Origin of the sequence: Enterobacter cloacae complex sp. 309I3 (genome assembly GCF_050031595.1) — a bacterium.
Classification (GTDB): Bacteria; Pseudomonadota; Gammaproteobacteria; order Enterobacterales; family Enterobacteriaceae; genus Enterobacter; species Enterobacter cloacae.
Genome location: NZ_JBLGWI010000001.1, coordinates 114,044 through 344,729 on the forward strand (window position 1 = coordinate 114,044; position 230,686 = coordinate 344,729).

General features: G+C 54.7%; 203 protein-coding genes, 6 tRNA genes, 3 rRNA genes, 1 pseudogene and 1 riboswitch (2 of these 214 cut by a window edge). Of the genes and pseudogenes, 123 read left to right on the forward strand and 90 right to left on the reverse strand.

Annotated features, from left to right (window positions below):
- The 4 genes in view from trmH to gmk are tightly spaced (at most 54 nt apart) and all read right to left on the reverse strand, a layout consistent with a single transcriptional unit that may run on beyond the window.
- Positions 1-547: the 5' portion of a tRNA (guanosine(18)-2'-O)-methyltransferase TrmH gene (trmH, locus tag ACQG22_RS00550; protein WP_369706815.1), read on the reverse strand. Its footprint begins 143 nt before the window's first position; only the first 547 of its 690 coding nucleotides appear in the window; the start codon lies at positions 545-547; its stop codon lies beyond the left edge, outside the window.
- Positions 548-551: 4 nt separating this feature from the next.
- On the reverse strand, positions 552-2,666 hold the full coding sequence (gene spoT / locus ACQG22_RS00555) for a bifunctional GTP diphosphokinase/guanosine-3',5'-bis pyrophosphate 3'-pyrophosphohydrolase (protein ID WP_013094882.1): 2,115 nt from the start codon (positions 2,664-2,666) through the stop codon (positions 552-554).
- 19 nt (positions 2,667-2,685) lie between these two features.
- Positions 2,686-2,961, reverse strand: a complete 276-nt coding sequence (gene rpoZ / locus ACQG22_RS00560) for a DNA-directed RNA polymerase subunit omega (RefSeq protein WP_000135058.1) — start codon at positions 2,959-2,961, stop codon at positions 2,686-2,688.
- A 54-nt stretch (positions 2,962-3,015) separates the two neighbouring features.
- Complete coding sequence (gene gmk / locus ACQG22_RS00565; RefSeq protein WP_013094883.1) at positions 3,016-3,639, reverse strand: guanylate kinase; 624 nt, start codon at positions 3,637-3,639, stop codon at positions 3,016-3,018.
- Between the two features lie 251 nt (positions 3,640-3,890).
- On the opposite strand from gmk, the gene ligB reads away from it, so the two are divergent.
- Positions 3,891-5,561, forward strand: a complete 1,671-nt coding sequence (gene ligB / locus ACQG22_RS00570) for an NAD-dependent DNA ligase LigB (RefSeq protein ID WP_013094885.1) — start codon at positions 3,891-3,893, stop codon at positions 5,559-5,561.
- A 2-nt stretch (positions 5,562-5,563) separates the two neighbouring features.
- Here the strand turns inward: ligB and ACQG22_RS00575 are convergent, their stop codons facing one another.
- Together ACQG22_RS00575 and ACQG22_RS00580 are read right to left on the reverse strand one after the other, a co-directional pair.
- Positions 5,564-6,181 (reverse strand): trimeric intracellular cation channel family protein, encoded by a 618-nt coding sequence (locus ACQG22_RS00575; RefSeq protein ID WP_013094886.1) that lies wholly within the window; start codon positions 6,179-6,181, stop codon positions 5,564-5,566.
- 205 nt (positions 6,182-6,386) lie between these two features.
- Positions 6,387-7,250: a YicC/YloC family endoribonuclease gene (locus ACQG22_RS00580; RefSeq protein ID WP_369706816.1), complete on the reverse strand. Its 864-nt coding sequence runs from the start codon at positions 7,248-7,250 to the stop codon at positions 6,387-6,389.
- Positions 7,251-7,375: 125 nt separating this feature from the next.
- Here ACQG22_RS00580 and rph point away from each other — a divergent pair, with 125 nt between their 5' ends.
- Both rph and pyrE read left to right on the forward strand, forming a co-directional pair.
- The gene (gene rph, locus ACQG22_RS00585; RefSeq protein WP_013094888.1) at positions 7,376-8,092 is read left to right on the forward strand and encodes a ribonuclease PH; all 717 of its coding nucleotides are present in this window, start codon (positions 7,376-7,378) and stop codon (positions 8,090-8,092) included.
- Between the two features lie 67 nt (positions 8,093-8,159).
- On the forward strand, positions 8,160-8,801 hold the full coding sequence (gene pyrE / locus ACQG22_RS00590) for an orotate phosphoribosyltransferase (protein WP_013094889.1): 642 nt from the start codon (positions 8,160-8,162) through the stop codon (positions 8,799-8,801).
- 83 nt (positions 8,802-8,884) lie between these two features.
- On the opposite strand, the gene slmA is transcribed toward pyrE, so the two are convergent.
- The 3 genes from slmA to coaBC form a co-directional block, all read right to left on the reverse strand.
- Positions 8,885-9,481: a nucleoid occlusion factor SlmA gene (gene slmA, locus ACQG22_RS00595; protein ID WP_013094890.1), complete on the reverse strand. Its 597-nt coding sequence runs from the start codon at positions 9,479-9,481 to the stop codon at positions 8,885-8,887.
- Positions 9,482-9,601: 120 nt separating this feature from the next.
- Positions 9,602-10,060 (reverse strand): dUTP diphosphatase, encoded by a 459-nt coding sequence (gene dut / locus ACQG22_RS00600; protein ID WP_015570042.1) that lies wholly within the window; start codon positions 10,058-10,060, stop codon positions 9,602-9,604.
- Positions 10,038-11,249: a bifunctional phosphopantothenoylcysteine decarboxylase/phosphopantothenate--cysteine ligase CoaBC gene (gene coaBC, locus ACQG22_RS00605; RefSeq protein ID WP_029881894.1), complete on the reverse strand. Its 1,212-nt coding sequence runs from the start codon at positions 11,247-11,249 to the stop codon at positions 10,038-10,040. The genes dut and coaBC overlap by 23 nt, the downstream gene beginning before the upstream one ends.
- Positions 11,250-11,421: 172 nt before the next feature.
- Here coaBC and radC point away from each other — a divergent pair, with 172 nt between their 5' ends.
- The 4 genes from radC (at position 11,422) to mutM (ending at position 13,618) form a co-directional block, all read left to right on the forward strand.
- Positions 11,422-12,090 (forward strand): RadC family protein, encoded by a 669-nt coding sequence (radC, locus tag ACQG22_RS00610; protein ID WP_013094892.1) that lies wholly within the window; start codon positions 11,422-11,424, stop codon positions 12,088-12,090.
- A gap of 217 nt (positions 12,091-12,307) precedes the next feature.
- On the forward strand, positions 12,308-12,544 hold the full coding sequence (rpmB, locus tag ACQG22_RS00615; RefSeq protein WP_002436699.1) for a 50S ribosomal protein L28: 237 nt from the start codon (positions 12,308-12,310) through the stop codon (positions 12,542-12,544).
- Between the two features lie 22 nt (positions 12,545-12,566).
- Positions 12,567-12,734, forward strand: a complete 168-nt coding sequence (rpmG, locus tag ACQG22_RS00620) for a 50S ribosomal protein L33 (protein ID WP_013094893.1) — start codon at positions 12,567-12,569, stop codon at positions 12,732-12,734.
- Positions 12,735-12,808: 74 nt separating this feature from the next.
- On the forward strand, positions 12,809-13,618 hold the full coding sequence (gene mutM / locus ACQG22_RS00625; protein WP_013094894.1) for a bifunctional DNA-formamidopyrimidine glycosylase/DNA-(apurinic or apyrimidinic site) lyase: 810 nt from the start codon (positions 12,809-12,811) through the stop codon (positions 13,616-13,618).
- A 2-nt stretch (positions 13,619-13,620) separates the two neighbouring features.
- Here the strand turns inward: mutM and coaD are convergent, their stop codons facing one another.
- From coaD to rfaQ, 7 genes are all read right to left on the reverse strand, one after another.
- Positions 13,621-14,100 carry a pantetheine-phosphate adenylyltransferase gene (coaD, locus tag ACQG22_RS00630; protein ID WP_013094895.1) on the reverse strand — a complete coding sequence of 160 codons (480 nt, stop codon included), beginning with the start codon at positions 14,098-14,100 and terminating at the stop codon, positions 13,621-13,623.
- 3 nt (positions 14,101-14,103) lie between these two features.
- Positions 14,104-14,874: a glycosyltransferase family 2 protein gene (locus ACQG22_RS00635; protein ID WP_014830152.1), complete on the reverse strand. Its 771-nt coding sequence runs from the start codon at positions 14,872-14,874 to the stop codon at positions 14,104-14,106.
- Entirely contained in the window at positions 14,874-16,148 is a 1,275-nt protein-coding gene (gene waaA, locus ACQG22_RS00640; RefSeq protein ID WP_013094897.1) for a lipid IV(A) 3-deoxy-D-manno-octulosonic acid transferase, read from the reverse strand. The genes ACQG22_RS00635 and waaA overlap by 1 nt, the downstream gene beginning before the upstream one ends.
- A gap of 66 nt (positions 16,149-16,214) precedes the next feature.
- The gene (locus ACQG22_RS00645; protein WP_095907197.1) at positions 16,215-17,204 is read right to left on the reverse strand and encodes a glycosyltransferase; all 990 of its coding nucleotides are present in this window, start codon (positions 17,202-17,204) and stop codon (positions 16,215-16,217) included.
- A gap of 11 nt (positions 17,205-17,215) precedes the next feature.
- The gene (locus ACQG22_RS00650; protein ID WP_029881896.1) at positions 17,216-18,316 is read right to left on the reverse strand and encodes a glycosyltransferase; all 1,101 of its coding nucleotides are present in this window, start codon (positions 18,314-18,316) and stop codon (positions 17,216-17,218) included.
- 2 nt (positions 18,317-18,318) lie between these two features.
- Entirely contained in the window at positions 18,319-19,446 is a 1,128-nt protein-coding gene (locus tag ACQG22_RS00655) for a glycosyltransferase family 4 protein (RefSeq protein ID WP_013094900.1), read from the reverse strand.
- A complete protein-coding gene (gene rfaQ / locus ACQG22_RS00660) occupies positions 19,443-20,513 on the reverse strand; it encodes a putative lipopolysaccharide heptosyltransferase III (protein ID WP_072207952.1) in 1,071 nt (356 codons plus the stop codon). Before rfaQ ends, ACQG22_RS00655 begins: the two co-directional genes overlap by 4 nt.
- A 150-nt stretch (positions 20,514-20,663) precedes the next feature.
- Between rfaQ and ACQG22_RS00665 the strand changes: the two genes are divergently transcribed.
- Complete coding sequence (locus ACQG22_RS00665; protein WP_058661817.1) at positions 20,664-21,620, forward strand: polysaccharide deacetylase family protein; 957 nt, start codon at positions 20,664-20,666, stop codon at positions 21,618-21,620.
- 105 nt (positions 21,621-21,725) lie between these two features.
- Here ACQG22_RS00665 and ACQG22_RS00670 read toward each other — a convergent pair whose 3' ends face one another.
- The 5 genes from ACQG22_RS00670 to rfaD are packed head-to-tail and all read right to left on the reverse strand — an operon-like array spanning position 21,726 to position 26,722.
- Positions 21,726-22,634, reverse strand: a complete 909-nt coding sequence (locus tag ACQG22_RS00670; RefSeq protein ID WP_102752292.1) for a glycosyltransferase family 2 protein — start codon at positions 22,632-22,634, stop codon at positions 21,726-21,728.
- Positions 22,635-22,640: 6 nt separating this feature from the next.
- The gene (locus ACQG22_RS00675; protein ID WP_013094905.1) at positions 22,641-23,750 is read right to left on the reverse strand and encodes a glycosyltransferase family 9 protein; all 1,110 of its coding nucleotides are present in this window, start codon (positions 23,748-23,750) and stop codon (positions 22,641-22,643) included.
- 3 nt (positions 23,751-23,753) lie between these two features.
- The gene (rfaC, locus tag ACQG22_RS00680; RefSeq protein WP_369706817.1) at positions 23,754-24,737 is read right to left on the reverse strand and encodes a lipopolysaccharide heptosyltransferase RfaC; all 984 of its coding nucleotides are present in this window, start codon (positions 24,735-24,737) and stop codon (positions 23,754-23,756) included.
- A gap of 3 nt (positions 24,738-24,740) precedes the next feature.
- Positions 24,741-25,787: an ADP-heptose--LPS heptosyltransferase RfaF gene (gene rfaF / locus ACQG22_RS00685; protein ID WP_369706818.1), complete on the reverse strand. Its 1,047-nt coding sequence runs from the start codon at positions 25,785-25,787 to the stop codon at positions 24,741-24,743.
- Positions 25,788-25,789: 2 nt separating this feature from the next.
- Complete coding sequence (gene rfaD / locus ACQG22_RS00690) at positions 25,790-26,722, reverse strand: ADP-glyceromanno-heptose 6-epimerase (protein WP_013094908.1); 933 nt, start codon at positions 26,720-26,722, stop codon at positions 25,790-25,792.
- Between the two features lie 215 nt (positions 26,723-26,937).
- Between rfaD and kbl the strand changes: the two genes are divergently transcribed.
- The 3 genes from kbl to ACQG22_RS00705 all read left to right on the forward strand — a co-directional run bounded on the left by kbl (position 26,938) and on the right by ACQG22_RS00705 (position 30,914).
- Positions 26,938-28,134: a glycine C-acetyltransferase gene (gene kbl, locus ACQG22_RS00695; protein WP_013094909.1), complete on the forward strand. Its 1,197-nt coding sequence runs from the start codon at positions 26,938-26,940 to the stop codon at positions 28,132-28,134.
- A 9-nt stretch (positions 28,135-28,143) separates the two neighbouring features.
- Positions 28,144-29,169: an L-threonine 3-dehydrogenase gene (gene tdh, locus ACQG22_RS00700; RefSeq protein WP_029881902.1), complete on the forward strand. Its 1,026-nt coding sequence runs from the start codon at positions 28,144-28,146 to the stop codon at positions 29,167-29,169.
- Between the two features lie 164 nt (positions 29,170-29,333).
- A complete protein-coding gene (locus ACQG22_RS00705; RefSeq protein ID WP_058650590.1) occupies positions 29,334-30,914 on the forward strand; it encodes a phosphoethanolamine transferase in 1,581 nt (526 codons plus the stop codon).
- Positions 30,915-30,985: 71 nt separating this feature from the next.
- Here ACQG22_RS00705 and ACQG22_RS00710 read toward each other — a convergent pair whose 3' ends face one another.
- Positions 30,986-31,900 (reverse strand): hypothetical protein, encoded by a 915-nt coding sequence (locus ACQG22_RS00710; protein ID WP_102752290.1) that lies wholly within the window; start codon positions 31,898-31,900, stop codon positions 30,986-30,988.
- Positions 31,901-31,915: 15 nt separating this feature from the next.
- Positions 31,916-33,121, reverse strand: a complete 1,206-nt coding sequence (locus ACQG22_RS00715; RefSeq protein WP_102752297.1) for a glycosyltransferase — start codon at positions 33,119-33,121, stop codon at positions 31,916-31,918.
- A 206-nt stretch (positions 33,122-33,327) separates the two neighbouring features.
- Between ACQG22_RS00715 and ACQG22_RS00720 the strand changes: the two genes are divergently transcribed.
- On the forward strand, positions 33,328-34,128 hold the full coding sequence (locus ACQG22_RS00720; RefSeq protein ID WP_102752289.1) for a glycosyltransferase family 2 protein: 801 nt from the start codon (positions 33,328-33,330) through the stop codon (positions 34,126-34,128).
- On the opposite strand, the gene ACQG22_RS00725 is transcribed toward ACQG22_RS00720, so the two are convergent.
- From ACQG22_RS00725 to gpmM, 3 genes are read right to left on the reverse strand one after another with little or no spacing between them, the layout of a single operon-like run.
- The gene (locus ACQG22_RS00725) at positions 34,129-35,061 is read right to left on the reverse strand and encodes a divergent polysaccharide deacetylase family protein (RefSeq protein WP_102752288.1); all 933 of its coding nucleotides are present in this window, start codon (positions 35,059-35,061) and stop codon (positions 34,129-34,131) included. It abuts the gene before it with no gap.
- Positions 35,062-35,064: 3 nt separating this feature from the next.
- On the reverse strand, positions 35,065-36,324 hold the full coding sequence (gene envC, locus ACQG22_RS00730; RefSeq protein WP_246949414.1) for a murein hydrolase activator EnvC: 1,260 nt from the start codon (positions 36,322-36,324) through the stop codon (positions 35,065-35,067).
- Between the two features lie 33 nt (positions 36,325-36,357).
- The gene (gene gpmM, locus ACQG22_RS00735; protein ID WP_029881907.1) at positions 36,358-37,902 is read right to left on the reverse strand and encodes a 2,3-bisphosphoglycerate-independent phosphoglycerate mutase; all 1,545 of its coding nucleotides are present in this window, start codon (positions 37,900-37,902) and stop codon (positions 36,358-36,360) included.
- A 248-nt stretch (positions 37,903-38,150) separates the two neighbouring features.
- On the opposite strand from gpmM, the gene ACQG22_RS00740 reads away from it, so the two are divergent.
- The 5 genes from ACQG22_RS00740 (at position 38,151) to cysE (ending at position 41,262) form a co-directional block, all read left to right on the forward strand.
- A complete protein-coding gene (locus ACQG22_RS00740) occupies positions 38,151-38,582 on the forward strand; it encodes a rhodanese-like domain-containing protein (protein WP_013094920.1) in 432 nt (143 codons plus the stop codon).
- Positions 38,583-38,593: 11 nt separating this feature from the next.
- Positions 38,594-38,845 (forward strand): glutaredoxin 3, encoded by a 252-nt coding sequence (gene grxC / locus ACQG22_RS00745; RefSeq protein WP_010426371.1) that lies wholly within the window; start codon positions 38,594-38,596, stop codon positions 38,843-38,845.
- A 33-nt stretch (positions 38,846-38,878) separates the two neighbouring features.
- On the forward strand, positions 38,879-39,346 hold the full coding sequence (gene secB, locus ACQG22_RS00750; protein ID WP_003860835.1) for a protein-export chaperone SecB: 468 nt from the start codon (positions 38,879-38,881) through the stop codon (positions 39,344-39,346).
- The gene (gene gpsA, locus ACQG22_RS00755; RefSeq protein ID WP_020686508.1) at positions 39,346-40,365 is read left to right on the forward strand and encodes an NAD(P)H-dependent glycerol-3-phosphate dehydrogenase; all 1,020 of its coding nucleotides are present in this window, start codon (positions 39,346-39,348) and stop codon (positions 40,363-40,365) included. Before secB ends, gpsA begins: the two co-directional genes overlap by 1 nt.
- A gap of 75 nt (positions 40,366-40,440) precedes the next feature.
- Positions 40,441-41,262, forward strand: a complete 822-nt coding sequence (gene cysE, locus ACQG22_RS00760; RefSeq protein WP_013094922.1) for a serine O-acetyltransferase — start codon at positions 40,441-40,443, stop codon at positions 41,260-41,262.
- Here the strand turns inward: cysE and trmL are convergent.
- From trmL to lldP, 5 genes are all read right to left on the reverse strand, one after another.
- A complete protein-coding gene (gene trmL / locus ACQG22_RS00765) occupies positions 41,259-41,732 on the reverse strand; it encodes a tRNA (uridine(34)/cytosine(34)/5-carboxymethylaminomethyluridine(34)-2'-O)-methyltransferase TrmL (RefSeq protein ID WP_369706819.1) in 474 nt (157 codons plus the stop codon). The genes cysE and trmL overlap by 4 nt on opposite strands.
- Before the next feature lie 45 nt (positions 41,733-41,777).
- Positions 41,778-43,118 (reverse strand): MFS transporter, encoded by a 1,341-nt coding sequence (locus ACQG22_RS00770; protein WP_013094924.1) that lies wholly within the window; start codon positions 43,116-43,118, stop codon positions 41,778-41,780.
- A gap of 181 nt (positions 43,119-43,299) precedes the next feature.
- Positions 43,300-44,487 (reverse strand): FMN-dependent L-lactate dehydrogenase LldD, encoded by a 1,188-nt coding sequence (lldD, locus tag ACQG22_RS00775; protein WP_029881910.1) that lies wholly within the window; start codon positions 44,485-44,487, stop codon positions 43,300-43,302.
- On the reverse strand, positions 44,484-45,257 hold the full coding sequence (gene lldR / locus ACQG22_RS00780) for a transcriptional regulator LldR (protein WP_161657774.1): 774 nt from the start codon (positions 45,255-45,257) through the stop codon (positions 44,484-44,486). Before lldR ends, lldD begins: the two co-directional genes overlap by 4 nt.
- Positions 45,254-46,909, reverse strand: a complete 1,656-nt coding sequence (gene lldP / locus ACQG22_RS00785; protein ID WP_062730036.1) for an L-lactate permease — start codon at positions 46,907-46,909, stop codon at positions 45,254-45,256. The genes lldR and lldP overlap by 4 nt, the downstream gene beginning before the upstream one ends.
- A gap of 1,083 nt (positions 46,910-47,992) precedes the next feature.
- Between lldP and ACQG22_RS00790 the strand changes: the two genes are divergently transcribed.
- From ACQG22_RS00790 to ACQG22_RS00805, 4 genes are read left to right on the forward strand one after another with little or no spacing between them, the layout of a single operon-like run.
- Positions 47,993-48,574, forward strand: a complete 582-nt coding sequence (locus ACQG22_RS00790) for a fimbrial protein (protein WP_062857575.1) — start codon at positions 47,993-47,995, stop codon at positions 48,572-48,574.
- 31 nt (positions 48,575-48,605) lie between these two features.
- A complete protein-coding gene (locus ACQG22_RS00795) occupies positions 48,606-49,277 on the forward strand; it encodes a fimbrial biogenesis chaperone (RefSeq protein ID WP_062935111.1) in 672 nt (223 codons plus the stop codon).
- 3 nt (positions 49,278-49,280) lie between these two features.
- Positions 49,281-51,761, forward strand: coding sequence for a fimbria/pilus outer membrane usher protein (locus ACQG22_RS00800; RefSeq protein ID WP_369706820.1), 2,481 nt, complete (start codon positions 49,281-49,283; stop codon positions 51,759-51,761).
- A 9-nt stretch (positions 51,762-51,770) separates the two neighbouring features.
- Positions 51,771-52,865, forward strand: coding sequence for a fimbrial protein (locus tag ACQG22_RS00805; RefSeq protein WP_108453718.1), 1,095 nt, complete (start codon positions 51,771-51,773; stop codon positions 52,863-52,865).
- Between the two features lie 33 nt (positions 52,866-52,898).
- Here ACQG22_RS00805 and ACQG22_RS00810 read toward each other — a convergent pair whose 3' ends face one another.
- The 4 genes from ACQG22_RS00810 to ACQG22_RS00825 all read right to left on the reverse strand — a co-directional run bounded on the left by ACQG22_RS00810 (position 52,899) and on the right by ACQG22_RS00825 (position 57,065).
- The gene (locus ACQG22_RS00810; protein ID WP_023621173.1) at positions 52,899-53,261 is read right to left on the reverse strand and encodes a YibL family ribosome-associated protein; all 363 of its coding nucleotides are present in this window, start codon (positions 53,259-53,261) and stop codon (positions 52,899-52,901) included.
- 58 nt (positions 53,262-53,319) lie between these two features.
- On the reverse strand, positions 53,320-53,910 hold the full coding sequence (mtlR, locus tag ACQG22_RS00815) for a mannitol operon repressor MtlR (protein ID WP_013094931.1): 591 nt from the start codon (positions 53,908-53,910) through the stop codon (positions 53,320-53,322).
- Entirely contained in the window at positions 53,907-55,055 is a 1,149-nt protein-coding gene (gene mtlD, locus ACQG22_RS00820; RefSeq protein WP_013094932.1) for a mannitol-1-phosphate 5-dehydrogenase, read from the reverse strand. The genes mtlR and mtlD overlap by 4 nt, the downstream gene beginning before the upstream one ends.
- A 102-nt stretch (positions 55,056-55,157) precedes the next feature.
- Entirely contained in the window at positions 55,158-57,065 is a 1,908-nt protein-coding gene (locus ACQG22_RS00825; protein ID WP_020686515.1) for a PTS mannitol transporter subunit IICBA, read from the reverse strand.
- Positions 57,066-57,724: 659 nt separating this feature from the next.
- On the opposite strand from ACQG22_RS00825, the gene ACQG22_RS00830 reads away from it, so the two are divergent.
- From ACQG22_RS00830 to exaC, 6 genes are all read left to right on the forward strand, one after another.
- Complete coding sequence (locus ACQG22_RS00830; RefSeq protein ID WP_013094935.1) at positions 57,725-58,081, forward strand: DUF3302 domain-containing protein; 357 nt, start codon at positions 57,725-57,727, stop codon at positions 58,079-58,081.
- 2 nt (positions 58,082-58,083) lie between these two features.
- The gene (locus ACQG22_RS00835) at positions 58,084-59,220 is read left to right on the forward strand and encodes an HlyD family secretion protein (RefSeq protein WP_369706821.1); all 1,137 of its coding nucleotides are present in this window, start codon (positions 58,084-58,086) and stop codon (positions 59,218-59,220) included.
- An 89-nt stretch (positions 59,221-59,309) separates the two neighbouring features.
- Positions 59,310-59,918 carry a glutathione S-transferase gene (locus ACQG22_RS00840; RefSeq protein WP_013094937.1) on the forward strand — a complete coding sequence of 203 codons (609 nt, stop codon included), beginning with the start codon at positions 59,310-59,312 and terminating at the stop codon, positions 59,916-59,918.
- Positions 59,919-60,021: 103 nt separating this feature from the next.
- The gene (selA, locus tag ACQG22_RS00845) at positions 60,022-61,407 is read left to right on the forward strand and encodes an L-seryl-tRNA(Sec) selenium transferase (protein WP_369706822.1); all 1,386 of its coding nucleotides are present in this window, start codon (positions 60,022-60,024) and stop codon (positions 61,405-61,407) included.
- The gene (gene selB, locus ACQG22_RS00850; protein ID WP_369706823.1) at positions 61,404-63,251 is read left to right on the forward strand and encodes a selenocysteine-specific translation elongation factor; all 1,848 of its coding nucleotides are present in this window, start codon (positions 61,404-61,406) and stop codon (positions 63,249-63,251) included. The genes selA and selB overlap by 4 nt, the downstream gene beginning before the upstream one ends.
- Positions 63,252-63,337: 86 nt before the next feature.
- Complete coding sequence (gene exaC / locus ACQG22_RS00855; protein ID WP_102752351.1) at positions 63,338-64,876, forward strand: acetaldehyde dehydrogenase ExaC; 1,539 nt, start codon at positions 63,338-63,340, stop codon at positions 64,874-64,876.
- Here exaC and ACQG22_RS00860 read toward each other — a convergent pair.
- Complete coding sequence (locus ACQG22_RS00860) at positions 64,873-65,838, reverse strand: LysR family transcriptional regulator (RefSeq protein ID WP_061771396.1); 966 nt, start codon at positions 65,836-65,838, stop codon at positions 64,873-64,875. The two genes, exaC and ACQG22_RS00860, sit on opposite strands and share 4 nt — an antisense overlap.
- Before the next feature lie 117 nt (positions 65,839-65,955).
- Here ACQG22_RS00860 and ACQG22_RS00865 point away from each other — a divergent pair, with 117 nt between their 5' ends.
- Positions 65,956-66,696: a MipA/OmpV family protein gene (locus ACQG22_RS00865; protein WP_013094942.1), complete on the forward strand. Its 741-nt coding sequence runs from the start codon at positions 65,956-65,958 to the stop codon at positions 66,694-66,696.
- A gap of 77 nt (positions 66,697-66,773) precedes the next feature.
- On the opposite strand, the gene ACQG22_RS00870 is transcribed toward ACQG22_RS00865, so the two are convergent.
- Together ACQG22_RS00870 and ACQG22_RS00875 are read right to left on the reverse strand one after the other, a co-directional pair.
- Positions 66,774-68,729 carry a glycoside hydrolase family 127 protein gene (locus ACQG22_RS00870; protein ID WP_369706786.1) on the reverse strand — a complete coding sequence of 652 codons (1,956 nt, stop codon included), beginning with the start codon at positions 68,727-68,729 and terminating at the stop codon, positions 66,774-66,776.
- A 10-nt stretch (positions 68,730-68,739) separates the two neighbouring features.
- The gene (locus tag ACQG22_RS00875; RefSeq protein ID WP_020686524.1) at positions 68,740-70,140 is read right to left on the reverse strand and encodes an MFS transporter; all 1,401 of its coding nucleotides are present in this window, start codon (positions 70,138-70,140) and stop codon (positions 68,740-68,742) included.
- 224 nt (positions 70,141-70,364) lie between these two features.
- Between ACQG22_RS00875 and ACQG22_RS00880 the strand changes: the two genes are divergently transcribed.
- Positions 70,365-71,183, forward strand: a complete 819-nt coding sequence (locus ACQG22_RS00880; RefSeq protein WP_369706787.1) for a helix-turn-helix transcriptional regulator — start codon at positions 70,365-70,367, stop codon at positions 71,181-71,183.
- Here ACQG22_RS00880 and araD read toward each other — a convergent pair whose 3' ends face one another.
- From araD to yiaK, 8 genes are all read right to left on the reverse strand, one after another.
- On the reverse strand, positions 71,184-71,879 hold the full coding sequence (araD, locus tag ACQG22_RS00885; protein WP_095907214.1) for an L-ribulose-5-phosphate 4-epimerase: 696 nt from the start codon (positions 71,877-71,879) through the stop codon (positions 71,184-71,186).
- Complete coding sequence (locus tag ACQG22_RS00890) at positions 71,873-72,733, reverse strand: L-ribulose-5-phosphate 3-epimerase (RefSeq protein WP_020686527.1); 861 nt, start codon at positions 72,731-72,733, stop codon at positions 71,873-71,875. Before ACQG22_RS00890 ends, araD begins: the two co-directional genes overlap by 7 nt.
- Positions 72,734-72,735: 2 nt before the next feature.
- The gene (gene ulaD, locus ACQG22_RS00895; protein ID WP_095907215.1) at positions 72,736-73,389 is read right to left on the reverse strand and encodes a 3-keto-L-gulonate-6-phosphate decarboxylase UlaD; all 654 of its coding nucleotides are present in this window, start codon (positions 73,387-73,389) and stop codon (positions 72,736-72,738) included.
- Positions 73,386-74,891, reverse strand: coding sequence for an FGGY-family carbohydrate kinase (locus ACQG22_RS00900; RefSeq protein WP_284954012.1), 1,506 nt, complete (start codon positions 74,889-74,891; stop codon positions 73,386-73,388). The genes ulaD and ACQG22_RS00900 overlap by 4 nt, the downstream gene beginning before the upstream one ends.
- Before the next feature lie 96 nt (positions 74,892-74,987).
- Complete coding sequence (locus ACQG22_RS00905; protein WP_029881926.1) at positions 74,988-76,307, reverse strand: MFS transporter; 1,320 nt, start codon at positions 76,305-76,307, stop codon at positions 74,988-74,990.
- Positions 76,308-76,352: 45 nt separating this feature from the next.
- Positions 76,353-77,279, reverse strand: a complete 927-nt coding sequence (locus tag ACQG22_RS00910) for a DUF4862 family protein (RefSeq protein ID WP_038418394.1) — start codon at positions 77,277-77,279, stop codon at positions 76,353-76,355.
- 151 nt (positions 77,280-77,430) lie between these two features.
- Entirely contained in the window at positions 77,431-77,898 is a 468-nt protein-coding gene (locus tag ACQG22_RS00915) for a YhcH/YjgK/YiaL family protein (RefSeq protein ID WP_029881928.1), read from the reverse strand.
- A 10-nt stretch (positions 77,899-77,908) separates the two neighbouring features.
- Positions 77,909-78,907, reverse strand: coding sequence for a 3-dehydro-L-gulonate 2-dehydrogenase (gene yiaK / locus ACQG22_RS00920; protein WP_369706788.1), 999 nt, complete (start codon positions 78,905-78,907; stop codon positions 77,909-77,911).
- A 225-nt stretch (positions 78,908-79,132) separates the two neighbouring features.
- Here yiaK and yiaJ point away from each other — a divergent pair, with 225 nt between their 5' ends.
- Positions 79,133-79,951: an IclR family transcriptional regulator YiaJ gene (gene yiaJ, locus ACQG22_RS00925; protein WP_097536152.1), complete on the forward strand. Its 819-nt coding sequence runs from the start codon at positions 79,133-79,135 to the stop codon at positions 79,949-79,951.
- A gap of 3 nt (positions 79,952-79,954) precedes the next feature.
- Positions 79,955-80,410, forward strand: a complete 456-nt coding sequence (locus ACQG22_RS00930) for a 4Fe-4S dicluster domain-containing protein (RefSeq protein WP_284954014.1) — start codon at positions 79,955-79,957, stop codon at positions 80,408-80,410.
- 4 nt (positions 80,411-80,414) lie between these two features.
- On the opposite strand, the gene avtA is transcribed toward ACQG22_RS00930, so the two are convergent.
- Together avtA and ACQG22_RS00940 are read right to left on the reverse strand one after the other, a co-directional pair.
- The gene (gene avtA / locus ACQG22_RS00935) at positions 80,415-81,671 is read right to left on the reverse strand and encodes a valine--pyruvate transaminase (protein WP_108453725.1); all 1,257 of its coding nucleotides are present in this window, start codon (positions 81,669-81,671) and stop codon (positions 80,415-80,417) included.
- Between the two features lie 194 nt (positions 81,672-81,865).
- Complete coding sequence (locus tag ACQG22_RS00940) at positions 81,866-83,896, reverse strand: alpha-amylase (RefSeq protein ID WP_058661798.1); 2,031 nt, start codon at positions 83,894-83,896, stop codon at positions 81,866-81,868.
- Between the two features lie 314 nt (positions 83,897-84,210).
- Between ACQG22_RS00940 and ACQG22_RS00945 the strand changes: the two genes are divergently transcribed.
- Positions 84,211-85,035 carry a protein bax gene (locus ACQG22_RS00945; protein WP_014830204.1) on the forward strand — a complete coding sequence of 275 codons (825 nt, stop codon included), beginning with the start codon at positions 84,211-84,213 and terminating at the stop codon, positions 85,033-85,035.
- A gap of 37 nt (positions 85,036-85,072) precedes the next feature.
- Here the strand turns inward: ACQG22_RS00945 and xylR are convergent, their stop codons facing one another.
- The 4 genes from xylR to xylF form a co-directional block, all read right to left on the reverse strand.
- Complete coding sequence (gene xylR / locus ACQG22_RS00950) at positions 85,073-86,251, reverse strand: D-xylose utilization transcriptional activator XylR (RefSeq protein WP_014830205.1); 1,179 nt, start codon at positions 86,249-86,251, stop codon at positions 85,073-85,075.
- A gap of 33 nt (positions 86,252-86,284) precedes the next feature.
- Positions 86,285-87,466 carry a xylose ABC transporter permease XylH gene (xylH, locus tag ACQG22_RS00955; protein WP_369706789.1) on the reverse strand — a complete coding sequence of 394 codons (1,182 nt, stop codon included), beginning with the start codon at positions 87,464-87,466 and terminating at the stop codon, positions 86,285-86,287.
- Entirely contained in the window at positions 87,444-88,985 is a 1,542-nt protein-coding gene (locus ACQG22_RS00960; protein WP_013094962.1) for a xylose ABC transporter ATP-binding protein, read from the reverse strand. Before ACQG22_RS00960 ends, xylH begins: the two co-directional genes overlap by 23 nt.
- A gap of 72 nt (positions 88,986-89,057) precedes the next feature.
- On the reverse strand, positions 89,058-90,050 hold the full coding sequence (gene xylF / locus ACQG22_RS00965; RefSeq protein ID WP_013094963.1) for a D-xylose ABC transporter substrate-binding protein: 993 nt from the start codon (positions 90,048-90,050) through the stop codon (positions 89,058-89,060).
- A gap of 370 nt (positions 90,051-90,420) precedes the next feature.
- Here xylF and xylA point away from each other — a divergent pair, with 370 nt between their 5' ends.
- The 4 genes from xylA (at position 90,421) to ACQG22_RS00985 (ending at position 94,820) form a co-directional block, all read left to right on the forward strand.
- A complete protein-coding gene (xylA, locus tag ACQG22_RS00970; RefSeq protein WP_014830210.1) occupies positions 90,421-91,743 on the forward strand; it encodes a xylose isomerase in 1,323 nt (440 codons plus the stop codon).
- Positions 91,744-91,802: 59 nt separating this feature from the next.
- Positions 91,803-93,257, forward strand: coding sequence for a xylulokinase (gene xylB / locus ACQG22_RS00975; protein ID WP_369706790.1), 1,455 nt, complete (start codon positions 91,803-91,805; stop codon positions 93,255-93,257).
- Between the two features lie 103 nt (positions 93,258-93,360).
- Entirely contained in the window at positions 93,361-93,900 is a 540-nt protein-coding gene (locus tag ACQG22_RS00980) for an isochorismatase family protein (RefSeq protein ID WP_038418406.1), read from the forward strand.
- Positions 93,900-94,820 (forward strand): GlxA family transcriptional regulator, encoded by a 921-nt coding sequence (locus ACQG22_RS00985; RefSeq protein ID WP_038982530.1) that lies wholly within the window; start codon positions 93,900-93,902, stop codon positions 94,818-94,820. The genes ACQG22_RS00980 and ACQG22_RS00985 overlap by 1 nt, the downstream gene beginning before the upstream one ends.
- Here the strand turns inward: ACQG22_RS00985 and ACQG22_RS00990 are convergent.
- Positions 94,813-95,808 carry an acyltransferase gene (locus ACQG22_RS00990; protein WP_029882714.1) on the reverse strand — a complete coding sequence of 332 codons (996 nt, stop codon included), beginning with the start codon at positions 95,806-95,808 and terminating at the stop codon, positions 94,813-94,815. The two genes, ACQG22_RS00985 and ACQG22_RS00990, sit on opposite strands and share 8 nt — an antisense overlap.
- Before the next feature lie 183 nt (positions 95,809-95,991).
- Between ACQG22_RS00990 and ACQG22_RS00995 the strand changes: the two genes are divergently transcribed.
- The 4 genes from ACQG22_RS00995 (at position 95,992) to ACQG22_RS01010 (ending at position 101,300) form a co-directional block, all read left to right on the forward strand.
- Positions 95,992-96,297 carry a YsaB family lipoprotein gene (locus ACQG22_RS00995; protein ID WP_023620070.1) on the forward strand — a complete coding sequence of 102 codons (306 nt, stop codon included), beginning with the start codon at positions 95,992-95,994 and terminating at the stop codon, positions 96,295-96,297.
- Positions 96,298-96,457: 160 nt separating this feature from the next.
- A complete protein-coding gene (gene glyQ / locus ACQG22_RS01000) occupies positions 96,458-97,369 on the forward strand; it encodes a glycine--tRNA ligase subunit alpha (RefSeq protein ID WP_003860141.1) in 912 nt (303 codons plus the stop codon).
- 9 nt (positions 97,370-97,378) lie between these two features.
- Positions 97,379-99,448, forward strand: a complete 2,070-nt coding sequence (glyS, locus tag ACQG22_RS01005) for a glycine--tRNA ligase subunit beta (RefSeq protein WP_013094970.1) — start codon at positions 97,379-97,381, stop codon at positions 99,446-99,448.
- Positions 99,449-99,680: 232 nt separating this feature from the next.
- On the forward strand, positions 99,681-101,300 hold the full coding sequence (locus ACQG22_RS01010; RefSeq protein ID WP_102752343.1) for an ABC-F family ATP-binding cassette domain-containing protein: 1,620 nt from the start codon (positions 99,681-99,683) through the stop codon (positions 101,298-101,300).
- Positions 101,301-101,346: 46 nt separating this feature from the next.
- On the opposite strand, the gene ACQG22_RS01015 is transcribed toward ACQG22_RS01010, so the two are convergent.
- Entirely contained in the window at positions 101,347-101,634 is a 288-nt protein-coding gene (locus ACQG22_RS01015) for an HTH-type transcriptional regulator (protein ID WP_013094972.1), read from the reverse strand.
- Between the two features lie 331 nt (positions 101,635-101,965).
- On the opposite strand from ACQG22_RS01015, the gene ACQG22_RS01020 reads away from it, so the two are divergent.
- Positions 101,966-102,676: a DUF3053 domain-containing protein gene (locus ACQG22_RS01020; RefSeq protein WP_013094974.1), complete on the forward strand. Its 711-nt coding sequence runs from the start codon at positions 101,966-101,968 to the stop codon at positions 102,674-102,676.
- A gap of 246 nt (positions 102,677-102,922) precedes the next feature.
- Positions 102,923-103,135: a transcription antiterminator/RNA stability regulator CspE gene (gene cspE, locus ACQG22_RS01025; RefSeq protein WP_003860775.1), complete on the forward strand. Its 213-nt coding sequence runs from the start codon at positions 102,923-102,925 to the stop codon at positions 103,133-103,135.
- A 58-nt stretch (positions 103,136-103,193) separates the two neighbouring features.
- On the opposite strand, the gene ghrB is transcribed toward cspE, so the two are convergent.
- The 6 genes from ghrB to ACQG22_RS01055 form a co-directional block, all read right to left on the reverse strand.
- Entirely contained in the window at positions 103,194-104,168 is a 975-nt protein-coding gene (ghrB, locus tag ACQG22_RS01030) for a glyoxylate/hydroxypyruvate reductase GhrB (RefSeq protein WP_320702342.1), read from the reverse strand.
- Between the two features lie 26 nt (positions 104,169-104,194).
- On the reverse strand, positions 104,195-105,475 hold the full coding sequence (locus ACQG22_RS01035; protein ID WP_013094976.1) for an MFS transporter: 1,281 nt from the start codon (positions 105,473-105,475) through the stop codon (positions 104,195-104,197).
- Positions 105,476-105,590: 115 nt separating this feature from the next.
- Complete coding sequence (locus ACQG22_RS01040) at positions 105,591-106,529, reverse strand: sugar kinase (protein ID WP_102752341.1); 939 nt, start codon at positions 106,527-106,529, stop codon at positions 105,591-105,593.
- A gap of 3 nt (positions 106,530-106,532) precedes the next feature.
- Entirely contained in the window at positions 106,533-107,282 is a 750-nt protein-coding gene (locus ACQG22_RS01045) for a sugar phosphate isomerase/epimerase family protein (protein ID WP_057072699.1), read from the reverse strand.
- Between the two features lie 104 nt (positions 107,283-107,386).
- Complete coding sequence (locus ACQG22_RS01050) at positions 107,387-108,403, reverse strand: LacI family DNA-binding transcriptional regulator (RefSeq protein WP_013094979.1); 1,017 nt, start codon at positions 108,401-108,403, stop codon at positions 107,387-107,389.
- 163 nt (positions 108,404-108,566) lie between these two features.
- The gene (locus tag ACQG22_RS01055; RefSeq protein ID WP_023620074.1) at positions 108,567-109,229 is read right to left on the reverse strand and encodes an OmpA family lipoprotein; all 663 of its coding nucleotides are present in this window, start codon (positions 109,227-109,229) and stop codon (positions 108,567-108,569) included.
- 164 nt (positions 109,230-109,393) lie between these two features.
- Here ACQG22_RS01055 and ACQG22_RS01060 point away from each other — a divergent pair, with 164 nt between their 5' ends.
- On the forward strand, positions 109,394-111,715 hold the full coding sequence (locus ACQG22_RS01060; protein ID WP_102752340.1) for a molybdopterin guanine dinucleotide-containing S/N-oxide reductase: 2,322 nt from the start codon (positions 109,394-109,396) through the stop codon (positions 111,713-111,715).
- Here the strand turns inward: ACQG22_RS01060 and ACQG22_RS01065 are convergent.
- Together ACQG22_RS01065 and tag are read right to left on the reverse strand one after the other, a co-directional pair.
- Positions 111,678-112,124: an N-acetyltransferase gene (locus ACQG22_RS01065; RefSeq protein WP_102752339.1), complete on the reverse strand. Its 447-nt coding sequence runs from the start codon at positions 112,122-112,124 to the stop codon at positions 111,678-111,680. The two genes, ACQG22_RS01060 and ACQG22_RS01065, sit on opposite strands and share 38 nt — an antisense overlap.
- Positions 112,102-112,683 (reverse strand): DNA-3-methyladenine glycosylase I, encoded by a 582-nt coding sequence (gene tag / locus ACQG22_RS01070; protein WP_058650613.1) that lies wholly within the window; start codon positions 112,681-112,683, stop codon positions 112,102-112,104. The genes ACQG22_RS01065 and tag overlap by 23 nt, the downstream gene beginning before the upstream one ends.
- A 159-nt stretch (positions 112,684-112,842) precedes the next feature.
- Here tag and ACQG22_RS01075 point away from each other — a divergent pair, with 159 nt between their 5' ends.
- From ACQG22_RS01075 to dppF, 9 genes are all read left to right on the forward strand, one after another.
- Positions 112,843-113,541 carry an autotransporter domain-containing protein gene (locus ACQG22_RS01075; protein WP_023620076.1) on the forward strand — a complete coding sequence of 233 codons (699 nt, stop codon included), beginning with the start codon at positions 112,843-112,845 and terminating at the stop codon, positions 113,539-113,541.
- A 238-nt stretch (positions 113,542-113,779) separates the two neighbouring features.
- On the forward strand, positions 113,780-114,982 hold the full coding sequence (locus ACQG22_RS01080; protein WP_029882721.1) for an L-lactate MFS transporter: 1,203 nt from the start codon (positions 113,780-113,782) through the stop codon (positions 114,980-114,982).
- A gap of 239 nt (positions 114,983-115,221) precedes the next feature.
- Positions 115,222-116,916 (forward strand): kdo(2)-lipid A phosphoethanolamine 7''-transferase, encoded by a 1,695-nt coding sequence (eptB, locus tag ACQG22_RS01085; protein ID WP_058683596.1) that lies wholly within the window; start codon positions 115,222-115,224, stop codon positions 116,914-116,916.
- Between the two features lie 91 nt (positions 116,917-117,007).
- Positions 117,008-117,084 (forward strand) — tRNA-Pro (locus tag ACQG22_RS01090).
- Positions 117,085-117,704: 620 nt separating this feature from the next.
- Complete coding sequence (gene dppA / locus ACQG22_RS01095) at positions 117,705-119,312, forward strand: dipeptide ABC transporter periplasmic-binding protein DppA (protein WP_023620080.1); 1,608 nt, start codon at positions 117,705-117,707, stop codon at positions 119,310-119,312.
- 160 nt (positions 119,313-119,472) lie between these two features.
- Positions 119,473-120,492, forward strand: a complete 1,020-nt coding sequence (gene dppB / locus ACQG22_RS01100) for a dipeptide ABC transporter permease DppB (RefSeq protein WP_014830232.1) — start codon at positions 119,473-119,475, stop codon at positions 120,490-120,492.
- Between the two features lie 9 nt (positions 120,493-120,501).
- Positions 120,502-121,404, forward strand: a complete 903-nt coding sequence (gene dppC, locus ACQG22_RS01105) for a dipeptide ABC transporter permease DppC (protein ID WP_020684504.1) — start codon at positions 120,502-120,504, stop codon at positions 121,402-121,404.
- A 10-nt stretch (positions 121,405-121,414) separates the two neighbouring features.
- Positions 121,415-122,398, forward strand: a complete 984-nt coding sequence (gene dppD / locus ACQG22_RS01110; RefSeq protein WP_013094994.1) for a dipeptide ABC transporter ATP-binding protein — start codon at positions 121,415-121,417, stop codon at positions 122,396-122,398.
- On the forward strand, positions 122,395-123,408 hold the full coding sequence (gene dppF / locus ACQG22_RS01115) for a dipeptide ABC transporter ATP-binding subunit DppF (protein ID WP_014830234.1): 1,014 nt from the start codon (positions 122,395-122,397) through the stop codon (positions 123,406-123,408). Before dppD ends, dppF begins: the two co-directional genes overlap by 4 nt.
- Positions 123,409-123,451: 43 nt before the next feature.
- On the opposite strand, the gene coaA is transcribed toward dppF, so the two are convergent.
- Complete coding sequence (gene coaA, locus ACQG22_RS01120; RefSeq protein WP_013094996.1) at positions 123,452-124,402, reverse strand: type I pantothenate kinase; 951 nt, start codon at positions 124,400-124,402, stop codon at positions 123,452-123,454.
- Between the two features lie 317 nt (positions 124,403-124,719).
- Between coaA and ACQG22_RS01125 the strand changes: the two genes are divergently transcribed.
- The 13 genes from ACQG22_RS01125 to rpoC all read left to right on the forward strand — a co-directional run bounded on the left by ACQG22_RS01125 (position 124,720) and on the right by rpoC (position 138,790).
- Positions 124,720-124,795, forward strand: a tRNA-Thr gene (locus ACQG22_RS01125).
- A gap of 8 nt (positions 124,796-124,803) precedes the next feature.
- Positions 124,804-124,888: transfer RNA gene (locus ACQG22_RS01130), tRNA-Tyr, on the forward strand.
- A 117-nt stretch (positions 124,889-125,005) separates the two neighbouring features.
- Positions 125,006-125,080, forward strand: a tRNA-Gly gene (locus tag ACQG22_RS01135).
- A gap of 6 nt (positions 125,081-125,086) precedes the next feature.
- Positions 125,087-125,162, forward strand: a tRNA-Thr gene (locus ACQG22_RS01140).
- Positions 125,163-125,280: 118 nt separating this feature from the next.
- Positions 125,281-126,465, forward strand: a complete 1,185-nt coding sequence (tuf, locus tag ACQG22_RS01145; protein WP_013094997.1) for an elongation factor Tu — start codon at positions 125,281-125,283, stop codon at positions 126,463-126,465.
- A gap of 229 nt (positions 126,466-126,694) precedes the next feature.
- Positions 126,695-127,078 (forward strand): preprotein translocase subunit SecE, encoded by a 384-nt coding sequence (gene secE / locus ACQG22_RS01150; RefSeq protein WP_013094999.1) that lies wholly within the window; start codon positions 126,695-126,697, stop codon positions 127,076-127,078.
- Between the two features lies 1 nt (position 127,079).
- The gene (gene nusG, locus ACQG22_RS01155) at positions 127,080-127,625 is read left to right on the forward strand and encodes a transcription termination/antitermination protein NusG (protein WP_003862341.1); all 546 of its coding nucleotides are present in this window, start codon (positions 127,080-127,082) and stop codon (positions 127,623-127,625) included.
- Positions 127,626-127,780: 155 nt separating this feature from the next.
- Positions 127,781-128,209, forward strand: a complete 429-nt coding sequence (gene rplK / locus ACQG22_RS01160) for a 50S ribosomal protein L11 (protein WP_008503452.1) — start codon at positions 127,781-127,783, stop codon at positions 128,207-128,209.
- A 3-nt stretch (positions 128,210-128,212) separates the two neighbouring features.
- Entirely contained in the window at positions 128,213-128,917 is a 705-nt protein-coding gene (gene rplA / locus ACQG22_RS01165) for a 50S ribosomal protein L1 (protein WP_013095000.1), read from the forward strand.
- Between the two features lie 292 nt (positions 128,918-129,209).
- Complete coding sequence (gene rplJ / locus ACQG22_RS01170) at positions 129,210-129,707, forward strand: 50S ribosomal protein L10 (RefSeq protein WP_013095001.1); 498 nt, start codon at positions 129,210-129,212, stop codon at positions 129,705-129,707.
- A gap of 66 nt (positions 129,708-129,773) precedes the next feature.
- Positions 129,774-130,142 carry a 50S ribosomal protein L7/L12 gene (gene rplL / locus ACQG22_RS01175; protein ID WP_013095002.1) on the forward strand — a complete coding sequence of 123 codons (369 nt, stop codon included), beginning with the start codon at positions 129,774-129,776 and terminating at the stop codon, positions 130,140-130,142.
- Positions 130,143-130,461: 319 nt separating this feature from the next.
- Positions 130,462-134,490, forward strand: coding sequence for a DNA-directed RNA polymerase subunit beta (gene rpoB, locus ACQG22_RS01180; RefSeq protein ID WP_008503453.1), 4,029 nt, complete (start codon positions 130,462-130,464; stop codon positions 134,488-134,490).
- Positions 134,491-134,566: 76 nt separating this feature from the next.
- A complete protein-coding gene (rpoC, locus tag ACQG22_RS01185; RefSeq protein WP_013095003.1) occupies positions 134,567-138,790 on the forward strand; it encodes a DNA-directed RNA polymerase subunit beta' in 4,224 nt (1,407 codons plus the stop codon).
- Positions 138,791-138,847: 57 nt separating this feature from the next.
- On the opposite strand, the gene ACQG22_RS01190 is transcribed toward rpoC, so the two are convergent.
- The 10 genes from ACQG22_RS01190 to ACQG22_RS01235 all read right to left on the reverse strand — a co-directional run bounded on the left by ACQG22_RS01190 (position 138,848) and on the right by ACQG22_RS01235 (position 147,593).
- Positions 138,848-139,165 (reverse strand): PTS lactose/cellobiose transporter subunit IIA, encoded by a 318-nt coding sequence (locus ACQG22_RS01190; RefSeq protein ID WP_013095004.1) that lies wholly within the window; start codon positions 139,163-139,165, stop codon positions 138,848-138,850.
- Entirely contained in the window at positions 139,165-139,473 is a 309-nt protein-coding gene (locus ACQG22_RS01195) for a PTS sugar transporter subunit IIB (RefSeq protein ID WP_023334100.1), read from the reverse strand. Before ACQG22_RS01195 ends, ACQG22_RS01190 begins: the two co-directional genes overlap by 1 nt.
- A gap of 146 nt (positions 139,474-139,619) precedes the next feature.
- A complete protein-coding gene (locus ACQG22_RS01200; RefSeq protein WP_029883059.1) occupies positions 139,620-141,161 on the reverse strand; it encodes a sensor domain-containing diguanylate cyclase in 1,542 nt (513 codons plus the stop codon).
- Between the two features lie 326 nt (positions 141,162-141,487).
- Positions 141,488-142,621 (reverse strand): 2-iminoacetate synthase ThiH, encoded by a 1,134-nt coding sequence (thiH, locus tag ACQG22_RS01205; protein ID WP_040023567.1) that lies wholly within the window; start codon positions 142,619-142,621, stop codon positions 141,488-141,490.
- Positions 142,618-143,388: a thiazole synthase gene (gene thiG, locus ACQG22_RS01210; protein WP_013095008.1), complete on the reverse strand. Its 771-nt coding sequence runs from the start codon at positions 143,386-143,388 to the stop codon at positions 142,618-142,620. The genes thiH and thiG overlap by 4 nt, the downstream gene beginning before the upstream one ends.
- A gap of 1 nt (position 143,389) precedes the next feature.
- Entirely contained in the window at positions 143,390-143,590 is a 201-nt protein-coding gene (gene thiS, locus ACQG22_RS01215) for a sulfur carrier protein ThiS (RefSeq protein WP_013095009.1), read from the reverse strand.
- Positions 143,574-144,329 carry a HesA/MoeB/ThiF family protein gene (locus ACQG22_RS01220; protein WP_038985018.1) on the reverse strand — a complete coding sequence of 252 codons (756 nt, stop codon included), beginning with the start codon at positions 144,327-144,329 and terminating at the stop codon, positions 143,574-143,576. Before ACQG22_RS01220 ends, thiS begins: the two co-directional genes overlap by 17 nt.
- Positions 144,322-144,957 carry a thiamine phosphate synthase gene (thiE, locus tag ACQG22_RS01225; protein ID WP_020684621.1) on the reverse strand — a complete coding sequence of 212 codons (636 nt, stop codon included), beginning with the start codon at positions 144,955-144,957 and terminating at the stop codon, positions 144,322-144,324. Before thiE ends, ACQG22_RS01220 begins: the two co-directional genes overlap by 8 nt.
- Positions 144,957-146,852: a phosphomethylpyrimidine synthase ThiC gene (gene thiC / locus ACQG22_RS01230; RefSeq protein WP_020684620.1), complete on the reverse strand. Its 1,896-nt coding sequence runs from the start codon at positions 146,850-146,852 to the stop codon at positions 144,957-144,959. The genes thiE and thiC overlap by 1 nt, the downstream gene beginning before the upstream one ends.
- Positions 146,853-146,931: 79 nt before the next feature.
- A riboswitch (TPP riboswitch) is annotated at positions 146,932-147,041 on the reverse strand.
- Between the two features lie 54 nt (positions 147,042-147,095).
- Positions 147,096-147,593 carry an Rsd/AlgQ family anti-sigma factor gene (locus ACQG22_RS01235; RefSeq protein ID WP_013095013.1) on the reverse strand — a complete coding sequence of 166 codons (498 nt, stop codon included), beginning with the start codon at positions 147,591-147,593 and terminating at the stop codon, positions 147,096-147,098.
- Positions 147,594-147,688: 95 nt separating this feature from the next.
- Between ACQG22_RS01235 and nudC the strand changes: the two genes are divergently transcribed.
- From nudC to ACQG22_RS01265, 6 genes are all read left to right on the forward strand, one after another.
- Positions 147,689-148,462, forward strand: coding sequence for an NAD(+) diphosphatase (gene nudC, locus ACQG22_RS01240; RefSeq protein ID WP_013095014.1), 774 nt, complete (start codon positions 147,689-147,691; stop codon positions 148,460-148,462).
- A gap of 40 nt (positions 148,463-148,502) precedes the next feature.
- A complete protein-coding gene (hemE, locus tag ACQG22_RS01245; protein ID WP_013095015.1) occupies positions 148,503-149,567 on the forward strand; it encodes a uroporphyrinogen decarboxylase in 1,065 nt (354 codons plus the stop codon).
- Between the two features lie 9 nt (positions 149,568-149,576).
- Positions 149,577-150,245 carry a deoxyribonuclease V gene (nfi, locus tag ACQG22_RS01250; protein WP_013095016.1) on the forward strand — a complete coding sequence of 223 codons (669 nt, stop codon included), beginning with the start codon at positions 149,577-149,579 and terminating at the stop codon, positions 150,243-150,245.
- A 44-nt stretch (positions 150,246-150,289) separates the two neighbouring features.
- Positions 150,290-150,880, forward strand: a complete 591-nt coding sequence (locus ACQG22_RS01255; RefSeq protein ID WP_013095017.1) for a YjaG family protein — start codon at positions 150,290-150,292, stop codon at positions 150,878-150,880.
- Between the two features lie 186 nt (positions 150,881-151,066).
- Positions 151,067-151,339, forward strand: coding sequence for a nucleoid-associated protein HU-alpha (gene hupA, locus ACQG22_RS01260; RefSeq protein WP_002445246.1), 273 nt, complete (start codon positions 151,067-151,069; stop codon positions 151,337-151,339).
- Between the two features lie 11 nt (positions 151,340-151,350).
- Positions 151,351-152,043 (forward strand): DUF1481 domain-containing protein, encoded by a 693-nt coding sequence (locus tag ACQG22_RS01265; RefSeq protein WP_023621286.1) that lies wholly within the window; start codon positions 151,351-151,353, stop codon positions 152,041-152,043.
- Positions 152,044-152,089: 46 nt separating this feature from the next.
- Here the strand turns inward: ACQG22_RS01265 and purD are convergent, their stop codons facing one another.
- Both purD and purH read right to left on the reverse strand, forming a co-directional pair.
- The gene (gene purD, locus ACQG22_RS01270) at positions 152,090-153,382 is read right to left on the reverse strand and encodes a phosphoribosylamine--glycine ligase (RefSeq protein ID WP_013095019.1); all 1,293 of its coding nucleotides are present in this window, start codon (positions 153,380-153,382) and stop codon (positions 152,090-152,092) included.
- Between the two features lie 15 nt (positions 153,383-153,397).
- Positions 153,398-154,987, reverse strand: coding sequence for a bifunctional phosphoribosylaminoimidazolecarboxamide formyltransferase/IMP cyclohydrolase (gene purH, locus ACQG22_RS01275; RefSeq protein ID WP_062857151.1), 1,590 nt, complete (start codon positions 154,985-154,987; stop codon positions 153,398-153,400).
- Between the two features lie 563 nt (positions 154,988-155,550).
- Here purH and ACQG22_RS01280 point away from each other — a divergent pair.
- The 8 genes from ACQG22_RS01280 to aceK all read left to right on the forward strand — a co-directional run bounded on the left by ACQG22_RS01280 (position 155,551) and on the right by aceK (position 166,756).
- Positions 155,551-157,090 (forward strand): 16S ribosomal RNA (locus tag ACQG22_RS01280).
- An 84-nt stretch (positions 157,091-157,174) separates the two neighbouring features.
- Positions 157,175-157,250 (forward strand) — tRNA-Glu (locus ACQG22_RS01285).
- A 183-nt stretch (positions 157,251-157,433) separates the two neighbouring features.
- Positions 157,434-160,337 (forward strand): 23S ribosomal RNA (locus tag ACQG22_RS01290).
- Positions 160,338-160,524: 187 nt separating this feature from the next.
- Positions 160,525-160,640: ribosomal RNA gene (gene rrf, locus ACQG22_RS01295) — 5S ribosomal RNA — on the forward strand.
- The 16S, 23S and 5S rRNA genes sit together here with 1 tRNA gene alongside, the layout of an rRNA operon.
- Before the next feature lie 175 nt (positions 160,641-160,815).
- Entirely contained in the window at positions 160,816-161,745 is a 930-nt protein-coding gene (metA, locus tag ACQG22_RS01300; RefSeq protein ID WP_013095021.1) for a homoserine O-acetyltransferase MetA, read from the forward strand.
- A 270-nt stretch (positions 161,746-162,015) separates the two neighbouring features.
- Positions 162,016-163,617, forward strand: coding sequence for a malate synthase A (gene aceB, locus ACQG22_RS01305; RefSeq protein WP_040023614.1), 1,602 nt, complete (start codon positions 162,016-162,018; stop codon positions 163,615-163,617).
- 32 nt (positions 163,618-163,649) lie between these two features.
- Positions 163,650-164,954, forward strand: a complete 1,305-nt coding sequence (aceA, locus tag ACQG22_RS01310; protein WP_020686610.1) for an isocitrate lyase — start codon at positions 163,650-163,652, stop codon at positions 164,952-164,954.
- Positions 164,955-165,004: 50 nt separating this feature from the next.
- Complete coding sequence (gene aceK, locus ACQG22_RS01315; RefSeq protein ID WP_040023616.1) at positions 165,005-166,756, forward strand: bifunctional isocitrate dehydrogenase kinase/phosphatase; 1,752 nt, start codon at positions 165,005-165,007, stop codon at positions 166,754-166,756.
- A 22-nt stretch (positions 166,757-166,778) separates the two neighbouring features.
- Here aceK and iclR read toward each other — a convergent pair whose 3' ends face one another.
- Complete coding sequence (gene iclR / locus ACQG22_RS01320; protein WP_013095025.1) at positions 166,779-167,606, reverse strand: glyoxylate bypass operon transcriptional repressor IclR; 828 nt, start codon at positions 167,604-167,606, stop codon at positions 166,779-166,781.
- Between the two features lie 193 nt (positions 167,607-167,799).
- Here iclR and metH point away from each other — a divergent pair, with 193 nt between their 5' ends.
- The 5 genes from metH (at position 167,800) to rluF (ending at position 174,861) form a co-directional block, all read left to right on the forward strand.
- Complete coding sequence (gene metH, locus ACQG22_RS01325; RefSeq protein WP_369706751.1) at positions 167,800-171,483, forward strand: methionine synthase; 3,684 nt, start codon at positions 167,800-167,802, stop codon at positions 171,481-171,483.
- Between the two features lie 116 nt (positions 171,484-171,599).
- Positions 171,600-173,231, forward strand: coding sequence for a Na/Pi cotransporter family protein (locus ACQG22_RS01330; protein ID WP_013095027.1), 1,632 nt, complete (start codon positions 171,600-171,602; stop codon positions 173,229-173,231).
- 95 nt (positions 173,232-173,326) lie between these two features.
- Positions 173,327-173,620, forward strand: a complete 294-nt coding sequence (locus ACQG22_RS01335; RefSeq protein WP_020686614.1) for a type II toxin-antitoxin system CcdA family antitoxin — start codon at positions 173,327-173,329, stop codon at positions 173,618-173,620.
- On the forward strand, positions 173,620-173,937 hold the full coding sequence (locus ACQG22_RS01340) for a CcdB family protein (RefSeq protein WP_023621410.1): 318 nt from the start codon (positions 173,620-173,622) through the stop codon (positions 173,935-173,937). The genes ACQG22_RS01335 and ACQG22_RS01340 overlap by 1 nt, the downstream gene beginning before the upstream one ends.
- Positions 173,938-173,991: 54 nt before the next feature.
- Positions 173,992-174,861 (forward strand): 23S rRNA pseudouridine(2604) synthase RluF, encoded by an 870-nt coding sequence (gene rluF / locus ACQG22_RS01345; RefSeq protein WP_369706750.1) that lies wholly within the window; start codon positions 173,992-173,994, stop codon positions 174,859-174,861.
- A gap of 66 nt (positions 174,862-174,927) precedes the next feature.
- Here rluF and panS read toward each other — a convergent pair whose 3' ends face one another.
- The gene (panS, locus tag ACQG22_RS01350; protein ID WP_369706749.1) at positions 174,928-175,872 is read right to left on the reverse strand and encodes a ketopantoate/pantoate/pantothenate transporter PanS; all 945 of its coding nucleotides are present in this window, start codon (positions 175,870-175,872) and stop codon (positions 174,928-174,930) included.
- 92 nt (positions 175,873-175,964) lie between these two features.
- Positions 175,965-177,314 carry a lysine-sensitive aspartokinase 3 gene (gene lysC / locus ACQG22_RS01355; RefSeq protein WP_013095032.1) on the reverse strand — a complete coding sequence of 450 codons (1,350 nt, stop codon included), beginning with the start codon at positions 177,312-177,314 and terminating at the stop codon, positions 175,965-175,967.
- Positions 177,315-177,689: 375 nt separating this feature from the next.
- Here lysC and pgi point away from each other — a divergent pair, with 375 nt between their 5' ends.
- The 5 genes from pgi to ACQG22_RS01380 all read left to right on the forward strand — a co-directional run bounded on the left by pgi (position 177,690) and on the right by ACQG22_RS01380 (position 183,481).
- The gene (gene pgi / locus ACQG22_RS01360) at positions 177,690-179,339 is read left to right on the forward strand and encodes a glucose-6-phosphate isomerase (RefSeq protein ID WP_020686615.1); all 1,650 of its coding nucleotides are present in this window, start codon (positions 177,690-177,692) and stop codon (positions 179,337-179,339) included.
- A gap of 367 nt (positions 179,340-179,706) precedes the next feature.
- On the forward strand, positions 179,707-179,949 hold the full coding sequence (yjbE, locus tag ACQG22_RS01365; RefSeq protein WP_013095034.1) for an exopolysaccharide production protein YjbE: 243 nt from the start codon (positions 179,707-179,709) through the stop codon (positions 179,947-179,949).
- A gap of 63 nt (positions 179,950-180,012) precedes the next feature.
- The gene (locus ACQG22_RS01370; protein WP_013095035.1) at positions 180,013-180,651 is read left to right on the forward strand and encodes a YjbF family lipoprotein; all 639 of its coding nucleotides are present in this window, start codon (positions 180,013-180,015) and stop codon (positions 180,649-180,651) included.
- Positions 180,648-181,385: a capsule biosynthesis GfcC D2 domain-containing protein gene (locus ACQG22_RS01375; RefSeq protein ID WP_148790502.1), complete on the forward strand. Its 738-nt coding sequence runs from the start codon at positions 180,648-180,650 to the stop codon at positions 181,383-181,385. Before ACQG22_RS01370 ends, ACQG22_RS01375 begins: the two co-directional genes overlap by 4 nt.
- Positions 181,385-183,481: a YjbH domain-containing protein gene (locus ACQG22_RS01380; protein WP_029882648.1), complete on the forward strand. Its 2,097-nt coding sequence runs from the start codon at positions 181,385-181,387 to the stop codon at positions 183,479-183,481. Before ACQG22_RS01375 ends, ACQG22_RS01380 begins: the two co-directional genes overlap by 1 nt.
- Before the next feature lie 77 nt (positions 183,482-183,558).
- Here ACQG22_RS01380 and ACQG22_RS01385 read toward each other — a convergent pair whose 3' ends face one another.
- Positions 183,559-184,011 (reverse strand): acyltransferase, encoded by a 453-nt coding sequence (locus ACQG22_RS01385; RefSeq protein WP_029882649.1) that lies wholly within the window; start codon positions 184,009-184,011, stop codon positions 183,559-183,561.
- A 96-nt stretch (positions 184,012-184,107) separates the two neighbouring features.
- Here ACQG22_RS01385 and psiE point away from each other — a divergent pair, with 96 nt between their 5' ends.
- From psiE to ACQG22_RS01410, 5 genes are all read left to right on the forward strand, one after another.
- Positions 184,108-184,518 carry a phosphate-starvation-inducible protein PsiE gene (psiE, locus tag ACQG22_RS01390; RefSeq protein ID WP_000202963.1) on the forward strand — a complete coding sequence of 137 codons (411 nt, stop codon included), beginning with the start codon at positions 184,108-184,110 and terminating at the stop codon, positions 184,516-184,518.
- 146 nt (positions 184,519-184,664) lie between these two features.
- Positions 184,665-186,359 carry a PTS transporter subunit EIIC gene (locus ACQG22_RS01395; RefSeq protein ID WP_369706748.1) on the forward strand — a complete coding sequence of 565 codons (1,695 nt, stop codon included), beginning with the start codon at positions 184,665-184,667 and terminating at the stop codon, positions 186,357-186,359.
- Positions 186,356-187,399, forward strand: coding sequence for an oxidoreductase (locus ACQG22_RS01400; RefSeq protein WP_058650688.1), 1,044 nt, complete (start codon positions 186,356-186,358; stop codon positions 187,397-187,399). Before ACQG22_RS01395 ends, ACQG22_RS01400 begins: the two co-directional genes overlap by 4 nt.
- Positions 187,400-187,401: 2 nt before the next feature.
- Complete coding sequence (locus ACQG22_RS01405) at positions 187,402-188,262, forward strand: hypothetical protein (RefSeq protein WP_058678459.1); 861 nt, start codon at positions 187,402-187,404, stop codon at positions 188,260-188,262.
- A gap of 40 nt (positions 188,263-188,302) precedes the next feature.
- Positions 188,303-189,007 (forward strand): GntR family transcriptional regulator, encoded by a 705-nt coding sequence (locus tag ACQG22_RS01410; RefSeq protein WP_045294816.1) that lies wholly within the window; start codon positions 188,303-188,305, stop codon positions 189,005-189,007.
- 103 nt (positions 189,008-189,110) lie between these two features.
- Here the strand turns inward: ACQG22_RS01410 and malG are convergent, their stop codons facing one another.
- From malG to malE, 3 genes are all read right to left on the reverse strand, one after another.
- Positions 189,111-190,001, reverse strand: coding sequence for a maltose ABC transporter permease MalG (gene malG / locus ACQG22_RS01415; RefSeq protein WP_013095043.1), 891 nt, complete (start codon positions 189,999-190,001; stop codon positions 189,111-189,113).
- A 14-nt stretch (positions 190,002-190,015) separates the two neighbouring features.
- On the reverse strand, positions 190,016-191,560 hold the full coding sequence (malF, locus tag ACQG22_RS01420) for a maltose ABC transporter permease MalF (protein ID WP_369706747.1): 1,545 nt from the start codon (positions 191,558-191,560) through the stop codon (positions 190,016-190,018).
- A gap of 125 nt (positions 191,561-191,685) precedes the next feature.
- Positions 191,686-192,876: a maltose/maltodextrin ABC transporter substrate-binding protein MalE gene (gene malE / locus ACQG22_RS01425; RefSeq protein WP_014830274.1), complete on the reverse strand. Its 1,191-nt coding sequence runs from the start codon at positions 192,874-192,876 to the stop codon at positions 191,686-191,688.
- A 371-nt stretch (positions 192,877-193,247) separates the two neighbouring features.
- Here malE and malK point away from each other — a divergent pair, with 371 nt between their 5' ends.
- From malK to ubiA, 5 genes are all read left to right on the forward strand, one after another.
- A complete protein-coding gene (gene malK, locus ACQG22_RS01430) occupies positions 193,248-194,357 on the forward strand; it encodes a maltose/maltodextrin ABC transporter ATP-binding protein MalK (protein ID WP_008500080.1) in 1,110 nt (369 codons plus the stop codon).
- 71 nt (positions 194,358-194,428) lie between these two features.
- The gene (locus ACQG22_RS01435; RefSeq protein ID WP_038980815.1) at positions 194,429-195,772 is read left to right on the forward strand and encodes a maltoporin; all 1,344 of its coding nucleotides are present in this window, start codon (positions 194,429-194,431) and stop codon (positions 195,770-195,772) included.
- Between the two features lie 112 nt (positions 195,773-195,884).
- Entirely contained in the window at positions 195,885-196,829 is a 945-nt protein-coding gene (malM, locus tag ACQG22_RS01440) for a maltose operon protein MalM (RefSeq protein ID WP_038980816.1), read from the forward strand.
- Positions 196,830-197,009: 180 nt separating this feature from the next.
- Positions 197,010-197,507: a chorismate lyase gene (ubiC, locus tag ACQG22_RS01445; RefSeq protein WP_013095049.1), complete on the forward strand. Its 498-nt coding sequence runs from the start codon at positions 197,010-197,012 to the stop codon at positions 197,505-197,507.
- Positions 197,508-197,520: 13 nt separating this feature from the next.
- Positions 197,521-198,390, forward strand: a complete 870-nt coding sequence (ubiA, locus tag ACQG22_RS01450) for a 4-hydroxybenzoate octaprenyltransferase (protein ID WP_013095050.1) — start codon at positions 197,521-197,523, stop codon at positions 198,388-198,390.
- A 98-nt stretch (positions 198,391-198,488) separates the two neighbouring features.
- Here ubiA and plsB read toward each other — a convergent pair whose 3' ends face one another.
- Positions 198,489-200,909, reverse strand: a complete 2,421-nt coding sequence (plsB, locus tag ACQG22_RS01455; protein WP_013095051.1) for a glycerol-3-phosphate 1-O-acyltransferase PlsB — start codon at positions 200,907-200,909, stop codon at positions 198,489-198,491.
- A gap of 154 nt (positions 200,910-201,063) precedes the next feature.
- On the opposite strand from plsB, the gene ACQG22_RS01460 reads away from it, so the two are divergent.
- From ACQG22_RS01460 to ACQG22_RS01480, 5 genes and pseudogenes are all read left to right on the forward strand, one after another.
- Positions 201,064-201,432: a diacylglycerol kinase gene (locus ACQG22_RS01460; RefSeq protein WP_023620295.1), complete on the forward strand. Its 369-nt coding sequence runs from the start codon at positions 201,064-201,066 to the stop codon at positions 201,430-201,432.
- A 108-nt stretch (positions 201,433-201,540) separates the two neighbouring features.
- The gene (gene lexA / locus ACQG22_RS01465) at positions 201,541-202,149 is read left to right on the forward strand and encodes a transcriptional repressor LexA (protein ID WP_013095053.1); all 609 of its coding nucleotides are present in this window, start codon (positions 201,541-201,543) and stop codon (positions 202,147-202,149) included.
- A 64-nt stretch (positions 202,150-202,213) separates the two neighbouring features.
- A complete protein-coding gene (gene dinF, locus ACQG22_RS01470) occupies positions 202,214-203,551 on the forward strand; it encodes an MATE family efflux transporter DinF (protein WP_038418457.1) in 1,338 nt (445 codons plus the stop codon).
- Positions 203,548-203,622, forward strand: a pseudogene (locus tag ACQG22_RS01475) (hypothetical protein); the annotation flags it as partial. The gene dinF and the pseudogene ACQG22_RS01475, both read left to right, overlap by 4 nt.
- Positions 203,623-203,671: 49 nt before the next feature.
- Complete coding sequence (locus ACQG22_RS01480; protein WP_020686626.1) at positions 203,672-203,881, forward strand: CsbD family protein; 210 nt, start codon at positions 203,672-203,674, stop codon at positions 203,879-203,881.
- A gap of 69 nt (positions 203,882-203,950) precedes the next feature.
- Here ACQG22_RS01480 and zur read toward each other — a convergent pair whose 3' ends face one another.
- Complete coding sequence (gene zur / locus ACQG22_RS01485) at positions 203,951-204,463, reverse strand: zinc uptake transcriptional repressor Zur (RefSeq protein ID WP_013095057.1); 513 nt, start codon at positions 204,461-204,463, stop codon at positions 203,951-203,953.
- Positions 204,464-204,578: 115 nt separating this feature from the next.
- Between zur and ACQG22_RS01490 the strand changes: the two genes are divergently transcribed.
- From ACQG22_RS01490 to pspG, 4 genes are all read left to right on the forward strand, one after another.
- Positions 204,579-205,067, forward strand: coding sequence for a cupin domain-containing protein (locus ACQG22_RS01490; protein ID WP_350365699.1), 489 nt, complete (start codon positions 204,579-204,581; stop codon positions 205,065-205,067).
- 220 nt (positions 205,068-205,287) lie between these two features.
- On the forward strand, positions 205,288-206,547 hold the full coding sequence (gene traF / locus ACQG22_RS01495; RefSeq protein WP_155687126.1) for a conjugal transfer protein TraF: 1,260 nt from the start codon (positions 205,288-205,290) through the stop codon (positions 206,545-206,547).
- Positions 206,548-206,629: 82 nt separating this feature from the next.
- A complete protein-coding gene (dusA, locus tag ACQG22_RS01500; RefSeq protein WP_058678455.1) occupies positions 206,630-207,625 on the forward strand; it encodes a tRNA dihydrouridine(20/20a) synthase DusA in 996 nt (331 codons plus the stop codon).
- A gap of 136 nt (positions 207,626-207,761) precedes the next feature.
- Complete coding sequence (pspG, locus tag ACQG22_RS01505; protein WP_013095061.1) at positions 207,762-208,004, forward strand: envelope stress response protein PspG; 243 nt, start codon at positions 207,762-207,764, stop codon at positions 208,002-208,004.
- Between the two features lie 184 nt (positions 208,005-208,188).
- On the opposite strand, the gene ACQG22_RS01510 is transcribed toward pspG, so the two are convergent.
- Positions 208,189-209,172 (reverse strand): quinone oxidoreductase, encoded by a 984-nt coding sequence (locus ACQG22_RS01510; RefSeq protein ID WP_013095062.1) that lies wholly within the window; start codon positions 209,170-209,172, stop codon positions 208,189-208,191.
- Between the two features lie 60 nt (positions 209,173-209,232).
- On the opposite strand from ACQG22_RS01510, the gene dnaB reads away from it, so the two are divergent.
- From dnaB to ACQG22_RS01540, 6 genes are all read left to right on the forward strand, one after another.
- Positions 209,233-210,645 (forward strand): replicative DNA helicase, encoded by a 1,413-nt coding sequence (gene dnaB, locus ACQG22_RS01515; RefSeq protein ID WP_013095063.1) that lies wholly within the window; start codon positions 209,233-209,235, stop codon positions 210,643-210,645.
- A 16-nt stretch (positions 210,646-210,661) separates the two neighbouring features.
- Complete coding sequence (alr, locus tag ACQG22_RS01520; protein ID WP_038418463.1) at positions 210,662-211,741, forward strand: alanine racemase; 1,080 nt, start codon at positions 210,662-210,664, stop codon at positions 211,739-211,741.
- Positions 211,742-211,866: 125 nt separating this feature from the next.
- Entirely contained in the window at positions 211,867-213,060 is a 1,194-nt protein-coding gene (gene tyrB / locus ACQG22_RS01525; protein ID WP_038418465.1) for an aromatic amino acid transaminase, read from the forward strand.
- A gap of 217 nt (positions 213,061-213,277) precedes the next feature.
- Positions 213,278-213,991, forward strand: a complete 714-nt coding sequence (gene aphA / locus ACQG22_RS01530) for an acid phosphatase AphA (RefSeq protein ID WP_013095066.1) — start codon at positions 213,278-213,280, stop codon at positions 213,989-213,991.
- A 112-nt stretch (positions 213,992-214,103) separates the two neighbouring features.
- Positions 214,104-214,520, forward strand: a complete 417-nt coding sequence (locus tag ACQG22_RS01535; RefSeq protein ID WP_013095067.1) for a secondary thiamine-phosphate synthase enzyme YjbQ — start codon at positions 214,104-214,106, stop codon at positions 214,518-214,520.
- Positions 214,521-214,522: 2 nt separating this feature from the next.
- Complete coding sequence (locus ACQG22_RS01540) at positions 214,523-214,876, forward strand: MmcQ/YjbR family DNA-binding protein (RefSeq protein WP_013095068.1); 354 nt, start codon at positions 214,523-214,525, stop codon at positions 214,874-214,876.
- 3 nt (positions 214,877-214,879) lie between these two features.
- Here the strand turns inward: ACQG22_RS01540 and uvrA are convergent, their stop codons facing one another.
- Positions 214,880-217,702, reverse strand: coding sequence for an excinuclease ABC subunit UvrA (gene uvrA / locus ACQG22_RS01545; protein ID WP_013095069.1), 2,823 nt, complete (start codon positions 217,700-217,702; stop codon positions 214,880-214,882).
- 251 nt (positions 217,703-217,953) lie between these two features.
- Here uvrA and ssb1 point away from each other — a divergent pair, with 251 nt between their 5' ends.
- Together ssb1 and ACQG22_RS01555 are read left to right on the forward strand one after the other, a co-directional pair.
- Positions 217,954-218,478, forward strand: a complete 525-nt coding sequence (gene ssb1, locus ACQG22_RS01550) for a single-stranded DNA-binding protein SSB1 (RefSeq protein ID WP_003860284.1) — start codon at positions 217,954-217,956, stop codon at positions 218,476-218,478.
- Positions 218,479-218,578: 100 nt separating this feature from the next.
- The gene (locus ACQG22_RS01555) at positions 218,579-219,214 is read left to right on the forward strand and encodes a hypothetical protein (protein ID WP_038418467.1); all 636 of its coding nucleotides are present in this window, start codon (positions 218,579-218,581) and stop codon (positions 219,212-219,214) included.
- Positions 219,215-219,275: 61 nt separating this feature from the next.
- Here the strand turns inward: ACQG22_RS01555 and ACQG22_RS01560 are convergent, their stop codons facing one another.
- Positions 219,276-219,557: a YjcB family protein gene (locus ACQG22_RS01560; protein ID WP_008503385.1), complete on the reverse strand. Its 282-nt coding sequence runs from the start codon at positions 219,555-219,557 to the stop codon at positions 219,276-219,278.
- 659 nt (positions 219,558-220,216) lie between these two features.
- Between ACQG22_RS01560 and ACQG22_RS01565 the strand changes: the two genes are divergently transcribed.
- Positions 220,217-221,782, forward strand: a complete 1,566-nt coding sequence (locus ACQG22_RS01565; protein ID WP_038418469.1) for an EAL domain-containing protein — start codon at positions 220,217-220,219, stop codon at positions 221,780-221,782.
- A 6-nt stretch (positions 221,783-221,788) separates the two neighbouring features.
- Here the strand turns inward: ACQG22_RS01565 and soxS are convergent, their stop codons facing one another.
- Positions 221,789-222,115: a superoxide response transcriptional regulator SoxS gene (gene soxS, locus ACQG22_RS01570; RefSeq protein WP_013095071.1), complete on the reverse strand. Its 327-nt coding sequence runs from the start codon at positions 222,113-222,115 to the stop codon at positions 221,789-221,791.
- A gap of 97 nt (positions 222,116-222,212) precedes the next feature.
- On the opposite strand from soxS, the gene soxR reads away from it, so the two are divergent.
- The 4 genes from soxR to ACQG22_RS01590 all read left to right on the forward strand — a co-directional run bounded on the left by soxR (position 222,213) and on the right by ACQG22_RS01590 (position 227,100).
- A complete protein-coding gene (soxR, locus tag ACQG22_RS01575) occupies positions 222,213-222,671 on the forward strand; it encodes a redox-sensitive transcriptional activator SoxR (RefSeq protein WP_013095072.1) in 459 nt (152 codons plus the stop codon).
- Between the two features lie 312 nt (positions 222,672-222,983).
- Complete coding sequence (locus tag ACQG22_RS01580; RefSeq protein WP_013095073.1) at positions 222,984-223,655, forward strand: glutathione S-transferase family protein; 672 nt, start codon at positions 222,984-222,986, stop codon at positions 223,653-223,655.
- 298 nt (positions 223,656-223,953) lie between these two features.
- Positions 223,954-225,303, forward strand: coding sequence for a guanine/hypoxanthine transporter GhxP (gene ghxP, locus ACQG22_RS01585; protein ID WP_013095074.1), 1,350 nt, complete (start codon positions 223,954-223,956; stop codon positions 225,301-225,303).
- Positions 225,304-225,453: 150 nt separating this feature from the next.
- A complete protein-coding gene (locus tag ACQG22_RS01590; protein WP_013095075.1) occupies positions 225,454-227,100 on the forward strand; it encodes a Na+/H+ antiporter in 1,647 nt (548 codons plus the stop codon).
- Between the two features lie 72 nt (positions 227,101-227,172).
- Here ACQG22_RS01590 and ACQG22_RS01595 read toward each other — a convergent pair whose 3' ends face one another.
- A complete protein-coding gene (locus ACQG22_RS01595) occupies positions 227,173-228,066 on the reverse strand; it encodes a LysR family transcriptional regulator (protein ID WP_058680843.1) in 894 nt (297 codons plus the stop codon).
- Between the two features lie 102 nt (positions 228,067-228,168).
- Between ACQG22_RS01595 and ACQG22_RS01600 the strand changes: the two genes are divergently transcribed.
- Both ACQG22_RS01600 and ACQG22_RS01605 read left to right on the forward strand, forming a co-directional pair.
- Entirely contained in the window at positions 228,169-228,579 is a 411-nt protein-coding gene (locus ACQG22_RS01600; protein WP_369706746.1) for a CidA/LrgA family protein, read from the forward strand.
- Positions 228,572-229,261, forward strand: a complete 690-nt coding sequence (locus ACQG22_RS01605; protein ID WP_013095078.1) for an LrgB family protein — start codon at positions 228,572-228,574, stop codon at positions 229,259-229,261. Before ACQG22_RS01600 ends, ACQG22_RS01605 begins: the two co-directional genes overlap by 8 nt.
- A 31-nt stretch (positions 229,262-229,292) precedes the next feature.
- Here the strand turns inward: ACQG22_RS01605 and actP are convergent, their stop codons facing one another.
- On the reverse strand, positions 229,293-230,686 hold the 3' portion of the coding sequence (gene actP, locus ACQG22_RS01610; RefSeq protein ID WP_369706745.1) for a cation/acetate symporter ActP. 256 nt of this gene lie beyond the right edge of the window; only the last 1,394 of its 1,650 coding nucleotides appear in the window; its start codon lies beyond the right edge, outside the window; it ends in the stop codon at positions 229,293-229,295.

Sequence of the window (230,686 nt, forward strand, 5' to 3'; positions counted from 1 at the left end):
GTTCGTCTTCCGGCAGCATGCTGTTGCTGCGCTCGTACATCCCGGCGTTCTGACGCTGGCGCTGGGCTTCATACAGAATGAGCGCGGAGGCCACAGAGACATTCAGGGACTGCACCATGCCGATCATGGGGATGATGATGTCCTGATCCGCCAGATCCAGCGCTTCCTGAGTGATCCCGGTTTTCTCCTGACCCATCAAAATACAGGTCGGGCGGGTGTAGTCGATCTCGCGGAAATCGACCGCTTTGGCAGACAGGTTGGTGGCAAGAATCTGCATACCGCGACCTTTCAGGTGCGATACGGCTTCTCCGATGGTCTGATGGGTTTTGACGGACACCCAGCTGTTACTGCCTGCGGCTGTCGACGCCATGGTGCGCATGCGGGCACCGGGCCAGACGGCGTGCACTTCATGCACGCCGACGGAGTCTGCGGTACGGACAATGGCAGAGACGTTATGAGGTTTATGGACCTGCTCCATGCAGACCGTCAGATCAGGCTGACGCCTGGCGAGCATTTCGCAGATACGTGCATAACGTTGTGCATTCATAAAACTAGTTTCGGTTTCGGGTGACTTTAATGACGTCCGGCATGACGCGGATCTTGCGCATAATATTTGCCAGATGCACGCGGTCGCGGGCGGTCAGACGAATAAAGGCGCTGTACACGCGGCCATCTTTTTCTTCCGTGTTCAGGCTCTGAATGTTGGAAGAGGCCGTGTTGATCGCTGCCGTCAGGTTCGCCAGGGCACCCTGGTGGTTGAACATATCCACCTTAATTTCGGTGATAAATTCCTGCGCCGTCTCTTTATCCCACTCGACCGCCATAAACTTCTCCGCCTCTTTTTGATAGCCGCGGATGTTACGACAGGATTCATGGTGGATAACCAGCCCTTTGCCCGGGCTGACGTGCGCAATAATCGGATCGCCAGGAATTGGACGGCAACACTTCGCAAAGGTGATAAGCACCCCGTCCGCGCCTTTGATCGGCAGATGCGCGTGGCCGGATGCGCCAGGTGCGGAAGGTATTGCTTCGCCCTGCTGCAGGTTTTTGGCTACCACGACGCTCATGGCGTTACCCAGCCCAATTTCCGCCAGCAGATCGTCCAGAGAGGTGAGCTTCATCCGGTCGAGTTCACGCTGGATATGTTCTGGTGGGATCTCTGCCAGCTTACGGCTGCCACCCAACGCATGGTTGAGCAGACGACGCCCAAGGCTGACGGAGTCATCACGCTTGAGGTTTTTCAGCAGCTGACGGATTTTGGCGCGCGCTTTGGAGCTCACAACAAAGTTCAGCCAGGCCGCGTTTGGACGTGCGCCCGGTGCGGTGATGATTTCGACTGTCTGGCCGCTGGCGAGCGGTTGAGACAGCGGATAAGGCTGTCTGTCTACGCGTGCGCCTACGCAGGCGTGGCCGATATCGGTATGCACGGCATACGCGAAGTCGACCGGGGTCGCGCCCGCAGGCAGTTCGACAATACGCCCTTCAGGCGTGAAAACGTAAATCTCATCCGGGAAGAGATCGGATTTTACGCTCTCGATAAATTCAAACGAGCTCCCCGCACTCTGCTGCAGCTCCAGCAGGCTCTGCATCCAGCGCTGGGCGCGGATTTGTGCCGTGGTGCTGCTTTCACCACCGTGCTCTTTATAGGCCCAGTGTGCGGCGACACCCATCTCCGCCATCTGGTCCATGTCTTCGGTGCGGATCTGCACTTCAACAGGGACGCCGTGCGGGCCGATCATCGAGGTATGCAAAGATTGATAGCCGTTCGCTTTTGGAATGGCGATGTAATCTTTCATGCGCCCAGGACGCGGCTTGTAGAGGCTGTGCATCTGCCCCAGAACGCGATAGCAGGTGTCGGCATCGTGGACGATCACGCGGAACGCGTAAATATCCATGATCGAGTGAAAACGCTGCTCTTTGAGCACCATTTTGCAGTAAATAGAGTACAGGTGTTTTTCGCGACCGCTCACGCGGCAGGGAATGCCCGCTTCCTGTAAACGTCCTTCAATTTCCGAGAGGATCTTTTGAATCATCTCTTTACGGTTACCGCGGGCGGCTTTCACCACCTCTTTAATGACGCGATAGCGGTTCGGGTACAACGCTTCAAAACCCAGCTCTTCCAGCTCGGTTTTAATGTGATGGATACCTAAACGGTGCGCCAGCGGACTGTAGATTTCGAGGGTTTCACGGGCAATGCGGCGACGTTTGTCCGGGCGGAGTGAGCCCAGCGTGCGCATGTTGTGGGTACGGTCAGCGAGTTTGATGAGAATGACGCGGATATCCTGCACCATCGCCATAATCATCTTGCGAAAGTTTTCGGCTTGCGCCTCTTTCTTGTCGCGGAAGTTCAGCTTATCAAGCTTGGACACCCCTTCCACCAGTTCGGCAACGCTTTTGCCAAACAGCTGTTCCATATCCTGGTAAGTGGCAGGGGTATCTTCGATCACGTCGTGCAGCAGAGCGGCCATCAGCGTTTCATAGTCGAGTTTCATCTCGGCCAGAATACAGGCCACCGCTACCGGGTGCGTGATATAGGGTTCACCGCTTGAACGTGTCTGGCCCTCGTGAGCGTCACGTGCAACGAGATAAGCCTGCTGAAGACGCTTAATCTGGTCTTCAGGCAGGTAGGTTTGAATCAGTTGATTCAGGCTTTCAAACAGATACAAGGGCGACCCGCAGGTTTAATTAACGACGACCTTCAGCAATGGCGGTTACGGCCTGCAGTTCTGCGGCTTCCTGCTCTTGCTGCTCCTGGCGCTCACGTACGTCGAGGATCTGGTTGTTGATCAGACCTTCTTCGATTTCGCGAAGTGCAATTACGGTGGTTTTATCGTTTTCTTCCGGTACCAGCGGATCTTTTCCGCCTACCTGCATCTGACGAGCGCGACGCGCGGCGACCAGCACCAGGTCAAAACGGTTACCAATTTTCTCTACAGCGTCCTGAACAGTTACGCGTGCCATACTTAAAATGCTCCACAGGTGAAGAAATGACTGGGCATAATACTGAAAGTGGGTTCAGTCTGCCAACAGTTTGGTGATTAATGCGTCATGTCGCTGCTTCTGGCGGCTCATACGCAGACGTTCTGCGCGAAGGATGGTTTTGAGATCGCTCAGTGCGGCATCAAAATCATCATTCACAATAAGGTAATCATATTCGGCGTAATGGCTCATTTCTGCAACTGCCTGTTCCATACGCTTTGCAATGACCTCTTCGCTGTCCTGACCGCGGCCACGCAGGCGGCGATCCAGCTCATCTTTCGACGGCGGTAAAATAAAGATACTGCGCGAATCAGGCATTTTCTTGCGAATTTGCTGTGCGCCCTGCCAGTCGATATCCAGGAACACATTCACGCCGGTTGCCAGAACCTGCTCAATGGTTTCACGCGAAGTACCGTAGTAGTTCCCGAAAACTTCTGCGTGTTCAAGAAACGCATCTCGGCCAATCATCGCTTTAAATTCGTCGTGATCGACAAAGAAATAGTGTTCACCGTGCACTTCACCCGGACGCGGTTTACGCGTGGTGTGTGAAACAGAAACCTGAGTGTCATACAACGGTTGGGTTTTTAACAGTGCCTGAATAAGGCTGGATTTACCCGCGCCACTAGGGGCAGAAACAATATAAAGCGTGCCTTGAGCCATGAGAGTCTTTTGTATGTGTTAACGAAGAAGTCCTACATACGGGCTTATTATACACGTCGCCGCTGTGTGACGTAGCCTTTGTCACACTTTTTCCCCTGGATTATTGCGTTTTGCGTGTCGTTTTCAGGTTTTACCTGTGTTTTGCAGCAACATAAATTCACTCTGGATAGCGCCTCGCAAAGCGCCATGTTGCCATTAGCGTGTTTTTCGTCGCCGGGTTATACCTCCAGCAACGTAAAGGAGGGGTAGCGATGTGGCGATGGATAAGCGGCTTCATGCTGTTGTGGTGTGGTTCTGCGGCGGCGGTGTGCCCGGTGTGGTCTCAGGCGAGGGCGGAGAAAGAGATTGCGACGTTAAGTGCGCAAATCAAACGCTGGGATGACGCCTACTGGCAGCAGGGTATCAGCGAAGTGAACGATGAAGTGTATGACCAGCTCAACGGGCGGTTAAAACAGTGGCAGCACTGTTTTGGGCATGCATCACCTGACGCAGCACTTCCCGCCCTGACGGGACGTATCAAACACCCTGTCGCCCATACAGGGGTTCATAAGGTGAGCAGTAAAGAAGAGCTTGGCCAGTGGATGCATGCCCGGCGCAATCTCTGGATGCAACCCAAAGTTGACGGTGTAGCGGTAACGCTGGTGTATCGGGGGGGAACATTGGCTCAGGCCATTAGCCGTGGCGATGGGCTAAAAGGTGAAGACTGGACATCGCAGGTGCGTTTAATACCGTCGGTGCCACAACACCTTTACGGCGCGCTGGCAAACAGCGTGTTACAGGGGGAGCTTTTTTGGCAGCGTGAAAACCACATTCAGCAGCAGATGGGCGGAATGAATGCACGCGCAAAAGTCGCAGGTGCGATGATGCGCCAGCAGGATAACGCGTTTTTGAGAGAGGTTGGGGTATTCATCTGGGCCTGGCCAGACGGGCCAAAAGAGATGAAAACCGCACTGGCGGAACTGTCTGACGCGGGGTTTACCCTGACGGCGCGCTATACCTTGCCCGTAGAGCATATTGAGGCCGTCGAAAAGCAGCGCTCAGCGTGGCACACCGCAGCATTACCCTTTGCCACGGACGGCATTGTGGTTCGCTCGGCGGATGAACTGCCGGGTGAAAACTGGCTGCCAGGAGAGGGCAGTTGGGTTGTTGCTTGGAAATATCCCCCTGTCGCGCAGGTTGCTGAAGTACGGGATATACACTTCACTGTGGGCCGAACGGGGAAAATTGCCGTTGTGGCGGGGCTGGAGCCAGTACGGCTGGATGATAAACAGGTGCAGCGGGTTAGCCTCGGGTCCGTTGGCCGCTGGCAAAGGCTGGATATCGCGCCGGGCGATCAGATCCAGGTAAGCCTGGCCGGACAGGGGATCCCCCGATTCGACAAAGTCGTCTGGCGAGGGACCGACCGGCAAAAACCAGAACCTCCAGTCCCGCAGTACCATTCTCTCAGCTGTTTTTACGCTTCACCGGAATGTATGGAGCAGTTCTTTGCCCGGCTGACGTGGCTCAGTTCTAAGCAAGGGCTGGATATTGCCGGTTTAGGCGAGTCAGGCTGGCGGGCGCTCTGGCAGGCACATCGCTTTGAACATATTTTCTCATGGCTGTTGTTAACCCAGGCACAGCTGCAAACCACGCCGGGGTTTTCGGCTGCACGCGGACTGGCGCTCTGGCATCAGTTTAATCTGGTGCGCGAGCGTCCTTTTATTCGTTGGATCATGGCGATGGGGGTTCCGCTGGCTCAGGCGACCCTGAAAGCCGCCGGAGAGCTATCATGGCAGACCATGCACCAGCGTAGCGCTATGGACTGGCAGACCTTGCCGGGGACCGGAGAGGAGAAAGCGCGGCAAATCGTTAACTGGCTCCACGCGCCGGAGGTGGATGTGCTGGCAAAGTGGCTGGCTGAACAGCACATCAAGGGATTCTGAACTTAGTGAGCGCTGTGTTTGTAGTGAAACACCGGCAGGCCGAGCTTCAGTCGCAATGCCAGCATGCGGGCCGTAAAGCCGAACAGCAGCGTGGAGATGACCACCACATCATGGTTCGAAACATAATGCTGCAGGGCAATATAGAGCACCGCTGCCGCGAAGGAGATGCCGGCATACAGCTCTTTTTGAAAGACCAGAGGAATACGTTTGCAGAACATATCGCGCAGCACGCCTCCAAACACCCCGGTCACCACGGCGGCAATGGTGGCGATAACTGGCCCTTCGCCCATATCGAGTGCGATTTGTGCGCCAATGATAGAAAAGACAATCAGCCCGAGCGCATCAAGCACCAAAAACAGGCGACGCAGATGGGTCATAACGGGCGCGACAATGGTGGTTACTACGGCGGCGGTCGCCACAATAATCACGTATTCGGGGTTTTTCACCCAGCCCAGTGGGTAATGGCCCAGCAGAATATCGCGCACGGAACCGCCGCCCAGTGCGGTCGCTGTGGCAATAATGATTACGCCGAAGGTATCCATTCGGCGACGACCGGCTGCAAGCGCGCCAGTCATGGCTTCTGCAGTAATGCCAATGAGATAAAGAGTGTGAAGCAGCATATAACCTCCGGTGTGAAGCCGGGAAGGTTAACGTTTTGTGCGCACGATCACGATTGAGATTTTCTAAAGTGAGCGGGTTTGCCCTATAAAATTTTATCAACCCATAGCGGAGAAGGTTGATTGGTGGCGGCAAAGCGAGAAAAGACGGGTTAAAATGGATTAGAAATAATAATGGGTGACGTCGGTCGACGCCACCCGAATGGTATTACTCGATATTCTGGATCTGCTCGCGCATCTGCTCAATCAGTACCTTGAGCTCAATGGCGGAATTCGTCACGTCGGCATTGATTGATTTAGACGCCAGGGTATTCGACTCGCGGTTGAATTCCTGCATCATAAAGTCGAGACGACGACCAACGGCTTCTTTCTTCTTCAGAATGTTGTAGGTCTCTTTAACGTGTGCTTCCAGACGGTCCAGCTCTTCGGCCACGTCAACGCGCTGCGCCATCAGCACCAGCTCTTGTTCCAGACGGTTATTTTCCAGCTGAACTTCCGCTTCTTCCAGTTTGGCAACCAGACGCTCGCGCTGCCACTGCAGCACTTCCGGCATATGGGTACGTACTTTTGCCACTTCGGCGCTGACGCCTTCAAGGCGCTGTTCAATCATCGCTTTCAGCGCCTGGCCTTCGGTTTCGCGAGCAACGATAAAGTCATCGAGCGTGCTGTCGAGGGCGGCAAGGATTTCAGCGGCAATTGCATCCAGATCCTGCTCTCCGGCAGCCATGACGCCAGGCCAGCGCAGAATATCAACCGGATTAATTTCGCCTTCGTCGCTTTGCATTTTGACCCAGTTCGCCGCATTGACGAGCTGTTTTGCCAGTTTTTCGTTGAGGATCAGTTCGCCCTGCGCGCTGGCATCCGGCTCAAAACGCAGGTTACATTCCACTTTGCCGCGCGTCAGACGCGTACGGATACGCTCACGCACCACAGGCTCAAGGCTGCGGAACTGCTCCGGCATACGGAAATAGGTTTCCAGATAGCGCTGGTTTACCGAACGCATTTCCCAGATAGCGCTACCCCAGCTACCCTTGATTTCACGCCGGGCGTAGGCGGTCATACTGCGGATCATAGATATTCCCGTTTTTAAAGGAGAGATGGGGGGATTATAGCTTTCAGGGGCTTCTCAGGATAGGAATAAGCGTCCTTTATCCGTATAATGCGCAGCCACATTCGTTTCAAGCCGGAGAATTCATCATGCGTCCAGCAGGTCGTAGCGCCAATCAGGTGCGTCCCGTCACCCTGACCCGTAACTATACAAAACACGCTGAAGGCTCCGTTCTGGTTGAGTTTGGTGACACCAAAGTGCTGTGCACGGCTTCCATTGAAGAAGGCGTTCCGCGTTTCCTGAAAGGTCAGGGCCAGGGCTGGATCACGGCTGAATACGGCATGCTGCCGCGTGCAACGCATACCCGTAATGCCCGTGAAGCGGCAAAAGGTAAGCAGGGCGGCCGTACCATGGAAATTCAGCGCCTCATCGCGCGTGCGCTGCGCGCCGCTGTTGATCTGAAAACGCTGGGCGAATTCACCATTACCCTGGACTGCGACGTCATTCAGGCTGACGGTGGCACGCGTACCGCATCGATTACCGGTGCCTGTGTGGCGCTGGCGGATGCCCTGAATAAACTGGTTGCGGCTGGTAAGTTGAAAACAAACCCAATGAAAGGGATGGTTGCCGCGGTGTCCGTCGGTATCGTTAACGGTGAAGCGCTTTGCGATCTGGAATACGTAGAAGACTCCGCCGCCGAAACTGACATGAACGTGGTGATGACCGAAGACGGACGTATCATTGAGGTGCAGGGCACCGCAGAAGGCGAACCGTTTACCCACGAAGAACTTCTCACCTTGCTGGCTCTGGCCCGAGGGGGAATTGAATCTATTGTAACGACGCAGAAAGCGGCGTTAGAAAATTGATTTTAAAGGCGACCAATGAGTCGCCTTTTTTTTGCCTGTAAGACAGAAAAGACAAAGGAGCGAATCCATGAAACCGTATCAGCGCCAGTTTATTGAGTTTGCGCTTAACAAGCAGGTCCTCAAGTTTGGCGAGTTTACGCTGAAATCCGGGCGCAAGAGTCCCTATTTCTTCAATGCCGGGCTGTTCAATACCGGGCGCGATCTGGCGCTGTTAGGCCGTTTCTATGCCGAAGCGCTGGTGGATTCAGGGATTGATTTCGACCTGCTGTTTGGCCCGGCCTATAAGGGCATTCCGATTGCGACCACCACCGCGGTTGCGCTGGCAGAACACCATGACCGCGACGTGCCGTACTGCTTTAACCGTAAAGAGGCCAAAACCCACGGTGAAGGCGGCAACCTGGTCGGCAGCCCACTGCAGGGGCGCGTGATGCTGGTGGACGACGTCATCACTGCGGGTACCGCCATTCGCGAATCCATGGAGATTATCCAGGCCAACGGCGCGACGCTGGCTGGCGTGTTGATTTCTCTGGACCGCCAGGAACGGGGTCGTGGTGAAATCTCGGCCATTCAGGAAGTTGAACGTGATTACAGCTGCAAAGTGACGTCAATCATCAACCTGAAAGACCTGATTGCGTATCTGGAAGAGAAGCCAGAGATGGCGGATCATCTGGCTGCGGTGCGGGCATATCGCGAAGAGTTCGGCGTGTAACGGAATCGCCCGGTGGCGCGTCGCTTGCCGGGCCTGCGCAATCCGTAGGCCGGATAAGGCGAAGCCGCCATCCGGCAACGACGTTACTGCAACTGCGCCGCCACTAACGGCCAACGGGCGTCGAAATCGTCCGTTGGGCTGTATTTGAACTCACTGCGTACAAAACGGGAGAGCATGCCTTCGCAAAACGCCAGGATCTGGCTTGCCAGCAGCGTTTCATCCGTGCTGTAACCTTCGCCTTCACGCATTTTCTTTTCACGCAGTACCTGGCGCAGCTGCGCTTCAATACGCTCGAACAGCTGGTTAATGCGGCCCTGCAGTCTGTCCTGCTCAAACATCAGCGCATGGCCAGTCAGAATACGGGTCAGGCCCGGGTTACGTTCTCCAAATCCCAGAATCAATTGCACAATCAGACGCAGACGCGCAGTGGTGTCTTTTTCGTCTTTCAGAATCAAGTTGATACGCGTGATCAGACTGTCTTCGATAAACTCGATCAGGCTGTCGAACATCCGGGTTTTGCTCGGGAAATGACGGTACAGCGCCGCTTCAGACACGCCTACAGAGGCGGCCAGTTTTGCGGTGGTGATGCGTTGACTGCCATCGCTGGATTCAAGCATCAGAGCCAGAGATTGAAGTATTTCTTCGCGACGGTTCCTTTTCGCGGTTTGTTTTTCTGCCATGTTGCAAAATACCCCTGAAAATAAGCACTTGTCAGGCTGGCATCCACACAGCGACCGCAAACTGGCGTTTGCGGTTTGTTATGACATTATGGCGCTGTGAGATGCGTGTCTGTCGGGCGGTTATTTGCGCCCGGAATGGCCGAAGCCGCCTTCGCCACGGTCGGTGGCATCAAAGTCTGCCACCAGGTTAAATTCTGCCTGCACCACAGGTACAAAGACCATCTGCGCAATACGCTCGCCCGGTTCAATGGTGAAGCTGTCCTGACCTCGGTTCCAGACGGAGACCATCAGCTGGCCCTGGTAGTCAGAGTCGATCAGGCCGACCAGGTTACCCAGCACGACACCATGCTTATGACCCAGGCCTGAACGTGGCAGGATCACCGCCGCCAGTGAAGGGTCAGCAATGTGAATCGCCAAGCCCGTTGGGATCAGGGTGGTCGCACCCGGAGCCAGTTCTACGGCGTCATCGAGACAGGCGCGCAGGTCAAGACCGGCAGAGCCGGAGGTGGCATAGGTTGGTAGCGGGAATTGCTCGCCAACACGCGGGTCCAGAATCTTAACGTCGATTTTTTTCATCATAACGGGTAACGATCTCGTCCAGTAATTGTTGGCCCAGGAGTTCCTTGCGCTCAAGCGGTAAGATTTTATCTCCATCCTGCCAGAAAAGGTGCAGTGCGTTGCTGTCGCTGTTAAATCCTTGCGTGGCCAGCGATACGTCATTCGCGCAAATCAAATCGAGGTTTTTGCGGGTACGTTTTTGCCGGGCATATTCTTCCACATTATTTGTTTCTGCGGCAAACCCAACAACGTAAGGACGATGGGTTTTCAGCGCGGCGACGCCAGCAACGATATCCGGGTTTTTCACCATTTTTAGTGTTAATTCATCGCCTTGCTTTTTGATTTTGGCATCGGAAATGGTCTCTGCGCGGTAGTCCGCGACGGCAGCACAACCGATAAAAATCTGCTGGTTTTGCGCATGGGCCTGTACCGCGGCCTCCATTTCCAGCGCGGTGGTGACATCAATACGCTGCACAAAAGGCGGCGTAGGTAAGGAGACCGGGCCACTGACCAGCGTGACGTTCGCGCCGCGTTTCGCCGCTGCGGCCGCAATCGCAAAGCCCATTTTACCGGAGCTGTGGTTGGTAATGTAACGTACCGGATCCAGCGGCTCGCGCGTTGGGCCGGCTGTAATCATGATGTTGAGATGTTGCAGGTCGTTGACAGGCGAAAAATGGGCCGCGGCCATATCGACAATAGTCAATGGATCAAGCATACGCCCTGGGCCGACATCGCCACAGGCCTGGCTCCCGCTGTCCGGCCCCCAGATCAGCAGGCCGCGCGAGGCCAGCGTCTGTAGATTATGCTGGGTCGCGGCATTGCGATACATCTGCTGATTCATGGCCGGCACGACGGCAACAGGAGCGGGCGTGGCCAGACAAATGGTCGAAACCAGATCGTTCGCCATCCCGGCGGCAACGCGGGCAATTAAATCGGCCGTGGCGGGGGCAAGGATAACCAGGTCTGCCCATTTCCCAAGCTCAATATGGCCCATCGCGGCTTCTGCGGCAGGGTCAAGCAGGCTGTCAGATACCGGGTATCCTGAAACGGCCTGCAGGCTCAGAGGAGTGATAAAGGCTTTTCCGCCTTCGGTTATCGCGACCCGTACGTCGGCCCCGCGCTCGCGCAGACGGCGCACCAGTTCCGGGGTTTTATAGGCTGCAATGCCGCCGCTAACGCCAAGAACGATTTTTTTACCGGCCAGGCTCATCATGATTCTTTCCTGTTGGGTTTCACCAGAGAGCGGGCATTTTATCACAATCCCAAAAACGGGGTGATCTTGTCCTTCGGTCACTTTGCGAGGCGTTACGCAAGAACGAGACGCGAGAGTCAGGTACCTGAGTAGCCTATGGCAAGATGAGCAAAAAACAGGGAGAAAAAGCATGGAAGACGAGGATGAACTGCTCTTACCGCGCGAAAAATTGCTGCGCTATGGCGTCACCTTGCTAAAGGATGAAGAACTGCTGGCGCTTTTTTTGCGCACCGGTACGCCCGGTAAAACGGTCTTTACGCTGGCAAAAGATCTGATAGGCCATTTTGGCTCACTCTACGGTTTGATGACGGCGGAACTGGCGGAGTTTGCGCATGTGGAGGGTATCGGTGTGGCGAAATATGCCCAGCTCAAGGGGATTGCCGAACTGGCCCGCCGTTTTCAGTGTGTTCGTATGCAGGAAGAGGACCCGATACTGACTCCTGCGATGACGCGCGAGTTTCTGCAAAGTCAGTTAACCGATATTGAACGCGAGATCTTTATGGTGATCTTTCTCGACAACCGGAACCGGGTGCTCAAGCATAGCCACCTTTTCTCGGGCACGCTAAGCCATGTAGAGGTTCATCCGCGTGAAATTGTGCGCGAAGCAATAAAATTGAATGCAGCCGGCGTGATACTCGCGCATAATCACCCTTCTGGCTGTGCAGAACCAAGCAGAGCTGACAAAGAGATCACCGACCGCATTGTCAAATGCTGTCAATTCATGGACATTCGTGTGCTGGACCATCTGATAATTGGCCGCGGAGAGTACCTTTCTTTTGCAGAACATGGCTGGATTTAGGCTATTTCTCGCGATCCATCGGGATCTTTGTCTGTTCGGGACTTGAGCACACCGCCGAGTCAGCGTATACTACGCCACCTTTGAGAATCTCGGGTTTGGCATTTGGGCCTGGCAATCGAGAGTTCAATAGAACTATGCGATGACCGGGCTGTAAAGCCTGACGAGGCGCCGATACCCCATACGAAGCTCGAGCTAATTTGATTTTTGGAGAATAGACATGTCCCGAGTCTGCCAAGTTACTGGCAAGCGTCCGGTGACCGGTAACAACCGTTCCCACGCACTGAACGCGACTAAACGCCGTTTCCTGCCGAACCTGCACTCTCACCGTTTCTGGGTTGAGAGCGAGAAGCGTTTTGTCACCCTGCGCGTATCTGCTAAAGGTATGCGTGTAATTGATAAGAAAGGCATCGATACAGTTCTGTCCGAACTGCGTGCCCGTGGCGAAAAGTACTAAGTACTTAAAGAGGAAATAAATCATGGCTAAAGGTATTCGCGAGAAAATCAAGCTGGTTTCTTCTGCTGGTACAGGTCACTTCTACACCACCACGAAGAACAAACGTACTAAGCCGGAAAAACTGGAACTGAAAAAATTCGATCCAGTTGTACGCCAGCACGTAATGTACAAAGAAGCTAAAATCAAATAATTTTAGCCTCCTTGTATTGAAAAACCCCGCAACTGCGGGGTTTTTTGCATTCTGCATCTTACTACGGAGGAATCATGCCTGAATTACCTGAGGTGGAGACCAGCCGCCGCGGTATTGAGCCGCATCTGGTCGGCGCGACTATTCTTCATGCTACCGTGCGTAACGGCCGCCTCCGTTGGCCGGTTTCTGATGAGATCCATGCGTTAAGCGATAAACCGATCCTCAGCGTCCAGCGCCGCGCGAAATATCTGCTTCTGGAGCTGCCCGATGGCTGGATCATCATTCATCTTGGCATGTCCGGCAGCCTGCGGATCCTCACTGAAGAGCTGCCTGCGGAAAAGCATGACCATGTCGATCTGGTGATGAGTAACGGCAAAGTGTTGCGTTATACCGATCCCCGCCGCTTTGGCGCATGGTTGTGGACCAAAGAACTGGAAGGACATAGCGTACTGGCACATCTGGGGCCAGAGCCGCTTTCAGAAGCGTTTAACGCGGAATACCTGAAAGCGAAGTGTGCGAAAAAGAAAACCCCGATTAAACCCTGGCTGATGGATAACAAACTGGTGGTCGGCGTGGGGAATATCTATGCCAGCGAATCGCTGTTTGCAGCCGGGATCCATCCCGATCGGCTAGCCTCTTCGCTGTCGGCGCAGGAGTGTGAGCTGCTGGTGCGGGTGATTAAAGCGGTACTGCTTCGCTCAATTGAGCAGGGGGGAACGACGCTGAAGGACTTCCTGCAAAGCGACGGTAAGCCTGGCTATTTTGCTCAGGAGCTGCAGGTGTATGGCCGCAAAGGCGAGCCGTGCAGGGTGTGTGGAACGCCGATCATCGCAACAAAGCATGCCCAGCGCGCCACATTCTATTGCCGTCAGTGCCAGAAATAACGCTACTTTAGCTTGTCCATCAACGCCTGGTGGACGTTAACCGGCAGGAAATGGGTAACGTCCCCGTGATGACGCGCCACCTCTTTCACCAGCGTGGAAGAGATGAACGACCACTCCTTGGATGGCATCAGAAATACGCTTTCCAGCTCCGGCATCAAATGACGGTTCATGTGCGCCAGCTGCATCTCATACTCGAAGTCTGCCACCGCGCGTAAGCCACGGATCAGAATCGTCGCCTGCTGAGCGCGGGCAAAGTTGGCCATCAGATCGCTGAAGCCCACCACCTCAACGTTCGGCAGGTGCGCAATGGCCTCGGTGGCAAGCGCAACGCGCTCGTTCAGGTCAAACATCGGTTTTTTACTGGGGCTGGCAGCAATCGCCAGAATCACCTTGTCGAACATGCACGCCGCACGGGTGATGATATCAAGATGACCATTGGTGATCGGATCAAAGGTACCTGGATAAATCGCTTTTGTGCTCATGGCTCACGTTTTCTCTGAGTAGCCGCGGCTGAGCGCCCACAGCTCGGTGTATTTGTTGAAAGTATACTGGGCATTTACCACGGCCAGTAACCAGCCCTGTTTACCGTCCAGCACGCCGCCACGCAGCAGCAGCGTTTTCAGAAATGCCCCCAGCGTATGGGTGAAGATACCTGTCAGCGTGGCCTTCTTGCCGCGCTGATGGCGCTCCTGTGCCCAGGCGGTGGCATAGTTGAGCTGTTTACGCTGGAAGCTGGCGAAATCCCGGCAGGTCAGGTGCAAAAGATCGCCCGTCAGAGGGACGACTGGCGCACTGTCGCAGGCCAGGGATTCATGGACCAGATTATCATTGTACTGATACCGCTCGCGCTCGTAGAGGCGCGTGACCCGGTCGGGGTACCAGCCGCTGTGACGCATAAAACGGCCAAGGAAATAGTTACGACGCGCAATGCTGTAGACCGTGCCCGGCGTTGGTGCGGCGAGCACCGCCTGAATGGCCTGACGCAGCTCCGGCGTGATGCGCTCGTCTGTGTCGAGCATCAGTACATAATCACCGGTGGCATATCCCTGCGCGCGCTGGCGCTGGATGCCATAACCTTGCCAGTCGGTGTTGGTATAGACTTTTGCACCCGCTGCGCGGGCAACGTCCGCTGTGTTGTCTTCACTGCCGGAGTCGAGCAGGATAATTTCGTCAGCCCAGGCAACGGAGGCCAGGCAATCCGGAAGCAGGTCGGCAGCGTTTTTGGCGATCAGAACGACCGACAGGCGCGTTGACATTAGTGGCTCCGCTGCGGCAGATAAGGTTGCAGAAGCTGCAGCAGACGGGTGAGGGCACCCTGGTTCTGATGCAGCACTTCGACGGCATGACGACCGTACCACAGGCGGTAATCTTCGTCGGTCAGCAGAGTCGAGACCTCTTTGACCACCGAATCCGCATCGGTCACGGTAATTAGCCCTTCCGCTTGCTGCAATTTCGCACAGATATCTTTGAAGTTGAAGGTATGTGGACCCATCAGTACGGGAATGGCATGGGCCGCTGGCTCCAGCGGGTTATGGCCACCACGCTCCACCAGGCTGCCGCCAACAAAGGCCAGATCAGCGATGCCATACAGCAGCATCAGCTCACCCATGGTATCGCCAATAACCACCTGCGTGCTGGTGGAGGGGATCTCACCGCTGCTGCGCAGGGTGAAGCTGAAGCCGCCTTTTTGCACCATTTCACGGGCGTCTTTAAAACGCTCGGGATGGCGAGGTACCAGAATCAGCAGCAAATCGGGGAATTTCTCCAGCAGCTTACGGTGTGCCTGCAGGATAATTGCCTCTTCGCCATCATGGGTGCTGGTCGCAATCCAGACCTGGCGACGCGGTGCCCACTGGCGGCGCAGCGTGATAGCACGGGCCGCAAGTTCAGGCGTGACGGAGATATCGAATTTCAGGCTGCCTGTCACCGCCAGCTGGTTGCGTTTCAGGCCAAGCGAGATAAAGCGCGCTGCGTCTTCTTCGTTTTGCGCAGCAATCAGTGTGATCTTGCTGAGCAGGCGGCGCATAAATTTCCCCAGCTTGCCGTAGCCTTTCGCCGACCGCTCAGACAGACGCGCGTTCGCGATCACCAGTGGAATCTTACGTGCATGCAGAGCGGAAATCATATTCGGCCACAGCTCGGTTTCCATCACGATCACCAGTTTAGGGCGAACGGTTTCCAGAAAACGGTTCATGGCGCAGGGAAGGTCGTAAGGCAGATAGACGTGATGCACGTCTTTACCGAAGGCGGACATCACGCGCTCAGAGCCGGTCGGCGTCATGGTCGTGACGGTGATCGGCAGCGACGGATAACGGTGACGCAGGGCGCGAACCAGCGGGATCGCTGCCAGCGTTTCGCCAACAGAAACGGAATGCAGCAAAATACCGTCCGGGGCAACTTTATTGCGACAGAAGCCATAGCGTTCAGCCCAGCGTTTTCGGTACGCAGGCGCTTTACGGCTACGAAGCAGCAGTCTCAGCCACACCAGTGGCTGAATGATATAGAGCAGGGCGGTATACAACAATTCCAAGCGATTATCCGTCTTTTTAGTTTCGGCGGGCAAATTCTAAGCATTTGGGCCAGGTAAAGCTATCTCTTATGCCACATAGCGCTTCAAACGGAAGTAACGACGGCCCAGTCGCCAGCGCAGTCGGGGACTTTTTGCATTTTTCCAGATGAGTTTCCAGATCCCTGTATCGAAAAACTCTTTGATAATAAATGCCTTTTTCTGCTCATCTTTCATGTTGTCGAAAGTATGAATGATGCCCAGCCCTTCTTTGGCAATTTGCCAGTGGCAAGCAGGGATCCCTTTCACTTTATCGGGGTAGCGCTGATTAATGGCATCGAGCATCTGCAGGATTTTCATGTAGTGACGCGCCGAGCGAATGAGCGTGTCGTCATTGTCCGGCATATGAGACACCGACGCAGAGTGAATGTAGTAGTCGTAGTAACGTTCACTGGTGTACTGCACCCGCTCCGCCGCCAGCAGTACTTCTGTGGTCCACGGAATATCCTGATGGCGCAACCCCGGTTCAAAGTGAAAACCGTGCTCGCGAATAAAGTCATGACGATAGATGTTCAGCCAGGTCACGTGCAGGAACTTACGGGAGTCGAGCGCCATTTTGAGCCATGCAGGGCCGGACATGACGCCCGTTGATGCCAGTTTGTCTTCAGGGAAAATAGGGCGTGAAGGCTTCTTATTATTTTCCCAGACGTAGTTGCCGTTACAGGTAGCGACATCAAGACGTTGCGTAACAGCCATATCAAGCAGGTGCTGATACATGCCGGGTTTAAAGACATCATCAATATCAGGGAAAGAGAGATATTGGCCCGTCGCGACGGCCAGACCGGTATTACGCGCGATGGATACGCCCTGATTTTGCTGCTCAATAACCTGCATCTGCGGCAGCTTTTCGCGCCAGTTTTCGACGATCTGCATCGAACGGTCCGTGGAGCCGTCATTGACGATGATGACTTCCATGCTGTCGATGCGTTGATCCACAAGGCAGGTAAAGAACTGATCCAGGAACGCTTCACCGTTATAAACGGCTACCACCACGCTTAATAATGGCGCTGAATTTTGCATAAGAAACCTGATTATTTTTGATTGTCGACCAAAGCAATATATTGCTGGCAAATGGCCTTGATACCGAACGATGCAATGGTTGCGCGATCAACGACCGGTGGAGAGGTATAAATATCCGCCAGCGTTTTTGCCAGAGACTCGTCATTCATCTCTGCCAGACCGCGGGATAAGTCTCCCTTGAGGATTTCGGCGGGGCCACCTGGACAATGTGTACTGACGGGTGGCGTCTGGCAGATAATGGATTCAACCAGCACATTACCAAAACCTTCGCAGTCAGAACTTAACACTAAAAGGCGTGCCCCTTTAATCCAGGGATAAGGATTAGGTTCGAACGGACGGAAAACCGTTTTGTCTTCAATGCCCAGTTCGCGGGCAAGCTGCTTAAGCTTTTGAATTTTAGCCTCAGAGCCATTGCCCATCATAACCAGCGTGGTATTGAGCTGACTCAGCGCGAACGCCCGTAGCAGGCGATCGTGGCGCTTGTGCTCATGGAAGCGGCCGACGTGAATGATGTAATCCTTTCCCTGCATCTCAAAGGGGGCGTCCGCCAGACGCTGGATTTCAGGAATATCAAAAGGATTATGGATTACCGCCGTGCGTCGGAGATTCAGGGCCAGCGTTTCTGAAAGATCTTTCAACACGGCGCCTGAGACGGCGACCACGTTGCGGTTTTCGTAGGTATGGCGAATCTTAGTGTGTTTAAACCAGCGTGAAAGCCCACGGCGATGGCGAAGGTAGGAGAATGAGAACATGCCATGCACGCAGAACCACACTTTATCGCGCTCCAGGGCGCGGCAGTGTGCCACGATGCGGTCAGTTTTGTGCAGATGCGAGAACACCACATCAAATTTGCCGCTGCGCTCCGCCCGCTCGATAGCCTGATCCAGCAGCCTGGCGCGGCGCGGGATCTCCGTTAGCTTCCGCCACGGTTTTTTGCAGGTATCCTGAACGACCTGATAATCGATGCCTTCCGGAATGGCGTAGTCGCACACTTTCCGCAGCGAGAAGAGAGAGACCTGATGCCCCATCTCTGTTAATCCGCTGGAGAGTGTAAGAACCGTTTTTTCAGCTCCTCCACCGGGTAAACCATCAATAATCATTAGGATGCGCATTTTTAATCCAGTAATTTTTGATAAAGCGAAATAAGCTGACTTGACAGTTTTTCGGGGGTGGCGTCTTTTACACGTTCACGTGCCGCTCGTCCCATATCGTTATTTTTTTCCAGCGAAGGGGTGGCCGCTACCGCCTCCTTCAGTGTGCTGATATCAAGTGCGTCACAGTAAAATCCGTTCTGGCCTTGCTGAATAAATTCTGCCCCACCGCAACTCTCTGATGTAATGACCGGCAAACCGCAGGCCATCGCTTCAAGAATGACGTTAGGGAAAGGATCATACAGCGTTGGTAGCAGTAAACCATCAGATAGCTGATAAAATGGCAGCGTCTCTTTTTGCATCCCCAGAAAACGGATTTGCCCCTCGCAGCCTAATGAACGGGCGAGGTCGCGATAGCGACGTTCTGCTTTATCCTGCCCAACCACAATCAGCCACGCCGCAGTACCCGCAACGGCGCGTATAGCGCTGGCCAATCCTTTTCGTTCAAATCCTGACCCTACGAAGCAGAAAATGACGGCATCGGTCGGCAAACCAAACTGCTGACGCAATGCGATACGTTGTGCCTCTTCTGCCGGAACGAAACGGGTGGAGTCAATTGAATTATAAATCACATGTATTTTTTTTGCGTCAATATCAAAGTCTTCGACGATTTCGCGCTTGATCATCTCCGCATTACAGATAACCGCCTTTAACTCCGGCGCCTGGTACATTTCACGTTCGGCATTCATCACATAGCGGTGATAGCGATCATGCATCAGCAGTTTTGCACGCCAGGCAGGCAGAATGCGTGCACGCTGCAGGAGCCAGCGTCGGTGTACGCCGTCGCCTGCACGATAAATGTCACAGCCCGGAATGCGCTCGTGGCTTTGCACAATATCAAACTGCTGCTGCTGCCAGAGCGCACGTGCGGCATGCGCAAACCCGCGCTCGCGGCTGATGCGGCCCCATTTGCGCGGATCGCAAATATGAATATGCCAGTCGTCCTGCTTCTCACCCTGCCACTCGCGCGTGATGACGTTGAGCTCGAGATTTTGGTTGCTCAGCGCGGTAAGGGCGCGAGACACGAAGCGTTCTGCCCCGCCATCCGGGCGATACTTTTGGCGAACAATCGCCAGGCGATGGTGTTTCATGACAGATATCTCCTTGCGGCGGAGACGACAGCATCAACGGGAATGGCGTCGAGATAGCGTTCTTTTGTTTTGGTATCAATGGCGTCTGGATCGGGCAGTGGGCCGTAATCACCTGCCCAGATGACTTCCCCATTAACCTGCCAGGGTGACCAGAAGGTAAGTTTTGATGGGCCAAACAATGCCACACAGGGGGTCTGAAGCGCAGCGGCCATATGCATCGGAACGGAGTCAACGCCAATAAACAGAGACGCATGATCGATAAGCGAAGCCAGTTGACGCAACGTGAGTTGACCTGCCAGCGAGACGACCCCCGTATCTGGCGAGGCGGCGAGAATGCGATCGATCATCGCCAGCTCTTTTTTATCCGGCCCGGCGGTGAGGACGACAGTGTGGCCATCCTGCTGCAGCGCCGTGATGGTTTGCGCCATTTTGCCTTCGTCCCAGCATTTAAAGAACCAGCGCGACGTAGGCTGAATCACGATGTAGTTGTCTCCCACACCGTTTTGCATCAACTTTTGGTGGGCCTCGTGCCAGTCTTCAGCATGGTAGGCCATGGTCACGGCAGGTTGAGCGGTGACCGGTAATGGCGACAAAATAGAGAGGTTCTGTTCGACAGTGTGCAACGCGTTGTGCCCGGCCACAGAGACCAAATCGCTATGGCAAAACCGCCAGAATGCGTTGTTGCGCTTATTAAAAGCGAACCCGAGTCGTACCGGTGCGCCGGTGAAACGGGTAACGATAGCGCTGCGCCACTGATCGGCAAGATTAATCACCAGGTGATAATGCTGTTTCCTTAACGCACAGAGCAACTGCCACTCTTTTTGCAGATGTTTCAGCGTGCCCAGCTGCTTCCATTTACGGTCGATCCCGTAAACAGTACCGATCGCCGGGTGTGCGGCGAGCATATCGCGGGTTTCTTCATACAACAGCACATCAATCTGTGCCTGCGGCCATTTTTGACGTAACGAATCAATGACGGGAGTGGTCAGTAACATGTCGCCATGATGGCGGAGTTTGATAAGTAAAATGCGCAAATCAGGCGTGTCAGGTAAGTTATTCATCATCATCTTATTGGCGTTGTACTGTTGGCAATTCTAATAGACCTGATAGCGACTTGCACTCTTTCTCCATAATCTCAGGAAATTCCCTGGAAGGGTTTACTCATGCTTCGGTGAGTGCGTAACATAGCGCTAACTTTCCTGTCTTGCGGACTCATTATGAAAAAACCAGCGTTTATCATCACGATTGATACTGAAGGCGATAATCTCTGGCAAAATCACCGCGTCATTAAAACGGAGAATGCGCGCTATCTGGCGCGATTCCAGACGCTTTGTGAGCGTTTCGGTTTCAAACCCGTATGGCTGACAAATTATGAGATGGCGATTGAGCCGGTTTTCATTGAGTTTGCCAAAGATGTGATCGCCCGCGGTCAGGGTGAAGTCGGGATGCACCTTCACGCGTGGAATAGCCCTCCTGAACACGATCTCACCGGAGATGACTGGCGCTGGCAGCCGTATTTGATTGAATTTTCAGATGAGGTGATGCGCGAGAAAGTGTTGTTCATGACCCGTCTGCTGGAAGAGACCTTCCAGACCAAAATGTTAAGCCATCGCGCCGGGCGCTGGGCCTTTGATAGCCGTTACGCCAGACTGCTGATCGAACTGGGCTACCAGGTTGATTGCTCTGTTACGCCGCGCGTGAACTGGCACAACGCGAAAGGTGCACCGCAGGGGAATGGCGGAACCAATTATCAGCACTTTCCAGACCACGCCTACTTTATTGATACAGACGATATCTCACGAGCGGGCAATAGCCCCTTACTCGAAGTGCCGATGAGCATCCAGTATAAGCATCCGGCCTGGTTGAACACCGTCAAACAGGGCTACGATCGCCTGCGCGGTAAATATCGATCACCGTCCGTAAACTGGTTGAGACCGTCCGGTGGTAATGCGTCGCAGATGATTCAGGTCGCACAGCAATGCCTGTCTCAGGGACATGACTACGTGGAGTTTATGCTGCATTCCTCTGAATTTATGCCGGGCGGAAGTCCTACGTTTAAAGATGAGGCGGCGATTGAAGGGTTGTATCAGGATCTGGAAGTGCTCTTTAGCTGGTTATCCGACAAGACGGTAGGGATGACGTTGGCGGAGTTTTATCAATACAAGAAAAATTAATGCCCGCATCGCGGGCATTATGATTAACGCTGTTACCAACAATAAGTAATGTCGAGGACAACGAAATAAGGCTCAAAATTAGCGTCACTCGATAGAGTCGCAATTTTATTTTTTCCATAATGCCTCAATAACCCTTTTTTTATAGCTGAAGCGAACATCGCTGGATAAGAAAAATGAGAGAGAATAAAGTGCTTTTACCCGTTGTTTAACGAGCTGGAAATGCTGGTCGGTCAGATGTTGCCGATGATTACTGTAAATATCAAACCAATGACAATTTATGAGATGTTGAAACGGCTGCGGGAATGTTTTTTCCATCAACAATGTGCATTCCACAAGCGTCTTGATTTTGCTCGCGTCGAGTTTGCTCGACAAACTGTCGCTACGCTTGATGTAGTAATAGTGCCCGCGACGTTGATAGGCTATTTTACTCGATTGCATCAACATGCCAGGGAATACCGCAAAATCCTCATAACACACCATCGAAGGAATCGGATTACTTTCGTATAACTTGCGATGAATGAATTGACCAATGAGATGTGCCTGGAAATCTTTATGCAGCAGGAAACGTTTTATAGCCTCCCGTTGCGACAACGCAACGGGAGAAAATCCTTGCCAGTGGGGGGTGATTTTTTTGATATCACGAATTTCTAGCAGGCGCGTCAGCAGCATATCAGGACGCTCTGTCTTGAGGAATGCTACAGCGTCCCTGATGCTACCCGGTTTCAGTCGGTCATCACTATCCAGCATCGTAATGTAGTCACCTGATGCCAGAGAGAATGCGCTGTTGCGAACAAGGCCTACATTACGAAACTGAACGTGCCGGGAGTGCACATTCGGAAACGCTGGCAACCACGTCTCAATAATATCTTGCGTGGAATCATCGGAGCTGTCGTTAAAGATAATCACCTCAACATCGTCGCCCGCATTATCGATGGCATTGTGCAGGCTTTCTAACGTTGTGTGAAGGGTATCTTCGGCGTTATGTGCAGCAATAATGATGCTTAGAAAAGCCATAAAAAATTAGTTTCCCAGGGCATCAAAGGTATATGGGGTTGCGGTAGCTTTTGGTAACGCGCAAATGAAACGTTCGAGTTCGTTTAAGGATTCGTCTGTTACAGCAAAGAGTTCTTCCCTGTCTTGCGAGAAATAGTATTTAGTCTCAAAAACATAAGAACAAATATTGTCGTCGTTCCCTATCAGCATCACATTTCCAAGTGGGCGTTGTTCATAGTGGCAGCATGGGCCAAACAGCAGCACTACGGGTACATCTACTGCATCGGCAATATAGACATTGCCTGAATCAGACGCGATATAACAATCCATCCTGGAAATCGCCCACGGAAGATCTTCGAGAGGGATTTTGCCGATGAGGTTAACGACATTAGGAATATCACCGTAAGCACGGGTGATATCGTCCAGCCACGACTGTTCATCAGGGGCGCCAAACACATAAAACTCGCAGGGCAGGTCGGCGAGACGATCAATAATTCGCTTCCAGATGACCGGCGGCACTGTTTTGGCTTTATTACCTGCGGCAATGCTGATGCCGATGCGGATCACATCAGGTTTGTCGAGAATTGCCGGGTAGGTCGCTGGTTTGAACAGCGGCTTTGTGGCGTGCTTGGGCGAGTCCTGCCACGTCAACGAACGGTCGGCCAGCTTCAGGTAATTGGTCACTGATAGCGTTTTTTTGCCGTGCTCAACGGTACCGTCGGCGGTGAGATAGAAAATCCCGTGATACCATCTGCGGGTGTAAATGCTTAAAAATTGTTTGTTTTTGGCATTACAGACGGCGGCAAAAAAGAGATTTACACTGTTGGGTTGCAGAAGATAGACGTTGTCGTAGCGGTTCATGATGCGGCAGGCAAAGCTGAGCTTACGCCACAGGCTACGCTTATGCTGCTCGATAAAAAAAATCTCTTCGATCGTTTCGTCATGCTTCGCCAGCGCACCTACGCTGCGACTGATGAGCACATCACTTTTTTGCAGGTATGCCAGCAGGGGCGTCGCATTAACAAAATCACCGATTTTGGCTGTCTGAATGACCAGGTTTTTACCTGTATCTTTGCGGAACAGCTTCCGGATAAGCTTCACCGGAAGGAGTAAAATCAGCAGAAATACGTAACTCATTCGTTAGATATCCCTGTCGGAAAGCCAGTGGCTGTCCTGTAAAAATGAAAAAATGGCATCTGCGCTAATGTCCCTCGTTTGTTGAGTCGGGCTGACCATTTGATGCTGGTTTTTACCGTAACCCCCAATCAAACCGGGATCGGTCGGGCCAAAAATCGTGATGTTTGGACGATCCAGCGCCGCGGTTAAATGGCTTAAACCCGTATCAACGGAAACGACAGCTTTAGCTCCGGCCAGCTCTGCAGCAACTTGCGCCAGCGTGAGTTTAGGTAAAACCTCGACGTGCGAAAAACCGGCTGCCAGACGTTCAGCACGCTGGCGCTCATGTTCAGCACCCCACGGCAGTTTAATATGGATGCCGGCAGGTTGCATTAGTTCAATGAGTCTTCGCCAGTGCGTTTCCGGCCAGTGCTTATCATCGCGCGTTGTGGCATGCAGGAAGACCAGCCAGGGCTGCGCAGGCTTCTCTGCATCACGCAGAAAATGCTGCGAAATCGCGTAATCACCCTGCGTTTCCGGCTTTGTGTAACCGAGGCTTTTTGCGAAGAGCTCGCGGGTGCGTTCCACTGCGTGCTGCTGCTTTGCAATATGGTGACGACGGTTATAGAACAGGCTGGCGAGTGGTTCGCGGGCGGTTTGCCAGTCCATGCCGTGCTTTACACCGTGTGCCAGGCGCGTGACCAGCGCGGCGCTTTTGACCAGCCCCTGCGCGTCGATAATGGCGTCGTAACGCTGCGCCTGCACCGCATCGCGGAAGGCTTTGCGCTCGGCTTTAATCGGTGTGGAAAACCACGCTTTACGCCAGCGGCGGATGGCCACCGGGATCACGCGGTCGACCACTTCGTGCCAGGTAGGGATCTGCGCGAAACCCTCTTCCACCACCCAGTCAAAACGAATGCCAGGAATGGCCCGCATGGCGTCCGTCAGCGACGGAAGCGTATGCAGCACATCACCCATCGAAGAGGTTTTAACGATCAATACCCGCATTCGTTATCCTTCTTCGCTCAGCAGCAGTTCGTTGAGTTCTTCGAGAACGCGCTGCGGCGTGATGTCGATCAGGCTCTGGTGATAACCTTCCGCGGCATCGCCTTTACGCACCTTATGGTAACCCGTGATCAGACGAATAACGCGCGCCTTATTTGAGAGCGGCGGCGTGAAGTCCGGGCTACTTGGACCGTACAACGCAACCAGCGGGCGGTTGAGCGCGGCGGCGACGTGCATCAGCCCGGAGTCGTTGGTGACTACGGCTTTACAGGCAGCAAGTAAAATCACCGCCTGCTCAAGCTGGGTTTCCCCGGCCAGGTTGCGGCACCAGGCCTGCTGTTCTGTACTGAGGGCTGCAAGAATTTCGTTCCCCGCCTCGTGGTCTTTGGCCGAGCCGAACAGAACGATCTGATAACCTTCGTCAATCAACTGCTTTGCCAGCTCTGCGTAGTGATAGTGCGGCCAGCGTTTTGCCGGGCCGAATTCTGCGCCCGGGCAGAAGCCAATCATCGGCCGTTCAGAGGAAAGACCAAACGCGTTACAGGTCTGGGATTTTTCACCCTCGCTGACCTGTAGCTGTGGCCACAGCAGCGGCTGCGGCAGGTCTTTTGCGCTGCGCATCACGCCCTTGTCGTAGGCCAGCGCCACATAGCGCTCCACCATTAATGGCCAGGCCTCTTTATCCAGCACGCGTGCGTCATTCAGCAGACCGTAGCGCATCTCACCGCGCCAGCCGGTACGGTGCGGCACACCGGCGAAGAAGGGCACAAGCGCGGATTTAAACGAATTGGGTAACACGTAAGCACGGTCATAACGCTTCTCGCGCAGACTGTGACCGAGTTTACGGCGTTCGCCAATTTCCAGCGCCCCGTGGCCGAGCGGCATTGGGATGGCTTCATTCACTTCCGGCATACGCGATAACAACGGACGGCACCATGCGGGTGCTATCACGTCGATTATCGCCTGGGGATAACGCGCCTTGAGCGTGCGATAGAGACTTTGCGACATCATCATGTCGCCCACCCATGACGGGCCGATCACCAGAATTCTCATACTTACGCGTCGCGATTCAGCCAGGCCATATATTCCGTTACGCCTTCGGCAACGGTCTTGAACGGCTTGTCATAACCCGCTGCGCGCAGGTTAGTCAGATCGGCCTGGGTGAATGCCTGGTAGCGGCCTTTCAGTTTGTCCGGGAAAGGAATGTACTCAATGCTGCCTTTCTTGTGATACGCCAGCGTTGCGTCAGCCACGGCCTGGAAAGATTCCGCGCGGCCGGTGCCAAGGTTGAAAATACCGGATACCCCATTTTCCCAGAACCACAGGTTCACGGCGGCAACGTCGCCTACGTAGACGAAGTCACGCTTAAAGCCGTCGCTGCCTTCGAACAGTTTTGGACTTTCGCCGTTATTCAGCTGAGTGTTCAGATGGAACGCCACGCTCGCCATGCTGCCTTTGTGGCCTTCGCGCGGCCCGTAGACGTTGAAGTAGCGGAAACCAACGATTTGGGAGTTCGCTTCTGGCAACACCTGACGCACATACTCGTCGAAAAGGAACTTGGAGTAACCGTAAACGTTCAACGGCTGCTCATATTCGCGTGATTCAATGAAATCAGAGGTACGTCCGCCGTAGGTGGCCGCCGAAGAGGCATACAGGAACGGAATTTCACGCTCCAGACAGTAGTGAAGCAGCTCTTTAGAGTACTGATAGTTGTTGTCCATCATGTACTTGCCGTCCCACTCTGTGGTGGAGGAGCATGCCCCTTCGTGGAAGATGGCTTCGATCTCGCCGAACTCTTCACCTGCCATAATCTGGATAAGGAAGTCTTCTTTATCCATGTAGTCAGCGATGTTCAGATCCACCAGGTTGACGAACTTGGTGCCGTCTTTCAGGTTGTCAACCACCAGGATGTCGGTGATGCCTTTGTCATTGAGAGCTTTAACAATATTGCTGCCGATAAAGCCCGCGCCGCCGGTAACGATGATCATAACTGTAACCTTTGAAGTGTGGAGTCCGGGGACAATCCCGGACGCTAATGGTTCTATCATATCATTAGTATGGCTGCCCTTCAGCCATTCACCGACATAGCGCAAGGGTACACGTGATTTATGCTGCAAAAACGAGAAGAGATAATGTGTCATCTCGTCATGAACTATAGGTTTGGGTAATATGTGCCGAAATTTGCCGAGTCTGGAGAATTGCAATGCGTGGTGATTTTTACAAACAGTTAAACAGCGACCTTGAGACCGCGCGTGCGGAAGGGTTGTTTAAAGAAGAGCGTATTATCACGTCTGCTCAGCAGGCGGACATCACCGTTGCCGATGGCAGCCACGTGATCAACTTTTGTGCGAACAACTACCTGGGTCTTGCGAATCACCCTGAGCTGATTGCTGCGGCGAAAAGCGGTATGGATACCCACGGTTTTGGTATGGCCTCCGTACGCTTTATCTGCGGCACGCAGGACAGTCACAAGCAGCTTGAGAAAAAGCTGGCGAACTTCTTAGGCATGGAAGACGCAATTCTGTACTCCTCCTGCTTCGATGCCAACGGCGGTCTGTTTGAGACGCTGCTGGGTGCAGAAGATGCCATTATCTCCGACGCCCTTAATCACGCTTCCATCATTGATGGTGTGCGCCTGTGTAAAGCGAAGCGTTTCCGCTATGCCAACAATGATATGGTTGAACTGGAAGCACGCCTGAAAGAGGCGCGTGAAGCGGGTGCTCGCCATGTGCTCATCGCCACCGACGGCGTGTTCTCTATGGACGGCGTGATCGCCAACCTGAAGGGCGTGTGCGACCTGGCGGATAAATACGATGCGCTGGTGATGGTCGATGACTCGCACGCGGTCGGTTTTGTGGGTGAAAACGGCCGTGGCTCGCATGAATACTGTGACGTGATGGGCCGCGTGGACATCATCACCGGTACGCTGGGCAAAGCGCTTGGTGGCGCGTCTGGCGGCTATACCGCTGCGCGTAAAGAGGTGGTGGAGTGGCTGCGCCAGCGCTCCCGTCCGTACCTGTTCTCCAACTCCCTCGCGCCGGCCATTGTTGCCGCCTCCATCAAAGTGCTGGAGATGGTGGAATCCGGGGCTGAACTGCGCGACCGTCTGTGGTCCAACGCGCGCCTGTTCCGCGAAAAAATGAGTGCGGCAGGGTTTACCCTTGCCGGTGCTGACCACGCCATTATCCCGGTCATGCTGGGCGATGCCGTCGTGGCGCAGAACTTTGCCCGTGAGCTGCAAAAAGAAGGCATTTACGTGACCGGGTTCTTCTTCCCGGTCGTACCAAAAGGCCAGGCGCGTATCCGCACCCAGATGTCCGCGGCGCATTCGCCTGAACAAATTGAACGTGCGGTGGAAGCCTTTACCCGCATCGGTAAACAGCTGGGCGTAATTGCCTGAGGACGTGTGATGAAAGCGTTATCCAAACTGAAAGCGGAAGAAGGGATTTGGATGACCGACGTGCCGGAGCCGGAAGTCGGTCATAACGATCTGCTGATCAAAATTCGTAAAACCGCCATTTGCGGCACTGACGTTCATATCTACAACTGGGATCAGTGGTCGCAAAAAACCATTCCAGTACCCATGGTTGTCGGCCACGAATACGTTGGTGAAGTGGTTGGGATTGGTCAGGAAGTGAAAGGTTTTAACATTGGCGACCGCGTCTCGGGTGAAGGACACATCACCTGCGGCCACTGCCGTAACTGCCGCGGTGGGCGTACGCACCTGTGCCGTAATACCATTGGCGTGGGCGTGAACCGTCCGGGTTGCTTTGCCGAGTACCTGGTGATCCCGGCCTTTAACGCGTTCAAAATTCCGGACAACATTTCTGACGATCTGGCCTCCATCTTTGACCCGTTCGGCAACGCGGTACATACGGCGCTCTCTTTCGACCTGGTGGGTGAAGACGTGCTGGTCTCCGGCGCGGGCCCTATCGGGATTATGGCCGCAGCGGTGGCGAAGCACGTGGGTGCGCGTAATGTAGTGATTACCGACGTGAACGAATACCGTCTGTCGCTGGCCCGCAAGATGGGCGTCACCCGTGCGGTGGATGTCTCTAAAGAGAGCCTGGCCGATGTGATGGAAGAGCTGGGCATGACCGAAGGGTTTGACGTGGGTCTGGAGATGTCCGGCGCACCACCGGCGTTCCGTACCATGCTGGATACCATGAACCACGGCGGTCGTATTGCGATGCTGGGTATTCCGCCGTCGGATATGTCTATCGACTGGAATAAAGTTATCTTCAAAGGGCTGTTCATTAAAGGCATCTATGGCCGTGAAATGTTCGAAACCTGGTATAAGATGGCGGCATTAATTCAGTCTGGTCTGGATCTGTCCCCGATTATTACACATCGTTTCTCCGTTGATGATTTCCAGAAAGGCTTTGACGCGATGCGTTCGGGCCAGTCCGGGAAGGTTATTTTGAGCTGGGATTAAACCTGCCAGCTGGCACCCGTATAAACGGGTGCCAGTGCTAATTATGGTAGTTTGACTTTTCGGAATTTTCTTGTTACTTTTCAATAAAATACCAATCTTTCTTCTCCACGCGTTTATTAATAATAATTACGTCAGGAAGACACTGTCAGGCTTGTCAAAACATTATGTCCACGCACCTTTCGCTGAAGCTGGTTGATACAACTTCACGGTTTACCTCTTTTTTAAATCTGGCGATTTCTCTTTTAATACTTATGGCTGTAAATATTTTACATGCCCGCTATAATTTGGTAATTAACAGATCGTTTGTTTTTTTATTGATGTTGTTGATGCTCAAGTGCATAGATAATAAATTAATACGCAATGTACTGGCGATTGTACTTCTCATTCCAGTTGCGGCAGATATTTCTCTCCAGCTATATGCATGGAGAAATTTCGATTCTGCGTTTAGTTATGGGTTTGCAATGAGCATAATCCACACCACACCGGATGAAGCAAGTTCAATGCTCAGCGTGTACTGGCGTGAATGTATTATTTTTATCACACTCTCTGCTTTTTTTATTTATACCGCAAATACGGGTGCATGGCCCGTTGCACCGCGATTTCGTCGCTGGCCTGCCATTGTGCTTGGCGTGACGTTGTTGGCTTTCTATGGTCAGGCACTACAGCACCAGCTCAGGAAAAGCAGCGTCGAAAGTCTGGCGCAGCGCGTGGTTCAGGCGACACCAGTCAGTACGGCAAAAGTTTTTATGCAGGCTTTTGAAGATAACGCGGTCATTGCCAATATCGGTAACAACATTCCTGATTACAAACTCACGCTTTCGGATACCGGTATTGAGAGCTACGTGCTGGTTATCGGTGAGTCTGAGCGAGCGGCGAATATGGGCATCTATGGTTATCAACGAGATACTACACCAGAGCTGGAAAAGCAGAAATCGCAGCTCTTGCTGTTCCGTAATGCTGTAGCGCCAGCGCCGGTTACGATTATGGCCGTACCGTTGGCCATGACCGCTGGTAAAGTGAATATTCGCGATCCGAAAAAATATGGTGATAATATTATTAATATTGCCAATAAAGCAGGCTATGAAACTTATTGGTTTAGTCATCAGGGTAAAGGCGGGGCGCATAACAACGTCATCACCGGGATTGCCATGAATACGAAAAAGCATGAATGGCTCGAAGGCGGTTACGATGAAGATCTTCTACCTCTGTTGCAGAATGCATTAAAAGCCCCGGGTAAAAAAGTGATCGTCTTGCATTTATACGGCAGCCATGAACCATCCTGTACGCGCTTTCCGGCAAACCAGGCGGTGTTACATGGTACCAATGAGGCCGATGACTGTTATGACAACTCGGTACGGTATACAGACACATTGATGGGCAAGATGTTTAGTATGCTGACCAACTCGCGTTCTTCGGTTATGTATTTTTCCGATCATGGTTTGATTCGTGATCCGCAACGCGCTGTCGTTTATTCTCACGGAAACGTGAACCCTCCACGAGAGGCTCTGCACATCCCTGTGTTTATCTGGTATGGGCAACAGGTTGATAAAGCCAGGCAATACACAGGAGACTATTACACCGTCTGGTCTGCTGATGATGTTAATACGCTTGCTGAATTGTGGTTGGGGATCCATCGTCAGGGTCAACCTGTCCAGTCGGTAAACTCATGGCTTGCCGGTTACGATAAGAATGTCTCAGTACTGGATACCACAGGTAAGACCTATTACTGGAGTAATATACGTTAGCCCGGACGTGTGATATCTACTGCACATCAAGGTGACGTAAAATAATAAAAGGGGCCTGAGGCCCCTTTTATTTACTGGTTCTTTTTCTCTTCGTCAGTCAAATACCGCACTTTGCGGGTATAATCTTGACCTTTGAACAGTAATTTATTATCTGCTGACTTTATATATTTCTGCCATTCGGAGAGAGGGAAACCGCCATGAGCACCAATCACCTCTTTTGGAATTACGGCTTCCTGTCCGCCAATTTTTTTGGAAACAGGCCAGTTTACCCAGTCCCCCAGGTTGACGGTTTTTAAATCCAGCATGTCCAGTAGGGCAGTGAGCGGCAACTGGTCAGTTGGGGGCTGACTGTCGTCCATGAGTTCCCAGGTATCCTGAAATAGCGCCAGCCACAATGGGCAAATACGACGCCAGGTCTTTTTGGTAGCCGCAAGGAAGGCACTGTTAACATGGTCAACCAGATACGGCCGTACCATATCTTTATAATACGCTGGCACTTTTTCAACCGGTGCACCGTCCAGTTTGGCAATCATTTTCCCCTGGCGGAAGCTTGAGTAAAGGTGCATATCCGCGATTTTAATCTCTGGCATTTTTAGCAGATTGAGGTCGGAATCGATCATCAATACACCTTCACCGCGCGCCTGTAGCGGGGCGTTAAGTTTTATCAGGCGGCTGAGGTAGATCTGCTTATAACGATAATTTTCCTCACGGACCGGAAGGCTAAGCGTCACTATGCGGGTTTTAGGCGGCAATGTACCAAAGGCTGACTCTGGCTGATCGCTGACGATGACTATTTCGCTAATCCCGGTGGCATAGCGCTCCGCGAAAGTGGCAGAGAGTAATGCTTCTTCGACGAAATCTGCACCGGTACAGGGAATGACAATTGAATCAACCGTAGGCAGTTCGCCCGTCAGGTGAAGAGAGCTGTAAGGAATATTGTGCCGCCCGGTGATATGACGATAGCGAGCGTTAAGAAATTTAAACATATTTATCTCGTTAGTTTATTGCGCGCCAAGCACGGCTTCGACACCGCTGACATACTTTTCAATGGCATAGTTACGACAAACATTTTGCCTGGCTGCTGCAGCCAGACGAGCCCGCAGGTCAGCATCCGTCCAGATACTATCCAGATGTTGCGCTAGTTGTGAAACATCGCTCCAGGGGAAAAGCAACCCGGTAGAGGCATGGTCAATGAGTTCAGCTGTGCCGGTCACCTGGGATCCAATAACGGGGATATTGAGCAGCATCGCTTCCAGCACTACGCGAGGAAGGCCTTCACTTTTAGAGGCGAGGATAAATGCGTCAAACGTGGCGAGGTAATCAAAAGGGGTATTCTGAAAACCAGTGAAGATCACGTGACTTGCAATACCCAGGTTTTGGGCCTGTGCTGCTAACGCATCACGCTCAGGGCCTTCACCGACCAGCACCATTTTCCACTTCGCTTCAGGATGCTTCAGACTGAACTGCGCCAGTGCTTCAAGCGTATGGTGGTTAGCTTTACGTGGGATCAATGAGCCAATGCTGCCAAACACAAAGGTCTCGTCATCTATGCCCAGTCGCTGACGCATTGCGCGGCGATCCGGTAAAGGCTGGTAGATGTCGATGGCATTGTTAACGGTCGTACACAGATCGGGTCGGATACCATGCTGCAGCAGCACCTGTTCAACGCCATGCGAGACCGCGATGATCTTTGTGGCATGCGCATTGACCAGTTTCACCAGTGGTGGGGACAGAACAGGTTCAATACGGCAGTGCTGAATTAATCGCGCCTGTAGTTTCGCCGCCGCGAGATAACCTTCCTCGTTCGAGCCAGGTTGGTTATTCATATAGAGCGTATCGAAACCACCATGCGAGAAAAGCGTTTCGATTTTGCTGACATTGGGCCTGATACGCCACAGAGTATCGACGTGCCGCGTAAACGCTTTGCGGGCATTGCGCGAGAAAAACAGCAGACCACGTCCTGCTTCTTTCAACAATTTTGCCCATGCCGGTTGCTTATGTTGAGGAATGACGATCAGCGGGATCCCAATGCTGTTTAGCACCTGACCTATGGTTTGACCACCAGCACGACTATAATCGTTGTAAAAACAACAAGTAATGTCGAATTTGTCGCGATCAATTCGCTTCAGAAGCTCAAGCATACTGTTGGTGCCTCCCCCCCATTCTTTGCCTGTGTCCAGGAGGAGGATTTTACGTTTTTGCGGCATGTCTGAATCCATGTGCTACCCTTGATCTGACCGCATTATAAAGAATCTGCTGAAATAAAATAGATTTTTCTATTGTGATAGTTTTTTCTGTAAGATAAATTTTCAAACACGATTATTTTAAAAGTGTGATTTAAGACTTTAATCGTCTCTTCTCATTTAGATAGTATTAATGAAAAAATTTATGCTGTTATTGAGTGAGTGGAAAAATGTTTAAAATAACGGTCTGCTTATTAACTTTCAACTCAGAAAGGTTGTTACGTGACGTAATTCCGCCTCTTTTAAAAATAGCGGATGAAATCGTCATTGTTGATTCCGGAAGCACAGATAATACACTACATATTTGCCAGAGTTATGGTTTGTCGCCGGTCTACAAAAAATATGGCTGGCATGGCGAGCAGATGAACCATGCCGTGTCATTAGCGAGTCATGACTGGGTCCTGTGCATCGACAGTGATGAAATTCTCGATTCAGACACTGTTGATGCTATTTTAAAATTAAAAAGGAGTGACGAACCCGATCCTGGAATGGCATGGCGGATATGTCGTCACTGGTATGTTTTGGGCGAAAAAGTCCGAACATTATATCCTGTCTCTTCTCCTGATTTCCCGGTACGACTTTTTAACCGTAAGCAGGCACGATTTAATAACAGACCCGTAGACGATAAGGTAGAAGGTTTTCGCCACTCTGAACGCATTCCCGGTTACGTCAGACATGATACATTTCACACATTGCATGAACTTTTTAGCAAATTGAATGGTTATACAACCCGCCTGGTGCAATATCAAACGATACGCCCCTCTATCGGTCGAGGTGTGATCAGCGCCATCGGCGCCTTTTTCAAATGGTATCTGTTTAGTGGTGCCTGGCGTCAGGGCAGAGTGGGGGCAGCAACAGGCTTGTATGCCACGGCCTACAGTTTTTTGAAGTATTTCAAAGCCTGGTATCAATATCAGGAAAGAAAAGAGCCCGTTACAAAAGAGCACACGGACTCTCATCTTATAAAATAGTTACGCTTTCTTACCCCAGCCCTGCCACTGATGTTGAAAATATTGCACCAGCGTACTCTGGCTCATGCTTTCACCAATCACAGAGAAGAACCGGGTTGCATAAACCGGTTCAGGGGCATGTTTCGGCACACAGCGTTTTACGCCGCGGAACGGGTTACGCGGCGTTGATAACCCAGGTTTCCCCTGGTTCGGCGCCGACGTATCAACCTGTGGTTCGTTCAGGAGATCGCTCGGGCGGACCAGCGTGATATCCGAAGGCAAGGTAGGCAGCAATTGCTGCAGGACGCGAACGGTCGACGGATGCGGGTGGCCGATGGCAATCGCGGAGCCATTGCGGCGGGCCAGCTGCACAGCGCGATTAAACTGCACGCGAATGTCTGCTTCGTTCTGCGTATCGTCAAGGAACACCTTGCGCTTAATCACCTTCACCCCCGTTCCCTGCGCGGCACGCATCGCCTGACTGTTGCCGATGGTCATGCTGTCGAGGAAGTAGAGGTTGTAACGCTCCAGCGCCTGCATCACTTTGAGCATCCCGTACAGGCTGGATGTCATCGCGCTGCCCATATGGTTGTTTAACCCCACGGCATACGGCACTTTGTTGTAAGCGTCGCGGATAATGCGATCGATCTCATCGCTGCTCATCTCAGGGCGCAGCGTATCTTTTTCCAGCGGTTGTTTGCTGATGGGGGCCATCGGCAGATGGATCAATACCTGGTGGCCGCTGTTGTGGGCCTTGGTCGCCATCTCACGTGCGTGTGGCGCATTCGGGAGGACGGCGACAGAAATGGCTGCCGGCATCGCCAGCACCTGATTTTCATAGTGCGGACGATAACCGAAGTCATCAATCACAATGGCGAGTTTACCGGCGTATACCGGTGCGACCAGCGCCAGTGCGCTGGCGACGGAGAGAACAATTCGACGAAATTGAAGCAAAACTTATCTTCCCAACCACGGCTGTGGATTGACCGCCTGACCCTGGCGACGAATTTCGAAATAGAGTGACGGGCGGCCCTGACCGCCACTGCTGCCCACAAGGGCGATGGGTTGACCCGCGCGCACCTGAGTGCCAACGCTGACCAGTGCGCTCTGGTTGTAACCGTAGAGGCTCATGTCGCCTTTACCGTGCTCAACCACTACCACAAGCCCGTAACCCTGCAGCCAGTCGGCCAGGATCACGCGGCCATCGGCGATGGCTTTCACTTCGCTACCTTCAGACGCACCGATAACTATCCCTTTCCAACGTAGTTCACCCTGCAGCTGTTCGCCATAACGATGCAGAATTGAACCGCGAACGGGCCAGTAAGCCTGACCGCGAGGGGAGCCCAGGCCGCCGGTTCGTGACATCAATGAGCGTTCGCTTTCGCTTGGTTTATAGGTCGTGCCTTTACGGGAGGCTTCCTGCTGCTTATCGCGAACGGCCTGCGCCTCGCGAGCCTCTTTTTCAGCGCGGGCTTTTGCCGCGGCCTCCGCTCGGGCGATGCTGTTACGCAGCTTCGATTCGTTGGCGCGCATTTCGCTCAACTGGCTCTGACCAGCCTGAATGGAGGATTCAAGCCCGGAAAGGGTTTTCTTACGTTCGTTGCGAGCCTGCTCGAGCTTTGCCTGCTGGGCCTGCTGTTCGTAGAGCAGCGTCTGCTGCTGGCTCTGCTTCTCTTCCAGCTCGGCTTTTTGCGTGGTGACCTCTTCGCGCGTCTGTTTTAGCTGCGCGATAGTCTCCTGACGCGCCTGGTTCAGATAGCCGAAATAAGCCTGCAGGCGCTGACCGCGCTGGCTCTCTTCACCGCTGAGGATCAGCTGAAGGCCGGTGTGTTCACCCTGGCGGAATGCGGCGTCAAGTTGCGCCGCAAGATTACGTTCCTGCGCATCGCGCTGACGTTCCAGCTTGGCAATCGACGCGTTCATCTCGTCGATCTGTTTATTCAACTGGGAGAGGGTGTTTTGTGTTTCGCGGAGCTTACGTGCGGCGGCGGAGATCGCCTCTTCCTGCTGCTTAAGCTGAGCAAGCAGCGACGCGCGTTGCTGTTGCTGCTGACGTACCGCACGCTCTTTGGCGGCGATATCGGCCTGAATGGATTTCAGCTGGTCGCGATCATCCGCGTGGGCGGATGCGGCGCACAGCAATACGCCAGCGCTGAGTGCGCTGGCGTAAAACAGAGGTCTGATTGATAACCTAAGCGGTTTCACGACCCATGTGATTGAAAAAATCGCCTTTCCCCTCATGGGGAGCGATTATTCCACGATGAACAGCGGCTTACCAGTCATCTCTTCAGGGATCGGCATACCCATCAGCGACAACATGGTTGGCGCGATGTCAGAAAGCTTGCCGCCTTCCACTGCTTTCAGTGCTTTATCACCTACATAAATCAGCGGAACCGGCAGGTTGGTGTGGGCCGTATGCGCCTGTCCGGTTGCCGGGTCGCGCATCTGCTCTGCGTTACCGTGGTCAGCGGTAATCAGCAGCTGGCCGCCAACGGATTCAACCGCTTTGGCAACCTGCTCAACGCAGTGATCCAGCGCTTCAACCGCTTTAATAGCCGCTTCCATCACCCCGGTATGACCCACCATGTCACCGTTTGGATAGTTACAGATGATGGTGTCGTATTTGCCGCTAACGATCGCCGCAACCAGTTTTTCGGTCAATTCCGCAGAGCTCATCTCTGGCTGCAGGTCATAGGTAGCGACTTTTGGTGAATTAATCAGAATGCGATCTTCGCCTTTGAACGGCTCTTCTACACCGCCGTTAAAGAAGAAGGTGACGTGGGCATATTTCTCGGTTTCGGAGATACGCAACTGCGTCTTATCGTTTTTCGCCATCCACTCACCGAAGGTATTGGCCAGTGAAGCTGGTGGGTAAGCGCATGGGGCGTCGATGTCAGCGGCGTATTCGGTCAACTGGATGAAGTTGATGTTCACCGCTTTCTTACGGGCGAAACCGTCGAAATCGCTGTTAACGAATGCGCGGGTGATTTCACGCGCACGGTCAGCACGGAAGTTCATGAAGATCAGCGCGTCGCCATCTTCCATGGCGGCATCAGCCTGGCCTTCTGCGCGAATCACGGTCGCTTTCACGAATTCGTCGTTTTCATCGCGCGCGTACGCGGCTTCAAGGCCCTCAACGGCAGTCGCAAACTGGAACTCGCCTTTTGCCAGCGTCATCAGGTCATAGGCCTGTTCCACACGATCCCAGCGATTATCGCGATCCATGGCGTAGTAGCGGCCAATAATAGATGCCACGCGGCCTTTGCCCAGTGCGGCAAATTTCTCTTCGAAGGCTTCCAGCGAACCTTTAGCGCTACGCGGTGGCGTATCGCGGCCATCCAGGAACGCGTGCAGGTAGATTTTTTCCGCACCGCGCTCAGCGGCCAGTTCAACCATCGCCATAATATGATCTTCATGACTATGAACGCCGCCGGCAGACAGCAGACCCATGATATGCACGGCTTTGCCTGCGGCAACGGCTTTATCCACTGCACCACACAGCACAGGGTTGGCGAAGAAGGTGCGTTCTTTGATTTCAACATCCAGACGCGTCAGATCCTGATAGACGATACGCCCGGCGCCCAGGTTGACGTGACCGACTTCAGAGTTACCCATCTGACGGTCCGGCAGACCCACTTCCAGGCCGGATGCGTCAATCAGAGTGTGGGGACGTTTTGCCCACAGCGCATCCATGACCGGGGTTTTAGCGTTGAAAATGGCGTTATCCTGTTGATCTTCACGGTAGCCATAGCCATCCAGAATCACCAGTACCATAGGTTTTTTAGAAACCGACATTGCGACAACCTCATGCTCAAGAGTCAAAAATTTGCGTAATTTTACTACAGCTGAATCGTTCAAATAGCCGCAGAAGATCAAAGAAAGGGCAGGGGCAAGATGCTTCTCCGACCATTTTGAGGCATTTTTTTAGGTGGCATGCCGCAGAAAATGGATTAGCTTAGGGTCGCTGGCTGTATTTGCCACAACGCACAGGTATACTCCTGTCCTGGTTTTTTTAATCACTAAGTCGGGAGTAGTTACCCTCCATGCAAGAAATTATGCAATTCGTTAGCCGCCATCCGGTTCTGAGCATCGCGTGGATTGGCCTGCTGGCCGCTGTGCTGTTCACCACATTTAAGGGCCTGACGTCTAAGATTAAGGTTATCACCCGTGGTGAAGCGACGCGTCTGATTAACAAAGAAGATGCCGTCGTGGTCGATCTGCGTCAGCGTGACGATTTCCGCAAAGGGCACATTGCAGGCGCTATCAACCTGCTGCCAGCTGAAATCAAAGCCAACAACGTGGGCGAGCTTGAGAAGCATAAAGCCCAGCCGATTATCGTTGTTGACGGTACCGGCATGCAGGCGCAGGAATCTGCTAGCCTGCTTCATAAAGCAGGCTTCGAAAACGTCTCTGTACTGAAAGAAGGCATTTCCGGCTGGAGCGGAGAAAACCTTCCTTTGGTGCGCGGTAAATAAGGAGTTCAGTGATGGCCAATATCGAGATCTACACCAAAGCGACCTGCCCGTTCTGTCACCGTGCGAAAGCGCTGCTGAACAGCAAAGGCGTAACGTTCCAGGAACTGCCGATCGATGGTGACGCGATAAAACGCGAAGAGATGATTCAACGTAGTGGTCGCACGACGGTTCCGCAGATTTTTATTGATGCGCAGCACATTGGCGGCTGTGATGACTTGTATGCGCTCGACGCCCGTGGTGGACTCGATCCCCTGCTGAGCTAAGAGACTTTAGGACAATTTAAAAAGGGTTTTTCCATGTCAGAACAAAACAACACCGAAATGACTTTCCAGATCCAGCGTATCTACACCAAGGATGTCTCTTTCGAAGCGCCAAATGCGCCACATGTTTTCCAGAAAGATTGGCAGCCAGAGGTTAAACTTGATCTGGATACCGCATCAACCCAGCTGGCTGATGACGTGTATGAAGTCGTACTGCGTGTGACCGTGACCGCCTCTCTGGGCGAAGAAACTGCATTCCTGTGTGAAGTTCAGCAGGGCGGTATCTTCTCCATCGGCGGTATTGAAGGCAACCAGATGGCGCATTGCCTGGGTGCATACTGCCCGAACATCCTGTTCCCGTATGCGCGTGAATGCATCACCAGCCTGGTTTCTCGCGGTACATTCCCGCAACTGAACCTTGCGCCAGTTAACTTTGATGCGCTGTTCATGAACTATCTGCAGCAGCAGGCTGGCGAAGGTGCTGAACAACATCAGGATGCCTGATGAGCACTGTTAATGCGTCAATGACTGTGATCGGTGCCGGCTCTTACGGCACCGCTCTTGCCATCACGCTGGCAAGAAATGGTCACGAGGTGGTCCTGTGGGGCCACGACCCAAAACATATCGCAACGCTGCAGCACGACCGCTGCAACGTGGCGTTCCTTCCTGACGTTCCGTTCCCTGACTCCCTGCACCTGGAAAGCGACCTTGCGACCGCGCTGGCAGCCAGCCGCAATATTTTGATTGTGGTGCCGAGCCATGTGTTTGGCGACGTGCTACAGCAGATCAAGCCGCTGATGCGCCCGGATGCACGCATTGTGTGGGCAACGAAGGGGCTGGAAGCCGAAACCGGTCGTCTGTTGCAGGACGTTGCCCGCGAAGTGCTGGGTACCGAGATCCCGCTGGCGGTTATCTCCGGCCCAACGTTTGCCAAAGAGCTGGCCGCTGGCCTGCCAACGGCAATCTCGCTGGCCTCTACGGATCCTGTTTTTGCGGACGATCTTCAGCACCTGCTGCACTGCGGCAAGAGTTTCCGCGTCTACAGCAACCCCGATTTTATCGGCGTGCAGCTGGGCGGTGCGGTGAAGAACGTCATCGCCATTGGCGCCGGGATGTCCGATGGCATTGGCTTTGGTGCCAATGCACGTACTGCGCTGATTACCCGTGGGTTAACCGAGATGTCCCGTCTCGGGGCGGCACTGGGTGCCGATCCGGCCACCTTTATGGGGATGGCGGGTTTAGGCGATCTGGTGCTGACCTGTACCGACAACCAGTCGCGTAACCGCCGCTTTGGCATGATGCTCGGTCAGGGCATGGATGTAAAAGGCGCGCAGGAGAAGATTGGTCAGGTGGTTGAAGGCTACCGCAATACCAAAGAAGTCCGCGAATTGGCGCACCGTTTTGGTGTCGAAATGCCAATAACCGAGGAAATTTATCAGGTATTGTATTGCGGAAAAAATGCGCGCGAGGCAGCATTGACCTTATTAGGTCGTGCGCGCAAGGACGAGCGCAGCAGTAACTAGTCGGAACCATTGTCACCTGAATGACCCAGCCAGCGCAGAACTGGCTGGTCATTATACTATCGTCTGGAGTAAGCAATGCCGTGTGAAGAACTGGATATCGTCTGGAATAATATTAAAGCCGAAGCCCGGGCGTTGGCCGACTGTGAGCCGATGCTGGCCAGTTTCTACCATGCAACGTTACTCAAGCACGAAAACCTCGGTAGTGCCCTGAGCTATATGCTCGCCAACAAGCTGGCGTCTTCAATCATGCCCGCCATCGCCATTCGTGAAGTGGTGGAAGAGGCCTACGCCGCAGACCCGGAAATGATCGCCTCTGCCGCCTGTGATATTCAGGCCGTGCGCACGCGTGATCCGGCGGTCGATAAATATTCTACGCCGCTGCTGTACCTGAAGGGTTTTCATGCCTTACAGGCGTACCGCATCGGCCACTGGTTATGGAAGGAAGGCCGCCGCGCGCTGGCAATTTTCCTGCAAAACCAGGTTTCTGTGACCTTCCAGGTTGATATTCACCCGGCGGCCAAAATTGGCCGGGGGATCATGCTCGACCATGCCACCGGGATTGTTGTGGGTGAGACGGCGGTCATTGAAGATGACGTGTCGATCCTGCAGTCGGTTACCCTGGGCGGTACCGGCAAAACCAGCGGCGATCGCCATCCGAAAATTCGTGAAGGGGTGATGATTGGCGCGGGTGCCAAAATCCTCGGCAATATCGAAGTGGGCCGCGGCGCGAAAATCGGCGCGGGCTCTGTGGTGCTGCAGCCCGTGCCGCCGCACACCACCGCCGCTGGCGTACCGGCGCGCATCGTCGGTAAGCCAGACAGTGATAAACCATCGATGGACATGGATCAGCACTTCAACGGCATTCACCATACGTTTGAGTATGGTGACGGCATTTAACTTCTGAGAATGGCGCCCGGATACCCCAGCTGGCGCCAGGCTTCATACACCACCACGGACACCGCGTTCGACAGGTTCATGCTACGGCTGTCCGGCATCATCGGAATACGGATTTTCTGCTCAGCGGGCAGGGCGTCCAGAATCGTGGCCGGCAGGCCGCGGGTTTCCGGACCAAACATCAGATAGTCGCCTGCCTGGTAGCTCACGGCGCTGTGCGCGGGCGTGCCTTTGGTCGTCAGGGCAAACATGCGCTCTGGCTTTTCGCTTTCCAGAAACGCGGCGCAATCATGATGGCGAACCACCGCGGTAAATTCATGATAATCCAGCCCCGCACGACGCAGGCGTTTGTCATCCCACGTAAAGCCCATCGGCTCGATAATATGCAGGCGAAACCCGGTGTTGGCGCACAGGCGGATAATGTTGCCGGTATTAGGCGGAATTTCTGGTTCGAATAAAACGATGTTAAGCATGCTGCCCCCTTAATTGCGGGGGCAGCATAGCAGAAATGACGGGCACTACGCGACGCCGGGTTCCTGTGGGCGGCAGCGCAGCATTTTATAGACGGTGGCACCTGCAGCCACCAGCGCGGGCAGGCTGAGGATCATCAAAATACTGTCTGCCTGCCACTGCATGGAGAGAAGCTGCGCGCTGGTCATGGTACCCGCCACGCCACCAAAACGGCCAATTCCCTGCATCCACGCGATACCCGTCGCGCGGCATTCGGTTGGGTAGAAGGTGGCGGCCAGGGTTTGCATCCCTGATTGCGCGCCGTTCATGGCGATCCCCATCAGGAAAATCAATCCGCCAAACAGGGCGATGTGATTATGCTCCATGCCGAGCAGCAGGATGAGCGCCATGGTCAGCATAAACCCACCTGCCACCACCCTGTGCGCCTCCCAGCGGTCCATCATCCACCCGGCGAGAAGAATGCCTGCGGTACCGCCGAAGGTGAACAGCGAGGTGAGCCAGGCAGATTCCGCCAGCGGATAACCCATCCCCAGCATCAGCGTCGGCATCCAGCTCAGCAGGACGTAATAAATCACCAGCCCCATAAAGTAGGTCACCCACAGCATCAGGGTGCCGGGCAGCCAGGGCATAGAAAACAACTGTGCCACGCTCCCTTTCTTAGACGCGACCCGCTCCTCCGCCAGGAAAAAGCCGGTCACGCCATCCAGCGTGTCGCGGGCGAAGCGGCTGGCGATACGGCGGATCTGCATCATGTCTCTTCCACGCTGAACCAGAAACTTCACCGACTCCGGCAAAAACAGCGCCAGCAGCAGCGTCAGGATCAGCGGGGCAATTGCGCCGGTCAGCAGTACGCTTCGCCAGCCGTGGTGAGGAATCAGCCAGGAGGAGATTGCCCCACCGCCCGCCGCACCCAGAGGAAAACCGCAGTACATGGTATTGATCGCCATGGCGCGACAGCGCTTAGGGGCAAACTCTGAGATCAGCGTGATGGCGTTAGGCATTGCCGCACCCAAACCCAGGCCGGTGAGAAATCGCCACAGCGTCAGGGTGTTAAGGGTTTGCGCCCAGGCGGCGCCCAGGCTTGCAAGACCAAAGAATAAACACGAAAAGACCAGCACGCGCTTGCGGCCCATCCGGTCCGATACCGGACCTGCGATCAGCGCACCCAGCGACAGTCCCAGCAGCGCGGCACTCAGTACCGGCCCCAGATCCTGTTTGTGGATCCCCCATTCTGCCGAGAGCGTCGGGGCAATGTAGCCCATTGCCGCTGTATCGAAACCATCAATCGCCAGCACCAGAAAGCCCAGCACAATGAGTAGCCAGTGAAACCATGAAAAGGAACTGTCGTCGATTACCTGCTGAATATCCACCTTACCTGAATAGGCCATACGCTCCTCTCTGATGTGATGTTGTTTTTGTGTTCTTGTATTTGCTTGTCTATACAATTGCGTGTGGCAGGGGATGTCAAATATTCTTATCTAATATGTTATCTAGATGTTATTTACGACACAAAAACGCGCCCGATGGAGGAGATCGGACGCGTGAGTAAGGTTGGTTAAGCGGAGGGGATCAGGCCGCGTCTCCGTGGGTAAGCGGTGCCAGTGCCGCAGGGATCTTGCTCAGCTCCTGCACCAGAGAATCCTTGCTGATCTCGCCGATTGTTTTCGCCCCGGTGAGAGTCATTGCAACCTTCATCTCTTTCTCAATCAGGTTGAGCAGGTTTGCTACCCCTGCCTGGCCGCTGGTGGCCAGCGCGTAAAGATAAGCGCGTCCCAGAAGTACGCTGTCGGCGCCGAGCGCAATCATACGCACCACGTCCAGCCCGTTACGAATACCGCTATCGGCGAGGATAGCGATGTCGCCTTTCACCGCATCGGCAATCGCCGGAAGGGCGCGTGCGGATGAGAGCACGCCATCGAGCTGACGTCCGCCGTGGTTCGAGACCACTATCCCGTCTGCGCCAAAACGCACCGCGTCGCGGGCGTCGTCCGGGTCGAGGATCCCTTTGATCACCATTGGGCCGTCCCAGAATTCGCGGATCCACTCCAGGTCTTTCCAGGAGATGGACGGATCGAAATTGTTCGCCAGCCAGCCAATATAATCTTCCAGCCCGGTAGGCTTACCGAGATAGGCCGAGATGTTCCCCAGATCGTGTGGACGGCCATTCAGGCCCACGTCCCACGCCCACTGCGGATGTGTTACCGCCTGCCAGTAACGACGCAGGGCAGCGTTCGGGCCGCTCATGCCGGAGTGGGCATCACGGTAGCGCGCGCCGGGGGTGGGCATATCAACGGTAAAGACCAGCGTGGAACAGCCCGCCGCTTTGGCGCGCTCCAGCGCGTTACGCATAAAGCCGCGATCGCGCAGGACGTACAGCTGGAACCACATCGGGCGTTTGATGGTCGGGGCCACCTCTTCAATCGGGCAGACAGACACGGTGGAGAGGGTAAACGGGATGCCTTTGGCATCCGCCGCCGCAGCGGCCTGCACTTCACCGCGACGGGCGTACATGCCACACAGCCCGACCGGGGCAAGCGCTACCGGCATGGAGAGCGTTTCGTTAAACAGTTTCGTCTCAAGGCTCAGATCCGACATATTCTTCAGCACGCGCTGACGCAGAGCCACCTCCGACAGATCTTCCACGTTACGGCGCAGGGTATATTCGGCATAGGCCCCGCCGTCGATATAGTGGAACAGGAACGGCGGCAAAATACGCTGCGCCGCGGCGCGGTAGTCACTGGCTGCTGAAATAATCATGCTTTGTTCTCCCTGGATATATCACTGTCGCCAGGCAGACGGGTAATACGCGCCTGTCGGGCCTGATCTTCATCAAATCGTTTAATGGTGGTGTGGACGAAGCCCAGATGCGCCATCATCGCCTTGCGTGCGGCCTCGGCATCACCGGCCAGAATGGCGTTGAGCACCGCCTCGTGCTGTTCGGTCAGTTGAGCAAAGACCGGCGGGACCAGATACATGCGCTGGCGGCTCTGCTTCACGGAGGATTGCAGCAGGTCGAAAAAACCGCGCATGGTCTGGAGCAGCACCACGTTGTGTGATGCCTCGGCAATCGCCAGGTGAAAGCGGACATCCGCCTGCGAAGCGATATCCGGGTCGCTGCTTTGCGTGGCGTCGAAGCAGGCCCTGAGCTTCTCTCTGTCGGCTTCGGTTGCTCGCATGGCCGCATGCCAGGCGGTACTGGTTTCGATGGCGTGACGGGCTTCGAGGATGTCGAAGCTGTAGTCCGGGTCATTCTCCATCAGGGTTTTGAGCGGCTGGACGATGTTTTGCTCGGACCAGTCGTCATGTTGCCAGCGCACAAAGGTGCCGCCGCCGCGACGGCTTACCAGTACCCCTTCGCTGACCAGCGTCGCCAGCGCTTCACGCAGGGAATTGCGCGACACGCCAAGCTGGGCGGCGAGTTGACGTTCAGCGGGCAATTTCATGCCCGCTTCCAGCTGTTGTTCTTCAATCAGCGCCCGCACGCGAGAGGCAATCTCGTCGGACAGGCGTCTGGGCATGACTATCATGGGATCATCCAGGTTAAGACATAGGCCTGCAGGGTGGTGATCACCCCGACCATGCAGGTGAATATCAGGCTGTGTTTCACGGTAAAACGGAACAGGTCGGACTCTTTACCCACCAGCCCTACCGCCGCACAGGCAATGGCGATGGACTGCGGAGAGATCATCTTCCCGGTCACGCCGCCGGTAGTATTCGCGGCCACCAGCAGCACGTCAGAGACGCCAATCTGCTGAGCCGCCGTCGCCTGCAGGGCGGCGAACAGGGCGTTAGACGAGGTATCTGAACCGGTCAGGAATACCCCCAGCCAGCCGAGGAACGGCGAGAAGAAGGTGAAGGCGTGGCCGGTATGGGCCAGCGCCAGTGCCAGCGTTGATGACAGGCCGGAGTAGTTCGAGATAAACGCGAACGCCAGCACCATGCCGATGGAGTAGATCGGCAGCATCAATTCTTTAATGGTCGCCGCAAAGGTCTGTACCGCGGCGGCCGGTTTCATGCGCAACCACACCACAGAAAGGAGTGCGGCAAACAGGATGGCAGTACCGGTGGCGGAGAACCAGTCAAACTTAAACACTGCCGCGTACGGCGTGGCGTTGTGCACCACTGGCGGCATACGGGCGACCATCTTGTCGAGGAACGGCACGGAGATGTTAATCACCATGTCGTACAGCGCACCGCCCGGGGCGAACAGGGCCTTAAACGGCGGGATGCTCCACAGCGTTACCGTGGCGGTCAGGAACAGGAATGGTGACCAGGCGCGAACGATCTGCCCGGCGGTATAGCCCGTGCGGGCGAGCGTCTGATCCACGTGCGACGCGCCCATATCGGCAAAGCGGAAGATGCGCACAGGCTGCCAGCGTTTCAGGAACAGCGTCAGACAGACCAGCGACACCAGGGAAGAGATAATGTCCGGCAGCTCCGGGCCAAGGAAGTTCGAGCTGAGATACTGGGCAATCGCGAACGAACCGCCCGCCACCATCACCGCAGGCCAGGTCTCCTTCACGCCGCGCCAGCCGTCCATAATCGCCATGATCCAGAACAGCACGATAATGGTCAGGAACGGCAGCTGGCGGCCAACCATCTGACCAATTTCGAAGCTGTCCAGGCCAGTCACCTGGCCTGCGACCAGAATCGGAATACCCATCGCACCAAACGCCACCGGCGCGGTGTTGACGATCAGGCAAAGACCGGCGGCATAGAGCGGGTTAAAACCCAGCCCCACCAGCAGCGCGGCGGTGATTGCCACCGGCGCACCAAACCCTGCCGCCCCTTCCAGAAACGCCCCGAAGGAGAAGCCAACAATCAGCATCTGCAGGCGCTGGTCCGGCGTGATGGAGAGAATCGACGAGCGAATGATGTCGAACTGCCCGGTTTTGACTGAGATTTTATAGACAAACACTGCGGCGATGATGATCCACGCAATCGGCCACAGGCCGTAGAAGAAACCGTAGACAACGGATGCCAGCGCGCGATCGATCGGCATTTTGTAGAAGAACAGCGCCACCAGCAACGCGATGGCGACGGTGTACGTCGCGGCGAGGTAGCCCTTCAGCTTGAGCTTAATCAGCGCAAAGAAGAAGAACAGGATCGGCAGCGATGCGATCAGGCTGGACAGCCAGATATTCCCGGCCGGGTCGTAGTTTTGTTGCCAGAGGCTCATGCAGGTCTCCTGGGGACCAGACAGCCTATGCTGCGGGTGAGTCTCCGCTCATCTCTGCGTCACAGTCTGTGTAAAAGTGGTCCTGCCAATATTGTGTTGTAGGGGTAATGACAATGAATGGTTAATCAACTGTTGCTATTCGGCAATATATTTGTGACGTGAATCATTGAAACTGTGAACGAAGGATAGCTTTAAAACCCATTGGTAGGACCAAATCCACGATGTTCAGGGGTGAGCAGGAACCGGGTCAAAATCGTGTCATTCAGTCAGGCGCGGTGCCTGGAGAAGGGGATAAAGAGAAGCAAGTACCGCAATTATGTTAACTTTAGGAGGGATGTATGTTTTATTCTGGTTTGCGTTGGGTGTCTTGCGTGTTAAGGGTGTGATTTTTTACCTAAAAATAAAAATTTTTTTTAGGTAAAAATGCGGAATATCATGTTTAGCAAAAAATTACATTTAAGGTAAATTTCACATATAGGATTTAACAGCTTATTACAAACGATCATTTGCTGATCAATGATAAAATATCCTTTATAAGCGCACCTGGCCAGTATAAAAACGATGTTTTTCGCACAATGCTAATAATTTCTTCTAATAATATTCTTAAAAAAATTGATCAAACAATGATCAGTTGTGTAAGTAAAATAATTTAGCTTCGGTATTAGGAGGTAGTTAATAATTCTCAGGGCTATTGAAATGCGTTAAATATGTTATCTGGCTGTTAAATATGAAATGTGAAACAGGCCTGCTGAGCGCTTTTAAGTGCGTAGACGTTAAAAGACATTTGATTTACTATTTATTCAGATACAACGTTACAGAAGATGCTGAATTAAATTTTAACCACAAACTAATCATTGTTATTTGCGGCCTGACGAGTTTTCCAAAACTGTAGGATATAGCGAAAGGGTTTGCAGAAAATATACGGATTGTCACGCTGGGATGGACCCTGATTTATTCTTTGAGGTCGCGTCACCAATTCTGTTAGTACCCTTTGGGTGACGGTTTTAAAATCCTTAAAGAAATTATTGCACCTGGTACAACAAATCAATATCTGTTTAATTTACAGAGGGGAAAGTGTTCCTAATGAAAATCAAAAATGTGGCGCTGGCATTTGCCACGGCGGGGTTTCTGTTATCTTCTCAGGCGGTGCTGGCAAGCAGTAATTCAGGCGTTAATACTAGCCTGAATACAGACGCAGGTACACAGAGCACAGGCGGTACAATCAACTTCACCGGCAAGATTACCCTTATTTCCTGTAACATTACTACGGCATCAAAAACCAGAACGGTAGATCTTGGGGCGTGGGCGAAAAGCTACTTCGATGAACACGTTGAAACAACGCCGCGTGAGTTCAAAATCAACGTCGAAAAATGCCCGGAAACGGTTAAATCTGTGGCGGTGCTGTTTGACGGTAATAAAGATGCGGTTGATGACTCGCTGTTGCAGGTTACGCCAGGCACGGGTATGGCGACGGGCGTCGGGGTAAAGCTTTATAACAGCGATCGCAGCACGGTTATTAAGCCGGGTACGGTTTCAAAAACCACCGCACCAGATGCTCAAGGCAATGCAGAATTAACGTTCTTTGCCGCACTGGACAAAGATGGAACGGAAATCAAAGCGGGTGATGTCAACGCTGTGTCCAATTTCCTGATGGTTTATAACTGATTATTTTTAGCCACCTCCAGAGATAATAGAGATGAAACGTTTGTCGTATATTATGCTCACTGCATTAATGGTTAGCTCTGCGTCAGTTTCCGCAGGCGTAGTAATGGGGGGAACACGGATCGTATACCCGCAAAACAGTAAGGAGGTGGCATTTTCTGTATCTAATATGGAAAGTGCAGTTCCCTATCTGATTCAGTCGTGGGTTGAGAATGACGCTGAAGGGAAAAACCGCGCCGCGCCATTTATCGTCACGCCGCCACTATTCAGGCTTGATCCGGATCAGACCAATACGCTTCGTATTCAATATACCGGCGCGCCGCTGCCCGCAGATCGTGAATCCGTATTTTGGCTCGATATTAAGGCCATTGCGCCAAAGCCAAAAGAGAGCAGCAACGAATTACAAATTAACGTTAAATCGAAATTTAAAATTTTCTACCGCCCTGAAAACCTGAAAGGCGATGCTGCAACCGCCTGGCAAAAGGTGAGGTTCTCAACGACGCAGAAAGGGCTTGAGGCCACCAACCCGACGCCGTATTACGTCTCTTTTTATCGCCTCAGCGTCTCGGGGCACAGCATTGAGCAACCGGGCATGATCGGCCCAGGCGAAACCCGCGAATGGCCTGTGGCAGCCTCCGGCAGCGTTACCTGGTCGGCTATTAATGATTTTGGCGCTATTACCGCGACCCGGTCGCAGCCTCTTTAAACCATGCCTTCTCGCCTGTTTCATTATGCGCCACTTTCGGTGCTGCTGCTCAGCATAAGCCGCACAGGATGGGCCGAGGATTATTTTGATCCCGCCGCGCTGGAGCTTTCTTCTGCCGAACAGAAAACGGCGGATCTGCACTATTTCTCCGAAAAGGGCGGGCAGATGCCCGGCACGTGGCTCGTAACGATTGAGGTTAACGGACGCGAGGAACGGCATCAGGAGATTACCTTCGTCAATGAGAAAGGCAGCCTGCAGCCCGTGTTTAGCGTACCGCTGCTGGAGACGCTCGGGGTGAATGTGGGGGCGATCCCGGCGCTTTCCCGGTTGCAGGAGGGAGAGACCTTCACACATATCGCCGATTTTATCCCGGCGGCGCGGACCTCCTATGATTTTAACCAGCAGCACCTGTTTCTCAGCCTGCCGCAGGCGGCGATGACGCACCGCAGCCGTGGCTATGTGCCCCCCTCGCAGTGGGATGATGGTATTCCGGCGGCATTTGTTGATTACAGCCTCACGGGGGGGCAGGCTCATCATCAAAACGGCGACACGACGTCAAGCTACCTTAGCCTGCGTAACGGCGTAAACCTGGGACCGTGGCGGCTGCGTAATACGTCGGCCTGGAGTTACAGCAACGCGGGCGGCAATCGTTTTCAGTCACAAAGCAGCTGGCTGAGCAGGGATATTCGCAGCCTGAACAGCCAACTGCGGATCGGCGATGCCTGGACTGCCGGCGACCTGTTCGATAGCGTGGCGTTTCGCGGGGTTCAGCTCTCATCCAGCGAGAGTATGTTACCCGACAGCCAGCGCGGCTTCGCGCCGACAATTCGCGGCGTCGCGCACAGCTATGCCAGGGTTTCTGTTTCGCAAAATGGCTATGTCATTTATGAAACCTGGGTTGCCGCCGGGCCGTTTGTTATTAACGATCTGTTCCCCGGCGCGCAAAGCGGCGATTTGCAAGTGACCATCACGGAAAGCGACGGCTCGAAACGCGTATTTACCCAGCCTTATTCTGCGGTACCGTTTATGCGGCGCCAGGGCAGCCTGAAATACAGCCTCAACGCCGGACGCTTTCACTCCGGCTCCAGCGATGCCCGGTCGCCGGACTTTGTTGAAGGCGCTTTTTTCTACGGCTTGTTCTCCAGTATGACGGTATACGGCGGCTTTCGTACCGCGAATAACTACCAGGCCGGCGCCATTGGCGTGGGCAGAGGGTTTGGCGCGTTCGGCTCGCTGGGCGTTGACGATACGCTGGCAAAAAGCCGTTTATCTGACGGCAAAAGCGTAATCGGGCAGGCGTGGCGCGTTCAGTATCAGAAGGATTTTAATACCACCGGCACCGCCTTCAACCTGGCGAGCTATCGCTATGCCTCGCGCAACTTTTATGAGTTTAGCGAGCTGAATCAGTCTGACAGCCAGCAGTTACGGCTCAATAACCGCCGTAGCCGCTCGCAAATAACCTTCTCACAGACGCTGGGGCAGTTCGGCAGTCTTAGCGTTTCGGCGTGGATGCAGGATTACTGGCACACCTCCGGGCAGGATAAAACCATACACCTTGGCTGGTACACCAGCTGGCGGGGCATTTCATGGGGAGCGGGGTATGACTATACCGACTCAGCACGTGAGCAACATCCCGATCGCACCGTGTCGTTTAATATCAATATTCCGCTCGGTAACTGGCTACCGGACAGCTCGGTGAGTTACTTCATCAATAAAAATAACCGTGGGATGTCCACGCAGCAGGTGTCACTCAACGGCAGCGCGCTGGCGAACCGCAACCTCAACTATAGCGTTCAGCAGAGTAAAGCCAGCGAGGGACAAGCCGACAGCACCAGTCTGGCGCTGCAATATAACGGCGGCTACGGCAACGTAAGCCTCGGTTATGATCGCAGCCGAAACGGCGATAATGCCAGTCTCGGCCTCGCCGGGGGCGTTATCGCCACGCAGTATGGCGTCACGCTCAGCCAGCCGCTGGGCGATAGCGTCGCCCTGCTGCGCGTGCCTGGCGCGGCGAACGTTGAGCCGGAGGGCTACAGCGGCATCCATACCGACAGTCGCGGCTACGCGGTTATGCCCGCGCTTTCGGCCTATCGTAAGAATACCGTCAATCTTGATACGGCGACGCTTGGCGAAAACGTCGACGTTGAGCAGAGCGGTCTGACGCTCGTTCCCACCAGCGGCGCGGTGGTGCTTGCTAATTACGCAACGCACATTGGCTATCGCGTGCTGTTCTCCCTGCGATACCACGGCGAGCCATTGCCATTTGGCGCCCAGGCCGAGGTGGTGGAGCAAAAACGTCGTTCAGCCAACCGAAGCATGGTGGCTGACGGCGGTCAGGCTTACCTGAGCGGAGTACCGGAGCGCGGCACGCTGCGCGTAACCTGGTATGAAGACGGAGAGCCGCGTCAGTGCCAGACGCCGTTCAAACTGGGGGCGGTTCATATGGCTCCCGGCATCGCTACTCTGTCTCTTGAGTGCCACTAGAGGAATATTATGCGTCACTTTATTCAATGGGTTTTCTACCTCAGTCTACTTTCTCTTTTTGGCATGCTGAGTTTTCATGCGCACGCTCAGGCCTCGCCCTGCCACACCACGCGCAATCAGTGGGTTGTCCAGGTACCCTACGCCATTGGATATGCTCCTGGCACAGCGGACTGGACGCCGGTTTCCGCGCCGATACAGTCTACCGGGGCGGATTTTTACAGCTGCGATGGCGGAAATGACGCCTGGCGAAGTATCGGATTTGTCGAGATGGATAATCCCGTCGGCACCGTGGTGGGGGAAGACGGTGCGTCGCGGCACGTCTACAAAACCCAGATTGAAGGCATCGGCTACGCGCTCGGGTTCCGCGAGCAGCAGTACTGTGGTGCGGATGCCGTGCGGTATATTGACGGCACCAGCCCGGTGGACGGCAACGAGTCACGCCGTATCTGCGACGCCTCACAGAATCCTGCTTTTGCCAGCGCCTCAACCTATAAGATGCAGTTCTGGGTGGTGTTTTACAAAATACCGACGTCCAGCGCCATGCCTGATGATAACGCCAACTCCCAGGAGCAAAACGTCGGATCGCTGATATTACAGGCGGGAGAAAACAAAGCCAGCGCGACCAGCGTCGCGACACCGGTGCAGATCCGTCTCGCCAGCTTCACGGTCAAGCATACCAGCTGTTCCGTTGGTTCCCGCAGCATTCTGGTGCCGATGGGAACCGTAAGCCAGCGTGAATTTCACGGCACAGGCTCCCGCGCCGGTGGCGGACGCTTCAGCATTCCGGTGACCTGTGAAAATAACACGACGGTGAAGATGGGCTTTTTCGGCGATACCACGCCGGGCAACGATCGGGCGCTGGCGTTAACGAAGCAGCAGGACAGCGCCAGCGGCGTCGGGATCGAACTGCTTTATGGCGACAATACCGGCTCGGTTCAGGGGCAGGTGGTGCCGTGGAACACCCCGCAGGTGTCGGCGCTTGGGCAGGTGGGAGATAACCAGACGCAGACCTTCTGGTTTGATGCGCATTATATTCAGACAGAAGAGAACGTGACGGCGGGAAAAGCGGATGCGATGGCCACGTTTAACCTGATTTACAACTGAGTGTTCCCCTGCCGCTGCGGCAGGGGAGACCGATCAGAACGCCGTCTTACAAAAACCCGTCATCTCTTTCAGGCCCATCTCGCGGCCAAGCTCGGTCATCGGGTGGACCACCACCAGACCCCGTACGCTTTTCTTCAACTTGCCCATATCGGCCTGCTCTTTTTTGGTAATGGCGCGGCGGTGCGGCATATTCATCAGCTTCTGCGCTTCTTTACTCAGCTTCTGGCTTTTCACTTCGCGCAGGCGCTCGATCTCCGCTTCCAGCTTCGCGGTCTCTTTCTCAAGCTCGGCGTACTTCTCGGCGGAGTCTACCAGCGAGAGACCGGCCATCTGATGGCGGATCAGATCCAGGCGGTCGCTCAGGCGTTTAATTTCGTTCTTTTCGACTTCTTTCATGACAAATAACTCTGAAAACGGGGAATTTAGAGGGAAGGATACACCAATGTGAGCAGGCTTACTTCTGAAACGCTTTTTTTAAGCTGATTCGGGAAATCAGCTCAGTCAGGGAAAGAACCATCGTGGAACGGACAACCTGTTGATAACGCAGCTTTTGCATGGCGTACAGTTCCGGGTCGCTGTTATCAAAATGGGGGGCAGGGGGGAGCGCGGTAACGCAATGCAGCTCGCCGAAGGGGCCAAGGATCTCGTCATCGGTAAAGGTGTACTCATTACCGTCATGATTGAGCTCTTCGCGCAGCGCCATCAACAGCTCCGCATCTTCATACTCTTGCCGGTTCAGCACGCCAAGACCATAAATCAACTTCAGACGCACGGATAAATCGCCCAGCGGTCCGTCGCCGTCCAGTAACGGTTCTACAGCATATTTTACCGCGTAGTCGTCTTTGCGAAACACCTGAAGTACCAGGATATTCACCGCCTCGGTTAACAACTCGACGGCGGTAATCAGGAAACTTCGTACGGTTTTGCCAGCATTCAGACGCTCAAGCACACGATTTTCAAAGGCCTGGGTTTGTTCCATTATTGCCTGCATATCTGACAATCTGTAATCAGGGCGCAGGATCACCTGCGCCTCACTGTGCATCATTTGGTTGCGTTATATGCGTTAACCGCCTCCGCAACCACGTCGCTGTTGGCGTCCAGACCGGAAATCTGCGCCAGCGCAGCCTGTGCGCCCTGGTCATCAATCAGCTGAGCCAGCTCCTGCGCCTGCGGATCCTGCTCGCTGCGGTAGTGCATCGCGGCGGCAATCCCTTTCACCAGGTTGGCGTGCGGTAGGCCGTATTCCAGCGTACCCAGCAGCGGCTTAATCAGGCGATCGCCCGCGCTCAGCTTACGCAATGGCTGGCGGCCCACGCGCTCAACGTCATCTTTCAGATACGGGTTTTCAAAACGACCGAGGATTTTCTGGATATATGCTGCGTGTTTATCAGCATCAAAACCGTAGCGTTTGATCAGCACCGCGCCGCTCTCTTCCATTGCCCCTTTTACCACCGCGCGGATCTTCTCGTCGAGGATCGCATCACGAATAGTCTGATGACCGGCCAATTTTCCGAGGTACGCGGTTATAGCATGACCTGTGTTCAGCGTGAAGAGTTTACGTTCCACAAATGCCATCAGGTTATCCGTTAATTCCATACCTGGAATGGTCGGCAGCGCGCCTTTAAATTGGGTTTTGTCCACGATCCACTCGCTGAAAGTTTCTACCGTCACTTCCAGCGGGTCGTTAGTTGCAGATTCTGACGGCGGAACGATACGGTCAACGGCAGAATCCACGAAGCCAACGTGCGCTTCAACCCAGGCTTTGTCTTCGTCCGCAACGGCGGCCAGAACGTGGCCTTTCAGCTGTGTGGTGCCACGCACCATATTTTCACAGGCAATGATGTTCAGCGGGGTATCGATGCCCTGCGCTTTACGTTTTGCCAGGCCTTTTGCGACCGCAGGCGCGATGCGCTCAAGTACCACCGGGCCCACCGCGGTGGTCACCAGGTCAACGCTGGCGATGAGGTCGATAACATCGTCGCCAATGCTGCTTACCGCGTTGACGCCAGAGACCGTTTCAACCTGCTCGTTTTCTCCCACCACGTGTACCTGGTAGCTATGACGGGCATTCAGGGCATCCAGAACGACCTGATTCACATCGGCGAATGTCAGCGTAATGCCCGCGTCTGCCAGCAGTTTGCCGATAAAGCCACGACCGATATTACCTGCGCCAAAATGTAATGCTTTCATAGTGTTAACCTTTATCAATGTTTTTACCCGAGAGGGCTGGGGTGAGGAACGTATACCCCTCACCCTAGCCCTCTCCCCAAAGGGGAGAGGGAAGATACGCTGTTATTTGTTGAGGAGTGCCAGCACTTCTTCAACGCTTTCAGTCTGTGCCAGACGCTCGATGACGGACTCATCATCCAGCGCGTTGGTCAGGCTGGTAATCACCTGGATGTGCTCGTTATTGCGAGCGGCGATACCAATCACCAGGCGGGCAATGTCGTCTTCTTCTTCACCGAAGCGCACGCCATCAGGATACTGGCAGAACACCACGCCGGTTTTGAGCACGCGGTCTTTCGCTTCCACCGTACCGTGCGGCACCGCGATGGATTCGCCCAGGTAGGTTGGCGTCAGTTTTTCGCGTTCCAGCATCGCGTCGACATATTCAGGCTGAACGTAGCCGCCTTTAACCAGCTGCTCACCGGCAAAGCGAATTGCCTCTTCTTTGGTGGCTGCGGTACGACCGAGGAAGATGTTCTCCGCGCCCAGCTTAAACAGGTGAGCATTGCTCTCGTCAAAGCTGTCCTGCAGGCTGGTCCGCACTTTCACTTCGTTGTCTTCGTGACGCTGTGCGGCCACCAGACGTTCAGTCAGGCTGGTGTACAGGCCGCTGTCGAGGAAGTTGGTCAGCGAAATATGCTGTGCCTGCGGTACCTGGCGCATGGCACGTTCGGTCAGGTCACGGTGCGTAATCACCAGGTCAACATCCGGTGGCAGGCTGTTAATGGCGCTGTTGGTCACTGAGATATTGGTCAGGCCCGCATCCTGCACTTTCTTACGCAGCACGCCGGCACCCATTGCGCTGGAACCCATACCGGCATCACAGGCAACGATGATTTTACGCACGTGGCTCAGGTCGTTAGAAACATCACCCGCTGACAGCGGCGTTGCGCCTTTGGACTCGGCTTTCATGTCGTGCATACGACGGGTTGCCGCTTCGATATCGTCATCTTCTTTCACTTTGCTGGTTTTCAGCAGGATAGAAGCGACCACGAAGGAGACCGCCATTGCCGCACAGATAGCCGCGATGTTAGCAAAATAGGCACCTTTCGGCGTCATTGCCAGTACCGCCAGGATAGAGCCCGGAGACGCCGGAGAAACCAGACCACCGTTCAGCACGCTCAGGGTGAACACACCGGTCATACCGCCGAGGATAACGGCCAGGATCAGACGTGGGTTCATCAGCACGTACGGGAAGTAAATTTCGTGAATACCACCCAGGAAGTGAATGATAGCCGCACCGCCAGCAGACTGCTTCGCGCTGCCGCGACCAAAGAACATGTACGCCAGCAGAACGCCCATACCCGGACCCGGGTTCGCTTCAATCAGGAAGAAGATGGACTTGCCGAGGTCATGAGACTGCTGAATACCCAGCGGTGAGAAGATACCGTGGTTGATGGCGTTGTTCAGGAACAGGATTTTCGCCGGTTCAACAAAGATAGACGCCAGCGGCAGCATGTCGTGCGCCACCATGAAGTTAACGCCCGCCGCCAGAATCTTGGACAGGACTTCAACTGCCGGGCCAATGCCGAGGAACGCCAGAATCGCGAGGATCATCCCGATGATGCCCGCAGAGAAGTTGTTCACCAGCATCTCGAAGCCGGATTTGATTTTGCCATCAACCCAAACGTCGAATTTCTTAATCGCCCAGCCACCCAGAGGACCGGCGATCATCGCACCGAGGAACATCGGCATATCCGCACCGACGATAACACCCATGGTTGTGATGGCACCCACTACGCCACCACGGTCACCGCCCACCAGACGACCACCGGTATAACCGATGAGCAGCGGCAGCAGGTAAGTAATCATTGGGCCAACAAGTTTCGCCAGCGTTTCGTTAGGCAACCACCCTGTCGGAATGAATAATGCAGTGATGATACCCCACGCGATAAACGCGCCGATATTTGGCATCACCATATTGCTGAGGAAACGACCAAAGCTTTGAACTTTGATCTTGAAATCGGATGACATAAAACACCCCTTCTTCTGTTTACGCTTAGGCTTGCGGCCCGAGGTTTATTGTTAATGAGGCGGCAGAGGTAGCCGGGCCCTGTTCTGATGCTGTGAAATCTGGCACTGAATCGTTCAACTGTCCAGACGGCGAAAAATTGTGTGATCACAATCACGTAAATGCAGGGGGTGTGGCGGGAAATGAGGTGATCTGAATCACAAAACCACAGTCTAAAAAAAACACAATGGGGAGAAAATCGGCAAAACACCCCTGTTTTTGTGAGATAAATCACATTTAGTTGTCGCGGGTTTGTTTCTGAGTTGTGATTTAATTCACAAAAAATTTTTATACGGATTTCTCCGGCTGTGATCGGCGGCAAATTCTGCCTGACGAATGAGCGTCACGATGGTTCTGGGCAACACGCAAAGCTAAAAAACCACTTTTCATGTGTGGTATGGCGAAAAGCGAAAACGTGGATTACGCTCATAATGTAAGGTTAAGTATATTATTATTCAGGATATATTTTGACACGTTTATAAACTTGCATGGAGATATTATAAAAACCGATACTCCCCGGCTCTGAAATAACCAGTCTACCTTTTATGTTTAAAAATAAATTAATTAGGTTGCGTACTGTTTTATTAATTTAATGAGTTGACGTTGTTTAAGTGAGGAGAATATGTTTCTCAACTATTTTGCGCTGGGCGTATTGATTTTTGTTTTTCTGGTTCTGTTTTACGGAATCATCGCCATTCATGACATCCCCTATAACATGGCCAAAAAGCGTAATCATCCCCATGCCGATGCAATCCACACGGCGGGCTGGATTAGCCTGTTTACGCTCCATGCCATCTGGCCGTTCCTGTGGATCTGGGCCACGCTTTACCGGGAAGATCGCGGTTGGGGCATGCAAAACCACATCACCAAACCTGATGAGGTGCCGGGTATGGATGCGCTGGCCAAACGCGTGGCCGAATTAGAACAAAAGCTGGCAGCGGTACAGCCCACTGCTGATACGAAAACGCTGGAGCGCTAATTATGGATCTGTTGATTATTTTGACCTACGTGGCGTTTGCCTGGGCGATTTTTAAAATATTCCGTATTCCGGTCAACCAGTGGACGCTCGCCACCGCCACATTAGGTGGGGTATTTATTGTGGCGGGCCTTATTTTATTAATGAACTATAACCACCCGTATACGTTTACGGCGCAAAAAGCGGTTATTTCAATCCCGATTACGCCGCAGGTGACCGGCGTGGTCAGCGAAGTCACTGATAAAAATAACCAGCTTATTAAAAAAGGCGAAGTGTTATTTAAACTTGACCCGGGCCGCTATCAGGCACGGGTCGACAGACTGCAGGCCGACCTGGTGACCGCGACGCACAATATCGACGTGCTCAAAGCGCAGTTGTCGGAAGCAGTAGCCAACACCACGCGCGTGTCCGCCGAGCGGGACCGTCTGTATAAAGATTACCAGCGCTATCTCAAAGGCAGCCAGGCGAAGGTAAACCCGTTCTCTGAGAGCGATATCGACAACGCGCGGCAGAACTATCTGGCACAGGACGCGCTGGTAAAAGGCTCAGTGGCGGAACAGACGCAGATCAAAAGCCAGTTAGACAGCATGGTGAACGGCGAACAGTCGCAGATAGCCTCTTTACGCGCCCAACTGGCCGAAGCCAAATACAACCTGGATCAGACCGTGGTGCGTGCGCCGAGTAATGGCTACATCACCCAGGTGCTGATTCGCCCGGGGACGTATGCCGCCGCGCTGCCGCTGCGCCCGGTCATGGTCTTTATTCCTGAACAGAAACGCCAGATTGTGGCCCAGTTCCGTCAGAACTCGCTGCTGCGTCTGAAGCCGGGGGATGAAGCGGAAGTGGTGTTTAACGCTCTGCCGGGACAGGTCTTCTCCGGCAAGCTCACCAGCATTCTGCCGGTGGTGCCAGGGGGCTCGTATCAGGCGCAGGGGGCACTGCAATCGCTAACGGTAACACCGGGAACGGATGGCGTGCAGGCGCTGATAGAACTGGAGCCTAACGCCGACGTTGATGCGTTGCCGGACGGTATTTACGCGCAGGTGGCGGTCTATTCCGACCATTTCGCGCACGTCTCGGTGATGCGTAAAGTCCTGCTGCGCATGACCAGCTGGATGCACTATTTCTATCTTGATCATTAATCCTCGCCGGGCAGGAATGCGACATGCATACCTGCCCTTTTTTCAGCGCTTGATCCATACTGACTTTTTCTGGCATCAAGGATCAGGCAATGAAACTCATCGGCAGCTACACCAGTCCCTTCGTGCGAAAGATCTCGATTCTCCTGCTGGAGAAAGGGATTGAATTTGAATTCGTTAATGAACAGCCCTACAACGCCGAAAACGGCGTTGCGCAGTACAACCCGCTGGGGAAAGTCCCGGCGCTGGTAACGGACGAGGGCGAATACTGGTTTGATTCCCCAATTATCGCTGAGTACATCGAGCTGCTCGGCGTTGCGCCAGCCATGTTACCGGCAGATCCGAAGGCGGCCCTGGCAGTGAAGCAAATTGAAGCGCTGGCCGATGGCATCATGGATGCGGCGTTAACTTCCGTGCGCGAGCAGGCAAGGCCCGTTGCTCAGCAGTCGGAAACGGAGCTGCTGCGCCAGCGTGAGAAAATCAGCCGCAGCCTGGACAGGTGCGAGCAGCTCATCCAGGAGGGCAAAATAGCAACGGATAGCCTGAATCTGGCGACGATCGCTATCGCCTGCGCCATTGGTTATCTCAACTTTCGTCGCGTCTCCCCTGGCTGGTGCGTCGACCGTCCGCTGCTGGTGAAGCTCGCCGAAACGCTCTTCCAGCGCGAGAGCTTCGCCCGTACCGAACCGCCAAAGGCTTGACGCGGGTTATAACACTTCGCGTCAGGAGGCGGTACAATCCCTCCACATGTTAACTCCCTCTCCCGTCGGGAGGGGGGATGATATTTACTCGCCAGGCGCTTTCATGACTACTCATCACTCCCTGTACAGCCAGATCCCCGCTACCGACCGACTCCTTCGAGAACCCCTTATTCATTCCGCTGTCGAGCGGTTCGGCCATACCGCGACGGTTGAGATGTTACGTCTGCTTCAGGACGAGGCCCGGCGCCATATTCAGGCAGAAAATGCCTTGCCCGGCTGGTGCGTGGCGTGGGAGCAGGAGCTGGAACAGAGGCTGGTTGAGAAAGGGCAAAGCGCGTTGCGTCCGGTGATTAACCTGACGGGGACTGTCCTGCATACCAATCTCGGGCGTGCGCAACAGGCGGAAGAGGCGGTAGATGCCGTAATGCAGGCCATGCGTTCGCCTGTCACGCTGGAGTACGATCTCGACGGTGCAGGACGCGGGCATCGTGATCGGGCCCTGGCGGATCTGCTTTGTCAGCTCACCGGTGCTGAAGATGCCTGCATTGTGAATAACAACGCGGCGGCGGTCCTGTTGATGCTGGCAGCGACCGCCAGCGGCAAAGAGGTGGTCGTCTCGCGCGGCGAACTGGTGGAGATTGGCGGCGCGTTTCGCATCCCGGACGTGATGCGCCAGGCGGGCTGTACCCTGCATGAGGTGGGTACCACTAACCGGACCCATGCGAAAGATTATCGTGCGGCGTTGAATGAAAACACCGCCCTGCTGATGAAGGTCCACACCAGTAATTATTATATCGAAGGGTTCACTAAAGCCGTTGAAGAGGCCGAGCTGGCGGCGATAGGCCAGGAGCTGAATGTGCCGGTCGTTGCCGATCTCGGCAGCGGCTCGCTGGTGGATCTGAGCCAGTATGGTCTGCCGAAAGAGCCGATGGTGCAGGAGATGATTGCGGCGGGCGTTAGCCTGGTCAGTTTTTCTGGTGATAAGCTGCTGGGCGGGCCGCAGGCCGGGATCATCGTCGGTAAGCGTGAATTGATTGCGAAACTGCAGCAGCATCCGCTGAAGCGCGCCCTGCGTGCCGATAAAATGACGCTTGCCGCGCTGGACGCAACGCTGCGGCTCTATCTCCACCCGGAGAAACTGGCGGAACGCCTGCCAACGCTGCGTCTGTTAACGCGTGATGCCGCCTCGATTCGCGCGCAGGCCGAGTTACTGTTGCCGAATGTCGCGTCGCATTACGCCGATTTCGACGTGCGCATTGAGTCCTGCCAGTCGCAAATTGGCAGTGGCTCGTTACCGGTGGATCGGCTGCCCAGCGCGGCCTTGACCTTCACCCCGCGCGATGGCCGCGGCAGCAGGCTTGACGCGCTCTCTGCGCGCTGGCGTGCCCTGCCAACGCCGGTTATCGGGCGAATTTACGATGGCCGAATGTGGCTGGATCTACGCTGTCTTGAAGATGAAGAGCGATTTCTGGAGATGCTGTTGAAATGATTATTGCCACCGCCGGTCATGTTGACCACGGAAAAACCACCTTGTTGCAGGCCATCACGGGCGTGAATGCCGACCGCCTGCCGGAAGAGAAAAAGCGCGGTATGACCATCGATCTGGGTTATGCCTACTGGCCGCAGCCCGATGGCCGCGTGCTGGGCTTTATTGACGTCCCCGGACACGAAAAGTTTCTTTCCAACATGCTGGCGGGGGTCGGTGGTATTGACCATGCCCTGCTGGTGGTGGCCTGTGATGACGGCTTTATGGCGCAAACGCGTGAACACCTGGCGATCCTGCAGTTGACGGGCAACCCACAGCTAACCGTGGCGCTGACCAAAGCCGATCGTGTGGACGCGACGCGTATTAACGAGGTGCGCGAGGCGGTGCAGGCCACGTTGCGCGAATATGGCTTTACCGATGCTTCGCTGTTTGAAACAGTCGCCACAGAAGGGCGCGGGATCGACGCACTTCGCCACCATTTGCAGCAGCTTTCGTCGCGGGAACATGCCAGCCATCATAGCTTTCGTCTGGCCATCGACAGGGCGTTTACCGTTAAAGGTGCGGGTCTGGTGGTGACCGGTACCGCCCTGAGCGGTGAAGTGAAGGTGGGCGATACCGTATGGCTGACGGGTATTAACAAACCGATGCGGGTGCGTGGGTTGCATGCACAAAACCAGCCCGTTGATCATGCCCATGCCGGGCAGCGTATCGCCCTCAATATTGCCGGCGATGCGGAGAAAGCGCAGCTAAACCGCGGCGACTGGCTGCTGTCTGAGGCGCCGCCAGAACCGTCTGAGCGGGTGATTGTCTCCCTGCAGACGCATATCCCGCTCAGTCAGTGGCAGCCGCTGCATATCCACCATGCGGCCAGCCATATCACCGGGCGCGTGTCGCTGCTGGAAAACGATCTCGCAGAACTGGTTTTCGATACGCCACTCTGGCTGGCAGATAATGACCGTCTGGTGCTGCGTGATATTTCGGCGCGAGAAACGCTGGCCGGGGCGCGGGTGGTGATGCTCAACCCGCCGCGTCGCGGGAAGCGTAAACCGGAGTATTTGCAGTGGCTGTCGGCACTGGCGCAGGCCAGTAACGATAAGGCTGCGCTGGAGGTGCATCTTGAACGCGGTGCGGTGAACCTGACCGACTTCGCCTGGGCACGACAGCTCAGCAACGAAGGCCTCCTCCCGCTGACCCAGCAGCCGGGATTTATCCAGGCCGGTAATAACCTGCTGAACGCGCCGGTTGCGGCGTGCTGGCAGCGAAAGGTGTTAAACACGCTTGCCACCTACCATGAACAGCATCAGGATGAGCCTGGCCCGGGGCGCGAGCGCCTGCGTCGTATGGCGCTGCCAATGGAAGACGATGCGCTGGTGCTGTTGCTGATAGAAAACATGCGTGAAAGCGGCGTGATCAAAAGCCACCACGGCTGGCTGCATCTGCCGGAACACAAAGCCGGGTTCACCGCAGAGCAAGAGGCAATCTGGCAAAAAGCGGCCCCTCTGTTTGGCGATGAGCCCTGGTGGGTTCGCGATCTCGCCCGTGAAACGAATACCGACGAGCAGGTGATGCGCCAGGTATTGCGCCATGCCGCGCAGCAGGGGCTCATCGTTGCGATCGTGAAAGATCGTTATTACCGCAACGATCGTATCGTCGCGTTTGCCAGCCTGATCCGCGAACTGGATCAGGCGCGAGGCTCCACCTGTGCGGCTGATTTCCGCGATCGTCTGAACGTGGGGCGAAAGCTTGCCATTCAGATCCTGGAATATTTCAACCGCATCGGTTTTACCCGCCGTCGCGGTAACGACCATTTATTACGGGATTCGTTGCTCTTTCCAGAAACAGCGTGACCCCTGTCGTAAACACCACTCCCGGCTGGCGATAAAATCACCAGCCGGTACTACCCTTGTTGTACACCAACAGCAAGGAGACGGTCATGACAAACAATCCTCCCTCTTCACGCATTCAGCCAGGCGAGTACGGTTTCCCTCTCAAGCTAAAACCCCGTTATGACAACTTTATTGGCGGCGACTGGGTGGCACCCGTCGACGGCGAATACTATTCCAACCTGACTCCCGTCACCGGCCAGCCGCTGTGCGAGATAGCCAGCTCAGGCAAGCGCGATATCGATCTGGCGCTGGATGCGGCGCATAAAGCCAAAGATAAATGGGGACAGACTTCCGTGCAGGACAGGGCGGCGATCCTGTTCAAAATTGCCGACCGGATGGAGCAAAATCTTGAGCTGCTGGCGACGGCAGAAACCTGGGATAACGGCAAGCCGATCCGTGAAACGATGGCGGCCGATGTGCCGCTGGCGATTGACCACTTCCGCTATTTTGCCTCCTGTATTCGTGCTCAGGAGGGAGGAATCAGTGAAGTCGATAGCGACACCGTGGCGTATCACTTCCACGAGCCGCTGGGCGTGGTGGGGCAGATTATCCCGTGGAACTTCCCGTTGTTGATGGCGAGCTGGAAAATGGCGCCCGCGCTGGCGGCCGGGAACTGCATTGTCCTGAAACCGGCCCGCTTAACGCCGCTTTCAGTACTGCTGCTGATGGACATTATCGGTGACCTGCTGCCCCCGGGTGTGATTAACGTGGTCAACGGGGCCGGGGGGGAGATTGGGGAATATCTGGCAACCTCAAAACGCATCGCCAAAGTGGCGTTTACCGGCTCGACGGAAGTGGGCCAGCAGATCATGCAGTACGCCACCCAGAACATCATTCCGGTGACGCTGGAGCTGGGCGGAAAATCCCCGAACATCTTCTTCGAGGACGTGATGGTGGAAGAGGACGCCTTCTTCGATAAAGCGCTGGAAGGGTTTGCGCTGTTTGCCTTTAACCAGGGCGAAGTCTGCACCTGCCCAAGCCGCGCGCTGGTGCAGGAGTCCATCTATGAGCGCTTTATGGAACGGGCCATTCGCCGCGTGGAGTCGATCCGCAGCGGTAACCCGCTAGATAACGTGACGCAGATGGGCGCGCAGGTGTCGCATGGACAGCTGGAAACCATCCTTAATTACATTGATATCGGCAAAAAAGAAGGGGCGGATGTCCTGACCGGTGGACGCCGTAAAGTGCTCGGCGGCGATCTGCAGGAAGGGTATTACCTTGAGCCGACCATTCTGTCTGGCAAAAACAACATGCGCGTTTTCCAGGAGGAAATTTTTGGACCGGTGCTGGCCGTGACCACCTTCAAAACGATGGAGGAGGCGCTGGAGATTGCCAACGATACGCCGTATGGCCTGGGGGCGGGCGTCTGGAGCCGCAACGGCAATCTGGCGTATAAAATGGGCCGGGGGATCCAGGCCGGACGCGTATGGACCAACTGTTATCACGCCTATCCGGCGCACGCGGCCTTTGGGGGCTATAAGCAGTCAGGCATCGGGCGTGAAACGCACAAGATGATGCTGGAGCATTATCAGCAGACGAAATGCCTGCTGGTCAGCTACTCCGATAAACCGCTGGGGCTGTTCTAGTCATCCAGCTCAGGCCGTCCGTGGGCGGCCTGAGCTATTTGCTGGCGAAGATTATTCAGGACGCCATCCAGAACATATTGCACGCGCCATGGCTGGTATTCACGCTTGCGGAAGATGGCCGTCAGATCCAGCCACCACTCTTCCTGATGCGGGAAGCAGGGAACAAGTGAACCGTTTTTTAACTCTTTTCTCAGGCTCTCTTTCGGCGCAAAGACGATACCGAGATTATTCCTCGCCAGCTCCAGGGCAGTTTGCGTATTGTCGCAAATATAATTCCCGGTAACCCGGTAATCCTGTACATCATCACTGCCATGAACGCGGAACCGCCAGATGTTAGCATCATCCACCAGCATGGAGTCGATTAGAATACAGGAGTGATGAATTAAATCTTCCGGGCCGTTTAACGGGTGCTGATTTAAATACTCTTCGGTCGCGAAGGCGGTAACGGAATATTGGGTTAATACACTTGCGACCAGACTTTCATCTTTCGGCTGAGCATAGGTAATTAAAATATCGCAGTCATCCGGAAAGGTCACCCCCTCAGAAAATTCATTGCGATCCAGATTGTATGTTTTCAGCGAAATACGAATATCGCCAATATCTTTTATCTGGTGGATCACATGACGAGAGAGATAGGTCACGATGCCTGTCGGGGCGTAAATCGTCACCTTTCCACGCTTTTCATGCTTATAATCGGCAATAAAATTAATAAGCTGACTATTTTTATCCAGCGTGGCGTTCACGTAAGGAAGCAAGGCCTCACCAAACTGCGTTAGCGCAAGCTGACGGGTGGTACGCTCAAAGACCTTGAGACCGACTCGTGTTTCAAAATCAGAGAGATATTTACTGACGTTGGCCTGTGCCATGCCCAGCAGGGCGGCGGCGTCGCCAATGCTGTGGGTAGCGGCGATGACGGAAATTATTTTTAATTCACGGGGTTTTAGTTGTAATTTATTCATCATGCCCACCCATCTATATGATTTTATATATAATATTATATAAACAGCGGCGTTGCATACGCAAATTTGTAACCATTATTATTCGCCTCGCTTGTTTGGCGTTTAAATGGATTACATGGAATGACTATTAAAAACAATTTACTCATCGCTGCCACGTTATTTGCGACCTCATCCGCAATGGCCGGTGACTTTTCACTTGGCGCGGGGGCTGTATTTAATGAGTCACCTTATAAAGGGTATAATGAAAATACCACCGCGGTTCCGTTAATTAGCTATGAAGGTGACCGATTCTATGTGCGCCAGACCACAGGTGGATGGATCCTGTGGAAAGACGAAAAAAATGAATTTAGCCTGACCGCGTCGTGGATGCCGCTGCATTTTGATCCCGACGATAACGACGACCCTCAGATGAAACATCTGGATGAGCGTAAAGCGTCTGCTTTCCTGGGTGGCGCCTATTACCGCCATGAAAACTGGGGCTCGCTGAAAGTGGCCGTTTCCGGCGATGCGATGGATGAAAGCGGTGGCGTAGTAGGTGAGATTTCGTACTTCCGCCCCATCCGCATGGAACGCCTCACGCTGACGCCATCTGTGGGCATTTTCTACAGTGACGAGAGCTATAACGACTACTACTACGGGGTTTCCGGCAGCGAGTCTCGCCGCTCGGGTCTGAATGAATACGCCGCCGGTGACAGCTGGACGCCATACGTGGGTCTGGCGGCAAAATATCAGTTAACCCAGAACCTGTTCCTTAACGCCAGCGCGGTTTATACCGTATTGCCTGACGACGTGAAGAACAGCCCGATGATCGACCGCGACGACAGCTTTGCGCTGATGACCGGGCTGAGCTGGCGCTTCTGATGCTGTAAAGCCGGGTGGCGGTATTACTCCCTCTCCCGTGGGAGAGGGTTGGGGTGAGGGCATCAGGCCGCAGAGATTCAGTCCTCATCCACCCAAATGCGCATTTCCCCTTCTCCCCGGTTAGCCCAGCTAAACCACGGAATAAAGGTCAACGTTTTGGGTTGACGTTGCACCGCAGGACGGTCGTACTGCCATAACGCCTCCGATCCCGCTTCTGCGGCGTCATGCGTGACACCTTCCGCCTGAATCAGCATCTTATGAGCGAAAATTCCTTTACCCTCGAAAACCCGGAATTCACTGTCGGCAGGCAGGGCAAGATTATGCAGGTTGGCGCCATTGTCGGCTTCTTCCAGGCAGTAGACCAGCGGACCGCGCTGCAGCGCGACCTTTCCGGCCTGCTGACGAACCTGTGGGTGACCGTACACGCGGCGGACCGGCATCGGTAAGGTTAGCGTGAGCGTATCGCCCTCCTGCCAGCGACGGGTGAGGTGAAGATAGCCCCGTGATACCTCGCCCGTCATGCCTTCTCCGTTCAGCGACACGTGAGGATTTGCGCACCAGTCCGGCAGTCGCAGGGCCAGGGTGTGCGTCACCGGTACGGGCGAGGCGATCTCAATGTTGACCTCTTCCTGCCACGGATAATTACCGCTGATCCGCAGCTTAAGCGTCTCATCGCCCACCGGGATGGTGACCTCATTCCCTACGTAGAGATTAATGAAAAGCGCATCCGGGCGAACGGTGTAAATGTAATGCCCCAGCGACGTCAGCACGCGGGCGATATTCGGCGGGCAACAGGCGCAGCCGAACCAGCGCTGACGAACCGGTTTGACGTGGTCATAGATGTGGTTAAAGGCCAGCGTCCTGGGGTGCACTTCCAGCGGGTTAACATAGAAGAAATGCTTACCGTCCAGCGCCATGCCGCCCAGCACCGTGTTGTACAGGGCGCGCTCCATCACGTCGGCGTAGCGGCTATCCGCTTCCATCTCCAGCATCCGACGGGCAAACATCATCAGGCCAATCGAGGCGCAGCTTTCGGCATACACCGTATCGTTGGGCAGATCGTAATCGCTGCTGAAGGCTTCACCGCTACTTTGCGAACCAATCCCGCCGGTAATGTACAACTGGCGCTGCGCCATGTTGTTCCACAGGCGTAAGCAGTCCTGACGTTTTGCGTCGTCTTTGCTCAGACGAGCCAGGTGTGCCATACCCGCCATCAGGTAGACAAAACGCACCGCATGGCCAATCGCTGTGTGTTGTTCAGCAAGCGGTTGATGCGCCTGGCTGTAAGCTTTGTCCTTGACCATCCATGCCGGGCCGTAGGTGTGCCAGTACGATGTTCTGCCGCGCTTCTCGTATTCGATATCATAGAAGTGAGGCTGCGTACCGCGCGCCTCGATGAAGTATTTCACCAGGTTCAGGTAGCGTGGCTCCTCAGTAACGTCGTACAGCCGCATCAGGGCCAGCTCGATTTCCGGGTGTCCCGGATAGCCGTGAAGCTGGCCTTCCCGGGGGCCGAAAACGGTGTCGATATGATCTGCCAGTTTGCACACCACCTCCAGCAGTCGGCGTTTTCCGGTGCCCTGAAAATACGCCACGCCAGCTTCGATCATATGCCCCGCGCAGTAAAGCTCGTGGCACTCGGCCAGATTTGTCCAGCGTTCGTCGGGCGCTTTGACGGTGAAGTACGTATTGAGATAACCATCTTCACACTGCGCCGCGGCGATCAGTTCAACCACCTCATCGGCGGTTTTTTCCAGTTCAGCATCGGGTTTCTGACACAGCGACCACGCCACGGCTTCCAGCCATTTCGCCACGTCACTGTCCTGAAATACCATGCCGTAGAACTCACCTTCTTCAAGACCTGCCGCAATGCGGAAGTTGGTGATGGCATGACTGGGCTCGGCTTCTGCCACGCGATCGTTGAGCGCATCCCACTGATAGGGGATGACCACATCACGCACCAGCCGCTGATACTGGCCAAGAAACGGATCGTTGATTTTCAGGTTATGCAGGTCGGCTTCCATTATGGACATCACGTTCTCCTCAGGACGGTACATGACGCTGGCGCAAATCGGTGGCAATGCGCGACATCATCGGATTGTTGAGTCTGCACCAGCGGATTGAGACCGCCAGCAGCAGGTGGAAAAGGGCAGGGAGCAGCGTCTCCATGGCGGTAATGCCCTGCAGCGAGGCGGGCGTCTGGTTACCCGCTCCCGGCTGATAGGCGACGGCGATAAACACCAGGCTGATGATCCCGGCGCTGGAGGCCCACGCCAGCTTGATGAAAAACAGGTTGAAGGCGAAGTTCATGCCCGACGATCGCACGCCGGTCTTCCACTCGCCGTAGTCGTCGGCAAAAGCCATCAGCGAAAAGTGCAGCGGCAGGGTAAAGCCCAGGATGACGCCGTTACTCAGAATTACGATCAGCCAGAGCGTCTGATGCGCCGGGCCGCCGGGCAGGAACCACATGCCAGCCGCGATCGCGGCGAGCACCAGGTTGGTGTAGTAGTAGAGTTTGACCGTATCAATACGGCGAGAGAGGGGGCTGACGATCACCGCCCCGAGGATCGCTGCGAAGGTCACCATGGTGAAAAACAGCGAGGTGTAGGCGGTGCTGCCCTGAAGCACATAGGTGATGAAGTACATGTATCCGCCGCCACGGATATTGAAGACGTTGATCAACAAAAACGACATCACCAGCATCAGCAGCAGCTGGTCATTTTTACGCAGCCCAGCCAGGTGTTCGCGCAGGGTGAATTTACCCATCAGCGCCAGTGGGACGCGTTCACGGACCCAGAAGAAGCAGCAGAGAAACATCACCACGGCGAGGGTGCACAGGACGCCAACGCCCAGCTGATAACCCCGGGCGGCGTTGCCTTGCCCCAGCGCTGCCACCAGCCACGGCAGGCCGACGGAGACCAAAAATCCCGCAACGCCGCACAGCACAAAGCGCCATGACTGGCAGGAAATGACCTCGCTGTGGCGGGTGGTCATGGTGTTGATCAGCGCACAGTAGGGCACGTTAATGGCGGTATAGCCGACGGACAGCAGCAGGTAGGTGCCGAATGCCCACGCAATCTTCACGCCCATGCTGGCTTCAGGTACGGTGAAGGTCAGTACGCCGATGATGCCAATAGGGAATGCCACCCACAGCTGCCAGGGACGAAAGCGCCCCCATCGGCTTTGGGTGCGGTCAGCAATCACGCCCATGACAGGGTCAGAAATCGCGTCAAATACGCGCAGGGCAATAAACAGCGTGCCGACAAGCGCCGGGGTCAGGCCAAAAATATCGGTATAGAAAAAGGTCAGGAAATTCATTATCAGGCAGGTAATGACCGTGCCGCCCGCGTCGCCCAGGCCGTAGCCAATTTTCTCGCGAACGGACAAACGTTCTTCTCTCACCCGTTGTGCAACGTCAGACTCGGTAATCGGTGTGGAAGTCATGAGATAACTCCTCGGTAATCGATTTTTATCGTATTTGTGCAAGGTACCTCATTCATTCTGCACTGAACGCAAAGGGCAACAAGGGAAGGGAAAAGTATAAAAAGATGACGATTCCGACCTGATGAAGAAAGTGTGAGTTTGATCGGGCAGCTATAACGTAAATTGTTAATAATCAATGGATAAGTCAATTAAATGCGGCAATAAAAGCGGAATGGTGAATATCCATGCTCGAATTATCCATAGCGCTTCCGATTAAAGTGCAAAACGGCGGATTGTTTATTTCGCGGGGCGTGGGTCGCCACCCGGCGCGTAAATTAACGTCGTGGGAAATCATTTTCGTCGAAAAGGGGACATTAACGATCCAGGAGGAGAACCGTCTTTTTGAGGTGAAGGCGGGGGAGAGTTTATTGCTCTGGCCGAAGCGGCGGCATGTGGGTACAGAAGATTTTCCGGCCGATCTGCGATTTTACTGGCTGCATTTTGAGGTGAAACCTGGGCCTTCCGCTTTGCCGGAGGTTTCTCCGCTGACCATTGAACAACATTGCTGCGTGAGGGATGTCCCGTCGGTGATTGCGCTTTTTCGCCAGTTCCTCAGCGAGCAGGAAAAATTACAGCGCAGCGTGGCGCTGGAAATGCTTTTGCTACTGATTTTGCAGCAAATATCCCTCTCAGCAGGGTATGAGGACCGCCCCGATGAGGCCGGTGCAGCTTTGGCCTGGAAGGCAAAACAGCTTATTCGCACGCAGTTTCATTTACCGCTCTCCACCTCGCTGCTGGCAAAATCGCTGCACTGTAATGCCGATTACCTGGGGCGCGTGTTTCGTCGGACATTTCATTTAACCCTGACGGAGGCGATTCATCGCCAGCGCGTCAGGGCGGCAGAAAAAATGCTGCTGAATGACTCAGCGTCATTAACGGAAGTGGCCACCCGCTGCGGTTTTAACGACGTGGGGTATTTCCGGCAGATATTTTCGAAGCATACCGGGTTAACGCCCGCCGTCTGGAAACGGCGGTACTGTAAGGAACACATTAATTCCGGTTGATCACTGCCCGTAATAGGCATGCGCACCGTGCTTGCGCAGATAATGTTTGTCGAGCAGTTCCTGCTGCATAACCGGAAGCTGCGGCGCAAGCTGGCGCGAAAACAGGCCCATGTACGCGCACTCTTCCAGCACCACGGCGTTGTGTACCGCATCGGCGGCATCTTTACCCCAGGCGAACGGTCCGTGGGAGTGCACCAGCACTGCCGGGATCTGCATGGGGCTGATGTCGCGCTCTTCAAAGGTTTTGATGATCACTTCACCGGTCTGATACTCGTAGTCTCCTGCGATCTCCGCCGTGGTCATCCGCCGCGTGCAGGGGATCGCGCCGTAGAAGTAGTCCGCGTGCGTCGTGCCCCATGCGGGCAGATCCTGACCTGCCTGAGACCAGATGGTGGCATGGCGGGAATGGGTATGGACGATGCCGCCAATTTCCGGGTAGCGACGGTACAGCGCAAGATGGGTAGGCGTGTCTGACGACGGTTTCATGCTGCCCTCGACCACCTCACCGGTGGCGATATTCACCACCACCATATCCTCCGCCGCCATCACGTCATACTCCACGCCGGACGGTTTGATCACCATCAGACCGCTGTCGCGATCCACCGCGCTGACGTTACCCCAGGTGAAGGTCACCAGCTGGTGGGCGGGCAGTGCCAGGTTGGCTGCCAGCACCTCGGCTTTGAGTTGTTCTAACATGTCATACCTCCTTCCTGCATGCGGGCTTCAATCCAGCGGCGCGCCTGGATAATCTCCAGCACCGGCTCTTTTGCTTTTTCGGTCCACATTTCAATCAGAAACGCGCCGCGGTAGTTCAGCTTATTGAGCGTATTAAACACGCCAACGAAATCGACGCAGCCCTCGCCAAACGGCACGTCGCGGAACTGTCCTGGGCTTTGTGCCGTGACGGGCTGGGTATCTTTCAGGTGAATTGCCGCGATGCGGTCAATGCCCAGCGTCAGTTCGGCGGCCACATCGTTACCCCACGCGCTGAGGTTGCCGACATCCGGGTAAACGCTAAACCACGGCGAGGCCAGCATCTCGTCCCACTTTTTCCATTTGCTGATGGAGTTCATAAACGCGGTGTCCATGATCTCAACGGCCACCATCACCTGCGCGGCGGCGGCCTGCTCGACTGCCCATGCCAGCCCTTCGGCGAAGCGTTGCCGGGTGCCTTCATCATGCTCTTCGTAATACACGTCATACCCGGCCAGCTGGATGGTGCGAATACCCAAATCACGCGCCAGTTTAATGGCGCTGGACATGATCTCCCGGGCGCGGGCGCGCACGGTTTCGTCCCGGCTGCCAAACGGGAAGCGGCGGTGGGCAGACAGGCACATGGATGGGATCGACACACCGGTCTCCAGCATCGCTTCCACCAGCGATGCACGCTGTGTGGTGCTCCACGCCAGGCGCGACAGGCGTTCGTCCGTTTCATCTACCGACATTTCAACAAAATCAAAGCCACAGCTTTTTGCCAGCACCAGGCGCTCCGGCCAGGTGAGGGATTTCGGCAGCGCTTTTTCGTAAATACCTAACGGATGCTGACGCATGATTACGCTCCCCAGATGTCGCGGATTTGCGAATGGAAGGCCTCGGCCACCTGCGGTGGATTGGCAGCGCCTGCCAGTGCGCGACCGGCGATAAAGGCTTTGACGTTGATCTGCTTAAACAGCGGCAGGTCGGCCGGGGTGATGCCGCCAGTGACGGACAGCTGCAAACCAATGTCGGAGAGCGCTTTCATTCGGGCGAGATCTGCCTCACCCCACTGCTGACCGCTGGCCTGCGCGTCGCGTCCCCGGTGGTAGATGGCCTGCTTCACGCCGATGCGGTGCCAGGCGCGGGCATCATCCAGCGTCCAGTTGCCAAACAGCTCCATCTGAATTTCCCCACCGCAGCGCATCGCCACCGCGTGACCTTTTTCAACCGTGGCCAGCGGCGCAGCGCAGATGATGGTCATCCAGTTCGCGCCTGCGCCAAACGCCTGCTCTGCCAGCGTTTCTCCGGCGTCGGCCACCTTCCAGTCCGCCACGAGGGTTTTCCCTGGACACTGCTCGCGTAACGCACGCACGGCGTTAAGCCCTTCGGTCAGACATAAAATGGTGCCCGCTTCGATAATATCGACGTGATCGGAAAGCCTGGCGACATCGCGCTGGGCAGCCTGAAGTGAGGTGTGGTCGAGCGCCAGCTGCAGTAATGGTCGGCTCATAGGTCGTGCTCCTTAACACGGGCGTGATAACCCTGTAGTGCTGAAATCAGTAACTGGTAGCGCTGATACTTGCGCTGATAGGCCGCATGGGCGTGCATGTCGGGTTCAATGACCCGAATGTCGTGTCTGAGCGCGTGCTGCGCTGCGTAAAAATCGGCATAAACGCCGGTGCCGACCAGGGCGGCCAGCGCCGCGCCGGAACAGCCAGTCTCTTCCACCTGCGGGAGCGCAATTGCCAGACCGCTGACATCCGCCAGCATCTGCATCCATACGTCAGAGTGGGTCGGGCCGCCGGTGACGCGCAGTGCCTGTACGTCGGTAAAGCGTTCGAGCATGCGGTTTAGATGGGTCATATGGCTGAACACCACGCCTTCGTAAACTGCCTGTAAAAGATGCGCGCGAGTGTGCAGCGCCTGCATGCCGTAGAAACCGCTCGTCATCTCCAGCCCGGCGTTGCTGCCATAGAGAAACGGCAGAAATAACAGATCGCTTTCGGCTTTCGGCAGGCTGTCCACGGCGCGGTTGATCTCGCTGAAAGACATTTCTCCCCACTGGGCGGTCAACCACTCAAGGTTGCCGGAAGAGGTGGGGCTGGCTTCGTGGACGATATACTGCTGCGGGTGGACGTAACGCCCATAGACATAGGGATGCGGTTCGTTGTCCCGAAGCGCATTGGCAATCCCGCTGGTGACGGCCCAGGTGCCCATGACGGCGTTCAGCGTATGTTCGTCGTGCAGTCCGGCACAGATCGCGGTGGAAACCACATCAAACAGCCCACCAACGACGGGCGTTCCCGTCGCGAGACCGGTAAGTGCGGCAGCCTGAGCGGTGATTTCCCCGCAGATTTCTGCTGAACCGACAACGGGTGGCAGAGCGTTGTCGATTTCACTGATACCCAGCCAGCGCGTGAGCTGCGGATCGTACTGGCCGGTGTTCATGTTGTAGAGATTGGATTCAGAGATGTTGCTCTCTTCGCAGCCTTTTACGCCGGTGAGGCACCAGCGCAGGTAGTCGTGTGCCATCATCACGCAGCCAATCTGCTGATAGCGTTGTGGCTCATTCTCTTTGACCCAGCGCAGAAGAGAGGCCGGATGCCCGGTCCAGAGCGTCTGTCGCGTGTGCGGATAGAGTTTTTCGGGAATACCGTCCTGCTGCCAGCGCTGCACGATGTCCAGTGCCCGACGGTCTGAGGAGAGCATCGCATTGCCCAGAGGACGATCCTGTTTATCGAGAAGAAACAGCCCCTTGCCCTGCGCTGAAATGCCCACGCCTTTGATCTGCTCGCCGCTAACCCGGGCGTTGTTGAGCAGAAGAGCGACGGTGGTGTGACACTGCTGCCACAGCTGGTTCATGTCCCGCTCCGCATAGCCTGCTCGCGGGCTGAGCGTGGCAACCGTGCGGCGTTCAATACAGACCTCTTTGCCCTCGCGGGTGTATAAACCGGCTTTCAGATAAGTACCGCCACAATCGATACCCAGCCAGAAGGGTTCTTTTTCACTCATCTTTGACTCTCTCGTCTTGCTTCCTCTCCCCGTGGGAGAGGGCGGGGGTTCTCGTCTTGCTCCCTCTCCCTGTGGGAGAGGACTGGGGTGAGGGCATCAGGCCGCACGCTTATGCGGATTCACCGTAGGGTTAGGCTCCGCACCGGCATCGCACTTCGCCGGTAGAAGCAGGGCCAGCAGAGAGGCCAGTGCCAGTGACACCGCCAGGCAGTAAACTCCCGCATCTTTGCTGTACAAGGTGATCAGCACGCCGACCGCATAAGGGCCACAGAACCCGCCGAGGTTACCCAGGGCGTTAATCACACCCCGCGCACCGCCTGCCATCTCCGCGCTGAACAGGCGTGCCGGAATGGTCCAGAACACGCCCGCCGCCGACTGCAGGAAGAACCCACACCCCACCAGTGCGGCGTAGGCCAGCCAGGTATGCTCTTTCAGCGCCACGGAGAGGAACATGCAGAGCGCAAAACCAATCAGCGGCAGGGAGACAAACAGTTTGCGCTTACCGGTACGGTCAGAGAGCGAAGAGAAGAGGAACATACCCGCAATGGCCCCGATATAAGGCAGGATCGCGAGCACGCCTACCTGGCCGATGCTGGTGTGCGTGAGCTCTTTGAGAATGGTGGGTAGCCAGAGGGTGTAACCGTAAATGCCGGTCTGGTAGAAGAAGTTCAGGGCAATCAGCTGCCACATGGTTTTGTCGGACAGCACCGCGCTCAGCGAGGCGTTTTTCACCTCTTTACCGGCAATGGCCTGCTGTTCTGCGGCCAGGGTTTTGACCAGATAATTTTTTTCCGCTTCAGAAATCCAGCGTGCTTCCTGCGGGCGGTCGTACACCGTGAAGGCCCACAGCACCAGCACAACGATGGACATCAGCCCTTCAATGATGAACAACCAGCGCCAGTCGAGTGCGGTAATAATCCAGCCCGACAGGGGCGCGGTGATGATCCCGGCAATGGGGACGAACATAATCACAATCGCATTGGCGCGACCGCGTTCGGCGTCAGGGAACCAGTTACTGATCATCGTCAGCACAACCGGCAGCATCCCGCCTTCTGCTACCCCGAGTAAGAAACGCAGCACCAGCAGTTGATACTGGCTGGTGACGAGCCCGGTCAGGACCGAAATCACCGCCCAGGCGACCAGCGACCAGCCGATAAATTTCTTCCCGCTACCATGAACGGCAATCTTGCCGCCAGGCACCTGCAAAAACAGATAGCCAATAAAGAAGATCCCACCCGCCAGGCCTGCCATGGTGGCAGAAATACCTAACTCTTCATCCATACCGCCGGGCATGGCAAAAGCAATATTCACACGGTCCATATAAGAAATAATGCAGGCGATAAGAATCGGGGGAATAATTCTTAGCCAGCGCTGGCGCGGAATGTCCGCATGTAGAGCTTGAGTAGACGTATTCATATTTAATATCTCAGTGTAGGTAACCGGAATAAGATTTTTTTATTGTTATTGCGTTGCTTTTTTCATTTGGCTAATGCCGTCTCGCAAAATATCGATGCGATGGCTGATATCAGCATTAGCATTTATTTCCAGTAATTTAATACCGGAAAATTTCAATGTTGCGGCGCTCGCCGCAGTAAAGAGTGCTTTTGCATGTTCAGTGGTCAGCAAACTGTCGGCACAGTACGATGAAAACGGTGCGTGCAGATCCTGCCATTCACCATACTCTCCGCAGATGGTGGTGCCGGAGAACATCAACGCGGCCAGTTTTCCGGCCTGAAGGGCGGTCTGAACGTGCTCAACCGGAAGCGTGGTGTTGCGCCCTTCAATGGCTGAGCGCGCCCAGTTAATACAGATGCTGATATCTGTCTCTTTTATCACCTCCAGCACCTGCTCTAAGGGTAAAAATCCCTTACGCGGTGCGGGACCGGTCATGGCATCGCAGTGTTCAAGCACCAGATCGCAGGACCAGTCCCAGCCCGCGATTTCACGAATGGAACGGGCGAACGCCTCGATAGCCTGCTCGACTGAAGCATTGCCCGCCTGCGGTGCGGCCTGCATCTCCAGGGCAATGACTTTCCCGGGATAACGGGCGTTAACCGCAGCAATCTTCTGCTGCAGATGGCGGTAATATTCCACGCACGCTTTACGCTGATCTTCATCGGCGGAGGCCAGGCCAAACGCACCGTTTGTGCCACGGCGACGCATGGTTTCCATCACTGCCGTGACGACGATTTGCCAGTCTCCAGGCGTATGGCGGAACAGCCATTCATCCCCATAAGGATGGAGATGTTCAAGGCAGGGTTGTTCCAGCCCGCGAATGTGTGGCGTGTCAGAAAGTTCCCGCCAGAAGGTTTGTTCTTCTTGTTCCCCTTTCTGGTGAAACGAGGGTGCGCAGGGGTACGCACCAATAATAAAACCGGTGTTGGTCATTTCGCGTTCCTGTATTTATACCCGTCATACTTCAAGTTGCATGTGCGTTGGCTGCGCTCGTTCACCCCAGTCACTTACTTATGTAAGCTCCTGGAGATTCACTCTCTTGCCGCCTTCCTGCAACTCGAATTATTTAGGGTATATCAGAAAATTAATCTAATTCGCTGATTGCCACTTTCACCACAATTTTGCGAATTGCAGTTTCCTTGTTTTTAATACAGGCAGGACGGTGTACATCCTGCGGGAAAAATATGGCATAACTGCCAGGTACCATTTCAATGAACGATTCATTTTCACTGTTGTGATAAAAAATAATATCCCGTTGTTCCAGTAATGATTCGCTGATGTTGTTATTGCCGGTATCGATAGCAATACCGATTTTTTCTTCACCCCACGCCAGAAATTGAATATCAAGATAGCGGCGATGCACTTCGGGGCGATTCTCATGCGGCTCTTTGGTGGTCAGGTCGAGGATCTGGGCAAAGAGGTTGCGCCCCTCAATTTCAACGACACCCGGTTTTAGCATGCTGAAATCCGTGGTACGCAGAAAATCTAACGCTTTTTCAATCGCCCGCGGCAGGCGACACGGATTTGGCTGTGAAATATGTCCGAATATCATGGCCCACTCCTTACAGCGCCTGGATTTTCGCCCACACGCTGTCGTCAATGGTGATGCCGTTGCGGCGGTTCTCTTCAAGCAGTCGCGTAAATTCATGCCCCGGCAGACGGACAGCGACGTTTTCGTCTGCCCGCTCGGCGGTGGTGATGAAGTCCATAATACGCTGCAGTTTGGCATCGCGGGTTGGGCCGTCGATCAGGCGGTCGACCTCGATGGCGATAAAGATCTGCGACACGCCATACTCGTCGCTGTTGTCCTGGGTAACTTCCGCCACGGAGGAGCCGTTAGAGAGCAGGGTGGCGATCATGTCGAGCACAATCGATAAGCCGGAACCTTTCCAGTAGCCCATCGGCAGAATGCGGCGGTTTTTCTCAATCACGCCAGGCTCTTTGGTCAGATTGCCCTCGTCGTCGAATCCGCCGTCGACCGGTAACGTGCGTCCGGCCAGTCGGTTCACTTCCAGCATGCCGTAGGAGAACATTGACATCGACATATCGACCATGGTGATTGGGGAGGAGGGGATCGCCACGATCAGCGGGTTGGTGCCGATGCAACATTCTTTTGACCCCCACGCGGGCATCACCGCAATGGAGTTGGTCCAGCAGATCCCGATGTAGCCCTTCTCTGCGGCTTGCCAGCCATAGCTCCCTCCGCGCATCCAGTGGTTAGCGTTACGCAGCGCAACCAGACCGATACCGTGATCGGAGGCCAGTTCGGTGGCGCGATCCATCATTTTTTTCGCCGTCAGGTTACCGATGGCGCGTTGGGCATCCCACTGTTCGATGGCCCCTAATGTGGTCACCCGTTTTGGCTGGGCATCAGGAATGATGTCGCCCGCGTCCAGTTGCTGAATAAAACGCGGGAAGCGGTTCACGCCGTGGGAATAGACGCCAGATTCCGTGGTGCTGGCAAACATCTCCGCGCAGGCATCCGCCGTTTCTGCTTTTACACCGCGATCGAGCAGAACCCGATTGAACGCTGCTTTCAACTCTTCGAATGTCACTTTCATCCCTGTTCTCCTGTTCTTCGTAGGGGCAAGTGCGAGTGCTTTTTTATCGCTAAATTTCACTATGCGAAATCTGATTTCAAATATAGCGATCAAATTTTGCCAGATCAACGACATTCATGATTTTCAAAATCGATTAAAATCAACTGGTTGTGTTTTTTCTGTTGAGATCGTGAACTGAACCACACTTTGCGCTACCATCAGGGCGCGATAAAAAGGAGCCATGGGATGAGCATGAAAGAGAGCGACATGACGCAAGAAAAAGAGAGGCCAGCAGGTAGCCAGAGCTTGTTTCGCGGTCTGATGCTGATTGAGATCCTCAGTAACTATCCGAACGGCTGTCCTCTGGCCCATTTATCGGAACTGGCCGGGCTGAATAAAAGCACCGTGCACCGGTTACTGCAGGGATTGCAGTCGTGCGGGTACGTCACCCCGGCACCGGCGGCGGGCAGCTATCGTCTGACCACCAAATTTATCGCCGTCGGGCAAAAGGCGCTGTCGTCGCTGAATATCATCCACGTGGCTGCTCCGCATCTTGAGTCGCTGAATATCGCCACCGGCGAGACGGTGAACTTCTCCAGCCGCGAAGACGATCACGCGATCCTGATTTATAAGCTTGAGCCGACCACCGGTATGCTGCGCACGCGCGCCTATATCGGCCAGCATATGCCGCTTTACTGCTCGGCAATGGGCAAGATCTACATGGCATTCGGTCACCATGACTATGTGGCGAGCTACTGGGAAAGCCACCAGGATCAGATCCAGCCGCTGACCCGCAACACCATCACTGAACTGAGCGCGATGTATGACGAGCTGGCGGAAATCCGCGAGCACAGCATGGCGATGGATAAAGAAGAGAACGAGTTGGGGGTCTCCTGTATCGCGGTGCCGGTGTTTGATATTCATGGCCGCGTGCCGTATGCGATTTCAATTTCGCTGTCGACCTCCCGCATGAAGCAGATTGGCGAAAAAAATCTGCTTACACCTCTGCGTGAAACGGCGGACGCGATCTCCAGAGAGCTGGGTTTTAACGTGCGCGAGGGATAACAGATGAACCGGTTCATCATGGCGGATTCGGCAAAATGCATCGGCTGTCGCACCTGCGAAGTGACGTGTGTCGTGTCGCATCAGGACGCCATCTCAACAGACGCCTTTACGCCCCGCATTCGGGTAGTCAAAGGGGACGCTTTCACCACGGCGGTGGGTTGCCATCAGTGTGAAGATGCCCCTTGCGCGAATGTCTGCCCAACGCAGGCGATTCGCCGTGGCGAGGGAGCCTGGCAGGTTGAGCAGGCGCGGTGTATTGGGTGTAAACGCTGTATGGTGGCGTGCCCGTTTGGGGCGATGCAGGTGCAATGGGCAGGAGATACGCTTCAGGCGCTGAAATGCGATTTATGCGCGCACCGCGCGGACGGACCGGCCTGTGTGGAAGCCTGTCCGACCCACGCGCTGAGCTGTGTCGATCCCGCCAGATTACGCACCGAGCGGTTGCGTCATCTGGCGTAGGTTCTTACTGGGCGTCTTCGCGCCAGGCGAATTCGATCTCTTCGGCGAGAATTTTTACCCCGGCTTCGATTTTTTCCGGATCGGGCACGTAGTTCATACGCATACATTGATGCGTATGCGGCCACGGCTTGTCCAGCCCCGGGAAGAAGTAATCACCCGGCACCATCAATACGCCTCGCTTCTTCAGGCGCTGATAAAGCAGCTCGGTGGTGATCGGCAGATCTTTAAACCACAGCCACAGGAAAATTGCCCCTTCAGGTTTGTGGATCAGGCAGCGTTCTTCCGGTAAATAGCGGCGAAGTATGGCAATCGTCTCCTGAACGCGCTGATAATAGAACGGCTTAATCACGTCATTAGACAGGCGCAGCAGATCGTTGCGTTTAATCATTTCGCACATCATCGCCGGGCCAATACCGCCAGGAGAAAGGCTGATAATGCCGTTCATGTTGGTAATGGCGGTGATGATTTTTTCATTGGCGACGATGATCCCGCAGCGGCTGCCCGGCAGGCCGAGCTTGGAGAGGCTCATACACAGGACGATGTTCGGGTTCCACAGCGGGCGTGCTTCGCTGAAGATAATACCCGGGAACGGCACGCCATAGGCGTTATCGATCACCAGCGGGATGCCATGCTGATTTGCCAGCGCATCCAGTTTCATCAGCTCGTCGTCGGTGATGACGTTGCCCGTTGGGTTGGTTGGACGTGATACGCAGATCATGCCCGTCTCTTCACCAATGTGCAGATGTTCAAAATCGACGTGGTATTTGAACTGACCTTCCGGCAGCAGCTCAATGTTCGGGCGCGCAGAGACGAACAGATCCTCTTCCAGACCGGAATCGGCGTAGCCGATATACTCCGGTGCCAGCGGGAACAATACTTTTTTGGTGGTGCCGTCGGCGCGACGTCCTGCGAAAAGGTTAAACAAGTAGAAAAACGCGCTCTGACTGCCGTTTGTCAGTGCAATATTCTGCGGTTCGATATCCCAACCCAGCTCTTCACGCAGCATGTCGGCGAGGAGTTTCAGCAGTTCGGTTTTACCCTGAGGGCCGTCGTAATTGCAAAGCGCATCGGTTGCTTTGCCGTTTTCCAGCATCTGAGTGAGCAGCGTCTGGAAATAGGTATTCATCTCCGGGATTTGAGCCGGGTTTCCGCCGCCGAGCATGATGGCGCCCGGTGTGCGCAGCCCGTCGTTGAGGTCCTCCATCAGGCGGGTAATGCCTGAATGGCGGGTAAATTTGTCGCCGAAAAGTGAAAACGTCATAGCAGGTGATCTGTCGAGCTTGTTTTGAAAGTGGGTAACCATAACGCTAGCACCGTGCGGGTGCAAATCGGCTGGTGTGGTCGGATTTGTGGTTTTATGTGGCGGGTGTGGATTTTTGTAGTGATTAGTTCTGGTGAGTGCCCCTCACCCCGGCCCTCTCCCACAGGGAGAGGGAGAAAACCGCGATGAGGGGGCTATTGGTTCCCCGCCCAGACGACCATGACTTTATCGCCATCATGTTCACGTACGAATCCATACCCCTCTTTCAGCGAAAGCGTGGTTTGCTTGCCTTCACCTATCGCCGGATGGCGGGCGCGGAACTGACCCAGCGTTTGCCAGTGGGCGACGGTTAACGCCTGTTTGCCCGTCACATCCTGCCAGTTCATATCCGAGCGTGTTCCCTGCAGAGGGTCGGAACCCGTCGGCCCGAACGGACGCTCTGATTCATCCCCATAATAGATTTGTACGCTGCCTGGCGCTAACAGCAGCAGTTCTGCCGCGCGCTGGCCCCCTTCGCGGAACAGGCGGGTGTCATGCGAAGAGAGATAACTCAGAACGTTAAAGCTTTGCAGTTTTTCCGCCATCTGCTGCCAGGTCAGATCGATATCGGCCAGGCAGTTCACCGCTTTTGCCGCCTGCTCCTGATAATCGAAGTTAATCATCGCATCGAAGCCGTGGCGGTAATAATCGCTCTGCATGACTCCGTGGCCCCAGGATTCACCCGTCATCCAGAACGGCGCATTGTCGAGCTTTTTGTCCGGGTGAGCACCTTTCCAGGCCGCCAGCGCCTGGCTTGCCTGGTCCTTCAACTGCTGCCAGGCCGCCAGCTCCACGTGTTTTGCCGTATCAACACGGAAACCGTCAATGCCATACTCGCGTACCCACTGGCTGAGCCAGTGGGTCAGGTAATCGCGCGGGGTGTATCCCGGGATAGCTTTTGCCTGGGTATCGGGCTTGTGCTGATAGAAGTTTGGCAAACCGGACGGCGTGGTGGATTCCGTTTTCAGGTCGGGTAAAAACGCCAGTGACATGGTCAGGTCGTCAAAGCCCGGGTTGTCGTAATCGCCAATATCGGTGCGGATCCATTTTTTACCCCACCATTTTTCCCATGCGGCTTTATCGCTGAAGTTGATGTAATCATTAAAGCTGTGCCAGCTTTGTCCCGTGCCCGGCTTCCAGTCGGTCCAGCGTGCACCCAGCGTTTTCTTCAGCTCATCACCCTGCAGATAGAGCGCGCCAAACTGGTACTCCTGCATGTCGGCAAGCGTTGCGTAGCCCACATGGTTCATGACGATATCGAACAGAATGCGGATGCCGCGCTTGTGCGCTTCATCGACGAGATGACGTAAATCATCTTCGGTGCCCATGTTGGCATCAAGCCTGGTCCAGTCCTGCGTGTAGTAGCCATGGTAGGCATAGTGGGGGAAATCCCCTTTGGTGCCACCGCCGACCCAGCCGTGGATCTGCTCCAGCGGGGAGCTTATCCAGAGCGCGTTTACCCCCAGTTGCTGCAGATAATCAAGCTTGCTCGCAAGCCCTTTCAGATCGCCGCCGTGGAAAGTGCCAATCTCCTGCATGCCGTCTTTGTGGCGGCCATAGCTATTGTCATTCGTGGGGTCACCATTCACGAAGCGGTCGGTCAGCACGAAATAGACCGTAGCGTTTTGCCAGCTAAACGGCGCGGGTTTGTCGGTTTCGGCGCGCTCAAGCAGTAGCAGGCCGTTGCTGTTGGCGGCAGGCTGAAGGGTAATTTTTCCTTGCTGCACCGTCGCGGTTTGTTTGCTGTAGAAATCTCGCACCACGGAGCCTTCCGGGAAGGTGTTTCCCACCTCCAGCGTCAGGGGTTTTCCATCCCATTTTGGGCACTGGCGGATAACGTTTGCCACCGGTTGTTCTGCTGCGCTCTTGATGGTCAGCATCAGGGTTGGCGTGCCGGAACGGGTATCGACACGCATCTGGTACTCTCCGTCGCGGAACAGACGCCACTGCGGCGGCGTGCCGTCACACGGTTTGAGCGACAGCATCTCGTTGAGTTTTATCGCTTCTGTTGGCTGCCAGCACGTGTTGTCAAAACTCACTGTTAAAGGACGCGTACCCTTCGCAAGCTTTGCCTGGCTGGTGAACATTCCGGTGCCTTCGGCGCTGAATGCGTTAAATCCCGGCGATGACCAGTCAGCGTGTGCCAGTGCGGGTAACATCAGAAAAGCTACGGCGGTGCGTTTCATTCCATCTTCCTGTCGCGGCATTTTTGACCAGTGTGCCATCAGGTGAGGCGTAAAAACTCATCCCCCGGCGCTTTCTACAAGGATGACGCGAGAGGATGAGTGATCCCGCGCAAAATTAGGCAGTTATCTGCGAGATCGCACACAAATTTTCAGAATTGATGCTTAAGTGAGCACGTTTCAGGTGACATAGTTTCGGAATTGGACTATTTCTATACGTGCTCTTGAAGTCTATTTTTGATATGATTTGAGATTCCGCTCTCAAATTTGTGAAAAAAATAAGGTGTTGGAATGTTTATATCCGACCAGGAGACCTAATGATATCGACTCCCATTCGACGATATGGGGCCGCGATACTCATGTTACTCACCACGACATTTTCGGGTGGGGTGCTTGCAAAGACGCACACGGATACAACGAGTAAGAAAGCCCACGTAATAAAGACGACAAGCAGTAAGGTTAGCAGTAAACAAGAGTATTCTCGCAATAGTGCAAAGAGTAGTTCACTTCCTGATTTGCGAAAATACCCTTCCGGAACACCAAGGAAAAAAGCGTTTCTCCGGACAGTAATGCCTTACATCACAAGTCAAAACGCCGCGATTACGGCAGATCGTAACTGGTTGATCGCCAAACAGTACGATAGCCGCTGGACGCCGTCCGAGCGAGCGCGCCTGAAAGATATCGCAAAGCGCTACAAAGTGAGCTGGAACGGTAACACCCGTCGTGTGCCGTGGAACTCGCTCCTTGAGCGTGTCGACATCATCCCGGGCAGCATGGTTGCGACAATGGCTGCAGCCGAAAGTGGCTGGGGCACCTCGAAGCTGGCGCGCAACAACAACAACCTCTTCGGCATGAAGTGCGTGAAGGGGCGTTGTAAAAATGCGCCGGGCAAGGTGAAGGGCTACTCGCAGTTTGAATCGGTGAAAGATTCAGTAAATGCCTATGTGGTAAACCTGAACACCCATCCGGCCTACTCGTCGTTCCGTAAGTCACGCGCACAGCTGCGTAAAGCGGATCAGGAAGTGACGGCCAGTACGATGATCCACAAGCTGAAAGGTTATTCCACCCAGGGTCAGCGCTATAACAACTATCTGTTTGCGATGTACCAGGATAACCAGCGACTTATCGCCGCCCATATGTAATCCCAATAACGCCTTCCACTGGAAGGCGTTTTCTTTTCTACATCATGACTTCGCTGTGGCGTTCCCGATACTCTTTCGGCGTGTTGTCATACTCTTTACGGAACACCGAATAAAAATACTGCAGCGACGGATAGCCGCACATCTGCGAGATTTCGTTGATCGACAGCGACGTGGAGATGAGCAAACTGCGCGCTTTCTCCAGCTTCTCTGCGTGAATGACCGCATGAATGGTTTCGCCCACTTCCTCTTTAAAACGCTTCTCCAGATTTGAACGGGAAATACCCACGGAATCCAGCACCTGATCGACCTTGATACCTTTGCAGGCGTGGTTGCGGATAAAGTGCATCGCCTGAATGACTGCCGGGTCGTTTAAGGAGCGGTAATCCGTTGAGCGACGTTCTACCACGCGGACCGGGGGAACCAGCAGGCGCTGAAGCGGCAGGGATTCGTTATCCAGCAGACGATGCAGTAATTTTGCGGCCTGATACCCCATCTGTCGGGTGCCCTGCGCCACTGAGGAAAGGGCCACGCGAGAAAGGTAGCGGGTAAGCTCTTCGTTATCGATGCCAATCACGCACAGCTTCTCCGGCACCGGAATGTGCAAATGTTCGCAGACCTGCAATACATGGCGCGCACGGGCGTCCGTCACGGCAATAATGCCGGTTTGCGGCGGCAGCGTCTGCAGCCAGTCAGCCAGACGGTTTTGCGCGTGCTGCCAGTTTTCCGGCGCGGTTTCCAGCCCCTGATAGACCACGCCGCGGTACTTCTCCTGGGCGACAAGCTGACAAAAGGCGTGTTCGCGCTCAACGGCCCAGCGCTTGCCGCTGGAGGCTGGTAAACCATAGAACGCAAAGCGATGGACGCCTTTCTCCTTTAAATGCAGAAACGCGCTTTCGACCAGGGCATGGTTATCGGTGGCGATATAGTGGACGGGAGGATAGTGCTCGGGCGAATGGTAAGAGCCGCCGACGCCCACAATCGGGACGTCGACGTCAGTCAGTAATTGCTCAATGACCGGGTCGTCATAGTCAGCGATGACGCCATCGCCCAGCCAGTCTTTGATGTTCTCGAGTCGGGTGCGGAAATCCTCTTCGATAAAGATATCCCACTCAGATTGCGACGCCTGCAAATATTCACCAACGCCCTCTACCACCTGTCGGTCGTAAGCTTTGTTGGCATTGAATAACAACGTAATGCGGTGACGCTTTTCAAACATGGCTCGCTTCCCAAATAAGTCACAATACGGTTATCAGGTACGCCGCTTGGTGGCAGAGTCCATCCAGACTGCCAGCAAAAGAATGGCCCCCTTGACGATATACTGCCAAAACGTCGGGACGTCCATCATACTCATCCCGTTATCCAACGAAGCCATGATAAATGCCCCCATCACCGCGCCCGCCACGCTGCCGACACCGCCTGCGAGGCTGGTACCGCCAATGACGCAGGCGGCGATAGCATCCAGCTCGGCAATGTTTCCGGCAGACGGGGAACCCGCCCCGAGACGCGAGCTGAGGATCAACCCGGCGATAGCAACCATCAGGCCGTTAATGGCAAAGACCGCCAGTTTGGTGCGCTCTACGTTAATGCCTGACAGACGGGCGGCCTCAAGGTTACCGCCGATGGCGTAAATACGGCGGCCAAACGCGGTGCGCGTGGCCATAAACATGCCGCCCAGCAGCAGGAGGGCCAGCAGGAGAACTGGCGTAGGCACGCCGCGATAGTCATTCAGGAGCCAAATCGCGCCGAGCACGATCACCGCAGTCAGTGCCTGACGTCCCACCACGGATGTTGATGGGGAGGAGGCCAGCCCCAGCGACTGACGGCGCATACGGCCAAGCCATTGCCAGGCCACGAACGCCAGCAGCCCGACCACGCCGATGGTAAAGCCCACGCTGTCGGAGAGGTAGCTCTGACCAATCTGCGACATGGCGGCGCTGGTGGGAGAGACGGTGGTGCCGTTGGTGATGCCAATCAATACGCCGCGGAAGGCCAGCATTCCTGCCAGAGTAACAATGAACGACGGGACCTTCCGGTAGGCAACCCACCAGCCGTTCCAGGCACCCAGCACCAGCCCTAATACCAGCGTCACCGCCACGGTCAGCGGCAGCGGCCAGCCGAGCCAGACGTCAAAAATGGCCGCGACGCCGCCGAGCAGGCCCATCATCGACCCCACCGACAGGTCGATTTCCGCCGAAATAATGACGAAGACCATGCCCACGGCCAGAATGCCGGTGATGGCAGTCTGGCGCAGCAGGTTAGAGACGTTACGCGCGCTCAGGTAGGAGCCATCGGTCATCCAGGTAAAAAACAGCATGATGGCGATAATGGCCGCGATCATCACGAATACCTGCAGGTTCAGCGCTTTTAACCCCGCGAATGCGCCGGGCGTCTGAACAGCGACTTTGATATCAGACGGATTGCTTTTCGACATGACGTTCGCTCCTTAAAGCGGCTTCCATCACCTGCTCCTGCGTCAGGTTCTGGTTAATCAGATTGGCTTTCAGTTTGCCCTCGTGCATGACCAGCACACGGTCGCTCAGGCCGAGCACTTCGGGTAATTCAGAGGAGATGACAATGACGGCGATCCCTTGCTGTACAAGCTGATTAATCAGTTTGTAGATTTCGTACTTCGCACCGATATCAATGCCGCGCGTCGGCTCATCCAGGATCAAGATGCGTGGATTGAGGAGCAGACAGCGCGCCAGAATGGCTTTTTGCTGGTTGCCTCCGCTCAGGCGTCCAATGGCCAGTTCCGGTGAGGATGTTTTCACTTTGAGGCGGGCGAGAGATTGCAAAATGCACTGCTGCTCTGCGGCATCATCAAGGCTGCTCAGCGCGCCGGAGAACTGATCGAGTGCCGCGAGCGTGATGTTTTTACCCACCGCCATTACCGGCACGATGCCGTCTTTTTTGCGGTCTTCCGGCACCATGGCAATTCCGTGGGCAATTGCCTGCTGGCAGTTGTCGATTTTCACCGGCTTGCCATCAATATAAACCGTGCCTTCCCAGCGCCCTGGCCAGACGCCGAACAGGCACTGCACGGCTTCAGTACGTCCGGCGCCGACGAGCCCGGCAACACCGAGAATTTCACCCCGGTGCAGGGAAAAGGAGATGTTGTTTACGCGTTTGATATGGCGATTTACCGGGTGCCACGCTGTCAGGTTTTCTACGCGTAACACTTCATCACCCGTTGTGTGAGGTTCATTCGGGTAGAGCGCCGTCAGTTCGCGGCCCACCATCATGGTGATGATGTCATCCTCGCTCATGCCTTCGGCTTCGCGTGTGCCGATGTGTTGACCATCGCGGATCACGCAGATGGTGTCCGAAATGGCTTTGACCTCGTTGAGTTTGTGAGAAATGTAGATGCAGGCGATACCGTGATTTTGCAGATCGCGGATGATATCCAGCAGGACGGCCGTTTCCTGTTCGGTGAGAGAGGCCGTGGGTTCGTCGAGGATCAGCAGCCTGACCTGTTTGTTCAGCGCCTTAGCGATTTCAACCAGCTGTTGCTGCCCCAGACCCAGGTCTCCCACGCGGGTATCCGGCGAAATGGCCAGACTGACCTGCGCCAGCAGTTTTTCACAGCGTAGCGTCATGGTGTCGTAATCCAGCACGCCGTGGCGCGAAATTTCGGCCCCGAGGAAAATGTTCTCCAGCACGGTGAGATGCTTCACCAGCGCCAGCTCCTGGTGGATGATGGCGATACCCTTACGTTCAGTATCGCGAATGTGGGTGGCCTGAATGACCTCGCCGGCAAAGACAATTTCACCTTCGTAGCTGCCATGCGGATAGATCCCGCACAACACTTTCATCAGCGTCGACTTACCCGAACCGTTTTCGCCGCAGAGCGAAACCACTTCACCAGGATTTAGCCGCAGGCTCACGTTATCGACCGCTTTCACCGCGCCAAAACGCTTGGTGATGCTCTTCATTTCAAGTAAATAAGGCATAACTGCTCCACATGACCCGAGGTAAAAACAGTACAAGTCGATGCGCCCCCGCAGGGCAGGGGCTGCGCTGGATTACAGTTCACTCTTCTTGTGGAAACCGTCTTTAATAACGGTGGCGTCAATGTTCTCTTTATTGACTTCAATTGGCGTGAGCAGGCGTGCCGGCACATCTTTCAGACCGTTGTTCAGCGTCGCGTCGGCTTTCGGTTGTTTACCGTTCCCCAGCTCTACGGCGATCTCTGCAGCCGTGTTGGCCAGTTCAGTGATGGGCTTATACACCGTCATGGTCTGGGTGCCCGCAATGATGCGTTTTACACCGGCGAGATCCGCATCCTGGCCTGAAATGGCCACTTTCCCGGCCAGCCCCTGTGCACTCAGCGCCTGAATGGCCCCCCCGGCGGTGGCGTCGTTGGAGGCGACGACGGCATCAATTTTGTTGTTATTCGCAGTTAGCGCGTTTTCCATAATTTTCAGCGCGTTTTCAGGCAACCAGCCGTCCGCCCACTGATCGCCAACCACTTTAATCTTGCCGCTGTCGATATACGGCTTGAGGACTTTCATCTGACCTTCGCGGAACAATTTGGCGTTGTTATCCACCGGTGAGCCGCCCATCAGGAAATAATTGCCCTGCGGCACTTTATCGACCAGGCTTTTTGCCTGCAGTTCGCCCACTTTTTCATTGTCGAACGAAATATAATAATCAATGTCCGCATTATTAATCATGCGATCATACGCCAGAACTTTAATCCCTTCTTGCTTCGCTTCTTTCACGACGTTACTTAATACCTGGCCGTTATAAGGGATAATGACCAGTACATCAACGCCACGGTTAATCATATTCTCAATTTGCGACATCTGCGTTTCTTCGTTGCCATTTGCAGACTGCACAAACACACTTGCGCCAAGTGATTCTGCTTTTTTAACAAAAATATCGCGATCTTTTTGCCAGCGCTCCAGACGCAGGTCGTCAATCGCCATGCCAATTTTGACCTCTTTGGCATGTCCTGCAAAGCTTGCAAGGAGGAGAGTAGTGCAGAGCGTTAGGGTCAGGTTCTTTATCTTCATAATTATTAGGCCTTTTGTAGGGGTATGTGTTGCTGAGATAAAAGAAACATTCACTGCTTAGACGCAGCAAATTTTTAACGCGGAAAGGCGGGCTGGCAATTACAGATTTTTATCTTCTCATTACGATATTTGGTTTATTTCTGAATTTATGACCGCGATCGGATTTTAAAATACGTAAAGTCTTAATTACATTTGATTATGGAATCTGCGCCGAAAAATAGTTTGCTTGCGCATTATTTTGCGAGCCAGCGCACAGTTGCGCATTCTCTCAATAGCAGTGTGAAATAACGTAATTGAGCAACCCAAAATGTCTATTCACTATTACTCCTGTATCAACGACTCGCCGCATACCCTGATTATGGAGCTCAATATGCAAGCTTATTTCGACCAACTCGATCGTGTTCGTTACGAAGGCCCGAAAACGACCAATCCTTTAGCATTTCGTCACTACAACCCGGATGAGCTGGTGCTGGGTAAGCGCATGGAAGATCATCTGCGCTTTGCCGCCTGTTACTGGCATACCTTCTGCTGGAACGGCGCCGATATGTTCGGTGTGGGTTCCTTTGACCGTCCGTGGCAACAGCCGGGAGAGGCTATCGAGCTGGCGAAACGCAAAGCGGATGTGGCATTTGAATTCTTCCACAAGCTGAACGTGCCGTATTACTGCTTCCATGACGTGGATGTGTCGCCGGAAGGCGCATCGCTGAAAGAGTACCTGAACAACTTTGCGCAGATGGTGGATGTGCTGGCGGCGAAGCAGCAGCAAAGTGGTGTGAAGCTGCTGTGGGGCACGGCCAACTGCTTCACGAACCCTCGCTATGGTGCCGGGGCAGCAACTAACCCGGATCCGGAAGTGTTTAGCTGGGCCGCCACGCAGGTCGTGACCGCAATGAACGCCACGCATCAGTTGGGCGGCGAGAACTATGTTCTGTGGGGCGGACGTGAGGGTTATGAAACCCTGCTGAATACCGATCTGCGTCAGGAGCGCGAGCAGATTGGCCGCTTCATGCAGATGGTGGTTGAGCATAAGCATAAAATCGGTTTCCGCGGCACGCTGCTGATTGAACCGAAGCCACAGGAACCAACCAAGCATCAGTACGATTACGACGTCGCGACCGTGTACGGCTTCCTGAAGCAGTTCGGCCTGGAAAAAGAGATTAAAGTTAACATTGAAGCCAACCATGCCACCCTGGCGGGTCACTCTTTCCATCACGAAATTGCGTCTGCCATTGCGCTGGGCATCTTCGGCTCGGTCGATGCTAACCGTGGTGATGCGCAACTGGGCTGGGATACCGACCAGTTCCCGAACAGCGTGGAAGAGAATGCGCTGGTGATGTATGAAATTATCAAAGCGGGTGGTTTCACTACCGGCGGCCTGAACTTTGACGCCAAAGTGCGTCGTCAGAGCACCGATAAATACGATCTGTTCTACGGCCACATCGGCGCGATGGATACCATGGCGCTGGCGCTGAAAGTCGCTGCGCGCATGATTGAAGACGGTGAGCTGGATAAACGTGTCGCGAAGCGTTATAGCGGCTGGAACAGTGAGCTGGGCCAGCAAATTTTGAAAGGCCAGTTATCGCTTGCGGAAATCGCGAAGTACGCTGAACAACATCAGCTGGCGCCGCAGCATCAGAGCGGACACCAGGAACTGCTGGAAAATCTGGTTAATCACTATTTGTTCGACAAGTAAAAACGTAGGCCCGGTAAGCGGAAGCGCCACCGGGCATTTCTGTCAAAGGAGCCACCACAATGTATATCGGGATTGATCTTGGCACATCGGGTGTGAAAGCCATCCTCTTAAGCGAGCAGGGTGACGTGTTGGCAACGCAGACTGAAAAACTGCAGGTTTCGCGTCCGCATCCGTTATGGTCGGAACAGGATCCGGAGCAGTGGTGGCAAGCGACGGATCGCGCAATCAAGGGGTTAGGTGAACAGCACAGTTTGCGTGAGGTCACCGCGCTGGGTATCGCCGGACAGATGCACGGCGCTACGCTGCTGGACAGCCAGCATCGTGTGCTGCGCCCTGCGATCCTCTGGAACGATGGCCGCTGTGCGGAAGAGTGCGCGCTCCTGGAAGAGCGAGTGCCTGCGTCCCGTGACATCACCGGCAACCTGATGATGCCCGGCTTCACCGCGCCGAAGCTCCTCTGGGTGCAACGCCATGAGCCGGAGATTTTCCGTCAGGTGGCGAAGGTCTTACTGCCAAAAGATTATCTGCGTTTTCGCATGACGGGGGATTTTGCCAGCGACATGTCCGACGCCGCTGGCACCATGTGGCTCGACGTGGCGAAACGCGACTGGAGCGAGGCGATGCTGGATGCCTGTCATCTCACCCGTGAGCATATGCCCACACTCTTTGAAGGCAGCGAAATTACCGGCACCTTACAGTCCGCCATAGCGGAACGCTGGAACATGCCTGCTGTGCCGGTGGTGGCTGGCGGCGGGGATAACGCGGCGGGCGCCGTGGGTGTCGGCATGGTTGATGCGGGCCAGGCCATGCTGTCTCTCGGCACCTCTGGCGTCTATTTTGCCGTCAGCGATGGATATCGCAGCAACCCGGAAAGCGCGGTGCACAGTTTCTGCCATGCGCTGCCAGGAAAATGGCATTTGATGTCGGTGATGCTCAGTGCAGCTTCTTGCCTGGACTGGGCGGCGAAGCTGACCGGGATGGCCGATGTTCCGGCATTGATTACCGCAGCACAGCAGGCGGATGAAAACGCTGGTACCGTCTGGTTTTTACCGTATCTCTCCGGTGAGCGTACGCCGCACAACAACCCGGAAGCGAAAGGGGTATTTTTTGGCTTAACCCATCAGCACGGTCCTGCGGAACTGGCGCGTGCGGTTCTGGAAGGCGTGGGCTATGCGCTGGCGGATGGAATGGACGTGGTGCATGACTGCGGCCTGAAACCAGCAAGCATCACCCTGATCGGCGGCGGCGCACGCAGCAGCTACTGGCGCCAGATGCTCTCTGATATCAGTGGATTGCAGTTGGACTATCGTACCGGGGGCGATGTGGGCCCGGCGCTGGGTGCCGCGCGGCTGGCGCAGATAGCCATGAACCCGGAAAAACCACTTTCGCAACTGTTGCCACAGCTCACGCTGGAACAGGCTCATCTGCCCGACGCAACTCGCCACGCGCGATATGCTGAAAGGCGCGATGTGTTCCGCAAAATCTATCAGCAGTTGCTGCCGCTGATGTCATAAGCGTGATTGTCTGTCAGAGGCATGAGGATGTCCTTTTTTGGTCTGTCCGCGTGCCTGTTTCCTCGCCAGTATGTATTTATACCCACTGGCGAGGAGCACCATCATGTCACGTATTGCATTAATCAACATCGATACCCAACAGTCTTTTCATCACCGCGATTACTGGCAGGAGCAAGATGTTCCGGCCTTTCAGCAGGCAATGCTGGGGCTGACAGAAGGCTGCCAGTCGCGCGGTATTCCTGTCGCCGATATTTTCCATGTGGATGAAAAAGGCCCTTTCTCACTGCAAAGCGGCTATGTCAAACCGATGGCCTTTTTACGTCATCAGCCGGATGTGGTTTTCCAGAAACACGTTCATAATGCCTTCACGGATACGGGCCTGGATCGCTGGCTGCGCGAGCGTGATATCAACCAGCTGATCCTATGCGGTATTCGTACTGAACAGTGCTGCGAAACCACCGCACGGGTGGCATCCGATCTGGGTTATGCTGTGACCTTTGTTAGCGAGGCAATGCTCACGTTTCCTATGACGTACAAGGGCGTAACCCTTAGCGCTGCGGAAATTCGTCATCGTACCGAAACGGTACTGTCAGGGCGATTTGCCGCGATTAAAACGGTAGCGGAGACGCTGGAGTCACTGTAATGCGCATCGACGTTTGGTTCGTTATGTTGCCCGGGGTGTTGTCATTAGACATGACTGGCCCGGCAGAAACCTTTGTCCTGGCAGGCGATGCGTTTTGTCTGCATTACATTGGTCCGCAACCTGAGGTGCAAACGTCGATTGGTTTGATGATGAGCGGTATCGCGCCATTACCGGAAAGGCTTCCGGAAGGGAGCCTGCTGGTTCTGCCTGGTGTAAGCGACTCCCGCGTTCAGTTTTCTACGCCGCAGGCGATGCAGATCCAGCACTGGCTGATGCGCCTGCAGCCAGCTATTCAGCGTCAGGATATCACCGTGATGTGCGTCTGCTCAGGGGCTTTGCTGGCAGCAAAATCAGGGCTGCTGAACAACCGGCAGTGCACAACGCATCATGAGGTTATCGACCGTTTACGCGTTGCCGCCCCCACGGCGACGATCAAAGAGAACCGGATATTCGTGCAGGATGAGAATGTCTGGACCAGCGCAGGGATCACCTCGGGTATCGACCTGGCGCTGCATATGATTAACCGTCTGTGCGGGCCAGAAAAGGCGCTGGCCGTGGCACGCGAGATGGTGGTCTGGTTCCGCCGGTCCGGGGACGATCCGCAGCTATCGCCATGGTTACGCTATCGCAATCATCTTCATCCGGCTATCCACCGTGCTCAGGATGCGCTCACCGCAGACCCGCAAAAAGCGTGGAACGTGCCGGATATTGCCGCGCTGGCGCATGTCAGCCCGCGCCATTTAACCCGTCTTTTCCAGACGCATTTGGGGATAAGCGTTCGCGATTACCTGGAGCAGCTGCGTCTGGCGGTGGCGGAACAATGGCTATTGCAGGGGCGCGGCGTGGAGCAGGCCTCACTGGCGGCAGGGTTTTCCTCCCCGCGCCAGTTTCATCGGGCCCGACAGCGCGTCGTTAACTGACGAAGCGGCGGGTGTCTAGCTTCTGTAGCAGCATCGACAGCAACAGGCTCACGACCAGTGTGGCGGAGAAAATCCAGACGATGTCCAGCACTGGCCAGCTTTTGAGTTCAACGCCTCTCGTGCGTAGTGCGTGGATCACCAGCGCGTGAAAACCATAAATCCCCAGCGAGTGCCGCGAGATAAAACCCAGCACGGGAAGAGGGCGCGCATTCAGGGTGTTTTTAACGAGCGTCAGCAGGGAAACGGCACAAATGAAGACCATCGGCCCGCAGTACAGGTACCATGTATCGGCAAAATTGCCGCGCCATTGCAGCTCATGCAGCGTCCCGCGTGAAATGATAATCACCCCGATGATAAACAACGCGCCACATAGCCAGCTGATACCCCGCTTTTGGGTATCCATCATCCCGATGGCGCGCCCCAGCATGCCGTAGAGCACGTAGTAAAACGTATCGCCATTGATGTAGAGGTTTACCGGTAGCCACTCAAAACCGTCGATTTTCTGTGAGACGGTATTCGGATTGGCGATGATTCCTATCACCACCATCAGCGCCAGAAGCATCTTTCCGCTGACGTTTTTTACCTGAATCAACGGTGATACCAGGTAGATAACGATAATGGCGAAGAAAAACCACAGGTGGTAAAACACCGGCTTTTGCAGCAGATATTTGAGTGACAGGCCGGGGCTAATGGAGGTAAACAGCGTGATGTAAATCAGCGCGACGGCGCTATAAAAGCCGAGACACGCGGCGATACGAATAAAATGTCGCGGTTGTGCGCTACGCTCGCCAAAAAAGAGAAAGCCGGAAATCATAAAGAACAGCGGAACGCTGACACGCGACGCGGAGTTGAGAATATTCGCGACATCCCAGTTAACAGGGCTGATACTGTGTGCGTTCGTAACATACCAGGTCGTCGTGTGGATCATCACCACCATCAGACACGCTATTCCTCGCAGATTATCAATCCAGCTAATTTTTGACTGCATCAGTTCCTCTTTTTCCCTGTAAATAGAGTGTGACTGCTATTGTGTAAAAGTCTTTCCTTGGAAAAATCTGAGTTTTATAACGCGGACTTGTCTGGCCATCGCGAGATTCGCAGAATGCCAGACCGTAATCTATAAAAGCTTTGCTACTAAAAATAACAGCCACTGACCGGGTCGGTAATAAAAATGATGATGAAGCGTGTGGGGTCACTCTTTCTGCTGGTGGTACTGGCCGGATGCAGTACGCCTCAGGAAGCACCTGCGCAAAAAGCGCAGCAGGGCAAAATGAGCCCGGAACGTTCGTTGAATATGGAACAGCTGTGTAAAGATCAGGCGGCTCACCGCTATAACCTGGATACCCAGAAAATTGATGTCACCGGCTTTGAGCGTTTTCAGGGCAGCTATGAGCTTCGGGGCCATACCTCTCGTAAAGAGGGCTTTGTCTGCTCGTTTGATGCGGACGGCCAGTTTTTACATCTCTCCATGCGCTAATCTGCTCGCATAATCGACAGCCAGACGCTCGACGCGTTCTGGCTCGAACGCTTATTTCCCAATTTTCCCTAAACAACCCCGTTTCGTACTGTATATCTTGCAGCCAGCGGGTATACTGGTCCCTTCCATTTAAAACCACACGTATCCAGCACGAAATACTATGCAAAAGTTTGATACCAAGACCTTCCAGGGCCTGATCCTGACCTTACAGGATTACTGGGCTCGCCAGGGCTGCACCATTGTTCAACCTTTGGACATGGAAGTCGGCGCAGGCACCTCACACCCGATGACCAGCTTACGCGCGTTGGGGCCAGAGCCAATGGCGACTGCTTATGTGCAGCCTTCCCGTCGTCCGACCGATGGCCGTTACGGCGAAAACCCGAACCGTCTGCAGCACTACTATCAGTTCCAGGTGGTAATTAAGCCATCGCCAGACAATATTCAGGAACTGTACCTTGGGTCACTGAAAGAGCTGGGTATGGATCCGACCATTCACGACATTCGTTTCGTGGAAGATAACTGGGAAAACCCAACGCTGGGTGCCTGGGGGCTGGGTTGGGAAGTGTGGCTGAACGGCATGGAAGTGACCCAGTTTACCTACTTCCAGCAGGTTGGCGGTCTGGAATGTAAGCCGATCACCGGTGAAATCACCTACGGTCTGGAACGTCTGGCAATGTACATTCAGGGCGTGGACAGCGTTTACGACCTGGTCTGGAGCGACGGCCCGCTGGGTAAAACCACTTACGGCGACGTGTTCCATCAGAACGAAGTGGAGCAATCCACCTATAACTTCGAATACGCGGACGTGGACTTCCTGTTCACCTGCTTCGAGCAGTACGAGAAAGAAGCGCAGCAACTGCTGGCGCTGGAGACTCCGCTGCCGCTGCCTGCCTACGAGCGTATTCTGAAGGCCGCCCACAGCTTCAACCTGCTGGACGCCCGCAAAGCGATCTCCGTGACTGAACGTCAGCGCTACATTCTGCGTATTCGTACCCTGACCAAAGCCGTTGCAGAAGCTTACTATGCGTCCCGTGAAGCCCTTGGCTTCCCGATGTGCAACCGAAACAAATAAGAGGCGGCCATGTCTGAGAAAACTTTCCTGGTGGAAATTGGCACCGAAGAGCTGCCACCAAAAGCCCTGCGCAGCCTGGCTGAATCTTTTGCTGCGAACGTGACTGCCGAGCTGGATAACGCTGGCCTGGCGCACGGTAAAATTGAGTGGTTTGCTGCTCCGCGTCGTCTGGCGCTGAAGGTAGCAAATCTGGCGGCATCTCAGCCGGATCGTGAAGTGGAAAAACGTGGCCCGGCGATTGCCCAGGCGTTCGATGCGGAAGGTAAGCCAAGCAAAGCGGCAGAAGGCTGGGCGCGCGGTTGCGGTATTACCGTTGACCAGGCCGAGCGTCTGACCACTGACAAAGGCGAATGGCTGCTGTATCGCGCTCACGTAAAAGGTGAACGCGCAGAAGCACTGCTGCCAAACATGATCGCCACTTCGCTGGCTAAGCTACCCATTCCTAAGCTGATGCGCTGGGGCGCGTCCGACGTACACTTCGTGCGTCCGGTACACACCGTGACCTTGCTGCTGGGCGACACCGTTATTCCGGCAACCATTCTGGGCGTGGCGTCCGATCGCGTCATTCGCGGGCACCGCTTCATGGGCGAGCCAGAGTTCACCATCGACAATGCCGACCAGTATCCGCAGATCCTGCTGGAGCGCGGTAAAGTCATTGCTGATTACGAACAGCGTAAAGCTAAAATTAAAGCGGACGCAGAAGAAGCGGCGCGCAAGATTGGCGGTAACGCTGACCTGAGCGACAGCCTGCTGGAAGAAGTCACCTCGCTGGTGGAATGGCCGGTTGTGCTGACCGCGAAGTTCGAAGAGAAATTCCTCGCGGTTCCGGCAGAAGCGCTGGTATACACCATGAAGGGTGACCAGAAATACTTCCCGGTTTATGCCAACGACGGCAAGCTGCTGCCAAACTTTATCTTCGTGGCGAACATCGAATCGAAAGATCCGCAGCAGATTATCTCCGGTAACGAGAAAGTGGTGCGTCCACGTCTGGCGGATGCGGAGTTCTTCTTCAATACCGACCGTAAAAAACGTCTGGAAGATAACCTGCCGCGCCTGCAGACCGTGCTGTTCCAGCAGCAGTTGGGTACGCTGCGCGACAAGACCGACCGTATCGCGGAGCTGTCCGGCTGGATCGCCCGTGAAATTGGCGCGGACGTTAACCATGCCACCCGTGCGGGTCTGCTCTCCAAGTGCGACCTGATGACCAATATGGTCTTTGAGTTTACCGACACCCAGGGCGTTATGGGTATGCACTACGCGCGTCACGATGGCGAAGCGGAAGATGTGGCGGTCGCCCTGAACGAACAGTATCAGCCGCGCTTTGCAGGCGATGAACTGCCGTCTAACCCGGTTGCCTGTGCGGTCGCGATTGCCGATAAAATGGATACCCTGGCGGGGATCTTCGGTATCGGCCAGCATCCAAAAGGCGACAAAGACCCGTTCGCGCTGCGTCGTGCGGCGCTGGGCGTGCTGCGTATCATCGTTGAGAAGAACCTGAACCTCGATCTGCAGACTCTGACTGAAGAAGCGGTGCGTCTGTACGGTGACAAGCTGACCAATGCCAACGTGGTGGATGACGTGATCGACTTTATGCTCGGTCGCTTCCGCGCGTGGTATCAGGACGAAGGTTACACCGTGGATACCATTCAGGCGGTGCTGGCGCGTCGTCCAACGCGTCCGGCTGACTTCGATGCGCGTATGAAGGCGGTTTCTCACTTCCGTACGCTGGAAGCGGCATCTGCCCTGGCGGCGGCGAACAAGCGTGTCTCCAACATTCTGGCGAAATCTGACGAAACGCTGAACGAGCGTGTGAACGCCGCGACGCTGAAAGAGCCGGAAGAGATCGCCCTGGCGATGCAGGTTGTGGTGCTGCGTGACAAGCTGGAGCCATACTTCGCAGAAGGCCGTTATCAGGAAGCGCTGGTAGAACTGGCGGAACTGCGTGACGTTATCGACGCCTTCTTCGAAAAAGTGATGGTCAACGTGGAAGATAAAGATCTGCGTATTAACCGTCTCTCTATGCTCGAAAAACTGCGTGAGCTGTTCCTGCGCGTGGCGGATATCTCGCTGCTGCAGTAATGTGCCCGCCGGGCATGTACAGGCTAAAAACCCGCTTCGGCGGGTTTTTTTATGGCGTGCGGGTGAAAATTTAATCTTGAAATGGTCAACATATTACCGCTATCCTTATCGGCGTTAACTTTCTCCCTCAGGAGCGCATTCCGAAAATGAACAAACACGACTGATGAATTTCGATCCTTGCTAAACGCGACCGCGTCGGCAGGGGATGTTTTGATTTCATTCAGGAGTGCTTATGGCTCATTTTGCGCAGTCCCCTTCTTTTATTTTGCATCAGGTCACCTGTCAGTTTGCGACGGGCGATATTCTTTTTGGCCCGCTGAACCTCTCTCTGGAGACATCCCTGTGTGCGCTCGTTGGTCGTAATGGCAGCGGGAAAACGCGTCTGCTGCGCATGCTGGCGGGGCTGGATGAACCTGCCAGTGGTCATATTGAGCGTTTTGCCTCACATGTCTATGTGGCACAACAGCAGGATATCTCCCCACAGACAACGCTTGCTGAACTGCTTGGTTATGACGCGATTTTTGCAGCGCGTAAGCGCATCGATCGCGGCGATTACCAGCCTGACGATCTGGAGATGCTCGACGGCTACTGGGATTTAGCAGAACGCCTGAACGAGGCGTTTCTCCAGGCGAAACTGCCACCGTTTGACCCCGATAAACCTGCCGCCGAATTCAGCGGTGGCGAGCGGATCCGTGCCCTGTTGTGCGGTGCATTTACGGCTGAGGCGGATTTCCTGTTGCTGGATGAACCCACCAACCATCTGGATCGACAAGGCCGGGCGTGGTTTTACGACCAGTTGAGCCGTTATCAGGGCGGCGTGCTGGTTGCCTCTCACGATCGTGAGCTACTGGCGCAGGTGCCACGTATTCTTGAGCTGAGCGCCTCCGGGCTGCGCAGCTACGGCGGCAATTATGCAGACTATAAACAGCAACGGGATGCCGAACAGCAGGCTGCCCGCGCGGCGCTGGAGCATGCGGCAACGGAGCGCAAACGCACCCGCGCGCGAATGCAAAAAGAGCATGATGACAGCCAGCGGCGTTCGGCGAAGACCATACGCACGGTCGATACCCTGAATATCGCGTCGTTTGAGCGGGTCAAATATAAAGCGGCGGCAAAAGAGCGTATCGGCTCGTGGAAAAAACAGCACAGCGATCAAAACGATGCGCTGAATGCCGCGGTAAACAAGGCGCGGGAACGGGTTGAAGAAGACGCCCCGATCATGTTTACCCTGCCAGGAAGCCAGATTGCTGAGGGAAAACAGGTGCTGGTGCTGGAGGAACTGCAATTGCCGCATGTTTCACTTCCACCAATGAACTGGCGGATGGACGGCCCGATGCGCGTGGCGCTCAGGGGGCCCAATGGCTGCGGTAAATCAACGCTGTTAAAAGTCATCCTCGGTGAAACCGCACCCCGTGCAGGCAGTTGTAAGGTATCGGTGACGTGTGCGTATCTCGATCAGCACCTGTCGCAGCTGGATCTGACGCAGTCGGTGATGGCACATCTTAATCTGAGCAATACGCCGCTGGAAGAGGGGACGCTGCGCACCCGCCTGGCACAGCTTCAACTGGGGGCGGATAAAGTCTCACTGCCGCTGGCAGAGTTGAGCGGAGGTGAGCGTCTGAAAGCCGCCCTGGCCTGCGTGTTGTGGCGCGAGCATGCCACGCAGCTTTTACTGCTTGATGAACCGACCAACCATCTGGACCTGGCATCGGTCCAGGCGATTGAAGCGGCGCTGGCCGGTTTCCCCGGAGCACTGCTGGTGGTGTCCCATGATGAAAGCTTTCTGCAAGGGTTGGCGTTAACGCATGAACTGGTGTGGGAGGAGACGGGCTGGCGTTGTGAAGGCCTTTAAAACACAAACCCCCGCAAAGGCGGGGGCGGTAATTCACGGTACTGCATCACGCTATCTGTTTGCTGAGTGCAGGGTTGGCCTGAATCAGGCGCATCAGCTTTAACTCGGTTGGCGTGGGTTTCTCTCGTTTCGACTCCCACTCCAGCACCATCGCTACGCTGACACCCATCGCTCTGGCGAATTCATCTGTTTTTAAACCTGTCCCTTTGCGCAATTGCTCATATTCTGTAAAGGGATTGGATTTCTGTTGCAGGGTTACTGTCTGCGGTACATCTTTAAAAATAATCTGTTCCAGGCTGCTCAGCAGCTCAAACTCAGGATCTTTATATTCCATTGAGAACTCCTCTTAAATCACACACCGGGATCAAGAACATCAGAGAGCCCATTAAGAATAGTCCCTAATACAAACGAAGGATCATCACGCTTGTGATTAATCGTGCGGTAACGATCGCTTTATCCGTTTCAGCTATGCGGATAGTTATGCTAATTACCTGATTAACCATATGTCGGCTTCGCCAGGTATTTTTTTGTAAAGAGTAAGAAATAAAATGGCAATAGCCGTTTTGCATGAAAAGAGTATCTTGCAGCGCTGACCTGGACTATCCTTGTCAGCGTTGGGCACGCGTGTGCCGATGTGCGCTTTTTTGGGTGAAAGGAGTAATGAAATGGCGACAGGAAAGTCCTGCTCTCGCTGGTTTGCGCCTATTGCGGCGTTGTTGATGGTTGTTAGCCTGAGTGGGTGTTTTGATAAAGAAGGCGATCAGCGCAAAGCGTTTATCGATTTTCTGCAGAATACAGTGATGCGCAGCGGCGAGCGTTTGCCGACGCTGACTGCGGATCAGAAAAAACAGTTTGGCCCCTTCGTGTCTGATTACGCCATTCTGTATGGTTATTCACAGCAGGTAAGCCAGGCGATGGACTCCGGCATTCGTCCGGTTGTGGATAGCGTTAACGCCATCCGTGTCCCGCAGGATTATGTCACCCAACGTGAACCGCTTCGCCAGTCTAACGGTGCGCTCGGCGTGCTGAGCCAGCAATTGCAGAACGCGAAAATGCAGGCTGACGCGTCACGTTCCGCGTTGAAACAGGGCGACGATCTCAAACCGGTCTTCGACAAAGTGTATGAGAAAGTGGTGACCAAACCTTCGGATGCCCTGCAACCGCTGATCCCCGCCGCGCAGATCTTCACGCAGCAGCTGGTTCAGGTAGGGGATTTTATCTCCCAGCAGGGAACGCAGGTGAGCTTTGTTGCCAACGGTATTCAGTTCCCAACCTCGCAGCAGGCGAGTCAGTACAATACGCTGATTGGGCCGCTGGCCTCTCAGCACCAGGCCTTTAGTCAGGCGTGGAGCGCAGCCGTCGCTGCCACAGAATAAACCGAAAAAACCCCGCTTCAGGCGGGGTTTTTTACTTATGACTAAAATAACGCTTGTCATTCCTCTACCACATCGGTATAACTGTTCGTGTCGGTTTGTTACACAGACCTAAAGCAGTTTAGTAAAGCAGTCCAGATTGTTATCCATAGATACCCTTCGTAGTGACCCTTCCTTCATCGCTTAAAAATCTGTAACGCAACCCATCAAGCCGGAAGGCACAATATATTTGTTAATTAAGGTAATTCTATGTCTGCTAAAATGACTGGTCTGGTAAAATGGTTCAACGCTGATAAAGGTTTCGGCTTCATCACTCCTGACGATGGCTCTAAAGACGTGTTCGTACACTTCTCTGCTATCCAGAACGATGGCTACAAATCTCTGGACGAAGGTCAGAAAGTGTCCTTCACCATCGAAAGCGGCGCTAAAGGCCCAGCAGCTGGTAACGTTGTAAGCCTGTAAGCTTCCAACCCAGTAGCAAAGAATTTAAAAACCCGCCTTCTGGCGGGTTTTTTCGTTTCTACTGTTGGACCTGTGGATTGACGCAGTTTTTCTCCACGTTTCCGTTCAGCGCGGCGATCAGATTATCCACCGCGGTGGCCGCCATGTTGTAACGCGTCTCGTGCGTCGCAGAACCAATATGGGGCAGCGCGACCACGTTAGGCAGCGAAAGCAGCGGCGAATCCACCGGCAGCGGCTCCTGTTCAAACACGTCCAGACCGGCCGCATGGATCTCACCGTTTTGTAGCGCCTCAATTAACGCCTTCTCATCAACGACCGGGCCACGACCCGCATTGATGAAAATGGCGGATTTCTTCATCTTTTCAAACGCCGCTTTGCCAATCAGATGCCGGGTTTCGTCCGTCAGAGGCAGGATCAGACAGACAAAATCCGCTTCCTGCAACAGCGTATCCAACTCGCAATAGCGGGCGTTGAAGCGTTCTTCGGCTTCGCTGTGATGGCGACGTGCGTTATACAGAATCGGCATGTTAAAACCGAAATGCGCACGCTGCGCCAGCGCCAGGCCGATCCGGCCCATGCCAACAATCCCCAGCGTTTTGCCATGAACATCCACACCGAACCAGTCCGGGCCGATGCTTTTTGTCCACTCGCCCGCTTTGACGCGCTCGGCCACCTCCACCACGCGGCGGGCAGTGCTGAGCATCAGCGCCATCAGCGTGTCGGCCACGGTCTCCGTCAGGGCATGTGGCGTATGCATCAGCAGGATGTTGCGCGCGTTGAGGGCGTCCACGTCAAAATTGTCGTAACCCACGGAAACGGTTGAGGTAGCACGAAGCTTCGGCATTTTTTCCAGCAACGCGACATCCACTTTTTCGCTTGAACCCAGCAGGCCTTCGGCCCGGGCGAACGCCCCGGCGTGTTGTGCCACCGTGTCCGGGCTTAGGTTCTTCACCTGCGTGACGGTGAAGTGTTCTTCCAGGCGTTTTTGCAGATCATCAGGCAGTGCTTTATACAAAATGACGGACGGCTTCATGCTTATCTCCGTTGATTTTTAATGATTCAGGCGTGGCGTGCGCCGACGGGGAGTTGTTGATTATTAGCAGGCTTAACAATCAGAGTAAGCCATACTGAGGCGAAAAGCGCCACTCCCATAAAGATGTATGAGGCTGACGGGCTGCCGGTTGCACCGTTCAGGTAACCAACGAACCAGGAGCCGCAGAACGAACCGAGCGCACCCATACTGTTAATCAGTGCCATCGCGCCGCCTGCCACATTACGCGGCAGCATCTCCGGGATGATGGCGAAGAAGGGACCATACGGGGCGTACATCGCCGCACCGGCAATCACCAGCAGCGTATAGGAGACCCAGAAGTGGTTTGCGCCCACGGCCCAGGAGCCGATGAAAGCAAAGGCAGCGATCAGCAGCAGTGGCCAGACAAACAGCTTACGATTTTGCAGTTTGTCCGATGCCCAGGAGACGATGATCATCGCGATAGTTGCCGCCAGATAGGGCACGGAGGAGAGCCAGCCGACTTCCACCATACCGAGATTTTCCCCGCCGCTGCGGATAATTGACGGCAACCACAGTACGAAACCGTACACGCCTATACTCCAGGTAAAATACTGCGCGCACAGCAGGATCACGTTGCGGGAGCGGAAGGCTTCGCCATAGTTACGCACCGCCTTCAGCCCTTGCTGCTCTTTATCCAGCTGCGCCTGCAGTGCGGCTTTTTCATCTTCGGAGAGCCATTTCGCCTGAGCTGGTTTATCTTTTACCAGCACCCACCAGCAGAAGGCCCAGATGATTGCCGGCACCCCTTCGATGATAAACATCTCACGCCAGCCGAAAGACTGGATCAGGTAGCCGGACACCACTGACATCCACAGTACGGTGACCGGGTTACCGAGGATCAGGAAGGTGTTCGCACGGGAACGTTCAGATTTGGTAAACCAGTTGCTGATGTAGATCAGCATTGCGGGCATCACCGCCGCCTCAACTACCCCAAGGATAAAGCGAATAGCGGCCAGGGCAGGGATATTATTGACCACGCCGGTAAGCGACGCGCAGGCGCCCCACAGGATCAGACAGACGAAGATCAGCTTACGCACGCTGCGGCGTTCGGCGTAGATCGCGCCGGGGATCTGGAAGAAGAAGTAGCCCAGGAAGAAAAGGGCGCCCAGCAGAGATGAAATACCTTTGGTGATCCCGAGGTCTTCGGTGATCCCCGCGGCGGATGCGAAACTGAAGTTGGCACGATCAAGGTACGCCAGGCTGTACGTGATAAACACGATTGGCATGATGTACCACCAGCGTTTTACTGCATTGGTCGAACTGTTCATAGGCTTGCCTCTGTTGTTGAGGTGGTTACCGCCGTTGTCTGTAGGGTACACGGTGGTTTAATTATATGTGCGGGTCGTTGCCCTCACCCTGGCCCTCTCCCACGGGAAAAGGGATTTATTCGTTAAGCTGCGCGCGCGTCGGCAATCCTTCACTGTCGCCCTGCACCTGAATGGCCAGCGAGCCGATCCAGTTGCCTCGGGCGATGGCCTGCGGCAGCGGTTTGCCTTCCAGCAGGGCGCTAATGACCCCGACAGCAAAGCCATCGCCCGCGCCGACGGTATCGACTACGTTCTCAACCTTCACGGCCGCGACCGCGCCCTGTTCACCATCCGCGGTTTTAAACCATGCGCCATCAGCACCGGTTTTCAGTACCACCGCTTTTACCCCTTTATTCAGGTAAAAATCGGCAATCCCTTCCGGCGTATTTTCACCGGTGAGGATCACGCCTTCTTTCACCCCCGGCAGAACCCAGTCCGCCTGGAATGCCAGACGGTTCAGCTTCTCGACCATCTCCGCCTCGCTTTTCCACAACACCGGGCGCAGGTTAGGATCGAAAGAGATCGTTTTCCCCTGAGCCTTCATGGTGGTCGCGGCATGATCGAGCAGCTCATACGAGCTGGCCGACAACGCGGCTGCCACACCGCTCAGGTGCAGATGGCGTGCACTCGCAAAGTAGCCGGCGTGATAATCTTCCACCGAGAGATGGCTTGCCGCCGACCCTTTGCGGAAGTATTCCACGATGGGATCGGTTCCATTTTCGACTTTAGATTTAAGCTGAAAGCCGGTCGGGAAGCGTCCATCGAGCGTTACGCCTGCGGCATCAATCCCCTCTTTTTTCAGCGAATCAAGAACGAAGTGACCAAAGCTGTCGTCACCCACGCGGCTGACCCAGCCTGTTTTCAGGCCGAGGCGTGCCAGCCCCGTTGCCACATTCAGCTCTGCGCCTGCCACGCGTTTGATAAAGTGCTCAACCGTGCTCAGCTCACCGGTCTCGGTAGCGACAAACATCGCCATGGCTTCACCGATAGTGATCACATCCAGTGTCTTGTGCATGGTTTACTCCTCGCGCAGCAGGTTAACGTAATGCCGGGTGACAGCGGTTAAGTCCGCCCCTTCCAGTGGGAACTCGATCCCGCGTGGTGCATCGGCAGGCAACTGACTGAGCAGGGCCAGCCAGCGCGCATCGGCGCGATCCGGCGCGACGGCGCGGAACTGCGCTTTATGCGGTACGGCGGCTTTCACGTGGATATAGCTGACCGCCGGAGCCAGACGGGTTGCCGCTTCTTCCGGCGAGTCGCCGACCCACAGCCAGTTACCCATGTCGAAGGTCAGCGTGACGGGGAGCGCCATTTCCCGGCAGGCGGCCTGGAAGCGCTGCATCGGCGCAAGCTGGCCGCAGTCGGTCTGGTCGTTTTCCACCACCAGCGCCATGCCGCTCTCATTGAGCAAAGCGCGCAGGGCGGTAAGCGGCCGGGTGCCGTTGAAATGACCCAGGGATACCTTCAGCCACAGCGCGTTGAGCGTGCTGGCTTCGGAAAGGTAGCGGGGAAGGTCGGGGTTGAGGGTACCGTCGGGCATAAACAGGGGGGCGGGTGCGGAATAACACGCCAGCAGGCCCAGCAGCTCAATAGATTCGCCCAGCGCAGGCAGCGCCTGTAGCTCTTCACTGTTGAACAGCTCCCGGCGGATCTCTACGCCGTCGGCACCCGCACCGGCAATTACGGGCAGCATCGCCCGTTGGCCGCCAGCCTGTCGCACCTGATCCGCACCATACGCGGCGGTGACCACCATTATTTTTCTGCCCATTCAGGAACTCCATCAAACGTACATCGATACTATTACGCTAGATGGAACCGGTTCCAAAGAAAAGTTCAGGATGTTGAATTTATGATCGTCATCACAAGGGGAAATTAACGGGCGGTGGAGCCGCGGACAATCAGCTCGCCGGAAAAGACCTGCTCGCGCACGGCATCGCTGATCCCTTCAATGCGACGAACCACTTGTTCAACAGCGGCATAGCCGATTTGCCAGGTCGGCTGTTTGAGCGTGGTGATGCCTACCCCGGCCAGTTCTGCCCACTCCAGTTCATCGAAACCCAGCAGGCCGATATCGCTGCCCCAGTGCAGGCCAATGCGTTTGAGCGAGCGGGCGACCTGAAGCGTCAGCGCCCCATTGGCCGAAATCACAGCTTTGCGCATCCCGCGATGGCGCGTGTGGAACTGACGCAGGGTATTGTCGAGCTGGTCGGCTTCATGAAGCGGAGTTTCGGCGTTTTCGGCGATCACTCCGGGATAACGCTCCAGGGTGGCACGAAATGCATTCAGGCGCTCGCGACGGGTATTCACCATGCCCAGAGGCTCGCTCAGGAACAGAATTGCTTCGAAGCCCTGTTCGATCAGATGCTCGGTTGCAGTCGTGGCCGCCTGGGTATTATCCAGCCCGACGACGTCGCAGGCGAATTCGGGGATTTTACGATCGATGAGCACCATCGGCAGGGAAGACTGTTGCAGCCGGTTTAACCCTTCCTCGCGCATACCCACGGCATTGACCACGATACCTTCCACCTGGTAGCTGCGCAGCAGATCGAGATAATGCAGCTCCTGGTCCACCTCGTTGTTGGTGTTACAGACCAGCGGGGTAAAACCTTTCTCGCGACAGGCGGCTTCGATACCGCTCAGCACGTTTACCGAGTAGGGGTTGGTAATATCGGCGATGATAAGCCCGATAAGGCGGGTACGGCCACGTTTAAGTCCGCGCGCCATGATGCTGGGGCGGTAGTCGAGATCGGCAATGGCCTGCTCAATACGTGCCAGCAGCGCATCGGAAAGCAGGTGTTTCTCGCCGTTGAGATAGCGTGAAATACTGGTTTTACCGGTTCTGGCGGCTTTCGCCACGTCGCTGATGGTGGCCCGTGTTGGTTTGCTCATCACTGAATTCCCTGACTTTAGTGAGAATACCTTAGCGGGAAAATCAACGATGGCAAGTGGTTCATTATGGAAGGTGCTGCTTGATGCCCTCACCCTAACCCTCTCCCACGGGAGAGGGCGCAAACACTTAAAACGGCAACGAATGTTGCCGTTTTGCTTCCACCTACTGCACAGGACTCAACGTAATCTCAACGCGGCGGTTCTGCGCTTTGCCTTCCGCCGTGCTGTTGCTGGCGATAGGGTTTGCCGGGCCCATACCGCTGGTGCGGATACGGTTCGCTTCAACGCCCTGGGTGATCAGCGAGCTGGCCACGGAATCAGCACGCTGCTGAGACAGACGCATGTTCAGCTCCTGGCTGCCGGTGCTGTCGGTGTAGCCAATCACATTCACGGCGGTCTTGTTGTACTCTTTTAGCACCATCGCCACGCCGGTCAGGGTATTCGCACCGGCAGGTTTCAGCGTTGCGCTGCTGCTGTCGAAGGTCACGTTGTTAGGCATATTCAGGATGATGTTGTCACCGCTGCGCGTGACGCTCACGCCTGTGCCTTTCATTTTGTCGCGCAGCTTCGCTTCCTGCACATCCATGTAATAACCCACGCCGCCGCCGAGTGCTGCGCCTGCCGCTGCGCCAATCAGCGCGCCTTTACCGCGGTCTTTTTTGGAGGAGGAGAGCGCACCTACACCCGCCCCGACCAGTGAACCGATACCCGCGCCGATGCCGGATTTACCCGCTTCGCGTTCACCGGTGTATGGGTTTGTTGTGCAGCCAGAAACCGCCAGTGCACCGCTCACCAGAGCGGCAATAACGAGTACGCGTTTTTTCATCTTCTTTCCTTAATCCTTTTTATTCTTTGCCACGACGGACGTGGCAGTTGATTATGACGTCCGGATACGGAGAAAATTCCGGGGATAACTCTGAAATTTGTGACAAACCATAAACGGCCTCAATAACAAGACCGTAAACCTGCACGCAACCAGGAGCGCACGCTTTGAGCACCTCAACAAAAACCATTCTGACCGCCGCCCACTGGGGGCCGATGCTGGTCGAAACCGACGGCGAAAATGTCCTGTCTTCCCGTGGGGCATTGCCAACACAACACCCTAACTCTTTACAGACCGTCGTTCGCGATCAGGTGCACAGCAAAACCCGTGTGCGCTGGCCGATGGTGCGTAAAGGATTTCTGGCTTCGCCGGACAAGCCGCAGGGCATTCGTGGTCAGGATGAGTTTGTGCGTGTGAGCTGGGATGACGCGCTGGCGCTGATCCACGCCCAGCACAAGCGCATCCGCGACAGCTATGGGCCTGCATCCATTTTTGCCGGCTCTTACGGCTGGCGTTCTAACGGCGTACTGCATAAAGCATCGACATTGCTGCAGCGCTACATGAGCCTGGCCGGCGGCTACACGGGCCATCTGGGGGATTACTCCACCGGCGCGGCGCAGGCGATCATGCCGTACGTCGTCGGCGGTAATGAGGTTTATCAGCAGCAGACCAGCTGGCCGCTGGTACTGGAGCATACCGAGGTGGTGGTGCTGTGGAGTGCCAACCCTCTCAACACGCTGAAAATTGCCTGGAATGCTTCCGACGAGCAGGGTATTGGCTATTTTGATGCGCTGCGCAAGAGCGGTAAGCGCATCATCTGTATTGACCCCATGCGCTCTGAAACCCTGGATTTCTTTGGTGACAGTGCCGAATGGCTCGCCCCGCATATGGGTACTGACGTGGCGATGATGCTGGGTATCGCCCACACGCTGGTAGAGAATGGCTGGCACGACGCCGACTTCCTCGCGCGTTGCACATCGGGCTTCGACAAATTCGCCGATTATCTGACGGGTAAAACGGATGGTGTTGCCAAAACGGCAGCGTGGGCAGCCGATATTTGTGGCATTCCTGCTGACAAGCTTCGTGAACTGGCCGCGTTGTTCCATGAAAACACCACGATGTTGATGTCCGGTTGGGGCATGCAGCGCCAGCAGTTTGGCGAGCAAAAACACTGGATGCTGGTGACGCTTGCCGCGATGCTTGGGCAAATTGGTACGCCGGGCGGCGGGTTTGGGCTCTCTTATCACTTTGCCAATGGCGGCAACCCCACCCGTAAAGCCGCCGTGCTGGCCTCCATGCAGGGATCGGTGAAGGGCGGCGTTGATGCCGTGGATAAAATTCCGGTGGCGCGTATTGTTGAAGCCCTGGAAAACCCGGGCGGGTTTTATCAGCATAACGGTCTGGACCGCCATTTCCCGGATATTAAGTTTGTCTGGTGGGCGGGTGGGGCGAATTTCACGCACCATCAGGATACCAATCGTTTGATCCGCGCCTGGCAGAAGCCGGAGCTGGTGGTGATTTCGGAATGCTTCTGGACCGCCTCCGCCAAACATGCCGATATCGTGCTGCCGGCCACGACCTCGTACGAGCGTAACGATCTCACCATGACCGGTGACTACAGCAATCAGCATATGGTGCCGATGAAACGTGTGGTAGCACCGCGGGATGAAGCGCGTGATGATTTTGACGTATTTGCAGAACTGAGCGAACGGTGGGAAGCGGGCGGTCGTGAGCGTTTCACCGAAGGGAAAACCGATCTTGAGTGGCTGGAAACGTTCTATCAGATTGCCGCTCAGCGCGGTGCGGCCCAGGGGGTGACGCTGCCGCCGTTTGCGGAATTCTGGGAAGCGAACGCGATTTTCGAAATGCCGGAGAGCGAGCAGAACGCGCAGTTTGTCCGTTTCGCCGATTTCCGTCGCGACCCGGAGAACCATCCGCTGAAAACCGAGAGCGGAAAGATTGTGATTTACAGTGAGCGCATTGCCCGCTTTGGGTACGCGGATTGTCCTGCGCATCCCACATGGCTTGAACCGGATGAGTGGCACGGCAATGCCCAGCCGGAGCAGCTCCAGGTGTTATCCGCGCACCCCGCGCATCGCCTGCACAGCCAGCTTAACTATTCGTCGCTGCGCGAGCAGTATGCGGTCGCCGGGCGGGAGCCGATCACGCTTCATGCTGAAGATGCGAAAGCGCGCGGGATTGCGGATGGCGATCTGGTGCGCGTCTGGAACCATCGTGGGCAGGTGTTGGCCGGAGCGGTGGTGAGCGACGGAATCAAACCAGGCGTGATCTGCATCCACCAGGGCGCGTGGCCGGACCTGGACGAGAGCGGTATTTGTAAAAACGGTGCCGTTAACGTGCTGACCAAAGATCTCCCCAGCTCGAAGCTGGGGAATGGCTGCGCAGGCAATACGGCGCTGGCATGGGTTGAGAAATATCAGGGACCCGAGCTTACTCTGACGGCGTTTGATCCGCCTGCCAACTCATGATCCACGTCGGGTGTTGGGTGTCATCCTGCCAGGCGCTGTCCTCAATGCGAAAGCCCTGTGCATGGTAGAAATTTACCGCCCGGACATTTTTTTGATATACCTCCAGGCTTAAATGCGGGAAGCGCTGTTGAACGTGGTTCAGCAGCGCGCGTCCGATGCCTTTGCCGATGTACGCCGGTGCGACAAATAGTGCGCCGACAAACTGAGACTGCATCACGCTGATAAACCCGTGAGGTTCGCCATCCTGTTCCCAGACCCAGGTTTCGGCCGACGGCAGATAAACGTCCCGCACCATGGCTTCGTTCTCTTTCCAGTAGCTCGCCTCAATAAACGGATGCGCTTCCGTGGTACTTTCAAGCCATAGGCTCAAAAGCGACGCGGTATTCTCACTTTGCCATTTGCGGATCATGATGGCCTCCCGGATGACAGAAGCAGCCGGTAACATGGTCATTGACCAGGCCACAGGCCTGCATAAAGGCGTAGCAGATGGTGGAGCCGACAAACTTAAAGCCGCGTTTTTTCAGCGCTTTCGAGAGTGCGTCCGAGGCCGGAGTCGAGGCGGGAATTTCCGCGAGCGTGGCGGCCTGCGTAATTTGCGGATCGTTATTCACAAACGTCCAGACAAACTCTGAGAACGGTTCACCGTTTTGTTCCATTGCCAGGTAAGCGCGTGCGTTACCGATAATGGCCTGGATCTTACCGCGATGGCGGATGATGCCTGCATTCTGCACCAGTCGCTCCACGTCGTCGTCGGTCATCGCGGCGACCCGGACGGGATCGAACTGATGAAAGGCATTGCGGTAGTTTTCGCGTTTCTTCAATACCGTAATCCATGACAAACCCGCCTGCTGACCCTCCAGGCAGATCATCTCGAAAAGTTTTTTGCCGTCCGTTTCCGGCACGCCCCATTCCCGATCGTGATAGTCGATATAGAGCTGATCCTGGCTTACCCAACCGCAACGTTGCATCGGTTATCTCCCTTATGACACGGTTATCGCAAAAATTTCATTCCGTCAGGCTTGACGTGTGACCTGTAAAGACAATAGTTAATACAGGGCCATAAACCCTAAAAACCTCTTCCTGAACAATGATAAAAATCGCCGAATTCGGCTCTCTCTGGAGTCGCTTTGATGATAAAAAAAATCAGTGGTCGCCATGCTGTTTCTGGCCTGGTGGGGATTTCAGCCTGTCTGCTTTCTGGTCACTCAGCATTTGCCTGGCAACAGGAATATATCGTTTCAGACCCGCAAAGTAATACGGCGGAACGCTATACATGGGATGCGGATCACCAACCGCGTTATGACGATATCCTGGCGGAGCGCATCCAGTCTTCGCAAAATGCGCCGGGGCTGGCTCTGAATCTGCCCTCTGGCTCGACCTCCGCGGGGGCGATGAGCGTCGGCTGGAATTTTCCGCTGGCGGGTCATGTCACGACCGGCCCGGTGGTGGCATGGCGTTATGACGGCACCACGCCCATGATGATTAATGAGTTTGGTGATAGCGTGACAACCCAGGCGCTGACCGATCCCCTGTGGCATGCCAGCGTGAGTACGCTAGGCTGGCGCGTGGATACGCAATATGGCGAACTTCGTCCCTGGGCGCAGATTAGCTATAACCAGCAGTATGGTGAAAATCAGTGGAAATCCCAGTTCGGGATGCCGCAAACGCCTGCCCCGGCTCAAAATGGCAACTGGATGGATGTCACCGTAGGCACCGATATTCCTTTCACCTCGCACATGGCGGCGTATGCTTCCTTAGCGCAGGGGGAGGACAGCACGACGGGAGAGCAGTTTTTGTACACGCTGGGCGTAAGTGCAAATTTCTAACGTTGTTACTATTTTAAACGTCACGTTAACATCTTGAATACAATACCCGTGGGGGTTGTAGCGATAGCGGACACTAACATTCTGTCGCTTCACTCCCCGGCAAGGTCGTTCATTCCCGATTCCAGGCATTTCATTCCGTTTCTCCTGCATCTCATGCCGTTTTCCCCCAGCTGGATCAGGGTTTTGTTTATCGTTGTCCTCAGCAAATTCCCTTACTTTCTCTTGCAGGACAACTGCCATGAATACATCTTCCTACAATCGTACACGCTGGCTGACGCTCTTTGGCACCATCGTCACCCAGTTTGCGTTGGGCTCGGTCTATACCTGGAGCCTGTTTAACAGTGCCCTTTCCGACAAGCTCGGTGCGCCGATCAGTCAGGTGGCGTTCTCTTTCGGTTTGCTAAGCCTTGGGCTGGCGCTGTCCTCTTCGGTTGCGGGCAAATTGCAGGAGCGGTTCGGCGTGAAACGCGTCACGATGGCCTCGGGGATCCTGCTGGGATTGGGCTTTTTCCTGACGGCGTATTCAAACAACCTGATGATGCTCTGGCTGAGCGCCGGGGTATTGGTTGGTCTGGCGGACGGTGCCGGTTATCTGCTTACTCTGTCAAACTGCGTCAAATGGTTCCCGGAGCGTAAAGGGTTAATCTCCGCGTTTGCCATCGGTTCTTATGGCCTGGGCAGCCTCGGATTTAAATTTATCGACTCTCATCTGCTGGCGTCGGTTGGCCTCGAAAAAACCTTCATGATCTGGGGGGCTATCGTCCTGGTGATGATCCTGTTTGGCGCGACCCTAATGAAAGACGCACCGCAGCAGGAAGTGAAAACCGTTAACGGCGTGGTGGAGAATGACTTCACCCTGGCTCAATCCATGCGTAAACCCCAGTACTGGATGCTGGCGGTGATGTTCCTGACGGCCTGCATGAGTGGCCTGTATGTGATTGGTGTGGCGAAAGATATCGCGCAGGGCATGGTTAAACTGGATGCCATGACGGCGGCAAATGCGGTGACCGTGATCTCTATCGCTAACCTGTCTGGTCGTCTGGTGCTGGGTATCCTGTCCGATAAAATTGCCCGCATCCGCGTGATTACCCTTGGACAGGTGGTTTCACTGGTGGGTATGGCGGCTCTGCTGTTTGCGCCCCTGAATGAAGCGACTTTCTTTGCCGCGATTGCCTGTGTGGCCTTTAACTTCGGCGGCACCATCACGGTGTTCCCGTCACTGGTGAGCGAGTTCTTTGGTCTGAACAACCTGGCGAAAAATTACGGCGTGATTTACTTAGGCTTTGGCATCGGCAGCATTTGCGGCTCGTTAATTGCCTCGCTGTTCGGCGGATTCTATGTCACCTTCTGCGTAATATTCGCCCTGTTGATTATTTCGCTGGCCCTGTCGACGACGATTCGGCAGCCGCAGCGCGAAGTGTTTAATGAAGCACATGCTTAACCTAAATTAAAGAGGCCTTAACGGCCTCTTTAACCTTTATTTGATATGCTTCCAGACTTGTTATTTTGTAAAAATTTGCACCGATCACATTCTCCGCTGCCACTTTTCTCTCCCGCTGTGGTCTACTTACGGCGCTTGTAGACGTTTCTGATAACGCTTTCTTACGCATTTACTTACTCTGTCCGCTTTCTCACTGAGATTCGGCGGGTCTTTATACCCCTTCCCCCAGGGTTGTTTGCATGAAATACATTAGGTCTATTACCCAGCAAAGATTGTGTCTGATGCTGGCTGTCTATATCGGATTATTTCTGAATGGCGCGGTGCTGTTCAGACGAGTGGAAGGTTATTTCGAAGACCTCACCGTAAGAAATGGAATTTTTGCCGCTATTGAAGTGTTCGGCTCAGTCCTCGCGACATTTTTCTTGTTACGCCTGTTATCTCTCTTCGGCCGTCGCACGTGGCAAATTCTGGCCTCGCTGGTGGTGATAATTTCCGCCGCCGCCAGCTATTACATGACCTTTATGAACGTCGTCATTGGCTACGGTATCGTTGCGTCGGTAATGACCACTGACATTGACCTCTCGAAAGAGGTTGTGGGTAAAGGCTTTATCGTCTGGACAATTTTAACCTGTCTGCTCCCACTCTTCTTTATCTGGAGTAATACCTGCCGCTATACGTTGTTACGCCAGTTGCGCACTCGTGGACAGCGGATCCGCACTGTCGCCGTGGTCCTGCTGGCCGGTTTGCTGGTATGGGCGCCTATTCGCCTGATGGAAAAACAGCAAAAACGCATCGAAAAGGCAACGGGTGTCGATATGCCAAGCTATGGCGGAGTTGTGGCCAACTCGTATCTGCCGTCAAACTGGCTTTCAGCGTTAGGTCTCTATGCCTGGGCGCAGGCGGATGAATCCAGCGATGTGAAATCGCTGATGAATCCGACCAAAAAATTCCACTACGAGGCACCCGCTGACGGGCTCGATGATACTTACGTCGTGTTTGTTATTGGTGAAACAACGCGCTGGGATCATATGGGTATTCTGGGCTATGACCGTGATACCACGCCTAAACTGGCACAGGAAAAGAACCTGGTGGCTTACCGCGGCTATTCTTGTGATACCGCCACAAAGCTTTCGCTGCGCTGTATGTTTGTACGTGAAGGCGGTGCGAGTGATAACCCGCAGCGTACCCTTAAAGAGCAGAATGTATTTGCCGTACTGAAGCAGCTTGGCTTCAGCTCAGACTTGTTCGCCATGCAAAGTGAGATGTGGTTCTACACCAACACCCTTGCAGATAACATCGCGTACCGTGAGCAGATTGGCGCCGAGCCGCGTAACCGCGGTAAGACCGTTGATGACATGCTGCTACTCTCAGAAATGGAGCAGTCGCTGAAAAATCATCCGCAGGGTAAGCATCTTATTGTTCTGCACACCAAAGGATCGCACTACAGCTACTATCAGCGTTACACGCGTGATTTCGCAAAATGGCAACCTGAGTGCATCGGTATTAATAAATACTGCAGCAAGCAGGAGCTGATTAATGCCTATGATAACTCGGTGCTGTATGTGGATACGTTCCTCAGCCGGGTAATTGACCAGCTTCGCGATAAGAAAGCGATTGTGATCTATGCGGCTGATCACGGCGAGTCCATCAACGAGCAAGAGCATTTGCACGGTACGCCGCGTAAGCTGGCGCCGCCGGAGCAATTCCGTGTACCGATGATTATGTGGATGTCAGATAAGTACCTGGAGAACCCTGACAAAGCCAAAATGTTTGCTCATCTGAAACAGCAGGCAGAAATTAAGGTACCGCGCCGTCACGTTGAGTTGTACGACACCATCATGGGTTGCCTGGGTTATACCTCTCCGGACGGGGGGATTAACGAAAATAACAACTGGTGCAAACTGCCTGAAAGCAGCCACAAAGCCGCGCAGTAGCTTGCCTGGCGAGTTTATCGCCAGTTGGATGGCTTTTTTAAATTAAGGGATTGACGGGGGCGCACCTCAGCAGTAAGATGCGCTCCGCATTCGGCGAGTAGCGCAGCTTGGTAGCGCAACTGGTTTGGGACCAGTGGGTCGGAGGTTCGAATCCTCTCTCGCCGACCACATTCAAAAAAGGGCTAACCGCAAGGTTAGCCCTTTTTGCATTAACGCTTTATTCGTCCAGATTAGCCAAAACACCTCTTAGTCCTGCTTCTTCCTGCCTGTTCGTGATTTTGTGACATAATCCATTGTATTTTTTTATATATAGATTGATCTTTTTTCGCGTTGCTTATGGATAACCTCAGCATTTTTCGCTGTGCGTTTTAACGTTCGCGGTATTTAGTGCTCAGATAATCACCGTTCTGCAAGAAAATTTACCCATTCTGAATAAAAGTTAATCACTGATTGTTGCGAAATATGAAGATATTTGTGCTGCAACATGACGAGTAGCATAAATTTCCCTGCTGAAAACTGGCGTACATAGTTTTTTTAATCTTTGTTTGCGGTTTCTCACACTCAGCGTAAATCCCCGTCACCTGTATTGACGTTTTCACATTCTGTTGACAGATTGTAGGGCACGAGGGGCATTTCAGGGACGATCTGCGCTGCAACTCCAACGCTCTTCTGAAAGGATTCTCCATCCCTTTAACGCCTTCGGGCATCACCGACCGGACCGGGTAAAAAATAAATAAAGGTCAGGCGGCGTAACACAACAAAGCAAAACATCACATTGGAGCAGAATAATGAGTATTTCCTTGAAGAAGTCAGGGATGCTGAAGCTTGGTCTGAGCCTGGTGGCTATGACCGTGGCAGCAAGCGTACAGGCAAAAACCCTGGTTTACTGTTCTGAAGGCTCGCCGGAAGGCTTTAACCCACAGCTCTTTACCTCTGGTACGACTTACGACGCAAGCTCTGTGCCGATCTATAACCGTCTGGTTGAATTCAAAACCGGCACCACGGAAGTGATTCCTGGCCTGGCGGAGAAGTGGGACGTCAGCGAAGACGGTAAAACCTATACCTTCCACCTGCGCCAGGGCGTGAAGTGGCAGGACAGCAAAGAATTCAAACCAACGCGCGACTTCAACGCCGATGACGTTGTGTTCTCCTTCGATCGTCAGAAAAACGCTCAGAACCCGTACCACAAAGTGTCCGGCGGCAGCTATGAGTACTTCGAAGGGATGGGTCTGCCAGACCTGATCGCTGAAGTGAAAAAAGTGGACGATAAAACCGTTCAGTTCGTGCTGACTCGCCCGGAAGCGCCATTCCTGGCGGACCTGGCCATGGACTTCGCCTCTATCCTCTCTAAAGAGTACGCGGACAACATGCTGAAAGCCGGCACGCCGGAAAAAGTGGACCTGAACCCAATCGGTACCGGTCCGTTCCAGCTGCTGCAGTACCAGAAAGACTCCCGTATTCTGTACAAAGCGTTCCCGGGCTACTGGGGTACCAAACCACAGATCGACCGTCTGGTCTTCTCCATCACGCCTGACGCGTCTGTGCGTTACGCAAAACTGCAGAAAAACGAATGCCAGGTTATGCCATACCCGAACCCGGCTGATATCGCCCGCATGAAGCAGGACAAGAATATCAACCTGATGGAGCAGGCTGGCCTGAACGTGGGCTATCTCTCCTTCAACACCGAGAAGAAACCGTTTGATGACGTGAAAGTGCGTCAGGCGCTGACTTATGCGGTGAACAAAGAAGCGATCATCAAGGCCGTTTACCAGGGCGCCGGCGTTGCGGCTAAAAACCTGATCCCGCCAACCATGTGGGGCTATAACGATGACGTTAAAGACTACACCTACGACCCAGAGAAAGCGAAAGCGCTGCTGAAGGAAGCAGGGCAGGATAAAGGCTTTACCGTTGAACTGTGGGCGATGCCGGTACAGCGTCCGTACAACCCGAACGCACGCCGTATGGCTGAAATGGTTCAGGCTGACTGGGCGAAAATCGGCGTTCAGGCCAAGATTGTCACCTACGAGTGGGGCGAGTATCTGAAGCGCGCCAAAGCGGGTGAGCATCAGGCAGTGATGATGGGCTGGACCGGTGACAACGGGGATCCGGACAACTTCTTCGCCACCCTCTTCAGCTGTGCGGCGGCAAAAGACGGCTCTAACTACTCTCGCTGGTGTTACAAGCCGTTTGAAGACCTGATCCAGCCGGCGCGTGCCACCGACGATCACAACAAACGTATTGAACTCTACAAGCAGGCACAGGTTGTTATGCACGATCAGGCTCCGGCTCTGATTGTTGCTCACTCCACCGTGTACGAGCCAGTGCGCAAAGAAGTGAAAGGTTACGTGGTTGATCCGCTGGGCAAACACCACTTCGAAAACGTATCTGTTGAATAATCAGTAGGGTGTTCTCCCTCTCCCTGTGGGAGAGGGCAGGGGTGAGGGGCTTGCATGCTAGTCCTCACCCTAACCCTCTCCTGCGGGAGAGGGAATTTACATTTGTGAGCAATACAGACGCCACGCCACTGGTCGTGCGTCTTCAGAGAGAATCCGGGTTATGTTGCAGTTCATCCTCCGACGTCTGGGACTTGTCATCCCCACGTTTATCGGTATCACCCTTCTCACTTTTGCCTTTGTCCATATGATCCCCGGCGACCCGGTAATGATTATGGCGGGCGAGCGTGGTATTTCCCCTGAACGTCATGCGCAGTTGCTGGCTGAACTCGGCCTCGATAAGCCGATGTGGCAGCAGTACCTCCACTATATCTGGGGCGTTATGCATGGTGACTTAGGGATTTCACTGAAAAGCCGTCTTCCGGTGTGGGACGAGTTCGTGCCGCGTTTTAAAGCGACACTGGAGCTTGGCATCTGCGCCATGATTTTTGCCACTGCGGTGGGTATCCCTGTCGGGGTGCTGGCTGCCGTTAAACGTGGCTCTATTTTTGACCATACCGCTGTGGGCCTGGCGCTGACCGGCTACTCCATGCCGATCTTCTGGTGGGGCATGATGTTGATTATGCTGGTCTCGGTGCAACTTAACCTGACGCCGGTCTCCGGACGCGTCAGCGATATGGTCTTCCTCGATGATTCCAACCCGTTGACCGGCTTTATGCTGATTGATACGGCGATATGGGGCGAAGAGGGCAACTTTATTGATGCGGTCGCGCATATGATCCTGCCGGCAATGGTGCTTGGCACGATCCCTCTGGCGGTGATCGTGCGTATGACCCGTTCGTCAATGCTGGAAGTGCTGGGCGAGGATTATATTCGTACCGCGCGTGCCAAAGGCCTGACGCGTATGCGAGTCATCATCGTTCATGCGCTGCGTAACGCCATGCTGCCGGTGGTGACCGTTATCGGTCTGCAGGTGGGTACGCTGCTGGCAGGGGCGATCCTGACCGAAACCATCTTCTCCTGGCCGGGCCTTGGCCGCTGGCTGATTGACGCGCTGCAACGCCGTGACTATCCGGTCGTGCAGGGCGGTGTATTGCTGGTCGCGACGATGATTATTCTCGTCAACCTGCTGGTCGATTTGCTGTACGGCGTGGTGAACCCGCGTATTCGTCATAAGAAGTAAGGGGCCATCATGTCACACGTTTCTGAAAATAAAGTGGTTGCTGCACCGGTTCCAATGACGCCGCTGCAGGAATTCTGGCACTACTTCAAGCGCAATAAAGGCGCGGTAGTGGGGCTGGTCTATGTCTCTGTCATGATCCTGATTGCCGTGTTTGCAAACGTGCTTGCACCGTATAACCCGGCCGATCAGTTCCGTGACGCGCTGCTGGCCCCCCCTGCATGGCAGGACGGCGGGAGCCTGGCTCACCTGTTGGGTACCGATGATGTAGGTCGCGACGTGTTGTCGCGTCTGATGTACGGCGCGCGTCTGTCGCTGCTGGTGGGCTGCCTGGTGGTGGTGCTGTCCCTGATCATGGGGATCATCCTCGGCCTGGTTGCGGGTTATTTTGGCGGCATTGTTGATAACATCATCATGCGTATCGTCGACATCATGCTGGCGCTGCCAAGCCTGCTGCTGGCCCTGGTGCTGGTGGCGATATTTGGCCCGTCGATCGGTAATGCCGCGCTTGCGCTGACCTTCGTGGCACTCCCTCACTACGTGCGTTTAACCCGTGCGGCAGTGCTGGTGGAAGTGAACCGCGACTACGTCACCGCGTCCCGTGTGGCCGGTGCCGGTGCGATGCGCCAGATGTTCGTCAATATCTTCCCGAACTGCCTTGCGCCGCTGATTGTTCAGGCGTCGCTCGGCTTCTCTAACGCCATTCTTGATATGGCCGCTCTTGGCTTCCTGGGCATGGGTGCGCAGCCGCCAACACCGGAGTGGGGCACGATGCTCTCCGACGTGTTGCAGTTCGCACAAAGCGCCTGGTGGGTTGTCACCTTCCCGGGTCTGGCAATTCTGCTGACGGTGCTGGCATTTAACCTGATGGGTGATGGTCTGCGCGATGCACTTGATCCCAAACTGAAGCAGTAAGAGGCACGAGATGGCGTTATTAAATGTAGATAAATTATCGGTGCACTTCGGCGATGAAGGCACCCCGTTTCGCGCCGTGGACCGCATCAGCTACAGCGTAAATCAGGGCGAAGTGGTTGGCATTGTTGGGGAATCCGGTTCCGGTAAGTCCGTAAGCTCACTGGCGATTATGGGGCTGATCGATTATCCGGGCCGCGTGATGGCGGAAAACCTGCAGTTCAATGGTCAGGATCTGAAGCGCATTTCCGAGAAACAGCGCCGCCAGCTGGTGGGCGCGGAAGTGGCGATGATCTTCCAGGACCCGATGACCAGCCTGAACCCCTGCTACACCGTGGGCTTCCAGATTATGGAGGCGATCAAGGTCCATCAGGGCGGTAACAAGAAAACCCGTCGTCAGCGGGCGATCGACCTGCTGAACCAGGTGGGGATCCCTGACCCGGCATCGCGCCTTGATGTCTACCCGCATCAGCTTTCTGGCGGGATGAGTCAGCGTGTGATGATCGCGATGGCAATTGCCTGTCGGCCAAAACTGCTGATTGCCGATGAGCCGACCACAGCGCTGGACGTGACCATCCAGGCGCAAATCATCGAGCTGCTGCTGGAACTGCAGCAGAAAGAGAACATGGCGCTGGTGCTGATTACGCACGACCTGGCGCTGGTGGCTGAAGCAGCACACAAAATCATCGTGATGTATGCAGGACAGGTGGTGGAGACCGGAAGTTCGCACGATATCTTCCGCGCACCGCGTCATCCGTATACCCAGGCGCTTTTACGTGCGCTGCCGGAGTTTGCCCAGGATAAAGCGCGTCTGGCGTCGCTGCCGGGTGTGGTACCGGGTAAATATGACCGTCCGCAGGGCTGCCTGCTGAATCCGCGTTGCCCGTATGCGACGGATAAATGCCGTGCAGAAGAGCCAGAGCTGAACCAGCTGGCTGACGGTCGTCAGTCGAAATGCCACTACCCACTCGATGATGCCGGGAGGCCAACACTATGAGTACGCAACAGGCCACCACGCAACAACCGCTGTTGCAGGCTATCGACCTGAAAAAACACTACCCGGTGAAGAAGGGGATTTTTGCCCCTGAGCGCCTGGTGAAAGCGCTGGACGGCGTCTCCTTTACCCTCGAACGCGGTAAAACGCTGGCGGTGGTCGGGGAGTCGGGCTGCGGCAAATCAACCTTAGGCCGTCTGCTGACGATGATAGAAACGCCTACCGGCGGCGAGCTCTATTATCAGGGGCAGGATCTGCTCAAGCACGATCCGCAGGCGCAGAAGCTGCGTCGCCAGAAAATCCAGATTGTGTTCCAGAACCCGTACGGTTCATTGAACCCGCGCAAGAAAGTGGGGCAGATTCTGGAAGAGCCGCTGCTGATTAACAGTAATCTCAGCAAAGAGCAGCGTCGTGAAAAAGCGTTGGCGATGATGGCGAAAGTCGGCCTGAAAACCGAGCATTACGATCGCTACCCGCATATGTTCTCTGGCGGCCAGCGCCAGCGTATCGCCATCGCCCGTGGCCTGATGCTCGATCCGGATGTCGTGATTGCCGATGAACCGGTCTCAGCGCTCGACGTTTCCGTGCGCGCACAGGTGCTGAATCTGATGATGGATCTGCAGCAGGAGCTGGGGCTGTCTTACGTATTTATCTCCCACGACCTGTCGGTGGTAGAGCATATCGCTGATGAAGTAATGGTAATGTATCTGGGGCGCTGCGTGGAGAAGGGGACGAAAGATCAGATCTTTAATAACCCTCGCCACCCGTACACCCAGGCGCTGCTCTCTGCGACACCGCGCCTGAACCCGGACGATCGTCGCGAGCGTATTAAGCTGACCGGTGAACTGCCAAGTCCGCTGAATCCACCTCCGGGATGTGCGTTCAACGCCCGTTGCAGTCGCCGCTTCGGCCCTTGCACCCAGCTACAGCCGCAGTTGAAAGATTATCGCGGTCAGCTGGTGGCCTGCTTTGCGGTCGATCAGGATGAAAACGGCGAAAAGCCGCAGGCGTAAACAAAAAAACCGGCGTTGAGCCGGTTTTTTTATGTCTGCTAACCTATTTCCGCAAACGAATCTGGTCGACAGCGTGTTTCTCGCTCTTGGTGAGGATCAGGCTCGCCCGCTCGCGGGTAGGGAGAATGTTCTCTTTCAGGTTTACGTAGTTGATCTCGTTCCACAGGCCTGTCGCCACCTTCACCGCCTCTTCTTCAGAAAGCTGGGCGTAGTGATGGAAATAGGAGTCCGGGTCGGTGAACGCCCCTTCGCGGAACTTCAGGAAGCGGTTGATATACCAGCTTTGCAGCAAATCTTCCGGTGCATCGACATAAATAGAGAAATCGACGAAGTCAGAGACAAACACGTGATGCGGATCGTGAGGATAATCCATCCCACTTTGCAGCACATTTAACCCTTCCAGAATCAGAATGTCTGGCTGCACCACCGTTTTGTCTCCGCCCGGAATGCGATCGTAGATCAGGTGCGAATAGACCGGCGCCGTGACGTTAGGCACGCCGGATTTCAGGTCAGAGACAAATTTCACCAGACGGTGCATGTCATAAGAGAGCGGGAAGCCCTTCTTCTTCATCAGCCCGCGTTCTTTTAACACCTCATTGGGGTGCAGAAAGCCGTCGGTGGTGATCAACTCCACGCTGCGGTGTTCTGGCCAGCGGCTCAGGAGAGCCTGCAAGACACGCGCGGTTGTGCTTTTACCTACCGCCACGCTGCCAGCAATACTGATGATATAAGGAATGCGTTGACCATTGGTTCCAAGGAACTGCTCCAGCACCGCCTGACGGCGCAGGTTGGAACTGATATAGAAGTTAAGCAAGCGTGAGAGGGGGAGATAAATTTCTGCCACTTCTTCCAGGGACAGATCTTCGTTTATCCCTTTTAACCGTGCGATTTCACCTTCCGTCAGCGTCATAGGGACGGAATCACGCAGGGCAGCCCACTGGCTGCGGTTAAAGTGAAGATAAGGCGTCATTAACGTTTGCTCTTTTTTGCTCATAAGCATGCTTCAGTGAGCCAGCATCACACTGCCGGATCATGGCTCATCACACAGTTAATTTTGGACAATGGGCAGGAGGTTAACACCAGATGACAGGAATAATAAGAAAAAAGATGGAAAGCGCTGCGTTACGCGGAAGCCGTCACGCTACGGTGTATGCGATGCAATTCGCTCATATATGTTGAATATTTGACCGCGAATGACTACTTTTACAGCGCTTGATGCGTGGTTAGCATAAAATGTGAGCGAAAGAACGTTTTATGCAAATTTTTAGTTGCATGACCGCGCAGGTATCCATAGAATGCGCGCTACTTGATGCCGACTTAGCTCAGTAGGTAGAGCAACTGACTTGTAATCAGTAGGTCACCAGTTCGATTCCGGTAGTCGGCACCATCAAGTCCGGTGGGGTTCCCGAGCGGCCAAAGGGAGCAGACTGTAAATCTGCCGTCACAGACTTCGAAGGTTCGAATCCTTCCCCCACCACCACTTTCTGGCAGCGTAAATGCCGCCGGAGCTGGTTTAAAAGCTGAATCAGCTCGAACTTAAAAAGAGAGAAATCTCTTTTTTTGTTACAGAAAGAACTGGGTAGCCGAGTTTCAGGATGCGGGCATCGTATAATGGCTATTACCTCAGCCTTCCAAGCTGATGATGCGGGTTCGATTCCCGCTGCCCGCTCCAATACGTGCTGATATGGCTCAGTTGGTAGAGCGCACCCTTGGTAAGGGTGAGGTCCCCAGTTCGACTCTGGGTATCAGCACCACTTCACTTCTCCTTCCCGTTTCTCTCTGTTTCAATTTTACTTGATTCAACAGTTCAGGCATTTCGCCTGGTTGATGTGGTGATATCACCGATTTATCCGTGTCTTAGAGGGACAATCGATGTCTAAAGAAAAGTTTGAACGTACAAAACCGCACGTTAACGTCGGTACTATCGGCCACGTTGACCATGGTAAAACAACGCTGACCGCTGCAATCACTACCGTTCTGGCAAAAACCTACGGTGGTTCTGCTCGTGCATTCGACCAGATCGATAACGCACCAGAAGAAAAAGCTCGTGGTATCACCATCAACACCTCTCACGTTGAGTATGACACCCCGACTCGCCACTACGCACACGTAGACTGCCCAGGCCACGCCGACTATGTTAAAAACATGATCACCGGTGCTGCGCAGATGGACGGCGCGATCCTGGTAGTAGCTGCGACTGACGGCCCAATGCCTCAGACTCGTGAGCACATCCTGCTGGGTCGTCAGGTAGGCGTTCCTTACATCATCGTGTTCCTGAACAAATGCGACATGGTTGATGACGAAGAGCTGCTGGAACTGGTAGAGATGGAAGTTCGTGAACTGCTGTCTCAGTACGATTTCCCAGGCGACGATACCCCAATCGTTCGTGGTTCTGCTCTGAAAGCGCTGGAAGGCGACGCAGAGTGGGAAGCGAAAATCATCGAACTGGCTGGCTACCTGGATTCTTACATTCCAGAACCAGAGCGTGCGATTGACAAGCCATTCCTGCTGCCAATCGAAGACGTATTCTCCATCTCCGGTCGTGGTACCGTTGTTACCGGTCGTGTAGAGCGCGGTATCATCAAAGTGGGTGAAGAAGTTGAAATCGTTGGTATCAAAGAGACTGCGAAGTCTACCTGTACTGGCGTTGAAATGTTCCGCAAACTGCTGGACGAAGGCCGTGCTGGTGAGAACGTTGGTGTTCTGCTGCGTGGTATCAAACGTGAAGAAATCGAACGTGGTCAGGTTCTGGCGAAGCCAGGCTCAATCAAGCCACACACCAAGTTCGAATCTGAAGTGTACATCCTGTCCAAAGACGAAGGCGGCCGTCATACTCCGTTCTTCAAAGGCTACCGTCCACAGTTCTACTTCCGTACAACTGACGTGACCGGTACCATCGAACTGCCAGAAGGCGTAGAGATGGTAATGCCAGGCGACAACATCAAGATGGTTGTGACTCTGATCCACCCAATCGCGATGGACGACGGTCTGCGTTTCGCAATCCGTGAAGGTGGCCGTACCGTTGGCGCGGGCGTGGTTGCTAAAGTTCTCGGCTAATTGCTGATAACATTTGACGCAATGCGCAATAAAAGGGCATCATTTGATGCCCTTTTTGCACGCTTTCACGCCAGAACCTGGCTCATCAGTGATTATTTTTGTCATAATCATTGCTGAGACAGGCTCTGCAGAGAGCGTATAATTCGAAAAGCGAATTAGCATTTCGATTTGGTTTGCCTCGCGATCGCGGGGTGAAAATGTTTGTAGAATACTTCTGACAGGTTGGTTTATGAGTGCGAATACCGAAGCTCAAGGGAGCGGGCGCGGCCTGGAAGCGATGAAATGGGTAGTGGTAGCCGTTCTGCTGATCGTAGCGATCGTCGGCAACTATCTTTATCGTGACATTATGCTGCCGCTACGCGCGCTTGCAGTGGTAATTCTGATTGCTGCAGCGGGTGGTGTCGCGCTGTTGACGACAAAAGGCAAAGCGACTGTCGCTTTTGCCCGCGAAGCGCGTACCGAAGTCCGTAAGGTAATTTGGCCGACTCGCCAGGAAACATTGCACACCACGCTGATCGTAGCGGCGGTAACCGCTGTAATGTCACTGATCCTGTGGGGACTGGATGGTATTCTGGTTCGCCTGGTATCCTTTATCACTGGCCTGAGGTTCTGAGATGTCTGAAGCCCCTAAAAAGCGCTGGTACGTCGTTCAGGCGTTTTCCGGTTTTGAAGGCCGCGTAGCAACGTCGCTGCGCGAGCATATCAAATTACACAACATGGAAGAGTTATTTGGCGAAGTTATGGTTCCGACCGAAGAAGTGGTCGAGATCCGTGGCGGCCAACGCCGCAAAAGCGAGCGTAAATTCTTCCCGGGTTACGTGCTGGTTCAGATGGTTATGAACGACGCGAGCTGGCACCTTGTGCGCAGCGTACCGCGCGTGATGGGCTTTATCGGCGGCACGTCTGACCGTCCGGCGCCAATCAGCGACAAAGAAGTTGATGCGATTATGAACCGCCTGCAGCAGGTGGGTGATAAGCCGCGTCCGAAAACGCTGTTTGAACCGGGTGAAATGGTTCGTGTTAATGACGGTCCGTTTGCTGACTTTAATGGCGTGGTCGAAGAAGTGGATTACGAGAAATCCCGCCTGAAAGTTTCTGTTTCTATCTTCGGTCGTGCGACCCCGGTAGAACTGGACTTTGCCCAGGTAGAAAAAGCCTAAGCAGCGATCAAAAAAGCGGCGATTTAATCGTTGCACAGGGCGCGAGATTGGAATACAATTTCGCGCCTTTTGTTTTTATGGGCCACGGCCTGTAAAACGATTTTATTCACGGGGAGCCTCGCTGAGGCGCTATCACCCAATCAGAGGATTTTAGAATGGCTAAGAAAGTACAAGCCTACGTCAAGCTGCAGGTTGCAGCTGGTATGGCGAACCCAAGTCCACCAGTTGGTCCAGCTCTGGGTCAGCAGGGTGTGAACATCATGGAATTCTGTAAAGCGTTTAACGCCAAAACTGAATCCCTGGAAAAAGGTCTGCCAATCCCAGTTGTAATCACTGTTTACGCTGACCGTTCTTTCACTTTCGTTACCAAAACCCCTCCTGCAGCAGTTCTGCTGAAGAAAGCGGCTGGTATCAAGTCTGGTTCCGGTAAACCGAACAAAGACAAAGTGGGTAAAATTTCCCGCGCTCAGCTGCAGGAAATCGCGCAGACCAAAGCTGCCGACATGACTGGTGCCGACATTGAAGCGATGACTCGCTCTATCGAAGGTACTGCACGTTCCATGGGCCTGGTAGTGGAGGACTAAGAAATGGCTAAACTGACCAAGCGCATGTCCGTGATCCGTGACAAAGTTGATGCGACCAAACAGTACGACATCAACGAAGCTATCGCTCTGCTGAAAGAACTGGCTACCGCTAAGTTCGTTGAAAGCGTTGACGTTGCTGTTAACCTGGGCATCGATGCTCGTAAATCTGATCAGAACGTTCGTGGTGCAACTGTACTGCCACACGGTACTGGCCGTTCCGTTCGCGTAGCTGTATTTACTCAGGGTGCAAACGCAGAAGCTGCTAAAGCTGCTGGCGCTGAACTGGTAGGTATGGAAGATCTGGCTGACCAGATCAAAAAAGGCGAAATGAACTTTGACGTTGTTATCGCATCACCAGATGCAATGCGCGTTGTTGGCCAGCTGGGCCAGGTTCTGGGTCCACGCGGCCTGATGCCAAACCCGAAAGTGGGTACTGTAACCCCTAACGTTGCTGAAGCGGTTAAGAACGCTAAAGCAGGTCAGGTTCGTTATCGTAACGACAAAAACGGCATCATCCACACCACCATCGGTAAAGTGGACTTCGACGCTGACAAACTGAAAGAAAACCTGGAAGCTCTGCTGGTTGCGCTGAAAAAAGCAAAACCAACTCAGGCGAAAGGCGTGTACATCAAGAAAGTTAGCATCTCCACCACCATGGGTGCAGGTGTTGCAGTTGACCAGGCTGGCCTGAGCGCTGCTGCAAACTAATGCCTTTACGTGGGCGGTGATTTTGTCTACAATCTTACCCCCACGTTTGCTAACGAAAGTTAGCGGCTAAAAGAATTGTTCGTTGGAGCCTGGCCTAATCCAGGCCTCCGTCGAAGACCGCAGGTGTTTCGCAAGAGACTTAATCCCCTGCGTAGACGGTGACAGAACGCTAAGATTATTTTTGGATATTCTGGCTTGTTTCTGCTCACCGTATTAAGACGCTCTTTCCGTTGGGAAGAGTGAAGTGAGTTCCGGAACATGAGTTCCGGCAAACATCCAGGAGCAAAAGCTAATGGCTTTAAATCTTCAAGACAAACAAGCGATTGTTGCTGAAGTCAGCGAAGTAGCCAAAGGCGCGCTGTCTGCAGTAGTTGCGGATTCCCGTGGCGTAACTGTAGATAAAATGACTGAACTGCGTAAAGCAGGTCGTGAAGCTGGCGTTTACATGCGTGTTGTTCGTAACACCCTGCTGCGCCGTGCTGTTGAAGGTACCTCTTTTGAGTGCCTGAAAGACACGTTTGTTGGTCCGACCCTGATTGCATACTCTATGGAACACCCGGGCGCTGCTGCTCGTCTGTTCAAAGAGTTCGCGAAAGCGAATGCAAAATTTGAGGTCAAAGCCGCTGCCTTTGAAGGTGAGCTGATCCCGGCGTCTCAGATCGACCGCCTGGCAACTCTGCCGACCTACGAAGAAGCAATTGCACGCCTGATGGCAACCATGAAAGAAGCTTCGGCTGGCAAACTGGTTCGTACTCTGGCTGCTGTACGCGATGCGAAAGAAGCTGCTTAATCGCAGTTATCTTTATAAAGCATCTGCTTACGTATAAACTTATTCTGATATTCAGGAACAATTTAAATGTCTATCACTAAAGATCAAATCATTGAAGCAGTATCCGCTATGTCCGTAATGGACGTTGTTGAGCTGATCTCTGCAATGGAAGAAAAATTCGGTGTTTCTGCTGCTGCTGCTGTAGCTGTTGCTGCTGGCCCAGCTGCTGACGCTGCTGAAGAGAAAACTGAATTCGACGTAATTCTGAAAGCTGCTGGCGCGAACAAAGTTGCAGTAATCAAAGCTGTTCGTGGCGCTACCGGTCTGGGTCTGAAAGAAGCTAAAGACCTGGTAGAATCTGCTCCAGCTGCGCTGAAAGAAGGCGTGAGCAAAGACGACGCAGAAGCACTGAAAAAATCTCTGGAAGAAGCTGGCGCTGAAGTTGAAGTTAAATAAGCCAACTTTTCTGGTTGCAGCCTAAGTAATTAGGCTGATGGCTGGTGACTTTTTAGTCACCAGCCTTTTTGCGCTGTAAGGCCTCGGTAGCATTTCACACTGTTTGACTATCGATGTGTCTTTCAATGCTTGTTTCTATCGACGACTTAATATACTGCGACAGGGTGCTCGCTCTGTGTAAATCGCAATGAAATGGTTTAAGCGTGATAGCAACAGGTATTGCGGAAAGTATTCAATTTTCCGGTCCACAAAATGGTGTTGCACAAACTGTCCCTTCGTCGGACAGATGGGTCGACTTGTCAGCGAGCTGAGGAACCCTATGGTTTACTCCTATACCGAGAAAAAACGTATTCGTAAGGATTTTGGTAAACGTCCACAAGTTCTGGACATTCCATATCTCCTTTCTATCCAGCTTGACTCGTTCCAGAAGTTTATCGAGCAAGATCCTGAAGGGCAGTACGGTCTGGAAGCAGCCTTCCGTTCCGTGTTCCCAATTCAGAGCTACAGCGGTAACTCCGAGCTGCAGTACGTCAGCTACCGCCTTGGCGAACCGGTGTTTGACGTTCAGGAATGTCAGATCCGTGGCGTGACCTATTCCGCACCGCTGCGCGTAAAACTGCGTCTGGTGATCTACGAGCGCGAAGCGCCGGAAGGCACTGTTAAAGACATTAAAGAACAAGAAGTCTACATGGGTGAAATTCCACTCATGACAGACAACGGTACTTTCGTTATCAACGGTACTGAGCGTGTTATCGTTTCCCAGCTGCACCGTAGCCCGGGCGTCTTCTTCGACAGCGATAAAGGTAAAACACACTCTTCCGGTAAAGTACTGTATAACGCGCGCATCATTCCTTACCGTGGTTCATGGCTGGACTTCGAGTTCGATCCAAAAGACAACCTGTTTGTCCGTATCGACCGTCGTCGTAAACTGCCTGCAACCATCATTCTGCGCGCACTGAACTATACCACTGAACAGATCCTGGACCTGTTCTTTGAAAAAGTGATCTTTGAAATCCGCGACAACAAGCTGCAGATGGAGCTGGTGCCGGAACGTCTGCGTGGTGAGACCGCGTCGTTCGACATCGAAGCCGACGGCAAAGTGTATGTGGAAAAAGGTCGCCGTATTACCGCGCGCCACATCCGTCAGCTGGAAAAAGATGATATCAAACACATCGAAGTTCCGGTTGAATACATTGCAGGAAAAGTAGCCGCGAAAGATTACGTTGATGAATCAACTGGCGAGCTGATCTGCCCGGCTAACATGGAGCTGAGCCTGGATCTGCTGGCTAAGCTGAGTCAGGCTGGCCACAAACGTATCGAAACGCTGTTCACTAACGATCTGGACCACGGTCCGTACATCTCTGAGACTGTACGCGTCGACCCAACCAACGATCGTCTGAGCGCGCTGGTAGAAATCTACCGCATGATGCGTCCTGGTGAGCCACCAACTCGCGAAGCGGCTGAAAGCCTGTTCGAGAACCTGTTCTTCTCTGAAGACCGCTACGATCTGTCTGCGGTTGGTCGTATGAAGTTCAACCGTTCTCTGCTGCGCGATGAGATCGAAGGTTCCGGTATCCTGAGCAAAGACGACATCATCGAAGTGATGAAGAAGCTCATCGATATCCGTAACGGTAAAGGCGAAGTGGACGATATCGACCACCTCGGCAACCGTCGTATCCGTTCCGTAGGCGAAATGGCGGAAAACCAGTTCCGCGTTGGCCTGGTGCGTGTAGAGCGTGCGGTGAAAGAGCGTCTGTCTCTGGGCGATCTGGATACTCTGATGCCTCAGGATATGATCAACGCCAAGCCGATTTCTGCAGCCGTGAAAGAGTTCTTCGGTTCCAGCCAGCTGTCTCAGTTTATGGACCAGAACAACCCGCTGTCTGAGATTACGCACAAACGTCGTATCTCTGCACTCGGCCCAGGCGGTCTGACCCGTGAACGCGCAGGCTTCGAAGTTCGAGACGTACACCCGACTCACTACGGTCGCGTATGTCCAATCGAAACGCCTGAAGGTCCAAACATCGGTCTGATCAACTCCCTGTCCGTGTACGCACAGACAAACGAATACGGTTTCCTTGAGACCCCGTACCGTAAAGTGACTGACGGTGTTGTTACCGACGAAATTCATTACCTGTCTGCTATTGAAGAAGGCAACTACGTTATCGCTCAGGCGAACTCCAACCTGGATGACGAAGGCCACTTTGTAGAAGATCTGGTTACCTGCCGTAGCAAAGGCGAATCCAGCTTGTTCAGCCGCGACCAGGTTGACTACATGGACGTATCCACCCAGCAGGTGGTATCCGTCGGTGCGTCCCTGATCCCGTTCCTGGAACACGATGACGCCAACCGTGCATTGATGGGTGCGAACATGCAACGTCAGGCCGTTCCAACTCTGCGTGCTGATAAGCCGCTGGTTGGTACCGGTATGGAACGTGCTGTTGCCGTTGACTCCGGTGTTACTGCAGTGGCTAAGCGTGGCGGTACCGTTCAGTACGTTGACGCATCCCGTATCGTTATCAAAGTTAACGAAGACGAGATGTATCCGGGCGAAGCGGGTATCGACATCTACAACCTGACCAAATACACCCGTTCTAACCAGAACACCTGTATCAACCAGATGCCTTGCGTATCTCTGGGTGAGCCAGTTGAGCGCGGCGACGTGCTGGCAGACGGTCCGTCCACCGACCTCGGTGAACTGGCGCTCGGTCAGAACATGCGCGTAGCGTTCATGCCGTGGAACGGTTACAACTTCGAAGACTCCATCCTCGTCTCCGAACGTGTGGTACAGGAAGATCGTTTCACCACCATCCACATTCAGGAACTGGCCTGTGTGTCCCGTGACACCAAGCTGGGGCCAGAAGAGATCACCGCTGACATCCCTAACGTGGGTGAAGCTGCGCTCTCCAAACTGGATGAATCCGGTATCGTTTACATCGGTGCGGAAGTGACCGGCGGCGACATTCTGGTTGGTAAGGTAACGCCGAAAGGTGAAACCCAGCTGACGCCAGAAGAGAAACTGCTGCGTGCAATCTTCGGTGAGAAAGCGTCTGACGTTAAAGACTCTTCTCTGCGCGTACCAAACGGTGTTTCCGGTACGGTTATCGACGTTCAGGTCTTCACCCGTGACGGCGTTGAGAAAGATAAACGTGCGCTGGAAATCGAAGAGATGCAGCTCAAACAGGCTAAGAAAGACCTGTCTGAAGAACTGCAGATCCTCGAAGCGGGTCTGTTCAGCCGTATCTATGCGGTGCTGGTTGCCGGTGGCGTTGAAGCTGAGAAGCTCGACAAACTGCCACGCGATCGCTGGCTGGAACTGGGCCTGACCGACGAAGAGAAACAAAATCAGCTGGAACAGCTGGCTGAGCAGTATGACGAACTGAAACACGAGTTCGAGAAAAAACTCGAAGCGAAACGCCGCAAAATCACTCAGGGCGACGATCTGGCACCAGGCGTGCTGAAGATTGTTAAGGTGTATCTGGCTGTTAAACGTCAGATCCAGCCTGGTGATAAGATGGCAGGTCGTCACGGTAACAAGGGTGTTATCTCTAAGATCAACCCGATCGAAGATATGCCGCACGATGCTAACGGTACGCCGGTAGATATCGTACTGAACCCGCTGGGCGTACCGTCTCGTATGAACATCGGTCAGATTCTGGAAACCCACCTGGGTATGGCTGCGAAAGGTATCGGCGACAAGATTAACGCCATGCTGAAACAGCAGCAGGAAGTCGCGAAACTGCGCGAATTCATCCAGCGTGCCTACGATCTGGGTACCGATGTGCGTCAGAAAGTCGACCTGAACACCTTCAGCGATGAAGAAGTGCTGCGTCTGGCAGAGAACCTGCGCAAAGGTATGCCAATTGCAACGCCGGTATTCGACGGTGCAAAAGAAGCTGAAATTAAAGAGCTGCTGCAACTGGGTGGTCTGCCAACGTCTGGGCAGATTACGCTGTTTGACGGCCGTACCGGTGAACAGTTCGAGCGTCCGGTAACCGTAGGTTACATGTACATGCTGAAACTGAACCACCTGGTCGACGACAAAATGCACGCTCGTTCTACCGGTTCTTACAGCCTGGTTACTCAGCAGCCGCTGGGTGGTAAGGCACAGTTCGGTGGTCAGCGCTTCGGGGAGATGGAAGTGTGGGCGCTGGAAGCATACGGCGCAGCATACACCCTGCAGGAAATGCTCACCGTTAAGTCTGATGACGTGAACGGTCGTACCAAGATGTATAAGAACATCGTGGACGGCAACCATCAGATGGAACCGGGCATGCCAGAGTCCTTCAACGTACTGTTGAAAGAGATTCGTTCGCTGGGTATCAACATCGAACTGGAAGACGAGTAATTCTCGCTCAAACAGGTCACTGCTGTCGGGTTAACGCCCGACAGCAGAGTGTGCTAACTCCGACGGGAGCAAATCCGTGAAAGACTTATTAAAGTTTCTGAAAGCGCAAACTAAAACCGAAGAGTTTGATGCGATCAAAATTGCTCTGGCTTCGCCAGACATGATCCGTTCATGGTCTTTCGGTGAAGTTAAAAAGCCGGAAACCATCAACTACCGTACGTTCAAACCTGAGCGTGACGGCCTTTTCTGTGCACGTATTTTCGGGCCAGTAAAAGATTACGAGTGCCTGTGCGGTAAGTACAAGCGCCTGAAACACCGTGGTGTGATCTGTGAGAAGTGCGGCGTTGAAGTGACCCAGACCAAAGTGCGCCGTGAGCGCATGGGCCACATCGAGCTGGCGTCTCCGACTGCTCACATCTGGTTCCTGAAATCTCTGCCGTCCCGTATCGGCCTGCTGCTGGATATGCCGCTGCGCGATATCGAACGTGTTCTGTACTTCGAATCTTATGTGGTTATCGAAGGCGGGATGACGAACCTGGAACGTCACCAGATCCTGACTGAAGAGCAGTATCTGGACGCGCTGGAAGAGTTCGGTGACGAATTCGACGCGAAGATGGGTGCGGAAGCTATTCAGGCCCTGCTGAAGAGCATGGATCTGGAGCAAGAGTGCGAGCAGCTGCGTGAAGAGCTGAACGAAACCAACTCCGAAACCAAGCGTAAAAAGCTGACCAAGCGTATCAAACTGCTGGAAGCGTTCGTTCAGTCTGGTAACAAGCCAGAGTGGATGATCCTGACCGTTCTGCCGGTTCTGCCGCCAGATCTGCGTCCGCTGGTTCCGCTGGATGGTGGTCGTTTCGCAACGTCCGATCTGAACGATCTGTATCGTCGCGTGATCAACCGTAACAACCGTCTGAAACGTCTGCTGGATCTGGCTGCGCCGGACATTATCGTACGCAACGAAAAACGTATGCTGCAGGAAGCGGTAGATGCCCTGCTGGATAACGGTCGTCGCGGTCGTGCGATCACCGGTTCTAACAAACGTCCTCTGAAATCTTTGGCCGACATGATCAAAGGTAAACAGGGTCGTTTCCGTCAGAACCTGCTCGGTAAGCGTGTTGACTACTCCGGTCGTTCTGTAATCACCGTAGGTCCATACCTGCGTCTGCATCAGTGCGGTCTGCCGAAGAAAATGGCACTGGAGCTGTTCAAACCATTCATCTACGGCAAACTGGAGTTGCGAGGACTCGCCACCACCATCAAAGCCGCTAAGAAAATGGTTGAGCGTGAAGAAGCTGTCGTTTGGGATATCCTGGACGAAGTGATCCGCGAACACCCGGTACTGCTGAACCGTGCACCAACTCTGCACCGTCTGGGTATCCAGGCATTTGAGCCAGTCCTGATCGAAGGTAAAGCTATTCAGCTGCACCCACTGGTTTGTGCGGCGTATAACGCCGACTTCGATGGTGACCAGATGGCTGTTCACGTACCGCTGACGCTGGAAGCCCAGCTGGAAGCGCGTGCGCTGATGATGTCTACCAACAACATCCTGTCTCCTGCGAACGGCGAGCCAATCATCGTTCCTTCTCAGGACGTTGTATTGGGTCTGTACTACATGACCCGTGACTGTGTTAACGCTAAAGGCGAAGGCATGGTGCTGACTGGCCCGAAAGAAGCTGAGCGTATTTATCGCGCTGGCCTGGCCTCTCTGCATGCGCGCGTTAAAGTGCGTATCACTGAATACGAAAAAGATGCTAACGGCGAATTCGTTGCGAAAACCAGCCTGAAAGACACGACTATCGGCCGTGCCATTCTGTGGATGATCGTACCGAAAGGTCTGCCTTTCTCCATCGTCAACCAGGCGCTGGGTAAGAAAGCGATCTCCAAAATGCTGAACACCTGTTACCGCATTCTGGGTCTGAAGCCGACCGTTATCTTCGCTGACCAGACAATGTACACCGGCTTTGCTTATGCAGCGCGTTCAGGTGCATCTGTTGGTATCGATGACATGGTCATCCCAGAGAAGAAACACGAGATCATCTCTGAAGCAGAAGCTGAAGTTGCGGAAATCCAGGAGCAGTTCCAGTCTGGTCTGGTAACCGCGGGCGAACGCTACAACAAAGTTATCGATATCTGGGCTGCGGCGAACGATCGTGTATCCAAAGCGATGATGGATAACCTGCAAACCGAAACCGTGATTAACCGTGACGGCGTAGAAGAGCAGCAGGTTTCCTTCAACAGCATTTACATGATGGCCGACTCCGGTGCGCGTGGTTCTGCAGCACAGATTCGTCAGCTGGCAGGTATGCGTGGTCTGATGGCGAAGCCAGATGGCTCCATCATCGAAACGCCAATCACCGCGAACTTCCGTGAAGGTCTGAACGTACTCCAGTACTTCATCTCCACGCACGGTGCGCGTAAAGGTCTGGCGGATACCGCACTGAAAACAGCGAACTCCGGTTATCTGACGCGTCGTCTGGTTGACGTTGCGCAGGATCTGGTGGTGACCGAAGACGATTGTGGCACCCTTGAAGGTATCACCATGACTCCGGTTATCGAGGGTGGTGATGTTAAAGAGCCACTGCGCGATCGCGTACTGGGTCGTGTTACCGCGGAAGACATTCTGAAGCCGGGTACCGCAGACATTCTGGTTCCACGCAACACGCTGCTGCACGAACAGTGGTGTGACCTGCTGGAAGCGAACTCTGTTGACTCCGTGAAAGTGCGTTCCGTTGTATCCTGTGACACCGACTTTGGTGTATGTGCGCACTGCTACGGTCGTGACCTGGCACGTGGCCACATCATCAACAAAGGTGAAGCCATCGGCGTTATCGCGGCACAGTCTATCGGTGAGCCGGGTACACAGCTGACGATGCGTACGTTCCACATCGGTGGTGCGGCATCTCGTGCGGCTGCTGAATCCAGCATCCAGGTGAAAAACAAAGGTAGCATCAAGCTCAGCAACGCGAAATCGGTTGTGAACTCCAGCGGTAAACTGGTTATCACTTCTCGTAACACCGAACTGAAGCTGATCGACGAATTCGGTCGTACCAAAGAGAGCTATAAAGTGCCTTACGGTGCTGTTATGGCGAAAGGTGATGGCGAGCAGGTTGCCGGCGGTGAAACCGTTGCAAACTGGGATCCACACACCATGCCAGTTATCACCGAAGTGAGTGGTTTCATCCGCTTCACTGACATGATCGACGGCCAGACCATTACTCGTCAGACTGACGAGCTGACCGGTCTGTCTTCTCTGGTAGTTCTGGATTCTGCTGAACGTACTACCGGCGGTAAAGATCTGCGTCCTGCACTGAAAATCGTTGATGCTCAGGGTAACGACGTTCTGATCCCAGGTACCGATATGCCTGCGCAGTACTTCCTGCCTGGTAAAGCGATTGTACAACTGGAAGATGGCGTACAGATCAGCTCTGGTGACACTCTGGCGCGTATTCCTCAGGAATCCGGCGGTACCAAGGACATCACCGGTGGTCTGCCACGCGTTGCGGACCTGTTCGAAGCACGTCGTCCGAAAGAGCCGGCAATCCTGGCTGAAATCAGCGGTATCATCTCCTTCGGTAAAGAGACCAAAGGTAAACGCCGTCTGGTTATCACTCCGGTAGATGGCAGCGAGCCGTACGAAGAGATGATTCCTAAGTGGCGTCAGCTCAACGTGTTCGAAGGTGAACGCGTAGAACGTGGTGACGTGGTTTCCGACGGTCCAGAAGCGCCGCACGACATCCTGCGTCTGCGTGGTGTGCATGCTGTTACGCGTTACATTGTTAACGAAGTACAGGACGTATACCGTCTGCAGGGCGTTAAGATTAACGATAAACACATCGAAGTTATCGTTCGTCAGATGCTGCGTAAAGCGACCATCGAGAACGCGGGCAGCTCCGAGTTCCTGGAAGGCGAGCAGGTTGAGTACTCACGCGTCAAGATCGCTAACCGCGAACTGGAAGCGAACGGCAAAATCGGTGCGACCTTCTCGCGCGATCTGCTGGGTATCACCAAAGCGTCTCTGGCAACCGAGTCCTTCATCTCTGCAGCATCGTTCCAGGAAACCACTCGTGTCCTGACCGAAGCCGCTGTTGCAGGTAAACGTGATGAACTGCGCGGTCTGAAAGAGAACGTTATCGTGGGTCGTCTGATCCCGGCGGGTACCGGTTATGCGTACCATCAGGATCGTATGCGTCGTCGTGCTGCAGGCGAACTGCCAGCTGCACCGCAGGTGACTGCTGAAGATGCATCCGCGAGCCTGGCAGAGCTGCTAAACGCAGGTCTGGGCGGTTCCGACAACGAGTAATCGTTGATGCCGTAAATAAAAAACCCGCCTCGGCGGGTTTTTTTACAGCTGTAGCTTTTAATTTAGCAACGGGATGCGTCGATAAAGCTCAATCATATCGCCCGCCAGATCCTGGATGACCATCGCGTTCATCAGGTGATCCTGAGAATGGACGGTAATCAGGTTAACCGGAAGCTTCCCGGTGCCTTCATCAAGACCAATAAGCTGTGTCTGGATGGTGTGCGCATGCTTCACATACTCGCGCGACTCTTCCATCGCCTTTTCGGCTTCGTCAAAGTCACCTTTACGCGCCATCTGTAATGCCGTCAGGGCAGCACTGCGCGCCGCACCCGCGTTGACCAGCAGTTCCATGATTGTCGTTTCTAAGTCTTCCATTATGACTCCAGCAGTTTGAGCGCTTTTTCCAGTACGGCATCACCTTTCATCATGCCGTAATCCATCATGTCGATCACCGCGACCTTTTTACCCAGCGGCTCGGCCTGGGCCTGAAGTTTCGCCTGCTCGTATTTAACCTGTGGCCCCAGTAATACGATGTCGGCCGTCGCGATGTTGTCTTTAAATTCCGCGACCGGAACGGCTTTAATGGTGACTTCAACCCCTTTTTTCTGCGCGGCGTCTTTCATACGTTGAACCAGCATGCTCGTTGACATTCCCGCTGCACAGCATAAAACGATGTTCTTCATAATCAGCCTCGATCTACATGTGTTTATTGATAATTATCCCGTGCAGACTGCTTCAACAACCGCTTTACCGTGATTGTGTGTCAGGCATCACAAAGAAATCGGCATTTTTCTGAAACCGGTTACAATTTTGCGCCGGGCAGCGAAAATCAGCCGACAGACGTTCGAATAATGCGGTTTTTTCCCTGTTGTTTCGCGCTGTATAGGGCGTTATCCACGCTCCCCACCAGCTCCTCCAGCGGTTCGAAATGCCATTCCCCCAGACCGGCACTGAACGTTACCCGCAGGTTTTCTTCCCGCCAGACGCGTTTTTCAACGGCGGTTCGCCACGCGTCCAGTAACGAGAATGCGCTAGCGATCTGGTCAGCCTGGAAAATCACTGCGAACTCTTCTCCACCGTAGCGGTAAACCGAGACGTTATGCGGCTGCATTATCTGGATCCCTTCACGCGCCACGTTACGCAGGACAATATCACCGCTCAGGTGACCCCAGGTGTCGTTAATCGATTTAAAGTTGTCGATGTCAATCAGCGCCAGGGCGAAAGGCTGGTGGGCACTGAGTAGCTCATCTACATCGCTATCAAATGCCCGGCGGTTTTTGCAGCCGGTGAGTGCATCATGGGTGGCCTGGCGCACATAGGCCATCTCACGCGCTTTATTGGACTGGATGGTATGGCTAAGCATCGCTTCCAGACGCGGAGCCTGGTTGACGTCGCCGGTTTTGATGGCGTTGATAATCGTCATCAGCACGGTACGCGACTCATGGCGCAGGTACAGACCGAAGAGGATGATAATGATGGCCGCCAGCGCAAAACCCCAGCCGACGATAGTGGTCTCATGGCGGGTAATGTCGGTGAGCGTTGCGCCCGAAACCCGGTAGATGACAAACCAGTCCGGGTTGGTGAAGGAGTAGTAGTAATACCAGGCTTTGGTTTTCTTATCATACAGATGGCCTTCGCCGCTGGTCATTTTGTCCATCAGCGCTTCGCTCACGTACTGCTTGAAGAGCGCGCCCGGATCAGGGTGAAGCACCACGGCACCGTCGCGTTCGACAACAAAGAATTCCCCTTGTACAGGCGCTACCATCTGACGAAGGGTAAACCCCATGGAGGTCAAATCGAGATGAAATGCTATTGTACCCTTGAGCCGTCCTTCCGGCGAAATCAACGGCTTATAAAGAGTGACCGTGGGATGCCCGGTAAAATAGTCCATATAGGGGCGGGTATAGTGGCTGAAGATGCTGGCTTCCGCCTGGGCGATGAACCATGGACGCGTCCGGGGATCGAAGGTTTTGCTCTTTTCCGTGGGAAGTACCTCCGGCGCGCGCAGATAACGGCCCTGGGTGTCTGTCAGAGAAATGGAAGAGACGGTCGGCATCAGGTTCTGTAGATGCATCAACATCTGTAAACCCTGCGACGGGTTGACGTTCAGCATCTCGTTCAGCGTGTCGTTGCGTGCAAAATAGAGCGCCGAACGCCCAAGGATATAGTCGTTTTCACGCAGGATAGATTCGGTGTAGTTCACCGCCAGGTTGTGGGTGAAGTTACCATTAATCTTATGATAATCCTCAAGAAAATCTTTTTGTTGTGAAAGGGTAACCACGACCGCGATCAGCGCAAAACTGCACAGGATCCCCGCAAAGCTGAGCATAATGGGTCGGGTAAAAGAGAGCTTTCTGCTGTGAAGTGCCATGAGTTGTACATCAATCCTGATGGTGAGTTTTTTCGTCTGCCGATATCCTCTCAGCATAGTCGCTGTCCTGCGGTTAGCTGTGAATTATACGGAACACAGTTTCAGATGAGATGATTTATCTTAAGAACCATTAAGAAAATACTCATTCACTGGCGGGCGGCGTGTGCAATGAATCAGAGGCAGGGCGAAACGAGGAAGAAGCTTTTCGCCCTGGTCAGCTTCCGTTGCTGACGGCATGACAATAAAAAACCGGACGATAGATGACAATCGTCCGATTGTGACTCTCCAGAGCGCCTCGACAATTTTTTACCGGCTTGCAGTGCGTTTCAACGCATTTGCGAGGCTCTTCCCAGCCAACTATCCCAGTCTTTCCAGACCGGTTGTAACCCCTGCGCGGTCAGGGCGGCGGCAACCGCTTCTGGCCGTCGACTATCATGTGGCGCAAATTGTTCCAGCTCCGGATGGTCGTCGGCGTAGCCCCCTGGCTGCGTTTTGGAGAACGCACTGACGTTGTTAATCGCAAGCGGGATCACGCGGTCACGAAACGCAGGAGATTCACGCGTCGAGAGGGATAATTCAACCTCCGGGGCAAGCAGGCGAAACGCACAGATGGCCTGGACCAGCTGACGTTCGTCCATTACCGAGGCGGGTTCAACACCTCCCGTACACGGTCGCAAGCGTGGGAAAGAGATGGAGTAACGGCTTTGCCAGTAGTGCTGCTGCAGCCATAGCAGGTGTTCCGCTACCATGTAGCAATCCACTCGCCAGCTATCTGACAGCCCAATCAGCGCGCCCAGACCGATTTTGTCGATCCCGGCCCGGCCCAGCCTGTCCGGGGTCTCCAGCCGGAAGAAGAAATCCTGTTTCTTTCCCTTCAGGTGATGCCGGGCATACGTCGCCTCGTGGTAGGTTTCCTGATACACCATCACTCCGTCCAGCCCGAGGGTTTTAAGCTCCGCGTATTCCTCCTGCGACAGGGGTTGAACCTCCATCTGTAGCGACGCGAACTGACGGCGAATGGCCGGAAAGTGCTGTCGAAAATAGTCCATCCCGACTTTGCTCTGATGTTCACCCGTGACCAGCAGGAGATGCTCAAAACCCATTTCACGGATGGCGGCACACTCACGGGCGATTTCACTCTCATCGAGTGTTTTCCGCTTGATGCGGTTGCTCATGGAGAAGCCGCAGTAGGTGCAGTCATTCGCGCACAGGTTAGAGAGGTAGAGCGGTACGTAAAAGCTCACCGTGTTGCCAAAACGCTGGCGGGTGAGTCTCTGAGCGCGCTGGGCCATCGGCTCAAGAAAGGTGCTCGCCGCCGGAGAGAGCAGGGCCATCATATCGTCGCGGGACAGATGACGGGCTTGTAAGGCGCGCTCCACATCAGCCTGCGTTTTACTGTTGATACGCAGGGCAATATCGTCCCAGTTAAGCTGCCGCCAGCGGTCGGTAAAGGTGGTCATGAGAGTGCCTCCAGAAAGCCGGTCAACGGGCTGGTGGCCTGTGCCTGAAAACTGCGCGTTCCCGGGCCAGACTCTCGTGCCAGCAAGCCAGCCTCCACGGCCATGCGGAACGCACGGGCCATCCTGATGGGGTCGTCGGCGACCGCAATGGCTGTGTTCACCAGCACGGCACTTGCTCCCATCTCCAGCGCCTGGGCGGCATGGCTGGGCACGCCAATGCCTGCATCCACCACCACCGGCACGGTGGCTTGCTCAATGATGATCTCCAGCATGGCGCGGGTCTCCAGTCCCTGATTAGAACCAATTGGGGCACCCAGCGGCATGACGGCAGCGCAGCCGACCTCTTCCAGCCGTTTACACAGCACGGGATCGGCCCCGCAGTAGGGCAGAACGGTAAAGCCTTGCTGCACCAGCTTTTCGGCCGCTTTTAACGTTTCGATGGGGTCGGGCAACAGCCAGCGCGCATCCGGATGTATTTCCAGTTTCAGCCAGTGGGTACCCAGCGCTTCACGGGCCAGCTGAGCCGCAAAAATCGCTTCTTCAGCCGTTTTCGCACCGGAGGTATTGGGCAGCAGGGTAACGCCAGCATCCAGCAACGGTGCCAGAATGGCGTCGCTGTGATGGCGCAGATCGACGCGCTTGAGCGCCAGCGTCACCAGCTGGCTGCCGCTTTCACGGATGGCATCCACCATCAGCTGCGGCGAGGCGAATTTTCCGGTCCCGGTAAACAGATGTGAATCAAAGACTTTATCAGCAATACGTAACATCTCAGCCCCCGGCGATAACCTGAAACAGCAGGATCTGGTCGCCTTCGCTCACCTGCTGATGTTCCCACTGCTCACGCGGTAGGATCTGTTGATTAAGCGCCAGCGCCGTTCCCGGCTTGAGCTGGCGCAGCTTCTCGAGCAGCGCGGCAACGGTGAGACCGTCATCGCATTTCATCGGCTCATCATTAAACAGAATGCGCATTGCGGCCTCCGCACACCGGACAGTGGCTGGCGCGGTGCAGTGCCAGATGACGCCAGCCGCTGGAGCGGGCATCAAACAGCCGCAGCGTATTGCGCTCTGTTTCCATACCGCTGAGCAATTTAATGGCTTCCAGCGCCTGCAGGGTCCCCATCACGCCTACCACCGGGCCCAGTATGCCCGCGGTGCGGCAGTTGCGCTCCGGCTCGGCATCATCCGGCCACAGGCAGCGATAACAGCCCTGCGCCCAGGGCGGGGTCAGCACCATCATCTGCCCGCCGAAACCGACCGCACTGGCGGTGATAAGCGGCGTATTCTGTGCCACGCAGGCGGCGTTAATGGCCTGGCGGGTCGCCATATTGTCGGTGCAGTCCAGCACCGCATCAGCAAGGGCGACTTCGCGCTGCAGAGTGTCGCCGTGGAGCCGCTCCTGGTGCGCGATGAGCGTGATGTCCGGGTTCAACTGCTTCAGCCTTTTGCGGGTGATTTGCGCTTTGGGCTGGTTAACATCCTCCGTGGTGAAGAGGATTTGTCGCTGCAGGTTACTGATATGAACCTCGTCATCATCGGCCAGAACCAGCGTGCCCACGCCCGCGCCTGCCAGATAGAGCGCGGCAGGAGCGCCTAATCCGCCCAGACCAACAATCAGGACCCGGCTGGCGAGCAGCTTTAGCTGCCCGTCAATGGCGATATCCTCCAGCAGGATCTGGCGGCTGTAGCGCATAAAATCACGATCATTCATCGCCTGCTCCTGCCAGTTTTAACAGCTGTGCGGTGGCGGCCTGCCAGTCTGCCGCCTGGGTAATGGCGCTGACGACAGCGATACTGCCGACACCGGTATCCAGCACGGCAGGAGCGCGTTCCAGGCTGATCCCACCGATCGCGACGGTAGGGTAATCGGCAAGGCGTTTAACGTGCGCCGCCAGCTGCGTCAGCCCCTGTGGGGCAGAGGGCATCTGTTTGGTCTGCGTCGGAAAAACATGGCCAAGTGCGATGTACGAAGGGCGAGCCGCCAGCGCCACGTCGATCTCCATGTCGTCGTGTGTTGACACCCCCAGTCTTAATCCAGCGTCCCGGATAGCGCTCAGGTCCGTTGTTTCCAGGTCCTCCTGACCCAGATGCACACCGTACGCCTGGTGCTTAACGGCCAGTCGCCAGTAGTCGTTGATAAACAGGCGCGCGTCGTAGCGACGCCCCAGTGCGATGGCGGCGACCACATCGGCCTCCACCTCGTCATCACGTTTATCCTTAATGCGCAGCTGGATTGTGCGAACGCCGCACGCCAGCAGGCGTTCGATCCACGCCACGCTGTCCACCACAGGATAGAGCCCTAAACGGAAGGGAACGGAGGGGAAATCAGGCTGATACATTACGCCTCCTCTTTTTTGAGGTAGATTTCGCCGCCCTTCGCGCGGAAGGTTTCTGACATATCCGCCATACCCACTTCAATGGTTTGCGCGGCGGCGTAGTCACGCACTTCCTGGCTGATTTTCATCGAGCAGAATTTTGGCCCGCACATGGAGCAGAAGTGCGCCACTTTGCCCGACTCCTGCGGCAGGGTTTCATCGTGATACGCGCGGGCAGTGAAAGGATCGAGCGCCAGGTTGAACTGGTCTTCCCAGCGGAATTCAAAGCGCGCCTTCGACATGGCGTTGTCGCGGATTTGCGCGCCAGGGTGGCCTTTGGCCAGATCCGCGGCGTGAGCGGCGATTTTGTAGGTGATCAGCCCCTGCTTCACATCCTCTTTGTTGGGCAGGCCGAGGTGCTCTTTCGGCGTCACATAGCAGAGCATGGCGCAGCCGAACCAGCCGATCATTGCCGCACCAATCCCGGAGGTGAAGTGGTCATAGCCCGGAGCGATATCCGTGGTCAACGGCCCCAGGGTATAGAATGGCGCTTCGTGGCAGTGCTCCAGCTCTTCGGTCATGTTGCGGCGGATCATCTGCATTGGCACGTGTCCCGGGCCTTCAATCATCACCTGCACGTCATACTCCCAGGCGATTTTGGTCAGCTCACCCAGGGTATGTAGTTCGGCAAACTGCGCTTCGTCGTTGGCATCACGAATGGAGCCCGGACGCAGGCCGTCGCCCAGCGACAGGGAGACATCGTACGCGGCACAGATTTCACAGATCTCGCGGAAGTGTTCGTAGAGGAAGTTTTCTTTATGGTGCGACAGGCACCATTTGGCCATGATAGAGCCGCCGCGCGAGACAATACCGGTCAGACGCTTCGCCGTCATCGGCACGTAGCGCAGCAGCACGCCCGCGTGAATGGTGAAGTAGTCGACTCCCTGTTCCGCCTGCTCCAGCAGCGTGTCGCGGAAGGCTTCCCAGGTGAGGTCTTCGGCAATACCGTTCACCTTCTCCAGTGCCTGATAAACGGGCACCGTTCCGATAGGCACCGGGCTATTGCGCAGGATCCACTCGCGGGTTTCGTGGATGTAACGCCCGGTGGAGAGATCCATCACCGTGTCCGCGCCCCAGCGTGTCGACCAGACCAGTTTTTCCACCTCTTCTTCAATGGAGGAGGTCACGGCCGAGTTGCCGATATTGGCGTTGACCTTCACCAGGAAGTTGCGGCCAATGATCATTGGTTCAGATTCCGGGTGATTGATGTTGGCAGGGATAATCGCGCGGCCAGCGGCCACTTCATCACGCACAAACTCCGGCGTGATGTTTTCCGGCAGACGTGCCCCGAAGCCTTCTCCCGGATGCTGGTGGCGTAACACCTCGCTGCGGATACGCTCGCGACCCATGTTTTCACGAATGGCGATAAACTCCATCTCCGGCGTGACGATGCCCTGGCGGGCATAGTGCAGCTGGGTAACGCATTTACCTGCTTTCGCGCGTTTCGGCGTCAGCAACCCGGTGAAGCGCAGCTCATCAAGACCATCGTCGGCCAGACGCGCTTTGGTGTACGCCGAGCTGCGGTCAGAGAGCTCTTCGCAGTCGTTACGCGCGTCAATCCACGGCTGGCGCAATTTCGCCAGACCCTGCTGAACGTTAATGGCAACCGCAGGATCGCCGTACGGACCGGAAGTGTCATACACCGGAACGGCTTCGTTATCTTCATACTGCGGGTGCGCTTTGCTGCCACCGATAAGGGTCGGGCTAAGCTGGATTTCACGCATTGGCACGCGGATATCCGCCTGTGAACCGGTGATGTAAATGCGTTTTGAGTTCGGGAAAGCGGTGCCTTCCAGAGTGTCGATGAAGTGTTGGGCTTGTGCGCGCTGTTCGCGGCGGGTCAGTTTTGTTGTAGACATAGCTCATTCCAAAAGTGAAGGACATGGCTTGTCAGACGACGGATGAAGCAAGAGAGGATCGCCCTGGGGGCGATACAACAGCAGTGTGACTCTTGTTCCCTTCGCAGGTATTAGCCTGATCAGGTTCCGCGGATCCCGAATTAACGGTCTCAGCCCGTGCTTGCACACTGGGCACTCCGACAAGAAAAATCCCCCTCCACAGAGGGGCGAATGGTTGTAAATTACTCGTTAACGATTAAGAACTCAAGCAGGTCGCGCGACGTTATCTTCGTGGCTCACATCCAGGCCGTGATCCAGGGCGAGGGCGATCAGCTTATCTTCCAGCGTGAATCGCTCTTCCAGCGCTTCGCCGAGGTCGGAAAGCGCCTGCTGAAACTCAAGATAGTTATCGTGATCGATGGCGTTCTCAAGCGTGGAATCGTAGTAATCCATGATCTGCTGGGTGTTAGCTTCCAGCAGCGGATAGAGTTTGCTGGCCGCTAAATACGGTGTAGTCCCTTCCATTTCGCGGATAATGCGTTCATAAATATTGAAATGGCCGTCGGACAGATAGTCGACCAGGCTCTGACAAAAATCATCCAGCGCTTTTTCATTCAACCGCATAAACGATTCTTTGCCAGGCTTAATACCGACCAGATTGTAATAAGCCACGAGTAGATGCTTGCGCACATGTAGCCAGCGATCCACCAGTTTGTTACTTCCTCTAACGCGCTCAGTCAGGCTCTCTAGCTGGTTTAACATGGTTGACTCCGCAAGGTTGAGAATTGAATCTGCTTATCCAAAATGTAACCACAATGCTAACAACATGTCAGTGAAGCGAAGGTAGTGCAATAGATATGGATCGTATTATTGAAAAATCAGATCTGGGTTGGTGGATCGTCAGTCACGAACAAAAATTATGGTTGCCTGCCGGGGAAATACCCTATGGCGCAGCAGAAAAATTTGATCTTGTCGGCCTGCCCGCGCTGAAGATCGGGGAATGGCAGGGTGAACCCGTGTGGTTGATCCAACAGCCACGCCGCAATGACATGGGATCGGTTCGTCAGGTGCTGGATCAGGATGTGGGCCTGTTCCAGCTGGCGGGCCGGGGTGTGCAGCTGGCTGAGTTTTACCGTTCGCATAAGTACTGCGGCTACTGTGGTCACACCATGCACCCCAGTAAAACCGAGTGGGCGATGCTCTGCAGCCACTGCCGTGAGCGTTACTACCCGCAAATTGCGCCGTGCATTATCGTCGCTATCCGTCGTGACGATTCCATCCTGCTGGCGCAGCACACCCGCCACCGCAACGGCATTCATACCGTGCTGGCCGGGTTCGTCGAGGTGGGCGAAACGCTGGAACAGGCGGTGGCGCGTGAAGTGATGGAAGAGAGCGGGATTAAGGTTAAAAACCTGCGCTATGTTACCTCCCAGCCGTGGCCGTTCCCGCAGTCGCTGATGACGGCCTTTATGGCCGATTATGACAGCGGCGAGATTGTCATCGACCAGAAAGAGTTGCTGGAGGCGAACTGGTATCGTTATGACGATTTGCCGCTGCTGCCACCACCAGGCACCGTCGCCCGTCGGCTGATAGAAGATACCGTAGCAATGTGTCGGGCTGATGCTGAGTGACATGTTACACTGAGGCCATGACGCTTAAGGAACTGCAAAAATGACCGAACTGAAAAACGATCGTTATCTGCGTGCGCTGCTGCGCCAGCCCGTTGATGTCACCCCGGTGTGGATGATGCGCCAGGCGGGACGCTACTTGCCAGAGTACAAAGCCACGCGTGCGCAGGCGGGCGATTTTATGTCGCTGTGCAAAAATGCCGAGCTGGCGTGTGAAGTCACGCTCCAGCCGCTGCGCCGCTTCCCGCTGGATGCCGCCATTCTCTTTTCGGACATTCTGACCATTCCGGATGCGATGGGCCTTGGGCTCTATTTCGAAACCGGCGAAGGCCCGCGTTTCACTTCAACAATCAAAAGCAAAGCGGATGTTGATAAGCTGCCCGTTCCCGATCCTGAGCAGGAGCTGGGCTATGTGATGAATGCCGTGCGCACCATTCGTCGCGAACTGAAAGGCGAAGTCCCGCTGATTGGCTTCTCCGGCAGTCCGTGGACGCTGGCGACCTATATGGTTGAAGGCGGCAGCAGTAAAGCCTTTACCGTGATCAAAAAGATGATGTATGCAGAGCCGCTGGCCCTGCATGCGCTACTCGATAAGCTGGCGAAAAGCGTCACCCTCTATCTGAACGCGCAGATCAAAGCGGGTGCGCAGTCGGTGATGATTTTCGATACCTGGGGCGGCGTGCTGACCGGGCGCGATTATCAGCAATTTTCGCTCTACTACATGCACAAAATCGTTGATGGCCTGCTGCGTGAAAATGAAGGCCGCCGTGTGCCGGTCACGCTGTTCACCAAAGGCGGCGGTCAGTGGCTGGAAGCCATGGCGGCGACCGGCTGCGATGCGCTGGGTCTCGACTGGACCACCGATATCGCCGACGCGCGCCGTCGCGTGGGTGACAAAGTGGCGCTGCAGGGCAATATGGATCCGTCCATGCTCTACGCGCAGCCTGCCCGTATTGAAGAAGAGGTGGCGTCTATTCTGGCTGGCTTTGGCCAGGGGGAAGGGCACGTGTTTAACCTCGGGCACGGTATCCATCAGGACGTTCCGCCAGAGCACGCTGGCGCGTTTGTGGAGGCGGTGCACCGACTTTCTGCGCAATATCACAAATAAGGAGTGGTTATGGATCTCGCGTCATTACGCGCTCAACAGATAGAACTGGCTTCATCCGTGATCCGCGAGGATCGTCTGGATAAGGATCCCCCGCAGTATATAGGTGGTGCGGATGTCGGGTTTGAGCAGGGCGGTGAAGTGACGCGGGCGGCGATGGTGCTGCTGAAGTATCCCTCACTTGAGCTGGTGGAGTACAAAGTGGCGCGTATCGCCACCACCATGCCGTACATACCGGGCTTTCTCTCCTTCCGTGAATACCCCGCGCTGCTCGCAGCGTGGGAGCAACTCTCGCAAAAACCCGATCTGCTGTTTGTTGATGGACACGGTATCTCTCACCCGCGTCGCTTAGGCGTTGCCAGCCACTTTGGTCTGCTGGTGGATGTACCCACCATCGGTGTGGCCAAAAAACGCCTGTGCGGTGCATTTGAGCCGCTCTCCGCCGAGCCGGGCGCGCTGGCGCCGCTTATCGATAAGGGTGAGCAGCTGGCATGGGTCTGGCGCAGTAAAGCGCGCTGTAACCCGCTGTTTATCGCAACCGGGCACCGTGTGAGCATGGACAGCGCCCTGGCCTGGGTGCAGCGTTGTATGAAGGGTTACCGTTTACCTGAGCCCACGCGTTGGGCAGACGCGGTGGCCTCTGCTCGTCCGGCTTTTGTTCGTTGGCAGGAAATTCAGTGATGAATCAGGTAAACTGCGGCTAATTTTCGATTCGAGATCTCATCATGCTACAAAACCCGATTCACCTGCGCCTTGAGAAGCTGGAAAGCTGGCAGCACGTCACCTTTATGGCTTGCTTGTGCGAGCGCATGTATCCGAACTACGCCGCGTTCTGCAAGCAGACGGAGTTTGGTGATGGCCATATTTATCGCCGGATCCTCGACCTCATCTGGGAAACGCTGACGGTCAAAGACGCAAAGGTGAACTTCGACTCTCAGCTGGAAAAGCTCGAAGAGGCTATTCCGGTGGCGGATGATTTTGATCTGTACGGTGTCTATCCGGCAATTGATGCCTGCGTAGCGTTAAGCGAACTGATTCACTCTCGTCTGAGCGGTGAAACGCTGGAGCACGCTATTGAAGTCAGTAAGGCATCCATTACGACCGTAGCGATGCTCGAAATGACCCAGGCAGGCCGTGAAATGACCGACGAAGAACTGCGGGCTAACCCTGCGGTTGAACAGGAATGGGATATTCAGTGGGAGATTTTCCGCCTGCTGGCAGAGTGTGAAGAACGCGATATTGAGCTGATAAAAGGGCTGCGTGCGGACTTGCGTGAGGCCGGTGAGAGTAATATTGGTATAATTTTTAACCAATGAGACAACAAAACGTGATTTAACGCCTGTTTTGTCGCACCTCGACTCTTCCCTTCTGCCCCCCGTCTGGTCTACATTTGGGGGGCGAATAAAAGTGGCTATCGGTGCGTGTATGCAGGAGAGTGCTATTTTGGCATTTTCGTCGCACTCGATGCTTAGCAAGCGATAAACACATTGAAAGGATAACTTATGAACAAGACTCAACTGATTGATGTAATTGCGGACAAGGCTGATCTGTCTAAAGTGCAGGCTAAAGCTGCTCTGGAATCTACCCTGGCTGCTATTACTGAGTCTCTGAAAGAAGGCGATGCTGTACAACTGGTTGGTTTCGGTACCTTCAAAGTGAACCACCGCGCTGAGCGTACTGGCCGCAACCCGCAGACCGGTAAAGAAATCAAAATCGCCGCAGCTAACGTGCCGGCATTTGTTTCTGGTAAAGCACTGAAAGACGCAGTTAAGTAAGACGCGTGGCAGTGAACAGTTTTAACGAAGGGGCGGCAACGCCCCTTTTGTCATTCTGGCGTGGCGCGCTTGCGCTGGCGGGCGTGTTACTGCTTTCCGCCTGTAGCCATGACACCTCTTTACCACCGTTTACCGCCAGCGGTTACGCTGACAACCAGGGAGCGGTGAGGATCTGGCGTAAAGATTCTGGTGGTGAAGTGCATCTGCTTTCCGCTTTTAGCCCGTGGCATAACGGCAATACATCGACTGCAGAGTATCGCTGGCAGGGAGACGACCTGTCATTCATCGAACTCAATATCTACGGCAAAACCCCCGAACATGTAAAAGTGCGGTTTGATGATCACGGCGAGCTGAGCTTTATGCAGCGTGAAGTCAACGGTCAAAAACAGCAACTCTCCAGCGATCAGGTTGCTCTCTATCGTTATCGTGCCGGACAAATCCGCCAGACCAGCGATGCGCTGCGTCAGGGACGCGTGGTGCTGCGCCAGGGGCGCTGGCATACCGATGGTACGGTCACTACCTGCGAAGGGCAGACAGTCAAACCTGATCTTGAATCCTGGGCAACCGAACATATACAGCGCCGTCAGCGTCATTCATCAATGGAAGTGAGTGTGGCGTGGCTTGAAGCGCCTGAAGGCTCTCAGCTGTTGCTGGTGGCGAACGAAGATTTCTGCACCTGGCAGCCGACAGAAAAGAGTTTTTGACGTAAATCCCCTCTCCCTTCAGGGAGAGGGTTAGAATGAGGGGGGATTACTCCCCTTGCTCACGTGCAATCGCACGATAACCGATATCCTGACGGCTAAAGCTACCGTTCCAGTGGATATCCGCCATCAGGGCATAAGCGCGCTTCTGCGCTTCGGCAACGGTATGGCCCAGCGCGGTGGCACACAGCACGCGGCCACCGTTGGTCAGTACGCGATCGTCGTCAGCCAGTTTCGTTCCGGCGTGGAACACCTTGGCACCTTCGGTTTCTTCCAGCGGCAGGCCATGGATCTCATCTCCGGTGTTGTAGTGGCCAGGATAACCGCCCGCAGCAATCACCACGCCCAGAGACGCGCGTTCATCCCACTCTGAGGTTTTCTCATCCAGCTTGCCGTCGCATGCGGCCAGGCACAGCTCCACCAGGTCAGATTTCATGCGCAGCATGATGGGCTGAGTTTCTGGATCGCCGAAGCGGCAGTTAAATTCGATCACCTTCGGATTGCCCTGCTTGTCAATCATCAGTCCCGCATAGAGGAAACCGGTGTAAGTGTTACCCTCGGCAGCCATTCCTTTTACGGTTGGCCAGATGATTCGGTCCATGGTGCGCTGATGCACTTCATCCGTCACCACAGGGGCAGGAGAGTAAGCGCCCATACCGCCGGTATTCGGCCCGGTATCCGCATTGCCCACGCGCTTATGGTCCTGGCTGGTGGCCATCGGCAGAACGTGTTCGCCATCCACCATCACGATAAAGCTCGCCTCTTCGCCATCAAGGAACTCTTCAATCACGATGCGGTGGCCTGCGTCGCCAAAGGCATTGCCTGCCAGCATATCCTGTACGGCTGCTTCGGCTTCTTCGAGCGTCATCGCGACGATAACACCTTTACCGGCAGCCAGACCGTCGGCTTTAATCACAATCGGCGCGCCTTTTTCACGTAAGTAAGCCAGCGCGGGCTCGACTTCGGTGAAGTTCTGGTATTCCGCCGTCGGGATGTTATGACGCGCAAGGAAATCCTTGGTAAAGGCTTTAGACCCTTCCAGTTGTGCTGCGCCTTCCGTCGGGCCGAAGATTTTCAGACCTGCGGCACGGAACGCGTCAACGACGCCAATCACCAGTGGCGCTTCCGGGCCGACGATGGTGAGATCGATTTTCTCGTTCTGGGCAAAGCTCAGCAACGCGGGGATATCGGTCACGCCGATGGCGACGTTCTGCAGCGCAGGTTCCAGCGCCGTACCCGCATTACCCGGAGCCACAAAAACGGTTTCAACCAGCGGAGACTGCGCCGCTTTCCACGCCAGCGCGTGCTCGCGCCCGCCGTTACCAATCACTAATACTTTCATTTTCTGCTCCGGGAATTAATGACGGAAGTGACGCATATCGGTGAAGATCATCGCAATGCCATGTTCGTCGGCAGCGGCAATGACTTCGTCGTCACGGATAGAACCGCCAGGCTGGATCACACAGGTGATACCCACAGCGGCGGCCGCATCAATACCGTCACGGAACGGGAAGAAGGCGTCAGACGCCATGGCAGAACCTTTTACTTCCAAGCCTTCGTCGCCTGCTTTGATACCGGCAATTTTCGCAGAGTAAACGCGGCTCATCTGGCCTGCACCTATCCCGATGGTCATGTTCTCTTTTGCATAGACAATGGCGTTGGATTTCACGAACTTCGCCACTTTCCAGCAGAACAGCGCATCACGCAGTTCCTGTTCGGTTGGCTGACGTTTGGTGACGACGCGCAAGTCAGCGGCTGTCACCATGCCCAAATCGCGATCCTGAACCAGCAGCCCACCATTTACACGTTTGAAATCAAGACCCGGCACGCGCTCTGCCCACTGGCCGCAAACCAGCACGCGCACGTTCTGTTTCGCGGCGGTGATTTTCAGCGCTTCTTCAGACGCAGATGGCGCGATGATCACTTCAACAAACTGACGAGAGATAATGGCCTGCGCGGTTTCGGCATCCAGTTCACGGTTAAACGCGATAATGCCGCCGAAGGCAGAGGTTGGGTCAGTTTTATAGGCGCGATCGTAAGCGTCCATGATAGAAGTACTGACCGCTACGCCGCATGGGTTCGCGTGCTTCACAATAACGCAGGCAGGCTCATTGAACTCTTTCACACACTCCAGTGCGGCATCGGTATCGGCAATATTGTTATAAGAGAGCGCTTTGCCCTGAACCTGCTGGGCGGTAGCGACAGAAGCTTCTTTTACCTCTTCTTCTATATAGAAGGCTGCCTGCTGGTGGCTGTTCTCGCCATAACGCATATCCTGCTTCTTGATGAAGTTCAAGTTCAGCGTGCGTGGGAAGCGGCCGGAAGGATCTTTACTTTCGCCGTGGTAAGCCGGCACCAGGCTACCGAAGTAGTTGGCGATCATGCTGTCGTACGCGGCGGTGTGTTCGAATGCTTTAATCGCGAGGTCGAAACGGGTGTCCAGAGTCAGTGACCCTTCGTTCGCATCCATTTCATTAATAATGGCGGAGTAGTCGCTGCTCTTCACCACAATGGCCACGTCTTTATGGTTCTTGGCCGCGGAGCGCACCATCGTCGGTCCGCCGATATCAATATTCTCTACGGCGTCTTCCAGAGAGCAGCCTTCACGCGCCACGGTCTGGGCGAACGGATAAAGGTTAACGACAACCATATCAATTGGCGCGATATCATGCTGTTCCATAATGGCATCATCCTGACCGCGACGACCCAGAATGCCGCCGTGGACTTTCGGGTGCAGGGTTTTGACGCGTCCATCCATCATTTCCGGGAAACCGGTGTAATCGGACACTTCGGTTACCGGCAGACCTTTATCTGCTAACAGGCGTGCGGTACCACCTGTGGACAGCAGCTCTACACCACGTGCAGAAAGTGCCTGAGCGAATTCGACGATACCGGCTTTATCAGAAACACTGAGCAGAGCGCGGCGGACTGGACGACGTTGTTGCATGGTAAATCCCCTGGATTTCACGATTACAGAGAGCGTTAGATGAATTTTCCAGCGAAAAACTCATCTAACACACCTGACGAGGCATCCTTGTTAAGCGCGAGCATTTTAACGAAAACGTTTGCGCAACGCTCGCGAATTTTCACTTTTTCGCATCGCTGTGGATAACTCTGTGTGTAAAAAGGTATAAGGCGGGGTTTTGCTGGGGAATGCAGCAGTCAGTCATTTTTCTGTCATTTAGCGGTTGCGGTCGCTCGGGAACTCCCTATAATGCGCCTCCATCGACACGGCGGATGTGAATCACTTCACAAACAACCCGGTCGGTTGAAGAGAAAAAATCCTGAAATTCAGGGTTGACTCTGAAAGAGGAAAGCGTAATATACGCCACCTCGCGAAAGAGCGCTGAAGCGCGTCGCAACTGCTCTTTAACAATTTATCAGACAATCTGTGTGGGCACTCAAAGTGACATGGATTCTTAACGTCCTCGGACGAAAAATGAATACCAAGTCTCAACGAGTGAACACGTAATTCATTACGAAGTTTAATTCATTGAGCATCAAACTTTTAAATTGAAGAGTTTGATCATGGCTCAGATTGAACGCTGGCGGCAGGCCTAACACATGCAAGTCGAACGGTAACACAGAGAGCTTGCTCTCGGGTGACGAGTGGCGGACGGGTGAGTAATGTCTGGGAAACTGCCTGATGGAGGGGGATAACTACTGGAAACGGTAGCTAATACCGCATAACGTCGCAAGACCAAAGAGGGGGACCTTCGGGCCTCTTGCCATCAGATGTGCCCAGATGGGATTAGCTAGTAGGTGGGGTAACGGCTCACCTAGGCGACGATCCCTAGCTGGTCTGAGAGGATGACCAGCCACACTGGAACTGAGACACGGTCCAGACTCCTACGGGAGGCAGCAGTGGGGAATATTGCACAATGGGCGCAAGCCTGATGCAGCCATGCCGCGTGTATGAAGAAGGCCTTCGGGTTGTAAAGTACTTTCAGCGGGGAGGAAGGTGTTGTGGTTAATAACCACAGCAATTGACGTTACCCGCAGAAGAAGCACCGGCTAACTCCGTGCCAGCAGCCGCGGTAATACGGAGGGTGCAAGCGTTAATCGGAATTACTGGGCGTAAAGCGCACGCAGGCGGTCTGTCAAGTCGGATGTGAAATCCCCGGGCTCAACCTGGGAACTGCATTCGAAACTGGCAGGCTGGAGTCTTGTAGAGGGGGGTAGAATTCCAGGTGTAGCGGTGAAATGCGTAGAGATCTGGAGGAATACCGGTGGCGAAGGCGGCCCCCTGGACAAAGACTGACGCTCAGGTGCGAAAGCGTGGGGAGCAAACAGGATTAGATACCCTGGTAGTCCACGCCGTAAACGATGTCGATTTGGAGGTTGTGCCCTTGAGGCGTGGCTTCCGGAGCTAACGCGTTAAATCGACCGCCTGGGGAGTACGGCCGCAAGGTTAAAACTCAAATGAATTGACGGGGGCCCGCACAAGCGGTGGAGCATGTGGTTTAATTCGATGCAACGCGAAGAACCTTACCTGGTCTTGACATCCACAGAACTTTCCAGAGATGGATTGGTGCCTTCGGGAACTGTGAGACAGGTGCTGCATGGCTGTCGTCAGCTCGTGTTGTGAAATGTTGGGTTAAGTCCCGCAACGAGCGCAACCCTTATCCTTTGTTGCCAGCGGTTAGGCCGGGAACTCAAAGGAGACTGCCAGTGATAAACTGGAGGAAGGTGGGGATGACGTCAAGTCATCATGGCCCTTACGACCAGGGCTACACACGTGCTACAATGGCGCATACAAAGAGAAGCGACCTCGCGAGAGCAAGCGGACCTCATAAAGTGCGTCGTAGTCCGGATTGGAGTCTGCAACTCGACTCCATGAAGTCGGAATCGCTAGTAATCGTAGATCAGAATGCTACGGTGAATACGTTCCCGGGCCTTGTACACACCGCCCGTCACACCATGGGAGTGGGTTGCAAAAGAAGTAGGTAGCTTAACCTTCGGGAGGGCGCTTACCACTTTGTGATTCATGACTGGGGTGAAGTCGTAACAAGGTAACCGTAGGGGAACCTGCGGTTGGATCACCTCCTTACCTTAAAGAACCTGCCTTTGCAGTGCTCACACAGATTGTCTGATGAAAAGTAAATAGCAAGGCGTCTTGCGATTGAGACTGTACGTCCCCTTCGTCTAGAGGCCCAGGACACCGCCCTTTCACGGCGGTAACAGGGGTTCGAATCCCCTAGGGGACGCCACTTGCTGGTTCGTGAGTGAAAGTCACCTGCCGTCATATCTCAAAACTGACTTGCGAGTCATGTTTGAGATATTTGCTCTTTAAAAATCTGGATCAAGCTGAAAATTGAAACGACACATCTTTAATGGTGTGTTCGAGTCTCTCAAATTTTCGCAATCAGAAGTGAAACATCTTCGGGTTGTGAGGTTAAGCGACTAAGCGTACACGGTGGATGCCCTGGCAGTCAGAGGCGATGAAGGACGTGCTAATCTGCGAAAAGCGCCGGCGAGGTGATATGAACCCTTGACCCGGCGATGTCCGAATGGGGAAACCCAGTGTGATTCGTCACACTATCGTTAACTGAATACATAGGTTAACGAGGCGAACCGGGGGAACTGAAACATCTAAGTACCCCGAGGAAAAGAAATCAACCGAGATTCCCCCAGTAGCGGCGAGCGAACGGGGAGCAGCCCAGAGTCTGAATCAGCTTGTGTGTTAGTGGAAGCGTCTGGAAAGTCGCACGGTACAGGGTGAAAGTCCCGTACACGAAAATGCACAGGCTGTGAACTCGAAGAGTAGGGCGGGACACGTGGTATCCTGTCTGAATATGGGGGGACCATCCTCCAAGGCTAAATACTCCTGACTGACCGATAGTGAACCAGTACCGTGAGGGAAAGGCGAAAAGAACCCCGGCGAGGGGAGTGAAAAAGAACCTGAAACCGTGTACGTACAAGCAGTGGGAGCACCTTCGGGTGTGACTGCGTACCTTTTGTATAATGGGTCAGCGACTTATATTCTGTAGCAAGGTTAACCGTATAGGGGAGCCGAAGGGAAACCGAGTCTTAACTGGGCGTTAAGTTGCAGGGTATAGACCCGAAACCCGGTGATCTAGCCATGGGCAGGTTGAAGGTTGGGTAACACTAACTGGAGGACCGAACCGACTAATGTTGAAAAATTAGCGGATGACCTGTGGCTGGGGGTGAAAGGCCAATCAAACCGGGAGATAGCTGGTTCTCCCCGAAAGCTATTTAGGTAGCGCCTCGTGAACTCATCTTCGGGGGTAGAGCACTGTTTCGGCTAGGGGGCCATCCCGGCTTACCAACCCGATGCAAACTACGAATACCGAAGAATGTTATCACGGGAGACACACGGCGGGTGCTAACGTCCGTCGTGAAGAGGGAAACAACCCAGACCGCCAGCTAAGGTCCCAAAGTCATGGTTAAGTGGGAAACGATGTGGGAAGGCCCAGACAGCCAGGATGTTGGCTTAGAAGCAGCCATCATTTAAAGAAAGCGTAATAGCTCACTGGTCGAGTCGGCCTGCGCGGAAGATGTAACGGGGCTAAACCATGCACCGAAGCTGCGGCAGCGACGCTTATGCGTTGTTGGGTAGGGGAGCGTTCTGTAAGCCGTTGAAGGTGGCCTGTGAGGGTTGCTGGAGGTATCAGAAGTGCGAATGCTGACATAAGTAACGATAAAGCGGGTGAAAAGCCCGCTCGCCGGAAGACCAAGGGTTCCTGTCCAACGTTAATCGGGGCAGGGTGAGTCGACCCCTAAGGCGAGGCCGAAAGGCGTAGTCGATGGGAAACAGGTTAATATTCCTGTACTTGGTGTTACTGCGAAGGGGGGACGGAGAAGGCTATGTTAGCCGGGCGACGGTTGTCCCGGTTTAAGCATGTAGGCGGAGGTTCCAGGTAAATCCGGTACCTTTTAACGCTGAGGTGTGATGACGAGGCACTACGGTGCTGAAGTAACAAATGCCCTGCTTCCAGGAAAAGCCTCTAAGCATCAGGTAACACGAAATCGTACCCCAAACCGACACAGGTGGTCAGGTAGAGAATACCAAGGCGCTTGAGAGAACTCGGGTGAAGGAACTAGGCAAAATGGTGCCGTAACTTCGGGAGAAGGCACGCTGATATGTAGGTGAAGCCCCTGCGGGTGGAGCTGAAATCAGTCGAAGATACCAGCTGGCTGCAACTGTTTATTAAAAACACAGCACTGTGCAAACACGAAAGTGGACGTATACGGTGTGACGCCTGCCCGGTGCCGGAAGGTTAATTGATGGGGTTAGCGGCAACGCGAAGCTCTTGATCGAAGCCCCGGTAAACGGCGGCCGTAACTATAACGGTCCTAAGGTAGCGAAATTCCTTGTCGGGTAAGTTCCGACCTGCACGAATGGCGTAATGATGGCCAGGCTGTCTCCACCCGAGACTCAGTGAAATTGAACTCGCTGTGAAGATGCAGTGTACCCGCGGCAAGACGGAAAGACCCCGTGAACCTTTACTATAGCTTGACACTGAACACTGGTCCTTGATGTGTAGGATAGGTGGGAGGCTTTGAAGCGTGGACGCCAGTCTGCGTGGAGCCGTCCTTGAAATACCACCCTTTAATGGCTGGTGTTCTAACGTAGACCCGTGATCCGGGTTGCGGACAGTGTCTGGTGGGTAGTTTGACTGGGGCGGTCTCCTCCCAAAGAGTAACGGAGGAGCACGAAGGTTAGCTAATCCTGGTCGGACATCAGGAGGTTAGTGCAATGGCATAAGCTAGCTTGACTGCGAGAGTGACGGCTCGAGCAGGTGCGAAAGCAGGTCATAGTGATCCGGTGGTTCTGAATGGAAGGGCCATCGCTCAACGGATAAAAGGTACTCCGGGGATAACAGGCTGATACCGCCCAAGAGTTCATATCGACGGCGGTGTTTGGCACCTCGATGTCGGCTCATCACATCCTGGGGCTGAAGTAGGTCCCAAGGGTATGGCTGTTCGCCATTTAAAGTGGTACGCGAGCTGGGTTTAGAACGTCGTGAGACAGTTCGGTCCCTATCTGCCGTGGGCGCTGGAGAATTGAGGGGGGCTGCTCCTAGTACGAGAGGACCGGAGTGGACGCATCACTGGTGTTCGGGTTGTCATGCCAATGGCACTGCCCGGTAGCTAAATGCGGAAGAGATAAGTGCTGAAAGCATCTAAGCACGAAACTTGCCCCGAGATGAGTTCTCCCTGAGACTTAAAGTCTCCTGAAGGAACGTTGAAGACGACGACGTTGATAGGTCGGGTGTGTAAGCGCAGCGATGCGTTGAGCTAACCGATACTAATGAACCGTGAGGCTTAACCTTACAACGCCGAAGGTGTTTTGGCGAAGAGACAGATTTTCAGCTTTGATTCAGAGTCCGAAGGATTTTGCGCTGAGACAAGGCGGCAAGCGAAGGAAAGGAAGGAGCATACTGAGGTATGTGACTGACTTTACGAGAGCAGCCAACGCAGTATCAGCCCAAAAGACACAGGACAGAGCACAGGAATTTGCCTGGCGGCTTTAGCGCGGTGGTCCCACCTGACCCCATGCCGAACTCAGAAGTGAAACGCCGTAGCGCCGATGGTAGTGTGGGGTCTCCCCATGTGAGAGTAGGGAACTGCCAGGCATCAAATAAGAAGAACCCCGTACCGTAAGGTGCGGGGTTTTTTGCTTTTGTTTTCTCCCTCTCCTTGAAACTTTCTCACCTTAAGCTTGCAGACTCGACATTCACACCAATTCTGGGTATCGTTGGCTGTCTGGATGTCTAAACGTTTATACGTATGCTGTGAGGATACAAGGTTATGCCGATTCGGGTGCAGGACGAGCTACCAGCCGTCAATTTCTTACGTGAAGAAAACGTCTTTGTGATGACCACTTCACGCGCGACAGGTCAGGAAATTCGCCCGCTGAAGGTGCTCATTCTTAATCTGATGCCGAAAAAGATCGAAACAGAGAATCAGTTCCTGCGCCTGCTTTCGAACTCTCCGCTTCAGGTGGATATTCAGCTGCTGCGGATCGATGCCCGTGAGTCGCGTAACACGCCTTCTGAGCATCTGAATAACTTCTACTGTAACTTCGACGATATCCGCGAGGAAAACTTCGACGGACTGATTGTCACTGGTGCGCCGCTGGGCCTGGTAGAATTTAATGATGTCGCCTACTGGCCGCAGATCAAACAGGTACTGGAGTGGGCAAAAGATCACGTCACGTCCACGTTGTTTGTCTGTTGGGCGGTACAAGCTGCGCTGAATATCCTCTACGGCATCCCCAAACAAACCCGTACCGAAAAACTTTCCGGCGTATACGAACACCACATTCTTCACCCTCATGCCTTGCTGACACGTGGGTTTGATGATTCGTTCCTGGCCCCGCATTCGCGCTACGCCGATTTCCCGGCGCAGCTGATTCGTGACTACACCGATCTGGAGATCCTGGCCGAAACAGAAGATGGCGATGCTTACCTGTTTGCCAGCAAAGATAAACGTATTGCCTTTGTAACCGGGCATCCTGAATACGATCCACACACCCTCGCGGCAGAGTATTTCCGTGATGTCGAAGCGGGTCTCAATCCGGATGTGCCGTATAACTACTTCCCGAAAAACGATCCCCAGAACAAACCGCGAGCCACCTGGCGCAGTCACGGGAATTTGCTGTTTACCAACTGGCTCAACTATTACGTCTACCAGATAACGCCATACGATCTGCGTCACATGAATCCGACGCTGGAGTAATCTTCTGCATAAAACGATCCTAAAGCGTTTCAGCTATTCACATCAGGCACCTTCGGGTGCCTTTTTTATTTCCGAAATTCAACTCAACATGCAATAAAACTTTAAATTCATAGTAATCAATAAGTTGAAGTTAAATTGAATTTAAAATGGAAATTGTTTTTGATTTTGGAAAAAATAGAGATAGTCTTAATTCTGCTGAGCGAAAACTACACAACGATCTTTCGTTCGCATTGGGGATGTGAATTTGGATCTTTGATGAGGAGCAGAGTGATGACTCAACAGGCAACGACGGCCGATGAACTGGCCTTTACCCAGCCGTATGGCGAGCAAGAACAGCAAATTTTGACGGTTGAGGCGGTTGAATTTCTGACTGAACTGGTGACCCGCTTTACGCCGCAGCGCAATAAGCTGCTGGCTGCACGCATTCATCAACAGCAGGAAATTGATAATGGCAAGCTGCCTGGGTTTATTTCGGAAACCGCTTCCATTCGACGCGGCGACTGGAAAATCCGCGGCATCCCTGAAGATTTGCAGGATCGCCGCGTTGAGATCACTGGCCCGGTAGAGCGCAAAATGGTGATCAACGCCATGAACGCCAACGTCAAAGTCTTTATGGCGGATTTTGAGGACTCCCTGGCCCCGGACTGGCGTAAAGTGATCGACGGGCAGATCAACCTGCGCGATGCCGTTAATGGCACCATCAGTTATACCAACGAAGCCGGTAAAATTTATCAGCTGAAACCCAATCCGGCGGTTCTGATCTGCCGCGTACGCGGCCTGCACCTGCCGGAAAAACACGTCACGTGGCGCGGAGAAGCGATTCCGGGCAGCCTGTTTGATTTCGCCCTCTATTTCTTCCACAACTACAAAAACCTGCTGGCAAAAGGCAGCGGCCCCTATTTCTACCTGCCGAAGACCCAGGCCTGGCAGGAAGCGGCCTGGTGGAGTGAGGTGTTCAGCTACGCGGAAGATCGCTTCAACCTGCCGCGTGGCACCATTAAAGCCACCCTGCTGATTGAAACGCTGCCTGCCGTATTCCAGATGCATGAAATCCTGCACGCTCTGCGCGATCACATTGTGGGTCTGAACTGCGGACGCTGGGACTACATCTTCAGCTATATCAAAACGTTGAAAAACCACCCCGATCGCGTACTGCCGGATCGCCAGGTTGTCACCATGGATAAACCGTTCCTCAGCGCCTACTCGCGCCTGCTGATTAAAACCTGCCACAAGCGCGGTGCCTTTGCGATGGGCGGCATGGCGGCCTTTATTCCGAGCAAAGACGCTGAGCGTAACAATCAGGTGCTCAACAAGGTGAAAGCTGACAAGGAGCTTGAAGCGCGTAACGGTCACGACGGTACGTGGATCGCCCATCCAGGCCTGGCCGATACGGCAATGGAAGTCTTTAACCACGTGCTCGGCGACAACAAAAACCAGCTGTTTGTCACCCGTGATGACGATGCCCCAATCGCAGAAGAGCAACTTCTGGCGCCGTGCTCGGGTGAACGCACGGAAGAGGGCATGCGTGCCAATATCCGCGTGGCCGTGCAGTACATCGAAGCGTGGATCTCCGGTAACGGCTGTGTGCCCATCTACGGTCTTATGGAAGACGCGGCGACGGCAGAAATCTCCCGTACCTCTATCTGGCAGTGGATCCACCATCAGAAAACGCTCAGCAACGGCAAGCCGGTGACCAAATCCCTGTTCCGCCAGATGCTGGCCGAAGAGATGCGCGTCATTCAGGACGAGCTGGGCGAACACCGCTTCAGCAGCGGACGTTTTGATGATGCCGCCCGCCTGATGGAGCAAATCACAACCTCAGATGACTTAATCGACTTCCTCACCCTGCCAGGCTACCGCCTGCTTGCGTAAATCCACCACATAACAATATGGAGCATCTGCACATGAAAACCCGTACCCAACAAATCGAAGAACTGAAGAAAGAGTGGACACAGCCGCGCTGGGAAGGTATCCGTCGCCCATACAGCGCTGAGGAAGTGGTGAAACTGCGTGGCTCGGTCAATCCGGAATGCACGCTGGCGCAAAATGGCGCGGCGAAGATGTGGCATCTGCTGCATGGCGGCTCCAAAAAGGGCTACATCAACAGCCTCGGTGCACTGACCGGCGGTCAGGCGTTGCAGCAGGCGAAGGCCGGTATCGAAGCCATTTATCTTTCCGGCTGGCAGGTCGCGGCGGATGCCAACCTGGCCTCCAGCATGTATCCGGATCAGTCGCTCTATCCGGCAAACTCGGTGCCGTCGGTGGTGGATCGGATCAACAACACCTTCCGCCGTGCGGATCAGATCCAGTGGGCGGCAGGTATTGAGCCAAACGATCCGCGCTTTATTGACTACTTCCTGCCGATCGTCGCGGATGCAGAAGCCGGTTTCGGCGGCGTGCTGAACGCCTTTGAGTTGATGAAATCGATGATTGAGGCCGGTGCAGCGGCTGTACACTTCGAAGATCAGCTGGCCTCGGTGAAGAAATGCGGACACATGGGCGGCAAAGTGCTGGTCCCGACCCAGGAAGCGATTCAGAAACTGGTCGCTGCGCGTCTTGCCGCTGACGTGCTCGGCGTGCCGACGCTGGTGATTGCCCGTACCGATGCGGACGCGGCTGACCTGATCACCTCTGACTGCGATCCATACGACAGCGAGTTCATTACCGGCGAGCGCACCAGCGAAGGATTCTATCGTACCCATGCTGGCATTGAGCAGGCCATCAGCCGTGGCCTGGCGTATGCACCGTACGCGGATCTGGTCTGGTGCGAAACCTCCACGCCGGATCTGGCGCTGGCAAAACGCTTTGCCGATGCTATCCACGCCAAATACCCGGGCAAACTGCTGGCCTATAACTGCTCGCCGTCCTTCAACTGGCAGAAGAATCTGGACGATAAAACCATCGCCAGCTTCCAGCAGCAGCTGTCAGACATGGGCTACAAGTATCAGTTCATCACCCTGGCGGGGATCCACAGCATGTGGTTCAACATGTTCGACCTGGCGCACGCCTACGCGCAGGGCGAAGGCATGAAGCACTATGTTGAGAAAGTGCAGCAGCCGGAGTTTGCCGCGGGCAAAGAGGGCTATACCTTTGTTTCTCATCAGCAGGAGGTGGGAACCGGTTACTTTGATAATGTGACCACGATTATTCAGGGCGGCGCCTCCTCCGTCACTGCCTTAACGGGGTCAACAGAAGAAGCACAGTTCTAATCTTTTCCCCCTCTCCCCTCTGGGGAGAGGGTTGGGGTGAGGGGGAATCTATGTCGCGTGGTCTGGAATTACTGATTGCACAGACTATTTTGCAGGGCTTCGATGCTCAGTATGGTCGTTTTCTGGAAGTCACCTCCGGCGCGCAGCAGCGCTTTGAGCACGCCGACTGGCATGCGGTCCAGCAGGCCATGAAGCAGCGTATTCACCTCTACGATCATCACGTGGGTCTGGTGGTGGAACAACTGCGCTGCATTACCGACGGTAAAAGCCCTGACGCGGCATTTTTACTGCGCGTTAAGGAGCACTACACCCATTTGTTGCCAGACTACCCGCGCTTCGAGATTGCGGAGAGCTTTTTCAACTCCGTGTATTGCCGGTTATTTGACCACCGCTCATTATCTCCTGAGCGGTTATTTATTTTTAGCTCCCAGCCGGAGCGCCGTTTTCGCACCATTCCGCGCCCGCTGGCGAAGGATTTTTTCCCCGACCACGGCTGGGAGAAGCTCCTGCACCGCATGTTAACAGATTTACCGCTGCGTTTGCCGTGGGAGAATAAAGCCCGCGATATTGGCTTTATCATCGCCCATCTCCACGAATCCTTTGGCGAAGAGGCTCTCAGCCACTGCCATTTGCAGGTCGCCAACGAGCTTTTCTACCGCAATAAAGCCGCATGGCTGGTGGGCAAGCTCGTGACGCCCTCCGCCACCGTGCCGTTTCTGCTGCCCATACACCGTACCGATGACGGCGAACTGTTTGTCGATACCTGCCTGACCACCAGCGCCGAGGCCAGCATTGTGTTTGGCTTCGCCCGCTCCTATTTTATGGTCTACGCTCCGCTGCCTGCCGCCCTGGTGGAGTGGCTGCGCGAGATCCTGCCGGGCAAAACCACCGCCGAGCTGTATATGGCGATTGGCTGTCAAAAGCATGCCAAAACGGAAAGCTACCGGGAGTATTTGCGTTATGTCACCACCGCCGATGAGCAATTTATCGAAGCGCCCGGCATTCGCGGCATGGTGATGCTGGTCTTTACGCTGCCGGGGTTTGACCGGGTGTTTAAGGTCATCAAAGATACATTTGCCCCGCAGAAAGAGATGACCGCAGCGCATGTTCGTGCCTGCTATCAGCTGGTGAAAGAACACGATCGCGTCGGACGTATGGCGGATACGCAGGAGTTTGAAAATTTTGTGCTGGATAAGCGGCAGATCGATCCGGCTTTAATGGCCCTGTTACTGCAGGAAGCACCGGCAAAAATCACCGATTTGGGCGACAAAATAGCGATTAGCCATCTGTATATCGAGCGCCGTATGGTGCCGCTGAATATCTGGCTGGAACAGGCCGACGGTCAGGCTTTAAAAGATGCCATTGAAGAGTACGGCAACGCGATTCGTCAGCTTGCCGCTGCCAATATCTTCCCCGGCGACATGCTGTTTAAAAACTTCGGCGTGACCCGACACGGGCGGGTAGTGTTCTATGATTACGATGAAATTTGCTACATGACCGAGGTTAATTTCCGCGATATCCCGCCGCCCCGTTACCCGGAAGATGAACTCTCCGGCGAGCCGTGGTACAGCGTCTCACCGGGCGATGTCTTTCCCGAGGAGTTTCGCCACTGGCTGTGCGCCGACCCGCGTATTGGGCCATTGTTTGAAGAGATGCATGCCGATCTGTTTCGTGCCAGCTACTGGCGCGGGCTGCAAACGCGAATTAAAAATGGGCACGTGGAAGATGTGTACGCCTACCGTCGTAAGCAGCGGTTTTGCATCCGATTTTTTCCCTCTCCCTGTGGGAGAGGGCCGGGGTGAGGGCAACAGACCGCACTCAATCCTAGCGAATCCCACCATACGCCAGGGTGACCTCTTTCGCCGCCTTAATCACCAGCGCACCCAGCTCGGTGACGCGATCGTCGGTCATACGGGAAATCGGCCCGGAGATGGAGATGGCGGCAAACGGTTCGCGATGCTCGTCAAAGATACAGGCCGCAATGCAGCGCAGGCCCAGGGCGTGCTCCTCGTCGTCAAACGAATAGCCGCGCTTGCGGGTCAGGGCCAAATCTTCTTTCAGATGCACCGGTGAAACCAGCGTGGCGTGGGTATAGGCGTGCAGCCCTTTACGGTGCAGCAGCCCCGTCACCTGTTCCTCGCTCAGCTGCGACAGAAAGGCTTTCCCCGCGCCGGACGCGTGCATAGGCAGCTTACCGCCAATGGGGGCTGACATACGCATCAGCTGGGTACACTGTACCTGGTCAATGATGATCGCCTGATGATCGCTCTGGTCGAGCACGGCCAGATTCACGGTCTCGCCCGACTCTTCCATTAATTTGCGCAGGATAGGGTGCACAATCGCCAGCAGGTTGCGGCTTTGCAGGAAGCTGCTGCCGACGATGAACGCATGGGCGCCGACTGCCCAGTGCCCCAGCTCGCCAACCTGACGCACAAAGCCAAGCTGTTGCATGGTGGTCAGCAGCCTGTGCGTAGTGGAGTTCGGCAAACCAGCCTGTTGGGCCAGCTCCGTCAGGGCCACGCTGCTGTGCGACTCGGCTATCCATTCCAGCAGCTTCAAACCGCGTGTAAGCGATTGAACCTGTCCACCCTGTTGTGCGGCGGGGGTGGCAGCAGGTTTTCTGCCGCGTTTCGCGGGAACGGTCGTGACCATGACGATCTCCTTTTTCTGTATCGTGGAAATCATTTTCGTTTTATTTGGTGATTTTGCAACCGTTATCCTGACTGATCGGATGAGTGATAGTGAACATGTCTCATGTTACCGCCGTGTGACTTTTCCACCCTGCAAGATTGTGCCAGTATGGACCGCAGCCTTTTGGCCTGGTTGAGCGTTGTCGGGAGCAAGTGTGAGCAGCAAAGTAGAGCAACTGCGTGCGCAGTTAAATGAACGAATTCTGGTGCTGGACGGCGGCATGGGCACCATGATCCAGAGCTATCGCCTCAGTGAAGACGATTTCCGTGGCGAACGTTTTGCGAACTGGCCATGCGATCTCAAAGGTAACAATGACCTGCTGGTATTAAGCAAACCGCAGGTGATTGCGGATATCCACAACGCCTACTTCGAAGCGGGTGCGGATATCGTTGAAACCAACACCTTCAACTCGACAACCATCGCCATGGCGGATTACCAGATGGAATCCCTGTCGGCGGAGATAAACTATGAGGCGGCGAAGCTAGCCCGCGCCTGTGCCGACGCGTGGACGGCGCGCACGCCGGAGAAACCGCGCTACGTTGCCGGGGTGCTGGGCCCAACCAACCGCACCGCCTCTATTTCACCGGACGTAAACGACCCGGCGTTTCGTAACATCACCTTTGACCAGCTGGTGGCAGCCTACCGTGAATCAACCAAAGCGCTGGTGGAAGGCGGTTCCGACCTGATCCTGATTGAAACGGTTTTCGATACCCTCAATGCCAAAGCCGCGATTTACGCGGTGAAAGAGGAGTTCGAGGCGCTGGGCGTCGAGCTGCCAATCATGATTTCCGGCACCATTACCGATGCCTCTGGCCGTACCCTGTCCGGGCAGACCACCGAAGCGTTTTATAACTCTTTGCGCCACGCGGAAGCGCTCTCCTTCGGCCTGAACTGTGCGCTGGGTCCGGATGAGCTGCGCCAGTATGTGCAGGAACTGTCACGTATTGCGGAATGCTACGTCACCGCACACCCGAACGCCGGTCTGCCAAACGCCTTTGGCGAATATGATCTGGATGCGGACACCATGGCGGCGCAGATCCGCGAATGGGCCGAATCCGGTTTCCTGAATATCGTTGGCGGCTGCTGCGGCACCACGCCGGAGCACATTACCGCCATGAGCAGTGCCGTGGCCGGTCTGCCGCCGCGTAAACTGCCCGAGCTGCCGGTTGCCTGCCGGCTCTCCGGCCTTGAGCCGTTGACCATCGGTGACGACAGCCTGTTTGTGAACGTTGGGGAACGTACCAACGTCACCGGTTCCGCGAAATTCAAACGCCTGATCAAAGAAGAGAAGTACAGCGAAGCGCTGGACGTTGCCCGCCAGCAGGTAGAAAGCGGCGCGCAGATCATCGACATCAACATGGATGAGGGGATGCTCGACGCCGAGGCGGCGATGGTACGTTTCCTCAACCTGATCGCCGGCGAGCCGGATATCGCCCGCGTGCCGATCATGATTGACTCCTCCAAATGGGAAGTGATCGAAAAAGGGCTGAAGTGCATTCAGGGCAAAGGTATCGTCAACTCCATCTCAATGAAAGAAGGGGTCGATATCTTTATTCACCACGCGAAGATGGTGCGCCGCTACGGCGCGGCCGTGGTGGTGATGGCCTTTGATGAAGTGGGCCAGGCGGACACCCGCGAGCGCAAAATTGAGATTTGCCGCCGCGCGTACAAGATCCTGACCGAAGAGGTAGGCTTCCCGCCGGAAGACATCATCTTTGACCCGAACATCTTCGCCGTCGCCACCGGGATTGAAGAGCACAATAACTACGCTCAGGACTTTATCGGCGCGTGTGAAGACATCAAACGTGAGCTGCCGCATGCGCTGATCTCCGGCGGCGTCTCGAACGTGTCGTTCTCGTTCCGCGGCAACGACCCGGTACGTGAAGCGATCCACGCCGTATTCCTCTACTACGCCATCCGCAACGGGATGGATATGGGGATCGTCAACGCCGGACAGCTGGCGATTTATGACGATCTGCCCGCAGAACTGCGCGACGCGGTGGAAGATGTGATCCTCAACCGCCGTGACGACGCCACCGAGCGGCTGCTCGATCTGGCAGAAAAATACCGCGGCAGCAAATCGGACGACGCTGCCAACGTCCAGCAGGCCGAGTGGCGTAGCTGGGATGTCAAGAAGCGGCTGGAATATTCGCTGGTAAAAGGCATCACCGAATTTATCGAGCAGGATACCGAAGAGGCGCGCCAGCAGGCCGCCCGGCCCATCGAGGTTATCGAAGGGCCGCTGATGGACGGCATGAACGTGGTGGGCGATCTGTTCGGCGAGGGCAAAATGTTCCTGCCGCAGGTGGTCAAGTCCGCGCGCGTAATGAAGCAGGCCGTGGCGTATCTGGAGCCGTTCATCGAAGCCAGCAAAGAGCAGGGCTCCAGCAACGGTAAAATGGTTATCGCCACCGTGAAGGGCGACGTGCATGACATCGGAAAGAACATTGTCGGTGTGGTGCTGCAGTGCAATAACTACGAGATTATTGACCTTGGCGTAATGGTGCCGGCGGATAAAATCCTCAGGACCGCGCGCGAAGTCAATGCTGACCTGATTGGCCTTTCCGGGCTGATTACCCCGTCGCTCGACGAGATGGTTAACGTGGCGAAAGAGATGGAGCGTCAGGGCTTCACCATTCCGCTGCTGATTGGCGGGGCGACCACCTCAAAAGCGCATACTGCGGTGAAGATTGAGCAGAACTACAGCGGCCCGACGGTCTATGTTCAGAACGCCTCGCGCACCGTGGGCGTGGTCTCAGCGCTGCTCTCCGACACCCAGCGCGATGACTTTGTGGCCCGGACCCGCAAAGAGTACGAAACCGTCCGCATTCAGCATGCCCGCAAGAAACCGCGCACCCCACCGGTGACACTTCAGGCGGCGCGCGATAACGATCTGGCGTTTGACTGGGCGAGCTATACGCCGCCAGTTGCCCATCGCCTGGGCGTGCAGGAGGTGACCGCCAGCATCGAAACGCTGCGCAACTACATCGACTGGACACCATTCTTTATGACCTGGTCGCTGGCAGGCAAATATCCGCGCATCCTGGAAGATGAGGTTGTCGGCGAAGAGGCGAAGCGCCTGTTTAAAGACGCTAACGACATGCTCGACAAACTCAGCGCCGAGAAAGCCCTTAACCCGCGCGGCGTGGTGGGGCTGTTCCCGGCTAACCGCGTGGGGGACGACATCGAAATTTATCGCGATGAGACGCGCACCCACGTGCTGACCGTAAGCCATCACCTGCGCCAGCAAACCGAAAAGGTCGGGTTTGCCAACTACTGTCTGGCCGATTTTGTTGCGCCGAAGCTGAGTGGTAAAGCCGACTACATCGGTGCCTTCGCCGTGACCGGCGGTCTGGAAGAGGACGCCCTGGCGGATGCCTTTGAAGCGCAGCACGATGATTACAACAAAATCATGGTCAAAGCGATTGCCGATCGTCTGGCGGAAGCGTTCGCAGAGTATCTGCATGAGCGCGTACGCAAGGTTTACTGGGGCTACGCGGCGAATGAAAATCTCAGCAATGAGGAGCTGATCCGCGAAAACTACCAGGGGATCCGCCCGGCACCCGGCTACCCGGCCTGTCCGGAACATACCGAAAAGGGCACCATCTGGCAGCTGCTGGACGTTGAGGCCCATACCGGAATGAAACTGACCGAATCTTTCGCGATGTGGCCTGGGGCATCGGTATCCGGCTGGTACTTCAGCCATCCGGACAGCAAATACTTTGCCGTGGCGCAGCTGCAGCGCGATCAGATTGAAGATTATGCACTGCGTAAAGGCATGAGCGTCTCTGAAGTGGAGCGTTGGTTAGCGCCGAATCTCGGCTACGACGCCGACTGACCGTCACTTTTCCTTACAACTAACAGGGCGCTCATTGAGCGCCCTGTCTCTTTCTTACGTTTAAACCCTTATACTGACCTAAGGAAAATGAATAACGATAAGGAGGATAACCTTCCGTGCTGACCCTGTTACATCTGCTCTCGGCAGTCGCACTGCTGGTCTGGGGCACCCATATTGTCCGTACCGGCGTGATGCGCGTGTTTGGCGCACGTTTACGTACCGTTCTCAGCAGCAGCGTGGAGAAGAAACCGCTCGCCTTCTGCGCGGGTATTGGCGTAACGGCGCTGGTTCAGAGCAGTAATGCGACCACATTGCTCGTGACATCGTTTGTCGCTCAGGATCTGGTGGCGCTGGCCCCTGCACTGGTTATTGTGCTGGGCGCTGACGTGGGTACCGCGCTGATGGCACGTATCCTGACTTTCGATCTCTCCTGGCTGTCGCCGCTGCTGATATTTATCGGGGTCATCTTTTTCCTTGGGCGTAAGCAGACGCGCGCTGGCCAGCTTGGACGCGTGGGGATTGGCCTCGGGCTGATTCTGCTGGCGCTGGAGCTGATTGTGCAGGCGGTCACGCCCATTACCGAAGCCAACGGTGTGCAGGTTATCTTCGCCTCGTTAACCGGCGATATTATGCTGGATGCGCTCATCGGCGCGGTGTTTGCCATCGTCAGTTATTCCAGCCTGGCGGCGGTGCTGCTGACGGCCACGCTCACCGCCGCAGGGGCGATCTCCTTCCCGGTCGCACTGTGTCTGGTGATCGGGGCTAACCTCGGCTCGGGCCTGCTGGCGATGCTCAATAACAGCGCTGCCAATGCTGCCGCCCGCCGCGTGGCGCTCGGCAGTCTGCTGTTTAAGCTGGTGGGCAGCCTGATTATTCTGCCGTTTGTGCACCCACTGGCGAACCTGATGGACAACCTCTCTCTGCCGAAGGCAGAGCTGGTGATCTACTTCCACGTCTTCTATAACCTGGTGCGCTGCCTGGCGATGGTGCCGTTTGCTGAACCGATGGCGCGCTTCTGTGAACGGCTTATACGCGATGAACCGGAGCTGGATGCGCGCCTGAAACCGAAGCATCTGGACACCTCCGCGCTGGATACTCCTGCGCTGGCGCTGGCCAATGCCGCCCGCGAGACGCTGCGCATGGGTGATGCCATGGAAACCATGCTCGAAGGCTTGCAAAAGGTGATGCACGGCGAGCCGCGGGAAGAGAAAGAGCTGCGCCGGCTGGCAGATGATATCAACGTGCTTTATACCGCTATCAAGCTCTATCTGGCGCGCATCCCGCAGGATGAACTGGCGGAAGAGGAGTCCCGCCGCTGGGCGGAAATCATTGAGATGTCGCTTAACCTTGAGCAGGCTTCGGATATTGTGGAGCGGATGGGCAGTGAAATTGCTGACAAATCTCTGGCCGCCCGCCGTGCGTTCTCCGTCGAAGGGCTGAAGGAGCTGGAAGCCCTGCACGAACAACTTCTGAGCAACCTGAAGCTGGCGATGCTGGTCTTCTTCTCAAGCGATGTGCCGAGCGCACGCCGTCTGCGCCGCAACAAGCATCGCTTCCGTATCCTCAACCGCCGCTACTCGCACGCCCACGTGGAACGTCTGCACCAGCAGAACGTGCAGAGTATCGAAACCAGCTCCCTGCACCTAGGGCTACTGGGGGATATGAAACGCCTTAACTCATTGTTCTGTGCGGTGGCGTACAGCGTGATGGAACAGCCGGATGAAGATGACGAGCGGGATGAGTATTAATCTCTGAAAGCGCCTCGCAAAACCCATTTGCGAGGCGTGACGCTTTATAAAGAGCAATTTACTCTTCAGACCTCATATTTTGAAGGGAATAGAAAATGCTCGTTTATTACGCTACACTTCGCCAATTCATGCGCATTCCAATGGGGGTTCTCATGCGCACTACCCATGGTATTAAAAAATCAGTCAATGTTTCGTTAGCACCTGAAATTCTTGAAGAAGCGCGACGGCTTAAACTCAATCTCTCTGCTGTACTCACTACCGCTCTACAGGAGCAGTTTCGTGCGCATCAGCGCGCAGAGTGGTTAGCAGAAAATAAAGCGTCTATAGAGGCCATCAACCAGTGGGTTGATGAAAACGGCTCCTTTAGTGATTTTCAGAGGTCGTTCTGATGGAGCAATATTTTGCTTATGAGAATGAAGGCAATGGGAGAAAAGCCTATCCATGGCTTATTAATATGCAGCACCCTGTTGCTAATGTGATGAAACATGTACTTGTCGCTCCCGCCGTTGAATTAAGCCTGCTGGGCGGCATTCGTCCGCCTGCGAAAGTGTGCCCTGTCGTTGAAATCGCGGGTAAGCCCTGCGTTGTCATGATGCATATGCTGTCAGGCATATCTTCAAAAGAGTTAGGTGAACGTGTTGCCGATCTCACTGACAACAGTGCTTCATTGCGGGATGCACTCGATTTTCTGATCAACGGTTACTAGGACTTTTTTGTCAGCCGCAAGGTAAGGTATATTTCGCCCTTCACAGGAGAAACTATGCTGCCAACTCAATCAATCCGATTAAACAAATACATTAGCGAGAGCGGGATCTGCTCACGTCGCGAGGCGGACCGTTACATCGAACAAGGTAATGTGTTCCTCAACGGCAAACGCGCCACTATTGGTGACCAGGTGATGCCCGGCGACGTGGTCAAAGTGAATGGTCAGCTCATCGAACCGCGTGATGCAGAAGACCTGGTGTTTATCGCGTTGAATAAACCGGTTGGGATTGTCAGCACCACGGAAGATGGCGAGCGGGACAACATCGTTGATTTCGTTAACCACAGCAGCCGTATCTTCCCGATTGGCCGTCTGGATAAAGACTCGCAGGGGTTGATTTTCCTCACAAACCACGGCGATCTGGTGAATAAGATTCTGCGTGCCGGGAATGACCACGAGAAAGAGTATATCGTGACGGTGAATAAGCCGGTCACGGACGAATTTATTCGCGGCATGGGCGCCGGTGTACCCATCCTCGGTACCGTCACGAAAAAGTGTAAGGTGAAGAAAGAAGCGCCGTTCGCGTTCCGCATTACCCTGGTGCAGGGCCTGAATCGTCAGATCCGCCGTATGTGCGAATACTTCGGTTATGAAGTGACGAAGCTGGAACGCACGCGCATCATGAACGTCAGCCTGTCCGGTATCCCGCTGGGCGAGTGGCGCGATTTAACCGATGATGAACTGATCGAGCTGTTTAAGCTTATCGAGAACTCCTCGTCTGAAGCAAAGCCGAAGGCCAAAGCCAAACCAAAAACTCAGGCGATTAAACGCCCGGCCGTGAAAGCACCGCAGTCGGAAGAGAAAGGGCGAGGCAAGCCCGCAGGTAAACGCTTTACGCAACCGGGACGTAAAAAGAAGGGGCGTTAAGCCCCTTTTTTCCCGCCTTGCGCGTGCGGAAAGTGTAGGTCGGGTTAGCGTAGCGCCACCCGACTGTTAAAGACGATATTCATCTGTTTTCTGTGGTTTTTCTTCTATCGGTTTGCCGGACCAGTATCCCGCCAGCAGCGAACCGGACAGATTATGCCAGACGGAGAACAGCGCACCAGGCAGAGCCGCCAGCGGCGAGAAGTAAATTTTCCCGAGTGCCGCTGCCAGACCGGAGTTCTGCATCCCTACTTCAATTGCCAGCGTCCGGCAGGTGGGTTCATCGAAGCCAAACAGTTTCCCGCCCCAGTATCCGCCCAGCAGGCCAATGGTGTTATGCAACACTATCGCGATAATCACGACAAAGCCCACGGATGCAATGTGCGACGCAGAACCGGCCACCACGGCGCTGATGATGGCCAGAATACAGACCATCGAAAACGCAGGCAGATAGGGCTCAACGGCTTTTACCACGCGCGGGAACAGGTGGTGAATGACAAGGCCCAACGCGATCGGAATCACCACGATTTGCAAAATGCTCAGCAGCATTCCCATCACGTCCACCTGAATATGGGCGTCAACGTACAGGCGTGTTAGCAGCGGCGTGGCAATCACGCCCACCAGCGTGGATACCGAAGAGATGGTCACGGAGAGCGCCACATCGCCTTTTGCCAGATAGATCATGACATTGGAGGCGGTTCCGCTGGCCACGCTGCCCACCAGCACCATCCCGGCGGAGAGGTCGGGTGGCATCTTAAAGGCCATTGCCAGCAGCCAGGCCGCAAGGGGCATCACCAGGTAGTGCAGGAAAATCCCTGCAGCAACCGGAGCCGGGCGTGAGAGCACGCGTTTAAAGTCGTCGATTTTTAGATGCACACCCATGCCGAACATAATCAGCATCAGCAACGTGGTCACCCACGGACCAATGCCCGTGAACGTAGTGGGGGTGTAATACGCGAGTATGGAGAGCAGCAGCGCCCATAACGGGAACAGCCGGGTGATGGCGGATAACATAGATATTCCTTGCAGTATTGTCGTGTTGTTTAGTTATGAAAAAGCCGGGTCTGTGCCCGGCTTATAGATATTGTTTATCGTGCTAACGATTTTTATTCAAACAAATTCTGATGAAGTTTCTGCACCACCTGTTCTGCCTGCTCAGCAGGCACCAGGAAGCAGAGGTTGTAGCTGGAGGCACCGTAGCAAATCATGCGGATATTGAACGGGTCGAGCACACCGAAGACCTCTTTGCCCACGCCACAGGCGCGCGACAGCTTATTACCGATGATGGCTACCAGCGCCAGGTTTTCTTCTACTTCCACGCGGCACAGTTCTGACAGCTCAATCAGCAGTGACTGCGTCAGCAGGGTGTCACCCGTTGAGGTTGAACCGGTGGTGTCCAGCGTCAGTGCGATACTCACTTCGGAGGTGGTGATCAGATCCACGGAGATGTTATGACGCGCCAGGATGCCAAACACTTCCGCCAGGAAGCCGCGCGAGTGCAGCATATTATGGCTGTGCAGCGTAACCAGCGTTTGCTTACGGCGCAGGGCCAGCGCGCGGAACAGCGGTGGATTTTCGGTTTTCTTGCACACCAGCGTACCGCCCGCTTTCGGATCTTTACTTGAACCGACGAAGACCGGGATATCACTACGCACGGCAGGCAGCAGCGTTGCCGGGTGCAGCACTTTGGCACCGAAGGTCGCCATTTCCGCCGCTTCTTCAAACGCAATCACGTCAATACGTTTTGCCGCAGAGACGACGCGTGGATCGGTGGTGTAAATTCCCGGGACGTCAGTCCAGATATCCACACGGGTCGCGTGCAGCGCTTCACCCAGTAGCGCCGCGGTGTAATCACTGCCGCCACGGCCAAGCGTGGTGGTGCGTCCTTTGGCTTCGCTGCCGATAAAGCCCTGGGTGATCACGATCCCCTCATCCAGGCGCGGGACCAGCTGCTGATTAGTCAACTCGGCCAGCGCTTCCACGTCCGGCTCGGCGCGGCCAAAGCGATCGCTGGTGCGCATGATTTTACGCACGTCGAACCACTGTGCCTGAACGTTACGTTCACGCATGATTTCAACAAACAGCAGGGTGGACATGAGCTCACCGTGGCTGACCAGCTCATCGGTCAGGGCGGTGGAGGTGGCCAGAGAAGCCGCTTCTGCCAGCGTGGTGATATTTTCCAGCAGACGCTCCACTTCTTCGCGGATCACGTTCGGGTTCTGCAGACGTTCAAGGATATCGAACTGAATTTTGCGCAGTGCGTCCAGCTTAACGAAGCGCTCGGTGGCCTCCAGCCCTTCAGACAGAGAAACCAGCAGGTTCGTCACGCCAGCAGAGGCAGAAAGCACTACCAGGCGGGTATTCGGATCGGCCAGCACCACATCGGCGCTGCGGTTCATGGCATCGTAATCTGCCACACTGGTGCCGCCAAACTTGGCGACCACAAAACTCGTCATAACAACCTCGTGTCAGGGAATGAATAAAGCGACCATGGCACAAGAATGAAACGAAAACAGGTGCAGGCGCAAAATACGGCCCTATAAATAAAATGTGGGGGAGGTCCTGTCAATGCCGGGATTATGCGGATTTTTCATGGGGGGGTACCCCTGAGAAACAGGACTTATAACAGGGCCATATTTTATGCTTCGTTTTCCCCGATTTTGACCGACATTTCGCCGCCACGGGTGGGCGCGTCAGCAGCTATACTTTTCGGGTCTTTTCACCTGCGTTTGATGCAGGCCAGGGCAATGGCATAAAAACCATCACAATTTTTATTTGCAGGCGCTACAATCGACCGCAGTCACAATTCTCAAATCAGAAGAGTATTGCTAATGAAAAACATCAACCCAACGCAGACCGCTGCCTGGCAGGCACTACAAAAACATTTTGATGAAATGAAAGACGTCACCATCGCGGAGCTGTTCGCGAAAGATGCCGATCGTTTCAACAAATTCTCTGCGACCTTCGATGACCTGATGCTGGTGGATTTCTCCAAAAACCGCATCACCGAAGAGACGCTGGCGAAACTGCAGGATCTGGCGAAAGAGACGGAACTGGCAGACGCCATCAAATCCATGTTCTCCGGTGAGAAGATCAATCGTACCGAAGACCGTGCCGTGCTGCACGTGGCTCTGCGTAACCGTAGCAATACGCCAATCATCGTTGACGGCAAAGATGTGATGCCGGAAGTGAACGCGGTGCTGGAAAAGATGAAAGCCTTCTCTGAAGCAATCATCTCCGGAAGCTGGAAAGGCTACACCGGCAAAGCCATCACCGACGTGGTGAACATCGGTATCGGCGGTTCTGACCTCGGCCCGTTCATGGTCACCGAAGCGCTGCGTCCATACAAAAATCATCTCAACATGCACTTTGTCTCCAACGTCGATGGTACTCACATCGCCGAAGTGCTGAAGAACGTGAACCCGGAAACTACACTGTTCCTGGTGGCCTCTAAAACCTTCACCACCCAGGAAACCATGACCAACGCCCACAGCGCGCGCGACTGGTTCCTGAAAACCGCAGGTGACAACAAGCACGTGGCGAAACACTTCGCAGCGCTGTCCACCAACGGTAAAGCGGTTGGCGAGTTCGGTATCGACACCGCGAACATGTTCGAGTTCTGGGACTGGGTTGGTGGCCGCTACTCTCTGTGGTCTGCGATCGGCCTGTCTATCATTCTCTCCGTGGGCTTCGACAACTTTGTTGAGCTGCTCTCCGGCGCGCACGCGATGGACAAACACTTCTCCACCACCGCACCTGAGAAAAACCTGCCGGTGCTGCTGGCGCTGATCGGTATCTGGTACAACAACTTCTTCGGCGCAGAGACCGAAGCGATCCTGCCGTACGACCAGTACATGCACCGCTTCGCGGCTTACTTCCAGCAGGGCAATATGGAATCCAACGGTAAATACGTTGACCGTAACGGCAACGCGGTGGATTACCAGACTGGCCCAATCATCTGGGGTGAGCCAGGCACCAACGGTCAGCACGCGTTCTACCAGCTGATTCACCAGGGGACCAAAATGGTACCGTGCGATTTCATCGCCCCGGCTATCACCCATAATCCACTGTCTGATCACCATCCTAAACTGCTGTCTAACTTCTTTGCTCAGACCGAAGCGCTGGCGTTTGGTAAATCCCGCGAGGTGGTAGAGCAGGAATACCGTGACCAGGGTAAAGATCCGGCCACCCTGGAACACGTTGTGCCGTTCAAAGTGTTCGAAGGCAACCGTCCAACCAACTCCATCCTGCTGCGTGAAATCACGCCGTTCAGCCTGGGTGCGCTGATTGCTCTGTATGAGCATAAGATCTTCACGCAGGGCGCAATCCTGAACATCTTCACCTTCGATCAGTGGGGCGTTGAGCTGGGTAAACAGCTGGCGAACCGTATTCTGCCTGAACTGGGTGATGACAAAGCGATCAGCAGCCACGACAGCTCGACAAATGGTTTGATTAACCGTTATAAAGCATGGCGCGCGTAATTAAATCGTCATAAAAACGTGCCGGCGATATGCCGGCATTTTTTTATCAGACAATTCCTGATGTCTGTTATTTAACTCAAATTCCCGTTATGAGTTTTATCCGAAAATACCTTTTAACCCGTTAATGAGTGCGGTTTATTTTAGGATTATACGGAGAGTTACTTTCGCCTTATGTAATTATATCTATTTGATTTTAAATAAATAATTTATTAGTTAATTATTCTTATACTTCACATTTATCCAATAGTCCGAAAACCCTTTCTCTATTTATCCGTACGGCAATCCCTCTGCTTTAGTTGTGTATACTCGAATCCGCCTGAATTTCTTTTCGGGCAAATCTCCATTCATTCATTGAAGGGAAATTGTTATGAAGAAAGTACTGTATGGCATTTTTGCCATATCTGCACTTGCGGCGACATCTGTCTATGCAGCTCCGGTCCAGGTCGGGGAAGCAGCAGGGTCGGCAGCGACGTCTGCGTCTGCGGGGAGTTCTACCGCGGCCAGCACCAGCACCGTAAGTTCAGCCGTGGGTGTCGCGCTGGCGGCAACCGGTGGCGGTGATGGCTCCAATACCGGAACCACGACCACTACGACGACCAGCACCCAGTAATTCCGGGTGTTTTAATCATAACCACACTTCGGTGTGGTTATTTCGCCCCTTCGGAGAAGAGTCGTGAAGCGACCTGCAATCATCCTGATTTGCCTGCTGTTGCAGGCGTGCTCGGCCACCACCAAAGGGCTGGGCAACTCACTGTGGGACAGCATATTCGGTACGCCGGGTGTGCATTTGACCGATGATGAACTTCAGAACATGCCGTATGCCAGCCAGTACATGCAGCTCAACGATGGTCCGCAACTGTTTGTGGTGCTCGCTTTCGATGAAAACGGGCAGCAGAAATGGGTGACGCAGGATCAGGCCACCATCGTGACGCAACATAGCCGTATTGTGAAAACCCTGCTCGGTGGCGATAACCTTCTTGAGGTCAACAACCTTGCGGCCGATCCGCTCAGCAAACCGAACCAGATCACCGACGGGGCAAGCTGGACGCGGACAATGGGCTGGACGGAACACAAGCAGGTGCGTTACGCCACCGCCCGCTCTACCTTCCGCTGGGACGGTACGGACAGCGTCAGGGTAGGCAGCGACGAAACCCGGGTGCGCGTACTGGATGAAGAGGTCACGACCGATCGGGCAACCTGGCATAACCGTTTCTGGGTGGATGATGAAGGGCAGATCCGTCAGTCCCTGCAATATTTGGGTGCCGGATTCTTCCCGGTTAAAACCACGCTGATCAAGGCCGCGAAATCATGAAAACACTTATTCGCGTTGCGCTGATCGCAAGCTTTGCCACACCGCTCGCCTGGTCTGCCGGGACGGTGAAGGTCTACACGCCGGACAGCACGCAGCCCAAAACGTTGACGAACGCCGGCCACCTGATTGATCTCGTCGGTCAGCCAAGGCTGGCAAACAGCTGGTGGCCAGGTGCGGTGATCGCTGAGCGGCAGGCAACGGTGGCGGCGGAACAAAAGCACAAGGCGCTGCTCGCCAGATTAACGGGGTTAGCAGAGCAGGAAGACGGCGACGATGCGGCAGCCATTAACAGCCTTCGCCAGCAGCTTCTGGCGCTAAAGGTTACCGGAAGACAAAACATCAATCTCGATCCGGATGAAGTCCGCGTGACGGAAAAAGGTAATCCGGCCCTGGAGGGAGATTACACGCTCTGGCTCCCGGCGCAGCCTTCCACCATCACGGTGATGGGGCTTATCAGCAGCCCGGGTAAAAAACCGTTTACTCCCGGCCGCGACGTGGCGAGCTATCTCGACGAGCAGAGCCTGCTGAGTGGTGCGGATAACAGCTACGCCTGGGTGATTTATCCTGACGGGAACACGCAAAAGGCGCCGGTTGCCTACTGGAACAAGCGGCATGTCGAACCCATGCCAGGCAGCATCATTTTTGTCGGTTTTGCCGACCATTTCTGGACGAAGGCATATGACGGGCTGAATGCCGATATCCTTCATTCCCTGACACAGCGGATACCGGAATAATGAAAAAGACCTATCTCTATAGCATGCTGGCACTGTGTGTGAGTGCCGCCTGTCATGCAGAAACATATCCGGCACCCATTGGCCCGTCTCAGTCAGACTTCGGTGGCGTCGGTTTACTGCAAACCCCTACCGCGCGTATGGCGCGAGAAGGGGAAATCAGCCTTAACTATCGTGATAACGACCAGTACCGCTACTATTCTGCATCCGTACAGCTGTTCCCATGGCTCGAAACCACGCTGCGCTACACCGACGTACGAACGAAACAGTACAGCAGCGTGGACGCGTTTTCCGGCGATCAGACCTACAAAGATAAAGCCTTCGATCTCAAACTGCGCCTGTGGGAAGAGAGCTACTGGATGCCGCAGGTTTCCGTGGGGGCCAAAGATATCGGCGGTACCGGCCTGTTCGACGCGGAGTACATTGTTGCCAGTAAGGCCTGGGGGCCGTTTGACTTCTCGCTGGGGCTTGGCTGGGGCTATCTCGGCACCAGCGGCAACGTGAAAAACCCGTTCTGCACTTACAGCGACAAATTCTGCTATCGCGACAACAGCTATCAGAAAGCGGGTTCCATTAACGGTGATCAGATGTTCCACGGTCCGGCTGCCCTGTTTGGCGGCGTGGAGTATCAGACGCCGTGGCAGCCGCTGCGCCTGAAGCTGGAGTACGAAGGTAACGACTACTCGCAAGAGTTCGCCGGAAAGATTGAGCAAAAGAGCAAGTTTAACGTCGGCGCCATTTACCGCGTCACCGATTGGGCCGACGTTAACCTCAGCTACGAGCGCGGCAACACCGTGATGTTTGGCTTTACGCTGCGTACTAACTTTAACGACATGCGGCCGCACTATAACGACAACGCGCGGCCTGCATACCAGCCGGAGCCGCAGGATGCCATTCTGCAGCACTCCGTGGTGGCCAACCAGCTGACGCTGTTGAAGTACAACGCCGGTCTGGCGGATCCGAAAATCCAGGTGAAAGGCGATACGCTGTACGTGACCGGTGAGCAGGTGAAATACCGCGACTCGCGGGAAGGGATCGAACGTGCCAACCGGATCATCATGAACGATCTGCCGGAGGGGATCCGCACGATCCGCGTAACGGAGAACCGCCTGAACCTGCCGCAAGTGACGACGGAAACGGACGTGGCCAGTCTGAAGCGCCATCTGGAGGGCGAGCCGCTGGGGCATGAAACCGAGCTGGTACAAAAACGCGTTGAGCCGATCGTGCCGGAGACGACCGAGCAGGGCTGGTATATCGATAAATCGCGCTTCGATTTCCACATCGACCCGGTGCTAAACCAGTCTGTCGGCGGGCCGGAAAACTTCTACATGTACCAGTTGGGCGTGATGGCAACGGCGGATCTGTGGGTGACCGACCACCTGCTGACCACCGGCAGCCTGTTTGGCAACATTGCCAACAACTACGACAAGTTCAACTACACTAACCCGCCGAACGACTCGAAGCTGCCGCGCGTGCGTACCCGCGTGCGTGAGTACGTGCAGAACGATGCCTACGTAAACAACCTGCAGGCCAACTACTTCCAGTACTTCGGCAATGGCTTCTACGGCCAGGTCTACGGCGGTTATCTGGAAACCATGTATGGCGGTGCGGGGGCGGAAGTGCTTTATCGTCCGGTGGACAGCAACTGGGCGTTTGGTATTGATGCCAACTACGTTAAACAGCGTGACTGGCGCAGCGCGCAGGACATGATGAAGTTCACCGACTATAGCGTGAAAACCGGCCATCTGACGGCCTACTGGACGCCGTCGTTCGCCCAGGACGTGCTGGTGAAAGCCAGCGTGGGTCAGTACCTGGCGGGCGATAAGGGCGGCACGCTGGATATCTCCAAACACTTCGACAGCGGAGTGGTGGTGGGTGGTTACGCCACCATCACCAACGTCTCGCCGGACGAATACGGGGAAGGGGACTTCACCAAAGGGGTGTATGTGTCGATTCCGCTGGATCTGTTCTCATCCGGTCCAACCCGCAGCCGTGCGGCCATTGGCTGGACGCCGCTGACGCGTGACGGGGGCCAGCAGCTGGGTCGTAAGTTCCAGCTGTATGACATGACCAGTGATAAGAACATTAACTTCCGCTGATGCTTCACGCCGGGCGGCACTGCGTTTGCCCGGCCTACGATTTTGTAGGCCCGGTAAGCGCAGCGCCACCGGGCGAATCAAAGACGGCGCAGTAGCTTCGCCGGGTTTCCCGCATAAACGCCTTTCTCGGTGATGGATTTGGTCACCACGCTCCCCGCACCAATCACCACCCCGTCGCAGATGGAGACCGCCAGGATGGTCGCCCCGCTGCCTATCGACACATCATTTCCCACAGTAATGCGTCCCCAGCTGTTCCGGTCAGCATTGGGTTTGCCGTCGCGAAACATATCGTTGGCAAACATCACCCCATGGCCAATGAAACAGCGTTCGCCCAGGGTGACGTACTCGCAAATGAAGGTGTGCGACTGAATTTTGCTCTCGTCGCCAATGCGCGTATTGCCCTGAATTTCAACAAACGGGCCGATAAACACACCGTTGCCAAGCACGCAGTCATAGAGATTGCAGGGCTCATACAGGGTGACATTTTCACCACAGGTTACGTTGCGAACCCCGGTAGGTCTGCGCTCCATTCGTTACCTCCGTACATAAAACATAATTAAAAAATATAGATCCACGTCACATTTTTGCGTTATACAGGAACCTCGCCCTGGAGAATGAGGTGCTGTATGACATCCCTGACTCGCCCGCGTGTTGAGTTCATCTCAACTATCCTCCAGACCGTGCTCAACCTCGGTCTGCTGAGCCTTGGCCTGATCCTGGTCGTCTTTTTGGGTAAAGAGACGGTGCATCTGGCGGATGTACTGTTCGCCCCCGAGCAAACCAGCAAATATGCGCTGGTGGAAGGCCTGGTGGTCTACTTTCTCTACTTTGAATTTATCGCCCTGATTGTGAAATATTTCCAGTCAGGCTTTCACTTCCCGCTGCGCTATTTTGTCTACATTGGGATCACCGCGATAGTGCGGCTGATCATCGTCGATCATAAATCTCCCCTTGATGTGCTGATCTACTCGGCGGCGATCCTGCTGCTGGTGATCACGCTCTGGTTGTGTAATTCGAAGCGGCTGAAGCGCGAATAGGCGCTCTGACGCGGAAGAGATGCGGTCAAAATGTGATCTATATAGATTTAATTTAAAACTATATAGTTTTAAATGTGTGGCAGTTCAGGCATACGCGGTACTGAAATTAACTGCCACATACTTAATCTATTCGACAGGTGATCTGCATGGCCCACTCTTCAATACTGGAGCGGATAACTGACGTCTCGCAAAAGCTGGCATCAGAAGTCCATCTTCGAAGTCTACGGGACAGTTTTATTATTACTGTTCCGTTCCTTGTCCTGGCTGGACTCTTCATCATGCTTAATTATGTTTTTCTCGATCCGAAAGGCATATTGAGCGGTCTGTTATCCACTGACACCCTGGTACAGCTACGCAATATTGGCGAGCGCGTTCTTAACGGAACAATGAATATTTTATCGCTGATGCTGGTGATATTAATTGCGTATCATATTGCCAGTAAGAAAAAACACCCTACGCCAGTCATACCCGCTATGGTTGCGCTGGCGGTGTTTTATGCATTAATGCCCATTGAAACCGTGCAAACCCTGGCCGATGGTCAGCAGGCTCGGCTTACCGGGATGGTCTCCTATGGCAGTACCAATGCTGGCGGTGTCTTTCTGGCAATACTGACGGCGGTGTTATCAACAAATCTTTTTTTATGGATTTCGAAAAATAAAAAATTACAGATCCGGCTAGGAGATGATGTGCCTTCCATGGTGGTGCAATCCTTCCAGTCGATGTTTTCAATTATGCTAACCGTCGCTATTTTCGCGCTGGTTGCATTTAGCGTTAATCTTTTCCTTCATACTGAAATCCCGACGCTGATTCAGCATCTCATCCAGGCGCCGCTGGTACATTTAACGACTAATTTATCCGGTTTTCTGGTGTTAACGACCCTGACAAATCTTCTCTTTTCGTTGGGGATACATCCGGGTGGGATTATTAATCCCATTCTTGAACCTCCCTTGCTGGTAGCGATGCAGGAAAACATGTCCGCCTTTGCCAGCGGGCAGATCCCACCCCATATTATCGTTCTGCCATTTCGCGATCTGTATGGTCATATGGGAGGAACCGGGAGCACGCTGGCCCTGCTGCTGGCAGTGTTTGTTCGAAGCCATATGTCCAGCCACCGTAACTTTTCCAGAACGGTGATTGCCCCAGGCATTTTTAATATTAACGAGCCGGTCATTTTTGGTTTCCCGGTGCTCTACAACCCGTTAATGATGATCCCTTTTATCCTTTATCCGCAGATTAATTTCACAATCGCGTACTTTGCAACCGCCTGGGGATGGGTCTCAAAAATTGTTGCCTACGTTCCCTGGTCAGTGCCTCCGCTTATTTCTGGCTGGCTCGGATCTGGCGGTGATTTTCGTAATGTCATTTTGCAGATCCTGCTATTAGCGCTTGGGGTCGTAATCTATTTACCTTTTCTCACCGCCTATGAGCGTTCGTTAATCAAACGCAGCAATGAAACGATAATTAACACTCTCGCCTCTGAGTCAGAAATAACGCCGCAGGAGGACAATGATATTCATCGGTTGGATGGGAAAACCATTATTCTGGCCTGCAATGAAGGCATGTCGACCTCTTTGATGGCCAGCAAAATGCGAAAATATTGCGAAAGCCAGAATTGTACGCTCAACGTGTATGCCGTGAATGCAGGTAAACTGGTCGATGAATATAAAAACGCCCAGCTTATATTGCTGGGTCCGCAAATCGCGTATCTCCAGGAAACCATTCTTCAGGATATCAATCACCACTGCCCGGTGATCCCCCTTGACCCTCAGCACTTCAGCAAACTTGATGGACCGGCGGTAATTCATGCCGCACTGCCATACTTTAAAAAGGAATCCGTATGATTAACTGCGCCTATATTGGCTTTGGTAAAAGCGCCACGCGCTATCATCTCCCTTATGTTTTATGCCGCAAGGATAAATACAACGTAAAGCGTATTTATGATATTGCGCGTAAGCCAGAGGTTGAAGCGCAGCCGCACTATCAACACATCTGTTTTACCTCCCGGCTGCAGGATATTCTGGAAGACAATACGCTTCAGCTGGTGGTTATCTGCACCCATCCTGATAGCCATTTTGAGTATGCCCGGCTATGTCTGGCACATGGCAAAAACGTGCTGGTCGAGAAACCTTTTACAACCACCCCAGAAGAAGCGAAAACGCTGTTTGCTCTGGCGAGAGAAAAGGGCTTAACCGTCTCTCCGTTTCAAAACCGACGTTTTGATAGCTGTTATTTGACCATGAAACAGGCGATTGAGAGCGGTAAACTGGGGGAAATTGTCGAGATCGAAAGCCATTTTGACTATTTTCGCCCGGCGTCGGAAACCTGTCCCGGCAGTTATTTCGACGGCGCGTTTTATGGCCTTGGCGTGCATACGCTCGATCAAATTATCGCCCTGCTGGGGCGTCCGCAGCAGGTCGGGTACCATCTTCAGCGCCAGAGAAACCCGCTCAACCCTGACGACGCCTTCACCGTTCACCTCTATTACCCGAAGACGACCGCGATCGTGAAAACCAGCCATCTGGTGAAAATACCCGCGCCGAGATTCACTGTACACGGTACGAGAGGCTCGTTTATTCGCTATGGTATCGACCAGCAGGAAACCAGCCTGAAGGCGGGCATTATGCCTGGGGACCCAGGGTTTGGTGAAGATCGTGAATGCGCGGTGCTGGAGTATATCGATGACGCAGGATGTTCTGTCCGGGAGGAACTGCCGGCGGTACCCGGCGACTACGGACGCGTTTATGACGCGCTTTACGACACACTCTCCTCAGGCAAGGCCAACTATGTCAGCGAGCAAGAAGCGTTAACCAATCTCGACATTTTGCAAAAGGCATTTCAACAGCCAACACCTGCCATCGTTTCTCTCGAAGAGGAGGCGTAAAGATGAAACGGCTTCTGAATTGCCGGGCCAGCGACTTTCGTGGCCCCATTACCGGCGATAGCTTACGAGATGCCATCAGCGCCAGCGAAGGGCGCGTCATTATGGCCGAAATTGCCGTGCAGGCGCCCCCGCTGTTTGCAGAGGTGACGAATGCGGAATTGTTGTGCGCGTTTGGCGCCGACCTCCTGCTGCTCAAGGGGATCCATTTTCAGCGGCCCGCATTGAACGGCGGAGAAGAACGTTTTGGCGCCGATCCTGTCAGCCAGGTGAAATGTCTGACGGGGCGTTTAACAGGCGTCAATTTTGAAGTCCTGCCCGCAGACGATCTCTCCAGCCCCGGCGCTTTTCTGCCTGCGCATCTGGAGGCAGTGCGGCATGCGGATTTTTACTGCCTGACCGGCTATGACAAGCCCGGGGTGACGGCCGGGCGTATGTGTCAGGCGATAGCAGCGCTCAGGGCGCAAACCGATAAGCTGATTCTGGCCGCGAAATTTTATAATTCCGGGCTGGCGCAACCCCAGGAGTATGCTGGCTATATCAGTGCAGGCGCAGATGGCGCTATCTTTTCGGCACCAGGCGGATGCCGGGGGGCATCGGAAGGACGCGTCAGCCACATTGCGCAGGCAGTGCAGTCGCTGGGAGGGCTTGCCATCACCACGCTGAGCAGTAGTCAGGAAGGTGCGGATTGTGCTACGGTGCGCGACATTGGCCTGGCCAGTAAACGTTGCGGTAGCGACATGCATAATTTTGGCGACGCAGGGATGGCAGGCATGGCCGACCCGGAAGCGCTGAATGCCTTATCCCTCGCTATCCGTGGCCGACGGCACACCTGGGTGCGTATGGCAGCATCCCTGTCTCGTTAATTTGAGTCGGCCCTGTAAGGGGCCGTTTGCGGAGAGCGTTATGCCTAAGTATATGGAGATCTACCATGAAGTGCGGCGGCGCATTATGGTGGGCATCTATGCTCCCGACAAAAAATTGCCCGAAGGGGCAAGGCTCGCCGCTGAATTTGAATGTAGCGAGCTAACCATCACCAAAGCGCTGGATTTGCTCGTCCGCGAGGGACTGGTGCTGCGCAAGCGTGGGCTAGGCTCGTTTGTTAAGCGCCAGGTTTCTGCGGCAAGCAATTCACACCTGATAGGCACCGCGCAGCGCTGCGCCACTCAGGGGAAAACCCTCACCACTCGCGTGCAGCTATATACCGCCGTGCCTGCCTCTGCCGATATCGCGCAAAAATTGCAAATCCCTGAGGGTGAACTGGTGCATGAAATCCACAGGGTACGCGTCATAGCGGAGATCCCTTCCATCGTGGAGTACACATGGATGCCTGTCGCGCTGTTTCCTCGTCTGGCTCTGAGCCATGTTCAGCATTCCATTTACGCGTACATTACCCATGAGTTGGGGTGTACCGTCCATAGCGCACATATGAAAGTCACCGGGCGAAACGCCAGCGAGCAGGAAAGGGTGTGGCTGGAGCTGACCGAACCCACCACGCTTATTCAGGTGGAGCAGACGGCATTTCTCGATAACGGCAAGCTGTTTGAATACTCCTGCGCCCGCCATCTCTGGCATACCTTTAACTTTGAGACTGACTTTGTGCGTGTCTGACCCATAAAAAAATGGCGCTCCGAAGAGCGCCTAACAACAGTCACAAGTTGGGTTAATACAATACGTCTAAAGTTGAGGGTTGCAGTGGCATAACAGATGAAACTTAACCTTTCACACCGCCCGCCGTCAGGCCGTTGACCAGCCAGCGCTGCGCCAGCAGGAACACCACGGTAATCGGGATGGCAGAGAGTACGGCCGCCGCGGCAAAGTCGCCCCACAGGTAGTTTTGCGGGTTGAGGTATTGCTGCATACCCACGGCCAGGGTGTAACTATTCACATCACGCAGTAACAGAGACGCGACCGGCACTTCGGTGATGGCGGCGATAAACGACAGGATAAATACCACCGCCAGGATAGGCACCGACAGCGGCAGCAGAACCAGACGGAACGCCTGCCATGGTGTCGCGCCATCCAGCGCCGCCGCTTCTTCCAGCGAGCCGTCGATGGTTTCGAAATAACCTTTGATGGTCCACACATGCAGGGCGATACCGCCAAGATAGGCGAAGATCACGCCGCCGTGGGTGTTGAGGCCGATAAACGGCACATACTGGCCCAGGCGGTCAAACAAGGCATACAACGCGACCAGAGACAGTACCGCCGGGAACATCTGGAAAATCAGCATCCCTTTCAGCAGTGAGGCCTTGCCCGGGAACTTCATACGGGCGAAGGCGTACGCACAGGTGGTGGAGAGCGTCACGATGCCGATCGCGGTGATGGTCGCCACTTTCACCGAGTTCCAGAGCCACAGCAGTACCGGGAACGGCGGCGGGGTAACGCGGCCATCGGCATGCTCCACGCTGAAGCCCAGCGCAAGCTTCCAGTGCTCCCAGGAGATTTCGTCCGGGATCAGGCTGCCGGTAGCGAAGTTACCCGAACGCAGGGAGATGGCGATGACCATCAGCAGCGGGAACATGATCGCCGCAATAAAAATCAGCAGCCCTAAATGTGTCGCCAGGAGGCGCAGTTTCTGAGATTTGGGTTGTACCATAGCCATGATCGATGCCCTCCTTAGTCAAATTTCATACGTGTGGCTTTCAGGTTCACTATCGCCAGCGCGCCAACCAGCAGGAAGATCAGGGTGGCAATCGCTGCCGCCAGACCAAAGTCCTGACCGCCGCCTCCTTCAAAGGCGATGCGATAGGTGTAGCTCACGAGCAGATCGGTATAGCCGGCTGGCGTGGTGGTACCGAGACGATCCGGGCCACCGTTGGTCAACAGCTGAATCAGCACGAAGTTGTTAAAGTTGAAGGCAAAGCTGGCAATCATCAGCGGAGTCAGCGGCTTGATGAGCAGCGGCAGCGTAATCTTAAAGAAGTTCTGGAACGGACCCGCGCCATCCATTGCCGAGGCTTCGTACAGGTCGTCGGGGATAGCCTTCAGCAGGCCCATGCACAGGATCATCATGTACGGATAACCCAGCCAGGTGTTGACGATGATAATCATCGAACGGGCGGTGGTCGGGTCGCTGAACCAGGCCGGTTTGATGCCGAACAGCGCGCTCAGCATCATGTTGATTTCACCGAAGCTCTGGTTAAACAGCCCTTTGAAAATCAGAATTGAGATAAACGACGGTACGGCATACGGCAGGATCAGCAGCACGCGGTAGATCGCTTTGCCTTTCAGGGCTTCCCACTGCACGAGGCAGGCCAGCACCATACCCACGGCAACGGTCAGGAGTACCGTCAATACGGAGAAGACCACCGTCCAGACGAAGATAGCAAAGAACGGCTTCTGGATCCCTTCGTCGGTAAACACGCGGGTAAAGTTGTCCCAGCCGATAGTCACGGTATAGCCCGGGCTGAGTTTGTCATCGCCCCAGCTGCCGTCGGCGTTTACAGATTGATAGAAACCAATATCGTTGTTCGGACGGTACTTCACGCCGCTCTGGTTATTCGTCAGCGTGCCGTCATCCGCCAGGGTATAGAGTGGCTGCGTACCGGAAAACTGGCGCAGCGAGCTCATGGTCACTTTGCTTTCATCTGGCAGCACGGCGGTGAGCTGAGTCAGCGCCTGACGGTTCTGGGTAATGATACGCAGGTTAGCGCGTTCGCCTTCCGGCAGGGCAGGGACCTCTTTTAAGGCCAGCTTCTGCTCGCCGCCAAATTTGAAAGCGTCGGAAATATAGGTTTTGCCGCTCTCGCCGTCAGTCAGTGCTAATTTCCATTCGTCACCCGCAGGATACAAACCAAAGTTGAAGGTCTTGCCTGCCTGATAAGAACGGTCCAGAAGCACCTGAGTGGCGCGCTCTTGCGCGAGCTGGTTGGTGCTGCTGTAGTTAGTGAATGCGATAGCGATAGTACAGATCAGCGGGAACAGGACAAACAGCCCCATCCCGGCCACGCCCGGATAGACATAACGCCAGGCATATGCCTTACGGTTGGCGAAAATATACAGGCCAGCAGAGCTTAAAATCAGCGTCATGATGGCGAACAGATATTCCCCTTGTACGTACATTAAAACAACAAGGTAACCCACCAGCAGACAGAGCAGACCGATCGCTGACCACTTCAGCACGTCGCTTTGCCACCAATGTTTCTTTTTAATGACATCCATGGGGTTCTTCCTCTACAACGTTTGATCTTTTCTCCCTCTCCTGGGGGAGAGGGCCGGGGTGAGGGCGTGCGGATAGCGACAACCCTCACCCTAACCCTCTCCCAGAGGGAGAGGGGACTACGGCATTACTTAGTAATACGACCCTGCGCATCTTTCAGCGCGGCATCGACAGTCTGACGACCGCTTGCGGCGTTAATCACCGCAGTACGGGTGGCATACCAGAACGCGGCCATCTGTGGGATGTTCGGCATGATTTCGCCTTTCTGGGCGTTATCCATGGTTGCCGCGATACGTGGGTCTTTTGCCAGCTGATCCTGGAAGGATTTCAGCGCAACGGCACCCAGCGGTTTGTCCTTGTTCACTTCATCCAGACCCTGATCGGTCAGCAGGTAGTTTTCGAGGAACTCTTTCGCCAGCTCTTTGTTCGGGCTGGCGGCGTTGATACCTGCGCTCAGCACGCCGACGAACGGTTTAGACGGCTTGCCGTTGAAGGTTGGCAGCAGCGTCACGCCGTAGTTGATTTTGCTCTTGTCGATGTTGGTCCAGGCCCACGGACCGTTGATGGTCATCGCGGTTTCGCCTTTGTTGAACGCCGCTTCCGCGATGGAGTAATCGGTATCCGCGTTCATGTGTTTGTTCTTGATCAGATCGACCAGGAAGGTCAGACCCGCTTTCGCACCCGCGTTGTCCACGCCCACGTCTTTGACGTCATATTTGCCGTTTTCAAACTTGAACGCGTAACCGCCATCGGCAGCAATCAGCGGCCAGGTGAAGTACGGCTCCTGCAGGTTGAACATCAGCGCGCTCTTACCTTTCGCTTTCAGCTCTTTATCCAGTTTCGGGATCTCTTCCCAGGTTTTCGGCGGGTTAGGCACCAGGTCTTTGTTATAAATCAGAGACAGGGCTTCCACTGCGATTGGATAAGCGATCAGCTTGCCGTTATAGCGAACGGCGTCCCAGGTGAACGGGAACAGTTTGTCCTGGAAGGCTTTATCAGGCGTGACTTCCGCCAGCAGGCCGGATTGTGCATAACCCCCGAAACGGTCATGCGCCCAGAAGATGATGTCCGGGCCGTCACCGGTTGCCGCAACCTGCGGGAATTTCTCTTCCAGCTTGTCCGGGTGTTCTACGGTGACTTTGATACCGGTGTCTTTTTCGAATTTTTTACCCACTTCGGCCAGGCCGTTATAGCCTTTGTCGCCGTTAATCCAGATAACCAGCTTACCTTCTTCAATTTTGGCGAGAGCCGGTGCGGAAATCATCATTGCTGCAAGGGCGGACAATGCGAAAACGCGTGCGCCAGTCTTGATCTTCATATCTGCCATCCTTTTTTGGTGATGTGCTCGTGGATACATAAGGTGGTTCAACGTCACTCAGTCTCCTTATTTGACATCCTCTTTCCATCCTCCCAACCCCTACGCCCCACCCCCGGTTTGTGTGATCTGTGTTGCATAAATTTAAGTTATGAGTGCTGGCGCACATAAAAACACGCTGAATTTTGCAGGTGGGGTCACGAATTTTGCCTCAGCCCGCCAGCTGCGGTCGCAGAGCCTGCTCTCTCATCCTCCCGCCTCCTCCCCCATAAAAAAGCCGGGGGGTGGAGGATTCGCGAAAGTAATGGATACCCCATAGTGAACTTATCTTGAATGTTTCTGTCGGTGACAGGTTGTAACGAAGGGAGAAGGGCATGGCGAGCGTACAGCTGCGTAATGTAACGAAAGCCTGGGGCGACGTAGTGGTGTCAAAAGACATCAATCTCGACATCCACGAAGGTGAATTCGTGGTGTTTGTTGGCCCATCTGGCTGCGGTAAATCAACTCTGCTGCGTATGATTGCCGGTCTTGAAACCATCACCAGCGGTGATTTGCTGATTGGTGATACCCGAATGAACGACATTCCGCCTGCCGAACGTGGCGTTGGCATGGTGTTCCAGTCTTATGCACTTTATCCCCATCTCTCCGTCGCCGAGAACATGTCCTTTGGCCTGAAGCTGGCGGGGGCGAAAAAAGAGGTGATTAACCAGCGCGTCACGCAGGTGGCGGAAGTGTTACAGCTGGCACACCTGCTGGAGCGTAAACCGAAGGCGCTTTCCGGTGGTCAGCGTCAGCGCGTCGCGATTGGCCGTACGCTGGTGGCCGAACCACGCGTCTTCCTGCTGGATGAACCGCTTTCTAACCTGGATGCCGCGCTGCGCGTCCAGATGCGTATCGAAATCTCCCGTCTGCATAAACGTCTTGGCCGCACGATGATTTACGTCACCCACGATCAGGTCGAAGCGATGACGCTGGCCGACAAAATTGTGGTTCTGGACGCAGGCCGCGTGGCACAGGTGGGTAAACCGCTGGAGCTTTATCACTATCCGGCAGACCGCTTTGTTGCGGGCTTTATTGGCTCGCCAAAGATGAACTTCCTGCCCGTCAAAGTCACGGCGACAGCCATTGAACAGGTACAGGTGGAGTTGCCAAACCGTCAGCAAGTCTGGCTACCGGTCGACAGCGCCAACGTACAGGTGGGGGCCAACATGTCCCTCGGTATTCGTCCTGAACATTTACTGCCGAGCCACATCGCCGATGTGACGCTGGAAGGTGAAGTTCAGGTCGTCGAACAACTTGGTCACGAAACACAGATTCATATCCAGATCCCCGCCATCCGTCAGAACCTGGTCTACCGCCAGAATGACGTGGTGTTGGTAGAAGAGGGTGCCACATTCGCTATCGGTTTGCCGCCAGAGCGTTGCCATCTGTTCCGCGAGGATGGCACTGCATGTCGTCGGCTGCACAAAGAGCCAGGCGTTTAAGCAATCCCAAAAGAAGACACGAAACCGACAGGTCAAGTGTTCAAAGAAAAGCAATGATCTCAGGAGATAGAATGATGATTACTCTGCGCAAACTTCCTCTGGCAGTTGCCGTCGCAGCGGGCGTAATGTCTGCTCAGGCACTGGCCGTGGATTTCCATGGTTATGCTCGTTCCGGTATCGGCTGGACCGGGAGTGGTGGTGAACAACAATGTTTCCAGGCAACCGGTGCTCAAAGTAAATACCGTCTCGGTAACGAATGTGAAACGTACGCTGAGCTGAAACTGGGCCAGGAAGTGTGGAAAGAGGGCGACAAGAGCTTCTATTTCGACACTAACGTAGCGTATTCCGTGGCGCAGCAGAACGACTGGGAAGGTACAGACCCGGCATTCCGTGAAGCTAACGTGCAGGGTAAAAACCTGATTGAGTGGCTGCCAGGCTCCACCATCTGGGCCGGTAAGCGTTTCTATCAACGTCATGACGTCCACATGATCGACTTCTACTACTGGGATATTTCTGGTCCTGGTGCAGGTCTGGAAAACATCGACGTCGGTTTCGGTAAACTCTCTCTGGCAGCGACGCGTTCTTCTGAAGCGGGTGGCTCTTCCTCCTTCGCCAGCAACAGCATTTACGACTACACCACCCGTACAGCAAACGACGTGTTTGACGTCCGTTTAGCTCAAATGGAAATCAACCCAGGCGGTACTCTGGAATTGGGTGTTGACTATGGCCGTGCTAACCCACGTGATGACTATCGCCTGGTTGACGGTGCATCTAAAGATGGCTGGATGTTCACTGCTGAACACACCCAGAGCATGTTGAAAGGCTACAACAAGTTTGTTGTTCAGTATGCAACTGACTCTATGACTTCTCAGGGTAAAGGCCTTTCTCAGGGGGCTGGTGTAGGCATCGATAGCAATAGCGGCTTTGCCTATGACATCAATAATAACGGTAGTTTGCTGCGTATCCTCGACCACGGTGCGATCTCTTTGGGCGATCGTTGGGACCTGATGTATGTCGGTATGTATCAGGATATCGACTGGGATAACAACAACGGTACCAAGTGGTGGACTGTGGGCGTACGTCCAATGTTCAAATGGACGCCAATCATGAGTACCTTACTGGAAGTGGGTTACGACAACGTCAAATCCCAGGAGACTGGCGAAACGAACAACCAGTACAAAATCACCCTGGCTCAACAGTGGCAAGCTGGCGACAGCATTTGGTCACGCCCAGCAATCCGCGTCTTCGCAACCTATGCCAAGTGGGATGAAAAATGGGGCTACGACTACACCGGTAACCCTTCCAACAACGCAAACTTCGGTAAAGCAGTCAAAGATGGCTTTAACGGTGGTTCCTTCGGCCGTGGCGACAACGATGAGTGGTCCTTCGGCGCCCAGATGGAAATCTGGTGGTAAACCCGTCTTAATCTGACGTAATGACCAAACTGAGGGGCGCAAGCCCCTCAATCCTTGGGACGGCGCGCTATTGCCTGGCTACCGCTGACCTGTGCATTTTGAGGTGATAACAATGAAAATGAACAAAACTCTCCTTGCCCTTTGCTTATCCGCAGGGCTGCTGGCAAGCGTGCCTGCAGTGACGCTCGCCAATGTGAATTTCGTCCCGCAAAATACGGCGTCTGCACCTGCTATTCCGACAGCGGCATTGCAGCAGTTAAGCTGGATCCCCGTAGATCAATCTAAAACGCAGACGACCCAGCTTTCAACGGGTGGACAGCAGCTCAACGTCTCCGGCATCACGGGGCCGGTTGCCGCTTACAGCGTGCCAGCTAATATTGGTGAACTGGCGATTACACTGACCAGTGAAGTAAACAAACAAACGAGCGTATTTGCACCTAATGTTCTGATCCTCGATCAGAACATGACTCCTTCTGCTTTCTTCCCGAGTGAATATTTTACCTATCAGGAACCGGGCGTAATGAGCGCCGACCGTCTGGAAGGTGTTATGCGTCTCACGCCTGCGCTGGGTCAACAAAAACTCTATGTGCTGGTCTTTACCACCGAGCAAGATCTGCAGAAAACGACCAAACTACTTGACCCAGCTAAAGCTTATGCCAAAGGCACCGGCAATGCGGTTCCGGATATTCCAGACCCGATTGCACGTCATGTCACCGATGGCACGTTAAAGCTGAAAGTGAAAACCAATAGTGGGTCCAGCGTTCTGGTCGGCCCACTGTTTGGCTCCTCCGGTACCGGGCCTGTCACCGTTGGGAATACCGCTGCACCTGTTTATACCGCGCCAGCGGCTACGGCAGCCGCGACCGCAGCCCCAGCTCCGGCGAAGAAAGCTGAGCCGGTACTGAACGACACCGAAGAATACTTCAACAACGCCATTAAGCAGGCGGTGAAGCGCGGCGATGTCGATAAAGCGCTGAAACTGCTTGATGAAGCCGAACGTTTAGGTTCAACCACTGCCCGTTCCACCTTTATCAGCAGTGTAAAAGGCAAGGGGTAACCGTTTCCCCACAGTGCTGATTTGTTAGTAGTTTAGTGCGCCTGAGTGGGCGCACTTTTTTTCGTGCCGCTCGCGCTGTTGCACCATTGTTGCGATAGTGATCGCTAAATAACGTTTGACCGCCCTCAATGCGCTTTTCTGCGATACAATGCCATTACGTTATGTATCGGAGAGTCCGGCATGTCACACCCTGCGCTAACGCAACTGCGTTCGCTGCGCTATTTCGACCAAATACCTGCGCTTGACCCGCAGCAGCTTGACTGGTTGCTGCTGGAAGATTCCATGACTAAACGTTTTGAGCAACAGGGCAAGACGGTTACGGTGACGATGATTCAGGAAGGGTTTGTCACCTCTGCTGACATTGCCAGTGAGCTGCCGCTGTTACCAAAAGAAGAACGCTACTGGTTGCGTGAAATTCTGCTCTGCGCGGATGGTGAGCCGTGGCTCGCCGGACGAACCGTGGTGCCTGAATCCACCCTTTCCGGGCCAGAGCTGGCACTGCAACGGCTGGGAAATACCCCGCTCGGGCGGTATCTTTTTACCTCGTCTGAACTTACCCGTGATTTTATTGAAATTGGACGCGATGCCGAACTGTGGGGACGTCGTTCCCGTCTTCGCCTGAGCGGTAAACCGTTAATACTGACGGAGCTTTTTTTACCGGCATCGCCGTTGTACTGAGAGGAAGAAAAAAATGGAGTGGAGCCTGACGCAGAACAAGCTGCTGGCCTATCACCGCTTAATGCGTACCGATAAACCCATCGGCGCGCTACTGCTGTTGTGGCCGACATTATGGGCGCTATGGGTGGCGACTCCGGGCGTTCCACCGCTGTGGATCCTGGGCGTGTTTGTGGCCGGTGTCTGGCTGATGCGTGCGGCGGGCTGTGTGGTCAATGACTACGCCGATCGTAAATTCGACGGACATGTGAAACGGACAGCCAATCGTCCGTTACCCAGCGGGCAGGTCACAGAGAAAGAGGCCCGCGTGCTGTTTATCGTGCTGGTGCTGCTCTCCTTCCTGCTGGTGTTAACCCTCAACACCATGACCATCCTGCTTTCCGTTGCGGCCCTCGCGCTGGCATGGGTCTACCCGTTTATGAAACGCTATACCCATCTGCCGCAGGTGGTGCTCGGCGCGGCGTTTGGCTGGTCGATCCCAATGGCGTTTGCGGCGGTCAGCGAGTCGGTACCGCTGAGCTGCTGGCTGATGTTCCTGGCGAACATTCTCTGGGCCGTGGCTTATGACACGCAATATGCGATGGTTGACCGCGATGACGATCTGAAAATTGGCATTAAATCGACCGCCATTCTGTTTGGTCGTCACGACAAGCTGATTATCGGTATCCTGCAGGTCGCCGTGCTGGCGCTGATGGTGGCGATTGGTCGCCTGAACGGGCTCAACTGGGAGTTTTACTGGTCAGTGCTGGTGGCGGGGCTGCTGTTTGCTTATCAGCAAAAGCTGATCGCAAAGCGTGAGCGTGACGCCTGTTTTAAAGCGTTTATGAATAATAACTACGTGGGCCTGGTGCTGTTCCTGGGGCTGGCGATGAGCTATTTTGGCTGAAAAAAAGCCCGGTGACGCTGAAGCTTACCGGGCCTGCATGATATGAAGCGTCAGATTGTGAGCCGGGTAAGGCGAAGCCGCCACCCGGCTTTTTCACATCACTCGCCCTGCGTCGCACTCTCAATCGTCAAACGCACGTCGGAGGTAATCAGCTCTGCCAGCATCTGATACACCTTCAGCGTCTCTTCCGGCTCGGCATCGCCCGTGTCGCTAATGAAGCCTTCATCACGCAACGTCAGTACCAGTGAACTGAAGACCGCTTTGTCGAAGAATTCCGGGGCGTTGATGCCGTGCAGAACGGAAAGACGCTGTGCCAGCGTCCGGCTCTCTTTCTCCAGCGTACCGCGGTTAATGGAGGGGTTCGCGCTCAGCAGCCAGAAGGTGATAGCGTAGCGCTGCAGCGTTTCACGCGCACCCGCCGCCAGCAGTTGCAGCGTGCGGGAGCGTGACGGATTGATATGCAGCTCGTCGTTAACAACGGTAATTAGCCCCTGACGACGCAGCTCCTCGGTCATTTTATCCAGCTCAATCGCCAGCTCATCCTTGCTCCAGCGCAGGAACAGCTCTGCTTTCAGCATCGGATAGAGCGTCTCCACGTGACGCAGCAGCTCCTGACGAGAAATACGGCGATGCTGAGTAATGATCGCCGCCATCAGCGACGGCAGCATCAGCATATGCGCGATATTGTTACGATAGTAGGTCATCAGCACCGCCTGCTCGCGCGGGAGAATGATGATGTCGCCAATCGTATCTTTCTCGACTTCAAACTTGTTCATCTGCAGCGCATGGTCGATCAGCTCGCTCGCCGTGCTGGCAGGCGTCGTTGAATCCACCGAGTAGGGAACGTTGCGCATCAGGTCAAGATAGCAATCCAGCTGCTCCGTAAGCTGTTCACGGGTCAGCGAGCGTTGACGTGACGCCAGCAGCGCCGTACAGCACAGGTTCATGGCGTTTGCGGCACCGGCATTGTTAATACGCACCATCAGCTCAGCCGCGATACCGTTAACCGTAGGCGTCAGCCAGGCTGGACGCACCGCTTCGATAGGATCGATAGACTCGCGCCAATCGGGAACATGGTTGTTCAGATACGTCATCAACGGCATCGGCTCGCCGAAGTTTACGTAGCCCTGACCAAGATTGCGTAGCTTGCTCAGGCCGCGCAGCATCTGCGGCAGGCTCTCTTTCTCTTTAGTCGCCCCGCGTAGCTCTTTGGCGTAAGTCCCCACTTCCATGACGTGCTCATAGCCAATGTAAATGGGCACCAGCGTGATGGGACGAGTGCCGCCGCGCAGCATCGCCTGGATGGTCATCGACAGCGTGCCGGTTTTCGGATCCAGCAGACGGCCGGTTCGTGAACGTCCCCCCTCCACGAAGTACTCAACGGAATAACCGCGGCTGAACAGCTCGCCCAGATATTCACGGAATACGGTGGAGTAGAGCTTGTTGCCCTTAAAGGTACGACGAATGAAGAACGCCCCCAGGCGGCGGAAAATCGGGCCTGCTGGCCAGAAGTTCAGGTTGATACCGGCTGCGATGTGCGGTGGCACCAGCCCCTGGTGATAGAGCACATACGAGAGGAGCAGGTAGTCCATGTGGCTGCGGTGGCAGGGCACATAAACAATTTCATGGCCGTCATGCGCCAGTTGGCGAACGCGCTCGGCGTTATGGACGTTAATGCCCTGATAGAGGCGGTTCCATGTAAAGCCCAGGATGCGGTCAGAAAGACGGATCATCTCATAGGAGAAGTTCGCGGCAATCTCTTCCATCAGCGCAATGGCGTTCTGCTGTGCTTTTTCGTGTGAAATCTTTTTACTCCGCGCTTCGTCTTCAACAGCACGGGCGATCGCTTTGGAAGCCAGCAGCTTGTTGAAGAGATCCTGACGCGCCGGAAGGCGAGGGCCAACGGCGGCCAGACGCTGACGAGCGAAATGCATGCGCGCCACGCGCGCCAGTTTTTGCGCGATGATCTTATCGGTGCCGTGCTCGTCGGCCATCCGGCGTAGCGAGACGGAAGGGGAGAAGCGCACAAAGCTGTCGCGCCCCAGCCAGGAGACGGCGAAGAATTTCTGGATGCCATTAAGCATGCGTAACGGTGGGTTCTCTTCCCCTTTTTCGCGGCCCGGACGACGACCAAACATCACCGACACCGGCACCATCTGCACATCCAGATCGGGATTGCTGCGATGCAGGTCGAGATAGTCGTGGAACAGCTTAATGGACTCTTCTTTTGGCGTGTAATAGGTAAACACGCGTGGCCCACCGTGAATGAACACGTATCGCGGCAACAGCGTACCGTCGACTTCTAACGGTTCAAGCGGGTCAGGTAAATCATGCGCCAGACACTGGGCGCGAAGCGTCAGCAAGTCTGCCTTCGAGTTGTAAGGCAAAACATACATAATAGGGCGCGACGTATCGAGCCCCAATTCCAGCGCGGGTTCTGCTGGGATAGACTTACTTTTTACCAGGACGCTTAATGGTAAATTAAGTAATTTGTAGTAAATTCGTGGCCAGCCAGACATAAACGATGTAAAGCCTCTGGTTAATAATGCAATTGCGGCGCAAGGATAACAGAAAGCGCGCGAAATTACTGTTGTTACCCGTCATACTTCAGGCTACAGCGCAACACGTTGCGCCTCCTGTTATTGACGCTATTTCAAATAAAAGGTTCTTTTAATGGCCAATAATACCACTGGGTTAACCCGTATCATTAAAGCTGCTGGCTATTCCTGGAAAGGTTTTCGCGCCGCTTGGGTCAACGAAGCCGCGTTTCGCCAGGAGGGTGTCGCCGCGATTGTCGCGGTGATTATCGCCTGTTTCCTTGATGTTGATGCCATTACCCGCGTGCTTCTGATCGGCTCCGTGCTGTTGGTGATGATAGTGGAAATTATTAATAGCGCTATTGAGGCCGTTGTGGACCGTATTGGCTCTGATTTTCACGAACTTTCTGGCCGGGCAAAAGACATGGGCTCTGCTGCCGTGTTGCTGGCGATTATCACTGCGGTCATCACCTGGGTCACGCTGCTTTGGTCACATTTCCGATGAGCCTCGAGGAATAATTAAGTCCCTGGTTTTTTGTGCAGTTTTTGGTTCCAAAATCGCCTTTGACTGTATATACTCACAGCATAACTGTATATACACCCAGGGGGCGGAATGAAAGCGTTAACGACCAGGCAGCAAGAGGTGTTTGATCTCATTCGGGATCATATCGGCCAGACGGGTATGCCACCCACGCGTGCGGAAATCGCGCAGCGTCTGGGCTTCCGTTCTCCGAACGCTGCCGAGGAACACCTGAAAGCGCTGGCGCGTAAAGGCGTAATTGAGATTGTATCGGGTGCTTCACGCGGTATCCGCCTGCTGGTGGAAGAAGAGACGGGCATTCCGCTGGTGGGGCGCGTCGCGGCAGGTGAACCTCTGCTGGCGCAACAGCATATTGAAGGCCACTATCAGGTTGATCCGGGCATGTTCAAGCCGAGCGCGGATTTCCTGCTGCGTGTAAGCGGTATGTCCATGAAAGACATCGGTATTCTTGACGGCGATCTGCTTGCGGTACATAAAACGCAAGACGTGCGTAACGGCCAGGTTGTGGTGGCGCGCATCGATGATGAAGTCACCGTTAAACGCCTGAAAAAGCAAGGTAATACGGTTCAGCTGCTGCCGGAAAACAACGAGTTTTCCCCCATTGTGGTAGACCTCCGCGAACAAAACTTCTCTATCGAGGGGCTGGCGGTAGGGGTCATTCGCAACGGAGAATGGCTGTAATCTCATCCTGACAGGCTACGGATCTGCCGTGGCCTGATTCCTTATCCACTCCCGGTATTTTTTCATGTCACTGCTTACGGCATCCGATAAGGCATTGTGGCGTCTTGCACTGCCGATGATTTTTTCCAATATCACCGTTCCTCTGCTGGGGCTGGTGGATACGGCAGTTATTGGTCACCTTGATTCACCCATCTATCTGGGCGGCGTGGCGATTGGCGCGACAGCGACCAGCTTCCTTTTTATGCTCCTGCTCTTTTTGCGCATGAGTACCACCGGGCTTACGGCGCAGGCGTACGGTGCTAAAGATCCTTTGCGTCTGGCGCGCGCGCTGGTTCAGCCGTTAATTCTGGCGCTTGGGGCAGGCGCGTTAATCGCTATATTACGTACCCCACTGATTGATCTGGCGCTGCATATCGTTGGCGGCAGCGAGGCGGTACTGGAGCAGGCACGACGCTTCCTTGAAATTCGCTGGCTCAGCGCGCCCGCGTCGCTGGCTAATCTGGTTCTGCTGGGGTGGTTACTCGGCGTGCAGTATGCCCGCGCGCCCGTGATCCTGCTGGTGGTAGGCAACCTCCTCAACATCGTGCTCGATCTCTGGCTGGTGATGGGCCTGCACATGAACGTGCAGGGTGCGGCACTGGCGACGGCGATTGCCGAATACGGGACGTTTATCCTTGGTCTGTGGATGGTCTGGCGGGTGCTTGTCATGCGCGGGATCTCCCTTGCTCTGCTTAAGAGTGCATGGCGAGGCAATATCCGCACTCTGCTGGCGCTTAATCGCGACATTATGCTGCGCTCACTGCTGCTGCAGCTCTGTTTCGGCGCACTGACGGTCTTTGGCGCCCGGCTTGGGCCAGATATCGTCGCGGTGAATGCCGTTCTGATGACGCTGCTGACCTTTACCGCCTATGCACTGGATGGCTTTGCCTATGCTGTGGAAGCGCATTCCGGCCAGGCATACGGCGCACGTGAAAGTGGTCAGCTGCGGGATGTCTGGCGGGCGGCCTGTCGGCAGTCGGGGCTGGTGGCGCTGGCGTTCGCGCTGATTTACGCCTGTTTTGGCGAACAGATTATTGCGTTACTCACCTCCCTTCCTGCACTGCGCGAGCTGGCAAGCCATTACCTTATCTGGCAGGTCATTTTGCCGGTGGTGGGGGTCTGGTGCTATCTGCTGGACGGTATGTTTATCGGCGCGACGCGAGGAGCGGAGATGCGTAACAGCATGGCGGTGGCGGCGGCTGGTTTTGCCCTGACGCTGCTCACGCTCCCCTGGCTGGGTAACCATGGTTTATGGCTCTCTCTGGCGGTCTTTCTCGCGTTGCGAGGCCTGTCACTGGGCTTTATCTGGCACCGGCACTGGCAAAACAATACCTGGCTTCCTTCACGCAACGATATATCGTGACGGTTAAAGATTCCGAATATAAAATCAACTGCCGAATCCTTAACTACAATTATTATCACGTCCAGCAGAAAAGAACGTAACGGACGTTACGACCCGACGCTTAACTAAGAGGACACGATGATGAATAAAGACGAAATCGGCGGCAACTGGAAGCAGTTCAAAGGTAAAGCGAAAGAACAGTGGGGTAAGCTGACGGATGACGATATGACGGTCATCGAAGGTAAACGCGATCAGCTTGTCGGTAAAATTCAGGAACGCTACGGTTACGAGAAAGACCAGGCGGAAAAAGAGGTCGGCGACTGGGAAAAACGCAACGACTACCGTTGGTAACCGTGTGATACCCGACAGTACAAGGAAGTACTCCCTGAGGGCGGCCATGGGCCGCCTTTGTTTTGGCTGTTAACGCGGCTTTTTCTTTACGAGGATAGAGTGGTCATGGTGGCACGCGTCCTGATGCCGACAGGCCTCCACTTCTACACACGCAGAGCATAATCCGTGTGCTTCAATGACGTTATGGCGCAAGGCAAAGCCCATTCTGGCCGCCAGCGTATGCATAATATCTTCTACGCCTTCCGCCCCTTCTTCTTTCACCACGCCACAACGGTCGCAGATAAACATGGCCGACGTATGGGTTGGCTGGTCAAAAAGATGACACAACACATAACTGTTTGTTGATTCGACCTTGTGTACAAACCCTTGTTCCAGCAGAAAATCTAGCGCACGATAGACCGTAGGCGGTTTAGCCTGTGGCTCGCTTTCGCGCAGCAGGTCGAGCAGGTCGTATGCGCTGATGGCGCCCTGCTGCAGGGTCATCAGACGCAAGACTTCAAGGCGCTGCGGAGTCAGGCGCACATTGCGTTGCGCGCACAGCTTCTCTGCCTGCGCTAACAGCTCTTTTGTGGACTTATCCATTTAGCACCTCGGATGTTATAGGCTGGAAAACCCTCACTTTACCATGTTCTGGTAAAAACGCCGAGATCCGCCAGGCTGTGCTATACCTGACCCATCGCAAACCGGGAAATTAATGATGAAAAAACCTGACTGTATTCGGCACTGGCGAGACGTGGAAGAGCCAGATAATTCAACCTATCCCGACAGCAACGAGCTTTTCTCCATCGGTGCACCGCTGGCTCGTCACCTGGGGCTCAGGCGAATCGGTATTCACCACGAGCGTTTGCCGCCCGGGCGTCGAACCTCCTATCCCCACGCGGAAAGCGACGAAGAAGAGTTCATCTATGTGCTGGAAGGGTATCCGGAAGCCTGGATTAACGGCTATTTGTGGAAGCTTGAACCCGGCGACAGCGTAGGGTTTCCTGCTGGCACCGGCGTCTGCCATACCTTTATTAATAACACCGAAGAAGAGGTGCGATTACTGGTTGTTGGCGAGGCTAACAAGAAGTACAACCGAATCTACTATCCGCTTAACCCGGAGTATGCCGCCACGCGTGAAGATCGCTGGGTTGATCATCCCCCTCAGTTCTTTGGGCCGCACGATGGAAAACCTGGGAAAAAATAATTTCCTCTTCTATAAATATTGAGGGCCGTCACAAATAACAACAGGCCTGTCCGGAGTTTTACTTAAGGAAATAGCGGGTCTTTTTGTACTTATTCACAGCAATAGTTCGTTCCTGTTTGGGTGATAACAAACAGGGTGATGTTATTAACGACAATAAGACGAGCATACTGTGAAAAAACATTTTAAATTTTCGGTGGTTAGCATCGCTGTCTCCCTGTTTATGGCAAATCAGGCGGGAGCAGCCAATACCTGGACAGAATCACGTAGCGACGCAATGGGTGGCACGGGCGTCGCTTCGGGCAGCTATGGCAGCGGGGCGTTAATCAACCCCGCGTTATTGGCAAAGGCGAAACCGGACGATGATGTGACGGTTATTTTACCGTCCGTCGGCGTGCAGGTGACGGATGAAGACAATCTTCAGGATGAGATTGATACCATCAACGATAAAATCAATCACTATAAGGATGTGGTTGATAGCCTGACCCCCATCGAAGTGATTACCAACCCGCTGGGCTCAATCGATCAGTTCCAGGGAGCGGCAAAAGATCTTGCCGATGAACTGGACTATCTCAAAGGCAAAACCGCACGCGCTACGGCAGGCGCGGGGATTGCGGTGAGTATCCCTAACGATGTGCTCTCCGTGGCCTTTATGGCGAAAGGCTATGCCCACGGGCGCGTCAGCTCTTCCATCGATCAGCAAGATATTGATTACCTGCGCAGTATCCAAAACAGCGATGCGGTGGCGGCGGGCGTGGCACTGGATGCGGCGCTAAACGGTACCGATCAAATCACGAAAAACCTTAACTCTACGGCGTCTGGCCGGGCGGCAATTGTCTCCGATTATGGTGTTGCCATTGCCCGTCAGTTCGATCTGGGTGGCGTCCCGGTTTCCCTTGGCGTCACGCCAAAACTGCAGAAAACCTGGATCTACAACTACACCACCTCAATTTACGATTACGACAGTAACAAGTGGAACGACAGCCGCTACCGGAAAGACGATACCGGCTTTAACGTGGATGCCGGTATCGCGGCCGATTTCGGCGAGCACTGGACGGTCGGGGTGAGCGGGCAAAACCTGATGTCGCGCGATATCGACACCAAGGACATTCGCATCCGCAACGGGCGCACGGGGGAAGTGGTGAGCTATAAAGACACCTATCAAATCCGTCCGCTGGTGACGGCCGGTGCCGCCTGGCACAACGATCTGGTGACTCTGACCGCCGATGGCGATCTGACAGAAACCAAAGGCTTTAAAAGCGAAGATACCTCGCAGTATGTTGGCGTGGGTGCGGAAGTGACGCCGCTGAGCTGGCTGGCCGTGCGGGCGGGTTATCGTGCCGATATGAAAGGGAATGACAGTAACGTCTTTACCGGTGGTGTCGGTTTTGCACCGTTTAACACGGTCCACGTCGACCTGATGGGGCTCTACGGTGAAGATGAAACCTGGGGCGCAGGGGCGCAGTTGAGTATGACGTTCTAAAGGGCACCGGAGGCGTTGCGCCTCCGGCTTTTCTTTATGCTATAGTAGCGCCCCTTTTCCACCAGATGCTTAAAACTTCGCCATGTCGTCAGAACACCAGACTGCCTTTCCCGCACACCGTTTCTCCATTGCGCCCATGCTCGACTGGACGGACAGACACTGCCGCTATTTCCTGCGCCAGCTCTCCCGCCATACGCTGCTGTACACCGAAATGGTCACCACCGGTGCAATTATTCACGGTAAGGGCGACTATCTGGCGTACAGCGAAGAAGAGCATCCGGTTGCCCTGCAGCTGGGTGGCAGCGATCCGGCTGCGCTGGCGCACTGTGCGAAGCTGGCTGAAGAACGTGGCTACGACGAAATTAACCTTAACGTTGGCTGTCCGTCCGATCGCGTGCAAAACGGCATGTTCGGCGCCTGTCTGATGGGGAACGCACAGCTGGTAGCGGACTGCATCAAGGCGATGCGTGATGTGGTCTCCATTCCGGTGACGGTGAAGACCCGTATCGGTATTGATGACCAGGACAGCTACGAATTCTTGTGTGATTTCATCAATACGGTTGCCGGAAAGGGCGAGTGCGAGATGTTTATCATCCATGCGCGTAAAGCCTGGCTCTCTGGCCTTAGCCCGAAAGAGAACCGCGAAATTCCGCCGCTGGACTACCCGCGTGTGTATCAACTGAAGCGGGACTTCCCGCACCTGACCATGTCGATCAACGGTGGTATCAAGTCGCTCGACGAGGCCAAAACACATCTGGCGCATATGGATGGCGTGATGGTCGGTCGCGAGGCATATCAGAATCCGGGTATTCTGAGGACGGTCGATCGCGAGATCTTCGGCGATGAAGGCGCAGACACTGACCCGGTTGCCGTAGTGCGGGCCATGTATCCGTACATTGAACGTGAGCTGAGTAACGGCACTTACCTTGGCCATATCACGCGTCATATGCTTGGCCTGTTCCAGGGGATCCCGGGCGCACGCCAGTGGCGTCGCTATCTGAGCGAGAACGCGCATAAAGCTGGCGCGGATATCGAAGTGCTGGAACAGGCGCTACGCCTGGTTGCAGATAAACGATAAATCTCGCTAAAAATTCGTCAAATTCACCACGCCCCGCACAGCCTTGCGGGGCGTTTTGCTTTTATAACAACACGTTAGAGTTGGCATGGATCTTGTAATGATTGCGACATCATTCGGGAACTCATGGGAGAGAACCATGTTGGAACTGCTTTTTGTGATTGGCTTTTTTGTCATGCTGTTAGCCACCGGCGTGTCGCTGCTCGGCATTCTGGCAGCGCTTGTGGTAGCGACAGTGGTCATGTTTATTGGCGGATTATTTGCCCTGACGATCAAACTTCTGCCGTGGCTGCTGCTGGCCGTTGCGGTGGTGTGGGTTATACGGGCGATTAAATCACCAAAACTGCCCACTTATCAGCGTAATAACCGCTTTCGTTACTAAGGTATTGAGGGGTTCGTCACATACCTGCAACTTTTCCGGCGGCATTGCTTAGAACGGAATAGGATTTACTTATCGAATCTGTCACTATGGCTGCCGCTAAAGAATTCATCGAGCTGTACCCTACATACAGCCGAACTAAAAAAAGAAAGGGCTTCCTCAGGGAAGCCCAATTTCTTTTATGGGATCAGGGAATTAACAGGCTTGACCCCTGCGTTGACCGGCTCTCCAGCACCTCATGCGCACGTTGCGCATCGCTTAGCGCGTACTTCTGCGCATCAGCCACATCCACTTTGATGACCCCGCTGGCAATCAGCGAGAACAGTTCGTTACTGGCTTCGAGCAACTCTTCGCGATTGGTGATGTAGCCCTGCAGGGATGGACGAGTGACATACAGCGAGCCTTTCTGGTTCAGAATACCCAGATTCACACCGGTCACCGCGCCTGACGCGTTACCGAAGCTCACCATCAGACCGCGGCGCTGCAGGCAGTCCAGAGACGCTTCCCAGGTATCTTTCCCTACCGAGTCATATACCACGCGCACTTTCTTGCCGCCGGTTACCTCTTTTAAGCGTTCAACGATGCTCTCTTCCCGGTAGTTAATCACCTGCCAGGCGCCGGCCTGCAGCGCGCGCTGGGCTTTTTGCGCGCTCCCTACGGTGCCGATCAGTTTTGCGCCTAACGCTTTGGCCCACTGGCAGGCGATGAGTCCTACGCCGCCCGCAGCCGCATGGAACAGGAACTGCTCGTCGGGTTTGATTTCATAGGTTTTGCGCAGCAGATAATAGACCGTCAGCCCTTTCAGGAAGGAGGCCGCGGCCTGTTCAAACGAAATGGCATTGGGCAGGAGGGCAACTTTGTCAGCCGGAACGTTGTGTACGGAGCTGTAAGCGCCCAGCGCCGATTGCGCATACACCACGCGATCGCCTTCTTTAACATGCTTAACGGCGCTGCCCACTTTGCTGACCACGCCCGCCGCTTCGGTACCCAGACCGCTCGGCAGTGACGGCGGTGGATAAAGACCGCCGCGAATATAGGTATCGATGTAGTTAATGCCGATGGCTTTATTTTCAACCTGCACTTCATTTTCGCCAGGCGCGGCGGGGGTAAACTCCACCGCGTTGAGTACGTCAGGGCCACCATGCTTGTGAAATTCAATACGTGTTGCCATGCTTCCTCCAGAATGTGGTAATCTTTCGACCCACTCTTTATCTCGGTAACTCCATTCACTATGGCAGGAAACAAACCCTTCAACAAACAGACTGAACCTCGTGAGCGTGATTTTCAGGTCGCCGGGTTAAAAGTCCCGCCGCACTCGATTGAAGCGGAACAGTCGGTGTTGGGCGGTTTAATGCTGGATAACGAGCGCTGGGACGACGTCGCCGAGCGCGTCGTGTCCGACGATTTCTACACCCGCCCGCACCGCCACATCTTCACCGAAATGGCGCGCCTGCAGGAGTCTGGTAGCCCGATTGACCTGATTACGCTCGCGGAATCGCTGGAGCGGCAGGGGCAACTGGACAGCGTTGGCGGTTTTGCTTATTTAGCAGAACTGTCGAAAAACACGCCAAGTGCAGCGAACATTAGCGCTTATGCGGACATCGTTCGCGAACGCGCCGTTGTTCGTGAGATGATCTCGGTCGCGAATGAAATCGCCGAAGCGGGCTTTGATCCGCAGGGTCGCACCAGCGAAGACCTGCTCGATCTCGCGGAATCCCGCGTCTTTAAAATTGCTGAAAGTCGCGCCAACAAAGATGAAGGCCCGAAAAACATCGCCGATGTGCTCGATGCCACCGTCGCCCGTATTGAACAGCTCTTCCAGCAGCCGCACGATGGCGTAACCGGAGTTAACACCGGCTATGACGATCTCAATAAGAAAACCGCAGGCCTGCAGCCGTCGGATTTGATTATCGTCGCCGCGCGTCCGTCGATGGGTAAAACCACCTTTGCGATGAACCTCGTCGAAAACGCGGCGATGTTGCAGGATAAGCCGGTCTTAATCTTCAGTCTGGAGATGCCATCTGAGCAGATCATGATGCGTTCTCTGGCGTCGCTTTCTCGTGTGGATCAGACCCGTATCCGTACCGGTCAGCTCGACGATGAGGACTGGGCGCGTATCTCCGGCACCATGGGGATCCTGCTGGAAAAACGTAACATCTACATAGATGACTCCTCCGGCCTGACGCCGACAGAAGTGCGCTCCCGTGCGCGCCGTATCGCCCGCGAGCATGGCGGTATTGGCCTTATCATGATCGACTACCTTCAGCTGATGCGCGTGCCGTCGCTCTCCGATAACCGTACGCTGGAGATTGCGGAAATTTCCCGCTCGCTCAAGGCATTAGCCAAAGAGCTGCATGTGCCTGTCGTGGCGCTCTCGCAGCTTAACCGCTCCCTGGAACAACGTGCCGACAAACGCCCGGTCAACTCCGACCTGCGTGAATCCGGCTCCATCGAGCAGGATGCCGACTTAATCATGTTCATCTACCGTGATGAGGTTTATCACGAGAACAGCGACCTGAAAGGGATCGCCGAAATTATTATCGGTAAACAACGTAACGGCCCTATCGGTACGGTACGTCTGACCTTTAACGGACAGTGGTCGCGTTTCGACAACTATGCCGGTCCTCAATATGATGATGAGTAATTTCTAAGGAAATCAAATGCAAGCGGCAACTGTTGTGATTAACCGCCGCGCTCTGCGACACAACCTGCAACGTCTGCGTGAACTGGCTCCTGCCAGTAAACTTGTTGCAGTCGTGAAAGCGAACGCTTACGGACACGGTCTTCTTGAGACCGCGCGAACGCTCCCCGATGCCGACGCCTTTGGCGTTGCCCGTCTTGAAGAAGCCCTCCGTCTGCGCGCGGGGGGGATCACCCAACCGATTTTGCTGCTCGAAGGCTTTTTTGAGGCTGCAGACCTGCCGACCATTGCAGACCAGCATCTGCACACGGCGGTACACAACGAAGAACAGCTTTCCGCCCTCGAAACCGCTGAGCTGAGCGAGCCAGTCACCGTCTGGATGAAGCTCGACACGGGCATGCACCGTCTGGGCGTACGTCCGGAACACGCGCAGGCGTTTTATCAGCGTCTGTGCCAGTGCAAAAATGTCCGCCAGCCGGTAAATATTGTCAGTCATTTTGCCCGGGCTGATGAGCCTGACTGCGGCGCTACTGAACAACAACTCGACATCTTTAACACCTTCTGCGAAGGCAAGCCGGGGATGCGTTCTATCGCGGCCTCCGGTGGCATTCTGCTGTGGCCGCAGTCGCACTTCGACTGGGCGCGTCCGGGGATTATTCTTTACGGCGTATCGCCGCTGGAGAACAGACCCTGGGGGCCGGACTTTGGCTTCCAGCCGGTGATGTCCCTGGTGTCTAAGCTGATTGCGGTGCGTGAGCACAAGGCGGGGGAACCGGTGGGTTACGGCGGCACCTGGACCAGCGAGCGTGACACCCGGCTGGGTGTGGTGGCGATGGGGTATGGCGACGGTTATCCACGTGCTGCGCCGTCCGGTACGCCGGTTCTGGTCAATGGCCGCGAAGTGAAGATTGTCGGTCGCGTGGCGATGGACATGATTTGCGTAGATCTGGGCCCCGATGCCCAGGATAAAGCGGGCGACGATGTGGTGATGTGGGGTGACGGTTTGCCCGTCGAACGCATCGCGGAAATCACGAAAGTGAGTGCTTACGAACTTATAACGCGCCTGACATCAAGGGTGGCAATGAAGTACATCGATTAAACTGCTGTGAATGCCGGGGGGCAGCGTTGCCTGACCCGGCATGGAACAGGTTAAACGCTCGATCTTCTGTCATATCCGGTTTATTGTTGAATTCCCTGCCTCATCGAATTCCGGAGAACCATCGCGTGTTTCAGAAAGTTGACGCCTACGCCGGCGACCCCATTCTCTCCTTAATGGAGCGTTTCAAAGAAGATCCTCGCAGCGACAAAGTGAATCTCAGCATTGGTCTGTATTACAACGAGGACGGCATTATTCCTCAGTTGAAAGCCGTTGCTGAAGCGGAAGCGCGTCTTAACGCCGCCCCGCACGGTGCTTCTCTTTATCTGCCGATGGAAGGGCTCAATACTTACCGTAACGCCATCGCGCCGCTGCTGTTTGGTGCCGATCACGCGGTGCTCGCACAAAAACGTGTTGCAACCATCCAGACCCTGGGCGGTTCAGGTGCGCTTAAAGTGGGTGCGGACTTCCTGAAAAAATACTTCCCGGATTCAGGGGTATGGGTCAGCGATCCCACCTGGGAAAACCACGTGGCGATTTTTGAGGGGGCCGGCTTTAAGGTGGCGACCTATCCATGGTTCGACAGTGAAACCAACGGCGTGCGCGTTGACGCGCTGCTGGAAAAACTGAATACCCTGCCAGAGCGCAGCATTGTGCTGCTGCACCCGTGCTGCCACAACCCGACCGGGGCAGATCTCACCAACGCCCAGTGGGATGCGGTGATTGAGGTGCTGAAAGCGCGCAACCTGATCCCCTTCCTCGACATCGCCTATCAGGGCTTTGGCGCAGGGATGGAAGAAGATGCCTATGCCATCCGTGCCGTGGCCAGCGCCGGGCTGCCTGTTCTGGTCAGCAACTCGTTTTCAAAAATCTTCTCCCTGTACGGCGAGCGCGTGGGTGGCCTCTCTGTGGTGTGCGAAGACGCCGAAGCGGCAGGTCGCGTACTGGGGCAACTGAAGGCGACCGTGCGCCGCATCTACTCCAGCCCGCCAAACTTTGGCGCGCAGGTGGTGGCGACTGTGCTGGGAGACGAACAGCTAAAAGCCAGCTGGCTTGCAGAAGTGGAATCCATGCGTAAGCGTATTCTGTCGATGCGTCAGGAGTTGGTTAACGTGCTGAAAGAGGCCGTACCGGGGCATAACTTCGACTATCTGCTTAAACAGCGCGGGATGTTTAGCTACACCGGGCTGAGCGCCGCACAGGTTGAACGTCTGCGCGAAGAATTCGGCGTCTACCTGATTGCCAGCGGACGTATGTGCGTGGCGGGTCTGAATGCCAGCAACGTTCATCGCGTGGCGCAGGCATTTGCTGCAGTAATGTAAGTACTTACTCACCATCCCTCTCCCCGTGGGAGAGGGCCGGGATGAGGGCATCAGGCCGCACAAACAGGTTGCCCGGCATTCTGTGATCTTCTTCTTTTTATCCAACCTCATAAGCAAAAACTCCTTCCCTTCATCTCCCGCTGGGGTTATGGTCGGATAGATTTTTGACCAGTCGCTCAAATTAAAACGATAACAAACTGAATATTCAGGGGAAAATATGCGCAAGATCACACTGGCGCTCAGCGCCGCCTGCTTATTGTTCTCGCTTAACAGTACGGTCGTCGCGCGCGCTTCCGCACCGACGCCGCTTTACACCGGCACTACCGCCGCTATTCTGGCTGAACAAGCCCCCATTCACTGGGTCTCTGTAGCCCAGATTGAAAACAGCCTGATGGGCCGCCCGCCAATGGCCGTGGGCTTTGATATTGACGATACCGTTCTCTTCTCCAGCCCCGGGTTCTGGCGCGGTAAAAAAACATACTCACCGGACAGCGAAGCGTATCTGAAAAACCCGGAGTTCTGGGAAAAGATGAACAACGGCTGGGACGAATTCAGCATCCCGAAAGAGGTGGCCCGCGCGCTTATCGCCATGCATGTAAAACGCGGCGACAGCATCTACTTCGTTACCGGACGCAGTCAGACCAAAACGGAAACCGTCTCTAAAACCCTGCAGGATGATTTCCTGATCCCGGCGGCCAGCATGAACCCGGTGATTTTCGCAGGTGACAAACCGGGACAAAACACCAAAACCCAGTGGCTGGAGCAGAAACATATCAAAGTCTTCTACGGTGATTCAGATAACGATATCAGCGCCGCGCGTGATGTGGGAGCCAGAGGGATCAGGGTGTTACGCGCCTCAAACTCGACCTATCGCCCGCTGCCAATGGCCGGGAAGTTTGGCGAAGAGGTTATTGTGAACTCAGAGTATTAAACCGTCGGCGGTGAGTTTGGCTCTTTTTTAATCAAATCTCGTCGCTGCGGGTTTTATCTTTCGTCTTCTTGCTGCACACTTAGAAAGATTCACTTTCATAACGGAGCAGCACATGTGGTACCAACAAACCCTGACCTTAAGCGCTAAACCTCGCGGATTTCACCTGGTGACGGATGAAGTTATCGGGCAGATCCGCGATCTGTCGCGCGTCAAAACGGGTTTGCTGCATCTGCTGCTTCAGCACACGTCGGCCTCTCTCACGCTTAATGAAAATTGCGATCCCACCGTCCGGTCTGATATGGAGCGGCATTTTCTGAAAACCGTTCCGGACAACGCCTCCTACGAGCATGACTATGAGGGGGCGGACGACATGCCTTCGCATATCAAATCTTCTCTGCTGGGCGTATCGCTAATGCTGCCGGTACACAACGGGCGGCTTCTGCTGGGAACATGGCAAGGGATCTGGCTGGGAGAACATCGCATTCACGGTGGTTCGCGTAAAATTATCGCAACGCTACAAGGGGAATAAAGATGACAATTTCGGAGCTACTGCAGTACTGCATGAGTAAGCCAGGCGCGGAGCAGAGCGTTCACAGCGACTGGAAAGCCACGCAGATTAAAGTGGGAGATGTGTTGTTTGCGATGGTGAAAGAGGTGGAAGGCCGCCCGGCGGCGTCGCTGAAAACCAGCCCGGAGCTGGCGGAGCTATTACGTCAGCAGCACGACGATGTCCGGCCGAGCAAACATTTGAACAAAGCGCACTGGAGTACGGTCTATCTTGACGGTTCACTCCCGGGATCGCAGATTTACTACCTGGTGGACGCGTCTTATCAGCAGGCGGTTGAGCTGCTGCCGGAAGCGACCCGACAGCAACTCTCCGTGTGACAATTACAGCAACGGTTTAAGGAAGCGCGCGGTGTGCGAGGCTTCGCACTCTGCAACGGTCTCTGGCGTACCGGAGACGAGGATTTCACCGCCGCCGCTGCCGCCTTCCGGGCCGAGATCGACAATCCAGTCCGCGGTTTTAATCACGTCCAGGTTGTGCTCAATGACCACAATAGTGTTGCCCTGATCGCGAAGCTGGTGCAGAACGTCGAGCAACTGCTGGATATCCGCAAAGTGCAGACCGGTGGTCGGCTCATCGAGAATGTACAGCGTCTGCCCGGTACCGCGTTTGGACAACTCACGCGCCAGCTTCACGCGCTGCGCTTCACCTCCAGAGAGCGTGGTCGCTGACTGCCCCAGACGAATGTAGGTCAGGCCTACGTCCATCAGCGTCTGCAGCTTACGCGCCAGCGCAGGCACGGCATCAAAGAACTCGCGCGCCTCTTCGATGGTCATATCCAGCACTTCGTGGATGGTCTTGCCTTTGTACTTAATCTCCAGCGTTTCACGGTTATAGCGTTTGCCTTTGCACTGGTCGCACGGCACGTAGATATCCGGCAGGAAGTGCATCTCAACCTTGATCACGCCGTCGCCCTGACAGGCTTCACAGCGGCCGCCGCGAACGTTAAAGCTGAAACGTCCTGGCGTGTAGCCGCGCGAACGCGCTTCCGGTACACCGGCGAAGAGTTCACGGACGGGCGTGAAGACGCCGGTATAGGTCGCCGGGTTGGAACGCGGCGTACGGCCAATCGGGCTTTGGTCGATGTCGATAACTTTATCGAAATGTTCCAGCCCCTGAATGTCGCGGTACGGTGCAGGTTCGGCCAGCGTCGCGCCGTTCAGCGCCGTCTGCGCAATCGGGAACAGCGTATCGTTGATCAGCGTCGACTTACCGGAACCGGATACGCCGGTGATACAGGTAAACAGCCCGACGGGCAGCGTCAGCGTCACGTCTTTCAGGTTGTTGCCGCGAGCGCCGGTGAGCTTCAGCACTTTTTCCGGGTTCGCCGCCACGCGCTGTTTCGGCACTTCAATTTTGCGCTTGCCGCTCATGTACTGACCAGTTAACGACTCTGGCACCGCCATGATGTCTTTCAGGGTGCCTTCCGCGACCACCTGGCCGCCGTGCACGCCCGCGCCCGGGCCGATGTCGATCACATGGTCGGCAGCACGGATCGCATCTTCGTCGTGCTCGACCACAATCACCGTGTTGCCGAGGTTACGCAGATGAATAAGCGTTCCGAGCAGACGCTCGTTGTCTCGCTGGTGCAGGCCGATGGACGGTTCGTCCAGGACATACATGACGCCCACCAGGCCCGCGCCAATCTGGCTGGCCAGACGGATACGCTGGGCTTCACCGCCGGACAGCGTCTCTGCGGAGCGGGAAAGCGTCAGGTAGTTCAGGCCGACGTTCACCAGGAATTTCAGACGGTCACCGATCTCTTTCAGTACTTTTTCGGCAATCTTCGCACGCTGGCCGGAGAGCTTCAGGTTGTTGAAGAAGTCCATTGCGTGACCGATGCTCATGTCTGAGATGGTCGGCAACGCCGTGTTTTCGACAAACACGTGGCGCGCTTCGCGACGCAGACGCGTGCCCTCACAGGTGGCGCAGGAGCGGTTGCTGATGAACTTCGCCAGCTCCTCGCGCACCGCGCTGGATTCGGTCTCTTTGTAGCGGCGCTCCATGTTGTGCAGCACCCCTTCGAACGGGTGGCGACGCACGGAGGTATCGCCGCGATCGTTCATGTATTTGAACTCGATGTTCTCTTTACCGGAACCGAACAGGATCACTTTGTGCACGTTCGGGCTCAGGCTGGCCCACGGCGCTTCCACGTCGAACTTATAGTGCTCTGCCAGCGATTTAAGCATCTGGAAGTAGTAAAAGTTACGCTTATCCCAGCCACGGATCGCACCGCCAGCCAGCGACAGTTCAGGATTCTGGATCACGCGGTCCGGGTCAAAATACTGCTGTACGCCCAGGCCGTCACACGTCGGGCAGGCTCCCGCCGGGTTGTTAAAGGAGAACAGACGTGGCTCCAGCTCACGCATGCTGTAGCCGCAAATCGGGCAGGCAAAGTTGGCGGAGAAGAGCAGTTCTTCCGCGTTCGGGTCGTCCATATCGGAGACCACCGCCGTACCGCCAGAGAGTTCCAGCGCAGTTTCAAAGGATTCCGCCAGACGGGTCGCCAGATCGTCACGCACTTTAAAGCGGTCAATCACCACTTCGATGGTGTGTTTTTTCTGCAGCTCCAGCTTAGGGGGATCGGACAGGTCACACACCTCGCCGTCGATACGGGCGCGGATATACCCCTGGCTTGCCAGGTTTTCCAGCGTTTTGGTGTGCTCGCCCTTACGCTCTTTAATGATTGGGGCAAGCAGCATCAGGCGTTTGCCTTCTGGCTGCGACAGCACGTTATCCACCATCTGGCTCACGGTCTGCGCCGCCAGCGGCACGTCGTGATCCGGGCAGCGCGGCTCACCTACGCGGGCATACAGCAGACGCAGGTAGTCATGAATTTCGGTAATGGTACCGACCGTTGAACGCGGGTTGTGGGAGGTGGACTTCTGCTCAATAGAGATAGCAGGCGAAAGCCCCTCGATATGGTCTACATCCGGTTTTTCCATCAATGACAGGAACTGGCGCGCATACGCAGAGAGTGATTCAACGTAACGGCGCTGTCCTTCGGCATACAGGGTGTCGAAAGCCAGTGAGGATTTGCCAGACCCCGAAAGCCCGGTCACGACGATGAGTTTGTCGCGAGGGATTATGAGGTTGATATTCTTGAGATTGTGGGTGCGGGCGCCCCGAACTTCGATCTTATCCATTCACCTTTCCCGGTTGGAACACGGATTGCCTGGTTTGTTTGAAGGACAAACGGCTGTCAGAAACGGCTAATTATGACACAATTTAACCTGTTTGAATATACAGTATTGGAATGCATTTTCTGAATAGCTGTGTAACAATGCCGAGTTCGCGAGAGATTTCTGAACCCGCCACGCAACTATGCAAATTGACGCGTGGAAATGGTACACTCGCGCGTTTACACTATTAAGAAACGTATTCAGGAGACACGAACATGGCCAGCAGAGGCGTAAACAAGGTGATTCTCGTCGGTAATCTGGGCCAGGACCCGGAAGTACGCTACATGCCGAGTGGTGGCGCAGTTGCCAACATTACGCTGGCTACTTCCGAATCCTGGCGTGACAAAGCGACCGGTGAGATGAAAGAGCAGACCGAATGGCACCGCGTTGTGCTGTTTGGCAAACTGGCAGAAGTGGCCGGTGAGTATCTGCGTAAAGGCTCTCAGGTGTATATTGAAGGCCAACTGCGTACCCGCAAATGGACCGATCAATCCGGTCAGGAAAAGTACACCACTGAAGTGGTGGTAAACGTTGGCGGCACCATGCAGATGCTGGGTGGCCGTCAGGGCGGCGGCGCACCAGCAGGTGGCGGCCAGCAGCAGGGCGGTTGGGGCCAGCCTCAGCAGCCACAGGGCGGCAACCAGTTCAGCGGCGGCGCGCAGTCTCGTCCACAGCAGCAGTCCGCACCGGCACCGTCTAACGAACCGCCAATGGACTTCGACGACGACATTCCGTTCTGATTGTCTTCAGCACTAAAGAAAGCCCTGCTGTTGCAGGGCTTCTTGTTTAATTCTCATCACGTTATATTTGGTGCCTGACCCATCTCATCCGCGAGGAGCTATGCCACAACAACTCTTTGATCCCGCAGACGTTCAGAAGACATTCGCAATGCTCACGGTGGATAACCACAACGCTGCGTTGCTGAACGAAATTTCTCCTTGCGCGTCAGTGGATGAAGAACTGTGCTTTGGCCCATTCCCGCCGGGATATCATTTTGTCAGAGCTGAAAATCGAATTGCTGATATTCCTAATGAGCACTTTGAACTGGCGCTGGTCAATGAAATTACGCAGGAGATTGTTTACTACAATCGCGTGATTTATCAGAAAGATGCATTTTTAAATTACATGCCAGTGACGCAAATTCTGATATGGCGCTCGCCTAAACCGTCGCACCGTGGCGTGTTGCGCGATTTGCCAGGAAAAGTGTTTTCTCAGTATTTGCTGGAAAAATACAATGTTATCATCACAGACCGTCACCAGACACGTGATGGTATGAGTTTCTGGCAATCACGTCTGTATGATGCTATCGCCAGCGGCCATCATTTGTACGCCTATGACATGATTACCTGTGAAATGAGACCGATAATGAAAGACAGCGATATCGGCAATCAGGTTGATTGGCTATGGGGCGATGAGGAGCATCATCAGAACCGGCTGGCGATCATCAGTAAACTCCCGCTGCCTGCTGTGGATTGATGCCTTGAAAATAAAAAAGCCTCGTAAGAGAGGCTTTTAACATGCTGTTATGAAACGACCATCAGGTAATCACCATCGGCCAGTCTGGTGGCGTATGGCTCATTGCCTCAACCATCACTACTTTAATATTTTCCCAGACGGCGGCAATATCCAGCAGGGTGATACCAAGCAGACCCGTTGCAAACCAGCAAGCCGCGCCCAGTCCTAACAGCGTACTGATAACCGCAAGACCCGCGTAGTCAGATTTACGAAACTGAATGTTCAGCGTGCTGGCTAAAAACATCAGTACCGCACTCAACAAAGGCCAGCGCAGGAGAACCATGCTGGTCGTAATGGTTGCCATAAAACCCATCCTCTCCAAAACAGACGAACTGAATGAAACAGTGTTTCTCGTTACATGATATGTGTGAACTATATCACATTTGTTGATTTATTCGCCAGTGTCTGTGCGAGCAGATTGGGGATTTTATTACGCTGAAAAAGAGAGGCGGCAGGATGGGGTTGCCTTCGACATCGGCGGATGCGAACCCACCACGTGCCGGGAGCAACCTCCTTCGAACGAGCGGAGGAGGGCAACGGCGTTCCCAGCGATGCCTTTTTATAAGTGAAGCGTTATTCTCTGATGATCCTGGAAATAATGTGGTAATAGCCGAACGTTTATAAAACATTGATCAAATTACATCCGCGCAAATAGTATAAAACGTCATGTTGATGTTGTACTTTTTTCATGCTGCCAGAAGTTTGGCTTAATCAACGATCCTCTGTTGCGTTATCTTCAATCCCCCCGTTCAGGCTGGATAAATATTTCCCTTAATAGAAACGGAACGAATACTTTTAGTTTAGCTTACGGACAAATATTATCGTCATAACGAAATTTAAGATTTTTAATACTAAAAGTCAGTTGCTAACTTCGCATGATTCATGCAACGTAATCACCTGTTTATCAAAGCATCCGGCCTTCATTACTACAGGCGTACAACATGCAGGGATATAGGGCGGGAAATGAATCGTAGCGCGCGGCGCAAGATGCTCAGAGTGGTAGGGATCATCATGGTAGTTATGCTGCCGGTGATGCTTGCGCTATGGTTTGCCCAGCTAAGAGCAGTGTCGGAAACAAGCGCGCAGTTACGCACATTTGCTGAACTGGCTTTAGACAAAACTGAACTGGTTATTGAACAGGTTGATCTGGCCCGGGCCGAAGCGGAAAAATATCAGGGTAAAGTTTGTACGCCGTCACATCGGCAATATATGTTGAACGTGGTTCGCGGCCGTCTGTTCATCGCTGATTTAATTTATGCCGAAGGCCAGAATTTTCGTTGTTCATCCATTTTTACCCCGGATCGGCCCTATGCGATCTCCCCCGCTAATTACATCCGAAAACCCGATATCGCTATCTATTATTACCGTGATACGCCATTTTTCACTGGCTATAAAATGACATATATGCAGCGCGGGAATTATGTCGTGGTGGTTAATCCGCTCTCGTACAGTGAAGTGATGTCCACCGATCACTCTCTCTCATGGGGCGTGTACGATACGGTAACGAATGCCTTCTTTTCCGTCAGTCAGAAAGCCAACGTTTCTTTATTAAACTCGATGATTCGGGATAAGGACGTGGTATTTCAAAAAGATGACCGTTTTTATACGGTGGTAAAATCGGATAAACGTCCGATTGCCGCCATCGTTTCAACGTCGAATAAACGCTTCTATGAAACGCTCTACCATCAGGCGACGTTGACGCTGCCGCTGGGAATGATCTGTAGCATCATTATTTTGCTGGTCTGGTCGCGCACCCACCGTGAGCTGAACTCCCCAGGACGATTGCTGCATCGGGCGCTGAATAAACGTCAGCTTTGTGTCCATTATCAGCCAATCATCGATATCAAGAATAATCAGTGCGTGGGGGCAGAGGCGTTGTTGCGCTGGCCTGGTTTTAACGGGCCTGTCATGAGCCCGGCGGAATTCATCCCGCTGGCGGAAAAAGAGGGGATGAGTGAACGCATCACGGATTATGTTGTAGAAGAGGTCTTCAGCGATCTGGGCCATTTCCTGGCCGCGCATCCTGGCCTCTATATTTCGATCAACCTGTCGGCGACGGATTTTCACTCTTCGCGGCTGATCGCCATGATTTCCGACAAAGCGCGGCACTATGCCGTGCGTGCGCAGCAGATCAAAATCGAAGTGACGGAGCGCGGATTTATTGATGTGCCGAAAACTACGCCGGTTATCCAGGCTTTTCGTCAGGCGGGTTATGAAGTGGCAATCGACGATTTTGGTACAGGTTACTCGAACCTGCATAATCTCTACTCGCTGAATGTCGATATTCTGAAAATCGACAAATCCTTTATCGACACCCTAACCACCAACAGCACCAGCCATCTTATCGCCGAGCATATTATCGAGATGGCGCAGAGCCTGCGGCTCAAAACCATTGCGGAGGGGGTAGAAACTGCCGAGCAGGTAAGCTGGTTGTTGAAGCGCGGCGTACAGTTCTGTCAGGGATGGCACTTCGCGAAAGCGATGCCGCCCCAGGAGTTTATGACCTGGCAGCAGCAACCTTTGCACTGATAAACCTTAATTCAACTGGTGACGGTAATCGCTTGGCGTGCGGTCAAACTCGCGCCGAAACACGCGGGAAAAGGTTTGTTGCGACACATACCCCAGATCCATCGCGATATCAAAAATAGGCCGCTGCGTAGAGCGTAACGCCTGCGCTGCCAGCAGTAACCTGCGCTGACGAATGTACTCACCCAGCGTCTGGTGCATTACGGTCCGGAACATTCTCTGTAAATACCATTTCGAATAGCCCGACTTTTTCGCGACCACATCAATGTTCAACGGTTGGTCGATATGTTCATCAATCCATTCAATAAGTGTCTGAATAATTTGCTGATGCGACATAAGGTTGCCCTCTGTAGATACAACTTTCCTGGTTGATTCGTCGTTTTCTCTGTGGGGGAGTATAATTCCTCAAGTTAACTTGAGGTAAAGAGGTTTTATGGAAAAGAGATTGCCGAGAATAAAAGCGCTTTTGACCCCGGGTGAAGTGGCTAAGCGAAGCGGTGTGGCAGTATCGGCGCTCCACTTCTATGAAAGTAAAGGGTTAATCAAAAGCATCCGTAACGCCGGAAACCAGCGTCGCTACACCCGTGACGTGCTCCGCTACGTGGCGATTATTAAAATTGCGCAACGAATCGGAATTCCCCTGGCCACTATCGGTGAGGCGTTCGGCGTGTTACCGGAAGGCCACACGCTGAGCCCGAAAGAGTGGAAAGAGCTTTCATCCCAGTGGCGTGAGGAGCTGGACCGGCGTATTCATACGCTGGTGGCGCTGCGTGACGAACTGGACGGGTGCATCGGTTGCGGCTGTTTGTCGCGCAGCGATTGCCCGTTACGCAACCCCGGTGACAAACTGGGCGAACAGGGGACGGGGGCGCGGCTGCTGGAAGAAGATTGAGATCTGTTTGCCGGGTGGCGGCTGCGCCATCCAGCAAAAAGCATAATAAAGAACTAAAGCGCCACATAAGGGCGCTTTAGTTTTTTCCGGTCTTTGTCTTTCTCTCTATCCCGCTGGCTCACGGGAGGGTTTCCCCCGACATCAGCACCCCTCATGTCGAGCTGGTTGAGGAGGTTCCGGTTTGTGCTGACACTTTAATTCTATGTAAGGGCCGCTTTTTCGCCAGTCACCGGGGCCGCTTTTTTGGCGAATATTTTTCGCGGTGTTGTTCAATTTTCTATAGTTAAAAAGTATGAATAACAGGAGACCTCTATGCTCACGGTACATCACCTTAACCAGTCGCGCTCACACCGCGTGATCTGGGCTCTGGAAGAACTTTCTCTGCCCTATGAGATTGTTCACTACCAGCGCGAAAAAACGATGCTGGCTCCCGAGTCCCTTAAACGCGTGCATCCGTTGGGCAAGTCACCGGTCATTGAAGACAACGGACTGATCCTTGCTGAATCCGGTGCCATTCTGGAGTATCTGCAGGAAACCTACGACGCAGAATCGCAGCTTAAGCCGCTGGATCCTGCCCACAAGGTGCAATACCGCTTCTGGCTACACTATGCAGAAGGTTCTCTTATGCCGCTGCTGTTAATGAAGCTGGTATTTAGCAGCCTCGGTAAACCGCCCGTGCCGTTTGGAATACGCACGCTGGGGAAAGCGCTGGGTCAGGGTGTGCAAAAAGCCTATCTCAATCCCCAGCTCGAAACCCACGCGCGTTTTATTGAATCTCACCTGGCTGAAAATAGCTGGTTTGCCGGAGAGACTCTCAGCATGGCCGATATTCAGATGAGTTTCCCGATTTTTGCCCTGCTGGCGCGTGGCGGTGTCGAGGATCTTCCGCACACCCATGCCTGGAAGAAAAAGGTCGAAAATCGTCCTGCCTGGCAGAGAACCCTGGAACAAGGTGGGCCATTAACGATCCCTGGCGAGGCGTAATTTGTAACCCCATTGCGCATAAACGATAACGTTTGCGCATCCTCTGCTTATTTCTTCATCGTCATAAGGGAAATTTAGCGAAAAACGAGAAAGTTCAGTTGAAAAGGGCGGTGATTAGGCTGGATAATCGTTTGCCTAAATTTGACCACCCGTTTTGTAAGCGCGGAGCTAAACGTTTGCTTTTTTTGTGACGCCCCTTTTCGTCGCAAACGCAGCACAAGGATTTGACGTTTTGCTGGCAGTGGAGTCTCCACCACGCTTACGGACTTTCTATAAAAACTCTCAGGGGATGTTTTCTATGTCTACGCCATCCGCGCGTACCGGCGGTTCACTTGACGCCATCTTTAAAATTTCTGCTCGCGGCAGCACCGTGCGCCAGGAAATCGTTGCCGGTCTGACAACGTTTCTGGCAATGGTGTACTCCGTCATCGTTGTGCCGGGCATGCTCGGTAAAGCAGGCTTCCCACCGGCAGCGGTCTTTGTTGCAACCTGTCTTGTCGCCGGTGTTGGCTCCATCGTAATGGGGCTGTGGGCGAATCTGCCGATGGCGATTGGCTGTGCCATTTCCTTGACCGCCTTCACCGCGTTTAGCCTGGTGCTGGGCCAACACATCAGCGTACCGGTTGCCCTGGGCGCCGTCTTCCTGATGGGCGTGCTGTTCACCATTATCTCGGCAACCGGCATTCGTAGCTGGATTTTGCGCAACCTGCCGCACGGCGTAGCACACGGCACCGGTATCGGTATCGGGCTGTTTCTGCTGCTGATTGCCGCCAATGGCGTGGGTCTGGTCATTAAGAACCCGCTGGACGGTCTGCCGGTGGCGCTGGGTCACTTCGCCAGCTTCCCGGTGATCATGTCCCTGATTGGCCTGGCGGTGATTATTGGTCTGGAAAAACTGAAAGTCCCAGGCGGCATTCTGCTGACCATTATCGGTGTGTCCATTGTTGGCCTGATTTTCGATCCGACCGTGCATTTCTCCGGTATTTTTGCCATGCCGTCACTGAGCGATGACAACGGTAACTCCCTGATTGGCAGCCTGGATATTGTCGGCGCGCTGAACCCGGTGATCCTGCCAAGCGTGCTGGCGCTGGTGATGACGGCGGTGTTTGATGCCACCGGTACCATCCGTGCGGTGGCCGGTCAGGCGAACCTGCTGGATAAAGACGGTCAGATTATCGACGGTGGCAAAGCGCTGACCACCGACTCCCTGAGCAGCGTCTTCTCGGGTCTGGTAGGCGCTTCTCCGGCTGCGGTCTATATCGAGTCCGCTGCGGGCACCGCGGCAGGCGGTAAAACTGGCCTGACCGCCATTACCGTTGGTGTGCTGTTCCTGCTGATCCTGTTCCTCTCTCCGCTCTCTTACCTGGTGCCGGCCTACGCTACGGCTCCGGCACTGATGTACGTCGGCCTGCTGATGCTGAGCAACGTGGCGAAAATTGACTTTGCGGACTTTGTGGACGCGATGTCAGGTCTGATCACTGCGGTATTTATCGTGCTGACTTGTAACATCGTGACCGGCATCATGATCGGCTTCGCGTCGCTGGTGATTGGTCGCCTGGTCTCCGGTGAGTGGCGCAAGCTGAACATCGGCACCGTGGTTATCGCCGTTGCGCTGGTGGTGTTCTACGCGGGCGGCTGGGCAATCTAAATTGTCCTTTGATGCGAAAACGGGTGGCTCAGGCCGCCCGTTTTTATTTTCAGGACTCATCCCGTTGCCTTTTGCGTTACTCTGGGGAAGATAGAATAAAAGGCACGACGCCTTCCGTAGTACATAAGTAACACAGCAAACAGGGAACGCATGGAAATCTTTTTCACAATACTCATCATGACCCTTGTGGTCTCATTATCCGGGGTGGTTACACGCGTACTGCCCTTTCAGGTCCCCCTGCCATTAATGCAAATTGCCATCGGCGCGCTGCTGGCGTGGCCGACGTTTGGCCTGCACGTTGAGTTCGACCCGGAACTGTTCCTCGTGCTGTTTATCCCGCCACTGCTGTTTGCTGATGGCTGGAAAACACCCACGCGCGAGTTTCTGGAACATGGGCGCGAGATCTTCGGTCTGGCGCTGGCGCTGGTCGTCGTGACCGTGGTCGGGATTGGTTTCCTGATCTATTGGGTGGTTCCGGGGATCCCGTTAATCCCCGCTTTTGCGCTGGCCGCAGTCCTGTCGCCAACCGATGCCGTGGCGCTGTCCGGCATTGTGGGTGAAGGGCGGATTCCGAAGAAAATCATGGGCATCTTACAGGGAGAGGCGCTGATGAACGACGCCTCCGGTCTGGTTGCCCTGAAGTTCGCCGTGGCCGTCGCAATGGGAACGATGATCTTTACCGTTGGTGGCGCGACCCTGGAATTCTTTAAGGTTGCTATTGGCGGTATCCTGGCGGGCTTCGTGGTGAGCTGGCTGTATGGCCGCTCGCTGCGCTTCCTCAGTCGCTGGGGCGGTGATGAACCCGCAACACAGATCGTACTGCTGTTTCTGCTGCCGTTTGCCTCCTATCTGATTGCCGAACACATTGGCGTGTCGGGCATTCTGGCAGCGGTAGCGGCAGGGATGACCATCACCCGCTCCGGCGTAATGCGCCGCGCGCCGCTGGCCATGCGTCTGCGTGCAAACAGCACCTGGGCAATGCTGGAATTTGTCTTCAACGGCATGGTCTTCCTGCTGTTGGGTCTGCAGCTGCCGGGCATTATGGAATCCTCTCTGGTGGCGGCGGAGGCCGATCCGAACGTTGAAGTCTGGATGCTCTTTACCGACATCGTGCTGATCTACATGGCGCTGATGCTGGTGCGCTTCGGCTGGCTGTGGACGATGAAAAACTTCAGCGTGCGCTTCCTGAAGAAAAAGCCGATGGAGTTTGGTTCGTGGACCACGCGTGAGCTGCTGATTGCCTCCTTTGCGGGGGTACGCGGGGCGATTACCCTGGCCGGTGTGCTCTCCATTCCGTTGCTGTTGCCGACGGGCGATGTCTTCCCGGCGCGTTATGAACTGGTCTTCCTGGCGGCGGGCGTGATCCTGTTCTCACTGTTTGTCGGGGTGATTATGCTGCCGATTTTGCTGCAGCATATCGACGCCGGGGACGCCACGCAGCAGCATAAAGAGGAGCGGATTGCCCGCGCCGCCACTGCCGAAGTGGCCATTGTCGCTATTCAGAAAATGGAAGAGCGCCTGGCCGCCGATGCCGAAGAGAACATCGACAATCAGCTGCTGACGGAGGTGAGCTCACGCGTGATTGGTAATCTGCGTCGCCGGGCTGACGGCCGTAACGATGTGGAAAGCTCGCTGCAGGAGGAGAACCTGGAGCGCCGGTTCCGTCTGGCGGCGCTGCGCTCCGAGCGTGCCGAGCTGTACCACTTGCGTGCCACGCGGCAAATCAGTAATGAAACGCTGCAAAAGCTGCTGCACGATCTGGATCTGCTGGAAGCGTTGTTGATAGAGAATCAGTAGCCCCTCACCCCAACCCCTCTCCCCATAGGGGCGAGGGGCTCGATCGGTTCCCTCTCCCCTGTGGGGAGAGGGTTAGGGTGAGGGGTCAGGAACCCAAAATCCCTCACAACATTGCAGCCACGCCTGGGCGCTGTGCGACAAATATATCCCTTCTCGCCAGATCATCCCCAGCTGCCAGTGCAAATCGCTTTCGAGTGGGATCCAGCGCAGCGTGTTTTTATCCAGACGCTCGCAAATCGGCTGCGGCAGAATGGCAATCCCCACGCCTGCCTGCACCATCGCTGCCAGGAAATCCCACTGGCCGCTGCGCACCGCAATGCGCGGCTTCACGCTATGTTGATTAAACAGCGTCATCAGCTGGCGGCTGAGGGCGAAATCTTCGTTGTAGATCAGCAGAGGGTATTCACCGAGCAGTTCAGGTTTCACTGAATCTCGCTTCAGCCAGTCGCCGGAGCGGGGAACCAGCACGCACAGCGGATGGCTAAAGAGCGGAAGCGTCGCCAGACCGCTCTCTTCCTCAACGGGGAGGGCTGTCATGGCGACGTCCAGCTCGCCGTTGGTTACGGCCTGCTGGACGGTTAATCCACCAAACTCCGAAATTTTGAGTTCAACGCCGGGGTAACGCTGGCGAAACAGGCTAATCGGCCCGGCCATCATCATCCCGACCATCGGCGGAATACCAAGGCGCAGCACCCCTTTGGTCAGGTGGTTAATATCGTCTAGCTCCGCTTCCAGCTGACGAAACTCGGCAAGGATCGCCAGGCCACGTTCAAACACCACGCGCCCGGTATCGGTAAGCAACAGCTTGCGTCCGTCGCGGATCAGCAGGGTACAGTTGAGTTCATCTTCGAGGTTTTTCAGCATTTTGCTGATGGTGGGCTGGGTAACAAATAACTTCTCCGCTGCGCGGGTAAAACTCTGCTGGCGAACCACTTCGACAAAATAGCGCAGCGTTCTTATGTCCATGATTATTCCTCGAAACTATACCTTCGATGATTTTAATTCATTTCAGTCCATACCGTGCGCTCACTATACTGGCGTCTCGTCTCATTTTTGAGGAAAACCCCCATGGCCGTGGCGTTAAGCCGTGTTACGCCTGCCGTTGTGCAACGACTCCAGGTACCGGTTCAGGTACTGCTCTACGCGGGACTGTTTGTTTTTGCGGAATATCTTGTCGGCTGGCTGCATCTGCCGCTGCCTGCCAACCTGGTGGGGATGGTGTTGATGCTGACGCTCATTCTCTGCCGCGTTATCCCCCTTAGTTGGGTGCGTGCCGGCGCGCGCTGGCTGCTGGCAGAGATGTTGCTGTTCTTTGTTCTTGCCGTGGTGGCGGTGGTGAACTATGCGCAACTGCTGATGGTGGACGGCTGGCGGATCTTCGCGGTCATCGCCCTGAGCACGCTGATGGTGCTGGGCGCCACCGCTTGGGTGGTGGACAAGGTTTATCGCTTCGAGATCCGCAGGCAAAAACATGACTAACTTCCAGATAAGCGTGCTGTGCCTGATTGCCACGCTGGTTATCTACTTTGCCAACAAGCGCCTGTATCGCCGCTTTCACGCGCTGCCGCTGATGCCGCTGGTCTTCACGCCGATCCTGCTGGTGTTGATGCTGGTTTTTGGCCATATCTCCTGGCAAAACTACATTGGTGAATCCCACTGGTTGCTGTGGCTACTGGGGCCGGCCACCATCGCCTTTGCGGTGCCGGTGTACGACAACCTGAATATCATTAAACGTCACTGGATGTCGCTCAGCGCGGGGGTGATTACCGCCACGGTGGTGGCGGTCTGTAGCTCCGTCTGGCTGGCGCGGCTATTTACGCTGCCCGATGAAATTCAGCGTAGCCTGGCCGTGCGCTCGGTAACGACGCCATTTGCGCTGGCAGCCGCTAAACCGCTCGGCGGACAGCCGGATCTGGTGGCGCTGTTCGTGGTTGTCACCGGTGTCTTCGGTATGGCGGTAGGCGACATGCTATTTCTGCGGCTTTCTATCCGTGAAGGGTTGGCAAAAGGGGCGGGATTTGGCGCGGCGTCACACGGCGCGGGAACGGCACGCTCTTATGAGTTGGGTCAGCAGGAGGGGGTTGTAGCAAGCCTGGTGATGATGCTCTCCGGCGTGTTGATGGTGCTGATTGCGCCGCTGGTGGCGTGGGTGATGTTCTGAACTCCCCGGCCCGAAGGCCGGGGATCAAGACTCAGTGTGCGCGGCCTTGTTCCACGCCCAGGCCGGTTTGCGAGCGGATAAACTGGGCGCGGAATTTCTCACGCTCCAGGTTCCCCTCCGGCGAGTTATCGGTTGCAGAGAAGATCCAGATACCGATAAACGCCACGGCGATTGAGAACAGCGCCGGGTACTCATACGGGAAGAGCGCCTTTTCGTGACCGAGGATCTGCACCCAAATCGTCGGGCCGAGGATCATCAGAATCACCGCGGTCAGCAGCCCCAGCCAGCCGCCTACCATTGCGCCACGGGTGGTCAGTTTAGACCAGTACATGGAGAGCAGGATGATAGGGAAGTTACAGCTCGCCGCAATTGAGAAGGCCAGCCCCACCATGAAGGCAATGTTCTGCTTCTCGAAGAGGATCCCCAGCAGGATCGCCACCACACCCAGAATCAGTACGGTGATTTTGGAGACTTTGAGCTCTTCACGCTCGGTTGCGCCTTTGCGGAACACGTTCGCGTACAGGTCATGCGACACCGCAGATGCTCCGGCAAGCGTAAGCCCGGCAACCACGGCAAGGATGGTGGCAAAGGCCACGGCTGAGATAAAGCCGAGGAACAGGTTGCCGCCTACCGCATCCGCCAGATGCACTGCCGCCATGTTGTTCCCGCCAATCAGCGCGCCCGCCGCGTCTTTAAATGCCGGGTTCGCTCCCACCAGCATGATGGCGCCAAAACCGATGATAAAGGTCAGTATGTAGAAGTAACCCATAAACCCGGTGGCGTAGAAGACGCTCTTGCGCGCTTCGCGCGCATCGCTCACGGTGAAGAAACGCATCAGGATATGTGGCAAGCCTGCGGTACCAAACATCAGACCCAGACCGAGTGAAAGCGCGGATATCGGGTCTTTCACCAGCCCGCCCGGGCTCATGATCGCTTCCCCTTTCGGGTGGACCGCCATTGCTTCGGTAAACAGGTTGTTGAAGCTAAAGCCGACGTGTTTCATCACCATAAAGGCCATGAAGCTCGCACCGAACAGCAGCAGAACCGCTTTGATAATTTGCACCCAGGTGGTTGCCAGCATGCCGCCAAACAGGACGTACATCACCATCAGCACACCCACCAGCACCACCGCGACGTGGTAGTTCAGGCCGAACAAAAGTTCGATCAGTTTGCCTGCGCCAACCATCTGGGCGATCAGATACAGCGCCACCACCACCAGCGAACCGCAGGCGGAGAGAATACGAATCGGACCCTGCTTCAGGCGATACGAAGCCACGTCAGCAAAGGTGAAACGCCCCAGGTTGCGCAAGCGTTCGGCGATCAGGAACAGAATGATCGGCCAGCCCACCAGGAAGCCGAGAGAGTAGATCAGACCATCGTAGCCGGAGGTGTACACCAGCGCGGAGATCCCAAGGAAAGACGCGG

Excerpts from the sequence above, each read along its gene's own strand:
- ACQG22_RS00890 (WP_020686527.1), bottom strand. The coding sequence starts at position 72,733 with ATGCGTCAGCATCCGTTAGGTATTTACGAAAAAGCGCTGCCGAAATCC.
- traF (WP_155687126.1), top strand. The coding sequence starts at position 205,288 with ATGGCAAATCAGGCGGGAGCAGCCAATACCTGGACAGAATCACGTAGC.
- radC (WP_013094892.1), top strand. The coding sequence starts at position 11,422 with ATGGAAGACGAGGATGAACTGCTCTTACCGCGCGAAAAATTGCTGCGC.
- ACQG22_RS00655 (WP_013094900.1), bottom strand. The coding sequence starts at position 19,446 with ATGAAACACCATCGCCTGGCGATTGTTCGCCAAAAGTATCGCCCGGAT.
- aphA (WP_013095066.1), top strand. The coding sequence starts at position 213,278 with ATGCGCAAGATCACACTGGCGCTCAGCGCCGCCTGCTTATTGTTCTCG.
- nudC (WP_013095014.1), top strand. The coding sequence starts at position 147,689 with ATGGATCGTATTATTGAAAAATCAGATCTGGGTTGGTGGATCGTCAGT.
- psiE (WP_000202963.1), top strand. The coding sequence starts at position 184,108 with ATGACATCCCTGACTCGCCCGCGTGTTGAGTTCATCTCAACTATCCTC.
- xylB (WP_369706790.1), top strand. The coding sequence starts at position 91,803 with ATGTATATCGGGATTGATCTTGGCACATCGGGTGTGAAAGCCATCCTC.
- aceB (WP_040023614.1), top strand. The coding sequence starts at position 162,016 with ATGACTCAACAGGCAACGACGGCCGATGAACTGGCCTTTACCCAGCCG.
- ACQG22_RS00830 (WP_013094935.1), top strand. The coding sequence starts at position 57,725 with ATGTTTCTCAACTATTTTGCGCTGGGCGTATTGATTTTTGTTTTTCTG.
- dinF (WP_038418457.1), top strand. The coding sequence starts at position 202,214 with ATGTCACTGCTTACGGCATCCGATAAGGCATTGTGGCGTCTTGCACTG.
- ACQG22_RS01200 (WP_029883059.1), bottom strand. The coding sequence starts at position 141,161 with ATGGCACTTCACAGCAGAAAGCTCTCTTTTACCCGACCCATTATGCTC.
- glyQ (WP_003860141.1), top strand. The coding sequence starts at position 96,458 with ATGCAAAAGTTTGATACCAAGACCTTCCAGGGCCTGATCCTGACCTTA.
- ACQG22_RS00900 (WP_284954012.1), bottom strand. The coding sequence starts at position 74,891 with ATGAGTGAAAAAGAACCCTTCTGGCTGGGTATCGATTGTGGCGGTACT.
- lldD (WP_029881910.1), bottom strand. The coding sequence starts at position 44,487 with ATGATTATTTCAGCAGCCAGTGACTACCGCGCCGCGGCGCAGCGTATT.
- ACQG22_RS01195 (WP_023334100.1), bottom strand. The coding sequence starts at position 139,473 with ATGAAGAACATCGTTTTATGCTGTGCAGCGGGAATGTCAACGAGCATG.
- ACQG22_RS00810 (WP_023621173.1), bottom strand. The coding sequence starts at position 53,261 with ATGAAAGAAGTCGAAAAGAACGAAATTAAACGCCTGAGCGACCGCCTG.
- dppB (WP_014830232.1), top strand. The coding sequence starts at position 119,473 with ATGTTGCAGTTCATCCTCCGACGTCTGGGACTTGTCATCCCCACGTTT.
- plsB (WP_013095051.1), bottom strand. The coding sequence starts at position 200,909 with ATGTCTGGCTGGCCACGAATTTACTACAAATTACTTAATTTACCATTA.
- ACQG22_RS01375 (WP_148790502.1), top strand. The coding sequence starts at position 180,648 with ATGAAAACACTTATTCGCGTTGCGCTGATCGCAAGCTTTGCCACACCG.
- rpoZ (WP_000135058.1), bottom strand. The coding sequence starts at position 2,961 with ATGGCACGCGTAACTGTTCAGGACGCTGTAGAGAAAATTGGTAACCGT.
- coaBC (WP_029881894.1), bottom strand. The coding sequence starts at position 11,249 with ATGAGCCTGGCCGGTAAAAAAATCGTTCTTGGCGTTAGCGGCGGCATT.
- hemE (WP_013095015.1), top strand. The coding sequence starts at position 148,503 with ATGACCGAACTGAAAAACGATCGTTATCTGCGTGCGCTGCTGCGCCAG.
- ACQG22_RS00720 (WP_102752289.1), top strand. The coding sequence starts at position 33,328 with ATGTTTAAAATAACGGTCTGCTTATTAACTTTCAACTCAGAAAGGTTG.
- dppD (WP_013094994.1), top strand. The coding sequence starts at position 121,415 with ATGGCGTTATTAAATGTAGATAAATTATCGGTGCACTTCGGCGATGAA.
- ACQG22_RS01380 (WP_029882648.1), top strand. The coding sequence starts at position 181,385 with ATGAAAAAGACCTATCTCTATAGCATGCTGGCACTGTGTGTGAGTGCC.
- ACQG22_RS01535 (WP_013095067.1), top strand. The coding sequence starts at position 214,104 with ATGTGGTACCAACAAACCCTGACCTTAAGCGCTAAACCTCGCGGATTT.
- ACQG22_RS01595 (WP_058680843.1), bottom strand. The coding sequence starts at position 228,066 with ATGGACATAAGAACGCTGCGCTATTTTGTCGAAGTGGTTCGCCAGCAG.
- uvrA (WP_013095069.1), bottom strand. The coding sequence starts at position 217,702 with ATGGATAAGATCGAAGTTCGGGGCGCCCGCACCCACAATCTCAAGAAT.
- alr (WP_038418463.1), top strand. The coding sequence starts at position 210,662 with ATGCAAGCGGCAACTGTTGTGATTAACCGCCGCGCTCTGCGACACAAC.
- ACQG22_RS00940 (WP_058661798.1), bottom strand. The coding sequence starts at position 83,896 with ATGAAACGCACCGCCGTAGCTTTTCTGATGTTACCCGCACTGGCACAC.
- pgi (WP_020686615.1), top strand. The coding sequence starts at position 177,690 with ATGAAAAACATCAACCCAACGCAGACCGCTGCCTGGCAGGCACTACAA.
- tdh (WP_029881902.1), top strand. The coding sequence starts at position 28,144 with ATGAAAGCGTTATCCAAACTGAAAGCGGAAGAAGGGATTTGGATGACC.
- ACQG22_RS01190 (WP_013095004.1), bottom strand. The coding sequence starts at position 139,165 with ATGGAAGACTTAGAAACGACAATCATGGAACTGCTGGTCAACGCGGGT.
- ACQG22_RS01395 (WP_369706748.1), top strand. The coding sequence starts at position 184,665 with ATGGCCCACTCTTCAATACTGGAGCGGATAACTGACGTCTCGCAAAAG.
- ACQG22_RS01555 (WP_038418467.1), top strand. The coding sequence starts at position 218,579 with ATGCCACAACAACTCTTTGATCCCGCAGACGTTCAGAAGACATTCGCA.
- ACQG22_RS00770 (WP_013094924.1), bottom strand. The coding sequence starts at position 43,118 with ATGGCCTATTCAGGTAAGGTGGATATTCAGCAGGTAATCGACGACAGT.
- ACQG22_RS00880 (WP_369706787.1), top strand. The coding sequence starts at position 70,365 with ATGCTCGAATTATCCATAGCGCTTCCGATTAAAGTGCAAAACGGCGGA.
- malE (WP_014830274.1), bottom strand. The coding sequence starts at position 192,876 with ATGAAGATCAAGACTGGCGCACGCGTTTTCGCATTGTCCGCCCTTGCA.
- ACQG22_RS00740 (WP_013094920.1), top strand. The coding sequence starts at position 38,151 with ATGCAAGAAATTATGCAATTCGTTAGCCGCCATCCGGTTCTGAGCATC.
- malK (WP_008500080.1), top strand. The coding sequence starts at position 193,248 with ATGGCGAGCGTACAGCTGCGTAATGTAACGAAAGCCTGGGGCGACGTA.
- pyrE (WP_013094889.1), top strand. The coding sequence starts at position 8,160 with ATGAAACCGTATCAGCGCCAGTTTATTGAGTTTGCGCTTAACAAGCAG.
- ACQG22_RS01460 (WP_023620295.1), top strand. The coding sequence starts at position 201,064 with ATGGCCAATAATACCACTGGGTTAACCCGTATCATTAAAGCTGCTGGC.
- xylF (WP_013094963.1), bottom strand. The coding sequence starts at position 90,050 with ATGAAGATAAAGAACCTGACCCTAACGCTCTGCACTACTCTCCTCCTT.
- secE (WP_013094999.1), top strand. The coding sequence starts at position 126,695 with ATGAGTGCGAATACCGAAGCTCAAGGGAGCGGGCGCGGCCTGGAAGCG.
- hupA (WP_002445246.1), top strand. The coding sequence starts at position 151,067 with ATGAACAAGACTCAACTGATTGATGTAATTGCGGACAAGGCTGATCTG.
- mtlR (WP_013094931.1), bottom strand. The coding sequence starts at position 53,910 with ATGATGCACAGTGAGGCGCAGGTGATCCTGCGCCCTGATTACAGATTG.
- ligB (WP_013094885.1), top strand. The coding sequence starts at position 3,891 with ATGTGGCGATGGATAAGCGGCTTCATGCTGTTGTGGTGTGGTTCTGCG.
- kbl (WP_013094909.1), top strand. The coding sequence starts at position 26,938 with ATGCGTGGTGATTTTTACAAACAGTTAAACAGCGACCTTGAGACCGCG.
- ghrB (WP_320702342.1), bottom strand. The coding sequence starts at position 104,168 with ATGAAGCCGTCCGTCATTTTGTATAAAGCACTGCCTGATGATCTGCAA.
- dppF (WP_014830234.1), top strand. The coding sequence starts at position 122,395 with ATGAGTACGCAACAGGCCACCACGCAACAACCGCTGTTGCAGGCTATC.
- ACQG22_RS00870 (WP_369706786.1), bottom strand. The coding sequence starts at position 68,729 with ATGTCCATAATGGAAGCCGACCTGCATAACCTGAAAATCAACGATCCG.
- coaA (WP_013094996.1), bottom strand. The coding sequence starts at position 124,402 with ATGAGCAAAAAAGAGCAAACGTTAATGACGCCTTATCTTCACTTTAAC.
- ACQG22_RS01580 (WP_013095073.1), top strand. The coding sequence starts at position 222,984 with ATGCTCACGGTACATCACCTTAACCAGTCGCGCTCACACCGCGTGATC.
- ACQG22_RS01255 (WP_013095017.1), top strand. The coding sequence starts at position 150,290 with ATGCTACAAAACCCGATTCACCTGCGCCTTGAGAAGCTGGAAAGCTGG.
- ACQG22_RS01490 (WP_350365699.1), top strand. The coding sequence starts at position 204,579 with ATGAAAAAACCTGACTGTATTCGGCACTGGCGAGACGTGGAAGAGCCA.
- ACQG22_RS01405 (WP_058678459.1), top strand. The coding sequence starts at position 187,402 with ATGAAACGGCTTCTGAATTGCCGGGCCAGCGACTTTCGTGGCCCCATT.
- ACQG22_RS00930 (WP_284954014.1), top strand. The coding sequence starts at position 79,955 with ATGAACCGGTTCATCATGGCGGATTCGGCAAAATGCATCGGCTGTCGC.
- ACQG22_RS00715 (WP_102752297.1), bottom strand. The coding sequence starts at position 33,121 with ATGCCGCAAAAACGTAAAATCCTCCTCCTGGACACAGGCAAAGAATGG.
- rpmB (WP_002436699.1), top strand. The coding sequence starts at position 12,308 with ATGTCCCGAGTCTGCCAAGTTACTGGCAAGCGTCCGGTGACCGGTAAC.
- ACQG22_RS00825 (WP_020686515.1), bottom strand. The coding sequence starts at position 57,065 with ATGTCATCCGATTTCAAGATCAAAGTTCAAAGCTTTGGTCGTTTCCTC.
- ACQG22_RS01020 (WP_013094974.1), top strand. The coding sequence starts at position 101,966 with ATGGCGACAGGAAAGTCCTGCTCTCGCTGGTTTGCGCCTATTGCGGCG.
- soxR (WP_013095072.1), top strand. The coding sequence starts at position 222,213 with ATGGAAAAGAGATTGCCGAGAATAAAAGCGCTTTTGACCCCGGGTGAA.
- ubiC (WP_013095049.1), top strand. The coding sequence starts at position 197,010 with ATGTCACACCCTGCGCTAACGCAACTGCGTTCGCTGCGCTATTTCGAC.
- ACQG22_RS01435 (WP_038980815.1), top strand. The coding sequence starts at position 194,429 with ATGATGATTACTCTGCGCAAACTTCCTCTGGCAGTTGCCGTCGCAGCG.
- ACQG22_RS00960 (WP_013094962.1), bottom strand. The coding sequence starts at position 88,985 with ATGCCTTATTTACTTGAAATGAAGAGCATCACCAAGCGTTTTGGCGCG.
- mtlD (WP_013094932.1), bottom strand. The coding sequence starts at position 55,055 with ATGAAAGCATTACATTTTGGCGCAGGTAATATCGGTCGTGGCTTTATC.
- dppA (WP_023620080.1), top strand. The coding sequence starts at position 117,705 with ATGAGTATTTCCTTGAAGAAGTCAGGGATGCTGAAGCTTGGTCTGAGC.
- ACQG22_RS01385 (WP_029882649.1), bottom strand. The coding sequence starts at position 184,011 with ATGGAGCGCAGACCTACCGGGGTTCGCAACGTAACCTGTGGTGAAAAT.
- ACQG22_RS01040 (WP_102752341.1), bottom strand. The coding sequence starts at position 106,529 with ATGCACAAGACACTGGATGTGATCACTATCGGTGAAGCCATGGCGATG.
- zur (WP_013095057.1), bottom strand. The coding sequence starts at position 204,463 with ATGGATAAGTCCACAAAAGAGCTGTTAGCGCAGGCAGAGAAGCTGTGC.
- ACQG22_RS01050 (WP_013094979.1), bottom strand. The coding sequence starts at position 108,403 with ATGAGCAAACCAACACGGGCCACCATCAGCGACGTGGCGAAAGCCGCC.
- ACQG22_RS01605 (WP_013095078.1), top strand. The coding sequence starts at position 228,572 with ATGACTAACTTCCAGATAAGCGTGCTGTGCCTGATTGCCACGCTGGTT.
- glyS (WP_013094970.1), top strand. The coding sequence starts at position 97,379 with ATGTCTGAGAAAACTTTCCTGGTGGAAATTGGCACCGAAGAGCTGCCA.
- rfaD (WP_013094908.1), bottom strand. The coding sequence starts at position 26,722 with ATGATCATCGTTACCGGCGGCGCGGGCTTTATCGGCAGCAATATTGTT.
- ssb1 (WP_003860284.1), top strand. The coding sequence starts at position 217,954 with ATGGCCAGCAGAGGCGTAAACAAGGTGATTCTCGTCGGTAATCTGGGC.
- ACQG22_RS01045 (WP_057072699.1), bottom strand. The coding sequence starts at position 107,282 with ATGGGCAGAAAAATAATGGTGGTCACCGCCGCGTATGGTGCGGATCAG.
- ACQG22_RS01590 (WP_013095075.1), top strand. The coding sequence starts at position 225,454 with ATGGAAATCTTTTTCACAATACTCATCATGACCCTTGTGGTCTCATTA.
- ACQG22_RS01600 (WP_369706746.1), top strand. The coding sequence starts at position 228,169 with ATGGCCGTGGCGTTAAGCCGTGTTACGCCTGCCGTTGTGCAACGACTC.
- grxC (WP_010426371.1), top strand. The coding sequence starts at position 38,594 with ATGGCCAATATCGAGATCTACACCAAAGCGACCTGCCCGTTCTGTCAC.
- tag (WP_058650613.1), bottom strand. The coding sequence starts at position 112,683 with ATGCAACGTTGCGGTTGGGTAAGCCAGGATCAGCTCTATATCGACTAT.
- rplL (WP_013095002.1), top strand. The coding sequence starts at position 129,774 with ATGTCTATCACTAAAGATCAAATCATTGAAGCAGTATCCGCTATGTCC.
- ACQG22_RS00905 (WP_029881926.1), bottom strand. The coding sequence starts at position 76,307 with ATGAATACGTCTACTCAAGCTCTACATGCGGACATTCCGCGCCAGCGC.
- ACQG22_RS00840 (WP_013094937.1), top strand. The coding sequence starts at position 59,310 with ATGAAACTCATCGGCAGCTACACCAGTCCCTTCGTGCGAAAGATCTCG.
- ACQG22_RS01410 (WP_045294816.1), top strand. The coding sequence starts at position 188,303 with ATGCCTAAGTATATGGAGATCTACCATGAAGTGCGGCGGCGCATTATG.
- aceK (WP_040023616.1), top strand. The coding sequence starts at position 165,005 with ATGTCGCGTGGTCTGGAATTACTGATTGCACAGACTATTTTGCAGGGC.
- ACQG22_RS00980 (WP_038418406.1), top strand. The coding sequence starts at position 93,361 with ATGTCACGTATTGCATTAATCAACATCGATACCCAACAGTCTTTTCAT.
- ACQG22_RS01035 (WP_013094976.1), bottom strand. The coding sequence starts at position 105,475 with ATGAACAGTTCGACCAATGCAGTAAAACGCTGGTGGTACATCATGCCA.
- ACQG22_RS00580 (WP_369706816.1), bottom strand. The coding sequence starts at position 7,250 with ATGATCCGCAGTATGACCGCCTACGCCCGGCGTGAAATCAAGGGTAGC.
- rph (WP_013094888.1), top strand. The coding sequence starts at position 7,376 with ATGCGTCCAGCAGGTCGTAGCGCCAATCAGGTGCGTCCCGTCACCCTG.
- ACQG22_RS00665 (WP_058661817.1), top strand. The coding sequence starts at position 20,664 with ATGAAAAAACCAGCGTTTATCATCACGATTGATACTGAAGGCGATAAT.
- aceA (WP_020686610.1), top strand. The coding sequence starts at position 163,650 with ATGAAAACCCGTACCCAACAAATCGAAGAACTGAAGAAAGAGTGGACA.
- ACQG22_RS00795 (WP_062935111.1), top strand. The coding sequence starts at position 48,606 with ATGAAACGTTTGTCGTATATTATGCTCACTGCATTAATGGTTAGCTCT.
- ACQG22_RS01565 (WP_038418469.1), top strand. The coding sequence starts at position 220,217 with ATGAATCGTAGCGCGCGGCGCAAGATGCTCAGAGTGGTAGGGATCATC.
- malM (WP_038980816.1), top strand. The coding sequence starts at position 195,885 with ATGAAAATGAACAAAACTCTCCTTGCCCTTTGCTTATCCGCAGGGCTG.
- thiH (WP_040023567.1), bottom strand. The coding sequence starts at position 142,621 with ATGACCACCTTTACCGACCGCTGGCGGCAGCTTAACTGGGACGATATT.
- ACQG22_RS00875 (WP_020686524.1), bottom strand. The coding sequence starts at position 70,140 with ATGACTTCCACACCGATTACCGAGTCTGACGTTGCACAACGGGTGAGA.
- ACQG22_RS00705 (WP_058650590.1), top strand. The coding sequence starts at position 29,334 with ATGTCCACGCACCTTTCGCTGAAGCTGGTTGATACAACTTCACGGTTT.
- rpmG (WP_013094893.1), top strand. The coding sequence starts at position 12,567 with ATGGCTAAAGGTATTCGCGAGAAAATCAAGCTGGTTTCTTCTGCTGGT.
- trmL (WP_369706819.1), bottom strand. The coding sequence starts at position 41,732 with ATGCTTAACATCGTTTTATTCGAACCAGAAATTCCGCCTAATACCGGC.
- secB (WP_003860835.1), top strand. The coding sequence starts at position 38,879 with ATGTCAGAACAAAACAACACCGAAATGACTTTCCAGATCCAGCGTATC.
- ACQG22_RS00670 (WP_102752292.1), bottom strand. The coding sequence starts at position 22,634 with ATGGCTTTTCTAAGCATCATTATTGCTGCACATAACGCCGAAGATACC.
- malG (WP_013095043.1), bottom strand. The coding sequence starts at position 190,001 with ATGGCTATGGTACAACCCAAATCTCAGAAACTGCGCCTCCTGGCGACA.
- ACQG22_RS00835 (WP_369706821.1), top strand. The coding sequence starts at position 58,084 with ATGGATCTGTTGATTATTTTGACCTACGTGGCGTTTGCCTGGGCGATT.
- ACQG22_RS01220 (WP_038985018.1), bottom strand. The coding sequence starts at position 144,329 with ATGAATGATCGTGATTTTATGCGCTACAGCCGCCAGATCCTGCTGGAG.
- xylR (WP_014830205.1), bottom strand. The coding sequence starts at position 86,251 with ATGTTTGAAAAGCGTCACCGCATTACGTTGTTATTCAATGCCAACAAA.
- yjbE (WP_013095034.1), top strand. The coding sequence starts at position 179,707 with ATGAAGAAAGTACTGTATGGCATTTTTGCCATATCTGCACTTGCGGCG.
- selA (WP_369706822.1), top strand. The coding sequence starts at position 60,022 with ATGACTACTCATCACTCCCTGTACAGCCAGATCCCCGCTACCGACCGA.
- yiaK (WP_369706788.1), bottom strand. The coding sequence starts at position 78,907 with ATGAAAGTGACATTCGAAGAGTTGAAAGCAGCGTTCAATCGGGTTCTG.
- rplJ (WP_013095001.1), top strand. The coding sequence starts at position 129,210 with ATGGCTTTAAATCTTCAAGACAAACAAGCGATTGTTGCTGAAGTCAGC.
- lysC (WP_013095032.1), bottom strand. The coding sequence starts at position 177,314 with ATGACGAGTTTTGTGGTCGCCAAGTTTGGCGGCACCAGTGTGGCAGAT.
- iclR (WP_013095025.1), bottom strand. The coding sequence starts at position 167,606 with ATGGTCACGACCGTTCCCGCGAAACGCGGCAGAAAACCTGCTGCCACC.
- ubiA (WP_013095050.1), top strand. The coding sequence starts at position 197,521 with ATGGAGTGGAGCCTGACGCAGAACAAGCTGCTGGCCTATCACCGCTTA.
- lexA (WP_013095053.1), top strand. The coding sequence starts at position 201,541 with ATGAAAGCGTTAACGACCAGGCAGCAAGAGGTGTTTGATCTCATTCGG.
- cspE (WP_003860775.1), top strand. The coding sequence starts at position 102,923 with ATGTCTGCTAAAATGACTGGTCTGGTAAAATGGTTCAACGCTGATAAA.
- xylA (WP_014830210.1), top strand. The coding sequence starts at position 90,421 with ATGCAAGCTTATTTCGACCAACTCGATCGTGTTCGTTACGAAGGCCCG.
- ACQG22_RS00710 (WP_102752290.1), bottom strand. The coding sequence starts at position 31,900 with ATGTTTAAATTTCTTAACGCTCGCTATCGTCATATCACCGGGCGGCAC.
- lldR (WP_161657774.1), bottom strand. The coding sequence starts at position 45,257 with ATGATAGTCATGCCCAGACGCCTGTCCGACGAGATTGCCTCTCGCGTG.
- ACQG22_RS00790 (WP_062857575.1), top strand. The coding sequence starts at position 47,993 with ATGAAAATCAAAAATGTGGCGCTGGCATTTGCCACGGCGGGGTTTCTG.
- rpoB (WP_008503453.1), top strand. The coding sequence starts at position 130,462 with ATGGTTTACTCCTATACCGAGAAAAAACGTATTCGTAAGGATTTTGGT.
- pspG (WP_013095061.1), top strand. The coding sequence starts at position 207,762 with ATGTTGGAACTGCTTTTTGTGATTGGCTTTTTTGTCATGCTGTTAGCC.
- ACQG22_RS01400 (WP_058650688.1), top strand. The coding sequence starts at position 186,356 with ATGATTAACTGCGCCTATATTGGCTTTGGTAAAAGCGCCACGCGCTAT.
- purH (WP_062857151.1), bottom strand. The coding sequence starts at position 154,987 with ATGCAACAACGTCGTCCAGTCCGCCGCGCTCTGCTCAGTGTTTCTGAT.
- nusG (WP_003862341.1), top strand. The coding sequence starts at position 127,080 with ATGTCTGAAGCCCCTAAAAAGCGCTGGTACGTCGTTCAGGCGTTTTCC.
- ACQG22_RS00645 (WP_095907197.1), bottom strand. The coding sequence starts at position 17,204 with ATGCAAAATTCAGCGCCATTATTAAGCGTGGTGGTAGCCGTTTATAAC.
- malF (WP_369706747.1), bottom strand. The coding sequence starts at position 191,560 with ATGGATGTCATTAAAAAGAAACATTGGTGGCAAAGCGACGTGCTGAAG.
- ACQG22_RS00650 (WP_029881896.1), bottom strand. The coding sequence starts at position 18,316 with ATGCGCATCCTAATGATTATTGATGGTTTACCCGGTGGAGGAGCTGAA.
- purD (WP_013095019.1), bottom strand. The coding sequence starts at position 153,382 with ATGAAAGTATTAGTGATTGGTAACGGCGGGCGCGAGCACGCGCTGGCG.
- rfaF (WP_369706818.1), bottom strand. The coding sequence starts at position 25,787 with ATGAGAATTCTGGTGATCGGCCCGTCATGGGTGGGCGACATGATGATG.
- ACQG22_RS01065 (WP_102752339.1), bottom strand. The coding sequence starts at position 112,124 with ATGATCCGCAAATGGCAAAGTGAGAATACCGCGTCGCTTTTGAGCCTA.
- ACQG22_RS00805 (WP_108453718.1), top strand. The coding sequence starts at position 51,771 with ATGCGTCACTTTATTCAATGGGTTTTCTACCTCAGTCTACTTTCTCTT.
- dut (WP_015570042.1), bottom strand. The coding sequence starts at position 10,060 with ATGATGAAAAAAATCGACGTTAAGATTCTGGACCCGCGTGTTGGCGAG.
- rfaC (WP_369706817.1), bottom strand. The coding sequence starts at position 24,737 with ATGCGGGTATTGATCGTTAAAACCTCTTCGATGGGTGATGTGCTGCAT.
- ACQG22_RS00985 (WP_038982530.1), top strand. The coding sequence starts at position 93,900 with ATGCGCATCGACGTTTGGTTCGTTATGTTGCCCGGGGTGTTGTCATTA.
- ACQG22_RS01080 (WP_029882721.1), top strand. The coding sequence starts at position 113,780 with ATGAATACATCTTCCTACAATCGTACACGCTGGCTGACGCTCTTTGGC.
- thiC (WP_020684620.1), bottom strand. The coding sequence starts at position 146,852 with ATGTCTACAACAAAACTGACCCGCCGCGAACAGCGCGCACAAGCCCAA.
- yiaJ (WP_097536152.1), top strand. The coding sequence starts at position 79,133 with ATGAGCATGAAAGAGAGCGACATGACGCAAGAAAAAGAGAGGCCAGCA.
- thiE (WP_020684621.1), bottom strand. The coding sequence starts at position 144,957 with ATGTATCAGCCTGATTTCCCCTCCGTTCCCTTCCGTTTAGGGCTCTAT.
- xylH (WP_369706789.1), bottom strand. The coding sequence starts at position 87,466 with ATGTCGAAAAGCAATCCGTCTGATATCAAAGTCGCTGTTCAGACGCCC.
- ACQG22_RS01510 (WP_013095062.1), bottom strand. The coding sequence starts at position 209,172 with ATGGCAACACGTATTGAATTTCACAAGCATGGTGGCCCTGACGTACTC.
- cysE (WP_013094922.1), top strand. The coding sequence starts at position 40,441 with ATGCCGTGTGAAGAACTGGATATCGTCTGGAATAATATTAAAGCCGAA.
- ACQG22_RS01335 (WP_020686614.1), top strand. The coding sequence starts at position 173,327 with ATGCTCGTTTATTACGCTACACTTCGCCAATTCATGCGCATTCCAATG.
- ACQG22_RS01010 (WP_102752343.1), top strand. The coding sequence starts at position 99,681 with ATGGCTCATTTTGCGCAGTCCCCTTCTTTTATTTTGCATCAGGTCACC.
- mutM (WP_013094894.1), top strand. The coding sequence starts at position 12,809 with ATGCCTGAATTACCTGAGGTGGAGACCAGCCGCCGCGGTATTGAGCCG.
- rluF (WP_369706750.1), top strand. The coding sequence starts at position 173,992 with ATGCTGCCAACTCAATCAATCCGATTAAACAAATACATTAGCGAGAGC.
- eptB (WP_058683596.1), top strand. The coding sequence starts at position 115,222 with ATGAAATACATTAGGTCTATTACCCAGCAAAGATTGTGTCTGATGCTG.
- ACQG22_RS00945 (WP_014830204.1), top strand. The coding sequence starts at position 84,211 with ATGATATCGACTCCCATTCGACGATATGGGGCCGCGATACTCATGTTA.
- exaC (WP_102752351.1), top strand. The coding sequence starts at position 63,338 with ATGACAAACAATCCTCCCTCTTCACGCATTCAGCCAGGCGAGTACGGT.
- thiG (WP_013095008.1), bottom strand. The coding sequence starts at position 143,388 with ATGTTACGTATTGCTGATAAAGTCTTTGATTCACATCTGTTTACCGGG.
- soxS (WP_013095071.1), bottom strand. The coding sequence starts at position 222,115 with ATGTCGCATCAGCAAATTATTCAGACACTTATTGAATGGATTGATGAA.
- selB (WP_369706823.1), top strand. The coding sequence starts at position 61,404 with ATGATTATTGCCACCGCCGGTCATGTTGACCACGGAAAAACCACCTTG.
- coaD (WP_013094895.1), bottom strand. The coding sequence starts at position 14,100 with ATGAGCACAAAAGCGATTTATCCAGGTACCTTTGATCCGATCACCAAT.
- ACQG22_RS00865 (WP_013094942.1), top strand. The coding sequence starts at position 65,956 with ATGACTATTAAAAACAATTTACTCATCGCTGCCACGTTATTTGCGACC.
- ACQG22_RS01340 (WP_023621410.1), top strand. The coding sequence starts at position 173,620 with ATGGAGCAATATTTTGCTTATGAGAATGAAGGCAATGGGAGAAAAGCC.
- avtA (WP_108453725.1), bottom strand. The coding sequence starts at position 81,671 with ATGACGTTTTCACTTTTCGGCGACAAATTTACCCGCCATTCAGGCATT.
- ulaD (WP_095907215.1), bottom strand. The coding sequence starts at position 73,389 with ATGAGCCGACCATTACTGCAGCTGGCGCTCGACCACACCTCACTTCAG.
- rfaQ (WP_072207952.1), bottom strand. The coding sequence starts at position 20,513 with ATGATGATGAATAACTTACCTGACACGCCTGATTTGCGCATTTTACTT.
- gpsA (WP_020686508.1), top strand. The coding sequence starts at position 39,346 with ATGAGCACTGTTAATGCGTCAATGACTGTGATCGGTGCCGGCTCTTAC.
- ACQG22_RS00995 (WP_023620070.1), top strand. The coding sequence starts at position 95,992 with ATGATGATGAAGCGTGTGGGGTCACTCTTTCTGCTGGTGGTACTGGCC.
- nfi (WP_013095016.1), top strand. The coding sequence starts at position 149,577 with ATGGATCTCGCGTCATTACGCGCTCAACAGATAGAACTGGCTTCATCC.
- rplK (WP_008503452.1), top strand. The coding sequence starts at position 127,781 with ATGGCTAAGAAAGTACAAGCCTACGTCAAGCTGCAGGTTGCAGCTGGT.
- ghxP (WP_013095074.1), top strand. The coding sequence starts at position 223,954 with ATGTCTACGCCATCCGCGCGTACCGGCGGTTCACTTGACGCCATCTTT.
- slmA (WP_013094890.1), bottom strand. The coding sequence starts at position 9,481 with ATGGCAGAAAAACAAACCGCGAAAAGGAACCGTCGCGAAGAAATACTT.
- ACQG22_RS00860 (WP_061771396.1), bottom strand. The coding sequence starts at position 65,838 with ATGATGAATAAATTACAACTAAAACCCCGTGAATTAAAAATAATTTCC.
- ACQG22_RS00635 (WP_014830152.1), bottom strand. The coding sequence starts at position 14,874 with ATGTCAACGCGCCTGTCGGTCGTTCTGATCGCCAAAAACGCTGCCGAC.
- ACQG22_RS01560 (WP_008503385.1), bottom strand. The coding sequence starts at position 219,557 with ATGGCAACCATTACGACCAGCATGGTTCTCCTGCGCTGGCCTTTGTTG.
- rplA (WP_013095000.1), top strand. The coding sequence starts at position 128,213 with ATGGCTAAACTGACCAAGCGCATGTCCGTGATCCGTGACAAAGTTGAT.
- gpmM (WP_029881907.1), bottom strand. The coding sequence starts at position 37,902 with ATGTCGGTTTCTAAAAAACCTATGGTACTGGTGATTCTGGATGGCTAT.
- dnaB (WP_013095063.1), top strand. The coding sequence starts at position 209,233 with ATGGCAGGAAACAAACCCTTCAACAAACAGACTGAACCTCGTGAGCGT.
- gmk (WP_013094883.1), bottom strand. The coding sequence starts at position 3,639 with ATGGCTCAAGGCACGCTTTATATTGTTTCTGCCCCTAGTGGCGCGGGT.
- ACQG22_RS00990 (WP_029882714.1), bottom strand. The coding sequence starts at position 95,808 with ATGCAGTCAAAAATTAGCTGGATTGATAATCTGCGAGGAATAGCGTGT.
- dppC (WP_020684504.1), top strand. The coding sequence starts at position 120,502 with ATGTCACACGTTTCTGAAAATAAAGTGGTTGCTGCACCGGTTCCAATG.
- ACQG22_RS01235 (WP_013095013.1), bottom strand. The coding sequence starts at position 147,593 with ATGTTAAACCAGCTAGAGAGCCTGACTGAGCGCGTTAGAGGAAGTAAC.
- ACQG22_RS00910 (WP_038418394.1), bottom strand. The coding sequence starts at position 77,279 with ATGACCAACACCGGTTTTATTATTGGTGCGTACCCCTGCGCACCCTCG.
- ACQG22_RS00575 (WP_013094886.1), bottom strand. The coding sequence starts at position 6,181 with ATGCTGCTTCACACTCTTTATCTCATTGGCATTACTGCAGAAGCCATG.
- ACQG22_RS01480 (WP_020686626.1), top strand. The coding sequence starts at position 203,672 with ATGAATAAAGACGAAATCGGCGGCAACTGGAAGCAGTTCAAAGGTAAA.
- dusA (WP_058678455.1), top strand. The coding sequence starts at position 206,630 with ATGTCGTCAGAACACCAGACTGCCTTTCCCGCACACCGTTTCTCCATT.
- panS (WP_369706749.1), bottom strand. The coding sequence starts at position 175,872 with ATGTTATCCGCCATCACCCGGCTGTTCCCGTTATGGGCGCTGCTGCTC.
- metA (WP_013095021.1), top strand. The coding sequence starts at position 160,816 with ATGCCGATTCGGGTGCAGGACGAGCTACCAGCCGTCAATTTCTTACGT.
- ACQG22_RS00800 (WP_369706820.1), top strand. The coding sequence starts at position 49,281 with ATGCCTTCTCGCCTGTTTCATTATGCGCCACTTTCGGTGCTGCTGCTC.
- lldP (WP_062730036.1), bottom strand. The coding sequence starts at position 46,909 with ATGAGCCTCTGGCAACAAAACTACGACCCGGCCGGGAATATCTGGCTG.
- ACQG22_RS00915 (WP_029881928.1), bottom strand. The coding sequence starts at position 77,898 with ATGATATTCGGACATATTTCACAGCCAAATCCGTGTCGCCTGCCGCGG.
- tuf (WP_013094997.1), top strand. The coding sequence starts at position 125,281 with ATGTCTAAAGAAAAGTTTGAACGTACAAAACCGCACGTTAACGTCGGT.
- ACQG22_RS01540 (WP_013095068.1), top strand. The coding sequence starts at position 214,523 with ATGACAATTTCGGAGCTACTGCAGTACTGCATGAGTAAGCCAGGCGCG.
- ACQG22_RS01055 (WP_023620074.1), bottom strand. The coding sequence starts at position 109,229 with ATGAAAAAACGCGTACTCGTTATTGCCGCTCTGGTGAGCGGTGCACTG.
- ACQG22_RS01015 (WP_013094972.1), bottom strand. The coding sequence starts at position 101,634 with ATGGAATATAAAGATCCTGAGTTTGAGCTGCTGAGCAGCCTGGAACAG.
- ACQG22_RS00675 (WP_013094905.1), bottom strand. The coding sequence starts at position 23,750 with ATGAGTTACGTATTTCTGCTGATTTTACTCCTTCCGGTGAAGCTTATC.
- thiS (WP_013095009.1), bottom strand. The coding sequence starts at position 143,590 with ATGCGCATTCTGTTTAATGATGAGCCGATGAAATGCGATGACGGTCTC.
- araD (WP_095907214.1), bottom strand. The coding sequence starts at position 71,879 with ATGTTAGAACAACTCAAAGCCGAGGTGCTGGCAGCCAACCTGGCACTG.